This is a genomic window from Rhodopseudomonas sp. RCAM05734, from assembly GCF_052658035.1.
Window position 1 is genome coordinate 620,262 of the sequence record NZ_CP199742.1, and the last position, 230,686, is coordinate 850,947.

Below are 230,686 nucleotides of genomic sequence, written 5' to 3' on the forward strand. Positions count from 1 at the left end.
CGGTACCACCATCACCACGCGCTCCACGCCGGCGACCCGCGCCGGCACCGCGTTCATCAACACGGAGGACGGATAGGCCGCGGTGCCGCCGGGCACATAGAGACCGACCGCCTCGATGGCGCTCCAGCGCCAGCCCAGCTCGACCCCCAGCGCATCGGTAAAGCGGTCGTCCTTGGGCAACTGTCGCCGGTGAAACAGCTCGATGCGGTCGCGGGCAAATGTCAGCGCTGCCAGGGTTTCGGCGTCGCAGGCCGCCACGGCGGCGTCGACTTCGGCGGCCGTGATGCGGAGGCCCGAGGCGTCGATGTCGAGCCGGTCGAACTTGCGGGTCGCCTCCAGCAACGCCGCGTCACCGCGCGCCGCGACGTCATCGACGATGGCCCTGGTCGCGGTCTCGATATCCGCCGAAACCTCCCGCTTCATGGCGAGGAAGGCCTTGAATTGCTGACTGAAATCGGCGCTGGCGGTGTGCAACTTGATCGGCATGAGCGGAGTTCCGGCGGGGCCTTGCCTGCCAAGGCCCCCTGCTCAATGGCGCGGCGGTGCGGGGGCGTCAACCCCGGTTAGTCACACGCCGGTCTCGTGCCCCGGACGCGGTGCACTGCGCCGCCTTGGCGGCGTGGTGCGCCGCAGAGCCGGGGCCGTCCCAAACGCCGGTGCTCGCGGTGGTCCCGGCCCTGCGGAGCGGCATGTCGGCGATGCAAGTGCATCGCCTGAGAATGCCGCACCGCGTCCGGGACAAGAACTGGCTATGCGTTCAAATCCGTCGCCGCATCTTCGCTGGCGCCGAGGTCTTCGGGGCCGAGATCGGCCAGTTCGCATTCGAGACATTCGACGTCCAGCCGCAGCGCGCCGCCGTTTGCGAACATCAGCACGGCACTACCGCCGGGGGCTCGCTGGCATGAAACTCGATACCGAGCAGCTCCAGCGCCGTCTCCGGCGCCTCCAGATCGATGTTGCGCGATTTGCAGGCCAGCACCCGGTCGAACCGCAGCGCGGCCACCAGCCGCGGCGGCGCAACCTCGCCGCCGATCGCCTGGTCCCAGTCGAGGCGGTTCATGCCGACCACCAGCCGTTTCTCGCTTTGCCGCCAGATGATATCGGCAACGCGGACGGCGGCGTCCTGAACATGCGCGGAAATCACCGCCAGATCATCGGGATCGAGAGCAATCAGCTTGCGTTGACCTGTCACGGCAGCCCCTTGCCATTTCGGTGAGCCAAACCTCAGCCGCTGATGCGCTCGATGGTGGCGCCGCAGGCGGACAGTTTTTCCTCGAGCCGCTCAAAGCCGCGATCGAGATGATAGATGCGATTGACCATCGTCTCGCCTTCGGCCGCAAGCCCGGCGATCACCAGCGACACCGAAGCGCGGAGGTCGGTGGCCATTACCGGCGCGCCGCGCAGCTTGGCGATGCCGTCGATGGTGGCCGTCTCGCCATCGAGATGAATCCGCGCGCCGAACCGGGCCAGCTCCTGCACATGCATGAAGCGGTTCTCGAAAATCGTCTCGGTGATGTGCGAAGAACCCTTGGCGCAGGACATCAGAGCCATCGGCTGGGCCTGCAAATCGGTCGGAAAACCCGGGAACGGTGCGGTGGACACATTGACGGGGCTGAGCCCGGCGCCGTTGCGCGACACGCGGATACCGTCGTTGTTGACCGTAATGGTGGCGCCGGCCTGGGTCAGCACGTCGAGCGCCGACTGCAGCAGCTCCGGCCGCGCGCCGGACAGTTGCACGTCGCCGCCGGTCATCGCGACCGCCATGGCGTAGGTGCCGGTCTCGATGCGGTCCGGCAGCACGGTGTGGCGGGCGCCATGAAGCTTGGCGACGCCTTCGATGACGATGCGCGGCGTGCCGGCGCCGGTGACCCGGGCGCCCATCTTGTTCAGGCAATCGGCGACATCGACGATCTCGGGCTCGCAGGCGGCATTGTTGATGATGGTGGTGCCCTTTGCCAGTGTCGCGGCCATCAGCGCCACATGGGTTCCGGAGACGGTGACCTTGGGGAAATCGATCTCGGCACCCTTAAGGCCGCCGGGCGCCTTGGCGATCACATAGCCGCCGTCGATGGTCAGCTCGGCACCGAGCTTCTCCAGCGCCATGATCAGCAGGTCGACGGGACGGGTGCCGATGGCGCAGCCGCCGGGCAGCGACACCTTGGCTTCTTGCATCCGCGCCAACAGCGGCGCGATCACCCAGAAGCTGGCCCGCATCTTCGACACCAGCTCATAGGGTGCGGTGGTGTCGATGATGTTCTTCGCCGAAATGTGCAGGGTCTGGCCCTGATATTCATGGTCGCCCGGGCGCTTGCCGGCCGACATGATATCGACGCCGTGATTGCCGAGGATCCGCTGCGGCTGTGCGACGTCGGCGAGCCGCGGTACATTGTCGAGGATCAGCGTTTCCTCGGACAGCAGGCCCGCAATCATCAACGGCAGAGCGGCGTTTTTCGCGCCGGAGATCGGGATAGTGCCATTGAGCTTGCTGCCGCCGACGATGCGAATGCGATCCATACCGATTCCCGCTGATTGCTGTGCACAAAGTATAGGGCGGACAACGCCCCTTTAGCAAATGACCGGGGATACCTGCCTGTTCCGAAGGCATCCGCCGAAACACTGATGATGCAGACCGGCCGAAGCCGGCCCTGGAGGTCTTAAGCGTTGGTGCCCTGGGGCGCGGCAACAGTGGCTGACAGCCGGTTCAAAAGAAGCGAAAGGCCGACGCCGAAAGCGCCGCCGACCGCTTTGACCATGGCGTCGCGGAGCTCGCCGTGGCGGTCGGGGGTCAGGAACTGCAGCGTTTCGAGCCCCACGGCGGCGCCCAGCACGATGGCCAGCACAAGCCAGAACCGGCCCGGATAGGCCAGCCCGAACAGCAGCCCGGCCACAGCGAACGCTCCGAAGCGCTCCATGCTGACGCCGGCCAGATGCGGCCTGAGGCCGATCGGCGACAGGGTCGCGAACACGATGAAGGCCAGGCTGGCCCAGGCAATGGCCATGATGATTTTTCGCGACATGCAGCGTCATACCCTATTCGGAGCCGCGGCGGCCGCTTCTCACGCTGAACGGTTAATCCGCACGATCAACCCGCTGGAAATAAGGCAGATTCCCGCGCCGAGGGCCAATTAAGCCGCGACACAGGGCACAACACGGAGATTCCGGGCAAAATCGCCCTTCGGACCGGCGGCTTGCCAGCCAAGCGGGTCAGCTTGCCCGCAGCCGCTGCCAGCTCTCGAAGGTTTCGGGTTTCAGCTCGAAGCGGTCGTTCATGCGGGCGTACATGGTGCCGGCGACGCGTCCCACCGGCTGGAAGTTGTCATAGTCGGTCCGCAGCGTATCGGGATCGACGACGCCGTCGCGGACCTGCAATCCAAGCACCTCGCCGACCAGCAGATCGCGCTCGGCGCCGAAATTCATCATCGTCACCTTGCGGCATTCCAGCGCCACCGGCGCGTCAGCCAGATGCGGCACCGGCACGAAGACGCCGGCGGACAACGGAAGCTGCAGCGCCTCGGGTTCTCCGATGTCGGAGGGAAAGGCGATCGAGCAATCGACCATGGACCGTGCCAGCGCTTCGTCCACCATGTTGACGACGAACAGGCCATTGGCGCGGATGTTGCGCGTGGTGTCCTTGGGCGTAAGGTCCGACTTCACCTGCAGGCCCACCACCACCAGCGGCGGCGCTTCGGAGAACACGTTGAAGAACGAGAACGGCGCGGCATTGACCACGCCTTCGGCCGAGATGGTGGTGATCAGCGCGATCGGCCGCGGGACCACCAGGCCACACAGCAGCTTGTAGCGTTGCGGCGCGCTCAGCGTGGCAAAATCGAATCGCATCGTCATGGCAGCTCCGCAGCGGGTGATGGAAATTCATCTAGAACGGTGAGCCAAAACGCGTCAACGCGCTGCGGCAGCGTTGCGGCAAACTTCAGCCGTTTGTGTGATGGCCACCGCCGATCGGCAGAATCGAACACAACCATCTGAGCTTGCGGGACAAAACCCGTTCGAACCGCGAATCGGACGATTCATCGCTATCGCGTATCCGATCGATGGAAAGTCGATCCGCACGCTCGCCGAAGATTAGGTTTCAAAGGCGGCATCGCCTCGATAGGGTGCGCGCCATCAATGGGGAAATGACATGGACTTTTCCGGAATTTTTGCGCGCGTGGTCGCGGTGATCGGCGGAGCCGCGCTGCAGTGGCGCCGGCTGCAGGGCGCAACACCCGCACCGGCCTGGGGCAGCGCGCCGGTGGTGCCGGCGGCGCGGCCGCAGGGCACCCTGATGACGCTGAAGATGCCGACCGCGCGCGGCTGGAGCGACGGCCACAAGCCAACGGTGGCGGCGGGCCTGAAGGTCAATGCCTTTGCCACCGGCCTGAAGCATCCGCGCTGGATCGACATGCTGCCCAATGGCGACGTGCTGATCGCCGAGGCGTCGCAGGTCGCAGGCCCCGTGAGGAACGTGTTCGGCTACGCCATGCAGGCAACCATGCGGCGCGCCGCGGCCCTTGGCGAAAGCGCCAACCGCATCACTTTGCTGCGCGACGCCGATGGCGACGGCACGGCCGAGATCAGCAAGACCTTCATGGAAGGGCTGAACCAGCCATTCGGCATGACCCTGCTGGACGACACCTTCTATGTCGGCAATGTCGACGGCGTGGTGGCCTTTCCCTATGTGGCGGGCGCCGACAGCATCACCGCGCCGGGCAAGAAGCTCACCGATTTCAAGGCGGGCGGGCACTGGACCCGCAGCCTGCTGCCGAGCCCCGATGGCAAGAAGATCTACATCGGCGTCGGCTCGCTCACCAACATCGCCGACATGGGCATGGAGACCGAAGAGGGCCGCGCCGCGGTCTATGAACTCGACGTCGCCACCGGCAGCAGCCGCATCTTCGCCGGCGGGCTGCGCAACCCCGTGGGCCTCGCCTTCGAGCCCACAACAGGCGCGCTGTGGACGGTGGTCAACGAGCGCGACGGCCTCGGCGACGAGACGCCGCCGGACTATCTGACCTCGGTGCGCGACGGTGGCTTCTACGGCTGGCCCTATTGCTACTGGGGCAAGACCGTCGACGACCGCGTGCCGCAGGACGCCGCGCTGGTGGCCAGGACGATCACGCCGGACTACGCGCTGGGCGGACACACCGCGTCACTCGGCCTGTGCTGGCTGCCGGCCGGCACCTGGCCGGGCTTTCCCGACGGCATGGTGATCGGCCAGCACGGCTCGTGGAATCGCAGCACGTTGAGCGGCTACAAGGTGGTGTTCATCCCGTTCGTGAACGGCCGCCCGTCGGGTCCGCCGCGCGATATCCTGTCGGGCTTCCTCGCGCCGGACGAAAAGGAATCCTACGGCCGGCCGGTCGGCGTGTTCCTCACGCCCGAAGGCGCGCTGCTGGTCGCCGACGATGTGGGCGACGTGATCTGGCGCGTCACCGCAGCGTAGAGGCTCACTCAATTCGGCCGTGTCCCGGACGCAGCGCGGCGCGAAGTGCCGCACTGCAGATCCGGGACCCCGATTTCTGTAGACGCAACCGGGACCCCGGATCTGCGGCGCACCACGCCGCCCAAGCGGCGGCGTGGTGCACCGCGTCCGGGGCACGACCCCCAACTAGATGTTTAGTCCCGGACTTTGATGGGTCGGATCAACATTGAATCTGGTGGGCTCTTTTGTCCAAATCTTACAAACGTACTCGTAGGGTGTGAGGCCCTGCAGGGTCTTTAGCCGACGCGCGAAGTTGTAGGCGTCGATGAAGTCGCCGAGGTGGCGACGGAGTTGGTCGTGGGTCTCGTAGTGGAAGCGCTTGACGGTCGCTTCCTTGATAGTCCGGTTCATCCGTTCGACCTGGCCATTGGTCCAGGGGTGCTTGGGCTTGGTGAGGCGATGATCGATGTCGGCCTGGGCGCAAGCCAACTCGAAGCCATGGGCCCAGACCGGCTCGCCACGCTCGAGGGCCAGCTTGATCTCAGGGACCGCTGAGCCACCGGCACCGGGCGTGGTGAAGTGCGTGCCATTGTCGGTCAGCACGGTGTGGATCTTGTAGGGCACGGCCGCGATCAGGTGGCGCAGGAAGTCGCCGGCGATGCGCCGAGTGGCTTTCTCGTGCAACTCGACGAAGGCGAACTTTGAGGTCCGGTCGATCCCCACGAACAGATAGAGCTTGCCCTGCTCGGTGCGGACCGCGGCGATGTCGATGTGAAAGTAGCCGATCGGATAGGCCTTGAACTTACGCCGATCTGGCTTGTCGCCCTCGACTTCAGGCAATCGCGAGATGTCGTGGCGCTGCAGGCAGCGATGCAGTGACGAGCGCGTCAGATGCGGGATGGTTGGTTGCAGGGCATACAAGCAGTCATCGAGCGGCAGCAGCGTGTGCCGCCGGAAGGCGACAATAAGCGCCTCTTCCTCGACCGTCAGAACCGTCGACTTCGGGTCTTTCGGCCCGGTTCGTAGATCTTCGACCGAGGCCCGCGCCTTCCACTTGGCGACGGTCTTGGGATTGATCCCATGCCGCCTGGCCAAGACCCTCAGGCTCTCTTGACTATGTTGTATCGCTCGACGGACCGCCGCTGTCGTTGTGGCGCTCCCGTGGTGAACCTGTCCCATAGCGCATCCTTCCAACCGTCGGAGAATAATGCACCATCAAATGCTGGGACCAAACATCTAGAACGCGCTACGACGTCACCCCGGGCAGATCGAGCCCGTTGGTCTTGGCGCATTCGATCGCGCTGTCGTAGCCCGCATCGGCGTGGCGCATCACCCCGGTGGCGGGATCGTTCCACAGCACGCGCTCGATGCGGCGCGCCGCGTCGGGCGTGCCGTCGGCGACGATCACCATGCCGGCGTGCTGGGAATAGCCGATGCCGACGCCGCCGCCGTGATGCAGCGACACCCAGGTGGCGCCGCTGGCGCAATTGAGCAGCGCATTGAGCAGCGGCCAGTCGGATACCGCGTCGGATCCGTCGCGCATCGCCTCGGTCTCGCGGTTGGGGCTGGCGACCGAGCCGCTGTCGAGATGATCGCGACCAATCACGATCGGCGCCTTCAACTCGCCGCTTGCGACCATCTCGTTGAAGGCAAGGCCGAGACGATGACGATCGCCGAGACCGACCCAGCAGATCCGCGCCGGCAGGCCCTGGAACTGGATACGCTCGCGCGCCATGTCGAGCCAGTGATGCAGATGCTTGTCGTCCGGCATCAGCTCCTTGACCTTGGCGTCGGTGCGATAGATGTCCTCGGGATCGCCGGATAGCGCGGCCCAGCGGAACGGACCGATGCCGCGGCAGAACAGCGGGCGGATATAGGCCGGCACGAAGCCGGGAAAATCGAAGGCGTTGGCGAGGCCCATGTCCTTGGCCATCTGGCGAATGTTGTTGCCGTAGTCGAGGGTGGGAATGCCCTGGGCATGAAAGTCCAGCATCGCCTGGACGTGGCCGACCATGGAGGTCTTGGCGGCGGCTTCCACCGCCTTCGGATCGCTCTCGCGCTTGGCGGCCCACTGATCGAGCGTCCAGCCCTTCGGCAGATAGCCGTTGATCGGATCGTGGGCGCTGGTCTGGTCGGTGACGATGTCCGGACGCACACCACGGCGCACCAGTTCGGGAAAGATATCGGCGGCATTGCCGAGCAGGCCGACCGAGACCGGCTTCTTGTCTTGCGCTGCCTGCGCCATGATCGCCAGCGCCTCGTCGAGGGTCGCCGCCTGGCGGTCGAGATAGCCGGTGCGCAGCCGCATCTCGATGCGGCTCGGCTGGCATTCGACCGCCAGCATGGACGCGCCGGCCATGGTGGCAGCGAGCGGCTGCGCGCCGCCCATGCCGCCAAGGCCCGCAGTCAGGATCCAGCGGCCGGCAAGGCTGCCGCCATAGTGGCGACGGCCGACCTCGACGAAGGTTTCGTAGGTGCCCTGCACGATGCCCTGGCTGCCGATGTAGATCCACGAGCCCGCGGTCATCTGGCCGAACATCATCAGGCCGAGCTTGTCGAGCTCGTTGAAGTGATCCAGCGTCGCCCAATGCGGCACCAGGTTGGAATTGGCGATCAGCACGCGCGGCGCGTCCTTGTGGGTGCGGAACACGCCGACCGGCTTGCCGGACTGCACCAGCAATGTCTGGTCGTCATCGAGCTTGCGCAGCGCCGCCACAATGCGATCAAAGCTGTCCCAGTCGCGGGCGGCGCGACCGATGCCGCCATAGACCACGAGTTCGCTCGGCCGCTCCGCCACGTCGGGATCGAGATTGTTCATCAGCATGCGCAACGGCGCTTCGGTCAGCCAGCTCTTGGCGCTGATCTCCGATCCGCGCGGCGAACGGATGACGCGCGCGTTGTCCAGTCGGCGGTTCATGACGAATGACCTTTCTCGGCAAGCATTGCTTAAGGCAAGTTCTGGAAACGGATTGTTGGTGAGCACCGCCATCGCAGCGGCGGGCAGCCGACCGGACGCAACCAGCGCGGTGGCCTTCGCCATATCGTCGGCCATGTAGCGATCGGCGCCGAGCGCCGGCACCTGTTCGCGCAACAGCGCGATCACCGCCGCCAGCGCCGGACTCGTGGCATGCGGCGCGCGCAGCTCGATGCCCTGCGCCGCTACCAGTAGTTCGATGCCGAGGATAGCGGCGAGATTGTCGGCCATGTCAGACAACCGGCGCGCGGCATGGGCGGCCATCGACACGTGGTCCTCCTGGTTTGCACTGGTCGGCGTCGAGTCGATCGAGCAGGCCGCGGCGCGCTGCTTGTTCTCGGCATAGAGCGCGGCAGCCGTCACTTCGGCGATCATGAAGCCAGAATTGATGCCGGGGTCGGGCGTGAGAAAAGGCGGCAGGCCGAAGTTCAACGCGGGGTCGACCAGAGTGGCGATGCGTCGCTCGCTGATGGCGCCGATCTCCGACAGCGCCAATGCGATCTGGTCGGCGGCAAACGCCACCGGCTCGGCATGAAAGTTTCCGCCGGAGACGATTTCGCCGGTCTCGACCAGCACCAGCGGATTGTCGGTGACCGCATTGGCCTCGATGGTCAGCGTGCGCGCCGCCTGCGTCAAGAGGTCGAGCACGGCGCCGGCCACCTGCGGCTGGCAGCGCAGGCAATAGGGATCCTGCACACGCTCGTCGCCTTCGAGATGCGAGTTGCGGATGTCGCTGCCGTCGAGCAGCGCGGTCAGCGCCGCACCCGCCGCGATCTGACCGGCATGGCCGCGCAATCGCTGGATCTCCGGACGGAACGGCGCCGTCGAGGCCATCGCCGCATCGACCGACAGCGCGCCGGTGACCAACGTCGCGCAAGCGAGATCGTGGGCGCGCAACAATCCGGAGATGGCATAGGCCGTGGAGAACTGTGTGCCGTTGATCAGCGCCAAGCCTTCCTTCGGGCCGAGCGTCAGTGGCGCGAGGCCGGCAGCAGCCAACGCATCCCGCCCCGGCACCACTGCACCGTCGACCAACGCCTGCCCCTCGCCGATCATCACCGCGGTCATATGCGCCAGCGGCGCCAGATCGCCGGAGGCGCCGACCGAGCCCTGCTGCGGCACCAGCGGATAAATGCCGTGCGCCAGCAGCGCCTGCAATTGTTCGATGACGACGCGACGCACGCCGGACGCGCCGCGCCCCAAGGAGATGATCTTGAGCGCTATCATCAGCCGCACGACCGGCTCTGGCGTAGGCTGCCCGACACCGCAGCAATGCGACACGATGAGATTGCGCTGCAGCAGCGCGGTCTGATCGGGCGGAATGCGCTTCGACGCCAGCTTGCCGAAGCCGGTATTGATGCCGTAGACCGGCGCGGCGGCAGCGGCGGCCTTTTCGACGATACCGGCAGCCGCCTCGACCGACGGCCAGAACGACGGATCGAGCACGACCGACGCGCCGGCCAGCACCTGCCGGAGATCCTCAAGCGTCACCTTGCCCGGCGAAACGACGAGGGATGCAGTGCGGCTGCTCATCGGCCCATCCAGGCCCGGTCGTGCAGGGGATTGAAGCCCATGCGGTAGACGAGTTCGGCCGGACGCTCGATGTTCCAGATCGCCAGATCGCAGCGTTTGCCGGCCTCCAGCGTGCCGGTGTCGGCGAGCACGCCGAGGGCGCGCGCGCCTTCGCGGGTCACGCCGGCGAGGCATTCGGCAACGGTCATCCGGAACAATGTCGCGCCCATGTTCATGGCGAGCAGCAGCGAGGTCAGCGGTGAGCTGCCGGGATTGCAGTCGGTGGCCAGCGCCATGTGCACGCCGTGGGCGCGGAACAGATCGAGCGGCGGCTTCGACGTCTCGCGAATGAAATAGAACGCGCCGGGCAGCAGCACGGCCACCGTCCCTGCTTTTGCCATCGCCGCGGCGCCGGCGTCATCGGTGTGTTCGAGATGATCGGCCGACAGCGCCGAGAATTGCGCAGCCAGCGCCGCGCCGCCGAGGTTCGACAGTTGGTCCGCATGCAACTTGACCGGCAGCCCCAGCACCTTGGCTGCGTGAAAGACGCGCGCGGTCTGCTCGGCGGAGAAGGCGATGCCTTCCATGAAGGCGTCGACGGCATCGGCGAGGCCGGCGCGCGCCACCGCCGGCAGCATCTCGTTGCAGACGAGGTCGATATAGCGATCCTTGTCGCCACCGGCTTCCGGCGGCAGCGCATGGGCGCCGAGAAAGCTGGTGCGGACAGTAACCGGCCGCTGCCGGCCGAGCGCGCGGGCGGCGGACAACTGCCGCAGCTCGGTCTCAAGATTGAGCCCGTAGCCGGACTTGATCTCCAGCGTGGTCACGCCTTCGCCGATCAGCGCGTCAAGCCGCGGCAGCGCGCCGGCGACAAGTTCAGCCTCGCTGGCGGCCCGCGTCGCCGCCACCGTCGAGACGATGCCGCCACCGGCGCGCGCGATCTCCTCGTAGCTGGCACCCTGCAGCCGCAACTCGAATTCGTGGGCGCGGTTGCCGCCGAACACCAGATGGGTATGGCAATCCACCAGCCCCGGCGTGATCCAGCGGCCGGCACAATCGATGCGCTCGACCGCATCGGCATCGACGGGAAAATCGGATTTCGCGCCGGCGAAGACGATGCGGCCATCGCGGGCGGCGATCACGCCATAGTCGATGGCGCCGAGGTCGGGAAGATCCGCGCGCACAGTGGCGAGCCGGGCATCGTGCCAGATCCGATCGAAGCGCTCGGCCATGCGGGACTTCCCAACTACAGAAGCTTGACGACAAACTCGATATGTCTATACATATTATCGCGCTGCAGTCCTGTCCATCCGGTTTTGGAAACATGTCAACTCTGCATTTCGGATCGGCGTTGCTCCCCGCGGGGTGGGCCGATGACGTGCAGGTGGAGGTGACCGATGGCACCATCGCCAAGGTCACGGCCGGCGTCGCGCCGGCTGCCGGCGATGAACGTCACCAACTCGCAATCCCCGGAATAGCCAGCCTGCACAGCCACGCCTTCCAGCGCGGCATGGCCGGTCTCGCAGAAATTCGCGGCGATGCCGCGGATACATTCTGGACCTGGCGCGAGACCATGTATCGCTTCGCGCTGACCATGACTCCCGAAGACACCCAGGCGGTCGCGACGCTGCTTTATGTCGAGATGCTCGAACAGGGTTTTACGCGGGTCGGCGAATTCCATTATCTGCATCATGACCACGACGGCGCGCTTTACGCCAACCCCGCGGAGATGGCCACGCGCATCGCCCGCGCCGCTGAGGTCACAGGCATCGGGCTGACGCTGCTGCCGTGCTTCTATGCCCATGGAACGTTCGGCGGCACCGCACCGCATGAAGGCCAGCGCCGCTTCATCTGCTCCGTCGATCAGTTCGCAAAGCTGGTGGACGCCAGCCGCACCGCGATCCGCGCACTGCCCGGTGCCAATCTCGGCATCGCGCCGCACAGCCTGCGCGCCGTGACGCCGGACGAGCTGGCGGCGCTGCTACCGCTGGCCGCAGGCGGCCCGCTGCATATTCACGCCGCCGAACAGGTGCGCGAGGTCGAGGACTGCGTCGCCTGGTCGGGCCAGCGACCGGTCGCATGGCTGCTTGACCATGCGCCCGTCAATCAACGCTGGTGCCTGATCCACGCGACGCACATGACGCCGGCGGAAACCGCGGCGCTGGCCGCGAGCGGCGCCGTTGCAGGACTTTGCCCGCTGACCGAAGCGAGCCTCGGCGACGGCATCTTTCCCGGCCGCGAATTTCTTGGCGCCGGCGGCCGCATCGGCATCGGCACCGATTCCAACATCCTGATCGGCGTCGATGCCGAACTGCGCCAGCTCGAATATGGCCAGCGGCTCAAGCATCGCGAGCGCAACGTGTTGTCGGGCGGGCCCGGCGTCTCGACCGGCCGCGCGCTGCTCGATGCCGCACTGGCCGGCGGCGGCCAGGCGCTTGCGCAGCCGGCGGTCGGACTGCAGGTCGGCGCCCGCGCCGATATCGTCACGCTCGACACCGCCCATCCGTCGCTGGCGGGGCGCAGCCGCGATGCCGTGCTCGACGGCTGGATCTTCGCCGCCGGTGCGGGAGCGATCGATTGCGCCTGGGCCGGCGGCGCGAAGCTGGTGGAAGGCGGACGCCACCGGCTGCGGCAACAGGCGCGCGAGACATTCAATGCAGCAATGCGCAGGCTGGTCGCATGAGCGCCGCCCCGCAGCGCGCCAAGGCCGACACGGTCGACAGGCCAACGCTGTACAAGCAGATCCGGCTCGATATCGAGCAGCGCATCCTGACCGGCGAGTGGCCGCCGGGCTACCGCATCCCCTTCGAACACGAGTTGATGACGCATTACGGCTGTTCGCGGATGACCGTGAGCAAGGCGCTTTCCGAACTGGCGCAGGGCGATCTGATCGAGCGGCGGCGGCGCGCCGGCACCTTCGTGCGCCGTCCCAACTTTCTCTCGGCGGTTCTGGAGATCGCCGACATCCGTGCGGAGATCACCGCGCTCGGCCGTAGCTACGGCTACGAGATGATCAAGTCTTCGCGCCGCGCCGCAACCGCTGCCGACCGCGCACGGCTGCGCGTGCGCAAGACCGGCCGGGTGATGGCGATTGCCTGCCGCCACAGCGCCGACGGCGTGCCGTTCGCCATCGAGGACCGGCTGATCGATCTCGACGCCGTGCCGGACGCTGCCGCCGCGGATTTCGCCGCCGAGCCGCCCGGCTCGTGGCTGCTTCATCATGTCCCATGGACCGAGGCCGAACATGCCATCAGCGCCATTGTCGCCAACGATCAGACGGCCGCGGCGCTTGATATTGCAGTCGGTGCGCCCTGCCTGGTGATCGAACGCCACACCTGGCGCGGCGCGCAGGCCATCACCGCCGTACGCCTCGTCTATCCCGGCGAGTCGCACAAACTGGTTGCACGGTTCAAGGGTGGCTGAGAATGATATCGATATCGATACGGCACAATTTATGCAGCGGTATTTTACAGAGCCACCTCACCGTCTGAGGCAACCAGAACGACACAATCGATAAACCAGCAAAGGGATACAGCCATGCGTCATCTTGGAAAAATTGTCGTCGCCGCCACGCTTCTCGCCGCCGCACCGGCCATTGCGCAGGACGTGAAGGTCAACATCGCGATCTCAGGCTGGACCGGATTTGCGCCGCTCACGCTCGCCAACCAGGCCGGCATCTTCAAGAAGAACGGCCTCGACGTGACGATCAAGAAGATCCCGCAGAAGGACCGCCATCTGGCGATCGCCTCGGGCGACGTGCAGTGCGCGGCGACCACCGTCGAGACCTGGATTTCATGGAATGCCAACGGCGTTGCCACCAAGCAGATCTTCCAGCTCGACAAGAGCTACGGCGCCGACGGCATGGCCACGCGCAGCGACATCGCATCGATCAAGGATCTCAAGGGCAAGACGGTCGCCGCTTCCGCGCCGGGCACCTCGCCCTATTTCGCGCTGGCCTGGATGCTCAAGAAGAACGGCCTCACGGTGAAGGATGTCACCGTGGTGAACCTTGAGCCGGCCGCCGCGGCGCAAGCCTTCGTCTCCGGCCAGAACGATGCCGCCATGACTTACGAGCCCTATCTCTCGACGGTGCGCGCCGCACCCGACAAGGGCAAGATCATCGCCACCACGCTGGACTATCCGATGGTCATGGACACCTTCGGCTGTACGCCGAAATTCCTCGCCGACAATCCAAAAGCCGCCAAGGCGCTGGCCAACAGCTATTTCGAGGCCATCGCGATGATCGAGAAGGACCAGGCCAAGTCCTACGAGATCATGGGCGCCGATGTGAAGCAGTCCGCCGAAGCCTTCGGCAATTCGGCGAAGTACCTGCGCTGGCAGGACAAGGCCGCCAACCAGAAGTTCTTCACCAGCGAATTCCAGGCCTTCAACAAGGAAGCCGCGGAGCTGCTGCTGGAGATCGGCATCATCAAGGCGGTACCGAAGATCGATGACCTCTACGACGCCAGCTACATCAAGTAGCCTGCAAACGCCAAGCGTTCCCCGGACGCAGCGCAACGCGCCGCCCTTCGCGGCGTGGTGCGCTGCAGATCCGGGGTCCCGGTGATGAGTGGACCGGGGTCCCGGTTCTGCGGAGCAGCGCGAAGGACGCTGCACCGCGCCCGGGACACGATCTCCTTCCTTTCAACTTTAACCAGACGCCAAGGATAGCGCCCCTGTGATACGTCCCCTCGACCCCGTGACATCGCGACAGCGCGTCGCCTACGGTTTTGCGTTCTTCGTGCTGTTCGTGGCGGTGTGGTCGTGGGCGACCTTCGGCGGCTACGTGTCGAAGACGTTTCTCGCCAATCCGCTGACCATGGTGCATGAGGGCTGGGAGCTGCTGACCAAGTATGGCTTCCTGTTCGACATCGGCATGACGATCTGGCGGGTGGTCGGCGGCTTCGTGCTGGCGATGGTTGTCGCGGTGCCGCTCGGCGTATTGATGGGCGCCTACAAGCCGATCGAGGCGCTGCTGGAGCCGTTCGTCTCGTTCGCGCGCTACCTGCCGGCCTCGGCCTTCATTCCGCTGCTGATCCTGTGGGCGGGCATCGGCGAGCTGCAGAAGCTGCTGGTGATCTTCATCGGCTCGGTGTTCCAGATCGTGCTGATGATCGCCGTCAATGTCGGCAACACCCGCCGCGATCTGGTCGAGGCCGCCTATACGCTCGGCGCCAGCGACAGCGGCGTGATCCGCCGCGTGCTGCTGCCCTCCTCCGCGCCGGAGATCGCCGAGATCCTCCGGCTGGTTCTCGGCTGGGCCTGGACCTATGTCATCGTCGCCGAACTGATCGGCTCGTCCTCGGGCATCGGCCACATGATCACTGACAGCCAGGCGCTGCTCAACACCGGGCAGATCATCTTCGGCATCATCGTCATCGGGCTGATCGGCCTGTTGTCGGATTTCCTGTTCAAGGCGTTCAACGCCTGGCTGTTTCCGTGGAAGCTGGCATGACCACGCTGTTGATCGATCAGGTTTCCCGCACCTTCCCCGCGCGCGCCGGCCATGCGCCGACGCAGGCGCTGGAGCCCACCGACCTCAAGGTCGGCAACAACGACTTCGCCACCATCCTCGGCCCCTCGGGCTGCGGAAAGTCGACGCTGCTGCGCATCATCGCCGGGCTCGACCGTCCCACCACCGGCCGCGTGATGCTCGACGGCCAGGAGGTCACCGGACCCGGCGCCGACCGCGGCATGGTGTTCCAGTCCTACACGCTGTTTCCATGGCTGACGGTGCGCGAGAACATAGCCTTCGCCCTGCGCGAGCGCGGCGTGTCGGAAGCCGAACGCGGCCGCATCGCCGACGGCTTCATCCAGAGGGTCGGCCTTGCGGGCTTCGAGAACCACTGGCCGAAGCAGCTGTCCGGTGGCATGCAGCAGCGCACCGCCATTGCGCGCGCGCTGGCCAACGATCCAAAGATCCTGCTGCTCGACGAGCCGTTCGGCGCGCTCGACAACCAGACCCGCGCCTTGATGCAGGAGATGCTGCTGGGGATCTGGGAGCGCGACCAGAAGACCGTACTGTTCGTCACCCACGATATCGAGGAAGCCATCTTCCTCGGCAGCCGCGTCATCGTCATGAGCGCACGGCCGGGGCGCATCAAGGCGGAGATCGCCGTCGACCTGCCGCATCCGCGCTCCTACAAGATCAAGACGACGCCGGAATTCGTCGCCCTGAAGGAACGCCTTGTCGAGGAAATCCGCGTCGAGGCCCTGAAAGTAGCAGATCATGCCTGACCATCATTTGTCCGTTGACGGCGCCCGGGTTCTCGCCGACCTCAACGCGCTGCGCGCCATCGGCGCCTACAAGACCGGCGTGCACAAGCCGACTTTCTCCGAGCCGCATGTGCAATCGCTGCACTGGCTCGCGGCGCGACTTCCCGAGGCCGGGTTGACGGCCACCATCGACGGCATCGGCAACGTGCTGGGCATCAGCAGCAAGGCCGGTCCGAAGCTGCTGGCGGGATCGCATCTGGAAAGCCAGAACTATGCCGGCTGGCTCGATGGGCCGCTCGGCGTAATCTATGCGCTGGAGGCGGCGCGCGTCATCAATCCCAACCCGGATTTGAACGGCGCAGTCGAAGTCGCGGCCTGGTGCGACGAGGAAGGCCATTTCGGCAGCTTCCTCGGCAGCCGTTCTTTTGTCGGCGACGTCACCGAGGCGGATATCGACGCCGCGCGCGACCGCTCGAGCGGCCGTGCCCTGCGCGACGCGCTGCGCGACGCCGGGCTCGCCGGCCGCCCACGCATCACCGCCGAGCCCGCGCGGCATATCGGCTATCTCGAAGCGCATATCGAACAGGGCCAGACGCTGGAGGATGGCCGTCTTGCCATCGGCGTCGTCACCTCCATCGTCGGCATCTGGCAATACCGGATCGATTTCACCGGCGAACAGAACCATGCCGGCACCACCCGCATGGCGGTGCGCAAGGATGCCGGACTGGCGCTGGCGCGGTTCTGCGTGGCCATCGACGAACGATTTCCGGCGATGTGCGGGCCGCGCACCGTATGGACCACCGGCCGCATCACGCTGGATCCGGGCGCGCCGAGCATCATCCCCGGCCATGCCGAGATGCTGTTCCAGATTCGCGACGACGATCCGTCCGTGATCGCACGGCTCGAGGAGCTGCTGCGGGGCATGGCGGACGAGGCTACGGCGCAGGGGCGCTGCCGCGTCACCGTCGAACGGCTGCGCGTTGGCGCACCCGCCATGATGGATGGCAAGATCCAGGAGGCCATCGAGGCGGCGAGCGCCGCCGTTGCCGGCGGCCGTTCGCTGCGCATGCCGAGCGGCGCCGGACACGATGCGCAGGTGCTGGCGACGATCATGCCGGCCGGCATGCTGTTCGTGCCGTCGATCGGCGGCGTCAGCCATCACTGGACCGAAAACACCGCTGACGCCGACATTGTCACCGGCGCACAGGTCTATGTCGACGCCTGCCGGCGGCTGCTGGCGGGATAGGCCGACGACAACAAAGCCGCCATCCGGGAAGCCGCGCAGCTGCCGCCGCGTGGGATCATCGAGCGGTCTACGGTTTGCATGTATGGCCCGGGGGCACGGCAGGTGTGCCGGAGCGGTGCTAGGCGCGGTGCGGCGAAGCTGCTAGCCATTTCACTCTCGAACTCGATCAGGATCCTGCAGATGGACAACCGCACTGACATCTGGCGTCACGTTGACGCCATCAAGCCGCGTTTCGTCGCGCTGAGCGATCGGGTCTGGGCGATGCCGGAGGTCTGCTACACCGAAGCGCGCTCCTGCGCCGAACATCTGGCCGAGCTGCAGCATCAGGGTTTCCGCATCACCGAGAACCTCGCCGGCATCCCCACCGCGCTGATGGGCGAATGGGGCGAGGGAGGTCCCGTCATCGCCTTTCTCGGCGAATACGATGCCCTGCCCGGATTGAGCCAGGAAGCAGGCATAGCCGAGCCCCGCCCGATCGAGGCCGGCGGCCATGGCCATGGCTGCGGCCACAACCTGCTTGGATCGGCCGCCCTGCTCGCCGCCACGGCGGTGAAGGACTGGCTGGCCACCCACAAGGTGCCCGGGCGGGTGCGCTATTACGGCTGCCCGGCGGAAGAGGGCGGCGCTGCCAAGGCTTTCATGGTGCGCTCCGGCGATTTCGACGACGTGGACATCGCCGTCACCTGGCACCCCTCCAGCTTCTGGGAAGTGGCGGTGACGCCCTCGCTGGCCAACACGCGCGCCGATTTCAACTTCACCGGGCGGACGTCCCATGCCGCCGCGTCGCCGCATCTGGGCCGCAGCGCGCTCGATGCCGTGGAGCTGATGAATGTCGGCGTCAACTACATGCGCGAGCACATGCCCAGCGACGCCCGCGTCCACTATGCGGTGCTCGACACCGGCGGCATCGCGCCCAACGTGGTGCAGGCCCATGCCCGCGTGCGCTATTCGATTCGCGCCCGCGACCTGCCCGGCATGACCGAACTGGTCGGGCGCGTGCAGAAGATCGCGGAGGGCGCGGCGCTGATGACCGAAACCACCGTGAAGATGCAGATCGTTTCCGCCGTCTCCAACACGCTGGCCAATACGCCGCTGGAAGAGGCGCTGTTCAAGGTCATGGAAGACCTCGGCCCGCCGCATTTCGACGACGACGACAGGAGCTTCGCGTCGCAGATCCAGGCCACGCTGACCGAGAAGGACATCGACTCGGTCTACTACACCATCGGCATGGATCCGACCGACAAGCCGCTGGCGGATTTCCTGGTGCCGTTCGACGCCAAGCGCAATCCGCTGGTCGGCTCCACCGATGTCGGCGACGTCAGCCGGGTGGTCCCCACCGTCCAGGTCCATGCGCCCTCGATCGCCATCGGCACGCCGCTGCACACCTGGCAGGTGGTGGCGCAAGGCAAGAGCTCGCACGCCCACAAGGCCATGGTGCAGGCCGCCAAGGCGATGGCGGGCCTCGGCGTCAAGGCGCTGATCGAACCGGACCTGATCGCCGCCGCCAAGGCCGACCTCGACCGGCGCACCGCCCGCACGCCCTATGTGAGTCCGCTGCCAGGCGATGTTGCGCCGCCGCTGCGCATGTCATTGGCGTGATCCGAAGCGTCCGATAATCGTGTCCCAGCGAACAAATTTTTTGCACGCTGGGGCAGCCGCGCCCACGTTTTGGCAGAGCGATACCTTCGGTTTGCCGAAGCGTTGTGCGCCGCAGTAGAAATCTGCCCAAGCAACGGCCAATCGATCCGCGACGCCACCCCGCATGACGTTGACTTGCGGCACGTTCGGTGTGCCATCTTACGTCCCTGGACTATGCGGCGGGGCGACCCGCGATCACGCCAACCGAACGAGTGGACGATGAAGCTGGGCACCGAACTGCAAACGATGATCGATGGCGTCAAAAACGGTCGCATGGATCGCCGCGGCTTCATTCAACGCATGATCGCGCTGGGCCTCACCGCGCCGATGGCGACGCAACTGCTCGCGGTCGGCGGCGTGGCCATGGCGCAGACGCCGTCCACCTACAAGCCGACCAAGCGCGGCGGCGGCGGCCCGCTGAAGCTGCTGTGGTGGCAGGGCCCGACGCTGCTCAATCCGCACTTTGCCACCGGCACCAAGGACCAGGACGGCTCGCGGCTGTTCTACGAACCGCTGGCCTGCTGGGACGCCGACGGCAATCTCAGCCCGGTGCTCGCCGCCGAAATTCCCTCGCTGCAGAATGGCGGCCTCGCCGCCGATGCCAAGTCGGTGACCTGGAAACTGAAGCCCGGCGTCAAATGGCACGACGGCAAGCCGTTCTCCGCCGACGACGTGGTGTTCAACTGGGAATATGCCAAAAACCCGGCGACTGCGACGGTCACCATCGCCGCACATCGCGACATCACCGTCGAAAAGATCGACGATCTCACGGTGAAGATCTCCTTCAAGAAGCCGACGCCGTTCTGGGCCGATGCCTTTGTCGGCGCGCCCGGCGCCATCATCCCCAAGCATCTGTTCCAGGATTACACCGGCGACAAGTCGCGCGACGCCCCGACCAACCTCAAGCCGGTCGGCACCAGCGCCTATAAATTCGTCGAGTTCAAGCCGGGCGATTTCATCCGCGGCGAGATCAACCTCGATTACCACATACCCAACCGCCCGCACTTCGACAGCATCGAGATGAAGGGTGGCGGCGATGCCGTCTCGGCGGCGCGCGCCGTGATCCAGACTGGCGAGTATGACTTTGCCTGGAACATCCAGGTGGAAGACGAAATCCTGCTGCGCCTGGAAAAGGGCGGCAAGGGCAAGGCGGTCTATGCTGTCGGCGGCGACACCGAATTCATCGCCCTCAATTTCACCGACCCGAACACCGAGGTCGACGGCGAACGCTCCTCCATGAAGACCAAGCATCCGCTGTTCTCCGATCCCGCGGTCCGCAAGGCGCTGGCGCTGCTGATCGACCGCAATGCCATCAAGAGCGTGATCTACGGCCGCGCCGGCCGCACCACCGCCAACTTCCTCAACGGACCCGAGAAATTCGTATCCAAGAACACCAGCTGGGAATTCAGCATCGAGAAGGCCATCAAGCTGCTCGACGACGCCGGCTGGAAGCCGGGCGCGGACGGCATCCGCGCCAAGGATGGCAAGCGGATGAAACTGCTGTTCCAGACCGCCATCAACGGCCCGCGCCAGAAGACCCAGGCCATCGTCAAGCAGGCCTGCCAGAAGGCCGGCATCGAGATGGAGCTGAAATCGGTGGTGGCATCGATCTTCTTTTCCTCGGACGTCGGCAATCCGGACACCTATCCGCATTTCTACGCCGACCTCGAAATGTTCCAGATCCCCATGAGCCAGCCCGACCCCGCCCAGCACATGCGCCGCTATCATTCCAGCAACGTGGCGACCAAGGCGAACAAGTGGCAGGGCCTGAACTTCCCGCGCTGGGTCAACAAGGACTATGACGCCGCGATCGACGCGGCCGAGGGCGAGATCGATCCCGTCAAGCGCGCGGCCTTCTACATCAAGGCCAACGACATCATGTGGGAGGACACCGTGTTCATCCCGGCGATGCATCGCTTGAAAGTGGAGGCCGCGGCCAACACGCTGCGCCCGGTGCTGTCCGGCTGGGCCAACGAAACCGACAACCTGCACGAATGGTACAGGGAGGCGTGAGGACAGCGGACAGACGGCTTCCGTCATGAGCCAGTACATCCTGCGCCGCCTGCTGATCGCCATTCCGAGCCTGCTCGGAATCTCGCTGATCCTGTTCATCGTGCTGGCGCTGGCGCCGGGCGATCCGTTTTCCGAACTCGCCACCAATCCCAACGTGCCGCCCGAAGTCCGCGAGGCGCTGCGGATGAAATTCGGCCTCGACGATCCGATCTACCTGCGCTACGTGCACTGGCTGGTGGCCATGGTGCACGGCGACTGGGGCTTTTCCTTTGTCAGCCGGATGAACGTCGACACGCTGATCCTCCAACGACTGTCCACCACACTCTACGTGATCGGCTCGTCGCAGGTGCTGGCGCTGCTGATTGCGATTCCGGTCGGCGTCTATGCCGCCACAAGGCCCTATTCGGTGTTCGACCAGGTCGCCAACACGCTGGCCTTCATCGGCTTCTCGCTGCCGACCTTCTTCACCGGAATCCTGTTCATCCTGGTGTTTTCGGTGAAGCTGGACTGGCTGCCCTTCGTCTATTCGACCGACATCAAGGCGACCGGCATCCATTGGGTCGGCGAACAGATCCGGCAAGCCATCATGCCGGTGATGGTGCTCGGCCTGTTTCAGGCGGCGTCGATGACGCGTTTCGTCCGCTCGGCCATGCTCGACGTGATCCGCCTCGATTACGTCACCACCGCAAAGGCCAAGGGCATCGGCCAGCGGCGAGTCATCGTCAAGCATGTGATGCGCAATGCGATGATCCCGGTGGTCACCCTGATCGCGTTGCAGATCCCCGCGGTGTTCGGCGGCGCCATCGTCACCGAGCAGATCTTCCGCATCCCCGGCATCGGCTCGCTGCTGATTTCCTCGATCCTCGCCAACGATACGCCGGTGGTGATGGCCGTGACCTTTGTCTTCGCTTGTCTTGTCGTGCTCTTCAACCTCATCGCGGACGTTCTGTATGGCTGGCTTGACCCTCGCATCTCGCTCCGCTGAGCGGCGCAGCTATTCGCCGCTGCGCGAGACCTGGCTGCGCTATCGCCGCCACAAGCTCGCCGTGGTCAGCGCGGTGCTGCTGCTGGTTCTGGTTCTGGCGGTGGTGCTGGGCCCGTACTTGTGGCGCGTGGGGATCAACGAGATCGATTTCACCGCGCGCCTGGAAGGCCCGTCGCTCGCGCACCCGCTCGGCACCGACGATCTCGGCCAGGATATTCTGGCCCGCATGATCTCCGGCGGGCGCATCTCGCTTGCCGTTGGCTTCGCGGCGATGGTGGTCTCGGTGCTGGTCGGCACGCTGATCGGCGCGCTCGCCGGTATGTCGCGCGGCGCGCTCGGCCATTTCCTGATGTGGCTCACGGACCTCTTTCTGGCACTGCCGCAACTGCCGCTGCTGCTGCTGCTGATCTATCTGTTCCGCGACGGGCTGAAGGCGGCGTTCGGCCCCGAGGGCGGCATCTTCATCCTGATCGTTGTCGTCATCGGCGGGCTGCGCTGGATGCCGGTGGCGCGGCTGGTCCGCGCGCAATTTCTGTCGCTGCGCGAAAAGGAATTCGTCGAGGCCGCCCGCGCCCTCGGCGCCAGCCGCGCGCGCCAGGTGATCCGCCACATATTGCCCAACGCGCTGGGGCCGGTGATCATCGCCGGCACCATCGACGTCGCCGCCGCCATCATCGCCGAGTCGACGCTGTCGTTTCTCGGCCTCGGCTTTCCGCCGGACACCCCGACCTGGGGCCGCATCCTGTACGACGCCAAGGACTATCTCGACATCGCCGCGCACTGGGCACTGTTTCCCGGCGCAGCGATCTTCATCGCCGTGGTCGCCGTCAACTTCATCGGCGACGGGCTGCGCGACGCCCTCGATGCGCGGCGGGTGATCTGATGATTCCGCTCCTCGAAATCAAGAATCTCAAGACGCATTTCACCACCGACGACGGCATCGTGCAGGCCGTCGACGGCGTGAACCTCACCATCAACCGCGGCGAGACGCTGTGCGTGGTCGGCGAATCCGGCTCCGGCAAGACGGTCACGGCGATGTCGATCCTGCAGCCGATCGCCATGCCGCCGGGCAAGATCGTCGAAGGCGAGATCATCTTCGAGGGCCGCGACCTGGTGCCGCTCACCAGCCATCAGCTCGACGAGATCAGGGCCAAGGAGATCGGCTTTATCTTCCAGGAGCCGATGACCTCGCTCAACCCCGTGCTCACCGTCGGCGAGCAGATTGCCGAGAGCCTGCGGCGCCACGAGCGGCTGCCGCAGAAAATGGCGATGGCGCGCACGGTGGAGATGCTGAAGCTGGTGCAGATCCCCAATGCCGCCGGCCGCGTCAACGATTACCCGCACCAGTTTTCCGGCGGCATGCGCCAGCGCGTGATGATCGCCATGGCGCTGGCCTGCCATCCCAAGCTGGTGATCGCCGACGAGCCCACCACCGCGCTCGACGTTACCATCCAGGCGCAGATCCTCGACCTCTTGCAGGACATGAAGGAGCGCTTCGGCATGGCGGTGATGCTGATCACCCATGCCATGGGCGTGGTCGCGGAAACCGCGCAGCGCGTGGTGGTGATGTATGCCGGCAAGGTGGTCGAGGAGGCCGGCGTCGACAGCCTGTTCGAACGTCCGAGCCATCCCTACACCCAGGGCCTGATCCGCTCGATCCCGCGCATCGATCTCGATGCCGGACTGAAGACCCGGCTGGAGACCATCGCCGGCACCATGCCGGTGCTGATCAATCCCGCGCCCGGCTGCCGCTTCGCGCCGCGCTGCCGCTTTGTCATGGATGTCTGTCGGGAACGCGAGCCGCTGCTGCGGCCGATCGCACCGGACCATCGCATGGCCTGCCATCTGGGAGACGTGCCATGAGCGAGCCTCTCATGACCGAACCGCTGGTGCGCGTCACCAATCTCAAGAAATATTTTCCTGTCCATGGCGGCTTGCTGTCGCGCGAGGTCGGGCGCGTTCACGCCATCGACGACGTGTCGTTCACCGTCCATCGCGGCGAGACGCTGGGACTGGTCGGCGAATCCGGCTGCGGAAAATCCACCACAGGCCGCTGCGTGCTGCGCCTGATCGAGCCGACCGCAGGCGACGTCGAATTCGCCGGCCGGGACGTGCTGGCGCTCGGCGGCAGCGAGCTGCGCGCTCTCAGGCGAAAAATGCAGCTCGTGTTCCAGGATCCCTTCGCTTCGCTCAATCCGCGCATGACCGTGGGCGCGATCATCGGCGAGGCGCTGACCATCCACAATCTCGGCGGCTTCGCCAGCGAGCGCGAGGATCGCGTGGCGAGCCTGCTGGTCAAGGTCGGGCTGAAGGGCGACCAGATGCGCCGCTACCCGCATGAATTCTCCGGCGGCCAGCGCCAGCGCATCGTCATTGCGCGTGCACTCGCGGTCGAGCCCGAATTTATCGTCTGCGACGAACCGGTGTCGGCGCTCGACGTCTCCATCCAGGCGCAGGTGATCAACCTGCTGGAAGATCTGCAGGCCGAGCTGAACCTGACGTTCCTGTTCGTGGCGCACGATCTGTCAGTGGTGGAACACATCTCCGACCGCGTGGCGGTGATGTATCTCGGCCGCATCGTCGAACTCGCAAAATCCAGCGACCTCTATCGCAATCCGCAGCATCCCTACACGCAGGCGCTGCTCTCCGCCGTGCCGGTGCCGGACCCCAAGGCCAAGCGCAAGCGGATCCGGCTGCAGGGCGACGTACCGAGCCCGATGAATCCGCCGACGGGCTGTCATTTCCACACCCGCTGCCCCATCGCCGTGCCGATGTGTTCGCAGATCGTGCCGGAAACCAAACAGGGCAGCGACGGGCATTTCGTGGCCTGCCATCTGGCGTAGGGCGTCGGCGAAGAATCCATTGCCTTTGCGAATTTTTTTGCCCATTGCAGTTTGAAAGCCCGCATCGTCGCGGCATCGTCCTGATTTGGAGCATCCATGCGCATCGCCCTGATCCACGCGCTTCGGCATTCGATCGATCCTGCTGCGGAGGCGTTCGGACGGCTGTGGCCGGAGGCGGATCTCGTCAATATTTTCGACGACAGCCTGTCCGCCGACCTCGCGCGCGCCGGGCAACTCACGCCGGCCATGACCGAGCGCTTCCTGCTGCTGGCGCGCTATGCCGTGGATAACGGCGCCAATGGAATCCTGTTCACCTGCTCGGCCTTCGGCCCGTGCATCGAAGCCTGCAAGGCCGCGCTGACGCCGCTACCGGTGCTGACGCCGAACGAAGCCATGATCGATGAGGCGATCGCCAGCGGCGGACCGATCGGCCTGCTCGCCACCTTCGGCCCCACCCTCGACACCATGCCCGCCGAATTCACCGCCATCGCGCCGGCCATCGAGATCGTGCCGCAACTGGCCGAAGGCGCCCTCGCCGCCCTGAATGCCGGCGACACCGCGCGCCACGACCAACTGGCGGCGCAGGCCGCTTCCGGCCTGCAGCAGTGCAAGGTGATCGCCCTGGCCCAGTTCAGCCTCGCACGAGCGGCGCCAGCGGTTGCGGCCGCCAGCGGCCTCCCTGTGCTGACAACGCCCGACAGTGCGGTGAAACGGCTGCGCTCGCTGCTCGGCTGAGCCCTCGTTACGCCACCTCGCGCTTCGCCGCGACGCCGGCCAACGCGCCGGCGACGCGGACGCGGACGCGCAGCGAATTTCCCGGCAGATAGGCGATCGGCATATCCTCGACCTCGATGGTCTTCAGGCTCGCGGGATCGGCGCCGGCGGCAACCGCCTTGGCTTCGGCGATCTGCAGCGCTGCGGCGATCGCGTCGTCGCGGCTGAGTTCGCGGAACACTTGGTCGGCCTCGCCGCTGACGCGCGCAATCGCTGCACCGACGGCATTGGCGCAATCGCCGAACGGCACCCGGATGATTTCCGAAACACCGGCCAATTGGTCCGGCACCAGGAAGGCGCCGCCGCCCACCGCCACCAGCGGCGCATCGGCCGCCTCGGTCTTCATGCGGTCGATGTTTTCTTCCAGCAGGCGCCTGGCGTCAGCCAGCGACGCGTCGATCAGCTCCTTTGAAATCGACGCGACGCGCGAGCGGTCACCGATATCCAGCAGGCCGGCGGCGACCGCGATATCCGTCGCGGTCAATTGCTTGCCGCCGAACACCAGCGCGTCTTCGGTCAGGCGATAGCCGACGCTGAGCGGGCCGACTTTTGCCGAGGTCGCATCGACATGGCTGCCGCCGCCGAGCCCGATGGACAGCAGGTCGGGCATCCGGAACAGGGTGCGCACGCCGCCGACCTCGACCACCGCATTGGCCTCGCGCGGAAAGCCGTGGCGCAGCTGGCCGATATCGCTGGTGGTACCGCCGACATCGACCACCATGGCATCCTCGCGGCCGGACAGATGTGCCGCGCCACGCATCGAGTTGGTGGCGCCGGACGCAAAGCTCATCACGGGAAAGGCGATGGCGGTCTCGGCCTGCATCACCGTGCCGTCGTTCTGGGTCAGGAACAGCGGCGCGTCGATGCCGCTCTCGGCAATCGCCTTGCGAAACGCGGCAACGGTCTCGACCGCGAGGTCGTGCAGCACGGCGTTGAGCAGCGCGGCATTCTCGCGCTCCAGCAGGCCGATGCGTCCCAGATCGTGCGACATGGTGACCGCCACATCCGGACAGACCTCCTGCAGGATATCGCGTGCCGCCACTTCACAGCTCGGATCGAGCGGCGAGAAGATCGACGACACGGCTACCGAACGCAGTCCGGCATCGCGGATTTTTCGCGCGGCGCTGCGCATCGCCGACGTATCGAACGGCATAATCGGGCGGCCGTCAAAATCGTGGCCGCCTTCGAGCATGAAGGTCTCGCCGTGCACCTTTTCGGCGAGGTCCGTGGGCCAGTCGCAGAATGGCGGCAGTGACGCGCTGACCGGCATGCCGATGCGGATCGCAGCCACCTTCATCAGGTGCTTGCGCTGCACCACGGCGTTGATGAAATGCGTAGTGCCGATCACCACCGAATCCACCGGGCCGCGCGTCACCGGATCGGCGCGCAGCGCCTTCAGCGCGTCGAGAATGCCGGAAGTGACATCCAGGGTGGTCGGGCGCTTGCAGGCAAAAATGACCTTGTCGCCGTCCAGCAGCACGGCGTCGGTGTTGGTGCCGCCGACGTCGATTCCAATGCGTCGCATGTCGTTATACTCCTGCGCCTGCGTGCGCATCGAAAAGAGAAACGAAGTCGAGGTCGTAGCCGAAGGCCCGCGGGCCGACGAATTCGAGACCGCATTCGCTCGTGAGCACCGGTGGCGCCTGCATTGCCACCACGGTGACGCGCTGGCCGTAGCGCACCGTCTCGGTGCCCACCGCGTGGCCGGACAGAGTCTCCAGCACGCAGATCAGGTCCGGGCACATGGCCACCGCCTTGCCCTCGCGCCAGGCGACGATCCATTCATTCTGGAACGACAGATCGAGCCGGCTGCCGCGATCGTCATCGATGCCCTCGATGGCGATCGAACCGCGCAGAAAACCCTCCGTGGTGCGGCGCTCGACGTCGACCACCTTGCCGGTGAACAGCCGCTTGCCGCCTTCGCTGTCGAGCAGCGCCGCGATCGGATCGGTGTGCAGCCGGTTGGCCTCGCGCACCAGCGTGCCGATGCGGATCGCCGCAGTGGTGGTGAAGTGGATGCCCCAGTCCTTGACCTCGCGGCCGGTGCGTGGCGCCTTGCAGGTCGAGGCGATGGAGCCCATCTCGACGCAGATCTTGCGGCTGGCGCGCTCCATCCATTTCCAGGTCGGCACCTTGGTGACGATCGCCTCGATGCCGCGCGGATCGTACAGCGTGCACGGATAGGGCCGCAGCCCGCCGATCGCCACCGAGGTCATCTGCGCTTCCGGGAAGGCGCGTCCCATGCAGTCGGCATCGACCACGGGAATCCCGAGATGGGCCGCGGCCATCAGCGCCTGCATGCCGTTGCCGCCGCCGATCTCCACCGACATCACGGCGCGGAATTTGAAGCCGCCGAATTCCTGCTGGATCTCGACGGCGCGCGCGATGCTGCGGCTGTCGGTCAAGCGTTCCTGCCCGACCAGCGGTGCGCCCATGTTGGACACGACAGCCACATGGTCGTCGTCGCCAAGATCGAGCGGCGACATCAGCTGCACGCGGTGGCCCTGGGCATAGAGCTGGCGCAGGTTGAGCAGGCCCAGATAAGGACTGCCGCCGCCGCCGGTGCCGAGGATCCAGGCGCCGACCGCCAGCGATTCGATATCCTCCGAGGTGATCTCGGTGAGTGGTGCCGCGTTCATGTCGTCAACTCCTCGACGACGCGCGCTGCCGCGGCGATGGCCAGAATGACAGGGCCGTCATAGGCCCCGCGAACCCGCGCCTTGTTGGCACTGGTGTAGCCCATGCAATCCATCACCACGAGATCTGGCTTCAGCGCCGCCATTTTTTGCGCAGCGGCGTCGATGGCGGCATCGTCCGATCCTGGCTGCATGGTGACGCCGACGACCTCGACGCCGTCGCGCTGCCATTTTTTTCCGATCAGTTCGGTCTGCGCCGCCAGCGGCGAGAACACGCCGAGCCGACCCTTGGGCAGCACCGCTTCCACCAGCTTGTGCAGCACCGCCGACGGCAGGATCACCAGGCCTTCGGGCGCGATATTGGGAAATTTGCCGGTGCAGGCGAGCATCGTGACCTTGATGCCCTCACCGGCGAACTTCTCGATCTGCCTGGCCGCACGGGCTTCCACGGCCTTCTTGCTGAGGGTAACGCCATCGCCGTTCGGCAGCAGGGTGAACAAGGTGTCGTAGCCATCAACCGGCGGAATCGCGTCGATCTCGGCGCGGGTCATGCCGTCGAGGGCGCCGCGCAGGTCGATCTGCATTCCCGGCGACAGCACCGCGGCGATTTCGCCGGCGACGGACGGTCGCGGGCTCTGGCCAATCACGACCACGCCCATGCGTTGTTGCTGCATGCTATCAATCCTTCAAGATCACGATGTCGGATGGTGTCCAGCGCAGCGTCACTGCAGCGCCGGCCTGGAACAGCTCGTGCGAGCCGTTGTTGGGTTGCTGCGCCAGCAGGCGACGGCCCGCGGCCTCGATGCGGTACAGCACCGAGCCGCCCTGGAAGTTGGCGCTCTCGACAATGCCGTCGAGACCGTCGCCGGTCGGCGCCGCGAGCCGGATTTTCTCCGGACGCAACGCGACGGACAACGGTCCGGTGGTGCCGGGCTCTCCGGCGAGCTCGATGGTCATGTCGCGATCGACCTTTAGCAAAACCTTGCCGGCGTCGCGGATCACCTCGCCGCGGAACAGGTTGGTGTCGCCGATGAAGTCGGCGACGAAGCGCGTGCCGGGCCGGTCGTAGATCTCCGATGGCGTGCCGATCTGCTCGACTTTGCCGGCGTTCATCACCGCAATGCGATCGGACATGGCGAGCGCCTCTTCCTGGTCATGGGTGACGAACACCATGGTGAGACCAAGCTTACGCTGCGGCTGCTTCAGTTCGAACTGCATCGATTGCCGAAGCTTCTTGTCGAGTGCGCCAAGCGGCTCGTCGCACAGCAGCACGCGCGGTTCGATGACGATGGCGCGCGCCAGCGCGACGCGCTGCTGCTGGCCGCCGGACAATTGCCCGGGACGGCGATCCTCGTAGCCGACCAGTTCGACCTGGGCCAAAGCGTCGGTGACTTTCCGGCCGATGGTGGCGCGGTCCATGCCGCGCATGCGCAGCCCGAAGCCGACGTTTTCACCGACCGAACGGTGCGGAAACAACGCGTAGTTCTGGAACACCATGCCCATGTCGCGCTTGTGGGCGGGGACATGGGTGACGTCGGCGCCGCCGACCCTGATGCTGCCTTCCGTCGGCGTCTCGAAGCCGGCGATCATTCGCAGGGTCGTGGTCTTGCCGCAACCCGACGGTCCGAGAAGGGAGAAGAACTCTCCCTCCCGGATCGCCATGTCCACTGCGTCCACGGCACGGGTGCGACCGTCATAGGTCTTGGTGACGCCGACAATGTCGATGGCCGCGCTCATGCCCGGAAGATACGGTTCACGCGCGCGTCGATCTCGTCCTTGCGCGCGTTGTACCATTTCCAGTCGGGCTGGATCAGCGTAGCGACCTTCGCCGGCGTCGTCAGCAGTTTATCGTTGTACCTGTCATCGAGCTTCACCTTGCTGTTGGCCGGCGAGTACCACACAGATTCCGCCAGCGTCTTCTGCACGCTGGGGCTCAGCATGTAGTTCACGTAGGCATTGGCGAGCTCGCGGACCTTGGTGCCCGGCGTCAGCGTCAGCACCTGCTCCAGCGCCATCACGCCCTCGGACGGCGCGACGAAGGCGGTCGGCTGGTTCTGGCCATCGTAGCGCAGGATGCCGGAATCGTGGATCACCGCCAGGCCGACCTCGCCCGACAGGATCATTTTTTCCATAGTGCCGGTGAAGTCGGCGAGTTTCATCGGCTTGACCTTCTCCAGCGCCGCATAGGCGGCGTCGAGGTCGGTCATGCCCTTGCCGTACAGCATGCCGCTCATCATCACGAACGCCTGTCCGAGGCTGTTCACCGGGATGACATAGCCGCCGCGCACGCCGTCATAGGACCTGTCCCAGAGATCCTTCCAGGACGTGACCTTGCCGTAGCCCTTGTCGGTGCGCATGCCGAGGCCGATGGCGCTGGTGAAGATGGTGACGCCGACGATCTTGTCGCTGACCGCGTAGGGATAGACGTCGGCAATGTTCGGCACCTGCTTGGCGTCGATCTTGGCTTCGACGATGCCCATCTCCAGAGCCGCCCACTGCTCATTGGAATTGGTGTGCAGCACGTCGTAGACCGGATTCGAGCGCGAACTCGCCTGCAGCTTCGGCAGGAACGGGAACGCGGTGTCGGTCTCCACCTTGCACTTGAACTCTTTCTCGAAGGCCGGAACGACCTCGGTGGACATGGTCTGTCCCCACTTGCCGCCCCATCCGGTGATGCGCAACGTCGCCGCCTGGGCACGCGCGACATGGGGAGCTGCAATGAGGCCAGCACCTGCCGTAGCGGCCACGGCGAGAAACCGGCGTCGATTCACGGGCTTGCGGATGATGGTCACAGAATGATCCTCTCTTCAGAAATGAACGTCAGAGTTGGGCGGTGGACCGGAGCCCGACCGTGCGGTCGAGCCCGATGACGACCAGCACGGCAAGCACGATCGAAACCACCGAAGCGGCGCCGATCGTTCCGTCCAGATCGAATTTCAGATAGTTGAACAGGGTGATGGGTAGCGTCTCGTGGCCCGGCGACACCAGGAACAATGAGATCGGGAACTGGTCGAACGACACGATGAAGGCGAATACCGCACCTGCCATGACGCCGGGTTTTGTCAAAGGCAACGTGACTTCGAAATAAGTGCGCAGCGCCCCTGCCCCGAGGTTCTGTGCGGCTTCTTCCAGCCGGGTGTCGAAGTTGTGCAGCACGGCCAGGGTCGTGCGCACCACGTAAGGGATCGACACCAGCGTGTGGCCGAGCACCAGCCCCCAGGTCGGGCGGCCGACGTCCAGCAGCACGTAGGTCTGGAACAATGCGAGGCCAGTGAGAATCGCCGGCAGCATCAGCGGCGACAGCATGATCGCGGTGATGGCGCGGCTGCCGGGTAGCCGTCCGCGCGCCAGCGCCAGCGCCGCGCTGGCGCCGAACACGGTCGCGGCCACCGTGGTCAGGACCGCGACCTTGAGGCTGAACCACAGGGCGTTCATGAAATCGCGCGAGGCAAAGAACTTCTCGAACCAGCGCATGGAGACGCCGACCGGGGGAAACTGGATATAGGGCGTGGGGTTGAGCGCGAACACGAAGACGATGGCGATCGGCGCCAGGAGGAACACCAAGACGCCGATATTGAAGGCGAGATAGCAGAAACGGCCGAAGCGCAGGGAGAGCGGTGCTGATGTCATAGCGGCCCTCACTGCAAATCGCGCTGGCCTGAGATCATTCCCAGGATGCGGTTATAGGCGATGATCAGCACCAGCGAGATGGCCAGTAGAACCATGCCGAGCGCCGCGGCAAAGCCGACATTGAAGCTGGACGAGATCTGCTGGTAGATCAGCATCGGCAGCGTCATGATCTGGAAGCCGCCCATCAGGATCGGCGTCACGTAGGCGCTGATGGCCAGCGCGAACACCAGCAGCGAGCCGGCGAGAATCCCCGGCAGGCTGAGCGGCAGCGTGACCTCGAAGAAGGCGCGCAACGGCGAGGCACCGAGATTCTGCGCGGCATGTTCGAGCCGTTCGTCGATGCGGCTGATCACGCCGACCAGGGTCAGCACCATATAGGGGATGTAGATATGCGTGAGGCCGAGCACGATGCTGAATTCGTTGTACATCAGCGGCAGCGGTTTTGAGATCAGGCCCAAGCCGGTCAGGGTCTGGTTGATCACCCCCTTGTCCGACAGCAGCGCCATCCAGGCGAAGGTGCGGACCACGATGCCGGTCAGCATCGGCGTCAGCACCGACATCATCAGCAGCGCATAGGCGGTGCGGCCACGAATCCGGGCCATCCAGTGCGCCAACGGGTAGCCGATCAGCAGCGCCGCTACGGTGGTCAGCAGGCCGATGCGAATCGTGGTCCAGATCACCTCGAAGTAATACGAGTCCGACAGCATCCGCGTGTAGAACTTGGCCGTGAAGGTGACGTTCGGCTGCACCACCGGATTGCCGGACAGCACGCTGATCAGCGCCATCAGGCCCATGGGCAGGAAGAAGAACAGCGCGAACAGCAGCGCGCTCGGCGCAATCAGCCAGGCGATCGGGGAAACGCCGGTGCGGGTTACGTTCATTGCGCCGCCGCCTTGCGTACCGGCACGGCGTCGTCCAGCGCCAGCCACACCGGATCGTCGCACAGCCGGCCGAGTTCGACCGCCGTGGCGCGCAAAATCTGCCACAGCCGGGCGCGCTCTTTGGCGGAGGTCAACTGGCTCGGAAACGACAGCGCGACCCCGACCGTCTCGCCGGTGTCGCGGTTGCTGACCGCAAAACCCAGCGAGCCGACCCCGGGCAGCGATTCCTCGGTCGCCGACGAATAGCCGGTGCGGCGAATCTCATTGATGCGCACCATCAGTTCGGTGATGTTGCGCGGCGCGTTGGGCGGCACCGCGGGAAAAGGTTTTGCGAGGTTGGCGCAGATCTCGGCGTCGCTCAGCCGCGCCAGCATGGCGCGCCCGTTCGACGTCAGGAAAGCCGGCGTCCGCACGCCGGGCGGCGACACCACCTGCAGCGGATTGGTGCCGCGAACCACGCGCAACACCACCTGTTCGCCGCCATCCAGCACCGCGACATAGCCGGTGTGCCCGGTGGCGGCACAGACGTCGCGAAGATGCTGTTCGGCGAGCGCCACGAAGTCGTTCTGCGAACGATGCAGCCGACCGAGTTCGAACACCAGCAGTCCCGGCCGGTAGCGGCGCGTCGTCGCGTCCTGCTCCAGCAGTCCGCACTCCTTGAGTTGACGCAGCAGGCGCGAGGTCGAGCTCTTCGGCTTGCCGGTCAGCCGGATCACATCGGCATTGCTGATCTCCGGCTGCTGCGGAGAGAAGCAGCGCAGGATCTCTATGGCGTTGTCGAGGGCGCTCATGGCTGAAGATCCGAAGCGTTCCATAAAATGGAACCATGTTGTTAATTGTGGAACTGATCGATCCCGCCGTCAATCGGTCGGTGCGCGGCAATTTTGAACAATTCGCGCTGAAGATTCGCGCAATTGGCTGATATTTGGATGGCGCGGGAGCGTCAGGGAGCACCCGCCTGCGCCAGCGCGACGAGTTCTCGCCTGCGCAGACGCGTTGCGCGCGCCCGAACAAAGACGGCAAAGAACCGCAACCTCCGTGGTGCCGACGGCACGGACGACGAGATTGGTGGTGACGGCCCGCACCCGGCTGTGCGGAACATCGGACGATCGGCCGGGGACGCTCGACGCGCTGCGATGGGATTGATAAGCCCTGCCTGCAGGAGCCTTTGAGTCGACATGACCGTTGCGATCGAGATGGGACAGACGACGGCGGGCGCCGCGGTGACTCTGGACCTTGAGGAACTGCTGGCGACCCGCCTTCTGGTGCAGGGCAATTCGGGTTCCGGCAAATCCCATCTGCTGCGCCGGCTGCTGGAACAGAGCGCCCCATGGGTGCAGCAGACGATCATCGATCCCGAAGGCGACTTCGTGGCGCTGGCGGACCGTTTCGGTCACCTCCTGATCGACGCCGAGGAACACACCGAACGCGGCCTGCAGGTGGCGGGCGAACGCGCGCGCATGCATCGCGTCTCCACGGTGCTCAATCTCGAGGGGCTCGACGCCGAGAACCAGATGCGGCGCGCGGCGGCGTTTCTCAGTGGACTGTTCGAGGTCGGCCGCGACCACTGGTACCCGATGCTGGTGGTGGTGGACGAGGCGCAGCTGTTCGCGCCCGCCATCGCCGGCGAGGTCTCCGACGAAGCGCGCAAGCTCTCGCTCGGCGCCATGACCAATCTGATGTGCCGCGGTCGCAAACGTGGGCTGGCCGGGGTGATCGCGACCCAGCGCCTCGCAAAACTCGCCAAGAACGTCGCGGCCGAGGCGTCGAATTTCCTCATGGGCCGCACCTTCCTGGATATCGACATGGCGCGCGCCGCCGATCTGCTCGGCATGGAGCGGCGGCAGGCGGAATCGTTTCGCGACCTCGAGCGCGGGCAGTTCATGGCGCTCGGCCCGGCGCTGTCGCGCCGTCCGCTCGGACTGCGGATCGGGGCCACGGAGACCCAGCCGCGCAATGCGATCCCGCGCTTAATGCCGCTGCCGGAAGCAACATTGGACGCCCATGCCATGATCCTGGCAGCGCCGCCGCCGGAGCCGACCCGGCCGCAGCGCCGTGCACCATCGTCGCCGGATCTCCTCGGCCAGCTCATGGCGGCGAAGTCCGCAGCGCTGGAACTTCGGCCGGACGTGGCGGAGACACCGATCAGCGCCGAGGAACTGGCGAAGCGGCGCATGCGCGTCGACCGCGTTCTGCAAGCCTTGATGGCCGAGCCCGATGCAGGCTTCCGGGTCGTCGGCGTGCTCTATCAGGAATTCGTGGTCCGCTGCCGCATCGAGGGGCTCGGCGCAGCCGTGCCGGACCTCGACGACTTCCGCCGCATGCTGACGCGCGCCCGCGCCGGGCTGGGTTCCGACATGGCCGCCGACGACACCTGGCAGGACGTCTCGGTGCGCGCCTCCATCCTGCCCGAGGATATGCAGGGCGTGTTCATGATGATCGCGCGCGCGGCGAAAGAGGGCTGGCCCTGCCCCGGCGATGCCGCGATTGCCCGCGCCTATGGTTCGCACTCCCTGCGCCGCGCCCGGCGTCTGCTCGATTACATCGAGGAACAGGGCCTCATCGTATGCCAGCTCGACGGCGCCGGCCGACGCACGGTGACGCTGGTCGAACTGGCCTGGGCGACCGCGCCAGGAGATCCCAACGCCGAGGAACTGGCGACCGAACAAGGCCTGTGATGGCGCAGGCCGCCGCGCGGTGTGCTACAGTTTCCGACCGGTCCGCGCGCTGCGGCTGCGCATGGTCAGCATCTATCCATTGAAGGAGTTCCGGGCGTGAGCGTTGCCTTCACCAAGGAAGACAGTGCCGAAACGGCAGCGGAGACCCTGCTGCCCGACCGCCCGGTTTCGCCGCATCCGAATCGCGTGACGCCCGCCGGATTGAAGGCACTGGAGCTTCAACTCCAGCAGGCGCGCGAGGCCTACGAAACCGCGCAAACCATCGAAGACGTCAATGAGCGACGGCGGCAGGCGGCGATCCCGTTGCGCGACGCGCGCTACTTTGCGGCGCGCGTTCGAACCGCAGAGGTGGTCGACGCGCCTGCGTCAACGGACACGGTTGCCTTCGGCCGCACCGTGACCTTCAGGCGCGACGACGGCCGCGTGCAGACCTATCGCATCGTCGGAGAGGACGAAGCGGACCCCAAGGCCGGTTCGATTTCCTTCGTCGCACCGGTCGCGAGATCCCTGATGGGCAAAGCGGTCGGGGATGTCGTCGGCCCATCGGGTCAGGAGCTCGAGATCATCGCGATCGCTTAGCAAGGCCGCCACCCGGAATATCCCGGCGATGCTGAAGACCGCGCTCGCCAACGACGATCTCAAGTTTGATCCTCAAATTTGAAGCCGCTTGATCTTGTCCGGACGCCGGAGCTTTTGGCGGTCCCGGACGCAGTGCACGACGCCTCCTGACGGAGGCGCATTGCACTGCGTCTGGGACACGGTTTCCTTGAGAGGAAGCCGGCTCTAGACGGGCTGCAGGCCGAGCGCCTGCGCGCTCTCGATCCAGATCGGGAGTTCGCGCTGATACAGAGCGTTGGTCTCCTTGAAGCCGAGCGCCGGCTCCAGCACGAAGGTGGCGAGCACGTCCCTGACCTTCGGGTCGTCATTGGCGGCCACCAGGAGCTGCGCCAGCCGATCGACGATCGGCTGCGGCGTCGCCTTCGGCAGCGCCCAGCCGGTGAAGCCGCTGACGGTGAAGAACCGCGATGTTGCGCCCTGTTCGGGCAGCGTCCCGACCTTGGGGATGGCGTCGACCTTCTTCGAATGCACCGCGAAGGCCACGCCGCGATTGCTCTGCAGGACCGATTGCGCACCGGTGTAGCTGCCCATCGCGGCGTCCAGCGTGCCTTCGGCCAGCCCGGTCCACATCGGCGCTTCACCGCGGTAGTGGATCGGTTCGATGGCGAGGCCATACTGCCAGTTGAGTTCATTGATCGTCATGTGCGGCGCGGAGCCCGCGCTGTAGGTCCCGAAGTTCACCTTGCCGCTCTTGCGCGCAAAAGCGACGAATTCATCGAGCGTCGTGACGCCGGACTTCGTGCTCGCGACCAGCGGCAGCCCGGCCCCCGGGATGACGCTGACGAGTGTCAGGTCCTTGTCCATGTCGTAGCCCGGCGTCTTCATCATGACCCGGTTCATCACATAGGTGGTCGAGATGGAGCACAGCATGGTGTGGCCGTCGGGCTCCGCCCGCGCGACTTCCGCCGTACCGATGGCGCCGGCAGCGCCCGCCTTGTTTTCGATGACGACGGTCTGCCCCACCTGTTTCGAAATGAATTCGCCGAACGCCCGCGCCAGCATGTCGGTCTGGCCCCCGGCCGGGTAACTGCAGATCATGCGGATCTGCCGCGATGGCCAGGCCGCTTGCGCCGAGGCCTTGCGCACGATGAAAGGCAGCGCGGCGGCAGCCGCCCCGGCCACGATGAAGCCGCGGCGATGAGTGAGTTTGGACATGGTTTCCCCCGTATTTTTTTAGGACGTTAGCGCAACGCCCCGGCTGCGGCCATGTGCCGGCCCCGGACAGATTGGCGCACCCGAGGGGGCTCCGACATTCCCGGCATGCGCCGTCTGGATCGGCGCGCTGCGATGCACTAGTGTCCGGCCGAGCTCTTCAAAGATGGCTCGTCAGGCCGCAAAGGCCTGGCATCAAACAACTTCTGGGACGAGGCACCATGGCGCGTAATATTCTCATTCTCGGGGCCTCGTACGGCTCATTGCTGGCGACCAAACTCCTGATGGCCGGTCACAACGTGACGCTGGTCTGCCGCAAGAAGACCGCCGAGCTGATCAACCGCGAGGGCACCGAGGTCCGCATCAAGCTGCGCGACGAAGCGACGCACCGGGCGATCTTCTCGCGCGACCTGCCCGGCAAGCTCGACGCCACATCGCCGGATAACGTCGACCTGTCCCGCTACGATCTCGTCGGCCTGGCCATGCAGGAGCCGCAATACACCAATCACACGATCCGGGTTCTGATGATCAAGATTGCCACGGCCAAGCTGCCGTGCCTGTCGATCATGAACATGCCGCCGCTGCCCTATCTCCATCGCATCCCGGCGCTGGCAGACATGAATCTCGAGGAAGCCTATACCAACGCCCAGGTCTGGGAGCGCTTCACACCCGGACTGGTCACCCTCTGCTCGCCCGATCCGCAAGCTTTCCGCCCGCCCGAGGAAGCCGCGAACGTTCTTCACGTGGGCCTGCCGACGAATTTCAAGGCGTCGATCTTTGCCGACGAGGCGCACAACCTGCTGCTGCGCGAGCTGGAGGCGGACATCGACGCGGTCAGGCTGGATGGGCACGACGTGCCGGTGAAGCTCAAGGTGTTCGATTCGCTGTTCGTGCCGCTGGCGAAATGGTCGATGCTGCTGACCGGCAACTATCGCTGCATCACGCCGGAGGAGCCGCAGTCGATCCGCGATGCCGTGCATGGCGACCTGAAGGTCTCGCAGTCGATCTACGACCATGTCGATGCCATCGCGCGCCGCCTCGGCGCAGACCCGCAGGACCAGGTGCCGTTCGAGAAATACGCCAAGGCGGCGGAGAGTCTTCTCAAGCCGTCATCGGCGGCCCGCGCGGTGGCCAACGGCGCGCCCTTCATCGAGCGCGTCGACCTGCTGGTGAAACTGATTTCGCATCGGCTGGGCATGCCCAACGCCAATATCGACCACACGGTCCAGGTCGTCGACCAGAAGCTCAACGAGCGAATCGAATCGAGCGCGGGGATCTAGCTTCCCGCGCTTGAGTAGCACGCAAAAGTGCTGTCCTGGCCCAGGGTCCGCGCAAGGACCCTGGCAATGCCCGTGGCCGGCGCCCGGCATCATCGAACACGCGTTCCCGATCGGAAACCGAGCATTGCTCAACTAATAACCAGCGGCGCGAAAATTATCTTAACACATTCTGGACACAATGGCCGGCGGACACATGAGAAGCCCGCCGCGCGACCGGGCGCCACCATACGGAACATCACATGGTTGCAAATCTGAGCCTGAAAGCCCGGATCACCGCGGCGTTGGCAATATCGGCCGCAGCGACGGCCATTGCCGTGCTGTTCGGAGCCATGTGGATCATCGGCGGCATCGTCGACCGCGCCGATCGTGAGGAACTCCAGGGCAACTACGATGCATTCCAGTCGCGGCTGATGCAGGAATCCCAGCGCGCGGCAGCCATGAGCGCCGTGGTGGCAAACATCCCGGCGGTCCAGGATGCGGTGGCGCGCAACGATCGCGAGGCGCTGGTGCAGTTGTTCGGACCGGGCTTCGCCCAGCTCAAGTCCGACTACGGTGTCGATCAGTTCCAATTCCATACACCGGCAGGCCTGTCCCAGTTCCGGGTGCATCAGCCCGCCAAGTTCGGTGACGACCTCTCCGGCTTCCGCAAGACCGTCGTCGTTGCCAATTCCACGATGAAGCCGGTGCTGGGGCTCGAGGGCGGTGTTGCCGGTCTCGGCATTCGCGGCGTCGTGCCGGTGGCGCAGAAGGGCAAGCATCTCGGCACCGTCGAGTTCGGGCTGACATTCGGCCAGGGCTTCTTCGATGAGTTCAAGCGCGCGCGGAACGTCAATGTCGCGTTTCATCTCGCCGGGAATGGCGACTTCAAAACCTTCGGCGGTACGCTGGGCGGCAAGACGTTCTTCGATGCCGGCGCCTATCGCAGCGCCACCAACGGCAGTTTCATCATCCGACAGGGCGCGCTGCAGACGACGCCCATCGTCGCATTGCTCGGCCCGGTCAAGGATTTCTCCGGCCAGCCCATCGGCGCCGTCGAGATCGTCATGGACAACAGCGAATATGTGGCAGCCATTGCCCATGCGCGGCTGCTCGTGGCCGCGATTGCCGCCTTGTGTCTGGTCCTCGCCATCGCCGGCGGTTTGCTGATCGCCCGCGGCATTTCGCGGCCCATCCTTGCCATCACCGAGGCGATGCGTGAACTCGCCGAAGGCAACCTGTCGGTCGCGCTGCCGCAGCACAGCGGCAAGGACGAAGTCGGCCAGATGGTGCAGGCCGTCGACATCTTCAAGCAGAATGCGATTCGTGTCAGCCGCTTCCAGGTCGACCAGGACGAAAGCCAGGCCAAGGCCGAACAGGAGAAGCGCGCCATCTTCGCATCGCTTGCCGACAGGTTCGAGGGCAACGTCCGCAAGGTCGTCGACAACGTATCGTCCGCCGCGGCAGAGATGCAGAACACCGCGCAGTCCATGTCGTCGGTCGTCGAGCAGTGCCGGGCGCAGTCTGACGAAGTCTCGGGCGCATCGCTCTCGGCCTCCGACAATGTGCAGACCGTGGCCGCGGCATCCGAGGAATTGTCGTCCTCGATCGGCGAGATCAACCGGCAGCTCGCGCAATCCTCCGCCGCGGTCGGAAAGGCGGCCGACAGCGGCCGGCGCTCCAATGTGCGCATGCAGAGCCTGGCCGCAGCGGCGCAGAAGATCGGCGATGTTGTCGCCTTGATCAATCAGATCGCCAGCCAGACCAATCTGCTGGCGCTGAATGCCACCATCGAGTCGGCACGTGCCGGCGAGGCCGGCAAGGGATTTGCTGTGGTGGCGGGCGAGGTCAAGTCGCTGGCGACACAGACGGCCAAGGCCACCGAAGATATCCGCGCCCAGATCGCATCGATCCAGAGCGAGACCAATGCGGCCGTGGAAGAGATTCAGGCGGTGTGCGCCACCATCGACGAGGTCGACAAGATTTCATCGGCCATTGCCGCGGCCATCGAGGAACAGGGCGCCGCGACGCAGGAGATCGCCCGCAACGTCAGCCAGGCCGCTGCGCGCACCGACGACGTGTCGCGCAACATCACCAGCGTGACATCGGGGATTTCCACCACAGGCTCCGCCGCACAAAATGTCCTGGGCTCGGCGACCAGACTGGCCTCGCAATCCGAAGTGCTGCGCGGCGAGGTGGATCGCTTCCTGGCAAGTATCAGAGTCGCATAGCGCCGGCAGCGCTTCGCCGGCCGTTCGTGTCGTCGACGTCGTTCGGCGCCCCGAGGCAACGTTCACCGGTGCGAGCTCGGCGATTGGCGGGGAATGGTTCGGCAGGCGCCTTCGCGGGCGCGGCTTTGCATCCTTGTGCAGTAGCGAACTAATGACGCCGCCGTGATCGCTGCGCGCACTTGATTGACTTCTGACGACGCGATGACAGACTGGCGCAAAATCCAGGGGAGGATCGCGGTGGCAAACCTCGCGGCCCGGAATCACGTCGAGCGGGTCCTTGCGGTCGCCGCAAGCGAGATGGCTGTCGAGGGCGAACCACGCATCGTCAGGTCCTGGAAGCGATGCCTCGTCGATCACAAGCTGGATCCGGCCCGCGCCGGGCCGCCACGCACGCTGATGCAATCCGAGCTGAAGTACCGCGCCGAGCGGGTCGACCGCCTGCTCCATTTGGCAATGCCCGAACTGGACAATCTTTACGGACTGGTGCGTGACACCGGCTATTGCGTCAATCTTGCTGACGCAAATGCGACGATCCTGTTCAGCCGCCTGCCCGACGGCGAAGCCGCAACCCTCATGCGGCAATGGAAGATCTACACCGGTTCGGTATTCGCCGAGGCCACCGAAGGTACCAACGGCCTCGGCACGGCGCTCGCCGAGCAGCGGGCCATCCTTGTGCATCGCGATGAACATTTTCGCGAACAGTGGTCGATGTTCAGTTGCGCGGTGGTGCCGGTGTTCGACCATGCCGGCCATCTCGCAGGCGCGGTGAACATCACCTCGTGCCGCGGCGATCTCGATCGCGCCGCGCACCAGCTCGCGCTGGCCCTCACGACGCAGGCGGTGCGGCGCATCGAGGAGGCGATATTCCGCTCGAGCTTCCATGACGGCTGGATTGCCACCTTGCCCGGCGGCAGTGCGATGATCGCCTTCGACGACGATCAACGGGTGCTTGGCGCCAGCCGCGCCGCGCGCGACAGTCTCGGGCTGTCCGACGCGATGATCGAGACCGGGCATCCGCTGTCGCAATTCATCCAGTTCGACAGCACGTCGGCGCGCCGGCCCGGCGTGGCACAGGCGCTGCGCGATCGCGAAGGACGGCACCTCGGAGAGGGGCATGTATCGAGTCCGACACGCGCCCGACGGCCGGCCGCGTCGCACGCCGCGCGTACGGCCGATCGGCCGGCGATCCATCACGAGGCGCTTGCCGAACTCGCCGGCGGCGATCCGGCGCTGCAGCGAAGCGTCAGGCGCCTGCTGATGGTCGTCGACAAGGATATTCCGGTGCTGCTGCGCGGCGAGACCGGCAGCGGCAAGGACGTTTTCGCCCGCGCCATTCATGCCGCCAGCGGCCGTGCCGGCGGCCACTATGTGGCGCTGAACTGCGCGGCGATGCCGGAAAGCCTGATCGATGCCGAACTATTCGGCTATGAAAGCGGGGCTTTTACGGGCGCACGCCGCGACGGCTCCAGGGGCCTGATCGTGCAGGCCGACGGCGGGACGCTGTTTCTCGACGAGATCGGCGACATGCCGCTGGCGCTGCAGACGCGGTTGCTGCGCGTGCTGGAAAACCGCGAGGTGTGGCCGCTCGGCGCGCGCAAGCCGGTCGCCGTCAACATCCGCCTGGTCAGCGCGACACATCGCGACCTCGAAGCCATGGTGGCCGAAGGCGGCTTCCGCGCCGACCTCTATTATCGTCTCCGCGGGTTGCAGGTCGATCTGCCCGCCTTGCGCGCACGCGCCGACAAGACCGAGCTGATCGCCCGGATCGCGGCCGAGGAAGCGCCGCAACTGCGCATGTCCTCCGCGGCCTGGGAGACGCTGCTGGCGCATCCGTTTCCCGGCAATATCAGGCAATTGCGGCATGTGCTGCGGCTGTCCGCCTGTACCGCGGAGGGCGGCATCATCGCCGAAGCCGATCTCGACCTGCCGCCGTGCAGCGACGGCGCGACGCCCGGTCTCAAGGCAGCAGAGCGGCACGTCATCGCCGAGGCGCTCAACCGGCACCACGGCGACGTCGCAGATGCCGCGCGAACGCTGCACATCAGCCGCGCCACACTGTACCGCAAGATCAAGGCGCTGAAGATTGCGGTGACGGACCACTAGCGCCTTTGCATCGGGCCCATCGCCATCCTCATGGTGAGGAGCGCGCCGCTTGGCGCGCGTCTCGAACCATGAGATATTGCGCGCCGAGCTTGCGGCCATCCTTCGAGACGCGGTCGAAGGCGACCGCTCCTCAGGATGAGGCAAACCGTCCGTAGCTCTTCAGGATGAGGGAGAGTTTGTGGAGCTCCATCATGAGAAGATGCTCCAGCCGAGCTTTCTCGCCTCGAGATCGCCCAGCGAGACCGCGTCCCTGATGGCGTGGACGCCGTGGAACGCGCCATTGAGGTAGAGCAGCGGTGACGCCGCGCCGCGCATGCCGGCATCGCGCACATCGCCGACGAAAACCGAATGCGTCCTGGTCTCGAATTCCTGCCGCAACTCACAGTCGAACGACACGATCGCCTCCTCCAGCACCGGCGCACCAGTCACCCGGGTGCTCCAGCGCCCGAAGCCGAACCGGTTTTCGCCATCAAAACCCTTCTGTCCGCTGAACGTCAGCGCCAGCGGCATATGCTCTTCGGCGAGAAAGCTGACGCCAAAGCAGCGCTCCTCGCGAATGCGCGGATTGGCGCTGGCCTTGCGATTGACGCAAACCAGCAGCGACGGCGGGTCGTCAGACAGCGAGCACACTGCCGTCACCGTCAATCCGGTTCTGCGGCCCTCCTCGCGCCCGACGGTGACCAGCGCCACCGCGCCGGCGCAGTGACGCATCGCCTTCCTGAAGTCATTTGAGTCCATGGGGCATCCTGTGTCGGATTCGTAGTGCGTAGGGTGGGCAAAGGCGCCCTTGCGCCGTGCCCACCATTGTCGCGCGATGGTGGGCACGCCTCGCCGCGCGATGCGCGGTAGAGGCTTTGCCCACCCTACAGCGACGATGATCAGGCAGCCTTGCCGATCCCCGGTTTGAGATGCGCGAGGCGTGGCAGCACCTCCTGCTTCAGCAGGCGCAGCGAATTGTGCCAGGCTTCCGGCTTGTGCTTGTAGTCAAAGCCGAACACCAGCAGCGTGCCGAAGCCTCCGACCTCATGATAGATCTTCTCGATCTTCTCGGCGACGGTGGCAGGCGAGCCGATGATCCAGTTATGCCTGGCGCAATATTCCACGGTGACATCGCTGTCCGGCACGTCCGGCGCGTGCTTGAGATAGTCCTTGAAGCCGAAGTGGCCGAGCAGCCGCAGGAAGTACTCGCCCATCATCCGGCCCATCATGTCGCCGACCGACAGCCGCCACGCTTCCTCGTCGGTATCGGCCACGAACACCTCGCGCACCATGCGCCAGTCCTGCCGGTTGGGCTTTCGCCCGGTCTTCGCTGCGCCGATTTCGACGGAATCCCAGTGGCTCGAGACGTAGGCCGGATTCAGGTTGAGGCTCATGGGAATGTAGCCGCGTTCGCCGGCCAGTTTCAGCGTATCGGAGCCTTTGCTGAGGCCGGCCACCGCGATCGGCGGATGCGGCGCCTGCAACGGCTTGATGTGCGGCTTCAGGAAGTCGAACATCACGTCCGGCTTGGAGACGGTCCAGTACTTCCCCGTATAGGTCCACGGCGCGTCATCGGACCAGAGCTTGAGGATGATCTCGAGCGCCTCGCGGGTCATGTCGCGATTCTGGCCGGACATGCCGTCGACGTTGAACATCGCCCAGTCGCTCGGCAGGCCCGACGCCGCAACGCCGAAATTCAGCCGGCCTTCGGAGAGATGATCGAGCATCGCCACGCGGTTGGCGAGTTCGGCGGGATGATGATACGGTAGCAGGAATCCGCCAGGCCCGAGACGAATGTTCTTGGTTTGCAGAAAAGCCTGCGCCAGCAGCAGATCGGGCGCCGGATGCGGCTCCCACGGCGCGGTATGGTGCTCGCCGATCCAGGCTTCCTGATAGCCGAGTTCATCGGCCCAGCGCAGCACCTGCAGATCCCAGTCGTGCCCTTCTTTCAGCCCGCACTCCGGCGGATGCGAAGGCATGGTGAAGTATCCAATCTCCATGGCAATTCCTCCCAGTCGTTTGCTCCAAACGCGTCTTGCGCGCGTTGAAGGACACTGGAGCAAGGCCCGTGCCATGGCCCGGAAACCGCTATCGATCGGGATTTGCGACTGATATCAGCCGCCGCAATCGCAACCGCGCAGCAAGGCGGCTGTCGAAGTCTCAGGATTGAGAAGGATACGTCTCACATCTGAGACGCGTGCACCCACGCGCAGCGTGTGGCAGGCGCGAATAGCAAAGGCGTATCCAATATGGAACTGGCGATCCCGGCATGACTCGAACATGCGACCTACGGTTTAGGAAACCGTCGCTCTATCCGGCTGAGCTACGGGACCGCACACCCGGCAAGCGCGGGTGCTTGGTCCACTCCATACCAGAGCCGCGGCGCCGTCGCCACCCCGACGCCAGCGCGACGGCGACCGCTGCGCCGGGGCGTGGGGTGCGGAAATCCGCCCCGCGCGACAGGAAAAGCGGCCTGCCCGGTTGAAACCGGGGCCGATAATGGCGACAATTGGCCGTCACAGACCTCATTTCGGACGTAACGCCGGTGACCACGACCGCCAGATTCATGGTTTTGAACGCCGCCTTCGCCAGCAGCCTCGCGCTGATGCCGACGCCGGCCGGCGCGCAATGGTGGACCGCGGCGCCCGCCGATTTCGAGGACTGCGCCGAACGGGCCGAGCGATCCGGCGGCGGCGGGGACGCCAAGGCCTCGCTGCTGGCCGACTGCGAAGCCAGGTTCGCGGGCCGCCGCAAGGCCGGCGGCGGCTACACCTATCACGACTTCATGCAGAACCGCAGCTTCGACATCGCAGGCCCCAATCCCACGGCGGCCGAACAGAGGATGATCGACGAGCAATACGCCGCCTATCTCGACGGCCACCGCCGCAGCATCATCGTCGCAGCCTTTGCCGAGAAACAGCGCCAGCAACAATTGCAGCAGCAGGCATCGCTCGAACCCGACAAGCCTGCGCCGATCGTCGCGCCCCGGCAGACCCGGCCGGTGGCCGTCGTCAAGCCGCGGCCGCGGCCGAAATCCGCGGATTGCACCGATCCGCTGGCCTGCGGCTGGTCGCGGCTGTCGTCGGGCCTCAAGGATATCACGAAGACCCTGTTCGGCCCCCCGGCAAAAACCAAGCGCAGCTAGGCGATCCGTCGCCGCGAACCGCTAGTCGGCGCTGATCTGGCTGGCGTAGTCGGCTGCCGTCGCCGGCACGAGAGCAGTCGCAACGAGACCGGCCGCAAGCAGCCATATCTTCGGATTCATGAAGTCTATCGAGCGGCCTTGCCTCAGCGAAGACCGCGCAGCGGCTTGTGGGGACGCCGTACATGCAGCCGGGGCCGCGAGATGGTCGCTGGCGGGAACATGGCCGCGCGCCGTTCGGCCAGTCGCGCGTCGTAACCGGGCGACGGCGTCACCGTCGGCGGTGCGGCCACGACCGGCGATGCGGTCGAGCCCAGAAGGCATGAAACGACCGCCATCACGGCGATCGTTTCATGTAGCAGTTTGCTCTGAAGCTTCACAGACATCTGCCGCATGGTCATTCCATCCGCCATCTGCACGGCCCCCAAGCGCCACGCGCAGGGGGCCGAATCAGCTTCAAAGCCGAATATTACTTCTTGGCCTTTTTGGCGGCCGACTTCTTGGTGGTCTTGGCGGTCACGGCCTTCTTGGCCTTGCGACGGCGATGACCGAGCGGAATGCCGAGCTTGATGGCCTTCTGACGCAGCGAACCACCGGTACGCTTCATCTCCTTGGAGATCTTCTCCAGCGGAGTCTGCGCCTTGGAATGCGCCTTCAGCGTCTTCACATCTTCCTTGGTGTATTCGCGACGAACGAGTTTCTTCTTAGCTTTCTTGGCCATATCTGCTCCGATTTAAAGTTGAGTCCTGCGATCAGCACGCGCGGTGCTGATGCTATGAAAGGGATCAAACGCCGGGATCGACGCGCGAACGCGCTCACCACCGTCAAATCACGCGCTACCTATACTAGAGAACAACTGATTGACATAGCCCCCTGCGCCAATACGTCATGTTCTCAATAGGACGACCTGCTCCCGTACCACGTCGCACTCATCAAGTCATTGTTGAGTAAGAGAATTCATTTACTAGCTGTTGACTCAAATTCGGCGCCTGGCCGTCATTCCCCCGTTACTTTGCGAAACTCATAGATCAAATTAAGTTTTGTTTAGGGCGGAAGATGCTACCTGCTGGATTTTAGGGCCGTGAAAGGCTTTTCGCATGCTCTCCGCCGCAGCTCGTCTCATTGACCGCTTCCGCCGCGCGCATCGCGGCAACGTCGGCATCGTCTTCGCGCTCACCCTTGTACCCACGATATCGAGCATCGGCTACGCGATCGACTATTCCCGGGCTGCTCAGATCCGCACCAAACTACAGACGGCGATCGACGCCGCCAGTGTCGGCTCGGTCGCCCAAAAATCCCCGGGCTTCATCGCCGCAGGCTCGATGAGTTCGGACGGTGTCATTCCGGCAGGCGCGACCGACGCGGTCGGAATCTTCAATGGCAACATGGTGGGACAGACGGGCTATACGCTGAACAGCGTTACCGCCACGGTCACGAAGGCGTCCAACCAGGTCACGTCCACGGTGCAGTTCTCGGCGCAGGTGCCGACGACCTTCCTGTCGATCATCGGCCGGAACGTCATGACGGTCACCGGCACGTCGACGTCGGTTGCGACCATGCCGCTCTATATCGATTTCTATCTGTTGCTGGACAATTCGCCATCGATGGGCGTGGCCGCGACGCCGGCTGACATCACATTGCTGCAGTCCAAGACAGGCGGCTGCGCGTTTGCGTGCCACGACACCACCAACGCGAACAGCAACTATGTCATCGCGAAGAAGTGGAACGTGACGACACGAATCGACGTCCTGCGGACGGCGACCCAGCAGCCGATGGACACCGCCACTGCGACTGCGACCTATCCGAGCCAGTTCAGAATGGCGATCTACGACTTTGGCGCGTCATCCGCGACCATCGGATTGCGGAACCTGTTCTTGCTCTCATCGAGCCTCTCGAGTGCCAGGACGGCCGCCGGTAATATCGACCTGATGGCGGTCGCCGGCCAGAACGACTCCTTTACGGCCGACAAGGACACCCCGTTCACCAGCGTCTTCCCTGCGATCAACAATGCGATCAGCTTGCCGGGCACCGGCACATCGTCGTCGCCGCTCAAATATCTGTTCTTCGTGTCCGATGGCGTCGCCGACGAGGCCAACGCGGGCTGCCTCAAGCCGCTGCAGGGTTCGAATCGCTGCCAGTCGCCGATCAATCCGGCACTGTGCACGGCCATCAAGAACCGCGGCATCAAGATCGCGGTCCTGTACACGACCTACCTGCCGCCGACCGACAACTGGTACAGTACGTGGATCGCGCCGTTCAATACCGGGCCTTACGGCCCCTCTCCGAACAGTGAAATCGCACAAAACATGCAGAGTTGTGCATCACCCGGCTTCTATTTCGAAGTGAGCCCGACCCAAGGCATCTCCGAGGCCATGAACGCGCTGTTCCAGAAAGCCGTCGCCAACGCCCGCATCGCTAGCTGAGGCGGCTAGCCGCGGATCGCTTCCGCGGTCAGGCCCGGCGAGCCCTGTGCTTCGGCCTCTGCGCGTTTGACCAGCTCCACGATCCGCCGCGACAGCGGCGCATCGATGCGGTGCCGTTCCGCCAGTTGCACAATCACGCCCTGCAGATAGTCGATTTCGGTGCGTCGTCCGCGCTGCAGGTCATCCCACATGGACGAACGCGCGGTCGGATCGATCTTCATGGTCCGTCCCAGCAGACGCGCAAACAGGAAGTCCGGCAGGCGCAACAGATGCGGCGTGAGGCTGGCCGGGATCGGCGTCGCCGATATCGGCCTGATTCCTTCCGCCTGCAGCACCGCGAGCCCTTCGGCCATCTGGTCGGCGAACAGCCGTCGCCATGCCCGCTGCGCCGGCTGCTCGCGCAGCGGCCGGCCGGACAGTGCGTTCAGCGCATTGTTGAGGTTCACCAGTAACTTGCCCCATTGCACCGCGACGATGTCATCGGCCGGGCGCATGATCAGATCGGTCACCGACAGTTGCGTCGCCGTGCCGGCGGCGTCGCTCTCGATCGCGATGTCGCCGGAGGTGGCGCGATGATAGTGGCCGTCGCCCGGCGCGATCACGTTGAACGGCACCATGCCGCCGAGAACACTCCGGCCCGGCAGCCGCTCGCGCAACACAGCCACATTGCCGACGCCGTTCTGCAGGCTGACGACGACCGCGTCTTCGGCGGCGTGCCGCGCGATCAGGTCCGCGATCCCGGCGGTATCTGCGCTCTTCACCGCAACCAGAATGACCGCCGCGCCATGGAGGATAGTGGCTTCGTCCGACAGGGCCAGGCTGCTGCACAGGTACATGACGGTCCGGGCCGCCGACACCGGTCAGCCGCAGGCCATGCGCCTGGATCTCGGCGGTCACCCGCGGCCGCGCCAGCATGGCAACATCGCGCCCGGCGGCGGCCAGCATGCCGCCAACGAAGCAGCCAATGCTGCCGGCGCCCGCAACTGCAATACGGTTCGTTGCCATCGCTCTACTTCGTCACCTGCTGATTTTGCACCCGTTGGTAGCAAAATGCCTCCGCGCTGGCTACGACCGGGAACCTGCGGGCCTTCCAAGCGTCATAAGGCGACGCTATGTTCCATCCGGGGCCAGCGAAGGAGAGTGCGATGGGTTTGCTCGATATTTTGAACGGCATGCAGAACGGGCCGCGAGGGCCGAGCGATCCGAACGACAAGAGCGGCGGCATGTCGCCCATGACCATGGCGATCCTCGCACTGCTGGCCTACAAGGGCTACAAGCATTTCACCGGCACCCAGCAGGGACAGCCGCAGCCGCAACAGGTGCCGGCGCCGACGACCACGCAGGCCAACGCGCCCGATGGCGGCGGGCTCGGTGGTATGCTGGGAAGCATCTTCGGCGGCAATAGCGGCCAGGCCGGCGGAGGTCTGGGCGGATTTCTGAACGGCCCGCTCGGTGGCCTGCTGGCGGGCGGCGCGGCTGGCAGCGTGTTGAGCGGCGGTCTCGGCGATCTGCTCAAGCAATTCCAGCAGAACGGTCATGGCGAAGTCGCGAATTCGTGGGTCAGCAACGGTCCCAACAAGCAGATCGCGCCCGGCGATCTAGCAAATGCACTTGGCGCCGACCAGATCGAACAGCTGACCTCACGCACCGGCATGTCGCGCGATCAACTGTTGTCCGAACTGAGCAACGAACTGCCCGACGCGGTAAATCAGTTCACCCCCGAGGGTCGAGTGCCGACCGAAGACGAAGCAAAGTCGCGCTGGGTTTGATCGGCTCGCTTATATAAGGATAGTGCCATGCTCTGGATCATCTTCATCGGCTTTGTCGCCGGCATCATCGCGAGAATGCTGTCGCCGGGTCCCAACAATCCCAGCGGCTTCATTCTGACCACTGTGCTCGGCATCGCCGGCGCATTCCTGGCGACCTTCATCGGCCAGCAGATCGGCCATTACGGCCCCAACCAGGGCGCCGGCTTCATCACCGCCACCCTCGGCGCGCTGGTGGTGCTGTTCATCTGGAACAGGCTGGTCGCCCGCCGGGTGATCTCCGATCCCGGCCAGCGTTACTGAGGTCGCGACAAAGCCCCCAATTGTCATCGCCCGCGAAAGCGGGCGATCCAGTACGCCGAGGCAGCCGTGATGGCGCCTCGGCGTCTCCGTTTATTGGATCACCCGCTTGCGCTGGATGACAGTCATTGGATCAGACTCGACGCGGTGCCGTCAGTTCACGACAGATGCATGCCCGCATCCATCCGCACCACTTCGCCGGTCATGTTGCTCGACGGCGCGGTCGCCAGGAAGCAGACCAGGTTGGCGATGTCCTCGGCCGTGGACGCCAGCTTAAGCGGCACTTTGGCGATCACCGCGTCGCGCACCTTGGCGGCGGCCTCTGCGCCGCGGCCCTTGGTGAACCATGGCGTGTCGATATAACCCGGACATACCGTGTTGACGCGGATCGACGGCGCCAGCGCGCGCGCCAGTGACAGCGTTATCGTGTTAAGCGCGCCCTTGCTGGCGGCATAGGCCACCGACGAACCGCCGCCGGTGATCCCGGCCATCGACGAGACATTGACCACCGCGGACGCGCGACCCAATGCCTTGGACCCGGCCTCGAGCAGCGACCGCGCCGCGCGCACCATCTGGAACGGACCGATGGTGTTGACCGCATAGACCTGCTGGAAATCCTCGGCCGACAGCCCGTCGAGATTGCCGTGCGCCACATGCTTGGTCGTGCCGGCATTGTTGATCAGCGCGTCGAGCCGTCCCCATGGCGCGGCGGCGGCGATGATCTTCCGGCAATCCTCATCCTTCGCGACGTCGCCCTGCACCACTATCACCTCGGCGGCACCGGCGCTGCGGCACAGCTCGGCAGTCGCTTCCGCTTCCTTCACGCTCGACGCATAGTTGATGACGATGCGGGCGCCGCCTTTGGCGAGAATCGCCGCCGTCGCCGCGCCCAGCCCCGACGCAGACCCCGTGATCACGACGCACAATTCTTCCTTCGACATCCGCACTCCCCTTTGGTTTCTCGTCCCGCCGCGATGTACCATATCGCCGGCGGATCGGGATACGTCGACGAAGTCCGTTGAACGGAATAACGCCATACATCATGCCGTCACTGCAGGCCGCCCTGCGGACATGCGCGCTTGTCTTCACAGCGCCTTTTGCCCATCATGATTCTCAACAAACGGCAGCACTCCATCGCCGGCGCACCGCCGGTTGAATTGAGATGTGCGCTTTGCCAACGAGGAACGCTGTGACGGAGACCGACAATATTGTTGCCGAGACCGCGGAACGTATTTTTGCCGATCTCGCCGACGCGCAAGCCATCAGCAGGAGCAAGGACGGCGCGTGGGTCGCGCCGCTGTGGCACGCGCTGACCGAAGCCGGCCTGCCGCTGTCCTGGGTCGCTGAAGACTACGACGGCTCCGGCGCGAGCCTCGCCGAAGGTTTTGCCGTGCTCGGCGCCGCCGGGCGTTTCGCCGTGGCAGTGCCGCTTGCCGAAACCATGCTGGCCGGCTGGCTGCTGGCGCAGGCCGGCATTGCGTCGCCTGCCGACACGATGACCGTCGCACCGGCGAGCCCCAAGGATCGCATCACCATCAATGCCGACGGCAGCCTGACCGGCCGTGCCCGCGGCGTGCCGTTTGCCACCCAGGCGGGGCACGTCGCGGTGATCGCCAGCGGCATCGGCGGCGTATCCATCGCGCTGGTCGCGGCCAGCGCCTGCCGTATCGAGGCCGGACTCAATCTCGCCAGCGATCCGTCGGACACCGTGATCTTCGACAATGTGCAGCCGATCGTGCTCAAGCCGGCGCCCAATGGCTTCGATCAGACGTCGCTGATGCTGATGGGGGCGGTGGCGCGCAGCCTGCAGATTGCGGGCGCGCTGGAAACCATGCTCGACATCAGCGTGCGCTACGCCGGCGAGCGCGTCGCCTTCGAAAAGAAGATCTCCAAGTTCCAGGCCGTGCAGCACAACCTCGCCAGGCTCGCCGGTGAAGCCGCCGCCGCGCTGGCCGCCGCCACCTCGGCCGCCGACGCCATCGCCAGCGGATCGGCATTCGAGGAGACCGTGTTCCTCGAAGCGGCGGCAGCCAAAATCCGTTGTTCGGAAGCTGCCGAAAAGGGCGCCGCCATCGCCCATCAGGTGCATGGCGCCATCGGTTTCACCCAGGAACACATCCTGCATTGCTACACGCTGCGCGCGCTGGCCTGGCGCGACGATTTCGGCTCCGAGAGCTACTGGGCCGTCGAACTCGGCAAGATGATTGCTGCGCGCGGCGCCGATGAATTGTGGCCGCTGGTGGCGTCGCGCTGATCCCTGAACTTCCCTTGCTTCTGAGACGAGACCGACCATGAGCGCAGCCCTCCGTTTCGATCCGATCCGCCTGCCCGAGGAATGCGAGGTGCTGCGCCGCGAAGTGCGCGCCTTCCTCGCCGAGGAGATCGCCGCCGGCACCTTCGATCCGCACAAGCCGCAGCGCGAGGATTCCGATGCGCCGGAATTTTCGCGTCGCGTCGGCGAACGCGGCTGGCTCGGCATGACCTGGCCGAAGCAATATGGCGGCCACGAGCGCAGCTTCCTGGAGCGCTACGTCGTCACCGAGGAAATGCGCGTGGCCAATGCGCCGGTGCGGCGCTTCTTCGTCGCCGACCGCCAGAGCGGCCCGGTGCTGCTGAAATACGCGCCCGAGCACATCAAGATGGACATCCTGCCGCGCATCTGCCGCGGCGAAGTCTGCTTCTCCATCGGCATGAGCGAGCCGAACTCCGGCTCCGACTTGTTCGCGGCCAAGACCAAGGCCACCAAGACCGACGGCGGATGGCTGATCAACGGCAGCAAGATCTGGACCACCTCGGCGCACATCGCCGACTACATGATCGCCATCTTCCGGACGTCGCCCTCCACCAAGGAGAACCGCAGACACGGCCTGACCCAGTTTCTGGTCGACATGAAGAAGCCGGGCATCGCGGTGAACCCGATTGCGCAGATCACCGGACAGTATGAGTTCAACGAGGTGGTGTTCACCGACCACTTCATCCCCGATGACTACATGCTCGGCGAACTTGACGGCGCTTGGAAACAGGCAACGTCCGAACTCGCTTATGAGCGATCGGGGCCGGAGCGCTTTCTCGAGACCTATTACGTGCTGACCGAGCTGGTCCGCGCCGTCGGCAAGAATCCGGACACCCGCAGCGCCGAGGGCATCGGCCGTCTGGTCGCGCAGCCGCACACCATGCGGCGGATGTCGGTGTCGGTGGCCGGCATGCTGCAGGCCGGCAAGGAGCCGGTGGTGGAAGCCTCCATCGTCAAGGACATCGGCACCATCTGGGAGCAGCAACTGCCGCACCGGGTCCGCGAGCTCGCCGCTTTCGTCGAAGGCGACCCGTCGAACCACGCCACCCTGGACGAGATGCTGTCCTTCGCCATCAAGACCGCGCCGAAGCTGACCATCCAGGGCGGCACCACCGAAGTGCTGCGCGGCATCATCGCGCGCGGGCTGGGGCTGCGGTGAACTCTTCACCTCTCCCCGTTGGGGAGAGGTCGACCGGCAAAGCCGGTCGGGTGAGGGCCTTCTATTCTACAGTGCCCCCTCTCCCCAACGGGGGGAGGGAGCGACGGCGCCCAGTTGCGACATATTCCAATCATCAGCCTTACGGAGACTCCATGACCACCTACAAAGACATCGCCGTCGAGACCCGCGGTCACATCGCGATCATCGAGATCCGCAAGCCGCCGTTCAACTTCTTCGACATCATGCTGATCCAGCAGATCGCCAATGCGCTTGACGCCATCGACGCCGATCCGGAGATCCGCGCCACCGTGCTGTGCGCGCAGGGCAAGGCATTCTGCGCCGGCGCCGATTTCAGCGATCCCAACCGCAAGGAAACGGAAGCGGCGGCGAAGAGCGGCGATCCCGCCGACAACCTCGGCTCGATCGGCCATCTCTACATGGAGGCCGTGCGAGATCTTCCGCGCGAAAAAGCCGATCGTTGCGGCCGTGCAGGGCGCGGCCATCGGCGGAGGGCTTGGGCTCGCGGTGTCGGCGGATTTCCGAGTCACCTGCCCCGAGGCGCGTTTCGCCGCCAACTTCACCAAGCTCGGCTTTCATCCTGGTTTCGGCCTCACCGTGGCGCTGCCAGAGATCGTCGGCAAGAACAATGCCGAGCTGATGTTCTACACCAGCCGCCGCGTCGGCGGCGAAGAGGCGCTGAAGATGGGCCTCGCCAACCTCTGCGTTCCCCAGGCCGAGGTGCGCGATGCTGCCATCAAGCTGGCCGAGGAAATCGCCGAATGCTCGCCGCTCGGCCTGCTCTCGACCCGCGCTACCATGAAAGGCAACATCGCCGACCGCGTCGCTGCCGCAACCACGCATGAACTGGCCGAACAGACAAGGCTGCGCGCCACGGAAGACTTCAAGGAAGGCGTCAAGGCCACCGAGGAACGCCGGGTGGCAAATTTCAAGGGACGCTGATTCGTTCGCGCGGCCTTAATGGCAGCGCGACGCCGCAATGGCGTGCAACCGGCGGTCGCCCAGCACATGGGCGACAAAGCCGAGTGTCTGGAAGATCCGCGCAAAGGCGGCAGCGCGGATGTTCAGGCCGCCGGTATAGGCGCCGAAGGCCGGCATGATGGCGCGCGCGCCATCGCTGGCAAAGCAGCGCCGCTCCATGGAACGCCCGCGGGTCGACACCCGTGCCTTGGGATGCAGATGGCCGGCGATCTCGCCCGCAGCACCGGTCGGCTCGTGGCGGAACACGATGGGGCCGATGGCGACGTCCTGCGCCACCACGCCGCCGAGATTGGACGGCAAAGCGGGATCGTGATTGCCGGAAATCCAGATCCAGTCGCGGCGCAATTGCAGCGCACTGAGGACATCGCGGTTCGGCTGCGACAGCCGCTCATGGGCATTGCGATCATGGAAGGAATCGCCGAGCGCAATCACTGTGCGCGGATCGTGTCGCGCGATCACCGCGCCGAGCCGGCCCAAAGTGGCAATGGTATCGTAGGGCGGCAGCAGCGTGCCGCGCATGGCGAAGCTGGAGCCCTTCTCCAGATGCAGGTCGGAGACCGCCAGCAGGCGCTGCTCTTCCCAGTACAACGCGCCGGACAGATCGGCATGGAGCGTGACGCCGGCGAGGGTGACGGCGTTGATATCTGTGAGGGTCGATTCGCGGTGCATGCTCTTTTGTAGCCCGGATGGAGCGTAGCGCAATCCGGGACCCTCGTTTCAGCTCCACAGCCCCGGATTGCGCTTCGCTCCATCCGGGCTACCGATCGCTACGACGTGGCTTCCCTGACAAGCTCCTCGGCGGCTTCCGCCAGCAACTCGTCTGACGCTTCGCCGTACACCGGTTCGCGGCCGATTTCCAGCATCACCGGCACCGCCAGCGGCGACACCCGGTCGAGTTCCCGGTGAATGATGCTGCCCTTGATTCGCGTCAGCGCGTCGCTGAGGCGACGGATATCGAGCAGGCCGGTGGCGGCGTCGGCGCGGGCGGCGCGCAGCAGCACGTGATCGGGCTGGTGCTTGCGCAGCACGTCGTAGATCAGGTCGGTCGAGAACAGCACCTGGCGCTTGCTCTTTTCCTCGCCGGTAAAGCGCCGCGGTACCAGGCCGGAGATCACCGCGCAAGTGCGGAAGGTGCGCTTCATCAGTGCGGATTCCGCCAGCCATGCCTCGAGGTCGTCACCCAGCATGTCGGGATCGAACAGCGCGTCGAGATCGAGCGTGCCGTGGCGGATCATGTGCGACATGTCGCCGAGACTCCACACCGCCAGCGCATATTCATTGGCGACGAAGCCGAGCGGCCGGGCACCGCCGCGCTCCAGCCGGCGCGTCAGCAACATGCCCAGCGTCTGATGCGCGAGACGGCCCTCGAACGGATAGCACACCAGGTAATTCTTATTGGCGCGCGGAAACGTCTCGACGATCAGCTCGCGCGCACCAGGCACCAGTGACAGATCGGCCTGCAGCGACAGCCAGTCGCGCACCTGGTCGGGGAGCGTGCTCCATGCGCGCTTGTCGGCCAGCAGATTGCGCACCCGTTCGGCGAGATAGGTGGAGAGCGGAAACTTGCCGCCCATATAGGACGGCACCCGTGCGTCCTTGTCGTGGGCGCGCGACACATAGACCTGATCTTCCATCAGCGCTTCGTAGCGCACCACCTCGCCGCCAAACACGAAGGTGTCGCCGACCACCAGGTTCTCGATGAAGTACTCCTCGATCTGGCCGAGCATGCGACCGCCGCGCGCGATCATGCCGGTGGATCCCTTGCTTTTTCCCTGGTCGCCGCCGCGGCCGCCGCGCACCAGCCGCACCTTCAGCATGGTATCCTCGACGATGGTGCCGACATTCATGCGGTACATCTGCCGCACCTTGGGATTGGTGACGCGCCAGTATCCCGCCTTGTCCTGCTTGATGCGCGCGAAGCGCTCATAAGTCTTCAGCGCGTAGCCGCCGGAGGCCACGAAATCGAGGGTGTCGTCGAAATCGACGCGGCTGAGCTCGGCATAGGGCGCGGCGGACAGCATCTCGTCGTAGAGTTCGTCGGCCAGGAAAGGCTTGCCGCAGGCGCAGCCGAGGATGTGCTGCGCCAGCACGTCGAGCGCGCCGGTGCGCAACGGCGGCGTGTCCTGCGCGTTCTCCGCCACAGCATCGATGGCCACGGCACATTCCAGCACCTCAAAGCGGTTGGCCGGCACCAGCACCGCGCGCGAGGCCTCGTTGAGGCGGTGGTTGGCACGGCCGATGCGCTGCATCAGCCGCGACGCGCCCTTGGGCGCGCCGACATTGATCACCAGATCGACGTCGCCCCAGTCGACGCCGAGATCGAGCGACGAGGTACAGACCACGCCCTGCAATCGGCCGGCGGCCATGGCGTCCTCGACCTTGCGGCGCTGCGCCACATCCAGCGAGCCGTGATGCAGGGCGATGGCCAGGTTGTCGTCGTTCATGCGCCAGAGTTCCTGGAACAGCATCTCGGCCTGGCTGCGGGTGTTGACGAACACCAGCGTGGTCTTGTTGCCCTTGATCAGGTCGTAAATTTCATTGAGCGCATGGCGCGCCGAATGGCCGGCCCACGGCAACCGCTCTTTGGTGTCGAGCATCTCCACGATGGGTGCGGCAGCGCCGCCGGCGACCACGATATCGGCCGCGGCTATGGCACCCACCGGCTGCGGCACCAGAAACCGCGCCAGCGATTCCGGCTCGGCCACCGTGGCAGACAGGCCGATGGCGCGGATATCAGGCGCCAGGCTGCCACAATCTCGCCAGCCCAAGCGACAAGAGGTCGCCGCGCTTCGAGGTCACCAGCGCATGCAGCTCGTCGAGCACGATGCGCTTCAGCGAGCCGAACAGAAACGGCGCATCGTCGGACGACAGCAGCAGCGCCAGCTGTTCCGGCGTGGTGAGCAAGATGTCCGGCGGATAGCGGCGCTGCCGGGCGCGGCGCGACACCGGTGTGTCGCCGGTGCGGGTCTCGACCTTGATGGGCAGCCCGATCTCGGCGATCGGCGCTTCCAGATTGCGCGCAATATCGACGGCCAGCGCTTTCAACGGCGAGATGTACAGCGTGTGCAGGCCGCCGGTGCGCTGCACGCCGTTGCCGGTGGAGACGAGGGATCTTTCTTTCCCCTCCCCCAAGCGAAGCGAAGCTTCGCAAGGCGGGGGGAGAGGGGAGCGACAGCGCTTTTTCTTCATCCCCACTCAACTCCACCAGCGTCGGCAGAAATCCGGCCAGCGTCTTGCCGGCGCCGGTGGGAGCGATCAGCAGGGCCGAGCGATTGGCGCGGGCCTTGGCAAGCAGTTCCAGCTGGTGCGCGCGCGGCGACCAGCCGCGCGCGGCGAACCAGCGCGTGAATATCTCGGGCAGTTCAGGCGGCGGAACGGGTTTTCGCGGAGGCACAGGGAGAAGCTAGGCATTCACGCCCGTCATTGCGAGGCGCCCTTGCGACGAAGCAATCCAGTCTTGCCTGTGGCTTGCTGGATTGCTTCGCGGAGCCGGACCCGGAGGCTCGCAATGACGTCGTGAGGCGTCCCGCTATTCCGTGACCGGCTTGTCCGACAGCACCCAGTCCTTGCCGTCGAACTGCTGGGTGAACAGAGTTTTCATCGGCGCATAGTCGGTGGCGGTGTAGCTGTAGCTGACGCCCTGCAGCATCTGCGGCGCACGAAAACCGTTGAGGCCGATGGCCTGCTTCAGCACGTTTTCGCGGGTCAGTTCGTCGCCGCAGCGGCGCAGGATCTCGGCCATGGACACCGCCTGGCCATAGCCGAAGAACGCGATGGAATTGTCCGCGGCGATGTTCGGCAGATATTTGGCCCGCAGCGCTTCGAACGCCATGACGTCGGGATCCTTGGCGTAGCGCGGCGCGCCGATGTCCTTGCCATAGGCGATCGAAACGATGCCCTTGGCGTTGTCCAGACCTGCGGCGTCGAGGATCGAACGCCCCGTCGAGCCCGCCGACAGCAATTGCAGTGGCTTCCAGCCGAGTTCGACCACCTTGCGGATCGACTGCGACGTCGCCTTGCCAGTGGTGATGTTATAAAAGACGTCGGCGCCGGACTTCGACAGGTTGATCGGCTGCAGAATCCACCGTGGGCTCGGTGAGATCGTAGCTTTGCTCCGCGATCACCGACGCCTTGCCACCGGCCTCTGCCAGCACCTTCTTGAACGGCGCGAGAAAATCGCGGCCGAAATCGTCGTTCTGGTAGAGAATGGCGACCTTGGCGTTGGGCTTCACGCTGAGAACGTATTTCGCCAGAATTTGCGCCTCGGTCGGATACAGCGGCAGCCCGGCCATGGTCCATTTGTTGTTCTTCGGGTCGTTCCACTTCGAGGCCCCGGTGTTCAGCAGCAATTGCGGCACGCCCTTGCTGTTGAGATATTTGTGCACGGCGGTCTGCGGCGCGGTGCCCAGCGAACCGTACAGCGCCAGCACCTCATCCTGCTCGACCAGCCGGCGCGTTGCCTCCACCGCCTTGGGCGCGCTGTAGGAATCGTCCATGGTCAGGAACTTGATCTTGCGGCCGTTGATGCCACCGCTTTCGTTGAGCTGCTGGAAATAGGCTTCGCCGACACGGCCGAGCACGCCATAGAGCGAGCCGGGGCCGCTATGCGGGATGGTCTGACCGATCTTGATTTCGGTGTCGGTGGCGCCGGGATCGTATTTCTTGTCGGCGGCAAGCGCCCCGGGCGCCGTTGCTGCCAGGGTTGTCGCGATGGCGGCGACAGCCGCTGACCGTATGACGCAGATGTGACGCGCAGCCATGTGGTTTTCTCCCCTGATGCCCGGCTCCGCTTGTGCGGGCCATTTTCTTGAGCCGTGCGTCCGTTCGACGCTTTGACGGCCTGCGGTCATCCTGTGCGGGGCCGGTTTGGATGGCAAGTGCCCTGACAGGCTGGGATTTTCCGGAGTTCCCAATCGCCGCGAATCAATGCGGCGCGCCTGCCTTGCGCGGCGCCGCCGTCCGGCAATGCGCCATCGGCCATATCCGGGGGGTGGCGGCGGCCGGGCAGCCCAACTTTAACGTCATTCCGGCGAGGCCAGGTTGCATTTCAAGGCACTGTGGCGGCCTGGGCACAGACAATCCGGGGGATCTCCAGTATTTTCGGACTTCAAATTAATCGGGGTCTCTAATGAAACGTATCCTTCTTGCCAGCGCCGCGCTCCTCGGAACCGCTGTAAGTGCGCAGGCCGCCGACATGGCCGCCAAGGCCCCCTATTACAAGGCGCCGCTCGTTTCGGTCTACAACTGGACCGGCTTCTACATCGGCGTGAACGCCGGTGTCGGCACTGCCCGCGACCGCACCGGACACAGCTTCACCGGCGATTCGCTGTACCAGGCCCCGAACGGCGGCTTCGGCGGCGGTCAGATCGGCTACAACTGGCAGGCTGATTCGCTGCTCGGCCCGATCGTGTACGGCATCGAAGCCGACATCCAGGGCGCCGGCCTCTCGGACGGTTATCCTGCCGTTGGCGGCGGGCTGATCGGCGGGACGCTGACCACCTACAACACCAAGAACGACTGGTTCGGCACGGTTCGCGGCCGCGTCGGTCTCGCGACCGGTCCGGTGTTGAGCTACTTCACCGGCGGTTACGCCTATGGCAACGTCAAGACCACGATCACCGAAGGCGGCGCGACCGCGTTCACCAACAACCGCACGCAGGGCGGCTGGACCGTCGGCTCCGGCGTTGAAGCCGCGCTCGGCGGCAACTGGACCGGCAAGATCGAATATCTCTACCTGAACCTCGGCAACAAGAGCGATGCGTTCGCCGGCCAGGTCTACGCCAGCGAATTCCGCGAAAGCCTGTTCCGCGTCGGCCTGAACTACCGCATCGGCGGCACCAATGCCGGCTACACCGCCCCGGTGGCGGCGAACTGGACCGGCTGGTATCTCGGCGGCAACGTCGGATCCGGTATCGGCCGCAATCGCAGCACGCTTGCCGGCGCCCCCGGGGTTGAGTCCTTCAACCTGGTTCCCGACGGCGTCGTTGGCGGCGTGCAGGCCGGCTACAACTGGCAGGCCGGCAACTGGGTTTACGGCATCGAAGCCGACATCCAGGGCTCCAGCCAGAAGGACAACAAGACCACGGTCGCTCTGGGCGGCGTCGCCTATGACCAGAAGCTTCCCTGGTTCGGTACCGTTCGCGGTCGCCTCGGCTACTCGGTCGGTCAGACCCTGTTCTACGCCACCGGCGGTTACGCTTACGGCAGCGTAAAGACCAAGATCAACGCTGGCGGCGTCCAGATTGCCAGCTTCTCCAAGACTGGGGATGGCTACGCAGTCGGCGGCGGCATCGAGACCCCGTTCAAGCTGCTCGGCCTGTTCGGGCCGAACTGGACCTCGAAGACCGAATACCTCTATGTCGATCTGGGTTCCAGCTCGAACGCCTTCGTCGGAACTGTTCCCGGTGTCGGAGCGGCTGCGCTCACCTCGTCCACCTCGGTCAAGGAGCACATCTTCCGCACCGGCCTGAACTACCACTTCAACACCCCGGTCGTTGCCAAGTACTGATCCCGGCAAACTCCCGAAACTTCAAAACCCCGGCGTCGCGGCCGGGGTTTTTGTTTGCAGAGTGCTCAGGCCCTTCCGCCGTCATCGCGAGGTGTCCTTCCGATGAAGCAATCCGGCGTCCCTTGCAGCCTCTTGATGCTTCGCCCGCAAGCACGGCGCCTGGCCTTGCGGCCTGACGGCCACGGCCAACGGCCACGCTGAAACGAAAATCCCGGCCTCGCGGCCGGGGTTTTCGCTTTGCGGCAAATGCCCGGCTATTTGCGGGAACAAAATTAACCTGAGAGCAGCATTATCCAATTACCACAGGCCGTAACTTCAGCGTTACGGACAAAATCCATATGTCCCCATGGACGGCCAGCCGAACTGGAATCCTCATGAAGCGCCTTTTCCTTGCCACCGCGACGCTTCTCGGTTTGACCGCCGGCGCGCAGGCCGCCGACATGGCTGCGAAAGCCCCCTACTACAAGGCGCCGGTGGTGGCCGTTTACGACTGGAGCGGCTTCTATCTGGGCGTCAACGCGGGCATCGGGCTCGGCCGGGATCGTGCTGTCCATAACGCCGGGGTTTTGGGGACCGAGTCGATTTACCTGTCACCGCAAGGTGCTCTCGGCGGCGGTCAGGTCGGCTACAACTGGCAGACCGGCTCCATGCTCGGCCCGGTCGTCTTCGGCCTCGAAGCCGACATCCAAGGCGCTGGCCTGAGCGATGACCGCACCAATCTGGGCGGCCCGTTGCTGCCGACCGCCTACAATCAGAGGATCGACTGGTTCGGTACGGTTCGCGGCCGCATCGGCCGCGCCACCGGTCCCGTGCTCAGCTACGTCACCGGCGGTTATGCTTACGGCAACGTCAAGACCAGCATCAGCTTCGATAATGCCGGGACGGTGTTCTCGACCAACAAGATCCAGAACGGCTGGGTCGTCGGCAGCGGTGTTGAAGCGGCACTTGGCGGCAACTGGACCGGCAAGATCGAACATCTCTACCTGAACATGGGCAACAACAGCTACGCGTTCGGCCCGCAGACGCTCAACACCGAAGTTCGCGAGAACATCTTTCGCGTCGGGCTGAATTATCGCGTCGGCGGCAACAGCGCTTACGTGCCGGTCGCCGCAGCCGACTGGACCGGCTGGTACCTCGGCGGCAACGTCGGCTCCGGCACCGGCCGCGATCGCAGCAGCCTTGTCAAACCTGCCGACCTTCCCGACGACCCGGGCGCAAACGAGGTCTTCAACCTCGCTCCCGATGGCATCAATGGCGGCGTGCAGCTTGGTTATAACTGGCAGGCCGCGAACTGGGTCTACGGTCTGGAAACCGACATCCAGGCCTCCAGCCAGCGCGATAACAAGACCGTGGTTGGCTTCGGCAGCGTCGCCTATGACGCCAAGTTGCCGTGGTTCGGAACCGTTCGCGGTCGCCTCGGTTACTCGGTCGGTTCGACCTTGTTCTACGCCACCGGCGGTTACGCTTACGGCGGGGTGAAGACCAAAATCAGTGAAGACGGCGTCCAGGCGGTCAATGCCTCGACCACAAGGAGCGGCTGGACCGCGGGCGCGGGTCTCGAAACCCCGTTTCAGCTATTCGGCCTGTTCGGGCCGAACTGGACCTCGAAGGCCGAATATCTCTATGTCGATCTCGGCTCGACCTCGAACACCGTCAACACCACGGTCGCTACCACCAGCGTCACCGAACACATCTTCCGCACCGGCCTGAACTACCACTTCAACACCCCGGTCGTTGCCAGGTACTGATCCCGGCAAACTCCCGAAACTTCAAAACCCCGGCCTCGCGGCCGGGGTTTTTGTTTGTGGGCCCGCCTCCCGCGGACTTCAGAGGTATTGTTGCAAAGTGTGTCCGATTCGCCGCAGACAGCAGGCGCGCAAGCCGCTGATATGCCGGTGAAACCCTACACCAAGGCACCCGCACTGGCGGCGGCCTATGACTGGAGTGGGTTCTATCTGGGCGTCAACGCCGGAGTGGGCGTCGGGCGCGACCTGACCCGACTGTCGATTCCCGCCCGGTCGTCCGAGCAGACCCACCTGTCACCGTTCGGTGCCATCGGCGGCATCCAGGCCGGCTACAACTGGCAGATAAAAAATTGGGTGCTCGGCCTCGAAGCCGACATCCAGGGGGCCGGTCAGCAAGACGACGCCTGCCTGTTCGTCTGTTCAGCGACGAACCGTGTGCAACTCGATCGCAAGCTGGACTGGTTCGGCACCGTACGCGGGCGGATCGGCTACACCACCGGGCCGGTGCTGGGCTATTTCACCGGCGGCTTCGCTTACGGCAACGTGAAGACCAGTATCGTTGAGACCGCGACGCCGGCAACATTCGGCGGCCTGGCACCGGCCGTATCAACCGGCACTTTCGTCAACGAACAGGTCCGCACCGGCTACGCCATCGGCAGCGGCGTCGAAGCCGCGCTCGGCGGCAACTGGACCGGCAAACTCGAATATCTGTATCTGGATCTCGGTTCGCGCACCGGCAGCTATACGTTTGCCACCGTGCCGCACACCGTCGATACCAACTATCGCGACAACATCTTCCGCGCCGGACTGAACTACCGGATCGGCAGCGTCGCCGCCTATGCACCGCCGGCGCCGGCAAACTGGTCGGGCAGCTATGTCGGCGGCAATTTCGGCTCCGGCTACGGCCGCAACCGCAGCTCCTACGCGGTCGGCGCCTATAACGAACAGTTCGACCTCGTCCCGCAGGGCTTCCTCGGCGGCGGGCAGGTTGGCTACAACTGGCAGTCGGGCGCGTGGGTCGCCGGCGTCGAGGCCGATTTCCAGGGATCGACGCAAAAGGACGACAAGGCCTGCCTCACCCTGTGCACCACCGCGCTGTCGATCGCGCTTGACCAGAAACTGTCCTGGCTCGGCAGGGCGCGCGGACGGCTCGGCTATACGGTGGGATCGACACTGTTTTATGCAACCGGCGGCTTTGCCTATGGCGAGGTCAAGACCGACGTTGTTGCCCAAGCCACGACAGGCGGTACCGCCGCCTTCACGTTCAAGAACAGCCGCGGCGGCTGGACCGCCGGCGGCGGCATCGAGCGTCCCATGCAGTTCTTCGGCTGGGCCGCACCGAACTGGACGTCGAAGACCGAGTATCTTTACGTTGATCTCGGACGCAGCACCGGCAGCTTCACCGCGCTCGGCGCGACGCACACGTTTTCAACGAGCGTCACCGAGCACATCTTCCGGACCGGCCTGAACTATCATTTCGACACCCCGGTCATCGCCAGGTTCTGATCCCAACGAACTCCGAAACTTCAAAACCCCGGCCTCGCGGCCGGGGTTTTTGTTTGTGGGGATAGGTGGAACGAACAGCGCCGTTCGATCCGTGTGATGGCGATGGTTGCTAGCCGTGCGGCCTGACCGCCACGGCCACCAGGCCCGGCACCGGCGCACCGGCCTCGGTACGGGCCGAGACGGCCTCCAGGGACAGCAGCGTCAGGCCGGCTGACGCCAGCGCAGCGCGGACGCAGGCGATGCCGTGGGCGTAACGAAGCCCGGCGCCGAGCACGACGCCCTCGCCATTGTGGGTTTCCACGGTGAACGCCAGCAGACCGCCGGGCGTCAGCACGCGCGCGGTCTCGGCCAGCACCGGTGCCAGATCATGCAGATAGATCAGCACATCGGCGCCGAGCACCAGATCGGCGCTGGCGTCGGCGCGGTGACGAAGTCCCTCGACGATCTCAGCCACTTCAAGCTCGGCATACAGACCGGTCGCGTGGGCACGCTCGATCATCCGCGGCGACAGATCGATGCCGATCATGGCGCCGTTGTTGGCGGCGAAGGCGACAGCCGCCAGACCGGTGCCGCAGCCGAGATCGATGCCGCGGGCAAATTGCATCGGACGATCGGCAGCGGCACAGGCCGCGTGGACGGCATCGAACAACACCGCCGGGCCGCGATAGCCCAGCGTCTTCACCAGCGCCATATCGAATTTTGGCGCGTACTGGTCGAACAGCGCGCTGACATAGGTCGGCGGCATCGCCGCCACCGCGACGTCGCCGAGCCGCATCAGCCGCAGCGCGGCGCCGTTGCGGTCGCCCGCATCGGTGCGCCGCGCGCTGCGGAACGCCAGGATCGCGCCTTCGGTGTCGCCGAGCTGTTCCCGGACTTCGCCGAGCACGAACCAGGCGGTGGCAAAGCCCGGGGCGAGGTCGGTGGCCTGCACGAACAGGTCCTCCGCCGCCACCAGATCGCCCTGCACCTGCAGGTCGCGGGCATAGTCGAAGCGGCGGTCCGCGTTCAGATCGCCTGATGACATGAACAGGCGTGCGGGCATGGGGGAACCGATCGGGAGGCGGTGCATTCGTCAGATCAGCCGACTCGAATGAACCCCGCGCGGACCTATATAGCCCAGATGCGTCCACAAGACATTCTTATCCCGGTCCCTGCCGGCCTGTGCTGCAAGCCGGGCGGCTTCCATATCGATCCCGTCCGCCCGGTCGAGCGCGCGGTGATCACCCACGGCCATTCCGACCACGCCCGGCCGGGCCACGGCCACGTGCTGGCGACGCAGGAAACCCTCGACATGATGCGGCTGCGTTATGGCGACAACTTTGCCGGCAGCACGCAGGCGATAGCCTATGGCGAGACGCTGAAACTCGGCGAGGTCACCATCAAGTGCCATCCCGCCGGCCATGTGCTGGGCTCGGCGCAGATCGCCGTCACCTGTAAAGACATCTGCATCGTCGCATCGGGCGACTACAAGGATGCGCCGGACCCGACGTGTGCGGCGTTCGAGGTGGTGCCGTGCGACGTGTTCATCACCGAGGCCACCTTCGGCCTGCCGGTGTTCCGCCATGGCGACGCCGCGCTCGAGGTGAAGAAGCTGCTCGACTCCGTCGCGCTGTTCCCGGAACGCGCGCATCTGGTCGGTGCCTACTCGCTGGGGAAGGCACAACGTGTCATCGCGCTGATCCGCGCCACCGGCTACGACGCACCGATCTACCTGCATGGCGCCATGGAGAAGATCACGCGCTACTACGAAAGCCGCGGCATCGATCTCGGCGACCTTCGCCCGGTCAAGGGGATGAAGAAGGCCGATCTCGCCGGCACCATCACGCTGGCGCCGCCGTCGGCGACGTCGGATGTGTGGACGCGGCGTTTTCCCGATCCGGTGACAGCCTTTGCATCCGGCTGGATGCGGGTCCGCGCCCGTGCCCGCCAGCGCGGCGTCGAACTGCCGCTGGTGATTTCCGACCATGCCGACTGGGACGGGCTGATCGCCACCATCGGCGCCACCGGTGCCGGCGAGATCTGGGTCACCCACGGCCAGGAGGACGCGCTGGTGCACTGGTGCCAGACCAAGGGCCTGCTCGCGCGACCGCTGGCGCTGGTCGGCTATGGCGACGAGGACGAATCGGAAACGCTGCCGGCGGATGAGGCGATGGAGGCATGAACCGCTTCGCCGAACTGCTCGACCGCCTCGCTTACGAGCCCGGCCGCAACAACAAGCTGCGGCTGATCACGTCTTACTTTCGCGAGACCGCCGATCCCGACCGCGGCTATGCGCTGGCGGCGCTGACCGGTGCGCTGTCGTTCAAGCACGCCAAGGCCGGATTGATTCGCGACCTGATCTCCGCGCGTACCGACCCGGTGTTGTTCGCACTGTCCTACGATTATGTCGGCGATCTCTCGGAGACCGTGGCGCTGATGTGGCCGAAGGCGGAGCTGCTGGCCCACAACAATCCGCCGCCGCCGACGCTGACCGAAGTCGTCACCACGTTGCGCACGCTCGGCAAGGCCGAACTGCCGGCACAGCCGGCGCGCTGGCTCGATGAACTCGACGAAACCGGGCGCTGGGCCCTGCTGAAGCTGGTCACCGGCGGCATGCGGATCGGCGTCTCGGCGCGGCTGGCCAAGACCGCCGCAGCGGCGCTCGGCGACAAGGACCCGCACGACGTCGAGCTGATGTGGCCGGGGCTGGCGCCGCCCTATCCGGAACTGTTCGCCTGGCTGGAAGGCCGCGCGGAAAAACCCGTCAATCTCGATCCGGCGCCGTTCCGACCGGTGATGCTGGCGCATGCCATCGAGGACGGCGACTTCACCCATCTCGATCCCACGCACTATATCGCCGAATGGAAATGGGACGGCATCCGCATCCAGGCCGTCAGCGGCCGCGACGACAAGGGCAATATCGTCGCGCGGCTGTACTCGCGCAGCGGCGAGGACATCACCGCGAGCTTTCCCGATCTGCTGCCAAGCCTGCGGCTGCCCGGGGCCATCGACGGCGAGCTGCTGGTGCTGCGCGACAGTCGGGTGCAGTCATTCAACGTGCTGCAGCAGCGGCTGAACCGCAAGGTCGTCTCGGCCAAGCTGATCAAGGACTATCCGATCCATCTGCGCGCCTATGACCTCCTGGGCGATGGCGAGAACGATCTGCGCGAGCTGCCGTTCGAACAGCGCCGCACGAAGCTCGAGGCCTTTGTGAAGCAGCTCGACGATTCCCGCATCGACCTGTCGCCGACGATCCCGTTTGCCGCCTGGGCCGACCTCACCGCCGCCCGCGCCGATCCTGCCAGCGCGGGTGCAGGTGACGACGCCGATGCCGTCGAGGGCGTGATGCTGAAGCGGCGCGACGCCGCCTATCTGCCGGGGCGGCCGAAGGGCCAGTGGTGGAAGTGGAAACGCGATCCGCATATCATCGACGCCGTGCTGATGTATGCGCAGCGGGGCCACGGCAAGCGCTCGTCCTATTATTCGGATTACACGTTCGGCGTCTGGACCGCGGGCGAAGGCGGCGACCAGCTGGTGCCGGTGGGCAAGGCCTATTTCGGCTTCACCGACGAGGAACTGCTGCAGATCGACCGCTTCGTCCGCCGCAACACCACCGAGAAATTCGGACCGGTGCGCCACGTGGTGCACGAGCCGGATCAGGGCCTTGTGCTGGAAGTCGCGTTCGAGGGCCTGGCGCGCTCGCCTCGGCACAAGTCCGGCGTCGCTATGCGGTTTCCGCGCATCAGTCGACTGCGCTGGGACAAGCCGCCGGCGGAAGCGGATCGGCTCGAGACGCTGGAGCGCCTGCTGAAGGCGGAGGCACAGGAGGTGTCACCCTCCCCGGCTCTCATCCCTGCGAAAGCAGGGATCCAGTAAACGCTGTCGGTTGCGCATGAGCGCGGCTGCCGGCGTTTACTGGGTCGCCCGGTCCTTGCGCGCAATTGCGCGCCGGCCGGGCGACGACAGGGAGTGAGCGGTGGCAACGCGTCGATAGACCATCCAGGTTTCCCATTCAGCCCGAACCGCCTATGATCAAGACGCGATTTCGCGCCCAGGAGACGATGATGCAGAACGATGTCCGCGACGTGCCGGTGCGCCAACAAGACGGCCTCTCGCGCTTCCTCGGCGGCTCGCCGCTGGCGGTGCTTGGGCGCCTTGTGCTGCTGTCGATCCTGGTCGGCGTGGTGCTCGCGGCCATCGGCCTCGACCCATGGAACATCGTCACCAGCATCCGCCGCCTGTTCCAGTGGATCTATGACCTCGGCTTCGACGCGGTTACCGGGCTGTGGCGCTATTTCCTGCTCGGCGCCGTGATCGTGGTGCCGATCTGGCTGATCTCGCGGATGTTCAGCGCACCGCGCGGCCGATAGATCCGACGCAGAATGCTGGTGTCTCCGACAAGACCGGTCGGTCACCGGCGCGTCTTTGCCATCGCCGGCCCGGCGATGCTGGCCAATCTCACCACGCCGCTGCTCGGCATCGTCTCCACCACCGCGGTCGGCCAGCTCGGCGATCCGCATCTGCTGGGCGGCGTGGCCATGGCCTCGATCGCCTTCGACTGCATCTTCTGGCTGTTCGGCTTTTTGCGCATGGCGACGGTGGCGTTCACCGCGCAGGCGCTCGGCGCCGGTGACCGCATCGAGGTGCGCGCGATCCTGCTGCGCGCGCTGATGCTGGGGGCGGCGATCGGACTGACCCTGATCGTGCTGCGCACGCCGCTGGGCGCGCTGGTGTTCGGCATCATGGGCGGCAGCGACGCCGTCACCTCAGCCGCCAAGACCTACTTCTTCATCCGGCTGTGGTCGGCGCCGCTGATGCTCGGCAACTACGTGATTCTCGGCTGGCTGGTCGGCCAGGCCCGCACCGGCATCGCACTGACCCTGCAGGTCAGCATCAATCTCATCAACATGGCGCTCACCGCATTGCTGGTGTTGCGACTCGGCTTCGGCATATCGGGCGCCGCGCTGGCTACCGTGACCGCCGAGACCATCGGCTTCACCGCGGGCGTCGTCGTGGTGTGGCGCATGCTCGACGCAAATGCGCGCGTGTCGCGCGCCGTCCTGTTCGACCGCGAACGGCTGCTGCGATTGTTCGCGGTCAACCGCGACATCATGATCCGCACCGCGGCACTGATCGCGGCGTTTCTGTTTTTCACCGCCCAGGGCGCGCGCGCCGGCGACCTGACCCTGGCCGCCAATGCGGTGCTGAACAACTTCGTGATGATCGGTTCGTTCTTTCTCGATGGCCTCGCCACCGCCGCCGAGCAATTATGCGGCCAGGGATTTGGCGCGCGTGACCGCCGGCAATTCGGCCGCGCGGTCCAGCTGGTGCTGGGCTGGAGCGCTGCCTTCGGCGTCGGCGTCACACTGTTGTTCGCAATATTTGGAAATTCACTCATCGACATCATTACCGCCAGCCCGGAGGTGCGCTTCGCCGCGCGCGAGTTCATGATCCTGGCAGCGCTGGCGCCGGCCTGCGGCGTGCTGGCCTACGCTTTTGACGGCATCTACATCGGCGCGGCCTGGGCGCGCGACATGCGCAACCTGATGCTGGCGGCGCTGGCGATCTATGTCGCCGCCTGGTACGTGCTGGCGCCGCTCGGCAATGCCGGCCTGTGGATTGCGTTCCTGGCATTCCTGCTGTCGCGCGGCGTGCTGCAGGCCTGGCGTTATCCGGCGATGGTCAGGACGTCGTTCCAATAGCCGCAGCAAATTGAAATCCATAGAATCCGTTCAGTCCCTTTATCCAGCTGTTTACGACGTCGCCGACTGTTAGCATTTGTCCTCTTCGCGAACTCGGGAGTGGCGAGATACCGTTGCGCTTTCGAAACAATGGAGAGTGCAAATGTGTGATGCTTGTCCTGATCTCGGAATGTCTCGTCGAAAATTCTTCCAGGCTGGCGCCGGCGTGCTGGCAGCCGCTTCGCTGCCCACCCTGGCCAGTGCGCAGCCGGTAGCAGCTGCGGACACACCCGACGCGGCGCTCAACCTGCTGATGGAAGGCAATGCGCGCTACGTCGCCAACCAGATGCGCGAACGGGACTTTTCCGCGGGACGCGTCTCCCGCACGCAGGGGCAGGCGCCCTTCGCGGCGATCCTGGGCTGCGCCGATTCACGCGTGGCACCGGAACTGGCGTTCGACCAGGGCCCCGGCGACTTGTTCATCGTCCGGGTCGCCGGCAACTTCGTCACGCCGGACGGCCTCGGGAGCCTGGAATACGGCGCCGCCGTGCTGGGCACCAAGGTGATCATGGTGCTCGGTCACAGCAATTGCGGCGCCGTCAATGCCACCATTGGCGCGCTGCAGAAGGGCAATACGCTTCCGGGCCACATCGCGGATCTGGTGCGGGCGATGAAACCCGGCATCGAGCCGGTCTTGAAGCAGCCCGGCCAGGACCTGCCCGAGCGGGCCGTCGTCGCCAATGTGAAGCAGAACGTTCAGCGGCTGCAAAAGGCCAAACCGATTCTGGCCGAGATGGTCGCCAAGGGAAAAATTCGCGTGGTCGGCGCCGTCTACGATCTCGCGACCGGAAAGGTCGCACTCGTTTAGCGCCCGTCCCGGCCCGCCTCAGGCAGATCGACGATTTCGATCGTCGATCTCACACCGGCCAGTCTTCCGCCGTCAGCGTCGCCGCATCGGCGCCGACGATTTCGGACAGCGAATCGCGACCGGTGCGCAGCAGCGTCGAGACCAGATCGGCCTTGATGCTGTCGACCAGACCGAGGCCTTTATAGACCAGCGCCGAATAGAGCTGGATCAGGCTGGCGCCGGCGCGGATTTTTGTCAGCGCCGCGCCGCCGGAATCGATGCCGCCGGCGCCGATCAGCGGGAACGCGCCTTCGACGCGCACATAGGTCTCCGCCACCATCCGCGTCGACAGCCGGAACAGCGGCCGGCCGGACAGGCCACCCTGCTCCTTGGCCCGCGCCTGCTCGCGCAACGTCGTGGGCCGACCGAGCGTGGTGTTGGAGACGATCATGCCATCGACTTTTCGCGAACGCGCGATGTGCACGACATCGTCGAGATCGGCGAGGCTGAGATCGGGTGCGATCTTCAGCAGCACCGGCGAATCGCCGGCGTTCTTCTGAACGCGCTCGCGGGCGTCGATCACTTTTGCGAGCAGATCGTCGAGCGCTGCCGCCTGCTGCAGGTTGCGCAGGCCGGGCGTGTTCGGCGACGACACGTTGACGGTGAAGTAGCTCGCCACCGGCGCGAAGGTCTCGATCAGCCGGACATAGTCATCGACGCGATCGGCGGAATCCTTGTTGGCGCCGACATTGACCCCGACGATGCCGCCATGCTGCGCCCGCGCCGCCAGCCGGCGCAGCACGACCTCGGCGCCGTCATTGTTGAAACCGAGACGGTTGATGATCGCCTCGTCGCGCTCAAGCCGGAAGATCCGCGGCCTGGCATTGCCGGCCTGCGGCTTCGGCGTCACCGTGCCGATTTCAGCAAAGCCGAAGCCCAGCCGCAGCAGCGCGTCCGGCACCTCGGCATTCTTGTCGAAGCCCGGCGCGATGCCGATCGGATTGGGAAAGTTCAGGCCGAAGGCACGTACCGCCAGCTTCGGATCGTCGGGCCGTGGCTTCGACGGCGGCAGCAGCCGCAGGCCCTGGATAGCGAGGCGGTGCGCGTCTTCCGGATCGAACCAGCGCAGCAGCGGCAAGGAGAGGGCGTCGAAGGCGCGGATCACGATTGGAGCTCCGGAATGTCATGGGTGCCATCGGAGCGCAGGCGCAACTCCAGCACCTCGGTCACGGCGCCGAGATCGAGTTCGCCGTAGAGATGCGGAAACAGCGCGCCACCTCGCGACGGCTCCCAGCGCAACAGCGCATCGTCGAGCACATCGGCGTCCACCGCGACCAGGAAGAGTCCGGGCTGGCCGAAGAAGTACTTCCTTGCGGTTTCCGCCACTTGCGATGCGGTGGAAAAATGGATGAAGCCGTCACGCAGATCGTCGGCGCTGCCGCGATAGGCGCCCTGCCGTTCGGCCTCGCGCCAGGCCGAAGCCGGACAGATTTTATAGATGATGCGCACCCGGCCGGACTTCCCGTCTGTTCGTCAATTCCCCGCAATTCCTTGAGAATTCGGCAGAATTCCCGAACATTGCGGAGTTGTTAGGATCTGCCGACCGTATCGGCGGCACCGCCTTACTTCAAGCTTGGTATTTTTTGGCGAATGGTGATTGCAAATTCTCTGGAAGCAAGGCAATAATTCCTAAATTCCGCCATGATTCCCCGTCCGGTCGCTTGCGACGGACAACCCGGACCGACGCACATGCTAAGCCATGATCAGATCTGGAACGCCCTCGACCGCCTCGCCGAACGCAACGGCCTTTCACCGTCCGGCCTTGCGAAGAAAGCCGGCCTGGACGCCACCACCTTCAACAAATCCAAGCGCATCACCAATGACGGTCGCGAGCGCTGGCCTTCCACCGAATCGGTGTCCAAGGCGCTGACCGCCACCGGCGTCAGCATCGACAATTTCGTGCAGCTGATCGACGGCGTGGCGCGCTCGGTGCAGTCGGTGCCGCTGCTCGGCTTCGCCCAGGCCGGCGCCGGCGGCTATTTCGACGACGGCGGCTTTCCGGTCGGCAAGGGCTGGGACGAGGTCGGGCTGCCGTCCGTGAATGACGAACACGCTTATGCGCTGGAGATCTCCGGCGACTCGATGAAGCCGGCCTATCGCGACGGCGACGTCATCGTGGTGTCGCCGGGCGCCCAGATCCGCAAGGGCGACCGCGTGGTGGTCAAGACCACCGGCGGCGAGGTGATGGTCAAGGAGCTGAAGCGCCGGACCACCAAGACGCTCGAACTGGCATCGCTGAATCCGAATCACGTCGACCGCACCATCCCGGCCGCCGACGTGGAGTGGATCGCCCGGATCGTGTGGGCGAGCCAATAAGTCCAAATCGGAACTTTTTGGAACTTTCACGGAAAACACCGGTTCCGGGTTCCACGAATCAGCTATCGGGTTCCCATTCCATAAACGGGGAACCCGCCATGAATCGCCGCCACATGCTCAAGGCCCTCGCCGGCCTCGCTCTTTGCCCGGTCTGCACCACCACTTCAGGTTTTGCTGCGGAAGGTCACCACTGGAGTTATGACGGCGACGGCGGTCCGTCGCACTGGGGCGATCTCGACGCCGACAGCAAGGTCTGCGCGATCGGTGCGCAACAGTCTCCGCTGGACATCGGCACCACGGTCAAATCGCAACTGCCGCCCCTGCAGATCAAGTGGGGCCACACGGCCGATACCATCATCAACAACGGCCATACGATCCAGCTGAACTTCGCCCCCGGCAGCACGCTGCAACTGGACAAGACCACCTACAAGCTGCTGCAGGTGCACTTCCACCGTCCCAGCGAGCACATGATCGGCGGCAAGAATTTTCCGATGGAAGCGCACTTTGTGCACCGTTCGGATGCGGGTGCCCTCGCGGTGGTCGGCGTCCTGATGACGACCGGCAAGCCGAATGCCGCCTTCCGCAAGATCGTCGCAACCATGCCGGCGACCGAAGGCCCTGCGGTGAAGGCCGATGCCGGCATCGATCCCAACGCCCTGGTGCCGGCCAAGCGCGGCTATTATCGCTATCCCGGTTCGCTCACCACGCCGCCGTGCTCGGAAATCGTCGAATGGCTGGTGCTGACCGAGCCGATGCAGGTAGCCGCCGCGGACGTCGCGAGCTTCGCGAAACTCTATCCGATGAACGCCCGCCCGGCGCAGAAGGACAATCGCCGCTACGTGCTGCGGTCGAGCCTGTAGCCGCTGCATCCCTTCCCCTCCAAAAAGGGGGGAAGGGACAGGCGCCTAAGCGGTTCTTGCCAGCGTGCCGTCGATCATCGCGATGGCGTTGGGCACGCCGTAGACCGCAACGAACGAACCGAAGCGCGGCCCCTTCTCCTGGCCGAGCAACACCTGGTACAGCATGTTGAACCAGTCGAGCGAGACGCCGGGCTTGCCGTCCTTGGCCGCCTTCTTGTGGTCGAGGAACGGCTCGCGACGCCCGATCTCGTAGACAATGTCCTGGATCTGCTCGGCGGTCGCCTCTGCCGGCAGTTGCGACAGCGCATCGCGCAGGTCCTGCAGCGCCACGCGCTCGGCCTCGGTCGGCTCGCGGAACGTCTTGGTCGGCGCCACGAAGTCCCGATAATAGTTGATGGCGTAGCCGACGATGGCATCCAGCTTGGGATGGGTCTGCGCCGTCACGCCGGGCCGGTAGCGGGCGATGAAGCCCCACAGCGTCTCGGCATTCTCCGCATTGGATGACGACACCAGCGTCAGCAAGAGCTGGAAGGTGACCGGCATGTCCGACTTCGGCGGATGGCCGGCATGGATGTGCCAGACCGGATTGCTGAGCTGCTGCTTGCCGTCCTGGCGCGAAAACCCGTCGAGGAACTGCTGGTAGTCGTCGACGGCGCGCGGGATGACGTCGAAATACAATCGCTTCGCCGCCTTGGGTTCGCGGTACATGAACAGCGACAGCGATTCCGGCGACGCATAACGCAGCCATTCGTCGATGGTCAGGCCATTGCCCTTCGACTTGGAGATCTTGCCGCCCTTGTCGTCGAGGAACAGCTCGTAGATGAAGCTTTCCGGCGGGGTGCCGCCGATCGCCGAACAGATCTTGCTGGACAGCTTGACCGAGTCGATCAGGTCCTTGCCGGCCATTTCATAGTCGATGCCGAGCGCCGTCCAGCGCATCGCCCAGTCGGCCTTCCACTGACATTTGACATGACCGCCGGTGACCGGGGTCTCGACTTCCTCGTTCGTGTCCGGATCGACATAGGTCACCGTGCCAGCGCCGACGTCGCGGCGGATCATCGGCACCTGCAGCACCACGCCGGTGGTCCTGCTGATCGGCAGGAAGGGCGAATAGGTCGCGCGGCGATCCGGTCCCAGGGTCGGCAGGATCACATCCATGACCTTGTCATAGACCGCAAGCATCTTCAGCAGCGTGGCGTCGAAACGGCCGGATGTGTAGTACTCGGTCGACGAGGCGAATTCGTAGTCGAAGCCGAAATGATCGAGGAACGCGCGCAGCCGCGCATTGTTGGCGGCGCCGAACGACGGATATTCGTTGGAGAACGGATCCGGGACGCGCGACAGCGGCTTGCCCAGATGCGCGGTCAGCATGTCCTTGTTGGGCACGTTGTCCGGGACCTTGCGCAAGCCGTCCATGTCGTCGGAAAACGCAATCAGCCTGGTCTTGATCTTGTCCTCGGTGAGGACGCGAAAGGCGTGACGCACCATGGTGGTGCGCGCCACTTCGCCGAAAGTGCCGATATGCGGCAGGCCCGACGGGCCGTAGCCGGTCTCGAACAGCACTTCGTCCTTGGGCTTTTTCTTCAGCCTGTTCACCAGCGCTTTCGCCTGCTCGAACGGCCAGGCGTTGGATGTTTCGGCGAGCGCGCGCAGGTCGCTCGGGCTGGGCAAATCAATCGTGGACATCAGAAGGCCTCCGGGCCGCGCAAACTAGGCGGGTCAGCGTCGAAATGCAAAACCGCAATGGTCGGGTGAATTCAGAACGGACTGACGGAGAAATACCGCAGCCACAGATCGGTGTAGCGGCCTTTTTCCCAAAGCCGGAACAGGGCCCAGTTCAGCGCCTGGCGCAAAGTATCGTTGCCCTTGCGCACTGCGATGCCGACGCCTTCGCCGAAATAGCGGCTCTCGATGAACGGGCCGCCGCTGAAGGCGCAGCAATCGGCGGAATCTGTGCCGTTGATCCAGAACGCCAGCGAGATGGCGTCGCCGAAGATGAAGTCGACTTCGCCGCGCTTCAGCGCCTGGCGCATGGCGTCGTCATTCGGGTAGCTCACCAGCACGGCGTCGGTGAACATCGTCTTGAGATAGGCCTCGTGCGAGGATCCGCTGATGGCCCCGACCTTCTTGCCCTCGAGATATTCGGGCCGGATTTCCGCCATCACCGAGGTCTTGCGCGACACGAAACGCGCCGGCGCGCGGTAATAGGGATCGGTGAAGTCGACCCGGGCGCGGATCTGCGGGGTTACCGCCAATGAGGCGATGATGGCATCGCCGCGGTTGCTGGCGACGGCGTCCAGCAAGGTCTCGAAGCGGCGCATCTGGATGGTGCAGGTGGCCTTGATCTCCTCGCACAGCAGCCGCGCCAGATCGACGTTGAAGCCGGCCGGATTGCCGTCGGGGCCGGTGAAATTGAACGGCGGATAGTCGGTCTCGGTCAGGAAGCGGATCACGGTGATGCGCGACAGGTCGGGACGGTCCGGACGCCGCCGCGGGTCCCAGAATCCAGGCACAGCCTGCGGCCCCGGCTGCGTCACCGCAGACGCCGGCGCCTGCGCAGCGGCGGGACGCACCGATGCCACAAGCGCCGTCAGCAGCAGGCCGGTCCCCGCGAGAGCGACGATCGGCCGGAGCAGTCTTTGATTGATGAGGTTTTCTATCTGTGATTGCATACAGCGCGCTTCTGATTGCCTGGTCTTATAGACCATCCGGCGCCAGAGGCGAGTGGCGTTTGCGTGGCGGGGGCGTCGCATGGCCAGGCTGGACCGCGTCGGGGATCGCAGGTCGGGCGCGATGTGGCCGCACGCGGCATCGGCACAACAAGCCTGCGTCGGGGAATTGCCGTCGTTTCTCGCCGCAAGGGCGGGCGCGGTCCCGGCCGGCAATGACAACCTGCGCCACCTCTGCGATCGCGGACCGGCCTATGAACTGGACTGCCTGCGGCATGTGCTGGCCCCGGATCTGCTGCAGCGCGCCGAGCGCCGCGCCGGCCACCTCGGCATCGGTGCCGACCAGGTGCTGATCCAATGGGGCATGATCGACGACACCGCGTACCTGAGGCACCTGTCGCAGCACACCGGCATCGCCATCGACGAATTGCTCGATGTCGACCGCAGCGATCTGCTGCTGCGCGACGGGCAGATCGCGGCGGCAGCCGCTTCCGGCATGGTCCAGCTGCGCAGGGATGGCCGGCTTGTCCTGGCGATCGCGCCGCGCAACCTCACCGCCCGCTCGATCTGCCGGGCCGTGGCGGCCGATCCTGCCCTGACGCGCAGCATGCGGCTGACGTCGGAGGCCGCCCTCCGGCGCTTGCTCCTGCAGCAGGGCGGTGCCGCGCTGGCCCGCAGTGCGGCACGTGGCGTCAGCGACAGCTATTCGTCGATGTCGGCGGCGCCCGGCCTGGACGACAGGGTGTGGCGTGGACGCCTGAAACGCGGAGCGGCCGTCGGCGCAGTTGCGCTATTGCCGCCGCTGATGATCCCGGCCGCCTGGTGGACCCTGCTGGCGCTGTGTTTCCTCGGCTTCGTGATGCTGCGTCTCGTCGCGTGTTGTTGGCCGCGACCGCGGCGACTGCCGATGGCGCGGCTGCCGGACGACCGGCTGCCGATCTACACGACCATCGCACCGCTCTTCCGTGAGGCGGACTGCGTCGCTCCCCTGATGCGGGTCATCGACGCGCTCGACTACCCCCATGAGAAGCTCGATGTCATCCTCGTCGTCGAGCCTGACGATCCGGCAACTCTTGCGGCGATCGCACAGCTCGGGCCGAGGCCGCATCTCCGGGTCCTGGTCGCCCCGGCGGTGGCACCGCAAACCAAGCCGAAAGCCCTGAACTGGGCGCTGCCGTTTGCGCGCGGGAGCTTCATCGCGGTGTTCGATGCGGAAGACCTCCCGGAGACCGGTCAGTTGCGAGCCGCACTCGACGCGTTTCGCAGCTCCGATGCCAGGGTCGCCTGCGCCCAGGCCAGCCTGTGCATCGACAACGAGACCCATAGCTGGCTGTCGCGGACCTTTGCCGTCGAATATGCCGGCCAGTTCGATGCGGTGCTGCCAGGGCTGTCGGCCATGGGGTTGCCGCTTCCGCTCGGCGGCTCGTCGAACCATTTCCGCACGTCGGTGCTGCGCTCGGTGCGCGGCTGGGACGCCTTCAACGTTACCGAAGACGCCGATCTCGACTTCCGGCTCGCCCGTTTCGGACATCGCTCGGTCACCTTCGACTCGACCACCTTCGAGGAGGCGCCCATCCACTTTCGCGCGTGGCGGCGGCAACGCTCGCGCTGGATGAAGGGCTGGCTGCAGACCTGGTGCGTGCACATGCGCCATCCGCGACGGCTGTGGGGTGACGCCGGCCCCGGCGGATTTTTCGCGCTCAACATGATCGCAGGCGGCAATGTGCTGACCGCGCTGGCCTATCCTGCCATGGTGCTTGGAATGGCGATGCGCGCGCTCGGCCACTTTTCAGGGTCGCCGCCTGCCGTGCCGGCGGCGCTCTATGCCCTCGTGATCGCCGCGACCTGCCTTTCCACGATTGCGGTCGGGCTGATCGGCACCGGGCGGCGCGGTCGCCGGCGCGACCTCTGGATCCTGGCCATGACGCCGCTGTATTGGGGATGCCTGTCGGTCGCAGCGTGGCGCGCGGTAGCCCAGTTCGTCTGGGTCCCCTATCGTTGGGAGAAGACCGAGCACGGCGTTGTCCGGCGGACCGGCAGCGCTCCGGCCTCACCTGCTCCCTTGCAACACGACGCCAGCGTTCAAAGATAACGCTTGAGATCCGTCGCCGCTTCTTCCGGCTTGCGCTTGAGATTGAACGGCGCGACGAATTTTCCGTCGCGGTCCATCAGATAGATCAGTGCGGTGTGATCCATGGTGTAGTCGCCATCCTTCAGCGGCACCTTCTTGGCATAGACCCGGAAGCCGGAGATTACCTTTGCCACCGCGGCCTCGTCGCCGGTCAGCCCCTTGAGATGCGGATCGAAGCTCGACAGATAGTCCTTCATGGCCGCCTTGGTATCGCGCTCGGGATCGACCGAGACGAAATAGGCGTTGACGCGATCGGCGTCGGGACCCATCGCGCGCAGCACTTCGGATATCTCGAACAGCGACGTCGGGCAGATGTCCGGGCAATGGGTGAAGCCGAAGAAGATCAGCGTCGGCTTGCCCTTGAGGCTGGCCTCGGTGACGGTCTGGCCGGTCTGGTCGCTGAGCTGGAACGGCCCGCCGATGGCCGCCGGTGCGGCGACCTTTTGCAGGCCACCGACCAGCCACAACACCACGAGCAACCCGGCCGCGAGGCTGGCGGCAAAGGCCGCGATCACGACCAGTGGCCGGGTGGTTGAATCCGACATGCGATGTCCCTTGAATTGGCTCAGATGCAGGCCGCGATGCCCGACTTGATCATCTCGAAAAACACTGCGGTGCCATAATGCACCCACAGTGCGGCGGCGCCGACCACGAGCACGACCGCAAACACCGCGGTCGCGGCGACGATCGCAAAGGCCACGCCGGAGGGTTGCACCGGGCTCAGGCTGTCTCGGGCGGGTACGGGCTGGGCCATGCGGGCATCTCGATGAACGGCGACAACCGGCGCGCCGTCATGGCGACCGGTCGATCAGTTCCAGATAGGCTCAGATGCGACCTTGGGCAAGCGCGACCGGTGCCGCTCCGATCACGTCATCATGATGGCGTGTCCGGCTCAGCGCACCGACGCCTGGGCGTCCATATAGCAGGGCTTGTACATGCCCGCGAGCTGACGACCGCGCAGGAAGATCATGTGCGGGGTCAGCCCGCCGCGCCGCGCGATCCAGCGGCGCACCGGCGTGGGATACATGGAGTACAGCATCTGCGTCGCTTCGGGATTGGTCACTGCCCGGCCGTTGGAGCCGACATCCCAGGCGGCGTGGAAGCCGAGATTGGCGTTGGAAGTCACGCAGATCTTGTCGTGCGGAACGGCGCCGAGCACGATGGTGCAGGCCGAGGCGCAGAGCCCGTCGATGATCACGGTCTCGCCGGAGCTGCGCAGGCCCTGATATTTGTCGACGTAGGTTCCGATCCTGCCGCCGCGGTCATCCGCAATGCGGACCACGGCATGACTTGCCCCGATACCCGCGAACAATAAGACCGCCGCGAGCAGCCCCGTAACCAACCTCATGACCAGCCCCAGTTCAAACCTAAGTCCAAAACCCGACGATCCGAATCTGTCCCGGTGATGCAGGACGATGCCAGCGTGTTGCGATATCGATTTTTTGTCCAGACGAACGCGATGGCTCAAATGCGATTCAAATGAAGTGTTGCACGCAAGATGCACCCGTCGCGTCGGGGGTCCCAAACTGGAACAGCCATTGACCGCTGCGCACGGTCCGCGCTTCAATCGGAGCAACGATAAAAACGGGGAACGCAATGGCTGACGATGCTGACGTCATCGTGGTCGGCGGCGGGCTCGCCGGCCTGGTGGCCGCGACCGAGGTCGCCGACGCCGGCAAGCACGTCATCGTGCTGGATCAGGAGGGCGAACAGAATCTCGGCGGCCAGGCGTTCTGGTCGTTCGGCGGACTGTTCCTGGTGGACTCGCCGGAGCAACGCCGGCTTGGCATCAAAGACAGCGTCGAGCTTGCGATGCAGGACTGGGCCGGTTCCGCCGGCTTCGACCGCGACGATGATCACTGGCCACGGCGCTGGGCGGAGGCCTACATCGCCTTCGCCGCCGGCGAAAAACGCAGCTGGTTGCGCGCCATGGGCCATCGGATCTTCCCGGTGGTCGGGTGGGCCGAGCGCGGCGGCTACGACGCCATGGGCCACGGCAATTCAGTACCCAGGTTCCATGTCACCTGGGGCACCGGACCCGGCGTGATCGAGCCGTTCGTGCGCCGCGCCCGCGAAGCCCAGGCAAAGGGGCTGCTGAGCTTCCGGTTTCGCCATCGCATCGATGCGCTCGGCATGAGCAACGGCACGGTCGACGGCGTCAGCGGCGCGATCCTGGAGCCGACCAACGTGGCGCGCGGCGAGATCAGTTCGCGCGTCGTGACCGGCAACTTCTCACTGCGGGCGCAGGCGGTCATCGTTGCCTCCGGCGGCATCGGCGGCAATCACGAGCTAGTGCGGCAGAACTGGCCGTCGCGATTGGGTGCGCCGCCGGCGCGCATGATCTCCGGCGTGCCCGCCCATGTCGACGGCCGCATGATCGGCATCACCGAAGCCGCCGGCGCGCGGCTGATCAACCGCGACCGCATGTGGCATTATGTGGAAGGCCTGCAGAACTGGAATCCGATCTGGCCGATGCACGGCATCCGTATCCTGCCGGGCCCCTCTTCCCTGTGGTTCGACGCCACCGGCAAGCGGCTGCCGTCGCCGCTGTTTCCGGGCTCCGATACGCTCGGGCGGCTGCAATACATCCAGTCGACCGGCTACGATTATTCCTGGTTCGTGCTGACCCAGAGCATCATCAAGAAGGAATTCGCGCTGTCGGGTTCCGAGCAGAATCCCGACCTTACCGGCAAGAGCTGGCGGATGACCCTGAAGCGCGCCACCAACAAGGGGGCGCCGGCGCCGGTGGAAGCGTTCAAGCGGCACGGCGTGGATTTCGTGGTGCGCGACACGCTGGAGGATCTGGTCACCGGCATGAATGCGCTGAGCGGCGACAACCTGCTCAAGCTCGATCATCTGCGCGCGCAGATCGAGGCGCGCGACCGCGCCATCGCCAATCCTTATGTCAAGGACACCCAGGTGATGAACCTGCACAACGCGCGCAAATATATCGGCGACCGGCTGATCCGCACCGCCAGACCGCACCGCATCCTCGATCCCGCCCATGGGCCGCTGATCGCGGTGCGGCTGAACATACTGACCCGGAAGACGCTGGGCGGCTTCGAGACCGATCTCGACGCCCGGGTGTTCGGGCAGCACGGCCAGATCATGCCCGGCCTCTATGCGGCCGGCGAGGCCGCGGGCTTCGGCGGCGGCGGAATGCATGGATACCGCTCGCTGGAGGGCACATTCCTGGGCGGCTGCCTGTTCTCAGGACGCAATGCCGGCCGGGCAGCGGCGGCGGACATCGGATAGGACGCGTCGTGCCGCAACGGGAACTTAGACCAAAATAGTAAAATAATATGACTAGTCAGCTCTATCCCGGCGTGTAATAGATTTGCGCACACGAGGCGCTCGCAGAAGCGCCATTGCACATCGGGAGAGACACTCATGACACGCAAGATCCTGACGACCCTGCTTGCCGCCACTGCCCTTGCCGGGTTTGCCTTCAGCGCCTCCGCCGCCCAGTTGACCATCGGATTTTCGCAGATCGGTTCGGAATCCGGCTGGCGCGCCGCGGAGACCTCGGTCTCCAAGTCCGAAGCCAAGAAGCGCAACATCACCCTCAAGATCGCCGACGCCCAGCAGAAACAGGAGAACCAGATCAAGGCGATCCGTTCCTTCGTCGCGCAGAAGGTCGATGCCATCTTCCTCGCGCCGGTGGTCTCCACCGGTTGGGACGCGGTGCTGAAAGAAGCCAAGGAAGCCAAGATTCCCGTCGTGCTGCTCGACCGCGACATCGATCCGTCGGGCAAGGACCTCTATCTGACCGCGGTAACCTCCGACAGTGTGCATGAAGGCGAGGTCGCCGGCGACTGGCTGGCCAAGACCGTCGGCAGCAAGGCCTGCAACATCGTCGAGCTGCAGGGCACGGTGGGCGCCAGCGTTGCCGCCAACCGCAAGAAGGGTTTCGATACCGCCATCGCCAAGCATGCCAACCTCAAGGTGGTGCGCAGCCAGACCGGCGATTTCACCCGCGCCAAGGGCAAGGAAGTGATGGAGAGCTTCATCAAGGCCGAAGGCGGCGGCAAGAATATCTGCGCGGTCTACGCCCATAACGACGACATGATGGTCGGCGCGATCCAGGCCATGAAGGAAGCCGGCCTCAAGCCCGGCAAGGATATCCTCACCGTCTCCATCGACGCCGTGCCGGACATCTTCAAGGCGATCGCCGCCGGCGAAGCCAACGCCACCGTCGAACTGACCCCGGACATGGCGGGACCCGCCTTCGACGCCATCGTCGCCTTTAAGGACAAGGGCACCGTGCCGCCGAAGTGGATCCAGACCGAATCCAAGCTCTACACGGCGGCCGATAATCCGCAGAAGGTCTACGATAGCAAGAAGGGCCTCGGCTACTGAGCGCCGGAGCGTGACCTCTGGCTGTCATTCCGGGTCTGAGCCTTCGTCGGCGACGTCGACCAGGCACCTCCCGGAATGGCAGCCTACGTTTCGACCTTTTTGAGCCGTTGCCTGTCCTGCAGCGGCGATGAGTATCAAGCCTATGCCTGCGCTCGCTGACCTCTCCCCGCCTTTGCTGCAAACCAGCGGGCTCACCAAGAGTTTCGCCGGCGTCCGCGTGCTCGACGGCGTCGACATCACGCTGCGCGCCGGCGAGATCCACGCCTTGCTGGGCGAAAATGGCGCCGGCAAATCGACACTGATCAAGCTGGTCACCGGCGTCGTGGCACGGGACAGCGGCATCGTCCGGCTCGACAGCGTCGAGATCGCGCCGCGTTCGGCGGACGCCGCCCAGCAGGCGGGCATCGCCACCGTGTATCAGGAGGTCAACCTGCTGCCCAACCTGTCGGTGGCGCAGAACCTGTTTCTCGGCCGGCAGCCGACGCGATTCGGCTTCGTGCGCGACACAGAGATGCGCCGCCGCGCCTCGCTGCTGCTGAAGGAATTCGGGCTCGACATCGATGTGTCAGCACCGCTCGGCGACTATTCGGTCGCGGTACAGCAGATCACCGCCATCGCGCGGGCCGTCGACATGTCGGCGCGGGTGCTGATTCTCGATGAACCCACCGCCAGCCTCGACAAGCACGAGGTCGAAATCCTGTTCGCCGTGATGCGCCAGCTCGCCAGCCGCGGCATCGGCGTGTTGTTCGTTACGCATTTCCTGGATCAGGTTTACGCCATCAGCGACCGCATCACCGTGCTGCGCAACGGCCGGCTGGTCGGCGAGCGCGAGACTGCAAGTCTGCCGCGCATGGAGCTGGTACACATGATGCTCGGCCGCGAGCTCAGCGATGTCACCGCCGAACGCGTCCACACTCCCGCCGACACCGCACGCGCGCCCTATGCGTCGTTCCATCAGTTCGGCAAAGCCGGCTACGTCGCGCCGTTCGATCTCGAATTGCGCAGCGGCGAAGTGGTCGGCCTCGCCGGGCTGCTGGGCTCCGGGCGCACGGAAACGGCGCGCCTCGTCTTCGGCGTCGAACGCGCCGATGCCGGCGCCGCGATCGTGAATGGCCGGCCGGCGCGGCTGCATTCGCCGCGCGACGCCGTGAAGCTCGGCTTCGGCTACTGTCCCGAAGAGCGCAAGACCGACGGCATCGTGGCCGAGCTGACCGTGCGCGAAAATATCGTGCTGGCGCTGCAGGCACGACGCGGCATGCTGAAGCCGCTGTCGCGCCGCGAACAGGACGACATCGCAAATCGTTTCATCAAACTGCTCGACATTCGCCCGGCCGATCCGGAGCGCCCCATCGGTCTGTTGTCCGGCGGCAACCAGCAGAAGGCGCTGCTGGCGCGCTGGCTGGCCATCGAACCGCGCCTGCTGATCCTCGACGAACCGACCCGCGGCATCGACGTCGGCGCCCACGCCGAAATCATCCGGCTGATCCAGAAACTGTGCGCCGACGGGCTGGCCTTGCTGGTGATTTCCTCGGAGCTCGAGGAGATCGTCACCTATGCCGACGAGGTGATCGTGCTGCGCGAGCGCGCGCACGTCGCGTCGCTGGCCGGCGACGCCATCAACGTAACGTCGATCGTCGCGGCCATCGCCGCCGATCAGCACGCGGCATAAGGGGATCTGAATGGCATTTCGCCTGCCCCGCTCCGGCCTGCCGCAAGTGGTCGCCTTTCTGGCGATCCTCGCCATCAACTGGACCGTGTCGCCGCAATTCTTCGATCTCAGGCTGCAGGACGGACGGCTGTTCGGCAGCCTGGTCGATGTCTTCAACCGCGGCGCGCCAGTAGCATTGCTGTCGCTCGGCATGGTGCTGGTGATCGCCACCCGCGGCATCGATCTCTCGGTCGGTGCGGTGATGGCGATCTCCGGCGCCATCGCCGCGAGCCTCGCCGACAGCCACTCGCTGCCGGTGGTGCTGGCGGCGGCCCTCGGCGCCGGCCTGGTGTGCGGCTTGTGGAACGGTTTCCTGGTCGCGGTGCTCGGTATCCAGCCGATCGTCGCGACGCTGATCCTGATGGTCGCCGGGCGCGGCATCGCGCAATTGATTACCGAGGGCCGCATCGTCACCTTCACCGCGCCGGATCTGGTGTGGTTCGGCGGCGGCTCGGTGCTCGGCATTCCCGCGCCGGTGGCGATCACGCTCGGCATGCTGCTTGTCACCCTGGCTTTGGTACGCGGCACCGCGCTGGGGCTGATGATCGAAGCCACCGGCGGCAATGCCCGCGCCAGCGCGCTGGCCGGCGTCGGCACCACGGCCATGACCATGGCGGTCTATGTCTGGTGCAGTCTTTGCGCGGCGCTGGCGGGCATCGTTGCCGCCGCAGATATTCTCGGCGCCGATGCCAACAATGCCGGCCTGTGGCTCGAGCTCGACGCCATCCTCGCCGTGGTGATCGGCGGCACGTCGCTGTTCGGCGGCCGCTTCAGCCTGGTTTTCGCGATGTTGGGCGCGTTGATCATCCAGGCCATGAACACCGGCATCCTGCTGTCCGGCTTCCGTCCGGAATTCAATCTGGTGGTCAAGGCCGTGGTGGTGCTGGTGGTGCTGCTGCTGCAGTCGCCGCGGTTGTCCGGCCTCGGCCTGCTGCTGTCGAAGGTGCGGAAATGAACCGGCTGTTTCCCGTCCTCGTCACATTGGCGGTGTTCGTCGCCGGCTTTATCCTCTGTTCGGTCCAGTTTCCGAACTTCGCTTCGACGCGAGTCGTGGCCGACCTGCTCACCGACAACGCCTTCCTCGGCATCGTCGCCACCGGCATGACCTTCGTCATCATATCCGGCGGCATCGACCTGTCGGTCGGCGCGGTGATCGGCTTCACCACGGTGTTCCTGGCCATCGCCATCGAGCATCTCGGCCTGTCGCCGTGGCTGGCCTTCGCCTTGATCCTGCTGATCTGCGCCGGCTTCGGCGCGGCGATGGGCGCGGTGATCCAGTTTTTCGACCTGCCGCCCTTCATCGTCACCCTCGCGGGGATGTTCCTGGCGCGCGGCACCAGCTTCCTGATGTCGACCGAATCGATCCCGATCACGGCGCCGCTCTATGCCAACCTCGCCGACCACGCCATCGCGCTGCCCGGCGGCGGCCAGCTCACCGTGATTGCGATGATCATGCTTGCGGTGTTCGCCGCCGGCATGGTGCTGCTGCACTTCACGAAATTCGGGGCCAATGTCTACGCGCTCGGCGGCAGCCGCATCTCCGCGGCGTTGATGGGCATCCGCGTCGGGCGGACTACGATCCTGATCTACATGCTGTCCAGCGTGTTGGCAGGTCTGTCCGGCATCGTGTTCTCGTTCTACACCTCTGCCGGCTATTCGCTGTCGGCGGTCGGCGTCGAGCTGGACACCATCGCCGCGGTGGTGATCGGCGGCACGCTGCTCACCGGCGGTTATGGCTTCGTGTTCGGCACTTTTGTGGGCGTGCTGATCCAGGGCCTGATCCAGAGCTACATCAACTTCGACGGCACGCTGTCTAGCTGGTGGACCAAGATTGCCACCGGCATCCTGCTGTTCACATTTATTGTGTTGCAGCAGGCTATGGTTGGCTTCGCCCGCCGGTCCAGCCGCCGCAGCCTGGGAGCGACGTCGTCATGAGCCCGCAGATCGTTTCCATCCCGACCCAGCGCGCCCATTCCAACCATGCCGAAGTGGCCCGCAACATCGGTATCAACATCATCTCCGGCCGCTACGCCGAGGGCACCAAGCTGCCCGGCGATGCCGAGCTGACTCTGCTGTTCGGCGTGTCGCGCCCGGTGCTGCGCGAAGCTGTCAAGACCCTGGTGGCCAAGGGGTTGCTCAGCACCAAGGCGCGGGTCGGTACCGTGGTGCGCGAGCGCTCGGCCTGGAACATGTTCGACATCGACGTGCTCGCCTGGCATCTCGACGCCGGCATCGACAAGCGCTTCCTGCGCGACCTTGCCGACATCCGGCTGGCGGTGGAACCGCACGCCGCCGCCCTGGCCGCCGAACGCCGCACCGAGGCCGAAGTCGCCGAGCTGCGCCGCAGCATGGCCTGCATGCGCGCCGCACCGTCGGACTCCGTGAGCTTTGCCGACGCCGACCTCAGCCTGCACATCACCGTGGCCAACGCCTCCGGCAACCCGTTCATGCGCTCGATCGGCTGGGTCATCGAGGCGGCGCTGCGCGCCTCGTTCATCCTGAGCGCGCCGGTCGAGGCGCCGGAGCGCGAGACCGTGCTGGCGTCGCATGAGCGGATCGTCGAGGCGATCGCCGCCCAGGATGCCGATGAGGCGGCTGCGCAGATGACCAGCGTGATCCTGAACGGGTTGCGCCGGCATGGCGCGGCGGATTGACCGGGGCGACCATGGACAACGAACCCAACGACCATCGCAAGGGACCAAGCCGGTGAATCCGATTCAACTCGCCATCGTCGGCCTCGGCAAGATCGCGCGGGACCAGCACATCCCGGCCATCGCGGCGACGGACGGCATTGAGCTCAGGGCCGTCGCCAGCCGCAATGCCGCGCTCGACGGCATCGCCCACTTCGCCACCCTCGACGAGTTGCTGACGCAGGCGCCCGAGATCGATGCGGTGGCGCTGTGCACCCCGCCGCAAGTCCGCCGGGCGCAGGCCGCCGCCGCACTCGCCGCCGGCAAGCACGTGTTGCTGGAAAAGCCTCCGGGCGCCACGGTCAGCGAAATGGCGCCGCTGATCGCCGCGGCGAAGGACTCCGGCAAGACGCTGTTCGCCGGCCGGCATTCGCGCTTCGCCGCGGCCGTTGAACCGGCACGGGCGTTCCTCGCCAACCGCGAGATCCGGTCCGTCGCCATTGCATGGAAGGAAGACGTACGTGTCTGGCATCCCGGCCAGCGCTGGATCTTCGAGCCGGGCGGGCTCGGCGTATTCGATCCCGGCATCAATGCGCTGTCGATCCTGACCCGCATCCTGCCGCGGCCATTTTTCCTGACCGAGGCGGAGCTGTCGTTCCCGGCCAATTGCGCGGCGCCGATTGCGGCGAATCTGGATTTCTCCGACGAGAGCGGCATGGCCATCCGCGCCGAATTCAACTTTCTGCAGACCGGCCCGCAGACCTGGGAGATCCGTGTCGAAACCGGCGACGGCGTGTTGACGTTGTCCGAAGGCGGCGCGAAGCTCACTTATGCCGGCGTGGCACTGGCGGAAACGCAGCAGGAATACCCCGCGCTGTATCGTCACTTCGTCGACCTGGTCCGGCGCGGTACATCGGATGTCGATCTCGCACCTCTGATCCATGTTGCGGATGCTTTCATGCTGGGCCGGCGCCTTGTCGTCGACGCGTTCGAGGATTGACCATGACAGGCACCGTCACGCGCGACATCTTCGGTCACCTGCCCGACGGCACGGCGGTGGAACGCATCTGCCTGCGCACCGCCGACGGAATCGAGGCACGGATCATCACCTGGGGCGCCGCGCTGCAGGCATTGCTGGTGCCGGACCGCAACGGTGACATCGCGGACGTCGTCCTCGGCTTCGACGATCTCGACGGCTACACCGTGCCGGGTCGTTATTTCGGTGCGACCGTCGGCCGCTATGCCAACCGCATTGCAGGTGCCGGCTTCGATCTCGACGGCACGCGCGTTGCCCTTGCGGCCAATGAAGCGCCCAACGCCCTGCATGGCGGCGTCGAGGGCTTCTGCCGCAAGATCTGGACCGTCGTCGCCACCGAGGACGGTCCGGCCCCCGCCGTGACGCTGGCACTTCACAGCCCCGACGGCGACGAGGGTTATCCGGGCGCGCTCGACGTCCGCGCCAGCTACCGCATCTCGGGGCCTGGCGAACTGACCATCGACTACACGGCCGGCACCTCGCGGCCGACGGTGGTGAGCCTGACCAATCACAGCTTCTTCAACCTCGACGGCGCCGCGGTTGGAGGCGATATCCTCGACCATCGCCTGAGCCTGGCCGCCGACGCCTTCCTCGCCATCGACGAGCACAGGATTCCGCAGCAGGGCGCGCCGCGCGACGTCGCTGGCTCGCCGTTCGATTTCCGCGACGCCCATGCGATCGGCGCCCGGATTCGCGACGCCGACGCGCAGCTGCAGCGCGGTCGCGGCTATGACCACAATTTCTGCCTGCGCGACTCGTCCGACCTGCGGCTCGCCGCAACGCTGCAGGCGCCTCGTTCCGGCCGCATCATGGAGCTACACACCAACCAGCCCGGCCTGCAGTTCTATTCCGGCAACTATCTCGACGGCAGCGTGACGGGCAAGGACGGCCGCCCGCACCGTCAGTTCGACGCGCTGTGCCTCGAGCCGCAAAACTGGCCCGACGCGCCGAACCGGCCGGACTTCCCGTCCGCACGCCTCGACCCCGGCACCACCTACCGGAACCAGACGCTCTACCGATTTTCGACCGCCTGAAGGAGGAGCCATGAGCGAGCCCAGCAGCATCATGACCGCGCCCGGCATCGAAGACGTGCCGACGACGACGCTCGACACCACGCGCTGCCATCTCGGCGAGGGCTCGAACTACGATTCCGGCTCCGACACCGCCTGGTGGTTCGACATCCTCGAACGCCGGCTGTTCGAGGCGGAACTCGACACCGGCAAGACCACGTCCCATGCACTGCCGATCATGGCCAGCGCGCTGACCTTCATCGACGATACGCACCAGCTGCTGGCGGCGGACGATGGCCTCTACATCCGCGACATCATCGATGGCCGGCTGACGCTGCACACGGCGATCGAGGACGACAATGCCGGGACGCGCTCCAACGATGCGCGGGTGCATCCGTGCGGCACGTTCTGGACCAGCAGCATGGGACGCAAGGCAGAGACCGGTGCGGGCGCTATTTACGCGTTGCATCAGGGCGCGCTGACCCGGCTGTACGCCAACGTCACCATTCCCAACGCCATCTGCTTTGCACCGGACGGTGCCACCGGCTATTTCGCCGACACCCACAAGAACGTCCTCCACCGCGTCGCGCTGGATCCGGCGACGGGCCTGCCGACCGGCGCGCCCGAGACGCTCTATGTGCATCTCGGCGAAGGCGGTCTCGACGGCGCGGTGGTCGATCGCGACGGTGTGATCTGGTGCGCGCGCTGGGGCGGCGGCTGCGTCGACGCCTACTCGCCGGACGGCGTCCGGCTGCGGACCCTGCGCGTGCCGGCGCGGCAGCCGAGTTGCCCCGTGTTCATCGGCGCCGGTTTCGACCGCATGCTGATCACCTCGGCGCATGAGGGAATGGACGACAAGGCGCGTGCCGCCGACCCGGACCATGGCCGGACCTTCGTGATGGATCCGGGCGCGCGCGGGCGGCCCGAACCGCGTGTCAGACTGGGCTCGACGTAATGCAACAATTCAGCTTGCAGAAAATTGACGACAACTGGAAGGACACACCGCACCGGACTTGATATGATGTGCGCCCTCGGGCGCGACTGACAAGACACAGCACACCGCAACAAGCCGAAACCGGCATTCAATGAATTGGGAGTGGAACATGAATTTCATCAGGACAACTCTGTCTGCCGTGGCCCTCGCCGCGCTCGCGTTGAGCGGCCAGGCCGTCGCCCAGAGCAAGCCCACCGTCGGCATCGCCATGCCGACCAAGGCCTCCGCGCGCTGGATCGCCGATGGCGACAACATCGTGAAGGTACTGAAGGAGCGCGGCTACGGCACCGATCTGCAATATGCCGAAGACGACATTCCGAACCGGCTGTCGCAGATCGAGAACATGGTGACCAAGGGCGCCAAGGTGCTGGTGGTTGCCTCGATCGACGGCACCACTCTGTCCGACGTGCTGGCCCAGGCCAAGGCCAAGGGCATCACCATCATCGCCTACGACCGGCTGATCAAGGAGACCCCCAACGTCGACTACTACGCCACCTTCGACAACTTCCAGGTCGGCGTGCTGCAGGCGCAGTCGATCGAGGCCGCGTTGAAGCTGAAGGAAGGCAAGGGCCCGTTCAACATCGAGCTGTTCGGCGGCTCGCCCGACGACAACAACGCCTACTTCTTCTATGACGGCGCCATGTCGGTGCTGAAGCCCTATATCGACAGCGGCAAGCTGGTGGTGGCCAGCGGCCAGATGGGCATGAACAAGGTCTCGACCCTGCGCTGGGACGGCGCCACCGCCCAGGCCCGCATGGATAACCTGCTCAGCGCCTTCTACACCAACAAGAAACTGAACGCTGTGCTGTCGCCGTATGACGGCCTGTCGATCGGTATCCTGTCGTCGCTGAAGGGCGTCGGCTACGGCAGCGGCGACATGCCGATGCCCATCGTCACGGGCCAGGACGCCGAAGTCCCGTCGATCAAGTCGATGCTGCGCGGCGAGCAGTATTCCACCATCTTCAAGGACACCCGCGAACTCGCCAAGGTCACCGCCGACATGGTGGATGCGGCGCTGAGCGGCAAGCAGGTGCAGGTCAACGACACCAAGACCTACAACAACGGCCGCAAGGTCGTTCCGTCCTACCTGCTCAAGCCGGTGTCCGTCGACAAGAGCAACTGGGAGAAGGTGCTGGTCGAGAGCGGCTATTACAAGAAGTCGCAGTTCTGATTGCGTCTTCTTCCCTCTCCCGCACGGCGAAGCGAAGCTTCGCTAGGTGGGAGAGGGTGGATCGAATGACCAAAGGTCATTCGAGACGGGAGAGGGCAGCAACGAGACTGTGCCCCCCTCTCCCGAAGCCGAGCTGACGCTCGGCTCCGACCTCTCCCGCAAGCGGGAGAGGTGAAGAAAGACCTTCCCTCGGAGCCCGACGATGAATGCAATTCTGGAAATGCGCGGCATCTCAAAATCCTTCACCGGGGTGAAGGCGCTGAACGATGTCTGCTTCACCGTCGAGCCCGGCGAAATCCACGCGCTGGTCGGCGAGAACGGCGCCGGCAAGTCGACGCTCATGAAGGTGCTGAGCGGGGTCTATCCCCATGGCAGCTATGACGGCGCCATCGTGTTCGAAGGCGAGGAGCGCAAGTTCCGCGACATCAACGATTCCGAGGCGCTCGGCATCATCATCATCCACCAGGAGCTGGCGCTGATCCCGCTGATGTCGATCGCCGAGAACATCTTTCTCGCCAATCCGCCGTCGCGCTTCGGCATCATCGACCGCGACGCCCGCGACCGCCGCGCCAAGGAAGTGCTCGCCACCGTCGGCCTGCGCGAGTCGCCGGATACCCTGATCACCGATCTCGGCGTCGGCAAGCAGCAGCTGGTGGAGATCGCCAAGGCGCTGTCCAAGAAGGTCCGCCTGCTGATCCTCGACGAGCCGACCGCCAGCCTCAACGAAAACGACAGTGCGGCGCTGCTCGATCTGCTGGTCGAACTGCGCGCCCAGGGCATGTCGGCAATCCTGATCTCGCACAAGCTCAACGAAGTCGCCCGCGTCGCCGACCGCATCACCGTGCTGCGCGACGGCCGTACCGTCGACACGCTGGATTGCCACGCCGGCGTCGTTGAGGAAGACCGCATCATCCGCAAGATGGTCGACCGCGATCTCGAGCACCGCTATCCGCAGCGCGAACCTGATATCGGCGAGCCCATCTTCGCGGTGCAGGACTGGTCGGTCTATCACCCACTCCATGCCGACCGGCAGGTGATCAAGAACGTCGACTTCAATGTCCGGCGTGGCGAGATCGTCGGCATTGCCGGGCTGATGGGCGCCGGCCGCACCGAATTCGCCATGAGCATCTTTGGCGGCTCGTGGGGCCGCCGGATCACCGGCCGCGCCACGCTGAACGGCAAGCAGATCGACGTCTCCACCGTCGGCCGCGCCATCGATGCCGGGCTGGCCTATGTCACCGAGGACCGCAAGCAATTCGGGCTGCTGCTGGCCTCCGACGTGCGCAAGAACATCACGCTGGCCAATCTCGACGGCGTGTCCAGCAGCAAGATCATCGACGATATCAGCGAACTCAGGGTAGCCACCGACTATCGCAGCCGGATGCGGATCCGCTGTAACGACGTCTACCAGGAGTCCGGCAAACTGTCCGGCGGCAACCAGCAAAAGGTCATGCTGTCGAAATGGCTGTTCACCGATCCGCAGGTGCTGATCCTGGACGAACCGACGCGCGGCATCGACGTCGGCGCCAAGTATGAGATCTACTGCATCATCAACGAACTCGCGGATGCTGGCAAAAGCGTTATCGTGATTTCGTCGGAGATGCCGGAACTGCTGGGAATATGTGACCGCATCTGCGTGATGAACGAAGGCGCTTTCGTCGGCGAATTTGCCGCGCACGAGGCGACGCAGGAAAAAATCATGCGCGCGATCATGCGCAAGGGAGAACGACAGCCATGAGCGACAAGACCGTGGCGGCGCCGGCGCCGCCCAAGCATGCCGGATTCCTCAAGAACAACCTGCGCGAATACGGCATGCTGCTGTCGCTGTTCGCCATCATGCTGTTCTTCCAGGTGGTCACCGACGGCACGCTGCTGCGCCCGCTCAACCTGACCAACCTGGTGCTGCAGAACAGCTACATCGTCATCATGGCGCTCGGCATGCTGCTGGTGATCGTCACCGGCCATATCGACCTGTCGGTCGGCTCGGTGGCCGGCTTCATCGGCGCCGTTGCCGCGGTGCTGATGGTGCAGTTCAACATGAACTTCATTCTCGCCACCCTGATCTGCCTGGTGCTGGGCGGTTTCATCGGCGCGGCGCAAGGCTACTGGGTGGCCTATTTCAAGATCCCGTCCTTCATCGTGACGCTGGCGGGCATGCTGGTGTTCAAGGGCCTGGCGCTGGCGATCCTTCAGGGGCAGTCGGTGGGGCCGTTCGCGCCGACCTTCCAGAAGCTGTCCTCGGGCTTCATCCCCGAGCTGTTTCCCAACGCCGGCATCCTCTATCCGACCTCGCTGCTGATCGGCGCGGCGCTGGCCACCGCGCTGGTGGCCATGAACATGAAGGCCCGCGCCCGCCAGCAGAGCCACGGCGTCGAGGCCGAGCCGACCGGCTTCTTCGTCTTCAAGAACGCGCTGCTGTTCGCCGCCATCGTCTATTTCACCTATCTGATCGCCTCGCATCGCGGCCTGCCCAACGTGCTGGTGATCATGATGGTGCTAATCGGCATCTACGCCTTCGTCACCTCGCGGACCACCGTGGGCCGGCAGATCTATGCCGTCGGCGGCAATGCCAAGGCGGCAAGCCTGTCGGGCATCAAGACCGAACGGCTGACGTTCTTCACCTTCGTCAATATGGGCGTGCTGGCGGCCCTGGCCGGCCTGGTATTCGCCGCGCGGCTCAACACCGCGACGCCGAAGGCCGGCCTCGGCTTCGAGCTTGACGTCATCGCCGCCTGCTTCATCGGCGGCGCTTCGGCCTATGGCGGCGTCGGCAAGGTCGGCGGCGCGGTGATCGGCGCGCTGATCATGGGCGTCATGAACAACGGCATGTCCATCCTCGGCATCGGCATCGACTACCAGCAGGTGATCAAGGGCCTGGTGCTGCTCGGCGCGGTCTGCCTCGACGTCTACAACCAGAAGCGCTGAGGAGGACGGAGGCCATCGGCTCGTTGCCGGTGGCCATTCCGGGCCGGCGATCGCGGGAACTGGAGCGGGCGGAGGGAATCGAACCCTCGTATGCAGCTTGGGAAGCTGCCGTTCTACCATTGAACTACGCCCGCGTGGTCGTGCGGATTGATGTAGCCGAGACCGCGCGATCCGCCAAGCCGTATGTTCCGCCTGCGACAGCGCCACCCGGCACGCGATCCGGCCCGGGCCGGAACCGAGGGCGGCTGAGGCCTTTCCGGGTGCATCGATACACGTCCTGTTCGCCGTTGCCCCGCCGCGCCCGCAGGGCTAGTTTTGCCGGATGACGGCGACGACGATCTTTCAGGGTGACGGCCTCTCCGTGTCGGATTATCGCTGCGGCGCCGGCCCGCATGACCGGCCCTTTGCCGAGCACCACCTCAGCCATTCCATCTCCTATGTCCGCAAGGGCAGCTTCGGCTGCCGCTGCCGCGGCCAGTCCCACGAACTGGTGGCCGGCGCCTTCCTGATCGGTCATCCCGGCGACGAATATGTCTGCAGCCACGACCACTATGCCGGCGGCGACGAATGCCTGTCGTTTTTCCCGAGCCCCGAGCTGGTCGAGCAGCTCGGCGGCAGCAGCGGCATCTGGCAGCGCGGCGGCCTGCCGCCACTGGCCGAACTGATGGTGCTGGGCGAACGCGCCCAGGCCGCCGCCGATGGCCGCAACGACATCGGCGTCGACGAAGCCGGCCACGCGCTGCTGGCGCGGTTCGTCGAGATCGTATCGGGACGGACGCAGCGGCCGCTGATGGCCGAGGCGCGCGACCGCCGCCGCGCGGTGCAGGCCGCGCTGTGGATCGACGCCCATTCTGCGCAACCGATCGCGCTCGATGACGCCGCGCGCGAGACGGGCCTCAGCGCGTTTCATTTCCTGCGGCTGTTCACCGGCGTGATCGGCGTCACCCCGCACCAGTATCTGCTGCGCTCCCGATTGCGCCACGCCGCCCGCCTGCTCGCCGACCAGGAGCGCGCCATCACGGACATCGCGTTCGACGTCGGCTTCAACGACCTGTCGAATTTCATCCGCAGCTTCCGCCGCGCCGCCGGGGTCTCGCCGCGCGGCTTCCGCCGGGCTGCGCAGGCCGACCGCAAGAATCTCCAAGATCGGCTGACCGTGCACTGACTAGTCTGGCACCGGCCGCCATCGGCCGGCTTTCACACGGGACAGACAGCATGGCTTCCATTCACAAGGACATTTCGATCGCGGCCCCCGCCGACGTGGTGTGGGCGGCGATCGCCGACTTCGGCGCGCTGCATACCCGGCTGGTGCCGGGCTTCGTCACCGATACGCAACGCGAGGGGGACGCCCGTATCGTGACTTTCGCCAATGGCGCCGTCGCGCGCGAAATCCTGGTCGACTGCGACCCGGCCCGCATGCGGCTGGCCTATGCGATCGTCAGCGAGCGCGTCACCCAGCACAATGCCTCGGTACAGGTGCTGGCCGACGGTGCGACACGCAGCCGCGTGATCTGGACCGTCGACGTGCTGCCGCACGAGATTGCGCCCTACATGGACGCGCAGATGGATCTCGGCGCGCTGGCGATGCAGGCCAACTTCGAAAGGCGCACGGCATGACGGCATCGTTTCTCGCCGCGCTCTCCGCCGACGGCCCCGCCCTCGATCGCCGCGGCAAGATGGACCTGTACGGCTGGCTGATCGGCGCCTGGGAGCTCGACGTCACCCGCTTCCCGGCGCATGCGCCGCCACTGACGCTGAAGGGCGAGTGGCACTTCGGCTGGGTGCTCGAGGGCCGCGCCATCCAGGACGTCTGGATCGTGCCGCCGCGCGGCGCGCGCCACGGCGACGCCGTGGCCAACAGGAACTCGTATGGCAGCACGCTGCGGATCTACGATCCTGCCATCGATGCCTGGCAGATCCAGTGGAGCGATCCGGTGACGCAGAATTTCTGCACCATGACCGGTCGCCGCGACGGCGACGATATCGTGCAGCTCGGCCGCAACGCCGCCGGTCAGGCCATCCGCTGGAGTTTTTCGCAGATCACACCGGATCGGTTTCGCTGGCGCGGCGAGACATCGCCCGATGATGGCGCGAACTGGCGGCTCGATGTCGAGTTTATCGCCAGGCGAAGCGCGTGACGCGCCGTCACGACAGCGCCGGCCGCACCTCGGGGACCGCGCCGGATTTCGGTCCCCAGCGCGTGAGCAGCACGCTGAGCGCCGACAGCACGCCGAGCAGCACCATCGACGCCGCCGCGAGCCAGAAGAAGCTCTGGCTGGTGTCCTCGATCGACAGCAGCCACCCGCCGCCAACACAGATGAAGACCAGCCGCGCGGTCTGTGCCAGCACCGGGCCCAGCACCCGGGCCGCGCCCTGCGACGAGAAATACATCGCGGTGGCGAGGCCGAGAAAGGCGTACATCGGCGCCCCCGTGGCGAGATATTGCCGGCTGGCGGCGCGTACGCCGGGATCTTGCGTGAAGATGCTGACCCACAGGTCCGGATAGACGGCAACCAGCGTACCGAGCAGGCCGACCACGGCGAACGACACCCAGCCGGCGGTCCAGGCGATCCGGCGCGCCCGCTTGACCCTGCCCGCGCCGATCGCCATGCCGACCATGGGCACCGACGCCACGCCGACCGCGAAAGCGAGCGTGACGAGCAGGAATTCCAGCCGTGCGCCGATGCCATAGCCGGCCAGCACCTCGGTGCCAAACCGCGCCAGCATGTGCGTGAAGATGGTCAGGCTCAGCACGTTCTGCAGCGGCGAGAAGCAGGCGATGGCGCCGACCTTGAGAATGTCGAAGAACATGCCGCGCCGGATCTTGAGCCCGCGCAGCACCGGTCGGACCCGCGCGCGGCCGGAAAACACGTACCAGCCCATGATCGCCGCGCCGATGGTGTAGGCGATCAGCGAGCCCGCGGCGACGCCGCGCATGCCGAACGACGGCACCGGGCCGAGGCCGAGGCCAAGCACGCCGCCCAGAATGATCTGGCACACCGCGGAATTCAGCACGATCGCCGACGGCAGCTTCATGTTGCCGGTGCCGCGCAGGATGGCGGCAAACGTATTCATCAGCCACGGGATGATGCCGCCGCCGAAGAAGATCTGGATGTAGCCGATGGCCTGCGCCAATACGCTGCCGCGGCCGCCCAGCGCTTCCAGCAGCGTCGGGCCGAACACCAGCATGCCCACCGTGAAGGTCAGGCCGAAGCAGAGGCCGATCAGCAGCGCATGCAACGCCAGTGCGGATGCACGCTCGTGGTCGCCGGCGCCGAGCGCACGCGCGATCGCCGACGATACGCCGCCACCCATGGCGCCGCCGGACATGGTCATGGTCAGCATCACGAAGGGAAACACCAGCGCCATCGCCGCCAGCGATTCGGTGCCGAGCCGGCCGATATAGGAGGTCTCGGCGATGACGATCAGGGTGCCGGCGCTCAGCGCCACCACGTTGGGCCAGGACAGCCACAACAAGGTCGACAGGATGGGATGGTCGAGCAGCGGATTTCTGGCCGGCGCCGTCAGCCGAGGCAGCGCGTCTCGCTCGCCATCGACCAATGGTAGTTCGGCGACCGTGACCTCGGACATGCGTTTTCCCGGCGTCCCGGTCGTTCGCGCCGGAATCGTCCATTCTCCCTAGCACCGATTCCGCGCATTGCCATGTCCGCAGCACGCATGGGGGATGCGCGGCCGTCATCACCCTCATTCCCGGGCGCGAGCAGCGTCAGCTACGAGCACCCGGTAACGACGATAACGGCTTCACACGAAATTCATGCGGTCGATCTGAACGTTTACTGCATTGCGGCATTTGCCTTCTGCAATCAGAGGGTCTTCCATGCACAACAAGTTTCTGCTGTCCGCATGTCTCGTAGCTTTGGCGCTGCCGCTGGCTGCCTGCAACGAACAGGCGACTCACGTCTCCGGCGAGGATTTTGGCGCCAGCCCGAAGCTGGTCGAACCGGTGAAGTCGCTGATTCCCACCGTCAACATCGCCACCGCCAAGGGCTGGCCGGACGGCGCCAGGCCAACCGCGGCCAGCGGCATGGCCGTGAACGCCTTTGCCAGGGGACTGGACCATCCGCGCACGCTCTATGTCCTGCCGAACGGCGACGTGCTGGTGGCCGAGACCAATGCGCCGCCCAAGCCGGAAGACGGCAAGGGCATCAAGGGCTGGGTGATGGGCCTGGTGATGAAGCGGGCCGGCGCTGGCGTGCCCAGCGCCAACCGCATCAGCCTGTTGCGCGACGCCGACGGCGACGGCGTGGCCGAGACCAAAACGGCGTTCCTCGAAGGTCTGCATTCGCCGTTCGGCATGGCGCTGGTCGGCAGCGAGTTCTATGTCGCCAATGCCGATGCGGTGGTGAAATTCCCCTACCGGGACGGCGACACCAGGATCACCGCGGCGCCGGTGAAGGTCGCCGATCTGCCGGGCGGGCCGATCAACCATCACTGGACCAAGGACCTCACCGCCAGCCCGGACGGCACCAAGCTCTATGCCACCATCGGCTCCAACAGCAATGTCGGCGAGAATGGCATTGAGGCCGAGAAGGACCGCGCCGGCATCCTCGAGATCGACCGCGCCAGCGGCGCCTCCCGCGTGTTCGCCTCCGGCCTACGCAATCCCAACGGCCCATCGTGGCAGCCGCAGAGCGGCGCGCTGTGGGTCACGGTCAACGAGCGCGACGAGATCGGCAGCGACCTGGTTCCGGACTACATGACCTCGGTACGGGACGGCGGCTTCTACGGCTGGCCCTACAGCTATTACGGCCAGCACGTCGACGTCCGCGTCAGCCCGCAGCGGCCGGATCTGGTGGCCAAGGCCATCGTGCCGGATTACGCACTGGGCGCGCATACCGCCTCGCTGGGCCTCACCTTCAACACCGGAGACCTGTTCCCCGACAGCATGAAGGGCGGCGCCTTCGTCGGACAGCACGGCTCGTGGAATCGCAAGCCGCGCAGCGGCTACAAGGTCATCTTCGTGCCGTTCGAGGGCGGCAAGCCCTCGGGCAAGCCGCAGGATGTGCTCACCGGCTTCCTCGACGACAAGGGCGAGGCGCAGGGCCGCCCGGTCGGCGTCAGGATCGACCGGCACGGCGCGCTGCTGGTGGCCGACGACGTCGGCAATACGGTGTGGCGCGTGACCCCCGCCGGACCCAAGGCTGCTTCGCTCGAAGCCGGGAAATGATCCGCCGCATACCGTGGCCGACCCACGGCGATTGACGACAAAACAGGCAAGCCGCGGATCAACCGGCCTATCATTCGACCTTGCGCGGCCCGGTGATTTTGGCGAAAGCGTTTCGATTGGACAACGGCGTCGGCACCGGCCGGCGCCGCTGTTCGCGTCACCACTCGAAATGGATCCTTCTCCATGCGCATCCTGAACGCCGCCGCCGCCCAGATGGGACCGATCCAGAAAGCCGAAAGCCGCGAGGCCGTGGTGAAACGGATGCTCGCGCTGCTGGCCGAAGCCAAGGCGAAGGGTGCCGACCTCGTCGTCTATCCCGAACTGGCGCTGACCACGTTCTTTCCGCGCTACTACATGACCGACCCGAACGAGGTGGACAGCTGGTTCGAGTCGGAGATGCCCAACGCGGCGGTGCAGCCGCTGTTCGATGCCGCGGCCAAAGCCAATATCGCGCTGTCGATCGGCTACGCTGAATTGACGGAAGATGGTCACCACTACAACACCCAGATCCTCACCGACCGCACCGGCAAGATCGTCGGCAAGTACCGCAAGGTGCATCTGCCCGGCCATGTCGAGTTCGACACCGAGCGCACCCATCAGCATCTGGAAAAACGCTATTTCGAACCGGGCGACCTCGGCTTTCCGGTGTTCCGCGCGCTCGGCGGCATCTTCGGCATGATGATCTGCAACGATCGCCGCTGGCCGGAATCCTACCGCGTGATGGGCCTGCAGGGCGTCGAGATGATCGTGCTCGGCTACAACACCCCGTCGGTGAACTCGCAGAAGGCGGCAGAAGGTCCGGAGCAGCGGCTGTTTCACAACCGTCTGTCAGTGCAGGCCGGCGCCTACCAAAACTCGACCTTCGTGGTCGCGGTGGCCAAGGCCGGCAATGAGGACGGCTTCCCGCTGATCGGCGGCAGCCTCATCGTCAATCCGGACGGCGAGATCATGGCCGAGGCCAAGACCGAGGGCGACGAGCTGCTGGTGTGCGCCTGCGACCTCGATGCCACGCAGTTCGGCAAGAAAACCATCTTCGACTTCGCACGCCACCGCCGCATCGAGCACTACGGCCGCATCACATCGCAGACCGGCGTGATCCTGCCGCCGGAGTGACCTTCACTTACCTCTCCCCGCCTAGCGAAGCTTCGCTTCGCCGGGCGGGGAGAGGGCAACAAGAGCCTACTGAAACATCACCACACCGAGCGCCATGCTGACCGCGGCCTGGGTCGGATCGATCACCGGAATGCCGATGGCCTCTTCCAGCGCCGCGCGATGCCGCGCCATGCCGGCGCAGCCCATCACGATCGAATTGGCGCCGTCGATATCCTTCAGTTCGCGGCCGACCTTGATCATGCGCTCCAGCGTGTCGCTGCCGGATGCGGTTTCGGCCACGGTCATGTTGAGCGGGCGCTCGCCGACGCAGCGGTCGGTGAGACTCATCTGGCGCAGGTAGCGCATGTGGCGGGGAATCGAGCGCTGTGCCACCGCGATGATGCCGAAGCGGTCGCCGCGCGCCAGCGCGGTCAGCACGCCGGATTCGGCGATGCCGAATACCGGCCGCGACGTCGCCTCGCGGCAGACCTGCAGGCCGGGATCGGAATAGCAGGCGATCACATAGGCGTCCGCGGAGTTGTCCGCCGCCACCAGCGCACGCAGCGGCATCGAAACGCTGTCCACGTCGGCCTGGCTCTCGACGCCGAAGGGCCCTTCGGCCAGCGTCACGCAGTCGATCTCCGGACCGTCCGCAAAGACCAGCGGTTGCAACGCCGCCGCCAGATGCCGCGTCACATTGTCGTTGGAATTCGGATTGATCACGAGGATCTTCTTGCGGCGCATATCCATCTCCTTGTCACGGCGGCATTATTGCCGGAAAGTGCGCTGCATCAAAGCTTGAATCGAAGGAGTTCACCTTGTCCGTTCCGGTCTACGATCTGGTTATCCGCGGTGGCACCGTCGGCACCTCCAGCGACGTGTTTGCGGCCGATGTCGGCATTGTCGGGGAAACCATCGTGGCAATCGGCAAGGGCCTCGCCGGCGGCAAGACCGAGATCGACGCAACAGGTAAGCTGGTGCTTCCCGGCGGCGTCGACGCCCATGCCCATATCGAGCAATTGTCCGCAGCGGGCATCATGAACGCCGACACGTTCGAAAGCGCCACCAGATCGGCGGCATTCGGCGGCACCACCAGCGTGATCTCCTTCGCCGCCCAGCATGTCGGCATGGACGCCATCACCGTGGTGAACGACTACAAGGCGCTCGCGAAGCGCGGCGCCATGATCGACTACGGCTTCCACCTGATCGTCTCGGACGTCACCGACAAGGTGATCACGCAGGACATTCCGGCGCTGGTTGCCGAGGGGTTCTCCTCGATCAAGATCTTCATGACCTATGACCGGCTGCGGGTCGACGACGAGAAGCTGCTGGACATCCTCGCCGCCGCCCGCGAAGCCAAGGCGCTGGTCTGCGTCCACGCGGAAAACCACGGCGTCATCTCGTGGATGGTCAAGCGCCTGCTCGACAAGGGCTATACGGCTCCGAAATATCATGGCGTCAGCCACGCCCGCGTCTCGGAATCCGAAGCCTTCACCCGGCTGATCGCCTTCAGCGAACTGCTCGACCAGCCGGTGATGATCTTCCATGTCTCGACCCGCGAGGGCGCCGCAGTGATCCGCGAAGCCCGCGGCCGCAGCGTCAAGATATTCGCCGAGACCTGTCCGCAATACCTGTTCCTCACCGCCGACGACCTCGACAAGCCCGGCGTCGAAGGCGCCAAGTGGATGTGCAGCCCGCCGGCCCGCACCACGGACGATCAGGAGGCGCTGTGGCGCGCGCTCGATCTCGGCGACCTGCAGCTGATCTCGTCCGACCACGCGCCGTATCGCATGGACGACACCGGCAAGCTGCGCGCTGGGCCGAACCCGAATTTCAAGCAGGTCGCCAACGGATTGCCCGGCTTGGAGGTGCGGTTGCCGCTGCTGTTCGACGCCATGATATCGAAGGGACGCCTCGGCCTGAAAAAGTTCGTCGAGCTGACCTCGACCGCACCGGCGCAGATCTACAATCTGGAAAAGAAGGGCTCGATCGCCATCGGCAAGGATGCCGACATCGCCATCTGGGATCCGGCAAAAAAAGTCACGCTCACCGATGCCATGATGCATGACCTCGCCGGCTTCACCCCGTTCGCCGGCCGCGAGCTCACCGGCTGGCCTGACACGGTGCTGTTGCGCGGCCGCGTGCTGGTCGATGGCGACGCTTTCCACGGCACGCCCGGCGACGGCCGCCTGATGCTGCGCGACGGCGGCCCGGCGGCCACGCCGAGCGGCCGGATGGTCGCGGAGATGGACGAGCGTCGGAATTTTGGCGCCAAGCTGCTGTAGGCGAAGCGCGCAGAGCAGACGGGTTCTGAAGTTCTGTTTCTGTGGTACTGTTAAAGCGGCCGGCGCGGTTCGTGGCGGCCGTTCAGGTTAAGCGAAACCGAGATGCACGATGCCAACCTCACCTTCCGTCGTCGCGCAAGACCAGTCTTCGCTTTACGAAGACGACCTCTACGCATGGGCCAATCGGCAGGCGGAGCTGCTCCGCGCCCGCAAACTTGACGAGCTCGACCTCGATCACATCGCCGAGGAGATCGACGACGTGGGCAACGAAATCTACGAACGGCTGGAGAGCGCCCTCACGATCCTGTTCATGCACATGCTCAAATGGGATTACCAGCCGGAGCGTCGCTCGCGCAGCCGGGAGGCGACGATCCGGGAGCAGCGCAAGCGAATTGCGACGCTGATGCGCAAAAATCCATCACTGAAAGCGAGGCTCGCCGCGGCTCAGCAATCCGGTTACGACTACGGACGCGACAAAGCTTCCGGCGAGACCGACATCCCGGTCGAGAACTTCCCGGACGTATCTCCCTATAGCTGGCTGGACGTGACCGAACGCGAGTTCCGGTTGGATAGTTCCGACAAATGACGTCCTCCGCGATCGCCCGGGGCGCACCGGCCATGAGGAGTTGACGTGCGTCTCTTGGTGTTCGGGCTCGGCTACAGCGCACAGCGCTTCATCGATCGCCATGCCGGCGACTTTTCCCATATCACCGCCACCGTTCGCAGCGCGGAAAAGCAGCAAGCCAGGCAAGGCGCCAATCTCGAACTGCTACTGTTCGGCGGCGACGGCTCCGATCCGGCGCTCGCAGCCCGCATCGCCGAGGCCGACTTGCTGCTGGTCTCGGTGCCGCCCGGCCCCAACGGTGACCCGGTGCTCGCCGCGTTTGGCTCGCAGATCGCGGCCAGCCGGATTCGCCGCATCGTCTATCTGTCGACCATCGGTGTCTATGCCGACCATGGCGGCGGCTGGATCGACGAGACCGCGGCACTGTCCGGCGATGGCCGCCGCCGGATGCGGATCGACGCCGAGGCGCAGTGGCGCGCCACTGCTGGCGAGCGGGCGACAATGCTGCGGCTGGCCGGCATCTACGGTCCCGGTCGCAATGCGCTCATCAATCTCGGGGCGGGCACGGCACGGCGAGTCGTCAAGCCCGGCCAGGTGTTCAACCGCATCCATGTCGATGACATCGCCGCCGCGGTCGCGGCGGCGTTCGCGCATCCGAAGGCGGGGATCTGGAACGTGTGCGACGACGAGCCCGCGCCGCCGCAGGAGGTCATTACTTATGCCGCGACGCTGATGGGCATCGCGCCGCCGCCAGAAGTTGCTTTTGAAGATGCGGAGATGAGTGCGATGGCGCGCAGCTTCTATGCCACCAGCAATCGCTGCACCAATGCACGGCTGAAGCAGGATCTTGGCGTCGCGCTGGCCTACCCGACCTACCGCGAGGGCCTCGGGGCGCTATGGCGGGGCGGCGAGGGCCAATAAAACAGCGGACCGAGCGGCCCGCTGTTGGTTTGCAAATGCAGCGACGACTTACTTCTCTTGTTCCATGGTCACGGCCACGTCCGCATTGGCGGACAGCCGCACCTTGTCGCCTTCGACTTCCGCAACCAGGCTGCCGTCGATGAAATGGTGGTGGCCCTTGTGATGGCCCTCGCCGCTGTCCTTCTTGGTCAGCTTGATGCGTCCGCCTTCGAAATGATCGACCGTGCCGACGTGAACGCCGTCAGCGCCGATGACTTCCATGTGCTCTTTGATGCCTGCAGTGCCGGCCATGTCGAATTCCTTGTTTGGTTGGACACACATAACGCGCCAAACCGGTTCCGGTTCAATTCAACCGAAAATGCCCACATAGACGCCCTACCCCAAGCCGGGCCTGCCTAGGGCGCCCTCAAGGAGGGACGCGCTTGGCAAGTTCGGCCGGCCGGCGCTATGGTTTTTCCATGATGGATTCGAGCGTCCTTCGGGACTTCGTCAACGGGCATCGGCGCCTCTTCGTCCTGACCGGCGCGGGCTGCAGCACGCAGTCGGGCATCCCCGATTATCGCGATGCCGCGGGCAACTGGAAACGCACGCCGCCGGTGACCTTCCAGGCCTTCATGGGCGACGACGCAACGCGCCGCCGCTACTGGGCGCGCAGCCTGATCGGCTGGCGGCGATTTGGCAGCGCGCAGCCCAACGACGCGCACCGCGCGCTGGTTCGGCTGGAAGAAATCGGCAAATGCGAGATCCTGCTGACGCAGAATGTCGACCGCCTGCACCAGGGCGCCGGCAGCGCGGGGGTAATCGACCTGCATGGCCGGCTCGACCTGGTGCGCTGCATGGGCTGCGAGCGGCGCATTACGCGCCGCGCATTGCAGGACGAGATGGGGCGATTGAACCCGCACTGGCTCGCCCTCGACGCGCGCGATGCGCCGGACGGTGACGCCGACCTCGAAAGCGATGATTTTTCCTCTTTCGAAGTGCCGGCCTGCGCCGACTGCGGCGGCATTCTCAAGCCCGACGTGGTGTTCTTCGGCGAAACCGTGCCGCGCGACCGCGTCGATACCGCCCTGGAGCATCTCGACAAGGCTGACGGCATGCTGATCGTCGGCTCCTCGCTGATGGTCTATTCCGGCTTTCGCTTCGTGCAGGCGGCGGCCCGCGCCGGCCTGCCCATCGCCGCGATCAATATGGGCCGCACCCGCGCCGACGAGTTGCTCACCGTCAAGGTCGAAGACCGCTGCGAAACGGCGCTGTCATTCTTGCTGTGAAACCCTCGCGAGATGCGGCAAGGCGCAGGGAGCCTTGTCCGGCAAATCAGCCAGATGCTGTAGCGCGGTGCGGCTGTTCAACGCCGCAAAGGTTTCGCGCGCGCTGAGATAGCCGACGGCTTCCTCGAAATCCTCGGCATCGTCGATCTTGGCGCGCGCAATGGCGAGATGGGAATCGATCTGGCCGCGGTTGCGTGGCTGATCGGCCAGCGTCCGCAGATGCGCCTCGCGCAGCTCGGGATCGCCGCGCAGCTCGTGCAGCGGGCTGGTGCCGTAGGCCGGGGCCGCCAGCGCCAGTTCGTTGGCGCGCACCAGCACCTGGGGCGGCGCGTTCTGCTCCGGCGTGCCGAACAGGCCAGCGCGCTGGCCGGCTTGCAGCAGGCGCGACGACAGCATCGCCACCGGCACCGACAGCAGCAGGCCGACGATCACCGGCGTCATCCACAGAAACAGCGGCAGCGACACCGCATAGGCGCTGATCGCCATCAGCACCCCGAACAAGGTCGGCACCGCATATTTGCTGATGACCTCGCGTAGCGGCACGCCGCCGTCGTCACGGCGCTGCACCTGCCAGCCGGCGTCGCGGCCGAGCAGAATCTCGCCGACCGCCGACGACTGGAAGATCATCATCACCGGCGCGATCAACCCGGACAGCAGCGTCTCAAGGACAATGCCGAACAACACCAGAAAGCCGCCGCCGAAGCGCCTGCGGTTCTCGCCTTGCGTCAGCAGCAGGACGTAGGCGAGCAGTTTTGGCACGATCAAGAGGCCCATGGTGCCGGCGAACACCCAGGCGGCGCGGACCGGATCCTGCGCCGGCCATTGCGGAAACAGCGAAAACCCCTTCGGGAAATATTCCGGCCGCACGAACTGCGCCTGCAACGAGATCAGGATGCCGAGCACCAAAAACAGGAACCACAAAGGCGCTGTCAGATAGGAGCCGATCCCGGTCATCAGATGCAGCCGCGACACCCAGTGCAGCCGGCGCGCCGGCAGCACTGCGAGATGCTGCAGATTGCCCTGGCACCAGCGACGATCGCGCGCGGCAAAGTCGAGCAGCGACGGCGGGCATTCCTCGAAACTGCCGCCGAGCTTCGGCGCCATGTGGATCGCCCAGCCGGCGCGCCGCATCAGGGCAGCCTCGATGAAATCGTGGCTGAGGATGTGACCGCCGAACGGTTTTCGCCCGGACAATTCCGGCAGCCCGGCATCGCCGGCAAAGGCGCGGACGCGGATGATGGCGTTGTGGCCCCAGTAGTTGCCTTCGGAGCCGTGCCACCACGCGATGCCCGACGCGATCACCGGACCGTACAGCCGGCCGGCGAACTGCTGCATCCGCGCGAACAGCGAGCGCGCATTGACCACGATGGGCAGGGTCTGGATCAGGCCGACGCCGGGATGCGCCTCCATGCCGGCGACCAGGCGCACGATGGTGTCGCCGGTCATCAGGCTGTCGGCGTCGAGGATGATCATGTGTTCGTAGCCGGCGCCGAAGCGTTTGACCCAGTCCTCGATATTGCCGGACTTGCGCGCAATGTTGCGCGGCCGATGGCGATAGAAGATGCGCTCGGCGCCGGCCTCGCGGCGCAGCTGCAGCAGTGCCTTCTCCTCGGCCACCCAGATCGCGGGATCGGTGGTGTCGCTGAGCACGAACCAGTCGAACTGCGCGCCTTGGCCGGTTTCATCGGCGGATTCCCAGATCGCGCGCAGCCGCGCCATGATGCGGTAGGGATCCTCGTTATAGGTCGGCAGCAGCATGGCATTGCGGCTGGTGATCGCCGGCAGCGGCGCGTTCGGCTCGATGGCCAGCGGATCGCGCTTGCGCACCAGCAGCATGGCAAAGCCCGCCAATGCTGACATGAACGAGAAGGCCACCCAGGCGAACAGCATCACGAACAGGCCGAGCACCATGCCTTCGAGGATGGTGACCCCGCCGACCTGCAGAACCTCGTACATTTCGTAACCGCCGGCCGCGGTCATCGCCGCGGTGCCGGTCAGGATATAGGCGCGCCGCAGAACGGTCGGCATCGGCTTGAACTGGGCACGCCGCTGCGTCGCAGTCGGCTCCGCCAGCGCCTGCGGCGCCATCGCCAGCGGCATGTCCGGCGGCAGAAATGCGTCGCCCGCGCCGGTGGGCGACGCGGACGCGATCGGTGGAGCTGCGCGAGTCATCGGGCTCTCCGCGCTCATGGTGTCCATCGATAGATCCAAACTTCGGAGATCGCCTGATCGTCCTGCATCAGCGACGCGCGCAGTTCCACCGGCTCCTTGCCCTTGATCGGCATTTCGAAGCTCAGGCGCCAGCCGCCGCTCTGCGGATTCGGCTGCGTGACGATGTTGCGAATCTCGGCCTTTTCGGCGGTGACCACGCCCTTGATCCTGCCGGGATCGATCGATTTCAGCCCGTCGCCGATCAGGTCGAGCACGAACAGTTTCGTATTGTCGCCGCGTGCACCGATGCCGCTGCGGGAAAAGATCGCCAGCGCCGAGGGCTTCGGATTGTCCGGACCCCAATGCAGGCGGTAGGTGTAGGTGTGCTCGCCATTGGCCGCCAGCGGGTTCTTCGGCCGCCAGAAGCTGCCGATGTTGTCGTGGATCTCTTCCTTGGTAGGGATTTCGAGCAGCCGCACCGCGCCCTCGCCCCAGTCGCCGATCGGCTCGACCCAGAGGCTGGGGCGTCGTTCGAAGCTGGATTCGAGATCCTGATAGTCGAGAAAATTCTTCTGCCGCTGCATCAGCCCGAAGCCGCGCGGGTTGAGATCGCCGAACGAACTGATCTGCAGATCGCGCGGATTGCTGAGCGGCCGCCACAGCTGTTCGCCACGCCCGTTGTAGATCGCCAGCCCGTCGGAATCGTGCACGGCGGGACGGAAGTCGTCGACCTCCATGCGGTCGTTCGGGCCGAAGAAGAACATGCTGGTGATCGGGGCAAGGCCGGCCGTCTTCAGTTCGACGCGCGGATAGATCGCCATTTCCACATCGAAGATCGTGGTCTCGCCGGGCCTGATCGTGAAGCGATAGGCAGCGGCGGCGCTTTCACTGTCGAGCAGTGCATGCACCACAATGGAGTTGGCATTGGCTGCCGGCTTCTCGATCCAGAACGCCTTGAACGAGGGAAACTCTTCGCCGGCCGCCTCGCCGGTGTTGATCGACAGGCCGCGCGCCGACAGGCCGTAGACCTGGCCCTTGGCGACCGCGCGAAAATAGCTGGCGCCGAGAAAGACGCAGACCTCATCACAATAATCCGGCTTGTTGATCGGCGCATGCAGCCGGAAGCCGCCGAAGCCGAGATCGGTGCCGGGCGGCGGTGGCGGCGTGGTGCCGAAGGAAAAGTTCTCCGGCTGATAGGGAACCTGGGTCGCCTGCCCGTTGGCCACTTCGTAGATGTCGACGCGGTTGGTGTAGAACGAGCCGCGGTGAAAGAACTGCACCTCGAACGGCAGCTTCTCGCCGTGCCACAACGCCTTCTCCGGATTGAAGCGCAGCGCGCGATACTGGTCGTAGTTCAGATCCTTCAACGAATCCGGCAGCTTGTTGTCCGGCGCCTTGTAGGGCTTGGTGGCAGCATCGCGCGCCAGCGTCCGTACAACGGACGCGTCGAACGGCGACGCCGCAACAGCGGCGCCAACGCTGCGCGGCAATATCGTCAGCAATGGGAGCGCGGCCGAGGCCCCGAGAAGTTGTCGTCGGTTCAAGGTGTCTCCAGATGTTCGAATGGCGAACATCAACAACACCGGCCGGGCGTGCAGGTTCCCGAGAGGAACAACACGCCTGCGATCCATTGTCGGCCAGCGCGTGATCAGAACGATCTAACTGCGGTCGTTACTTCACGGTAGGGATGCTGGGTTTGGAAGGCTGTTCGATATCTTCAGACGTCCACGACCGCAGGCAATCGACGAAATTCTTCAATCCATGCCGGCCGGCCAAGTCGGTCAGATATTCGTCCCATGTAGGGAAGCTGCGCGAGAGGTTGGCTGCAGCCTCCCGGGTGGCAGCATCGACGATTGCAGGGCCGCTTTCGAAAACCTCGCTGAGGAATTGATCTGGCGATAGCACTCTGACGCCGAGAACCTCCAGTGCGGCGACGTCGAAGTCCTTGAGATTGAACGTGACCAGCACGCTGGGCGCCACGGCTACGGCGGCAGAGGCTACATGGCGGTCCTTTGGATCCGTCCGGCCGATTGAGCGTTCGGGATCGAAGTCGTTGACGTACGCGTCGGGGAACAGCTCCCTGATGATCGGAACGGTGCCGGTGACGATGCGCTCGCGGGTCTCCGCCGGCATGTTTCTGAGCCACTCGTCTTCGATGCGTGGGCTCCACTTCACCACGAAGACGTCGTTTGCGGCCAACTGCAGCAGTAAGTTGCGCAGGTGGCCCGAGAACAGGACGTTCGCGTCAAGGAGCGCTGTTGCCGGGCGCATAATTCTCTTCGAGGTCTTCCGTGTCGGCGGACAATTTCGCTGCCAGTGAGCGCCGCCTATCTTCGGAATTTCTGAGTTCGGCGATGTCGCTTGCGCGGATGCGCCGGTGGGTCCCGACCTGCCTGAATGCAAGCTTTCCGGCGTCCATGCGCTGGTAGACGAGCGGCCTAGAGATCCCGAGCATTTCCGCAGCCTTCTCGGGCGAGACCTCGTCATGAGGCCTGAATAGCAATGCTTCGCCGGACTCGGCCATAGTCGCCAGCATGCACTGCACCGCGACGAGGACCGAGCGGGGCATCTCCGCCCACACCTTCTCTCCGTCGGCTTTCGTCAGAAACAGCCCACCGTGCTCGAGCGCGGAAGCGCGTCCGAGGAGGCTCGCCCCCTCCCTGGCTTGTTCGCGGTCGAGGTCGCGGACCTTGAGCGTCACCGGATCGGCCATGGCCGGCTCCTATCTGAAATAAGTGTAATATCTGTAATGTCTGCAATCGACAAAATCAAGACCGCTTGAGAGCGAACGACATGGCAGACGCCCCAAGGATGATGTCTCCGTGAGAACTCGAGAATCCTGCGCGGGAATGAGATTGACGACCCACCTTACAACGATCAATAATCGAAGGCGCTGATCGCAGGTGCGGCTTACGATGCATCCGCTTACGGGCAAGCTTACGCCCTATGCGGGCGAACTACGGGTCGGTTCGCAGCGACCGCGCCGCCCGCTACACCTTGAAGTGCTTGCTGAGCTTCAAGCTCTGGCCCTGGTAGTTGGAGCCGATGCGCTGGCCGTAGAGGGCGTCGGGGCGCGACAGCATTTTTTCGTAGACCAGGCGGCCGACGATCTGGCCGTGTTCGAGAATGAACGGCACCTCGCGCGAGCGCACTTCCAGCACGGCGCGCGAGCCGCGCCCGCCGGCGCCGTCATGGCCGAAGCCGGGATCGAAGAAGCCGGCATAATGCACGCGGAATTCGCCGACCAATGGGTCGAACGGCACCATCTCGGCGGCGTAATCCGGCGGCACCTGCACCTCCTCCTTCGAGGCGAGGATGTAGAATTCGCCGGGGTCGAGGATCAGCGTGCCGTCGCGGCGGGCCGCGATCGGCTCCCAGAACTCGTTCACCGCATAACCGCCACGGCGGTCGATATCGACCACGCCGGTGTGGCGCTTGGCGCGGTAGCCCACGAAACCGCTTTCGTTTTCGCCGGACAGATCCACCGACAGCGCCACGCCGTTGTTGAGATCGGCATCCTCGCTGTCGACCAGCGGATCGAGCGCGTGCAGATCTTCGAGCGCCTCGTTGTCGAGGATGGCGTCACCGACCCGGAAGCGCACCTGTGACAGCCGCGAGCCTTCGCGCAGCAGGACTGGAAACGTCTTCGGGCTGATCTCGGCATAGAGCGGACCGTGGTAGCCGGCGCCGATCACGTCGAAGCGGCGGGTGCCGTCGGCGATCACCCGGGTGAACACGTCGAGCCGGCCGGTCGAGCTCTTTGGATTGGCGGCGGCGAAGATCGACGGCGGCAGCGCCAGGCTTTCCAGCAAGGGCACGATGTAGACGCAGTTGGTCTCCAGCACTGCCCCGTCGGAGAGATCTATTTCGTGCAGCTTCAGTTCGTCGATGCGCTCGGCCACGGTCGAATTCGGACCGGGCAAAAAGCTGGCGCGGACGCGGTAGGCGATGTCGCCGAGCCGCAAATCGAGGCTGGCCGGCTGGATCTGGCTCTCCACGAAGGGATAGGCCGGCAGGATCAGGCCGGCATCGGCCATCTGCGCGATCATGCGATCGGGCAGAATACCATCGGCATCAGCAGGCAGCGTGAAGGGCACTGGACTCATCCTTGGCGCACGGCGGCATGGGACGCTCGCGAAAATGCAATTTTATCGGTTATCCCACCATCGGCTTGACGGGAAGGGGCGACGGGAATATCAGGAACCTTATCCCGTGGTGATTTGAGCCGGCCGGCTTGCAGCCACGTTAAACAAGTCGCTAAACAGGCCGGGGACGCATGTGTGATCCCGGCCGTTGGACGTCTGTCCAGGCCGGTTTTTTTGTGGCTGCCGCAAGGGGCCGCGACGGGAGATCACATGTCTGAGACCAAAACCACTGCTGCCCATTACCGTCCCGAAACCCGCCTCGTCCATGCCGGCATGCTGCGTTCGCAGTTCGGCGAGACCTCCGAAGCGCTGTTCCTGACCCAGGGCTTTGTCTACGACAGCGCCGAACAGTGCGAAGCGCGCTTCAAGGGCGAGGAGCCCGGCTTCATCTATTCGCGCTTCTCCAATCCGAACATCTCGATGTTCGAGAGCCGGATGATCGACCTCGAAGGCGCCGAGGCCGGCCGCGCCACCGCCACCGGCATGGCCGCGGTGACTGCCGCGATTCTGGCACCACTGCGCATCGGCGACCACGTGGTCGCCTCCAAGCAGTTGTTCGGCTCCTGCCGCTACGTGGTGGAAGAGCTGCTGCCGCGCTACGGCATCGAGTTCACGCTGGTCGACGGCCTCGATCTCGACGCCTGGCAAAAGGCGATGCGCCCGAACACCAAGAGCTGTTTCCTGGAAAGCCCGACCAACCCGACCCTGGACGTGCTCGACATTCCCGCTATCGCCGCGATCGCCCATGCCTGCGGCGCGCGGCTGATCGTCGACAACGTGTTCGCGACGCCGATCTGGCAGAGCCCGCTGACGCTCGGCGCCGATGTCGTCGTCTATTCCGCGACCAAACACATCGACGGCCAGGGCCGCTGCCTCGGCGGCATCATCCTCGGCTCCAAGGATTTCATCAGCGAGCACATCCACAACTACCTGCGCCAGACCGGCCCGGCGATCTCGCCGTTCAATGCCTGGGTATTGGTGAAGGGACTGGAGACCCTGGCGATTCGCGTCAAGCAGCAGACCGAGAGCGCCGGCGCCATCGCCGATGCCCTCGCCGCGCATCCGAAGATCTCGCGGCTGATCTATCCCGGTCGCGCCGATCATCCGCAGGCCGCGCTCGTCAAGAGGCAGATGCGCGCCGGTTCGACGCTGATCGGCTTCGAGGTGAAGGGCGGCAAGGCCGCCGCGTTCCGCGTGCTCAACGCACTGAAGCTGACGCGGATCTCCAACAACCTCGGCGACTCCAAGAGCCTGGTGACGCATCCGGCGACCACGACCCATCAGCGCCTGCCGATCGAGGCCCGCGCCGAACTCGGCATCAGCGAAGGCTTTATCCGCTTCTCGACCGGGCTCGAGCACAAGGACGATCTGGTCGAAGATCTCGAGGCGGCGCTGAAGCAGGCGTAGCTGCAAGCACGGACCGTCATCCTGAGGTGCGCGCGCTTTGGCGCGCGCCTCGAAGGATGGCCGCGAGCGCTTTCGCCGCATCCTTCGAGGCTCGCCGAAGCCGGCGAGCACCTCCAGCCTGAACGCAATTGCGTTCAGGCGAGGATGACGGCAACTGAGCCTGCCGAACGTCTGTGCTTTGACCTTACGCCGCCATCGCCGCCGGCGGTGACAGTGCCTGGAACCCGTCCGACAGTTGCAGCTTCGGCTCGGTCAGCGACTGCAGCTTCTCCAGCGTCATGCCGTCGACCATCTCCACCACGAACAGCCCCTGGGCGGTGACGTCGATCACCGCGAGGTTGGTGTAGATGCGCTTGACGCAGCCCGCCGCGGTGAGCGGCAGGGTGCAGCGGTTGAGGATGCGCGGATTTCCCTTCTTGTCGGTGTGCTCCATGATCACACGGATCGCCTTGGCGCCGACCGCCAGATCCATGGCGCCGCCGACGCCGGGCGGGAACGACGGATCCTCGGTGGTCCAGTTGGCGAGGTCGCCCTTCTCCGACACCTCGAACGCGCCGAGCAGGCTGATATCGAGATGGCCGCCGCGGATCATCAGGAAGGCATCGGCGTGATGCATGAACACGCCGCCGGTGATCAGCGTGGTGTAGTTCTTGCCGGCGTCGATCATGTTCTCGTCTTCGGTGCCGGGTTCGGGCTTCGGGCCAAGCCCCAAAATGCCGTTCTCGCTATGGAAGATGACTTCGCGGCCTGCGGGCACGTAGCTCGCCGCCAGCGTGGGAATGCCGATGCCGAGATTGACGAAGGCGCCGTCCGGCAGGTCCTGCGCGGCGCGCCAGGCCATCTGCTCGCGGGTGAGGGGCTTGTAGTTCACAGTCATACGCTTGCTCCGACGACAACGACACGGTCGATGAAAATGCTCGGTGTCACCACCGCTTCGGGATCGAGCGAACCGAGTTCGACCATTTCATTGACCTGCACGACGCTCACGTCGGCGGCCATGGCCATCACCGGATTGAAATTCCGCGCCGACTTGATGTAGGTGAGATTGCCCCAGCGGTCCGCCTTGTCGGCGCGCAGCAGCGCGATATCGCCCTTCAGGGGCTTCTCGAACACGTGCAGCCGGCCGTCGATCTCGCGGGTCTCCTTGCCGTCGGCCAGCTTCGTGCCGGCCGACACCGGCGAGAAGAAGCCGCCGAGGCCCGCGGCATGGCAGCGCATCCGCTCGGAGATGGTGCCCTGCGGCACAAGTTCGAGTTCCAGGGTCTTGTCGCGATAGGCGTTGAGGAAGGCGCTGTAGTCGCCGGAGCGGGGATAGGAGCAGATCACCTTGCGCACCCGGCCCGAATTGATCAGCCGTGCCAGACCGACATCGCCGTTGCCGGCATTGTTGGCGACAAGGGTCAGCTCGCGGGCGCCCTGCTCGTGCAGCGCTTCCAAGAGGTCGTCGGCCACGCCGACCGCGCCAAATCCCGCCACCAGCACGGTGGCGCCATCCGCCACACCCGCCACCGCGTCTCCCAGACTCTTTACTTGCTTGTCGATCACCCAAAAAACTCCCTGTCGCGGAATATTGTTCTCAGTCGGCCCGCGCGCTGCCGGATTTATTGCGGCGCGAATAGAGCATCGCGCCGTCGGCACATAAAGCCACAAATTTGCAGGCGGGGTGCGCGGGGATGCGCCCCCGCGACGCCCCGATGACAACCCCAACGAATTTCCCGGTTGCAAAGTTTTCGGCGCGCGCTTCTAATTGGAACAATTAAAAAGTATCGGGAGGTTGCACGTGTCCACAGTCAAACTGACGGTCAACGGCAAGGCTGTTTCTGCCGACGTTGAAGACCGAACCCTGCTGGTGCATCTGCTGCGCGAGCATCTGGGCCTCACCGGCACCCATGTCGGCTGCGATACCAGCCAGTGCGGCGCATGCGTGGTCCATATCGACGGCCGCGCGGTCAAGTCCTGCACCACTCTGGTCGGCCAGGCCAATGGCACCAACGTCACCACCATCGAGGGTATTTCGCGCGGCGACGAGCTGCACCCGATGCAGGCGGCATTCCGCGACAATCACGGGCTTCAGTGCGGCTATTGCACGCCGGGCATGATCATGGCGTCCATCGACATCGTCAACCGCTACGGCGGCAATCTCGACGAGGACACCGTCCGCCACGAGCTGGAAGGCAACATCTGCCGCTGTACCGGCTACCACAACATCGTCAAGTCGGTGCTCGATGCCGCCGGCCGCATGAAGGTGGCTCAGGCGGCGGAGTGATCCGCCGCACGCGAATTCGAACGTGAACCAACAAAGCGACGGCGACCCGACGCTGTGAAGTCCAGCGCGGGTGACGCGGTCCGACAGGGAGAGCATCATGGGCGTTGAAGGCATTGGCGCAAGCGTTGTGCGCAAGGAAGACCGCCGCTTCATTACCGGCCGTGGCCGCTATGTGGACGATATCAAGGTGCTGGGCCTGACCCATGCGCACTTTGTCCGCAGTCCCTATGCCCACGCCAGGGTCAAGGGCATCGACGCCACCGCCGCCAAGGCGATGCCGGGCGTGGTCGACGTCCTGACCGGGCAGCAGATTGTCGACGACAAGGTCGGCAACCTGATCTGCGGCTGGGCGGTGCATTCCAAGGACGGCACGCCGATGAAGATGGGCGCCTGGCCGGCGATGGCGCCGGAGGTGGTGCGCTTCGCCGGACAGGCGGTGGCGGTGGTGATCGCCGAGACCAAGAACCAGGCCCGGGACGCCGCGGAAGCTGTGGTGGTCACCTATGAGGAACTGCCCGCCGCCGCCCATATCAAGGCGGCGATTGCGCCGGGCGCGCCGCAGTTGCATCCGGAAGCACCGGGTAACGTGGTCTATGACTGGTCGATCGGCGACGAGAAGGCGGTCAACGACGCCTTCGGCAAGGCGGCCCACGTCGTGTCGCTGGAGCTGACCAACAACCGGCTGGTGCCCAACGCCATGGAGCCGCGCGCGGCTGTCGCCGAATACAACGATGCCGAGGAACATTTCACGCTTCACACCACGTCGCAGAACCCGCACGTCGCACGTCTCGTGCTGTCGGCATTCTACAACATCGCGCCGGAGCACAAGCTGCGGGTGATCGCTCCCGACGTCGGCGGCGGCTTCGGCTCCAAGATCTTCATCTATCCCGAAGAGATGGTGGCGCTGTGGGCCTCCAAGAAGGTGCGCCGCCCGGTGAAATGGACCGGCGACCGCTCGGAAGCCTTCCTCACCGACGCCCATGGCCGCGACCACATCTCGCACGCGGAAATGGCGTTCGACAACGACCACAAGATTCTCGGCCTGCGGGTCAAGACCCACGCCAATTTCGGCGCCTACATGTCGCTGTTCTCGTCGTCGGTGCCGACCTATCTCTACGCCACGCTGCTGTCCGGCCAGTACAACATCCCGGCGATTTATGCCGAGGTGATGGGCGTCTACACCAACACCACGCCGGTTGACGCCTATCGCGGCGCCGGCCGGCCGGAGGCGAGCTACCTGCTGGAGCGGATGCTGGAGACCGCAGCGCGGCAGTTCAAGCTCGATCCCGCGGAACTGCGGCGCAAGAATTTCATCACCCAGTTCCCGCACCAGACCCCGGTGATCATGGCCTATGACGTCGGCGACTTCGGCGCCTCGCTCGATGCCGCCATGAAGGCCATCGACTATGCCGGCTTCCCGGCCCGCAAGGCCAAGGCGAAGGCCGAAGGCAAGCTGCGCGGCATCGGCCTGTCCTGCTACATCGAGGCGTGTGGCATCGCACCGTCGAAAGCCGTGGGCTCGCTCGGCGCCGGCGTCGGCCTGTGGGAATCCGCCGAGGTGCGGGTCAATCCCGTCGGCACCATCGAGGTGCTCACGGGATCGCACAGCCACGGCCAGGGCCACGAGACCACCTTCGCCCAGCTCGTCGCCGGACGCCTCGGCATTTCCGTCGACCAGGTGCAGATCGTCCACGGTGACACCGACAAGGTGCAGTTCGGCATGGGCACCTACGGCTCGCGCTCGGCCGCGGTGGGCATGTCGGCCATCTTCAAGGCGATGGAGAAGGTCGAAGCCAAGGCCAAGAAGATCGCTGCGCACCAGCTCGAGGCCTCGGTCGAAGACATCGTCATCGAGAACGGCGAGTTCAAGGTGACCGGCACCGACAAGTCGATCGCGCTGCCGATGGTGGCGCTCGCCGCCTACACGGCGCACAACCTGCCTGACGGCATGGAGCCCGGCCTCAAGGAAGGCGCGTTCTACGACCCCACCAACTTCACCTTCCCGGCTGGCTGCTACATCTGCGAAATCGAGGTCGACGCCGGCACCGGCAAGACCCACTTCGTCGATTTCGTCGCCGCCGATGATTTCGGTCGGCTGATCAACCCGATGATCGTCGAGGGCCAGGTCCATGGCGGGCTCGCGCAGGGCATCGGCCAGGCGATCCTCGAAGGCGCGGTCTATGACGATAGCGGCCAGCTCGTGACCGCGTCGTTCATGGACTACACCATGCCGCGCGCCGACGACCTGCCGTCGTTCAAGCTGTCGCACACCACCACGCTTTGCCCGGGCAATCCGCTCGGCGTGAAGGGCTGCGGCGAGGCCGGCGCCATCGGTTCCTCGGCGGCGGTGATCAACGCCATCACCGACGCCATCGGCCACAACAAGCTCGAAATGCCGGCGACCCCCGACCGGGTCTGGCATGCCATCCAACTCCAACAGGCTGCTGAGTAGGAGCGAGACCATGTACGAGACCACCTATCACCGCCCCGCCAGCATCGATGAAGCAGCCGCACTGTTCGCCAAGGGCACCGACGCCAAATATCTCGCCGGCGGCCACACCCTGATCCCGGTGATGAAACAGCGGCTGGCGGCGCCATCTGATGTCATCGACCTCGGCCGTATCAAGGAGTTGATCGGCATCGAGGTCACCGCCGATGCGCTGATCATCAAGGCGGCCACGACCTACTTCGACATCCTGCAGAGCGCTGCTGCGAAGAAGGCGATCCCGGCCATCGTGCACCTGACCTCGGTGCTCGGCGATCCCCAGGTTCGCCATCGCGGCACCATCGGCGGCTCCATCGCCAACAACGACCCCGCTGCCGACTATCCCGCCGCCGTGCTGGCGCTCGGTGCCACGGTGATGACCAGCAAGCGGCTGATCCCGGCGGATGAATTCTTCCAGGGCCTGTTCTCCACGGCGCTGGAAGACAACGAGATCATCACCGCGGTGTCGTTCCCGATCCCCGCCAAGGCGGCCTATTCCAAGATGCGCCATCCGGCGTCGCGTTTCGCGCTGACCGGCGTGTTCGTGGTCCAGACCAAATCCGGCGACGTCCGCGTCGCCGCCACCGGCGCCTCGCAGAACGGCGTGATGCGGGTGCCGGCCATCGAAGCGGCGTTGAAAGCCAACTGGTCGGCCTCCGCGCTGGATGGCATCAACATCTCCGCCGACGGGCTGATGGCCGACATCCACGGCTCCTCGGACTACCGTGCCAACCTGATCAAGGTGATGGCGCAGCGCGCGGTGGCGGAAGCGGGGTGAGGCCGGCACAGCGGAGCTGCAAACTCGGGTGTCATCGCCCGGCCGGGCGCGCAATCGCGCGCCAGGACCGGGCGATGACAGCGGAGAACGTTGCAAGGCAGCGGATCCATCCACCAACCCACGCATGCGGCCATGCGCTGCCGCGGCCAAAAGCCCCTTGCTCTCCCCCACCTCAGCATAGACAGTTTCCCGCACAGATGACGTCGCGCCAAGCGACGCAGCACGGGAAACGCAAGGTGCAGGATATCGTGACCGCTTCAGTTCAGCCGCAAACCGCCACCAGACCGACCGGGCCGCTGGCCGGCATCCGCATCGTCGAATTCGCCGGCATCGGCCCGGGCCCGTTCGCGTCCATGCTGCTGGCCGACATGGGCGCCGAGGTGATCACCCTGGTGCGCGCCGGCCAGACGCCGAAAGGCGCGTCCGCGCGCGGGCGAAAAATCGTCGCGGTCGATCTCAAGGACAAATCATCAGTCGCCGGCGTGCTGGCGCTGCTCGACGGCGCCGACGCGCTGATCGAGGGTTATCGCCCGGGCGTGATGGAGCGGCTCGGGCTGGGGCCCGACGTGGTGCTCGGCCGCAACCCGAAACTGGTCTATTGCCGCATGACCGGCTGGGGCCAGAGCGGCCCGCTGGCGCAGGCCGCCGGCCACGACATCAACTACATCTCGATCACCGGCGCGCTGGCCGCCATCGGCGGCGCCGACCGACCGGTGCCGCCGCTGAACCTGGTCGGCGATTTCGGCGGCGGCTCATTGTATCTGGTGATGGGCCTGCTGGCCGCACTGCTCGAGGCCGGCAGATCCGGCCGGGGCCAGGTGGTGGATGCCGCCATGTGCGACGGCGCGGCATCGCTGATCACCATGTTCTTCGACATGACCGCCGCCGGCCGCTGGAAGGAGGGCCGCGAAAGCAACATGCTCGACGGCGGCGCCCACTTCTACGGCGTCTACGAATGCAGCCGCGGCCACTTCATCTCCATCGGCTCCATCGAGCCGCAGTTCTACGCGCAACTGCGCGAGCTCGCCGGGCTCGGTGACATCTGCTTCGACGCGCAGATGGACCAGACGCAATGGGCAGCGCTGAAGCAGCGGCTGACCGACGTGTTCAAGACCAAGAGCCGCGACGAATGGTGCGCCATCATGGAAGGCACCGACGTCTGCTTCGCGCCGGTCCTGACCATGTCGGAAGCGACGCAGCATCCGCACATGGTCGCGCGCGGAGTGTTCATCCAGCATGACGGCCACACCCAGCCGGCCCCGGCGCCGCGTTTCTCGCGCACACCATCGGCGGCGCGGATGCCGGTGACGGTGGAGCTGGGGGAAGTGGTAAAGGAGTGGCAGGCGGAATAGCAAAGATTGACACCGGCCTGTCCGCGTCATGGCCGGGCCTGTCCCGGCCATCCACGATGTCACGTGATAACGTGGATGCCCGGCACAAGGCCGGGCATGACGTGGAGAGTGATGAGTTTCGAATGATAGTGCGAGCGCGCGGTAGCGCTAGCTACCAGACGCAAGCCTACGCCGCGCCCTTCAGCGTCAGCACGCCGCGGCGGAGCTGGTCTTCCTCGATGGATTCGAACAGTGCCTTGAAATTGCCCTCGCCGAAGCCGTCGTCGCCCTTGCGCTGGATGAACTCGAAGAAGATCGGCCCGATGGCATTGGCCGAGAAGATCTGCAGCAGTACCTTGGTCTCGCCGCCGGCCACCACGCCTTCGCCGTCGATCAGAATGCCGTCGCGCTTCAGCCGGCGCACGTCCTCGCCATGCTTGGGCAGCCGCGCATCAATCTTCTCGAAATAGGTTTCCGGCGGCGACGGCATGAACGGCAGCCCGTCGTCCCGCAGCCTCTCCACGGTGCGATAGATGTCGCTGGAGCCGCAGGCGATATGCTGGATGCCCTCGCCGCGGTAGGTGTTGAGATATTCCTCGATCTGCCCGGCGTCGCCGGCGTCCTCGTTGATGGGAATCCGGATCTTGCCGTCGGGGCTGGTCAGAGCCCGTGAAAACAGGCCGGAGGCGCGGCCCTCGATGTCGAAGAAGCGGATCTGGCGGAAGTTGAACAGTTTTTCGTAGAACCCGGTCCATACATCCATGCGGCCGCGATGGACGTTGTGGGTGAGGTGGTCGAGATAGAACAGGCCGGCGCCCTCGATCCATGGGTTCTTTGCGCCCAGCCAGTCGAACTCGAGATCATAGGCCGTGCCCTTGGCGCCATAGCGATCGACGAAATACAGCAGGCTGCCGCCGATGCCCTTGATGGCCGGAACGTCCAGCGTCTTGCGCGCCGACGGCACGTCGGCCGGCTCCGCGCCGAGCGCGATCGCGCGCTCATAGGCCTTCTGCGCATCGACCACGCGGAATGCCATCGATGGCGCGCACGGACCATGGGCGGCAACGAAATCGAAGCCGTGGCTGCCTGGCTCCTCGTTGACGAGATAGTTGATGTGGCCCTGGCGATACAGCGTGATGTTCTTGGTCTTGTGCTTCGCCACCGGCGCGTAGCCCATCAGCTTGAACAGGGCGTGCAGCTCGGCCGGATTCGGATGCGCGTATTCGACGAACTCGAAACCGTCGGTGCCCATCGGGTTGTCGGCGGTGATTGTCGCCGGCGGCGCGTCGTGTGGAAACGGACCCATGGTGATCTCCCTGAACTGATTTGCTGACAGGGAGTGTCGGTCGTATTCGACGCAAGGTGCATGCAAAGGGGCGGGAACTATGGCATGGTCATGCACGCTTTGTGCACGAAGGAGGGTTTTGACGCATGATCCCCGTGGATGCCTTCGACCTGAAGATCCTCGCGGCGTTGCAGGATGACGGTCGCCTGACCAACCAGCAGCTTGCCGATGTCGCCGGCCTGTCAGCGTCGCAATGCTCGCGGCGGCGGATGCGGCTGGAGGAAGCGCAGGTGATTGCCGGCTATCACGCCGACCTGTCGAGCGAGGCGCTCGGCTTCAACGTCATCGCCTTCATTCACATCACGCTGGCGACGCACTCGCCCGACAATGCCAAGAAGTTCCGCGCCCTGGTCACCCGCACCGATGCCATCCAGGAGGCCTATTCGCTGACCGGCGATGCCGACTACCTGTTGAAGGCGGTGCTGCGCGATCTCAAGAGCCTGTCCGATATCGTCAACAACGTGCTGATGCCGCATCAGAGCGTGGCTCATGTGCGCTCGTCGATCGTGCTCGACCGGCTCAAGGAAACGTCGCGGCTGCCGCTGAAGGCGGTGGGGTGAAGAATACGTCGCCCCAACTCCGGCTGTCGTCACCCGCGAAAGCGGGTGACCCAGTCAACGGCGGCGGCGCGGCTCCATCATCCACAGCACGGAATACTGGGTCGCCCGGTCCTGGCGCCAATTGCGCGCCGGCCGGGCGATGACACCGGGTGTGGTCGCGGCGCCTTTGCGCTGACCGCTATCTTTGGTTCGGATCGAACCTTTTCTCCAGCCCCTTCCAGCAATCCGCATAGTCGCTCTGCAACGTCGCCGAGTTCGCCGCATGCGTCGTGATCCGCTGCGGATATCGCGTCTCGAACATGAAGGCCATGGTGCCGGTCAGCTTGACCGGCTTCAGCTCGCCGTTGCTGGCATGATCGAACGCCTCGCGGTCGGGCCCATGCGGCAGCATCATGTTGTGCAGGCTGATGCCGCCGGGGACAAAACCCTGCGGCTTGGCGTCATAGACGCCGTAGATCAGGCCCATGAATTCCGACATGATGTTCATGTGATACCACGGCGGCCGGAAGGTGTTTTCCGCCACCATCCAGCGCTCCGGAAAGATCACGAAGTCGATGTTGGCGGTGCCGGCGGTGTCCGACGGCGAAGTCAGCACCGTGAAGATCGACGGATCCGGATGGTCGAAGCCGATGGCGCCCACCGGCGAGAAGGTGCGCAGGTCGTATTTGTACGGCGCATAGTTGCCGTGCCACGCCACCACGTCGATGGGCGAATGCGGCAGCCTGGTCATGAACAGCGCGCCGCCCCACTTCACATAGAGTTCGGTCGGCGTGTCCTTGTCTTCATAGGCAGCCACCGGCGTCAGGAAGTCGCGGGCATTGGCGAGACAATTGGCGCCGATCGGGCCGCGCTCCGGCAGCGTGAAAGCGCCGCCATAATTCTCGCACAGATAGCCGCGCGCCGGGCCACCGGTCAGTTCGACGCGGAACTTGACGCCGCGCGGGATCACAACGATCTCCGCCGGCTCGGCATCGATCACGCCAAACTCCGTGACGAAGCGCAAGCTCCCTTGCTGCGGCACGAACATCATCTCGCCGTCGGCATTGTAGAAGTGCTGGTCGACCATCGACTGGGTGATCAGATAGACATGCGCGGCCATGCCGGCCTGGGTGCCGGCGTCGCCGGCGGTGGTCATGGTCTGCACGCCCTGCAGGAAGGTCATGTCCTCCTTCGGGATCGGCGCCGGGTCCCAGCGCGGCTGCTCGATGCTGATGTCCTGCTCGTGGCACGGCGCGGTGCGCCACAGTCTTGCATCGACCTTCGCGAAGCGTCCGGAGTGTTTTACCGACGGGCGGATGCGGTACAGCCAGGAGCGCTCGTTGCTGCCGCGCGGCGCGGTGAACGGCGAGCCGGACAGTTGCTCGGCATAGAGCCCGTAGGCGGCGCGCTGCGGCGAGTTGCGGCCCACCGGCAACGCGCCCGGCAGGGCTTCGGTCTCAAAACTGTTGCCGAAGCCGGACATGTAGCCCTGCGTCACGCCAGTGACGCTGCGGCCGATCAGATCGGGCGATGTCGTGATGTTCATGTCATCCTCCTTTGCAGCCGTATCATCCCTGCAGCGCGGCCCACATCTCGCGGTCGCGCTTGTCGGTCCAGATCACGGGATCGTCGATACCCGAGGCTTCGTCATAGGCGCGTGAGACGTTGAACGGCAGACAGTGCTCGTAGATGGCGAATGAAGAGAACTTCGGATCCATCACCTCGCGGCACGCCGCCATGGTCTCCTTCAGCGAACGGCCTTTGGCCACCGAGATTTCCGCGGCGCCATACAGCGTGCTGACGAAATCGCGGGTCATGGCGATGGCCTCGCGGGTGGTGGCCAGCCCCTTCAGCGCGTCGCCGCGGCCGGGCGCGATGGCCTTCGGGTTGAAGTCGCGGATCTCGTTCAGCGTCGACGGCCATTCGCGCAGCATGGCGTCGCCGCAATAGCAGGCCGAGTGATATTCGATCAGGTCGCCGGAGAACATCACCTCGGCATCCGGCACCCAGGCGACGATATCGCCCGAGGTGTGACCGGCGCCGAGCTGCATCAGCTTGACCTCCCGCTTGCCGAGAAAGATCGACATCTCGCCCTTGAAGGTCAGGGTCGGCCATGTCAGGCCGGGAATGCTCTCGGAGCCCTGAAACAGGCGAGGGAAGCGGCCGAACTCGGAATCCCAGTCCTGCTGGCCGCGCTCGGCCACCAGCCGCCGCGTTTCGCTGGACGACACCACCGCTTCGGCATGAAAGGCGGAGGCGCCGAGCACGCGCACCGCATGGTAATGCGACAGCACCACATATTTGATCGGCTTGTCGGTGACGGTGCGCACCCGCTCGATCACCTTGTTGGCCAGCGCCGGCGTCGCCTGGGCGTCGAACACGATGCAGCCGTCGTCGCCGACGATGACAGCCGAATTCGGATCGCCTTCCGCGGTGAAGGCAAACAAGTCGGTGCCGATCTCGGAAAAGGTGATCTTCTTTCCCGCCATGTCGGTGGTGGATGCGAAACCTTTTGTCATTCGTTCAAGTCCTTTGAATACACAGTGTCGATCCGGGGCGCGGTCGGCGTCAGCCGGACGCGAACCCGGAACCTCGATATGTTCATCGTCTCATGCCGGGATTCCCCGTCACTCCAATTGGAGTGACTGAGGTTCGCGATCGGCTAACGCCGCTCGCGCCCCGGAATGACTGTCTTGTTGCTCCGGCAACCTTCGCTTCGCCAGCGCGATGGCCTCGCGCAGCACGTCGAGATCGCCGATGTGATTGGCGAGCACCAGCACCAGCGCCGCATCCAGCGCCGCGCTCTGTGCGTCGGCGATGCCGCGATGCGCATCGACGACCAGCCGGTAGGCGGCGTCGGGATCGGCGAAATTCGATTGGGTGGACAGCTGCATGATCGCCTCACGCTCTCCCGCTGGCGCGTGCCATGGCGGCGGTGATCGCATCCCGCGTCGGATGCCGAAACCGCGCGGCGACATAGCCGTCCGGACGCAGCAGCCAGGCCGAGCCAGGTGCGGCGTCATAACGCTGCGCGAACAGGCCGGCCGCATCGCGCAGCGGCGCGTCATTGCCGACGCGCAGATGCGCCACGCCGTCGGGCACGTCGACCGCCGCGCCATTGGCGAATTCCAGCAGCGCAAAGCCGCGGCCTGCGGCGTTGAACGCGTCGGTCAGATAGGCCGCCTCGCCCGATGCCATCGCCAGCGGTGCATCCAGCAGATGCGCGCCGGGCGGCGGCCCCGCGCGCCATTGCTCGGCATCGTCGGTCGACAGCGGCGTGTCATAGACCGACGGCACCGACAGCCGGCCGCCATTGACCATGCGCTTGGCGAAGTCGGCTTCGCCCGCCAGCGCCAGCACTGCCTGGCGCAGCCGACGCTCCTGCGGCGAATGCGGCGCGATGAAATCGGTGGAGCGTGTCGAGGCGCGGATGTTGTCGTCGGCGGCCTGGCCGCGCTCGGTCTCGTAGCTGGCGAGCAATCCCGCCGGTGCTTCACCGCGCAGGACCATCGCGAGTTTCCATGCGAGGTTCTCGCCGTCTTCCAGCCCGGAATTGGCACCGCGGGCGCCGAACGGCGACACCTGATGCGCGGCGTCGCCGGCGAAGATCACGCGCTCGTGCAGAAAGCGTTGCATGCGGCGGCACTGGAACTTGTAGACCGAGATCCATTCGAAGCTGAAATCGTCGTGGCCGAGCATGCGCGCGATGCGCGGCCGCACGTTCTCCGGCTGACGCTCGACAGCCGGATCGGCATCGGGGCCAAGCTGCAGGTCAATGCGCCAGACGTCATCGGGCTGTCTGTGCAGCAGGGCCGACTGGCCGGCATGGAACGGCGGATCGAACCAGAACCAGCGTTCGGTGGGGAATGCCGCTGTCATTTTGACATCGGCGATCAGGAACTGGTCCTCAAAAGTCTCGCCGGTGAACTCCGCACCGACCAGCCCGCGCAGGCCGGAGCGCGCGCCGTCGCAGGCGACCACGTAGTCTGCACGCAGCGTGTAAGGCCCGTCGGGCGTATCGATCGTAAGTTCGGCATGATCGTTGTGCTGCTTCAGTCCGCTCACCTTGTTGCGCCAGCGCAGGTCGATGTCGGGCAGTTGCTGGACGCGATCGACGAGAAAACTCTCGGCGTAATATTGCTGCAGGTTGATGAAGGCCGGCATCTTGTGGCCCTGCTCCGCCAGCAGGTCGAAGCGGTACAGCAGTTCCTCGCCGCAGAAGATCTTACCGACATTCCACTGCACACCCTTGGCCACCATGGGCGCCGCGGCGCCAAGCCGGTCCCAGACCTCGAGAGAGCGCTTGGAAAAGCAGATGGCGCGGGAACCGTCACCGATCCTGTCGGCATCGTCGAGCAGCACGACGCGCTGGCCGCGCTGCGCCAGGTCGATGGCCAGCGACAGCCCGACCGGCCCGGCGCCGACCACTACTACCGGATGATGCGCGGCGTCGCGGCGATCCTGGTCGGCGTGACGGCGATAGGCAAATTGCCGGACATGCTGCGCCATGACTCAGCCTCCGGCCGTTTCAATGATCGACGCTGGTCTGGCCAACGGATCGCACTCCCGTTAAGATAGTCTCATTTGCAACCATCTAAACGCCGGGCCGGTGCCGGCGTCAATGGAAATTGGCGGGACCACGTGGCGAAACTCGATCTGTTCAAGTTCGTGCCATTCCGGCTCAACCGGCTGGCCGCCGAGGTCAGCGCGGCATTGTCCGGCGAATACCGCGAACGTCACGGCCTCGACATTCCGGAATGGCGGGTTCTGGCGACGCTCGGCTTTCGTAACGAGGCATGCAGCGCGCAATATATTGCGCAGTGCACACGCACGCACAAATCCACCATCAGCCGCGCCGTCACCACCTTGATGGAGCGCGCGCTGATCGAGCGGGTGGCCAACGCCGACGACCGCCGCGAGTTCAACCTGCGCCTCACGGCCCGTGGCCGCGGGCTCTATGAGGAACTCATCCCGCGGCTGTTGCGCAAGGAGCGCGACATCATGTCGTGCCTGTCGGCGCAGGAGCGCAAGGATTTCGCAGCGCTGCTCGGCAAGATCGAGCGCAGCCTCGACCTGATGCAGGGTCGTGAGGCCGCGCATGAGACCGAGGCCTACTAGTCAGTCCTTGCGCGTCCGTCATACCCATCCCGGTTCGCGCCGATAGTTGCGTCGCATTCTGACGGTGCGTTCGTTGGTCGCAGCGTCGCACATGACAAGCGATCTCGCCCGAGCGACGCCGGTTTGATAATGCAAATGGCCTGGGATAAGGTCGCCGTGGCGCAAGCTGGGATCGGCGCCTTTTCGCTTGGACCGGCTTCTGATGAAAATTCGCCTCGTTTTGCTTGCCTTTCTGACCTTGTCTGTTGCACCGGTCATGGAGTCCGTAGCTGCCGACAATCGCGCGGGCCGCGTCGCGCTGGTGATCGGCAATGCCAAATATCCCGACGCCGAAGCGCCGCTCAAGGAACCCATCAACGACGCCCGCGAATTCGCCGACGAACTCAAGCGCAGTGGCTTCGACGTGGAGATCGGCGAGAACCTGACCGGCGAGGCCATGCGCCGCGCCCTCGACAAGATGTATGGCAGGATCAAGCCGGGCTCGGTCGCGCTGATCTTCTTCAGCGGCTACGGCGTGCAGTCGGCCCGCCAGAGCTACATGATCCCGGTCGATGCCCAGATCTGGACGGAACCCGACGTGCGGCGCGACGGCTTCAGCCTCGAGACCGTGCTGGGCGAAATCAACAGCCGCGGTGCCGGCGTCAAGGTGGCCCTGCTCGATGCGTCCCGCCGCAATCCGTTCGAGCGCCGGTTCCGCAGTTTTTCCGCCGGCCTCGCGCCGGTCATCGCGCCGAGCGGCACTCTGGTGATGTATTCGGCCGCGCTCAGTTCCGTGGTCAGCGACAACGGAACCGATCACAGCCTGTTCGTCAGCGAGTTGCTCAAGGAAATCCGCGTGCCCGGCCTGATGGCCGAGGAAACCCTGAACCGGACCCGCGTCGACGTCACCCGCGCCTCGCGCAGCGAGCAGGTGCCGTGGATCTCGTCGTCGCTGGCGGAGGATTTCTCCTTCATCCCCGGCCAGACCGCGCAGAACACGACGCCGGTGGCGATCGCCAAGCCCCGCGAGGACATCAAGCCGCGCGAAGACATTGTGCCGCCCGCGGCCAAGCCGCCGGTTGCGGCAGTGCCGGCCAAGGAGCCCGCACCCGTCGCAGCGGTCGATGTCGCAAAGCCGGCCCCGTCTGCGGCTGCGTCCGTCGCTGCGGCGCCGGCCGAGCCGATCCGTGACGAGGCCAGGATCGCGCTGGCGCTGGCCGACGATCCGACGGTGAAGACGCTCAACGGCAAGCTCGCCGAGAATCCCGACGATGCCGGCGCGCTGTACCGGCGCGGCCAAGTCTATGCCAGCAAGGGCGCCTACACGCTGGCGATCAAGGATTTCGACGCGGCGATCCGGCTCAACCCCAAGGATGTGGAAGCCTTCAACAACCGCTGCTGGGCGCGCACCGTGATCGGCGAACTGGCGGCCGCGCTGAAGGACTGCAACGAGGCGCTGCGGCTGCGGCCGAACTTCGTCGACGCGCTCGACAGCCGCGGCCTGGTCAACCTGAAAAGCGGCGCTTCCAAGAACGCCATTGCCGACTTCGACGCCGCGCTGAAGATCAATCCGCAGCCGACCTCGTCGCTGTTCGGCCGCGGCCTCGCCAAGCAGCGCATCGGCGCCACCGCCGAGGGCGAGCTCGACATCAACAATGCCAAGGCGATGGACCCGAACATCGTCAAGGAATTCGCCAGCTATGGCGTGCAATAGCGCGTGCCGTCACATGGCGTGCGGCGCGCGTTGTCGACAGCGATGTGACACGATCGACTTGAACCCGCGGCGACATCGCGCCGACTACCGAAGGCAAGCCGAGGTCACCAACTTTACACCCGCGGCGGCGGCTTGCGCGGGACCGGCGGGAAACACACCGAGACGCAGGAGGATGCAGCCATGACGATATCTGGAAACCGCACGCTGAAGGCATTCTCGGCCGCAGCGCTGGTCGGTGCCATGCTGTCGCTGACCGGACTAGCCCGCGCCGCCGACGATGTGACGTCGGACCAGATCCTGCGCGCGCTGGCGCCGAAGCAGCAGCTCACCCGCGGCCTGTCGATGTCGCCGCCGGCCGAGCCTGCGGTCAACGCCGCCGAAGGCAAGTTCGTCGACACCCTGCGCAACCGCAGTACCCGCTCGCTATCATCAGGCGAGCGCGAGCAGATCGCTGTAATCGCCGAGAGCAAGCCGAACATCGATCTGGAAATTACCTTCGAATACAATTCAGCCAATATCAGCAGCAAGGCACAGCCCGCGGTGCAAGCGCTCGGCAAGGCGCTGTCCAGCGACCAGTTGAAGGGCTCGACCTTCATCGTGGCCGGCCATACCGACGCGGTCGGCAGCGAGACCTACAACCAGGATCTCTCCGAACGCCGCGCCGACGCGATCAAGCGCGTGCTGGTCGAGAAGTACGGGATTGCCGGCGCCGACCTGGTGACGGTCGGCTATGGCAAGACCAAGCTCAAGGACCCCGCCCGTCCGCTGGATCCGGCCAACCGCCGTGTCCAGGTGGTCAATATGGCCAACAAGACCACCGCGGCGAAATAGCGCTACCGCCGACCTGCGGACAATCCGCAGCCATGGTCGCGCGATGCGCGCCCGCTCCCCACGGGGCGCCATTGGTTGGTGATTGACGCCGTCCTGTGTAGATTGCCCCTCCTACCGCCGCGCCTGCATTGCTGCGGCCAAACAGACCGTGGAACGCTCCCGCAATGAAGGCCCTTTCCCGTCACAGACATCTCGCGACATGGGCGGTTGCGGCTGCCGTGATGGCGCACCCACTCGCCGCGCGCGGCGCTGACGGTCCCGTCAGCACCACCGCGCCGGGCAGCGCCATGGTGGTGGTCGCCAAGGCCACCAATGCCTGCTTTTCCGACATGGTGCGGGTCACCGGCTTCATCGTGCCGCGGCGCGAAGCGCTGGTCGGGGTCGAGACCGAAGGCGCGAAGGTCACCGACGTGCTGGTCCGCGAGGGCGACATGGTCACCGAGAACCAGGAACTGGCTCGGCTGACGCCGTCGCCGCTGCCGGGGGGTTCCCGCGCCCCCATCACCTTGCGCACGCCGGCCGCCGGCCTGATCACCCAGGTCGCCACCGCCGTCGGCGCGCCGGCATCGCCGCAGGCCGGACCGATGTTCCGCATCGCCATCAACAACGAGATCGAGCTGGACGCCGAAGTGCCCAGCATCCACATCCTCAAGCTCAATCCGGGCGCCACCGCGCGGATCAGCCGCGACGGCCAGCCCGACCTGTTCGGCAAGGTGCGGCTGGTGTCGCCGCAGATCGATCGCGTCACCCAGCTCGGCCACGTCCGGCTGTCGCTGGCGCCCAATCCCGCGCTCAGGATCGGCATGTTCGCGCGCGCCAATATCGACGCCAAGCGCAGTTGCGGCATCGCCGTGCCGCGCTCGGCCGTCGACCACCTGACGGTGCAGGTGGTGAAGGACAACACGGTCGAGACCCGCAAGGTCAAGGTCGGGCTGACCTCGGACACCTCCACCGAGATCCTCGAAGGCATCGAGGCCGGCGAGGTGGTGGTCGCCGACGCCGGCTCGTCGCTGCATGACGGCGACAAGATCAAGACCATGTTCGCCGAAGAACTGGACCGATCGAGAGTACGGTAATGTCCCTGAATATCTCCGCCTGGTCGATCCGCCATCCGCTGCCGTCGATCGTATTCTCGATCATCCTGCTGGCGCTCGGCTGGATCAGCTTCACCAAGCTGGCGGTGACCCGGCTCCCCAACGCCGACATCCCGGTGATCTCGGTCGCCGTCTCGCAGTTCGGCGCGGCGCCGGCGGAGCTCGAGGCGCAGGTCACCAAGACCATCGAGGACGGCGTGTCCGGCGTCGAGGGCGTCAGGCATATCTCGTCCTCGATCACCGACGGCCTGTCGCTGACCACCATCCAGTTCGCGCTGGAGACCAACACCGATCGCGCGCTCAACGACGTCAAGGACGCCATCACCCGCGTCCGCGCCAACCTGCCGCAGAATGTCAACGAACCGCTGATCCAGCGCGTCGACGTGATCGGCCTGCCGATCGTCACCTATGCCGCGATCTCGCCGGGTAAGACGCCCGAGCAACTGTCATGGTTCGTCGATGACGTGGTGAAACGCGCGCTGCAGGGCGTCCGCAACGTCGCCCAGGTCGAGCGCATCGGCGGCGTCGAGCGCGAGATCCTGGTGTCGCTGGACACCGACCGGCTCCAGGCGGCCGGCCTCACCGCGGTGGACGTCTCGCGGCGGCTGCGCGGCACCAATGTCGACCTCGCCGGCGGCCGCGCCGAGATCGGCAAGAACGACCAGGCGATCCGCACATTGGCCGGCGCCAAGACGCTGAACGAACTCGCCGGCACCATGATCAGCCTGCCGGCCGGCGGCGAAGTGCGGCTCGACGACCTCGGCACCGTCACCGACACCGTCGCCGACCGCCGCACCTTCGCGCGCTTCAACGGCGAGCCGGTGGTGGCGCTGGGCATCAAGCGCTCCAAGGGCGCCTCCGACGTGGTGGTCGCCGCCGCCGTGCAGAAGCGCATCGAGGCGCTGAAGGCCACCTATCCTGACGTCGATCTCAAGCTGATCGACACCTCGGTGGATTTTACCAAGGGCAACTACGAAGCCGCGATCTCCACTCTGTTCGAGGGCGCTATCCTGGCTGTCATCGTGGTGTTCGTGTTCCTGCGCGACTTCCGCGCCACGGTGATCGCCGCGATCTCGCTGCCGCTGTCGATCTTCCCGGCGTTCTGGGCCATGGACCTGCTCGGCTTCTCGCTGAACCTCGTGAGCTTCCTGGCCATCACGCTGTCCACCGGCATTCTGGTCGACGACGCCATCGTCGAGATCGAGAACATCGTGCGCCACATGCGGATGGGCAAGTCGCCCTACCGCGCGGCGCTGGAGGCCGCCGACGAGATCGGCCTCGCGGTGATCGCCATCTCGCTCACCATCATCGCGATCTTCGCGCCGGCCAGCTTCATGTCGGGGATCGCCGGACAATTCTTCAAGCAGTTCGGCATCACCGTATCGGTGCAGGTGTTCTTCTCGCTGCTGGCGGCGCGCTTCGTGACGCCGGTGCTGGCCGCCTATTTCCTCAAGGATCATCCGCACGACGATCCGCCGCCCGGCCGCGTGCTGCAGACCTACACCAGGCTCGTCACATGGTCGGTCAAGCACTACTACATGACCGTGCTGGTGGGGCTCGGAATCTTCGCGCTGTCGATCTGGAGCATCCGGCTGCTGCCGCAGGGCTTCCTGCCGGCGCAGGACACCGCGCGCTCGCTGCTGGCGATGGAGCTGCCGCCGGGCTCGCAGCTCGCCTTCACCGAAAAGGTCACCGAGGAGATCACCGCCCGCCTGCGCAAGCGGCCCGAGGTCGTGAGCGTGTTCGTCGATGGCGGCCGTGTGCCGCCGGGCCTGCAGGAGGTGCGGCGCGCGGCGCTGATCATCAACTACACGCCGAAGAGCGCGCGCGACAGCGCCCACACCCAGCGCGAACTCGAGCTCGACATCGGCAAGGAACTCGAGAATGTGCCTGATATCCGCTACTGGTTCCTCGACGAAAATGGCCTGCGCGCCATCTCGCTGGTGGTGACCGGTACCGACAGCAACATCGTCGGCAACGTCGCCAATGAGCTGGCGACGCAGATGAAGCGGATTCCGCTGATCGCCAATGTGATCTCGGAGACCTCGCTGGACCGGCCGGAACTGCGCATCCAGCCACGCGCCGATCTTGCGGCGCGGCTCGGCGTCTCCACCGAAGGCCTGTCGGAAACCATCCGCGTCGCCACCATCGGCGACGTCGGCCCGGCACTGGCGAAATTCGATGCCGGCGACCGGCTGGTCCCGATCCGCGTGCAACTGGAAGACAGCGCCCGCGCCGACCTCTCGGTGCTGGAGCAGCCTGCGCGTGCCGCTCGGCGGCGGCCGTGGCGGCGTGCCGCTGTCTGTTGTGGCCGACATCAAGCTCGACCAGGGACCGACCAGCATCAACCGCTACGACCGCGAGCGTCAGGCCACCGTGGCCGCGGATCTGGTCGGCACCGCCGCGCTCGGCGATGCCATGAAGAAGATCTACGACCTGCCGGTCATGAAGAGCCTGCCGAAGAACGTCAGCGTCAAGCAGTCCGGCGACGCCGAGAGCCTCAACGAACTGTCCGACGGTTTTGCGACGGCGATCTCTGCCGGGCTGATGATGGTCTATGCGGTACTGGTGCTGTTGTTCGGCACCTTCCTGCAGCCGGTCACCATCCTGTTCTCGCTGCCGCTGTCCATCGGCGGCGCCATCATGGCGCTGCTGGTGACCGGCAAGCAGCTCACCACCCCGGTCTGGATCGGCATATTGATGCTGATGGGCATCGTCACCAAGAACGCCATCATGCTGGTGGAGTTCGCCATCGAGGCGATCCGCGACGGCAAGAGCCGCGAGGTGGCGATGATCGACGCCGGCATGAAGCGGGCGCGGCCGATCGTCATGACCACCATCGCCATGGCCGCCGGCATGATGCCTTCGGCGCTGGCCTTCGGCGCCGGCGGCGAATTCCGCTCGCCGATGGCGCTCGCCATCATCGGCGGTCTGATCTTCTCTACGGCCCTGTCGCTGCTGTTCGTGCCGGCGATGTTCATGATGATGGACGATGTCGGCCAGCTGTCATGGCGCTGGGGCAAGAAGCTCCTGATCTCCACCGGCGACAATGAGCCCGGCGACATCAAGCCGCCGGCGGAGGTGCAGAAATAAGCCTCGTTTCCCGGACGCGATGCGGCTTCTTCACTCTCCCCGCCTAGCGAAGCTGCGCTTCGCCGGACGGGGCGAGGGAAGAAGGCAGTGCGCTACTCGTTCCGCGCGACCTTGGTCAGTCCGTTCAGGTTGAGCAACAAAATCCGACCGCGTTGCAGGTCGAGAATCCCGTCCTTGCGCCAGGCCTGCAGTTGCCGGTTGACGCTCTCGCGCGCGGCACCGACGAACACGCCGAGTTGTTCCTGCGAGATGTGCACTTCCGAGCCGAAGTCGGAGGCCAGTGCGCACAGCCGCCGCGCCAGCCGCACCGGCAGCGGCTGCAGCACCGATTCCTCCATCCGCTCGCTCATCCAGCGGATGCGCTGGCACAGCAGTTCGATCAACTTCAGCGCCACCCGGGGCTCGCGCTCCAGATGCTCGAGGAAATCCTCCCGTCGCAGCACGAACAATTCGGTGGGCTCGGCGGCGGTGGCGTCGGCGGTGCGCGTCCGGCCATCCAGCACCGCGACCTCGCCGAACATGTCGCCGGGACCCTGGAAGTTCAGCGTCAGCCGCGAACCGTCGGAGGCGCCGGTCTCAATGCGGATCTGGCCGCGGCGCACACCATACAGCGCATCGCCGCTGTCGCCCTTCTGGAACAGCATTTCGCCGGTCTTGAGCTGCTGGGTGTGGCAGAGCCCGGAAATGCGCTGCAGTTCCTCGGCGCCGAGATCGGCGAACATCGGATTCATCTTCAGGATGACGGCGAATTCGGCCTGGCTGCTCACTGCAACATATCCCGCATGCTCGATCCCCGGATGCAGTCGCAACCGGTGTCCATTCTTTGCCTGAACGTCAATGACGGCTGACGGCACGCAAGATAAGGGGCCGGACCCGATATGGCCAGTCTGTCACAAGCCGCATCACTTTCCAGCCATTTCAGCGATGTCTGCTGACGCCGCCCGGCGTCGCGTGCGGCGCGACGTCGCTACAGCCCGATTGCCAATGCGATGATCGCTCTGGATTTCATTGTCTTCAAAAGCCCAACAACCCGGCAAAAATCGGAACCAGAAAAAAGGCCGCGAGCCCGCACGCGCCTCCGACCACGATCTTCATTCGGCGCCCGGGGATCTTCGTATCGAGCCAGGTGAGTGCGCTGAGCGCAAGCGCACTGAGCCAGCGCCATATCACGACGCGAACTATTGCGAGCAGAACATCTCCGAGCAAACCGGCCATGGTCTGTGGTCGCGTCACTCGCCGCCTGGGTTCATCCGCCCCTCGTGCGTCGAGCCCGCTCTGCAAAATGGTGATGCCCTGCAGGATTGGCCGCTTGGCTCGCCTGCCTGGCTTCACTAGAGTCGGACTGCGGCCATGCCGCGCCATTGATTGATTGTTTTGAACAACGGAATTGCCATGTCGATCAGCCCGTTCCCCGCGCATCGCCTGTTTCCGAAGCTGGCGGCGCTGCTGTTCGCAACCGGCCTGTACGGCGTGGCGGAGCCAGGCTTTGCTGCCGACGAGGTGGCGCCGAGGGGCGCCGCGGTCACCGTGCTGAAGGCGGAGAAATCCTGCTTCGCTGATATCGTCGAGGTGGCAGGCATCCTGGTTCCCAAGGAGGAAATCGCGATCCGGCCTGACCGGCCCGGGCTGAAGGTGGCCGAGGTGCTGGTCGATGCCGGCGAGACCGTGACCGCCGGCCAAGCCCTGGCGCGTCTGACCGCGCCGGACGGCGGCGCCGTGACGGTGCAGGCGTCCGTCGCGGGACTGGTCAGTGCGTCATCCGCGGTCGCCGGCACCATCGCGTCGGGCAAGGGCGAGGCGCTGTTCAGCATCATCCCGCGCAGCGAATTCGAAATGGTCGGCCAGGTGCCGACCAGCGACCTCGCCAAGCTGAGGGCGGACCAGAGCGCGAAGATCAAGATCATCGGCGTCGGCGAACTCGACGGCAAGGTGCGCCGGGTAGCCTCCACGGTGGAACCCAACAGCCAGCTCGGCCAGGTGTTCGTGACCATCACCTCGACGCGCCGGCTGATGGCCAATTCCTACGCCCGCGCCCTGATCAAGACTGGCGAGAGCTGCGGCGTCTCGGTGCCGCTGACGGCGATCCTGTACGGCGGCGCCGGCACCGTGGTTCAGGTAGTCCGGCGGCAGCGCGTCGAGACGCGGCGGGTCGAGGTCGGGCTGATGTCCGGCGGCCGGGTCGAAGTCCGCGAGGGCCTGGCCGAGGGCGACATCGTGGTGGCCCGCGCCGGCGCCATGCTGCGTGAGGGCGATCCGGTCCGCCCGGTCACCGCCAGCGCGGAGCCGAAATAGTCTTCCCGGATTGCCCAAACGCCCGTGGCTCTCCTCCAGAGTGGGATTCATCTCCATAGAATCGTGTCCCGGACGCAGCGCAATGCGCCTCCGTCAGGAGGCGTAGTGTGCTGCAGATCCGGGACCGCACAAACGATACCGCCTGAAACGGTCCCGGATCTGCGGAGCGGCATAGCGGCGATGCAAGGGCATCGCCTGAGAATGCCGCACCGCGTCCGGGACAAGATTGAAATACTTCAGCCTTGATGGATCAGACTCTAGGTCACCGGGCCGGGATTGAACAATGTCAGGTCGTTGAAGATACCCCAGCGATCGGACCAGGGTTTGACCCGGCCGCTGGCGACTTCGAGGATCAGTTCGAACAGCGCCTGCCCGGTCTCCTCGATGGTCTTCTCGCCGGTGGCGATGCCGCCCGCGTCGAAATCGATGAGGTCGGACCAGCGCTTGGCCAGTTCGGTGCGGGTCGACACCTTGATGACCGGTGCGGCGGCAAGGCCATAGGGCGTGCCGCGACCGGTGGTGAAGATCTGCATGGTCATGCCGGAGGCCAGCTGCAGCGTGCCGCAGATGAAATCGCTGGCCGGGGTGGCGGCGAAGATCATGCCCTTGTCGCGCACGCGCTCGCCCGGCGACAGCACGCCGGTGATGGCGCTGGTGCCGGACTTCATGATCGAGCCGAGCGCTTTCTCGACGATGTTGTTGAGCCCGCCCTTCTTGTTGCCCGGCGTGGTGTTGGCACTGCGGTCGGCGCCGCCCTGGTCGAGATAGTTGTCGTACCAGGCCATCTCGCGGATCAGCGCCTGCGCGACCTCTTTCGTCGCCGCGCGCGGCGTCAGCAGATGGATGGCGTCACGCACTTCGGTAACTTCCGAGAACATCACCGTGGCACCGGCGCGCACCAAGAGGTCGGCGGCGTAACCGACCGCCGGATTGGCGGTGACGCCGGAGAACGCATCGCTGCCGCCGCATTGCAAGCCGATCACCAGATCGGACGCCGGGCAGGTCTCGCGACGCCGCTCGTTCAGGATCTTCAGCCGGGCGTCGGCCATTGCGACGATGCCGTCGACGATGGCACGAAAACCTTCAAAGGCCTCATCCTGCATGCGCACGATGTTGCTGCCGGTGCCTTCCGGCACCAGCCGCTCCGGCACCAGCTTCTCGCAGCCGAGGCCGACCACCATGGCCTCGCCGCCGAAATTGGGATTCTTCGCCAGGTTCTGCAGGGTGCGGATCGGCACCGCGGCGCCCGGCGCATTGATGGCGACGCCGCAGCCGTAATTATGCGTCAGCGCCACCACGCCATCGACATTGGGATAGCGCGGCAGCAGCTCCTCACGAATGCGCTTGAGGGCGAATTCCACCGTGCCGGCCACGCATTGCACACTGGCCGAGATCGCCAGCATGTTCTTGGTGCCGACCGAGCCGTCGGGATTGCGGTAGCCTTCGAACGTGTAGCCTTCGAGCGCCGGCTGCCTGGCGGGGATCGCATTGGCCAGCGGCAGGTCGTCGAGCGCCGGCGGCGTCGGCATCGCCATCAGCGCTTCCGACACCCACGCGCCCGCGGCGATCGGCTGCTCGGCCGTGCCGATGATCTCGTTATAGCGGCGGATCGGCTCGCCCGACGCGATATCGACCAGCGCCACCTTGTGGCCCTGCGGCACGAAATCCGTCAGCGTCAGCCCGCAGGGAAACACCGTTCCCGCCGGCAGGCCGAAATCGTTGACGACGATGGCGACGTTGTCGGCCGGTTGCAGGCGGATATAGCGCGGCGCGTACAGGCTCGCCGGTGTCGTTGCCGCAACCACATTCATCGTCGCCTCCGCTTTCAGTCTTGTTGTGCGGCGATGCTAGTGATCGACGGCGCCCCCGGCAAGGTCGGCCCTCCCTAGGGCTGGCCGAGGCCGGTCAGGACTTCGTCGATCGAAGCCAGGAACTGATCGGCATTCTCCCGCGAAAAGACCAGCGGCGGGCGGATCTTCAGCACATTGGCATGCGGGCCGGCGGCGCTGATCAGGATGCGCTTCTCCCTGAGGCCGTTGACCAGTTTCGCTGTCGCCGCCGTGGCAGGATTTTTGGTGGCGCGATCGGTCACCAGTTCGACGCCGACGAACAGGCCGGCGCCCCTGATATCGCCGATGATCTCGTGCATGTTGGCAAGCCCGCGCAGCCCGTCACGCAGATAGGCGCCGACGTCGCGGGCGTTGTCGATCAGCGATTCGTTTTCGATGACGTCGAGCACCGCCATGCCCACCGCGCAGGACACCGGATTGCCGCCGAAGGTGTTGAAGTAGCGCGTGCGCTTGCCGAAGCTGTCGAGAATCTCCGGCCGCGCCACCATGGCCGCCATCGGATGGCCGTTGCCCATGGGTTTTCCCATGGTGACGATGTCAGGCACGATGCCGTGGCGCGCAAAGCCCCACATGCCCGCCCCGGTGCGGCCGAAGCCGGGCTGCACCTCGTCGGCGATCATCAGCCCGCCGGCCTCGCGGATCGCCGCAGCCGCCGGCGCGAGGAAGCCCGCGGGATCGGCTAACACGCCGTCGCTGGAAAAGATCGTGTCGACCAGCAGCGCCGCCGGCTTGATGCCATGGGCTTTCATGTCGGCGATGGCCGCGCGGACATGGCTGGCGAAGACCTCGCCGACGTCGCCACTCCCGCGATAGGCATCCGGCGCCGGCACGGTGCGCACATGCGGCGCAAGCTTGATCCCGTCGCCCAGCGACGGCGACATTTCCGAAATCGCGATGGTGACGCCGTGATAGGCCAGTTCAGTGACGATCACGCCGGTGCCACCCGTAAAAGCCTTTGCGGCGCGATAAGCGAGATCGTTGGCCTCACTGCCGGTGCAGGTGAACATCACATGCGCCAGTTCCTGCGGCAACAGCGCCAGCAGCCGCTCGGCATAGTCGAGGATGCCGTCGGTGAGATAGCGCGTATGGGTGTTGAGCGTCGCCGCCTGCTTGCTGAGCGCCGCCACCACATGGGGATGGCAATGGCCGACCGAGGCGACATTGTTGTAGACGTCGAGATAGGCGCTGCCGTCGGCATCGTAGAGCCAGACGCCCTCGCCGCGGACCAGATGCACCGGATGGGCGTAGAACAGCCGATAGGCCGGGCCCAGCAGGCGCTCGCGCCGTTCGATCAAAGCGCGGTCGCGCTCGGAAATGCCGGTCGCCGCAGCGGCGTCGAATGCGTTGATCATGCTCATCGGTTCATCTCGCTTCGATCTGGCCGCGCAGCCACAGGATAGCATCGGCACGGGACATCTCCTGCAGCCGTTGCAGCCCGTTCCATGCGGTGGCCTGGTTGCGCAGGATATAGTCGGCATTGTCGGGATGGCGCGCGGCGCGCCACGAACTCACCGCGATGGTCAGCGCCAGCCGCGCGGCGATCATGTCCGGCAGCAGTTCGATCTCTTCCGGCCGTAACGGACAGAGCGCGTGAAAACTTGCCGCCATGTCGGCCGCGCCCTGCAACGGATGTCCACCGGCGCCGATCTGGTACGCCGCGGCCACAGCGAGATCCTGCACGAGGGGTGACCGCACCACGTCGCCGAAATCGATCACGCCGGAAATCACGTCGTCTGCGATCGCATCGGCCAGCACATTGTGCGGATTGAAGTCGTTATGAATCACCTGCGCGCGCAGCGCGGGCAGCCTCGGCGTGACGTGTTCGTCGAAACGGTCGAGCGCGGCTTCGGCCAGCGCCCGCTTCTGCGCATGCGCGAGGTCGGCCAGCAATGCGCGGGCACGCGGCGCCCGCTTGATGTCCCACAAGAGATCGTGACCGTCGGCAGGATGGCGGAAATCCGCCAGCGCCAGATCGAGCCGCGCGAGGAAGGCGCCGAGGTGATGACGTTGCGCGGTACTGGCTGCAGCCTGATGCAGCGGGCGGCCGGCCAGGTAGGTCAGGCAACGCACCCGGCGCGCCGGCTGGCCGTCCGCCGCCCAGACAAATTCAAGCTCTTCATGATCCAGCGGACGCACCAGTCGCGGCACTGCCAGGTCGGGTGCGGCGGCCGCGACGTGCAGCAGCAGCCGGCTCTGCAGGTCGGTCACCTCCGGCGCTTCGGCGGGGTGGATGACCTTGAGGACGAAGTGCCGGTTGTCGCCATCGACCAGATGAAAGTTGCGGTCGCGCTCGCCGGTCAGCGGCATGGCGCGGACATCCAGTCCGAACGCGGTCCGCGCCAGTGCCTCGATCTCGTCGATGGCAGCCGGCGGCGAGGCTGTGTCGAGCAATTCGCCGAGCTGCAGCATCAGCGGAGCGCCGGATGGCGTCGAGTCCGTCGATCGTTCGGTAAATTCGCTGTTGGCAACAGTCACGCAAATCTCCGCTCGGCTCGTGTTTGAGCCGGTCTCGCCATCGGCAAGGCCGGCTCAAACGGATAGCTGCTTCACGTGGCCTGTGAAAGCCCCCTACGCCGCCAGCGCCAGCTTGGCGCGGCTGGCGATGGCGTCGAGCACGATCTTTTCGACGGCCTTGCGACGCTCGCCGCTCAGCGGTGCGCGCGGCGCACGGACGTGTTCGGTGGAGTGGATGGCGATGGCTTCCGCCAGCTTGATGTTCTGCACCAGGAAAGTGGAGACATCGAGGTCGAGCAGCGGCCGGAACCAGCGATAGATCTCCAGCGCCTCGGCCTGCCGGCCGGCCTTGATCAGGCGATAGATCGCCACGGTTTCCGCCGGGAAGGCGCAGACCAGGCCGGCGACCCAGCCCACGGCGCCGACCGACAGCGCCTCGAAAGCAAGATTGTCGACGCCGGTCAGCACCGCATAGCGATCGCCGAGCCGATTGAAGATCTCGGTGGTGCGGCGGATGTCATCGGAGGATTCTTTCACGGCGACGAAGCGCGCGTCCGAAGCCAATTCTTCCATGATGTCCGGCGTGACGTCGACTCGGTAGGCCAGGCGGTTGGAATAGATCATCACCGGCAGGTCGCCGGCCTCGGCCACTGCGCGCAAGGTCGCCACCGTCTCCTTCGGATCGGTGTGATAGATCGGGCTCGGCACCACCATCAGCCCGCTGGCGCCGGCCTGCGCCGCCTTGCGCGCCATGGCGCAGGCCTCGCGGGTTCCGGCTTCGGAGATGGTCATCAGCGTCGGCTTGCCCTTCGTCACCGACTGCGCGGTCTTCAGCACGGCAATGCGCTCGTCCTGCGACAGCATCGGGCCTTCGCCGAGCGAGCCGCAAACAATGATGCCGTCACAGCCGGCGGCCATCTGCAGCGCAAAGCAGCGCTCCATCTCGGCATGATCGAGCGCGCCGTCGGCGGTGAACTTGGTGGTGACTGCGGGGAGAACGCCGGTCCACATGATGCTGGTAGTCCTTCTTGGTGTGTCAGGATGCGGGTGGGTGAACGCAGAAGTCGTGTCAGTCGGCGCGAGCGGCCTGCGGCGGCTCGGCGAAGGCCGGCAACGGCCGTTCATCCTCGACCGCGGGCGGCGCGGCGCGCTGCGCGCGACGCCGGCGCCAGGCCAGATACTCGCCGACAAAGCCGAGCCGGAAGAACGAGACGCAGACGATGAAGATGAGGCCGGTGACCACGGTGACGAGGTCGCCGATGGTGGCGAGATAATTCTGCAGGCCGACGACGAGGGCGGCGCCGACCAGCGGTCCGAACATGGTGCCAAGCCCGCCCAGCAGCGTCATCAGCACCACCTCGGTGGAGGTGTGCAGCGACACGTCGTTGAGCGATACCAGCCGAAACACCAGCGCCTTCATGGCGCCGGCATAGCCGGCGACCGCGGCGGACAGCACGAAGGCGGCGAGCCGGAAGCGATCGGTGTCGTAGCCGAGCGAGGTGGCACGCGGCTCATTCTCGCGCACCGCTTGCAGGATCTGGCCGAACGGCGAATGCACCACGCGATAGACGAACAGGAAGCCGATCGAGAACAGCACCAGCGTCACATAATACATCGTGGTGTCGGAGCTGAGGTCGAGGCCGAGCAGGTTACCGCGCGGGATGCCCTGCAGCCCGTCCTCGCCGCCGGTCCAGCGAAATTGCACCGCCAGGAAGTAGACGATCTGCGACAACGCCAGCGTAATCATGGCGAAGTAGATGCCGCGACGACGCACTGCGAGGCCGCCGATCACCAGCCCGACGAAAGCCGCCGCCAGCACGCCGGCCGTGAACGCCGTCACCATGCCGAGGGGATGGCTGCCGAAGCGGATCATCAGCGCGCCGGTCACGTAGCCGGCGCTGCCGAGAAACGCCGCATGGGCGAATGATACGAGGCCCGTGAAGCCGAGCAGCAGGTTGAAGGCGCAGGCGAACAGGCCATAGCACATCACCTTCATGACGAAGATCGGATAGATGACGCCGGGCACGAACGGCACCACCAGCGCCGCAACGACCAGAAGGCAGAAGATTTTCAACGTGCTGGTCATGGCCTCAAACTTCCCGTCCGAACAGGCCGGCCGGACGCACCAGCAACACCAGCGCCATGATGACGAACACGATCACCGTCGAGGCCTCCGGATAAAACACCTTGGTCAGCCCCTCGATCAGGCCGAGCGCAAGGCCGGTGATCATCGAGCCGAGGATCGAGCCGAGCCCGCCGATCACCACGACGGCGAACACGATGTTGAGCAGGTTGCCGCCCATCAGCGGGGTGATCTGCATGATCGGCGCCGCCAGCACGCCGGCGATGCCGGCCAGCGCCACGCCGAAACCATAGGTGAGCGTGATCATGACCGGCACATTGATGCCGAAGGATTGCAGCAGGCGCGGGTTCTCGGTGCCGGCGCGCAGATAGGCGCCGAGCTTGGTGCGCTCGAACAGATACCAGGTACCAAAGCAGATCAGCAGCGATGCCGCGACCACGAAGATGCGGTATTTCGGCAGCAGCATGAAGCCGACGTCGAACGGCCCCTGCAGCAGTTCCGGTGGCTCGTAGCCCTGGCCGGACACGCCGAAGGCATGGCGGAAGACACCTTCCAGCACCAGCGCCACGCCAAAGGTCAGCAACAACCCGTAGAGATGATCGAGCTTGTAGAGCCGGCGCAGCAACAGCCGTTCGATCGCCATGCCCATCACCGCGACCAGCAGCGGCACCAGCACCAGCGCGACCCAGAAATTGATCTGGAAATCCGGATATCCGAGCCAAGGCCCGACCTGGGTCAGCCCGATCCAGGCCAGGAACGCCGCCACCATGAACTGCGCGCCATGGGTGAAATTGATAATGTTGAGCAGGCCGAAGATGATCGCCAGCCCCATGCTCAGCATCGCATAGAAGCAGCCGCCGATCAGCCCGATGGTGAGCTGCGCCATGAAGGCCTGCAGGGAAATGGTCATTGGCGTGTCATCCGTGGTGGCTTCAGTAAATCGCCGAAATCTTGTCCCGGACGCGGTGCGGCATTCTCAGGCGATGCACTTGCATCGCCGATATGCCGCTCCGCAGATCCGGGACCGTATCGAGTACCGCAGCTCGGTACGGTCCCGGATCTGCAGTGCACTACGCGCCCGATGATGCTTCGCATCACCGGGACGCCCACTGCACTGCGTCCGGGACAGGTACCCAGCCTCACGCATCACGCCTCAGCTCTTGTTCAGCGGGCAGAGTTCGCTCGGCTTCGGAAACACGTCCTCGCCCTTGAGCACGGCCTTGACGTTGTAGAAGTCCCAGTCGCGCTTGGATTCGGCGGGCTTCTTGACCTGCAGCAGCAGCATGTCGTGGACCAGCGCGCCGTCGGCACGCAGGTGGCCGTTGCGGATCGCCGCGTCGTCGATGGTCATGGTACGCAGCTTGGCCATCACGGCCATCGCCTCGTCGGTGCCGGCGCCTTCGATGGCCTTGAGGTAGCTCAGCGTCGCCGAATACACCGCCGCCTGCGACGCGCTGGGCATGCGGTTCATCTTGGCGAAGTACTTTTCGGCGAAGGCGCGCGAGCGGTCGTCGTAGTCCCAGTAGAACGCCTCGGTGAGGTACATACCCTGCGCCTTGGCAAGGCCGAGGCTCTTGACGTCGGTGATGTAGGCCAGCAGCGGCGCGATCACCTGCTTGTCGGTGCGGCCGATGCCGTATTCGGAAGCCTGCTTGATCGAATTGATGGTGTCGCTGCCGGCATTGGCCAGCGCGATGACCTGCGCGCCGCTGTCCTGCGCCTTCAGCATGAACGACGAGAAGTCGCCGCCCGGGAACGGATGACGCGAGGTGCCCAGCACCTTGCCGCCGTCGGCCTCGACCACTGCCGCCGCATCCTTCTCCAGCGAATGACCAAAGGTGTAGTCGGCCGTGACGAAATACCAGCTCTTCTTGCCTTCCTTGAGCAGCGCCTTGGCGGTGCCGGCGGCCAGCGTATAGGTGTTGACCATCCACTGCGCGTTGACCGGCGAGCACTTGTCGGTGATCGCAGCCATCGCCACGCCGGCGGACAGCATGGTGACGCGGTTCTTCTGCTTGGCGATCTCCATCACCGCCAGCGCGGTCGAGGACGTCGGGAAATCGGCGATCATGTCGACCTTGCCCTGATCGAACCATTCGCGGGCGAGGTTGGCTGCGATGTCCGGCTTGTTCTGGTGATCGGCTGCAACCAGTTCGATCGGCGCGCCGAGCACCTTGCCGCCCATCTCGTCGATGGCGATCTGCGCCGCGACAGCGGAGCCCTTGCCGGTGAAGTCCGAATAGATGCCGGAGAGATCGTTGAGGATGCCGATCTTCACGACATTGTCGCTGACCTTGTCGGCGGCCAGGGAAGGCGAGGCTGCCAGCGCGGCGAGCGACAATCCGAGTGCACCGGCAATCAAACGCGTCTGCATTAGTCCCGTCTCCTGTTTCATGATTAGACCCCGAGTAGCCTGTTGACCTGATCCTCGCGGGCATCGACCTCGTCGGCCGCGATTTCGGCAGCGATCTGGCCGTGCTCCACCACGTAGTGGCGGTCGGCAAGGTGGCGCGCGAAATGGAAGTTCTGCTCGACCAGCAAAATCGTGAACCCCTGGCTCTTCAGCAGCGCGATCGCGCGTCCGAGCGCCTCGACGATGACCGGCGCGAGGCCCTCGGTGATTTCATCGAGCAGCAGGATGCGCGCACCGGTGGTCAGGATGCGGCCCATGGCCAGCATCTGCTGTTCGCCGCCGGACAGGCTGCCGCCGTAGCTATCCGCGCGCTCCGCCAGATTGGGAAACATCGTCAGCACGTCGGCGAGTGGCAGGCCGCCGGGACCGAGCCGCGGCAGCAGCGTGAGGTTTTCATGGGTGGTCAGGGTCTTGTAGATGCCGCGCTCTTCCGGGCAGTAGCCGAGCCCGAGCCGCCCAACGCGATGCGGCGGCAGGCGGATGGCCTCGGTGCCGTTCACCAGCACCGAGCCGGCGCGCCGGTCGGTAAGGCCGAGGATGGCCTTCAGCGTGGTGGTGCGGCCGGCGCCGTTGCGGCCGAGCAGCGTGACGCACTCGCCTTCATGGACCTTGATGTCGATGCCGTGCAGCACATGGGATTCGCCGTACCAGGCCTGCAGGCCGCGGGTTTCCAGAACGACTGGCGTGTCACGCATGTCCGCCTCCGAGATAGGCGGCCTTCACGGCGGGATCGTTGGAGACCTGCGCGTAAGGTCCTTCGGCTAGGATCTCGCCGCGCTGCAGGACGGTGATGGTGTCGCTGATGTCGGCAACCACGGACATGTTGTGCTCGACCATCAGAATGGTGCGGCCGGCGGAAATGCGCTTGATCAGCCGCTTGATGCGGTCGACGTCGTCGATGGCCATGCCCTGGGTCGGTTCGTCGAGCAGCAGGAACGGCGGGTCGAGCGCCAGAGTAGTGGCGATTTCCAGGGTGCGCTTGCGGCCGTAGGACAGGTCGGCGGCATTGCTCGCCGCGGCGTCGGCGAGGCCGACGTCGGCGAGCAGCGCCATGGCGCCGGCGTCGAGTTCATCGAGCGAGCGCGATGATTTCCAGAAGTGGTATTGCGTGCCGAGCTTGCGCTGGAGCGCGACCCGGACGTTATCCTTCACCGTCAGATGCGGAAACGTCGCCGAGATCTGAAACGAACGGACCAGCCCGCGGCGCGCCGTGGCGGCCGGGGATTCGGCGGTGATGTCGACGCCCTCGAACAGGATCGAGCCGGCGGTCGGCTTGTGGAATTTGGTCAGCAGATTGAAAAAGGTGGTCTTGCCCGCGCCGTTGGGGCCGATCAGGGCGTGGATGCTGTGGCGGCGGACGTTGAGGTCGACGTTGCGGACGGCCGTGAAGCCGCCAAACGTCTTGGTCAGTCCCGACGTCTGTAAAGCAAACTCCGACAAATGCCGCCCCTCGCTCCCTGGTCGTCGTATATTGTATATAATATGTGACGAGTCAATTGCGCGCCCTGCCACAACTTGGTGCAAGCTGCCCGAATTTCAGCACCGGTTTGCCGCAACACCGTCGCAACGGATTCAGGCGGCCAGCGACTTGCGATAGATCTCGATCAGCGAGTGGCCGGCGTGCTCGATATGGCTGCGCAACAGGTTGGCCGCGGAGACGATCTCGCCGGCTTCGCACAGGTCGAGGATCTGGCTGTGCTCGGTATCGGCGCGCGCGACATCGCCGGACACCGACAACTGCAGCCGCGTCGGGCGATCGCAATCCTGCAGCAGGCTTGCGACAATGCCCATCGATCGCGGCCGGCCGGCGTGGCGCAACAGGCCCATGTGGAAGCGCCGGTTCAGCTCGCCCCATTGCTGCACAAGCCCTGATTTAAGGGCGATGCTGTATTCCTGCTTGAGGCCGTGCAGCTCTTTGTAGTCGTCCTTGGTGAAGTGATGCGCCGACAGGATCAGCAGCGACGGCTCGAGCTGCACGCGCAGCCGGAAGATGTCCTCGATCTCCTCGAGCGACAGGCCGGACACCACAGCGCCGCGATGCGGCACGATCTTGACCAGGCCGCTGGCCTCGAGTTGCAGCAGCGCCTCGCGCACCGGGATGCGGCTGATGCCGAATTCGCTGGCCAGCGCATCCTGGCGCAGCCGCGCCCCGGCCGCGAATTCGCCGGCCAGGATCCGTTGCCGCAACGCATCAGCCACCGCCGCCGCCACGGTCTTGTGACGGATGCTCTTGCGGGCCTCGGCGGCAGGCTGGTCAACGGACATGAACGGAACTCGATTCCCGGAAAAGCCGGGTCAATCCGTATATTGTATAACAAATGATCGGAGGGCTTAGCAATACGGCGCGCCTGGCTGCGCCGGATCGGGGCGGAAATCGCCCCATGTCACGGAAATGCGGCACTCGGGCCGGAAATGACCGGCCCGAGTGACAGCGAGTGAACCAGATCGAATGCTCGCGCCAGACTGCGACGGCCGCTGTCGCGCGGCCATCGCAGCTTTTGCTAGTCCTTGACCACCCGGACCGCGCCGCGGGCCGCGCTGGTGGTCATCGCGGCATAGGCGCGCAACGCCATGGTGATCTTGCGGGTGCGCTTCTTGGCTGGCTTCCAGGCTTCGGCCTTGCGGGCCAGCATGGCGTCGCGGCGCGCGCTCAGCACGGTGTCGTCCACCAGCAGGGTGATGGAGCGTGCGGGTATGTCGATGGCGATGCGGTCGCCATCTTCCACCAGACCAATCAAACCGCCCTCCGCCGCTTCCGGCGAGATGTGTCCGATCGACAGACCGGAGGTGCCCCCGGAGAAGCGGCCGTCGGTGATCAAGGCACAGGCTTTGCCCAGCCCCTTCGATTTGATGTAGCTGGTCGGGTACAGCATCTCCTGCATGCCGGGACCGCCGCGCGGCCCCTCGTAGCGGATGACCACGACGTCGCCGGCCACGATCTTGCCACCGAGGATACCTTCGACCGCAGCATCCTGGCTCTCGAAGATCCGCGCCGGGCCCTCGAACTTCAGGATGCTGTCGTCGACGCCCGCGGTTTTCACGATGCAGCCATCCAGCGCCAGGTTGCCTGACAGCACCGCAAGGCCGCCGTCCTTCGAGAAGGCGTGCGCGGAATCGCGGATGCAGCCGGTGCTGCGATCGGTATCAACGTCCTCGAAGCGCTTTTCCTGGCTGAACGCGACTTGGGTCGGCACGTTGCCCGGCGCCGCCTTGAAGAAGGTGCGCACGCTCTCGCTCTTGGTGCGCCGGATGTCCCAGCGCTCCAGCGCATCCGCCAGCGACTTGCTATGCACCATCGGCAACTCGCTGCTCAGCAGCCCGGCGCGGTCGAGTTCGCCGAGAATGGCCATCACGCCGCCGGCGCGATGCACGTCTTCGAGATGCACATCGGGCACCGAGGGCGCCACCTTGCACAGCACCGGCACGCGGCGCGACAGCCGGTCGATGTCCTGCATGGTGAACGGGATTTCGCCCTCATGGGCCGCCGCCAGCAGATGCAGCACGGTGTTGGTGGAGCCGCCCATGGCGATGTCCAGCGTCATGGCGTTCTCGAACGCCTTGAAGCTTGCAATGTTGCGCGGCAGCGCCGTCTCGTCGTCCTGCTCGTAGTAGCGGCGGGCGAGATCGACGATCAGATGGCCGGCCTCGACGAACAGGCCCTTGCGATCGGCATGGGTCGCCAGCACCGAACCATTGCCGGGCAGCGCCAGGCCGAGCGCCTCGGTCAGGCAGTTCATGGAATTGGCGGTGAACATGCCCGAGCATGAGCCGCAGGTGGGACACGCCGAGCGCTCGATCGCCTCGACATCGGCGTCGCTGACCCGCTCGTCGGCAGTCGCCACCATGGCGTCGATGAGATCGACCGACCGTTTTTTGCCGCCGACCGTGACCTTGCCGGATTCCATGGGGCCGCCGGAAACGAACACCACCGGAATGTTGATCCGCAGCGCCGCCATCAGCATGCCCGGGGTGATCTTGTCGCAGTTGGAGATGCACACCATGGCGTCGGCGCAATGCGCATTGACCATGTATTCGACGCTGTCGGCGATAATTTCGCGGGACGGAAGGCTGTACAGCATGCCGTCATGGCCCATGGCAATGCCGTCATCCACCGCGATGGTGTTGAATTCCTTGGCGACGCCTCCGGCCTTCTCTATCTCCCGCGCCACCAGCTGGCCGAGGTCCTTGAGATGGACGTGGCCCGGCACGAACTGGGTGAAGGAATTGACCACGGCGATGATCGGCTTGCCGAAATCCTCGTTCTTCATGCCGGTGGCGCGCCAAAGGCCGCGGGCGCCCGCCATGTTGCGGCCATGGGTGGTGGTTCGGGAACGATAAGCGGGCATGGGCTGTCCTTTGAAAACCGGAGAACGCGGAGAATTAGGAGACTTCTAGACGGCAATGCCCGTCGATTGGAAGTGGCATGGCGCAGGGGCGCTATGCAGCACCCCTGACAACATCAGAGCCGACATTGATCGGCATCAACCCGCCGACGCGCTTCAGGGTGCAAACTAGCGATCAGCCCGACTGATGACGGCCATGAGTTCCGAGATCTTTGCCCGCTGATCGGCCTTGTCGCCACTCGCAATCGCGTGTTCGACGCAGTGCGACACGTGGTCCTTCAATATTTCTTCTTCGACGCGCCGGAGCGCCGCGCGCACCGCAGAAATCTGCGTGACGATATCGATGCAGTAGCGATCCTCCTCGACCATTTTCGACAGGCCGCGGACCTGCCCCTCAATACGGCCGAGGCGTTTTTGACAAGATGTCTTGATGTCGTTTCGCATGACGTCTATATACCCCCCATGGGTATTGGTTGCAAGCGGATGACGGAGAATGCGATGACCGACGCGATGAACGCAAATTCTGGTGTCGGTTCAGAAAGTTCCGGCTGTGGCTGCTCATCCGGGGGCAAGGCCGCGCCGTCGCCAACTACCGCGGCCCCAGCCGTTACGGCGACCACAGCCGCCGCGTGCTGCGGCGGAGGTCACGATCATTCCGGCCACGATCAAGGTGCCCATGGTTCCGACAACAAGACGACCGTGCTGGATCCCGTTTGCGGGATGAGCGTCGACCCGGCGACCAGCAAGCTTCGTTTTGACTATCGCGGCGAGACCTATCACTTCTGCTCGGCCGGCTGCCGAACCAAGTTCGCGGCCGAACCGCAGCAATATCTCGACAAGCGCAGGCCGAAAGTCGAGGCGCCGGAGGGGGCGATCCACACCTGCCCGATGCATCCGGAGATTCGCCAGGTCGGCCCGGGAAGCTGCCCGATCTGCGGCATGGCACTTGAGCCCGAGGTGGCCAGCCTGGACACCCCGCCCAATCCCGAATTGGCCGATATGACCCGCCGCTTCTGGATCGGACTGGCGCTGTCGGTGCCGCCCGTGGTGCTCGAAATGGGCGGCCACCTCGCCGGCGGTCACGGCTGGGTCGATCAAACCTTGTCCAACTGGATCCAGCTGGTCTTCGCCACGCCTGTCGTGATCTGGGCCGGCTGGCCGTTCTTCGTGCGCGGCTGGCAGTCGCTGCTGACGCGCAACCTCAACATGTTCACCCTGATCGCCACCGGCACCGGCGTGGCCTACCTCTACAGCCTTGTTGCAACCATCGCGCCCGGCATTTTCCCGGCCAACTTCCGCGGACATGGCGGCGCCGTCGCCGTCTATTTCGAATCCGCCGCGGTGATCACCGTGCTGGTGCTGCTGGGCCAGATGCTCGAGTTGCGCGCCCGCGAAGCAACCTCCGGCGCCATCAAGGCGCTTCTCGAACTTGCGCCCAAGACCGCCCGCCTGGTCGATGACGCCGGCATCGATCACGAGGTCCAGATCGACAGCCTGCATGTCGGCGACAAATTGCGGGTCCGGCCCGGCGAGAAGGTGCCTGTCGACGGCATCATCCTGGAGGGACGCTCGGCGCTCGATGAATCGCTGATCACCGGTGAATCCATGCCGGTGACCAGGGAGACGGGCGGCAAAGTGATCGCCGGCACGCTCAACCAATCCGGGGGCTTTGTGATGCGCGCCGACAAGGTCGGGCGCGACACGTTGCTGTCCCAGATCGTCAAGATGGTGGCTGACGCGCAGCGCTCGCGCGCGCCGATCCAGCGCCTTGCCGACCGCGTCGCCGGCTGGTTCGTGCCGACCGTGATCGCGGTGGCACTCATCGCCTTCGGCGCCTGGGCTTCATTCGGACCCGAGCCCCGCATGGCGTTCGGCCTGGTCGCCGCGGTGAGTGTGCTGATCATCGCCTGCCCCTGCGCGCTCGGCCTCGCCACCCCGATGTCGATCATGGTCGGCGTCGGCCGCGGTGCCCAGGCCGGCGTACTGATCAAGAATGCCGAAGCCCTGGAGCGCATGGAGAAGATCGACACGCTGGTGGTCGACAAGACCGGGACTCTGACGGAAGGCAAGCCGAAGGTCGTCTCGATCGTTGCGGCGACAGGATTCGACGAGAGCGAAATTCTGCGACTGGCGGGCAGCGTCGAGCGCGCCAGCGAGCACCCACTCGCCGATGCTATCGTGCGCGCTGCCAAGGAACGACATCTCGATCTGGGAAAGGTCGAGGACTTCGACTCGCCGACCGGCAAGGGCGCCGCCGGCACAGTCGACGGCAAGACGGTTCTTCTCGGCAATGCCAGCTTCCTTACATCGCAAGGTATCGAAACGCAGTCGCTTGACCAACGGGGCGAGCAATTGCGCGGCGAAGGCGCCACGGTGATCAACATCGCCATCGATGGCAGACTGGCCGGACTGTTCGCCATCGCCGATCCGGTGAAGCCGTCGACACCCGACGCCTTGAAGGCGCTGGCGGCGGAGGGCATCAAGGTCATCATGCTGACCGGAGACAACCGGACCACCGCCAGCGCCGTGGCCCGGAAGCTCGGGATCGCCGATGTGGAAGCGGAGGTCCTTCCCGACCAGAAGAGCGCTGTCGTCGCCAGGCTGCAGAAGGCCGGGCGGATCGTCGCGATGGCCGGCGATGGCGTCAACGACGCCCCGGCGCTTGCCGCCGCTGACGTCGGCATCGCCATGGGGACCGGTACCGATGTGGCCATGGAGAGTGCCGGCATCACTTTGCTGAAGGGCGATCTCGGCGGCATCGTGCGCGCACGGCGGCTGTCGCAGGCGACCATGAGCAATATCCGCCAGAATCTGTTCTTCGCCTTCATCTACAACGCTGCCGGCATCCCGATCGCAGCAGGTATCCTCTATCCAAGCTTCGGTATCCTGCTGTCGCCGATCATTGCCGCCGCGGCCATGGCACTCTCCTCCGTCAGCGTCGTCGGCAATGCCCTGCGGCTGCGCGTGACCCCGCTGTAGCAAGCCGGGTGAAGCAGCTGCTGATGCGCGCAGCCACCTGCTGCGACTCAAAGTAGGCGCTCAACGCCCCGAAGGCAGGTTTCTCCGGCGGCGATTAGCATCGCCGCCGGAGATCGCTCACTTGGCCTTCTGTATTTTTGTGACGGTAATCCCGGCCGCGGTCCGTTCTGCTTCGAACTGCACCCTGTCGCCAGCTTTTAACGGCTTCAGCATGGCCGGATCCTGCACGCGAAACACCATCGTCATGGTCTCGTCGTCCATATCGAGGCTCTTGATCGGGCCATGTTTCAGCGTGATCTTGCCGGCCGCCAGATCGATCTTTTTCACTTCGCCCTTGACCATCGCGTCCTGTGCGAATGCGGCGGACGCAGCCAGCAGCGCGAAAGCGAGAACGGTTACTCCGCGTTTGATATTGAGCATTTTCTTTCCTTTCGGGATCGAGTTGAACTACTTGACAACGACGGTGCCGATCATTCCGGACTCCCGGTGCGTCGGGATCAGGCACGAATATTCGAACGTGCCGGCCTTCGAGAATTTCCAGAGGATCTCGCCGGATTTTTTCGGCGCGAGCCGCAGGCCGTTCGGCTCATCGTGCTCCATGTCCGGGTTTTTCTTCATCGCTTCCCCGTGCTTCAGATTTTCGGCGGTTGTCGCCAGCAGGAACTCGTGGGCTTCCGTGCCGACGTTGCGCAGCACGAAACGGATCTGCTCGCCGCGTTTCACCTGGATGACCGCGGGCGAATAGTCCATTTCGTTCAGGGTGACGACGATTTCCCTTGCCGGCTTTCCTGGATTGCCGGGCTCGCCTGCTGAATAGCCGCCATGCCTTTCGTGAGCGAAGGCCGGCATGGCCCCGACAAACGTGAAGGCAGGCATGACCATCCATGCGAGCCTGCGGTTTCGATTGACGTTCATGCGATTTCTCTCTTCGATGGGTTTGGGCCGCTGAATGGTGTCATCGCGCTACATGTGTTTCATGCCCTTCATCTCTCCGGGCTTGGATCCCTTGGCTTTCGTGGTCCCACCCTTGAGCTCGGCCGGTCGCGGTGCTTCGCCCGACGGCGCCTCCACCTCGTATGCGACGGTGCCGGGTGGGTGCTTGTACGGACCGGGGTCGCTGTAGTCGTCGCGCGCGAGGCCCTCGCGGATCTTCATGACGGTGAACATGCCGCCCATCTCGATCGGTCCGAACTGCCCGGAGCCCGTCATCATCGGCAGCGTGTTGTCGGGCATCGGCATCTCCATGTCGCCCATGGCGCCGCCCGTCGTTCCCATCACCATCGCGTCGGGAGCGAGCTTGCCCAGCACCTTCGCCAGATCCCTTTTGTTGACGCCGATGAGATTGCGGACATCGTGTCCCATCGAGTTCATGGTGTGATGCGACTTGTGGCAGTGGAACGCCCAATCGCCGGGATTGTCGGCGGTGAAGTCGAAGGCGCGGATCGAGCCGACCGGGATGTCCGTCGTCACTTCCGGCCACTGCGCGCTCTCGGGCACCCAGCCGCCGTCGGTGCAACTGACCGCAAAGCTGTGGCCGTGCAGATGGATCGGGTGGTTGGTCATGGTCAGGTTGCCGACCCGGACGCGGACCCGGTCGCCGAGGCGCACGGCCAGCGGATCGATGCCCGGGAACACCCGGCTGTTCCACGCCCACATGTTGAAGTCGGTCATCTCGTTGACCTTCGGCAGGTAGGTGCCGGGGTCGAAGCGATAGCTGCTCATGATGAAGACGAAGTCGCGGTCGACGGGGCGGAATGACCTCTCGCGCGGGTGCACGACGATCATGCCCATCATACCCATGGCCATCTGGACCATCTCGTCCGAATGCGGATGATACATGAACGAACCGCTGTGCTTCATCTCGAATTCATAGACGAAGGTCTTGCCGGGCAGGATATGCGGCTGGCTGAGGCCGCCGACGCCGTCCATGCCGCTCGGCAGGATGACGCCGTGCCAGTGCACCGTGGTGTGTTCGGGCAGCTTGTTGGTGACGAAGATACGGACCTTGTCGCCTTCGACCGTTTCGATCGTCGGCCCCGGAGACTGGCCGTTGTAGCCCCACAGATGCGCCGTCATGCCCTCCGCGAACTCGCGCTCGACCGGCTCGGCCACCAGATGGAATTCCTTCCAGTCGCCGTTCATGCGCCAAGGCAGCGTCCAGCCGTTCAGCGTGACCACGGGATTGTAGTCGGGGCCGCTTGTGGGATGCAGCGGCGGCTGCATCGTGACCTTCTCCATCGTCGGTGCTTCGGGGATAGCCGCCGCCTGGGCGCGGCCGGTGACAGCGGCGGCACTGGCGAGCGCCGTGGCAGTGCCGAGGAAATTTCTGCGCGACAACATGGGATTCTCCATTTCAATGCGCTCCGACGCCGGACGCCTGCGCGGTCGCGGTCAATCTGGTTTCGGATTGGGATTCGCCGCGACCGCCGCCGTTGACCGCGGTCTGCAGTTCGGACTGCGCGAGCCAAAAGTTGCGCCTGGCCTCGATGGCCGCGCGCAACGCCGCGATGCGTTGCCGCGCCTCCGTCAGAAGCGCGAACACGTCGACCTGCATGCTGCTGAAGCGAAGCTGCATCTCGTCGGAGATGATCTTGCGCAACGGCAGCACTTCGCGCTGGTAGTGGCTGGCGATGTCGTAGGTCGAGCGGTAGACGCGGAACGCGTCGCGCGCCTCGGAGCGGACGTTGATCGCCTTCTCCGTGAGCAGATTGAACGATTGATTGTAGGTCTCGGCGGCCTGGCGGACGCGAACCTCGCCGCCGTCGTAGATCGGAATCTGGAACTGGATGTCGAAGCCCCGCTCGCGGAACGGCGCGCCTTCGGGATCGCTGGTCTTGCGATCGATGCCCGCGACATCGAGCACGGTCACGAAGCGGCTGGCCTGCGTGAGATCGAGCGACCTGGCGAGCGCAGCCAATTCGATCCGGGCGATCTGCAGGTCGATGCGGTGGGTGACGGCGTCGGCCTCGACACCTTGCAGCGCCAGCGGCCGGCGCGGCAAAGCGGGCAGCCGCTGCGGCAGCTTGATGCCGGTGTCGCCATCCCACAGACCGAGCAGGCGGATCAGCCGCTCGCGCGAACTCGTCGCCTCCTGGCGCAGCGTCGCCAGGTCCGCCGTGGTTTCCGCGTAGAACACCTGCTCGCGGGCCTGATCCAGTCTGTTGAGCGATCCCGTCTCGCCAAGCTTCTGTGCGAGCTGGGCGGTGGATTCGGCGGTCGACCGGGCGTCGGCGAGCAGGCCGACGAGTTCGTTGGCGGCCACCGTCCTGCAATAGGCGCGGCGGACGTCGGCGGCCAGGCGCAGCGTCTCTTCGGCCGCGCGCAGTTGCGCCTTCTGGAAGCGTTGGCGGACGATCTCCGAGCGGAACGGCAGCGTCGCAAGCGCGAGAATATCGCCGACCACCTGCCGCTCGATCTCCAGCGCGCCGTTGCCGGAGATCCGCGAGATCGAGAAGGTCGGGTTGGGCGGCAGGCTCTCCCCGACGAGATCCGTCTCGGCCAGCGCCAGTTCGTTGTAGGCGGCCTGCAGACCCCGATTGCTCAACAGCGCCACCTGCACCGCGGCGTCCACGGTGAGCGTCCGGCGCAACAAGTCCTTGACGGCGCTGTCGGCGCGCAACGCGTCGTCCTGGGTCCGGATCGAAATGACGTCCTTCCCGATGGTCTCGCCGGCGATACTGGCGACGACGCCCATGCCGGCATCCGGCGAGAAGCTGGCGCATCCGGACAGCAAGAGCGCCGAGAGCAGGACCGCTGCCGGCCGGGAGCCGCGGCGGGCGGAACGGTGTTGGCAGATGTGATGCGCGTTGGACATGTCCGCTCCTACCGGTCTGTCTTGGCTGCGGGAGCGACACGGTCGTTCCGCTCCCTCCACGCTGATGGAGCGACCGGACGGAGGCTGATGTAGGGAGCGACGGTCGAGCGGTAGGCGGTGCCCGCCACCCTCGCGGAAGGGTCGGCCGGATCGGCCCCCGCCAACGGCGCCGCCGCTGGCAGGCAGCCCCCCAACGTGAGGGCGACCGCGGACAAGGCGGCAAACACCGCCAGTCGTGAGTCGTATAGAGTTACGGCCACCGAACCAACGGCGGCGATCTTCGCCCCAAACTGCGCAAACATGTTGTCTTCCTGAGATGTCGATGGACCACAGGCACACCCGCCCCGATGAGGCGTCGCACCGCGTCGAAGCGATCAGATCAGGCGATGGGGGGGCGGTAGTGCATGGCGGGGGCGTTGTCCGCCGCTGCGCGGTAAGTTGCCACGATACGGACCTCGGTCGACAATGGAGGCATAGCGATATCGTACAACGAGGCAGGCATCGCTGAGACGCACATCAGCGCGCAGCATTTGCCGCCGGTGGCGTGCGGGCCCTTTTGCGCAGGAGCTTCGTCGTCATCCATTGCCGACGACATCGTTGATGGCTCGTCGCCGGACATCGCCATCGCATGCGCCGAATGATCGTGCACCTGTCCGTCGAGACGGGCATGCATCGGCTGAGCGGCTTCGTCATGCATCGGTATCGCGCCAGACATCAAACTTCCCATGCTCATGCAGGGAACAGCATGGTCGCCCGGCAGGGCATAGGAAAGCGCCGGCGCCATGACGCACAGCAGATAAACGAGGGCGACGATCCACCCTACCTTCATCCGCCGGTTCCTGGTGAGCTTGACGAGCATTTCGAGTCGGTTGCCTTAGATCGCTGGAGTCGATCCAGGCAATTTATCCGTGAAATCTCCGTCCGCCAAGCCGCTTGTGTCCGCCGGTCATCTTTCGGCCCTTTCAAGCAGGGCCGTCAGTTCGGCGAACTTCTGGCGCTGCTCGGCCTTGCTCCCGCAAGCGAACGCATGCCGCGCGATGCGCGAGCTAACGCAGATGAGCCTGGCGTGGACCACTACCGTGTAACACCGGCGGCCTGGTCGACCTACAAAAGTGAATCGTCGATCAGACAAACACGGGCCGCCTCAGGAACGCCGATCCATAGCGACCGCTACGCTTGAGGCGGGCGCCGAGTTGCGCATCGACCAGTTCGAACACCGGCTTCGCATGCGCGCCCATATCGGCGAACGGGGTCTGCGACGGCTGCAGGCGAACCACCACCTCGTCGGACTCCGACAGCGCACGGAACGAATGTGCCTGCAGCCGCTCCGACGCATCGGTCATCAGCACCCAGGAATAATCCTCGACCTGCATCACATGGTCGACCTCGTCGTCCCACGCGCACAGCACCACTTCGAGCTGCGAGAAGCCACCGGGATCGGCGGCGAAAGCGCCGGCGACGGCTTCGACGGCGCCGCTGACATCACCGGCGCTGGCGGCTAGCACATCGCGGATCACCACCGTGATCGGGCCGCGGCCGTCGGCCGGTCCCTTCATGATCAAATGCGCCTCGGGTGCCTGGTGCCGATCGAAGCGGCGTGCCGCCTGCAACAGCGCCGCGGACGGCTGCAAGGGGTCCGGCGCGTCGCACACGGCATCGGCGCGAATGACGGTGCTGCGGTCGCGCGCCTTGATATCGTCGGCCTGCCAGTAGGAAGCCGGCAGCCACGCGGTCTCGATCTGGCGCTGCGATGCCGCCAGCGTCCATGCCTGGTCGAGCAGGAAGGATTCCGGCAGGTTCGGATGGCCGCGCGCGAGGCGCTGCCACATGTCGAGCAGCGCGCGCGCCGGTTCGGTCTGGTTGAAGAACAGCGCGCCGGTGTCCATCTCGCCCGACGGCCGCCGGTGCACGGCGAAATCGCACCCCAGCGATTGCGGCAGCAGCGGCAGGTCCTGCGCGCGGGCGCGCGGGTCGAGCCAGAACACCGGCCGATCGCCGCTGTCCAATTGACGGACGATGAAGTCGATCTTCGGCGCGTTCACGGCCAGGCTGTCGATATCCGGCAGGTCGGATTCGACGGCGTATTCGAGGCCGAGCCGCGCCAGGTCGCCGACCAGTTCCTCCGCACAAGACTCCGCCGGGCTGCCTTGCGCGAAGCTCGATACATAGAGTGTGTCCTGCTTGCGATACATTCCGGTGCGCGGGGTCAGCGGCTTCACGCCGCCCCACCACAGATGATGCGGGGCCGCCGAACCCTGCGCCCCGATCGAGCCATAAGGATGCAGCCGCGTCTTCAACGTGTCGAAGGCCGGGTTCTCGCTGTAGGGTAGAACGACAAGCGTATTCTCGTGCAGCGAGCCGATCAGCGTCTCGAGTCGCGGCGCACTTGCGGGCTCCAGCACCACCACCAGTGCGGCGGGCATCGCGACGTCGCTGACGCCGTCCCACAGCACCAGCTCCATGCTGTCGCGCGTCAACTGCTGCAGCCGGCTGAGCTGCGCGGCACCGAGCCGCAAGGCGCTGGTCCCGGATTGCGAGATGATTTGTTCAAGCACGGAGCTCATGGGATGGCCGACCTGTGTAAGTGTGTCTGTCTGATACGGATCGACGCGCGGAATCAGGCGGAGGGCTTGGAGCACGATTCAGCCGAATGGAATCGTGTCCCGGACACAGTGCACTGCGTTCCGGACAAGATCCGCCGATGCATCAACCTCTAGTCCATCGCGAGAATTCGCCCGCCGCCAAGCGGCGTCAGCCCGATGCTGAGCACCGTTACGGCTGCGGTCGGCGCCAGCAGCTCGATGACCAGCGCGGCATCGGCGGCATCGGCGCTGTAGTAGCGGTTGCTCCCCGTCATGCCGCTGCGCCTGACCTGCGGTGGCGCGAGCAGCACGATGCGGCTGTCGCGCAGCGCCTGCCTGACGCTTTCGCCCGACTGCAGGAACGGGCCGTCGATCACCGCCTCCTTGGCCAACCGTGCGACCGGCACCGTCACCGTCACCGTGCGAATCGCCATGCTGCGCGACAGGGGAATGCGAATCCGCATATCGCCAAATCCGGTGCGGTAGCAACCGACCTTCACCGTGCCGGCGATTCCCGTTGCGCTCACGAGGGAGACGTCGATCTCGCCGCACTTGACGTCGCCGAAGATGTCCGCCGGCAGCGCATTGCTGCCGAACAGCAGATTGAGGAAGCCCTGCGCCGGCGAGATCGCCGCGAACGAGCCCGCAAGCCACATCGGCGGATCGCGCGCGATACAGGCGTCCGGCAGCGACTGCGTGACCTGGAAGGCGGCCAGCACGCTGTCGTCGATGAGCGGCGCCAGATTGGTGGTGCCGAGATTGACGTCGTGCCGGAGCGTGCCTAGCAGTTGCAAGTCGCTGTCGGTGGGAAGCAGCAGCAGCCGTCCGAGCGTGGCGGCAACGGTGCCGGCGGCAACATCGAGATTGCCGTGAGGCGCCATGCCCAGCTCCGGCGCCAGCGCACACGCCATGGCAACGTATTCCAGCGTACCGGCCTGGGCATCGCCGGCGAGCGCCAGCTGGTGGTCCGACTGCAGATGCGGCTCGTGCAGCACCGCACCGTCGCGATAGCCCAGCACAGAGCCGGTGGGCGCGCAGCACAACTGTTCGAGCAGTGCCACGTTGCGCAACAGCATGCGCTTGACGTGCGGCGTCACGACGAGGTCCGAGATTATGCCTTCATAGCTGTCGTCGTCGCTGCATTCGACGAAGCCATCGTCCAGCGTCAGCAGATACAGGCCGTGCAGCCGCGCGGTGACGCCCTCGATGTCGAAAATCCGGCGGAGCGATTTCTGGATGCTGCCGGAATAGCCGAGGTCGACCAGCACCAGATCGGTGCAGCGGTCGAGATCGGGCAGTTGCGTGCGCAGATAGCCCATCAGTTCCGACCGCAGACCCGCGGCGAGCGTCGTGATCTCGCTTTCGTCGAGCAGATCCGGCAGCGCGGCGGCCAACTTGCGCCCGGCGGCGATGCCGTCGGGACAACGCGCCAGGAACGCGACCACGCCGTGCGGCAGACACTTGGCGATGGCTGCAAAGGTCGCGCCGTCTATGGCCGGCAGCTTGTCGATCAGCTCGACCAGCGGCGCCAGCGTGTCCGCCGAGGCCATCATGCCGACGCGGCGATTGATCTCCAGATAGACGGCGGGCTCAGTGCGGGCCGCGTGCCAGACCTGGTGCGACAGAAATCCGTCGCGGCCGAGAAACGCCACGCAGGTCTTGCCGCTGCCGGCGTCGATCGCGGCGACGCGGTCGGCGATGAAGGCATCGAAGGCGTGCATCGCCGGACCCAGCACCGTGACGCCGAGATCGAAGGCGCCGGATCGCGGCGGCACGCGCGACGCTACCAGGCGCCGCAGCGTGCGCGCGCCACCATCGAGTGTGGACGCGCCGGCCCGGCACAGCAGCCTTGCAACCTGCGCTTCGCGGTTAAACACCGACATCAGCGCAGCGCTGGCCTGCGGCAGATGCAGCGCGGCGATGCCGTGCCGTTTTGCGCCGTCGATATCGGCGTGGAGGTTGTCGCCTAGGTGCACCGCGCAATCCGGTGTCACGCCTTGCTCGGCCAGATAGACGGGAAACAGACCATCGCCCTTGTTGGTGCCGCTCTCGCCGGATGCATAGAGAAAATCCCAGACCAGCCCGGGGCACGCGTTCTGCAGCAGCTCGCCGAGCTGCGACACACTCCAGTAGGTGTCCGAGATGAAGCCGGTGCGCACGCCGGTGGCGCGCATCTCCTGATACTTCGCCAGCACGTAGGGATTGGCGCGGCACAAGTTCAGTTCGGCGGCGAACTCGGCCGCGACCAGTTCCGGCAGCGCGGCGCGCGTCAGTCGAAACAGCCTGAACGGAAAAAACCGATAGACGTCGGCGATCCCTACCTCCGGCGAGCCGCGGCGCTGAAGGGCTTCCTTGCGCGCTCGCGCCTCGGCCTGGCGGCGATGCTCGACATAGGAGACAGACGCATCGGGAAACAATGCGAAGGCCGGAGACAGCTGAAACGCGCGCTCATAGACGCCTTCGGGGTTCGTGCAGGCGCGCACCAGGAATGTATCGAAGATGTCGAACGAGACGGAGTTTGTTACTGTCGGTGTCTGCACGTCTCTCAACATGGCCGTAGTGTGAACGTTCATCACTGAACCTTTCGCGTTGTGTTTGATAAACGCGAACGCGCGCGAAATCAGGCGCAAGAACTACAATTCATATCGAAGATAGTGCGTTTCATTTTCATCCACAGGAAAAGTGCGCTATTTTTTTGGAACATGATTCGGCAAAATTTCCTAGCGTTGGTTCAACCATCCACCTTCGATCACGCCGCGGAAATCGAAATCGACTCACGGGAGAGCGCAGCTCGACGCTGTTTGCGCCATTCCATGTTTGGCTTGCGTCCGTCCGCTGGCATTCGTTCGTCACTGTGCCGCAGCTACTTGTTCCTTTGAGACATGCCGATGACTTCTTCGATTTGCAGCCGGTCACGACCACACTGCGGCCCGCGCCGCGGCGGCAGAATTTGCCGGGAGGCGGGCAGAATTTTCCGACTAACTCTTTGTAAAATAAATCAAAATTGCCCGCCCGAATTTTTCGGAGTGGCCGTTCAACTCTCCGAAGGCGCCCAGACTCAGCGTCTGTCGGCATAGGGTTGGGAGAAGAGCATGGCATTCGCGCTCGATATTCAGGCAGCAATCGAGATCTTGCCGGCGGCGATGACGCAGCCGCAGGCCGAACCGCCGGATCGCACCTCGCTGGGCCTGCCAGTGCACGACGAAGACGAAGAATTGCTGAACCGCCTTGCCGCGCATGATGAGTCTGCATTTCGCCAGTTGGTCGAACGCCATATCGATCGCGCCTTCGGCATCGCGCTGCGCCTGCTCGGCAGCCGCGCCGACGCCGAGGACGTGGTGCAGGACACCATGCTGAAGGTGTGGACGCATCGCGGACGATGGGAGCACGGCCGCGCCAAGTTCTCGACGTGGCTCTATCGCGTGGTCACCAACCGCTGCATCGATCTGCACCGCCGCCCGCGCACCGACAATGTCGACGCCGTTCCGGAGCCGGTGGATGCGCAGCCCGACGCCATCAGCACGATGGAGCGCAACGAAGTGACGAAGCTGCTGGAAAGCGCGATGCAGCGCCTGCCCGAGCAGCAGCGCGTTGCGGTGATCCTATCCTACCACGAGAACATGAGCAACGGCGAGATCGCCGAAGTCATGAGCTCCACGGTCGCCGCAGTGGAGTCGCTCCTCAAGCGCGGCCGCCAGCAGCTGCGCGAGATGCTGCGCCGGCATCAACCGGACATCCTCAACTCGTTAAGCGATTGCTAACCATAAATCTTCCGCCGCAGATATAGCCCGCCTGAATTGTCTCTGTCGCTCCGTTTAGGGAGTGGACGGGGGCTGGCCTGCGTCTGGGATTTAGATCCCCCTTCTGACAGCACCCGCCGCCGAGCAATCCAACAGGAGCACGTCAATGCCCGTTATCTCAACCAACACCGCAGCGAACTCTGCAGTCCGCTACCTGAATACGAACTCCGCGCAGATGTCGAGTTCGCTGGCCAAGTTGTCGAGCGGCTCGAAGATTACTTCCGCCTCCGACGATGCCGCCGGCCTCGCGATCTCGACCCGCATCTCGTCCGACGTCACCACGCTGCAGCAGGCCGCGACCAACGCCTCGCAGGCCACCTCGATCCTTCAGGTTGCCGACGGCGGCGCCTCCAACATCAGCGACATCCTGTCGCGCATGAAGTCGCTGGCTTCGGAATCGTCGTCCGCCACCGTGACCGACAGCAGCCGCGCCTATCTGAATTCGGAATTCACCGCGCTGTCGAGCCAGATCGACAGCATCGCGACCGGCACCCGCTATAGCGGCCAGAGCCTGCTCGACGGCAGCAGCACCTTCGCCTCGGGCGCGTCGGTTCTCGTCGGTTCGAACGCCGCCGACACCATCACCGTCACGCTGACCAGCCTGAAGTCCAGCACGCTCGGCGTCGCCTCGCTCGATATATCCTCGCAAAGCGGCGCGACCTCGGCGCTGACCACGCTGGACACCGCGATCGACAAGGTCTCGGCCGCGCGCGCCAGCATCGGCGCCCAGGAATCGCGTTTCAACTTCAGCGCGACATCGATCTCGACCCAGACGCAGAACCTGCAATCGGCCAATTCGGCGATCACCGACGTCGACATCGCCTCCGAGCAGGCCAAGCTGTCGACCGCCCAGGTCAAGGTCCAGGCGGCCGTGTCGGCGGAATCCGCCGCCAACCAGATGCCGCAGTATCTGCTCAAGCTGCTTGGCTAACGACGGCCCCGTGAGCCGGCCGACAGGCCGGCTCACCCTTTTTCGAAAGCGAGTGCCTTGTCATGGCGACGGTGAGCAGTTCGAGTTCAGGTTCCACGATCGCGGCCGCGGCCACGACCACGACGACGTCGGGCACCAAGACAACGACAAGCGTCGACTGGGATGCGCTGATCACCGCGCAGGTCGCCACCAAGACCGCGGCGGCCACGACCATCGATACCAAGATCACGGCCAACAAGGCCAAGATCTCCGCCTATCAGAGTCTGCAGACGCTGCTCGCGACGCTGACCACCGACACCACGGCGATGTCGAAATCGATCGTCAACTCGCTGTCCTCGAGCCTCTACGGCTCGCGCTCGGCGACCATTACCGCGACCGGCGACGTCAGCGCCTCCTCTGCCGTGTCGATGTCGATCAGCAACGGCACCGCCACCGGCGATCACACCCTGACGATCAGCCAGCTCGCCACGGCCCAGAAGGTGATCGGCACCTCGGTCTCCGACAAGACCGCGGACCTCGGCTATACCGGCTCGTTCTCCATCGGCCTCGCCGGCGGGACCAGCGCCGACATCTCCGTCACCAGCGGCATGTCGATGGAAGACGTCGTCGACTCCATCAATGCGCAATCCTCGACGACCAACGTGCAGGCCTCGATCATCCAGGTCTCCAGCTCCAGCTACGAGATGGTGCTGACCGCCCTCAACGACAATGCGAATATCCAGACCAGCACGATTTCCGGCAACGACGTTCTCAACGGCCTCGGCATCACCGACAGCACCGGCGCTTTTGCCGACGTGCTGCAGAAAGCGCAGCCGGCGCAGTTCACGCTGGATGGCATTTCGCTGACCCGCGACACCAACGATATCACCGACGTGTTGAGCGGGGTGTCGTTCAGCCTTCTGCAGACAACGCCAACCGGCTCCACCGTGAATATCGCGATCGACACCGACACCAGCGCGATCGAGACGGCACTCACGACCTTCGTCAAGAGCTACAATGCCGTTCGCGACTTTGTCGCCACGCAGCAGTCGCTGTCCTCCGACGGCACGGTTGACTCGACCTCTGTGCTGTTCGGCGATGGCACCATGCGCAATATCGTGACCCAGCTCGAACAGTCGATGAATACCAGCGTCGGTGGCCTGTCGATGAGCGATCTCGGCCTGTCCTTCGACGAGAACAACGATCTCGTCCTGAGTGCCAGCAAGCTGCAGACGACCCTCGCCGACAATCTCAGCGGCGTGATTGCGCTGCTCGCGTCGAAAACCACCACGTCGTCGAGCACCCTCGCGGTGATCAACACCAATGCATCGCCGCCGGCGTCGTTCGTCCTTGACCTCGCGGTCGACAGCTCGGGAGCGCTGACGTCGGCATCCGTCGGCGGCGACAGTTCACTATTCACCGTCAGCGGCAGCACCATCATCGGAGCGGCCAATACGATCTATGCCGGCATGGCGTTCACCTATTCAGGATCGACAGCGCAATCCATTACCGTGACCTCGACAACCGGAATCGCTGCGCAGATCAATGCACAGGCCACCGCGGCCTCGAACACCAGCACGGGATCGCTGCAGAACGTCGTGACCAATCTGCAGTCGCAGGATGACAGCATGCAGTCGCAGATCGACGACATCAACGCGCGGGCTGCGGTCTACAAGGCGATGCTGACCGCGCAATACTCAAAATACCAGTCCGCCATCTCGACGGCAAATTCGACGCTGGACTACCTTTCCGCCCTCCTCAATTCGAGTAGCAACTAATGATGCAACATCAGCCGAATTTCCATGCCGCGCAGGCCTATCGCAGCGCCTCGACGGCAGTCTCGCCGCTGCGCGCGGTGATCATGATGATCGATGGCGCCATCGGCTTCCTCAACAAGTCGATCAAGGCCGGAGAGGACGGGCAGTTCGAGGACAGCCACAATCACATGATCCGCGCCACCGCGATCCTGCGCGGTCTGAGCCATAACCTGAACTTTGAAAAGGGCGGCGAGGTGGCTGAGGGCCTGCACACGACCTATCATGCGCTGATCATGGCCTGCCTGCGGTCGTATGGCCGGCCGAACTCGGCGCACGCCTATCGGCGCATCATCGCCAGCCTGAAGGAAATGCGCGATGCCTGGATTTTCGTGGCTCTGCAGCCCGCCAAGGCGAGCTGACGACCGCACCGGCCCGTCCGGGACGCCGATACCGGCCGCATTTCCCGCAGTTACCCGGCTTTTCACGGTTGAAAATACCCCGCCGGTGTTGCCTATCCCCGAGCCGTGCCCTAGGACCGTAGCGGCCCCGCCATGACGCGGGCTGCCCTGGATCCGCATTTCATTCCGGGCACGAGGCTTTCGGATAACGTTCCCATGATGGATGACGCAGAGTTTGAGGATCTGCTCGGCCGCCTCGGCGACGACCTGGCCCAATGGCCGGCGCCGCAGCAGGACGCCGCAGCCATTCTGCTTCGCTCATCGGAGAAAGCGCGCACCGCTTTGGCGGAAGCCCGGCGGCTGCGCGCGGCGCTGCAATCCGCCCCGGTCCGTGCCCCGGCCGGACTGCTCGACCGTATCGTGCAGAAAGCCCGGCAGTCCGACACCGACGGCAGCAAGGATGCCGCGTCCGAGACCGACGATGCGCCGCCCACCGCTCCCAAAGGTTCGGCGCTCGTCCTCGCCCTGTGCCTGCTTGGCGGCGTTTTCACCGGCGATCTGCCGGGCCCCGAAGCCGGCGCGCGCCATGTCGTTCCGGCAACGCAGGCGTAATTGGCCGGGATCGCCGCACGCCACGGTCTGATGATCTGAACCCAATCGAGACGGCAACGGTCATCCAGCTCTCCCCTCCAGCGAAGCTTCGCTTCGCGCGGGAGGAGAGGGCGCGCACGGCCCTTTTCGACCGCGTGAGCAACGCACGGCGAGGCCGGCGAACCCGCCGCTAGCCGACGCCCCGCAGCGGCAATTTTTGCCTGGCGGAGCCTCCTGCCTCATATCGAAAACATCGCGATTAGCCCTGCAGCACAGCGATAACTGCAATTTTCCATGGCGCCGCGCGGCGCGCATTTCAGGCGACAAAAATTTGCGCCTGAATCGCCTGGAGCCTCCGTTTCACTAAAGAGCGGAATTCAAGACCCCCCAATTCACCGCAGCACTTTCGAAGCGCAACGCGTTTCGGAAACCGCCGGAGCGCGCCATGAGCATCACCACCACCGCAGCCACCGCGACATCGACGGCAACCACGACAACAACCGCGGCCGCCGCGAGTTCGACGTTGAGTTCAGGCGATTTCCTCAACCTGCTGGTCTCCGAGCTGCAGAACCAGAACCCGCTGGATCCCACCAGCACCACCGATTTCACCACCCAGCTGACGTCCTACGCCAGCTTCGATCAGCAGAAGACGCTCAACAGCAATCTCAGCTCGCTGCTGACCTCGTTCAACAGCCTGCTGACGCTGAACTCGTCGAACTACATCGGCCAGACGGTGACCGCGAAAGCCGCGACGGCAACGCTCGAGAACAGCTCGATCGCCTACGGCTACTCGCTGGATTCCGCCGCCTCCGCCGTCACCCTCACGGTCAACGATTCCTCCGGCAACGCGGTGTGGACCGGCAGCGGCACCACCACCGCCGGCAGCAACAGCTTCACGTGGGACGGCACCAAGACCGACGGAATGCAACTCGCGGATGGCGGCCAGTACACGCTGACGGTGAGCGCCACCGATTCCAGCGGCGCCGCGGTCTCTGGCTACACCACAGTCACCGGCAAGGTAACCGGCGTCGATAGTTCGAGCGGCACCGCGATGCTGCTGGTCGGAAAAACCTCCCTCGCCACCAGCAGCGTCATCGGCGTCACATCCTGAACCGATTTGGAGTAAAGTCATGAGTCTCTCAGGGGCACTATCTTCAGCGATCTCCGCATTGAGTGCGCAGAGTTCGGCGATCGCCATGATCTCCGACAACATCGCCAACTCCTCCACCGTCGGTTACAAGACAACATCAGCGTCGTTCGAGTCGCTGGTCTCCAGTTCGTCGGGCAGCAAGAGCTACGCGTCCGGCGGCGTCAACACGCTGTCGTCGTCGAACATCTCGACGCAAGGCCTGCTGACCACCACCACCTCTGCCACCGACATGGGCATCCAGGGCAACGGCTTCTTCGCGGTCACCACCTCGCTGACCGGCGGCTCCACGGAATATACGCGGAACGGCGCGTTCTCGGTCGACAGCAGCGGCTATCTGACCAACGCCAGCGGCGCCTATCTGATGGGCTGGCGCACCGACGCCGACGGCAAGGTCGTCGGCAATGCCAGCAGCGACAACCTTGTGCCGATCGATACCAGCATCGCAGCGACCAGCGGCAGCGCCACCGCCGCAACCGCCGTGAAAGGCAACCTGCCGGCGGATGCGGCCACCAACGCGACCTTCACCAATTCGATTTCCGTGTACGACTCGCTCGGCACCGCGCAGTCGATCCAGGCAACCTGGACCAAGACCGGCACCAACACCTGGAGCGGCAGCTTCGCCAACCCGACCTCGTCGTCGGACTCCACCACCGGCACCGGAACAACCAGCGGAACGGTCACCGTCACCTTCAACACCGACGGCTCGTTGGCGAGCACGACGCCCAGTCCGCCTGTGGTGAACGTGACCGGCTGGACCGACGGCGCGGCGGACAGCACGATCACGCTGAATCTCGGCACTGTCGGCGGCACCAACGGGCTGACCCAGTACACTTCCGGCGAAACCACCCCCACGGCAAGTCTGACCAGCGAATCCGACGGCCTCGCCTACGGCAAGCTGAGCAGCGTCGCGGTCGGCGACAACGGCAACGTCAATGCCACCTACTCCAACGGCAAGACCATCACGATCTACAAGGTGCCGGTAGCCACCTTTACGGCGCAGGATCAGCTGACCGCCGACAGCAACGGGCTGTACAAGGCGAATGCGGCGTCTGGCAATGCCACGCTGCAGGCCTCCGGCACCGGCGCTGCCGGCAAGATCTATGGCAGCGAGCTGGAATCCAGCACAACCGATACCAACACCGAATTCAGCAGCATGATCTCGGCGCAGCAGGCCTATTCGGCGGCATCTCAGGTGATCACGGCGGTGAACAAGATGTTCGACACGCTGATCTCGAGCATGAGGTAACCATGAGCGACGGCGGAAACGACGACGTGCTGTTCGGCCGGCTGCGCCGCCTGGTCGCGACCGCCAGGACCGTCCAGAAGCGCGACCGGCGCAACCTGCTGGCGCTGGAGAACGACATCCGTGCGGTGCGCGCCGAACTGGCTCAACGTTGCGCCTTACTGGCGCAGCAGATGAAAGATGCGGGCGCCCGCACCGTGGCGATCAACGCCTATGCCCGCACCGGATCCCTCGCGCGCGGCCTGCCGCTTGCGCCTCACAAACAACCAACGGAGTGACTACCATGATCAACAACAACTCTCCGCGCCACGCGGTCGCCACCACCGACGGCAGGCGCATCGAGGACCTGATCGAGCTGATCGACGCCCTGATCGATGTGGTGACCGAGGAGAACATCGCGCTGGCCATGGGCCTGCCCGCCTCGCAATCGCAGCACACGGCGCGCAAGCTCGAACTGGCCGACCTGTTCGAAATGTGGGTCAAGGAGGTGTCCATGAAGAACCTGCTGCACACGCCGAACCGGCCGCTGCAGCAGAAGGTGCTGGGACGCATCGACCGGTTGCGCGTCTCGACGGATGAGAACATGACCCGCCTGCGCGCCGCCATCGAGGCCAGCCAGCGCCGCATCGACGCGGTGATGAACGCGATCCGCGCGCAGATTTCCGACAACTCGCCATACGGCGCCAGCGGCCGGATCAACGGCAGCGCCGCCTCCTATGCGCGCGGGTTGAGCGCCTAACCCCCAACTGCATCGAGGCCACCGTGTCACTCGACGTCGCGCGCAGTATTGCCGTCAGCAGCCTGATGGCGACGCAGGTCCAGATCAGCGTCGCGTCCGCCAATATCGCCAATGCGGACACCACGGGTTACACCGTCAAGTCCGCCACCCAGGCGGCACTGGTGAGCGGCGGCGTCGGAACCGGCACCACCATCACCGCGATCACCAGCAATGTCGACAAGCTGCTGATGAAATCGCTGGTATCCGCGACCTCCGAGCTGGGCAGCGCCAGCACCAACAGCGACTACCTCGACCGGCTGCAGGCACTGTACGGCAGCACCAACACCGGGAAGGACAGCACCGGGACCTCACTCGCCAATACGCTGGCGGCGCTGGAGACGGCGATCTCTTCGCTGTCCGCCACCACCAGCAGTGCGGCGCTGCAGGCCAACACGGTCAGCGCGCTCGACGATGTGGCATCGCAACTGCGCGACACGTCGAGCGGCATCCAGACCCTGCGCAGCAATGCGGACACCGAAATTTCGACGGATGTCAGCGACGTCAACACCCAGCTGAAGGCCATCGCCAGCCTCAACATCCAGATCAAGCAGGCTGCAGCGACCGGACAGTCTACCGGCGACCTGGAGGACCAGCGCAACACCGCGCTGCAGAACGTCGCCTCCAAGATGAACGTGAACTACTACATTTCGTCTTCGGGCGACATGCAGGTGTTCACCAGTTCCGGTCAGGCGCTGGTCGACAGCACCGCGCACACGCTGAGCTTCACGGCGGCATCCTCGGTGACCGCGGCCTCGACCTACACGGCAGGCGCAACCTCGGGGCTGAGCGGCATCAGCGTCAACGGCGTCGACGTCACCTCGTCGATCACCTCGGGCGACATCGGCGCACTGATCACCCTGCGCGACTCCACCCTGCCGGCGGCACAGGCGCGGCTGGACCAGCTGGCCAACACGCTGACCGCAGGCCTGAACGCAGTGTCCAATTCCGGCACCTCGGTGCCGCCGCCCGCGACGCTGACCGGCACCACGGCGGTCACCTCCAGCACCGCGCTGTCCGCCACCGGCACGGTGCGGATCGCGGCCGCCGACTCGACCGGCAAACTTGTCTCCTATGGCGACATCGCCCTGTCGACCATCTCGACGGTCGGCGACCTCGTCACAGCCATCAACGGCATCTCCGGACTGAGCGCATCGATCGATTCGAGCGGCCATCTGGTCGTGGCCACGACCAGCAGCAGCAACGGCGTCTCGATCAACGAGATGACCAGCGCGGTCGGAAGCCCAGCCGTGGGGCTGTCGGACTATCTCGGCCTCAACGATCTGGTCACCGGGACCGGCGCATCGAATATCGCGGTGCGCAGCGACATCCTGAACAATTCAGGGCTGCTGCAGGTCGCCACATTGGACTCCTCGGCGACGTTGACCGCTGGAAAGCAGGTGCTCAGCGCCGGCTCGACCACCGTCGTCAACGCGCTGTACGCGGCGCTCACTGACAAGACCAGCTTCAGCGCCACCGGCGGTCTCGGCGCCAGCACCGGATCCTTCGCCGATTACGCCGCCAACATCGTTTCCAACGTCGCCAGCAAGGCCGCGGCGGCCACCACCACCGAGACCGCCAAGCAAACCACCCTGTCGACGTTCAGCAGCGCGATGTCGTCGCAATCCGGAGTCAATCTCGACGAGGAGACAGCGGCCATCAGCACGCTGCAGAACCAGTATTCCGCCGCATCGCAACTGATCCAGTCGATCAACGCGATGTTTACGGCGCTGATGACCGCCATCCAGAGCACCTAGGAACCTTCACCATGGCCATGCGCGTCGCCACCTTCGCCATCAGCCAGCAGATGATCGCTGCCGCCCTGAAGACCCAGAGCACCATGGCCGATCAGCAGATGCAGGAAGCCTCCGGTGTCGTGTCGTCCGACTTCGGCGGGCTGGGCGCCAAGACCCAGCAGGTGCTCAACCTGCAGGTCTCGGTCACACGTTCGCAATCCTATATCGATGCCGCCACCCAGACTGACAGCAAGGTCCAGGTGATGTATTCGGCGGTCAACTCGATTGCCGACCTGACGACCCAGTTCCGCACCCTGCTTACCGCCGCGACCAATGCGGCCAGCACCGATGCCGCCAGCGTGACCCAGTCGGCGCAGGACATGCTTTCGGCGATGACTTCGCTGCTCAACACCCAATATAGCGGCAGCTATCTGTTCGGCGGCTCGCGCACCGAACAAGCACCGGTCGACATCGCCAGCACCACCTATCCGGCGGCCACTTCGCCATCGACGACAGACACCAGCTACTATCAGGGCGACAGCGCGGTCGCGGCAGTGCGGGTCTCCGACAGCCAGGTCGTGTCCTACGGGGTGACGGCCGACAACACCGCTTTCGAACAGATCATGCGGGCGATGAACCTGGTGGCGAACAATTCGCCGCTGAACACGGCGACGCTGAACGAGGCGCTGAACCTGTCCACCAGTTCGATCAGCGCGTTGGGGGTGGTGCAAACTAAAATATCGAACGCCGCGTCGTCGATCGAGAAGGCCAGCGATGCGCAGACAGAGTTCCAGTCCTACGCCAAGACCCTGGGCAGCAGCCTCACAGACGTCGACGTCGCGGCGGTGACAGCATCCCTATCGACCTACCAGGCGCAATTGACGGCGTCCTATGGGGCGATTTCCAAGGTGCAGAGCCTGAACCTGGCGAGCTACCTGCATTAAGCCACACCGCCTCAAGGGTGGATCGCCATCTTCGGTATCACAGCGCAAAGCGTCGATGGTTTTGCTTTCTTAATTGCGGCTTGATCGGCAACGCATGCGGCGTAACGAGCCCGGCGCTTATACACCGAATGACATCAGGCTGGGTGCGCAGCGACTTGCAGTCGCTGGTCACCTCTACGGCAGATCGTAGAAGATCGTGGAAGAATTCATCGAGATCGGCGGGGGCGGTGTGACTAGGCTGACAGACGAATGTCTTCAAGCCACATTGACCGCTTTGCGTCAGGAGCGGCCGCATGCACGTTCGCCCTATCGTAGAAAAGGTCCAGGCGGCCAGACGGGACAACGCCAAGCGATCGAAGCCCCAACCAAAATGCGAAGAGCGGCACATTAGACCTTGCGACTATCCGCATTGGCTGTTGTGCAATCTTCGGGATCCCCGGCGACCACAATGGGCGATGCATACGCAATGCGACATCTCGTTGGCTCAATCCCGTAACCGCGCAGCCGCTGCAAACTATTCCGACCTCGCATAGAATCGAACCGACAATGCGCTGGTCCCTCCGGGTCAACGCTGCTTATTCTTCACCGGACATGGCGCGACGGCCGTCGGCAGCGACTTTGCTGTCTGATCCAGCGCGCTGCCTGCTCCGCAGCCACCCCACCAAAGAGAACGAGAACCCATGCAGAATTCCGATCAGATCTGGCAGCTTGTCGACAACCACCGGCCAGAATTCGAGGCGCTTGCGGACCGCATCTGGGGTATGCCGGAGATCGCCTACACCGAATATCGTTCGGTGTCCGAGCACGCCGAGATGCTGAAAGGTCTCGGTTTTCGGGTAAAGGAAAATCTCGCGGGCATCCCCACCGCCGTCTTGGGCGAGTGGGGCGAAGGCGGACCGGTCATCGCCATCCTCGGCGAATACGACGCCCTGCCCGGCCTCAGCCAGGTCGCCGGCATTGCCGAGCACAAGGAGGTGGTGCCCGGCGGTCACGGCCATGGCTGCGGTCACAATCTCCTTGGCTCTGCGGCGATGCTTGCGGCCACCGCGATCAAGGACTGGCTCGCCGCCACGGGCACCAAAGGCCGCGTGCGCTATTACGGCTGTCCCGCAGAAGAAGGCGGCGCGGCAAAATCATTCATGGTGCGGGCCGGCGAATTCGACGGCGTCGATATCGCGATCACGTGGCACCCGGCCTCCATTTCACGGGTCGATGAAGCGTTGTCGCTGGCCAACACCCGCATGGACTTCCAGTTCACTGGCCGCGCCAGCCACGCCGCGGCAGCACCTCATCTCGGCCGCTCCGCCCTCGACGCGGTCGAACTGATGAATGTCGGCACCAATTACATGCGTGAGCACATGCCCGCGGATGCCCGCATCCATTATGCGATGCTGGATTCCGGCGGCATCGCGCCCAACGTGGTGCAGGCCTCCGCCAAGGTGCGCTACGCCGTGCGCTCGCGCGATCTGCCCGGCATGTTCGCGCTCAACGAACGGGTGATCAAGGTCGCCGAAGGCGCCGCGCTGATGACCGGGACCACAATGAAGATGACCGTCATCAGCGCGGTCTCCAACAAGCTCGGCAACACGCCGCTCGAACTGGCCATGCACGACGCGATGGAACGACTCGGGCCGGTGCCGTTCGACGCTGCCGACAGAGCGTTTGCCGCCGAGATCCAGAAGACGCTGTCCGACGAGGACATCGAGAGCGACTACCTGCGCGTCGGCGTGCCTGTCCGCAAGGATACGCCGCTGTGCGATTTCGTCGTGCCGTTCGACTCCCGCGGCGAGCCGATGATCGGCTCAACCGACGTCGCCGATGTGAGCTGGGTGGTACCCACGGTGGAAGCCCGCGTCGCCACCCACGCGATCGGCACACCCGGCCATTCCTGGCAGATCGTCGCGCAGGGCAAGTCGCCGGCGGCGCATAAAGGCATGGTTCATGCAGCGAAGATCATGGCGGCGACCGGTATCGAAGCGCTGACCGACCCGACGCTGATCGACCGCGCCCAGGCCGATATCCGCGAACGGACGTCCAAGGTGCCTTACGTCTGCCCGATCCCGCCGGAGGTCAACCCGCCGCTGCAGCCGCGGCCCGCCGGCCTCTGACCATCGCCTTTCAGGGCAGCGGACACTTCGTTCGCTGCCCACGAACCCATATCCATATAGAGGATCGCGACCATGTCTGACCATCGTCCCTCCGTCCTGTTCGCAGCGCGTCCATGGCATCGCCCGCTGGCCAGCCTCGGGCTGTTCACCTGTCTGATGCTCGGCTCGACCGCCATGCACGCCGCGACGCCGAAGACCGCGCTGGTGATGGCCTGGAACATCGACGCGATCTCGACCTTCGATCCGGCCCAGGTCGGCGAAGTGGTCACCAACGAAATCCTGCAGAACACCTGCGACAGCCTGGTCGATTTCGACCCGGCCGACGAGCGCAAGATCATCCCGCTGTTTGCCGAGAGCTGGACGGTGTCGCCTGACCGCCAGACCATCACTTTCAAGATCCGCAAGGGCGCCAAATTCCCCTCGGGCAATGTCGCCACCGCCCAGGATGTTGCGCAGAGCATGCAGCGCGTGGTCAAGCTCGGCTCCGGCAACGCCACCACCCTGACCGAATACGGCTTCACCAAGGACAATGTCGACCAGCGCATCACCGCGCCGGACGATGCCACCGTGGTGCTGAACTTCGACAAGACCTATCCGAGCACTTTGGTGCTGCAGGCGATCGCCGCCAACCGCGTCTCCGCGGTCATGGACATGAAGGTGCTGCTGGCCAACCAGCTCAATGGCGACATGGGCAACAAGTACCTCGCCACCCACACCGAATGCATCGGGCCGTACCGCCTGGCGCAGTGGAATGCCAGCGAGTCCGTGCTGCTGCAGGCCAACGACAACTACTGGGGCGTCAAGCCGGCCATCAAGCGTGTGCTGATCAAGCATGTGGCCGAGGCCGGCACGCAACGGCTGATGCTCAGCCAAGGCGACGTCGACGTCGCGCGCGACCTGACGCCGGAGGATCTCAAGGACTTCGAGACCTCGAAAGACGTGGTCATCGCGAAAGTGCTGAAGCCGCAGGTGTTCTTCTGGACCTTCAACACCTCCGAGGGCCCGTTCGGCAACGAGAAGGTGCGGCTGGCGATGCGCTACCTGATCGATTACGACGGCCTCGCCAAGACGGTGATGACCAATCTCGGCGTGCCGCGCGCCAGTTTCGCCCAGATCGGCGCGGTCGGCGCCCTCGACGAAAAGGACGGCCAGCCGTTCAAGCTCGACCTCGACAAGGCCAAGGCGCTGCTGACCGAGGCGGGCTACGCCGATGGCTTCAGCGCCAAGCTGATCTTCGGTACCCTGCAGCATTCGGCGCCGCTGGCGCAGAGCGTCCAGCAGAATGCCGCGCGGGTCGGCGTCAAGCTGACGCTGGAGCGCATGTCCAACGCCCAGCTGTTCGCCAAGGTGCGCGGCCGCGATTACCAGAGCGCCATGCAGGCGTGGCAGACCAGCGTGCCGGATGCGCACGGCAATGCGTCGCGGCTGGTCTACAATCCTGACAACCGGGCGGAAGCCAAGCTGACCCAGATTCCAGTCTGGCGCACCGGCTTCCAGTCCCAGGAGCTGAACGCGAAGGTCGATGCCGCCCTGCTCGAGGCAGATCCGGCCAAGCGCAATGCGCTCTATGCCGACCTGCAGAAAGAAGTCATGGAGAAGGGGCCGTTCGCCATCATGTTCCAGATGTACAACATCGCGGCGGTGCGTAGCGACGTCAAGAACTGGACCTGGAACGGCTTCCGCACCTACTACGCTCCCGTCTCCAAGTAGCAGCGGCATCATGACCGATGCGGCCAGCATAGCGTCGCGCCAATCCCGGACCTCGGATCGCCAGCGCAAGCTGGCGGCGCTGGCCCGGTCGTTCGGCAATCGCGCGGTCTCGGTGGCGGCGACGCTGCTGGGACTGGCGGCGCTGACCTTCTTCATCGGCCACCTACTGCCGCTCGACCCGGTGATCGCCGTGCTCGGCCCCAACGCCACCCACGATGCCTATGTGGCCATGCACAAGCAGCTCGGCCTCGACCAGCCGCTGTGGAAACAGTTCACCGTCTACCTCGGCCATATCCTGCAGTTCGACTTCGGCAACGCGCTGACCACCGGCCGGCCTGTCGTCACCGACATCGTCCGGGTGTTTCCCGCCACCCTCGAACTGGCCAGCGTCGCCATCGTCATCGGCACCGGCATCGGCATTCCCGCCGGCGTGCTGTCGGCGATGTATCGCGGCTCGCCGCTCGATCACATCGTGCGCTTCGTCGGCCTGCTCGGCTATTCGACGCCGCATTTCTGGCTCGGCCTGATGGGCCTGTCGCTGTTCTACGCCACGCTCGGCTGGATCGGCGGCCCAGGCCGCATCGATACCATGTACGAACTCGACCTCGAGCCGCGCACCGGCTTCTACCTGATCGACGCCGCGCTGACCGGGGACTGGGCGCTGTTCAAGGACGTGTTCGGCCACATCGTGCTGCCGGCCTCGATCCTCGGCTTCACGGCGCTGACCTATATCAGCCGCATGACCCGCAGCTTCATGATCGAGCAGCTCGGGCAGGAATATGTGGTGACCGCTCGGGTCAAGGGACTGTCATGGGCGCGCACGGTCTGGGTCCACGCCTTCCGCAACGTCGCCGTGCAGGTCGTAACCGTCGTGGCGCTGTCCTATGCCTTCCTGCTGGAAGGCGCGGTACTGACGGAGACGGTGTTCGCGTGGCCCGGCTTCGGCCGCTACCTGACCAACGCGCTGCTCGCCGGCGACATGAACGCCGTGGTCGGCTGCACCATCCTGATCGGCGTGATCTTCATCGGCATCAACATCGTCTGTGACCTGCTGTACCGGGTCTTTGACCCCCGAACCCGCTGAGGGACCATGGCAGACAATGTCACCCGTACCGTCTCGCTATCGGCCTGGCTCAGGGAACCGATCCCGACATCGTCGTGGCAAGCACGCGCACAGCAGCTTTGGCTGTCATGGCGGTCGCTTCGCTCGAATCCATCGGTCATGTTCGGTGGCACGGTCATCGTCCTCGTGACGCTGCTCGCCATCTTTGCGCCGCTGGTCGCCACGCACGATATCTTTGCGCAGGACCTGTCGATCCGACTGCAGAAGCCGTCGTCCGTGCACTGGCTCGGCACCGACGAACTCGGTCGCGACGTCTACAGCCGGCTGGTCTTTGGCGCACGCATTACGCTTTATATCGCGGGACTCACCGCGGTGATCGCGGCGCCGATCGGCCTGATCGTCGGCACCACGGCCGGCTATATCGGTGGCTGGGTCGATGCGGTGCTGATGCGCATCGTCGATGTGTTCCTGGCGTTTCCGAGCCTCATTCTGGCGCTGGCGTTTGTTGCAGCCCTCGGCCCGGGCATCGAGAACGCCATTATCGCCATTTCGCTCGCGGCCTGGCCGCCGATTGCCCGGCTGGCCCGCGCCGAAACGCTGTCGATCCGCAAGTCGGACTATATCGCCGCGGTGCGGCTGCAGAAGGCATCGAGTTTTCGCATCATCTTCAACCACATCATGCCGATGTGCATTCCCTCGGTCATCGTGCGCGTCACGTTGAACATGGCTGCGATCATCCTGACCGCCGCCGGTCTCGGCTTTCTCGGCCTCGGTGCCCAGCCACCAAGCCCCGAGTGGGGCACCATGCTGTCGGCGGCGCGCGAGTTCATCTTCACCAACGGAACCATCGCCGCCATCCCCGGCACCGCGATCCTGCTGGTCAGCCTCGCCTTCAACCTGATCGGCGACGGGTTGCGTGACATGATGGATCGTCGTCATGGTTGAACCGCTGCTCAGCGTCGACGACCTCAACATCTCCTTTCACGGCGGCCGCAGCGTGACGCATGCGGTGCGCGGCGTGTCGTTCACCATCGGCCGCGAAAAGGTCGGCATCGTCGGCGAATCCGGATCGGGCAAATCGCAGACCGGTCGCGCGCTGTTGCGGCTGGCGCCGAAGGGCGCCCAGATCACCGCGAACGCGCTCAGCTTCGACGGCATCGACCTGCTCGCCGCCAGCGAGCCGGAGATGCGCAAGATCCGCGGCAGGCGCATCTCGATGATCCTGCAGGATCCGAAGTTTTCGCTGAACCCCTTGATGCGTGTCGGCCACCAGATCGTCGAGGCCTATCGCGTGCATACGTCGTCCAACAAGGCCGAGGCGCGCGACAAGGCGATGGCCATGCTGGAGGCGGTCAACATCCGCAATCCCACGCGCGTCTTCGAACTGCTGCCGCACGAGGTCTCGGGCGGCATGGGCCAGCGCATCATGATCGCGATGATGCTGATCCTCGAACCCGACCTGATCATCGCCGACGAGCCGACCTCGGCGCTCGACGTCACCGTGCGGCGTCAAGTGTTGACCATTCTCGACGAACTCGTCACCCGGCGCGGCGCCGGATTGATGTTCATCAGCCACGACCTGAACATGGTCGCAGATTTCTGCGACCGCGTTCTCGTCATGTATGCCGGACGCATCGTCGAAGACATTCCGGCGCGCGACCTGAAGCACGCCGAGCATCCCTATACGCGCGCGCTGCTCGACAGCCTGCCGCGCCTCGACCGGCCTGTGGACATGCTTACGGTGCCGAAGCGCGATCCCGCGTGGCTCACCGGTCCCACGATCCGGAGAGCATCCGCATGATGCCCTCACAGACACCTGCCAGGGATCGCATTCTCGAAGCGGTCGGCCTGCATGTCAGCTTCGGCGCCGGCCTCACATCCACCGTCGCCGTCGACGACGTCTCGTTCGTCCTTGCGCGTGGCGAGGCCTACGGGTTGATCGGCGAATCCGGCTGCGGCAAGTCGACGATCCTGCGCACCATCGCCGGATTGGTCGACAGCTACGACGGCGCGCTGCTGTTCGGCAACAAGGAGTTGCCGCGCAAACGCGACAAGGACTTTTCCCGTCGGGTGCAGATGGTGTTCCAGGATCCCTACGGATCTCTGCATCCGCGCAAAATGGTGGAAAGCGTGCTGGCCGAACCACTGGCAATCCATAAGTTCGACAATCCGCGCAAGCGCATCGACGCGGTGCTGGAGGCGGTCGGCCTCGGCCCGTCCTTCCGGTTTCGTTATCCGCACGAACTGTCCGGCGGCCAGCGCCAGCGCGTGGCCATCGCTCGGGCGCTGGTGATCGAGCCGGAAGTGCTGCTGCTGGACGAGCCGACCTCGGCGCTCGACGTCTCCGTGCAGGCCGAGATTCTCAACCTGCTGAAGACGCTGCGCCGGGAAACCGGCGTCACCTATTTCATGGTCAGCCACGACATCGCGGTGATTACCCATCTGTGCGACCGCATCGCTGTGATGGCCGAGGGGCGCATCATTGAGGAGATGACTGCGGCCGACGTGCGCGCCGGCCGGGCCCGCGAGCCCTACACAAGAACATTCCTCGAAGCGAGTTCCGGCTATGTCACCGCGTCCTGACGAGGGCTCCTCCGCGGTCACCCATTTCCCCGTCGACGAGTCCCGCGAGAGCTGGCCGTCGCCGGGCTGGACGATGATCGACGATCTCGCCGCCGCCGGCTGGTCGCTCGAGCGGTTGAGTGATGCGTTTCAGTATGCCGGCACCATTGCCACCGACGCGGTGATGATCGTGCAAAACGGCCGCGAAGTGGCGAGCTGGGGCGACATCACACGGCGCTACAACTGCCACTCGATGCGCAAGAGCTTCCTGTCGGCGCTGATGGGACCTTACGTCGAGGACGGCACCATCGACCTGTCGCTGACGCTGGCGGCGCTCGATATCGACGACGTCGAGGGACTGACCGCCGTTGAGAAGCAAGCAACGGTCTACGATCTGCTGACCGCCCGCTCCGGCATCTATCATCCCGCCGGCTACGAGACGCCGTGGATGCGTTCGATCAAACCGCTGCGTCACTCGCAGGCGCCGGGCACCGAGTGGTGCTACAGCAACTGGGACTTCAACGCGCTCGGCACCATCTTCACGCAGCTTACCGGCCGCGATATCCACGAGGCGTTTCGCGACCGGATCGCGCAACCGCTCGGCATGGAGGACTTCCGCCATGACGACGTGCGCAAGGACGGCTGGCTGGTGCCCGACGCCTGCTCGCGGCACCCGGCCTATCCGTTCGCCATGTCGAGCCGCGACCTCGCCCGCTTCGGCCTGATGTTTCTGCGCGACGGCCGCTGGGGACCGCGGCAGGTGATCCCCGCCGACTGGGTGGCGACCTCGCTGCTGCCCTATTCCGACGCCGGCGCCCGCGGCGCCTATGGCTACATGTGGTGGCTGGCGCGCGCCGGCACCGGCTTTCCCGGCGTGGTGCAGCCGGAAGGCAGCTTTTCGGCGCAGGCCGCGGGCGGCCATGTCCTCGTGATGATTCCACCGCTCGATCTCGTCATCGTGCATCGCGTCGACACCGCCGTGCCCGGCCGCGCGGTCGACCTCTTTCAGTTCGGCAAACTGCTTCGCCTCATTCTCGATGCACGCCGCGCGGTCGTGCCGCGCTGATGCCGCAGACCGCCTTCACGTCCCGGAGATTGCCATGACCAGCGTCCTCGAAACCATAGCGGCATGGAGCCGTTCGGCCGGCGCATTTCCGCCGCGCGCCCGCAAGCGCGCCGTTGAGGCCATCGCCGACACCGTCGGCTGCATGGTCGCCGGTGGCGACGATTTTTCGACGCAAGCCGTGCGCCGCGCTGTTGCGCCGCAGATCTCAACGTCCGGCGAAAGCCCGGTGATCGGCGGCGGCCGCGCACCGGCCGCGACCGCGGCGCTGGTGAACGGCACCGCCGCCCACGCCCTCGATTATGACGACAACTTTCATCCGGCCATCAGCCACGCCTCGGCGGTGATGGTGCCGGCGCTGCTGGCTGCCGCTGCGCCGTTGAACATCAGCGGAGCGGCGCTGGTCGATGCCTACATTGTCGGCCTCGAGGCACAGGCCGCCGTCGGCATCGGCGTCAATCCCTCGCACTACACGCTCGGCTGGCATTCGACGTCGACCTGCGGCGCCATCGGCACTGCGGCAGGCGTATCGCGGCTGCTGGGGCTCGACGCCGCCGCAACCGCGCGCGCCATGAGCATGGCGGTGAGTTCGGCGGCGGGGGTCAAGGGCCAGTTCGGCACGCCGGCAAAACCGTTCCACGCCGGCATGGCCGCGCGCAACGCGGTCGAGGCCGTCGCGTTCGGCAATGCCGGTCTGAGCGGGCGCCTCGACATCCTCGAAGCGCCGCAAGGTTTTCGCGCCCTGTTCGGCGGCCCCGATGCCGTCGGCTGGGACGGCTTGGCGCTGGGCCAGCCATTGGCCATCGAAGGCCACGGCGTCATCCCGAAGCGGCACCCGTGCTGCGGCTCGACGCATTATGTCGTCGACATGGTGCTCGACTTAAGGGCGCAACACGGCTTTACGGCCGATGACGTCGCTTCGCTCGAATGCCTCGTCGGCATCGCCAATGCGCGCAACCTGAGTTACGCCGAACCGCAGGACGAGATGCAGGCGCGCTTTTCGATGCACTATTGCGTGGCCCTGGCGCTGGTGCAGGACCGCATCGGGCTGGCCGATTTCACGCTTGCGAACATTGCCCGGTCCGAAATCCGGAAGCTGCTGCCGCTCACCACCATGACCGCGCGCAGCCGCGAGGAAGAACTGGCCGGCGGGCGGCTGCCGCACGAGACGGTGATCCGGCTGAAGAACGGCACCGAGTTCAAGGCCACACGTCTGCACGCCAAAGGCAGCATCGCAGATCCTTTCGACGACAACGACCGCGCCGCTAAATTCACCGATTGCTGCGTCTGGCTCGGCAGCACGGCGACCGCGGAATTGTACGGCGCGCTCACCCATCTGGACCAGCAGGCCAATCTCGCCTTCCTGGCTCCGGTGTTCGCCTGATCCTACGTCTGATCCTCACGCCGCGCCGGCGAGATGCAGTGACTGGCTTTCCACGCGCTGGTCGGCTTCGTCGATCGCAGCCCAGAACCGCTCCACGGCCGGCCGGCAACGGCCACTGGCGCGGTAGAGCCGGATCTCCGTGGGCAGATGCCATGACGCATCGCCGGCCACTACGAGCTGGCGGGACTTCAATTCCTCGGTGATCAGGCTTTCCGGAATCCAACCGACGCCGCAGCCGGCCAGCGCCATCGCCTTGAGGCCTGCGGACATGGCGTTCTCGTAAACCGTGGTCAGCGGCAGTGGCCGCTCGGCCAGCAGTTTCACCAGCCCGCGCCCGAAAAACGAGCCGGTGCCGTAACTGAGATAGGCGACCGGCGGCCCGGCGGGGCACAGCGCATGGACGGGCTTTCCGTGGGCATCGGGAACCGAGACCGGAATCGCCACCTCGGTGCCTAGACAACGAAACGCAAACCGCTCGGGATCGATATGAGTCGGGACATTGGGGTGCGCATAGGTCAGGAAAAAGTCGCTCTCGCCATTGAGCAGCATCGACACCTTGCCGGCAAACGACGAGCGCTGGTCGCCGAAATGGGTCTTGAACACATGGCCGCGGCTCTCGAGCCGGCGAATCCAGTCCGGGAAGAATGTCAGGGCCAGCGTATTCAACGTGGCAAAGGTCAGCACTTCCGCCGTGACGGCATGCTGATGCTGGGCGTCGCGGCGGGCGCCCTGGATCAGCGCGACCATTTCCACCGCCTTGGGCAGGAAGGTCTTGCCTTCCACGGTCACGCGAACCGGATAGGTGCTGCGATCGAACAAGGGAACGCAGAGCCAGTTTTCCAGCTGCCGGATGCGGCGGCTCAGCGCCGACTGCGTCACGTGCCGCTCATGCGCGGAGCGCGAAAAGCTCTGCGTCGCCGCCAGGCTCAGAAAATCTTCGAGCCATTTCAGCTCCATGACACGGACTCCATGACCATCATTTCCGTCAGATCCTGCCGGCCGGATCGCGGCGGGGTTCTTAATCGCGTCTGCAAGAGCCGCGCCATTCGCGAGCAGATAGCTCAACTCTGTCCTGCAGACGGGATACCAAACCACCCCGGCGAGACGTCGCTTCATCCGTGGGCGGGAAACGATGAATCTCATGATTGGACGGCGCAAGTAGCCGGCCGAGTCGGCACTTCGACATCCGCGCATCACTTCGAAGCCTTCTGAAAGTGAGGCAATGGCGGCTCTGCACCGCCAGGAGGGGACGTTTCACACTGCGTCAATAACGGACCATGGACCAATTTATGCCCAACTGGAGGTCGCTATACCTCCAAAGAGCTTGAGCTGCCTTGGGGGCAGCGCTTTTAGTGACAGTGACCTGCCCCTGCCGATTTCCTCCAGTTAAAGTTAGAGTCCGATCACCTCACAGATGACTATTGCGCTCGAGACTCTCAGCCGTGAACGTCGAACCTGTCCAGCATCATGACCTTGTCCCACGCCCGCACGAACTCCTTCACGAAGCGGGCATGCCCGTCGCTGCTGGCATAGACCTCGGCGATGGCCCGCAGCCTGGCTGTTGGAGCCGAACACGAGGTCGTTGCGCGTGGCCTTGAAGCGCGGCTTGCCGTTGGCGCGGTCATCGAGCGAAAAGGTCATGCCCTTGTCGCCCAGCTTCTTCCATTCGTAGTCCATGCTCGTCAGCACGGTGAAGAAGTCGTTAGTGAGGACACCGACGCGATCGGTGAAGATCCCGTGGGCCGACCCGTCATGGTTCGCCCCCATGGCCCGCAACCCGCCGACCAGCGCCGTCCATTCGGGAGCCGTGAGTGCCAGCAGCTGCGCCTTGTCGAGGAACATCTCCTCCGGTGCGACGCCGGTCGCCATGTCCGCAAATTGATCGTCGACATAGTTGCGAAAGCCGTCGACCACCGGCTTTAGCCAGTCGGACATTTCGATGTCGGTGAGCTCCTGCGTCGTATCGCGGCGACCCGGCGTGAACGGAACCTCGACCTGGATGCCGGCATCCGTGGCGGCCTTTTCGAGCGCGGCGCAGCCGCCGAGCACGATGACGTCCGCGAGCGACACCCGCATCTTGCCGGCCTCCTTGCCGTTGAACGCATCGGCCACACCGCGCAGTGCCGCGACGACGGGGATTGTCCGCCGGTTGACCGCCCAATCCTTCTGCGGCGCAAGTGCCAGTCGTCCGCCATTGGCGCCGCCGCGCTTGTCGCTGTTGCGATAGGTGGCGGCTGCCGAGAACGCTGTAAAGACGAGGTCGGACACGGACGTGCCGGTCGCCAGGATCGACTGCTTGAGCGCGGCGATCTCGCTGTCGCCGATCAAATCATTTTCGCGCGGCGGGATCGGATCCTGCCACAGCAAGCCGTTCTCGAGGCGCTTTTCCGGTCCTAGGTAGCGTTCCCGCGGGCCCATGTCGCGATGGGTCAGCTTGTACCAGGCCTTGGAAAACGCCTGGGTGAAGGCGTCGAAATCGTGCAGGAATTTTTCGCACACATTGCGATAGGCAGGATCGGTGATCAGCGCGATGTCGCTGGTCATCATCATCAGTGGGTTCATCTTACCAGCGATGTGGGCGTCCGGCGTCTTCGGTGCGGCCGCATCGCTCGGCGTCCACTGCAGTGCGCCGGCCGGGCTTTTAGTCTGCACCCAGTTCAACGTGAGCAGGTTCTCCAAATAGGTGTTGTCCCACTGGGTCGGGTTCGGCGTCCGGCTGCCCTCAATGCCGTTGGTCATGGTGTACTGGGCGAAGCCGGTGCCGTCCGGATTCTGCCAGCCGAGGCCCATGGCCTCGATCGGTGCGATCTCGGGCGGCGGGCCGACTTTGTCGGCGCTAACCATGCCGTGGCTCTTGCCAAAGGCGTGGCCGCCGGCGATCAGCGCCACGGTTTCCTCGTCGTTCATGGCCATCCGAGTGAAGGCAATGCGGATGTCGCGGGCCGATCCCATCGGATCGCCATTGCCATAAGGCCCTTCGGGATTGACGTAGATCAGCGCCTGATGCGTCGCAGCCAGCGGGTTCTCGAGGTCGTAGTCGGCATCGCCGTTCTTGCCGCGCCAGCGCTTGTCGCGCGTCACCATGCTGTCGGAGGAGGGCGCGCCCTTCGCGTTCCAGACCTCGGGTCCCCAATAGGTGACGTTGTCGGCCTCCCACGCGTCGCGCCGGCCGCCGGCAAAGCCGTAGGTCGGAAAGCCCATGATCTCCAGCGCGCAATTGCCGGTCAGCACCATGAGGTCGCCCCACGACAACGCATTGCCGTATTTCTGCTTGATCGGCCAGATCAGGCGCCGCGACTTGTCGGTGTTGCCGTTGTCCCACCAGGCTGCTGATCGGCGCGAAGCGCTGCAGCGCCTCGCCGGCGCCGCCCCGCCCGTCGGCGATGCGATAGGTGCCGGACGCGTGCCACGCCATGCGGATCATTTGCGGACCGTAATTGCCGTAGTCCGACGGCCACCACGCCACCGACGTGGTCAGGAACTGCTTGATGTCGCGCTTGAGCACGTCGTAGTCGATCGTGTTGAAGGCGCCGGCATAGTCAAAGTCGTCGCCGAGCGGATTGGCCCGCGGCCCGTTCTGATGGAGAAGCTCGACCTTCAAGCGATCGGGGTACCAGTCCGACAATGTCGGAGGCGCCCCCAGCGCGCCGCCGATGCGATCGCCACCGAACGGACACTTGCCTGTCATCTCGTGAGTTATGGTGTCGGTCTTGTCGCTTTTGATGTCGAGCACGACGATGTCCTTCGCTAGGTAAAATACGATTATCACGGCTCTTGGGCATAACTTCGCTAATTCACTTGAAGCATGCGTCTGTGAAATTCGTACGGCTGGTTTCGACTTTTGACAAATTTGGCGCGAATCCGGCGGAAGCATCAGTCAAGCTGGATACATCCGAGAGGTTGTCGTGTGCCCACGCATGGGCGCTTGAGCGAGATATCTTCGTTGCAGCCCCCGTATGGATCATCACCACCTGACCATACTTGATGCCGTGTTCGACGAAGTTCTGCGCTTCGTCGAGTTGCAGCGCAGGTGCGGCCCAATTCATGCAATTGTCAGATATCCAAATGCACATCCAGCATCGCAGCCAGACCTAGGGCAGGATGCCAATGAAATCGGGACAGGCCAACTTTCAACGAGCGTGCCGGCGGAAGAGCTGACATGCTCCCGTTCATGCAGATTGATGGGATCACCCATGTTTATCGGGGGCATGCTTTGGCTGCACAGACCAGGCGGCTGGCTCATCATCTTTGTCTGCCTCGGCCACCGCCGCCGTCGCCTGCACCTTGCCGGGCGCGTGATGGGCAGGCGCGTAGACAGCATAGACCTGCATCGGCGTCGTCCCGATATTGGTGATGTTGTGCCAGCTTCCTGCCGGAACGAGAACGCACCATCCGTCTGAAGCTTTCTCTTCGAAAGTCAGCTTGTCCTTCGCGGCTCCCATCTGCACTCGGCCGTTGCCCGCCTCGATGCGCAAAAATTGGTCATTCTCCGGATGCGCTTCAAGGCCGATATCGCCGCCGACAGGGATCGACATGAGCGTCACTTGCAGATAGCGCCCGCTCCAGGCGACTGACCGGTAGTTTGTATTGTCCTTCGTCGCACGTTCAATATCGAACGCTTGCGGCTGAGGCCCGACGTCTTTGATGCTGCCAGCAGTGATGGCCATGACTAACTTCCTCAAGGTTGCGGAAATGCAGTATCATGCATTGCCTTGGCAATCGTTTTGCCCATCGCGATTAGAATTTCGCTGCTTCCATCGATAGCGTTTGGACTCGAAAAACATCTACTCGATGCTGCCGAACCTAGAGCGCGATCGCGAACGATACTCTCGAACGCTCTATCGTATATGGATTCTTGCGCTCTATCCTTCACTGGATGAAAGGTAAACAATGTTGGCCTGTGCGGGTTCCGCTACACCGCGCGAAATATAACTAACCAAACTTGATCTGCATCAAAGACAAATCAAGCAGTCCCGAGGCCCTATAAAAAAGTATCAATCGATGTTTTTAAGCTTCCGCGTTTCGACGTCTTCGCAACGATCCAATTTCAGCTAGGGCGCGGACTCATTAGCACGTAGCCAAATGCGGATTGATGCGAGCTTGACGAATGCTAGATAGTTGGCCGCGAGCTTGTCGTATCGGGTCGCAACACGCCGACATTGTTTGATCTTGTTGAAGAATCGTTCAATAAGGTTGCGCGCGCGATACAGAAACGGGCTGAAGCAGATCGGGTCTTTACGATTCCGTTTCGGCGGAATATTGGCCCACGCGCCCTGCTGGCGAGCAAGCTCCCTGATCCAGTCGGCGTCATAGTCGCGATCCGCGAGCAACATCGTTTGCGGAAGCAAGGCGCTGAGAAGAACCGAACACAGCCGGTTACCGTGCGCCTCGCCGGGCGTGAGAGCGAGATGGACCGGCAGGCCATTGGTGTCTACCACCGCGTGAATCTTGCTGGTCAGGCCACCGCGTGAGCGACCCATATCCTGATGATTGTTGTCCGCGACACAGGCTCCGTGCTGATGCACGCGCACGATGGAGGTATCGATCATCTGCACCGCCGCGTCATGACCGGCGGCCAGCGCGTCCATGATATGGTCCCAGACGCCAGCCCGCTGCCAGCGAACGAAGCGATTGTAACAAGTAGTACGGGGACCGTAGGCTTCCGGCAGGTCGCGCCACGGCGCACCGGAGCGCAGAACCCAAAAGATGCCATCGAGAACGCGGCGGTCATTTACCCGCCGAACGCCGCGCGTCTTGTTGGGTAGCATCGGCTTGATGGCGGTCCATTCATAATCGCTCAGTTCGTAGCGCATGATTCGTGGCTCCCATTTCGAAGCTTGCATCAGTCCTTGGTTGAAACTGCAACTGGCGATCGCCCTCGCGCTCGGTTGGCATGGGATCCCAGCTAGGTTATGATTGAATTGGGAGCATATCAATTTCCCTATTAGCATTTTTCATGTCGGACCGATCGATTGGCTCCGAGAGTCTGAACTGAGGCCACGCGTCGAACGTCACAGGAGCAGTCCATGAAGCGGTTGCTGATTATTGTCACATTATTCTTTATCCAGACGGGAATAGCTCCGTCCGCCGAAATCAAGTTACTCGCGGCCGGAGTTGTGCAGGAGGTGTTCGCTGAATTGGTGCCCAAGTTTGAGGAAAGCTCCGGCAATAAGGTTATGGTAACGTGGACTGGTGGGGCCGATATTAGAAAGCGAATTGCTGCCGGTGAACAATACGATGTGGTCGTAACGGCTGGAACAGACATCGACACATTCATAGAGCAAGGCAAGATGCCGCGAGGTAGTCGTGTAGACCTTATCAAGTCGGGAATTGGTGTTGGGACAAGAGCGGGCTCTACCAAACCTGACATAAGTTCCGGAGAAGCTCTCAAGAAAACACTTCTGTCAGTCCGATCCATTGGCTACTCGACGGGTGCCAGCGGTGTCTATCTGGTGAGCCTCATCGCCCAGATGGGAATTTCGGATGCCGTCAAGCCCAAGTTGAAGGAAGCTCCGTCAGGTGTTCGTATCGGAACACTAATTGCCAGCGGAGACGCCGAAATTGGTTTTCAGCAAATTAGCGAACTGATCCATGAGCCGGGTGTGGATTATTTGGGTCCGCTGCCAGCTGACGTACAAAAAGTTACAATCTACTCAGCGGGCATTTCAAATGGTACAAAGCAAATCGAGGCTGCCATGGCGCTGGTGAAGTCGATTACCGCGCCCGATGCCGCGTCAGTTATCAAGCAACACGGAATGGAGCCCGGCTAACGTGGCGGCTTTGGCTCTTTGTGGGTTCAACTACGTTATAGAACGCTCTGTCAAGCCTCTCGCCCAGCAGATTTATGGGTTCACGGCCTAGTCTGGGCCGTTAGCCCACAGATCTAACGGGCGGACGGCTTCCCTACCTCGCTCGGACACCGCGATAACTTTGACACATCCTTTCTGGATGCATTAGATTTTGTCGGCCACATCTCTTCGCGTGAAGACGATCTAATTCTTGTGGAATGTCGATAATGTCCTTTCTTCGCCGACGTTCGCGAGGAAGTTCTGAGGATCAAAATCGTTATGCTCTGACGGTTTCAAGATCCGATCTATCTCAGTTAAGCTGCCCGGGCGGCCGTAGCTGACATTTTATAAGAACATTACGTCGGATGGCAGGCATAGTTGATTTGCATCAACACGACCTTCCTTTTGCAATCTTAGGTTTTTTCCATCGCCCCGGTCGAAGGTAGCGAGTGGCAGATTCTCACGGAGGTCGACATCATGATCACGGAAGATTTGTCCTGCGTCTCCGGCTCGCCTACGGGCATTGTTTTTCAGAACTCGGGACAATGTCCGCCTATTGTAGGGCTGGCGGAGTATAGGATCTCGGAAATTCAATTGCGAAGCGCCCTCGCGCAAAGCGAGGCGTTGCTTCGTCAAAACGATGAGTTAATTCAAAGACAAGAATTACTGAAAAGGGAGTCCGATCATCGGCTAATGAATGATTTGCAGATGACCATTAGCCTGCTTTCGTTGCAGAGCCGAGAATCTACGAACGCAGAAGCGGCCGCGCAATTGGCCGTTGCTGCCAATCGCGTCTCGATGATCGCACGCATTCACCATCGTCTTCATGCGTATGACGGTGCGCAGGCCATCGAGTTCAAAGGATTCCTTGAAGACTTTGGCCGCGACTTCTCTGCGATGCTGTCATCGGATGAGCGCCCGGAGCAGGTCGTTGTCGAGGCTGTTGAAATAAATCTACCGGCCGAGACCGCAATTCCGCTCGGCTTCATCGTCAGCGAATTGATCGCCAACGCGGCGAAGTATGGCAGTGGTCGCATCGCCATCAGTCTGCAGCCCCATCCCGGATTTGGCTATGCGCTTTCTGTTTCCAATGATGGGCCGGCCTTGCCGGAGGGGTTCGACCCCAGTGCGAGTAAGGGGTTGGGGATGAAGATTATTCAATCTTTCGCAAGGCAGATCGGCGGTGAGGTGCGGTTCGCCCGAGGCGACGATGGCCTAGGCGCGCGATTTACCATACTGTTTCCAGCAATGACCACGGATACCGTTCCGGGAATGCGAAGCGTGGTAACAATTGCCATGTCAGCACCATGCCGTTAACTTTAAAGAAAGGGGTCACCAGGGGAGCCGCATTCGAATTGGACCAGCCTTTGTCGCTGGAATGAGAATCGTGACTGCGCCCGTTCTGGCCGGCGTGGAAATCATGGGCCGCTCGAAATTGGTAGAGGCCGACTCATAAATCGAGCATCTACGCAGCCATGGAAGCAACAACACCGGCCGGACCCTTGACCTTCAAGAATTGGCCGTTCGCCCACCGTTCAACACAGCGATGCGGAACGTGCAGCCAAAGTACGGATGACTCCGCCAGTAGACTTCCGTTTCTGCCCGACATCAACAGAATGAACGGCTGATAGCGATTGGAAGACCGAACCGGACCGTTGCCAGCTCGGACGCTGGCAGCGATCGCGCAGCCGCCATCTATACATTGATAGAGACCCGCAAGATTAATGATATCGATCCGCAAGCCTAGCCAGCCGATGTGCTGGCGCGGTTTCCTGATCATTCCGCCAGCCAAGTCGCCGAGCTGCTTCCATGGACTTGGAAAGCCACTTAACAGTTCAAGGCCGTCACCGCAGCGTAAGCGTCGTCCCGGCCCCACCTTCCGGCCAATGTCCTGATCTGCGATTTTGCGGTTACGTCGAACCGCAAGGCTTAGAATGGACACAGTGGATAGTGCTATCACCAAGCCGGTTCGGCGGCTGGAGGTGTTCACCGGTGCGGGGCGCCGTCGGACATGGAGCGAGGCGGACAAGGCGCGGGTGGTCGCGGAGATCGAAGCCAGCGGCGACTCGGTTTCCGGGGTGGCACGCCGGCACGGATTGTCGCCGCAGCAATTGTTTGGCTGGCGCCGGCAAGTCAAAGAAGCTCGGGCGGTCGCTTCCAAGGATGACGAACCACGGTTCGTCCCGGCGGTCATCGATGGGCCACCGTCCGATACTGCTGGACACCTGCAGCGCAAGACGCGGCGACAGCATCGGGATGAACCGCCCGCCGGAATGATCGAGGTTGCTATCGACGGCGTGACGGTGCGCATCGGCGCGGGCGCCCCGGCGGACACTATCGCCGCGGTGTTGCGGGCGCTGAAAGCCGGCGCGTGATCGGCCCGACCGGCGCGGTCCGCGTCATGGTAGCGACCAAGCCTGTGGACTTCCGTAAGGGCGCCGATGGATTGGCGGCACTGGTGCGCGAGAGCATGGCGGCGGATCCGTTCTCGGGCGCGGTCTACGTGTTCCGTGCCAAGCGCGCGGATCGGATCAAGCTGGTGTATTGGGATGGCACGGGTCTGTGTCTGTTCGCCAAGCGGTTGGAGGATGGCATCTTCCGCTGGCCGAAGATCGAAGACGGCGTGATCCATTTATCGGCCGCGCAATTGTCGGCGCTGCTCGAAGGGCTGGATTGGCGGCGTGTCCACGCGGCGCGCGAGACGGTGACGCCGGCACAGCCCGGCTAACGCCTGGACGTTTGTTGCTGTGGCAAAGTGAATCAGCAGCATCGAGCACGTCGCAAAATGCCGGTAAATATGATCTAATGTGGTCATGCAGCGCGATGCATTGCCCGATGATTCCGAGACCTTGAAAGCGATGCTGCTCGCCGAGCGGGTGCAGAACGAACGGCTGCGTCAGATCATCAGGGACCTGCAGCGCCACCAGTTTGGCCGCCGGGCGGAGACACTGCCCGAGGACCAGATGCAGCTCGGTCTGGAAGACGTCGAGCAGGCGGCGGCGCGTGACGCCGCGGAAGCTGAGCAGGCGACACCGGCCGCACGACAGGCCGGAGCTGCGAAGCGTCGGGCCAATCGCGGCGCGCTGCCGGCGCATCTGCCGCGGATCGAGACCACCATCGACATCGACGACAAGACCTGCCTCTGCTGCCGCGGCGCGTTGCACCGGATTGGCGAAGACATGAGCGAGCGGCTGGATATCGTGCCGGCGCAGTTCCGGGTGCTGGTCACGATCCGGCCGAAATATGCGTGCCGCCAATGTGAGGATGGCGTCGTGCAGGCCGCGGCGCCGGCGCGGCTGATCGAGGGTGGGCTACCGACCGAAGCCACCATTGCCCAGGTGCTGGTCTCCAAATATGCCGACCATCTGCCGCTGTATCGCCAGGCCCAGATCTATGCCCGCCAGGGCGTCAATCTCGACCGCTCGACGCTGGCAGACTGGGTGGGCCATGCCGCCTGGCATCTGCGTCCGTTGCACCAACGCCTGCTCGACAAGCTCAAAGTGGAGTGGGCCCTCCAAGGTGGACAGATTGGCTTTCAGTAATTGACCGGACGGCCGGCCTTTCAGAGGATGAAGGCCATGAGAAAGCACCGAACCCACAGCGTCGAGTTTAAACGTCAGGTGTCGCAGGAGTATCTGGGCGGCGAGACGCTGCACGGCCTCGCGAAGCGGCATAATGTCTCCCGTAACTTGATCCGCATCTGGATCGAAAAGTATCAGGCAGGCGCGCTCGACGAGGACGTCGCTTCAGCCGGTCTGCTCGAGACCTATGAAGCGCGCATTGCTGCACTTGAGCGCCTGGTCGGCAAGCAGGCTCTCGAGTTGGAGTTTCTAAAGGGGGCTCTTCGGCCACGACCTCGGCTGAAAAGCGAGACTACGTCCGCAATTGTAGACCCCGCGGCATCAGCGTTGCCCAGGGATGCAGGCTGATGGGAATGGCCCGTTCTACTTTCTATGACGAACCGATCCGTGCGGCCGATGACACAACCATCGTCGCGGCGATGGCTGCAATCTGCGACGAGTTCGAGCACTATGGCTGGCGTCGGGTCCAAGCTGCCCTCAGGCAGCAAGGCATGGTCGTCAATCACAAGAAGGTCCGCCGTCTCATGCGCGAGCATGACCTCCAACCCAGAATGCGCCGCCGCTTCACGACAACGACGGATAGCGACCACGACCAGCCGATCTTTCCCAACCTTGCCAAAACCGTGGCGCTTGACGGCCCCGACCAACTTTGGGTCGCCGATATCACCTACGTCACCATCGTTGGTGGCTTCGTTTATGTCGCTGTCATTCTGGATGCCTGGTCCCGGCGGGTCGTGGGTCATGCCATCAGCCGCTCCATCGACGCGCGATTGACGCTCGCCGCCTTGTCAGTCGCGATCGAGAAGCGAAAGCCGCCGCCTGGCTGCGTCCATCATTCTGATCGCGGATCCCAATACGCTGCTAAGATCTACCGCGACTACCTTGCCGAGCACTACATCAAAGGATCCATGGGTCGGCGAGGAAATCCGTACGACAATGCCAAGGCCGAAAGCTTCATGAAGACGCTCAAGGTTGAGGGTGTCTATCCAATGGCTTTCGAGACCTACGCCGATGTTTCCGAGAATCTTCCAAAATTCATTGATTACGTCTACAATACCCGAAGGCTACACTCCGCTCTCGGCTATATCAGCCCCGCGCAATTTGAGAAGCAACACGCCCGGCAGACGGTCAATCCAGTGGCCTGAACCTGTCCGCCCCGAGGGGCCCACTCCAAAGAGCGGCCAAAACTGTTTGCCGATGAGACAACGTTGCCAGTGTTGGATCCCTGCCGCGGCCGCACCAAGACCGGCCAGTTATGGGCCTATGCCGCCGATGACCGGCCATGGAATGGATCCGATCCGCCGGGCGTGGCCTATGTCTACGCCCCGGACCGCAAGGCCGAGCGGCCGATCATCCATCTCGAAGGCTTCAAGGGCATCCTGCAGGTGGACGGCTATGCCGGCTACCGCAGGTTGGCCGAGCGCGGCGACGTGCAGCTCGCGTTTTGCTGGGTCCATGTGCGGCGTAACTTCTACAAGCTCGCCACGCCCGGTCCTGCGCCGATTGCAAGCGAAGCGCTTCAGCGCATCGCCGCGCTGTATGCGATCGAGAAGGAAATCCGCGGCCGCAGCGCCGAGGAGCGTCGCCTGGTTCGGCAGCAGAAAAGCCGACCGCTGATCGACGCCTTGGAGAGTTGGCTGCGCGCAAAACTCGGGCTGATCAGCCAAAAGGGCAAACTCGCCGAGGCAATCAACTACGCCCTGTCACGTTGGGCGGGCCTGGCCCGCTTCCTCGACGATGGCCGCATCGAGCTCGACAACAACACCGTCGAGCGCTCCATCCGCCCGATCACGCTGAACCGGAAAAATGCCTTGTTCGCGGGCTCCGACGGCGGCGCCGAGCACTGGGCAACGATCGCAACGCTGATCGAGACCTGCAAACTCAACGACATCGATCCCCTCGGCTATCTCTCGGATGTTCTCGCCAGGATCGCCAACGGTCACCCCAACCGCGATATCGAAGCGCTATTGCCGTGGGCCTACAGAAAGCAAGACCTCAGAGCCGTGGCTTGAGGACGACGCTTACACCGCAGCGCATAACGCGCTCATGCAGTTAGCGTTATGGCTTGGGTCGCGGTCGGATGCGTACTCCTCGCGCATCATCGGTGGGTTCGATGCGAACCAACCGCAATCTTACCATTGCTCCACAAGTCAGGGGTAGGCGCAGCACAACTTTATGCAGGCAATCTGTCGCAGAGCTACGCCATCCGATGCACAAATGATATTATTGCTCGATCGGTGCAAGTCTGATGCGGGTAAGTATCGCCACCAGTTCTTCATACTTAAATGGCTTCTTCAACACGGGCGGGTCTGAGTAACCGTCTCTTAAACCGTGATCGGTGTTGCCGGTCGAGTAGATGAACGGCACTCCGCGCGCGAAGAGTGCTTCCGCCACCGGGTGGCTGTCGTCACCATTCAAGTTCATATCCAGCAACGCGACGTCGTAGTCTTGCGCATCGATCAAAGCGAGGGCCTTGACGACCGTCGCGACAGAAGTCACTGACTTGCATCCAAGGTCGGCCAGCATGTCTTCAATCATCATAACAACCAGCATTTCGTCCTCGACAACGAGAATCCGCCGACCAGAGAGCAACCTATCCATCGTGATCGTCTCTTGGTAAGGGAATGTCCATCGTGCAAACAAGGCCGTCGGGCCGGTAGTCCAGATGCACCGTGCCTTCCAGCTCATGGGCCAAACCACGCTCGAGCACCCGCGATCCAAATCCCTTGTGTGCCGGCGGCGTGACCGCGGGGCCACCTTTTTCCGTCCAGCTCAGCAGAAGCCGTTTTCCGGCCGGTGCCGTCTCAATCGTCCACCCAATCAGGATGGATCCGACCGCGTTGGACAATGCACCGTATTTCACGGCATTCGTTGCGAGCTCGTTGAACGCAATGCCAAGGGCCAAAGCTGCCTTTGGCGGGAACCGAACGTTCTCACCGGTGATCACAATGCGATCCGCCCGACCGCCCGAGACCCCGAATGGCTCCAGGGCATCGTGAGCGATATCGAGCAGCCCTGCACTTTCCCATTTTTCGCGAGTTAGCAGGTCGTGCGACCGGGATAGCGCAAACAGCCGGGACTCAATGGATTGCCTGATAGCCTTGGGATCGGTGGTCGATCGCAAGGTCTGCCAGACAATCGATTGCACCGTTGAAAGGGTATTCTTGACGCGATGGTTCAACTCGTCGATGAGCATCCTGGATCGAACTTCATCCTCCTTGTGTTTGGTAAGATCAGCGAACGAAGCAAAATATTGAATAACATCACCGCTCGCATCACGAACCGGACTGATAAAGACAGCGGCCCAGAACTCGCTTCCATCCTTGCGGCGGTAGAGAACTTCCGTCCCGCTGCTGGACGAGCCTTCGAACTCGGCTTTAATTCGCGTCAGCGCCTCAGCGTCGGCACCATGCGCCATCAGAAAATTGAAGCTTTTGCCGAGCACCTCTTCCCGGTCGTATCCCGTTAGAGAAAGAAAGCTGTCATTGGCAAAAATTATCGGGTTGTCGGGCTCCGTCGCGTCCGTAAACACCATCGCCATTCGGGTTGTTTCAGCGGCAACGACAAACGGGCCGAGGTCGTCCTGAAAGCTCTCGACTTCGGCTTCGGCGCCTTTCTGCTCGTCCGACTTCTTCGTTATTTCCGACATGCCACGGGTCAATCAATCTGCTTTGCAGTAATGCTGCGATAACCGTGGCACGGACTTCTTCCCGAACCAAGGCCCTTCATGGTAGCATAATTTCCTTGCTGCGACGGCCATTCATTGCGGTAGCCAAAATTCGGATTATCGGTATCTACTGGCCAATCCGGTGAACTAACGGCCGAAGCAGGGGTGGACGCGGACGAATGAAACCGGAAGTTGGATCAACCTTTACTCCCCTGGCCACACACCCTCCGGCGAAGGAAGCGCCTGGGATCCCGCAGGCCGCACAGCCTGTATTGCCGATAATTCCGATCGCAGCGGGCAGACCCGCTCTCGCGGAAGAGCTCATCAAAGCTGCGCCAACGCAGGATTTCAATCTTGCCCGCGATCTGGCCCTGTTCGCGCGTGTACGTGCCCAAGGCGGGCGGCGCGTGGTGGCGATCTTCGTTGGCTCGACCGCCGTCACCATTGCCAATATGTCCGGGCAGGTGCGGCTCAACGAGTGGAACGGCCAGTTCTTTGACGCCGTGGCGCCGCAAGGATCTGTCGGGCTTTGTCAATGATCTCTGGACGTTCCTTTTCATCATTGCCGTTTTGTTGGCCCTCACGGTCGCACAAACCTTTCTCCAGGAACGATTAAAATTTCGACTGCGCGAATGGATCACCCGTCACCTGCTGGTGGAGTGGCTTAAGCCATTGCGCGTCTATCAGCTGAGCTTTGCCGGTCAGTATGGTCACAACCCGGACCAGCGCATCCAGGAGGACACGCGCCTGCTCGGCGACTACACCGCCGACCTCGGCTGCGGCATAGTCTATTCTCTGCTTCAGATCGTCGCTTTCGTCGGGGTGCTTTGGGCTTTATCGGCGCAGGTCACATTCCAGGTGGCGGGCTACGACATCGCCATTCCCGGTTACATGGTCTGGTGTGCCCTCGTTTATGCCCTGATCGGCTCCGGTGTGACTTGGCTCGTGGGGCGGCCGCTGATTGCCCTGAATGGCGAGCGATATGCGCGCGAGGCGGAATTCCGCTTCGCCCTCGTTCGGGTCAACGAATCCGGCGAGAGCATCGCGCTGCATGGCGGGGGGAAGGACGAACAGCGACATCTCGAAGCCGCGCTCGCGGCTGTCGTAGATACCATGCGCCGGATATCTTCCTCGCTCGCCCACCTCACGTGGATCACATCGGGCACGGGCTGGCTGTCGCTCGTCGTTCCGATACTCGTGGCGGCACCGGCCTATTTCGGCGGTAGCTTGACGCTGGGCGGCCTGATCATGGTGGCAGGCGCCTTCACCCAGGTGCAGGGGGCGATGCGATGGTTTGTCGACAACTTTTCGCGGCTCGCTGACTGGCGCGCCGCAGTCCACCGGGTAGCCCGCTTCCGCGAAGCGCTCGACAACCTGCCGGCGATCGAGGCAGGCGCAGAGGAGATCAAACACGCGCTGCACCCGAAAGGATATCTCGCTTTCGAGGGCGTGCGCATCCTCCTGCCGGACGGACACATCGTTATCGACGACGCGACCGTCAGCATCACGCCAGGCGAGCGCGTGCTGATCGTCGGCGACACCGGTCGAGGAAAGTCGACGCTGTTCCGCGCCGTGGCGGGTCTCTGGCCGTGGGGTTCCGGAACGATCCTCACGCCTCCGCTTGATGCGATGGCATTCCTGCCGCAGCGCCCTTACCTGCCGCTCGGCACATTGCGCAATGCCCTGAGCTATCCGAGCGCCGCCGATGCTTTCCCTGAAGCGAATATTCGGAAAGCTCTGGAGCGGTGCGATCTCGGCAGTCTCATCGCCAAGCTCGACCAAACGGAGCGCTGGGACCAGGAACTGTCGCTCGGCGAACAGGAGCGCCTCGCCTTCGCACGCCTCCTGCTGCACAAACCGGGATGGGTCTTTCTCGATGAAGCCACGGCCGCGCTCGACGAAGACAGCCAGCGCCGCGTCATGCGCCTGTTCGATGATGAACTGAAGCAGACGACCGTATTGAGCATTGGTCACCGTCCGGATCTTGCCGTCTACCACACCCGAACGCTTCAACTTGTTCATGGACTTGACGGTGACCGCCTCAAGCTCAAGCCGCCCCCCGCCCCACCTCCGCCGCGGCGCTGGCTGCAACGGCTCGACGACTGGTTGCGAACCGTCCGGTCATGATGCGAGTCCGGTTTCCCGCGCAGGAGCATCAATTCATATTTACGCAGGGTCCACCTTGCTCATGGTACTGAGCGCCATGGCCCCGTATTTTGATACCAGTCTGTAAGTCGTTTTATCTCGATTTTGATCAGCGATCGCCGGACCGCGTCTCGAAATCGCGGAGCGGCTGAATTCAACTCAACCCGAAACGTCCGATGAACCACGTCTTCACGACATGCGCGAGGATGACATAGCTTGGGAGAATAAGGCACAGCGCGATCCAATAAGCCGGGGGCAGCGGGACGAAACCCAAAAAGCCAGCCAACCAGGAGTATGGGAGGGCTATTCCAATTGCGGCAATGATGAGGGTTGTCGTGATGAGCGCTGTGCTGGCCCGACTTTGGAAAAACGGAATCTTCGCCGTGCGAATGATGTGGATGATCAAGGTCTGGGTAAGCAGGGATTCGACGAACCATCCAGTCTGAAACAAGGCCGGATTGTTCCACGCATTGAAGACGTAGAGCATCGTGAAATAAGTGACATAATCGAAGATCGAGCTGATTGGGCCGATGAACAGCACAAACTTTGTGATATTGCCAATGTCCCATCGGCGCGGCACTGCCAGAAATTCTGCATCGACGTTGTCGGTCGGGATTGTGGTCTGCGAGAAGTCGTAGAGTAAATTGTTAGTTAGCACCTGGATCGCCGTCATCGGCAAAAACGGCAGAAAGATACTGGCCCCCAGCACGCTGAACATGTTCCCAAAATTAGAACTCGCGCCCATCTTGATATACTTGGTTATGTTGCCGAATACCTTTCGGCCCTCAATGACGCCATCGCCGAGCACCGCCAGGCTCTTCTCGAGCAATATGATATCCGCGGATTCCTTGGCGATGTCGACGGCACTGTCCACGGATATGCCGACGTCCGCCGTCTTCAGCGCCGGTCCGTCGTTGATGCCATCCCCCAGGAATCCAACGACATGCCCCTTGCGGTGAAGGGCATCGATAATGGCCGCCTTTTGCGACGGCGACACCTTGGCGAACACCGTCGCGGTTTCCGCTAGGTTCGCCAGCTCCTCCGGAGACAGCGCCGCCATCTCGCTGCCGAGAACGATGCGATCCACGGAAAGACCAACATCACGGCAGATCTTGCGCGTAACAATGTCGTTGTCCCCGGTCAGGATCTTCACTTGCACGCCGCCAGCCTGTAGCGCGGCAATCGCGGGGGCGCATGTCTCCTTGGGAGGATCGAGGAACGCGATGTAACCGAGCAACGTGAGATCCGCCTCATCGGCGACAGAGTATGTCGCCTGGGTCGGTGGCATCTCCTTGGTGGCGACGGCAATTACCCGAAATCCGTCGGCGTTCAGCTTGGCTGTCGTCTCGATCGCCGAAGCGAGATGGCTCTCATCGAGGGGACCAGTCTCATCGCCGATCGTGTAGTGCTTGCAGACCGCGAAGATTTCTTCGACTGCGCCCTTACAAATTAGGACATGAACTCCGTCGTCGCGCCCGAGAACGACGGACATCCTTCGCCTCTCGAAGTCGAACGGTATTTCGTCGATCTCCTTGAACCGTTCCCGAACCTTTAGGCCACCTTCGAGATCGCCGTGCTTCAGGACCGCGACGTCGAGCAGGTTCTTGAGGCCGGACTGGTAATAACTATTCAGATAGGCGGACTCGAGTACACTGTTCGAATCGGCGCCCCTGATATCAAGGTGGCGCTTGAGGATAATCAGGTCCTGAGTAAGTGTGCCGGTCTTGTCCGTGCACAACACGTCCATGGCTCCGAAGTTCTGGATTGCATTGAGACGCTTAACAATGACCTTCTTTCGGGACATTGCCATTGCGCCCTTTGCCAGATTGACCGTCACGATCATCGGCAGCATCTCGGGCGTTAAACCTACCGCTACAGCGACCGCAAACAACAGCGCTTCGAGCCAATTGCCCTTGGTCACGCCATTGATCACGAACACGAGCGGCGCCATCACCAGGATGAACCCGAGCATCAACCAGGTAAAACGAGTGATGCCCTTGTCGAAGCTCGTGAGTTGCCGCGTCTCGGCGATTGCGGTTGCCACGACGCCGAAAGCAGTTTGCGGGCCGGTCAGTACGACGACGCCGCAGCCGATACCGCTGACGACAGCGCTACCCATAAAGCAGATATTGGGGAGATCAAATGGCGTCTCGGCCGCGCCTTCGTGGGCTGCAGCGAATTTCTCGAGCGGCATTGCCTCGCCAGTGAGGGTCGACTGATTGATGAAGAGATCCTTGGCCGAAATCAGCCTGAGGTCGGCGGGGATCATGTCTCCGGCCGACAGCAGAACGATGTCGCCGGGCACAAGTTGATCGATCGGAACATCGGCGTGGTCGGCGCCCCCCTGTCGGCGCACAGAAGTGGTTATCGATACCATCTTTTGCAATTCGTCGGCAGCATTGCTCGACCGATACTCCTGAAGGAAGCCTAGGGTGATGCTCAGGACTACCATGATCACGATCATGATCGCCGCGCGCTGATCGCCGAGAAAATAGGATGCCGTCGCCAGCGATAGCAGGAGGATATTCAACGGATTGATCGAGCGCGCAGCAAGCTCGCCGAGAACCGTATGACGCGCCTGTCGAGCAACCCGATTGGGCCCGACGGAGCGGAGTTGCTGCACGACCTGACCGGGCGTGAGGCCCGCCGCCGTGCTGGACAATTTTTGCAGTGCGTCGTCGGTCGATAGGCGAGCGACTTCGGCCAAGGCTTTTCCGCTCGCGATCGATGCTTCGGGTGCTGCGCCTGGCGGCTCCTGCCGCACAGGGGCTACGGCAGGGTTCGCCGCTTTGGGATCCGGCTGGTTCAAATTAACATCTCCTCGCATTCATGAGATCCGCTCAGATCAGCGAAAGGGGTCACTGGCACGGGTAAGCTTGCGATTCTTTTGAGTGCAGCGAGCCAGTGTTCGCTACGGCAAATAGGCGATTGAGGAAGCAGCCTGATCCTGAGAAACACGCCAGCTTACCCAATCGAACCAGCTCAAAGGATATCGGCCGAGAGTGCGCGCACTTTGACAAAAATCAAGGCCTACTCGCTCAGAACCTCGAGAGGCGGCCAACAACAATGCGATGCCGCTCATTCAGAGTTACGACGAAAATTCGTTTTCTTCTTATAGGGAATAATTTGTAGATAGCGGCTCAAATTTAGAAGCAACGGCTCCGCCGCTCGAGCAGATAGTCACCTACTCAACGTCATTCCCTTTCTTGGCTGTCATTGATCTATGTCAATGGGCGCGCCTAAAACAAATTCGTTTGTGCAGGAACCTTCGTCAGCCGACTCCATTTTTCCCCCGTTCGATGTGGAACGCATAACAATTGGTGAACACCATGAAGAAAATCCTCCTGGCGACGGCTGCCATCGTCGCATTCTCTGCCCCCTCATTCGCGGCTGAGACGGCAAAGACCATTGGCCAAGCGCCGCCATCATTCTACCTGGCTCAGGATACCGCGACTCTGAAATGTCAAATCGTCGAGACCCAGCCTGCGGCTAGCAGCAGCATGAAGGTTGTCGGTGCCGCGCACGTGACGAAGGCATCTGCAGAGACGGCTTTGAAGGCCGACAAGACTTGCGCCAAGTAGAGGGGTGACGGCGCGAGTTCGGGGACGGGTCTATTAGTTTGTTTACAATACCGAAAGACCCGCCCCGCGCTGCCGACCAACAAGCCACCAGCGCCGCCAACCACCAGCAAGAACCAAGAATAGTGCAATCAAGGCCCAATCGATCACTGGGCCGTTGTGCTGCGTGACGACGCAATACGAACTACTCCCAACTCAAATATCCTGAAAGAAGGACGTCATGCGAAAGACTCTCATTCTCGTTGCGACTGCGGCCTTGTTGACCGGTACGGCCATAACCGGGTCAGCGGTCGCGCGCGATCATTCGGATCGCACAGAATTGACCTCGAGCCAGATCACAGATCAGGCGTCGGCTCGCGCTGCCCAAATGAAGGCTGACCTGCGTCTCACTGCAGAGCAGGAGAAGAATTGGTCTGCTTTTGAGACTGCGGTGGTGGGTATGTGGAAGAAGCAGGCCGAACAACAGATTGCCTGGCGCAATGCACACGCCAAGGAACAAGGCAGCGTCGATCTGATCGACGAAATGCGCAAAGATGCTGATGAGGAGATCGACCGATCCAATGCGCGGAAGAAGCTCGCAGATTCCGCCCAGCCGCTCTACAGCAGCCTCGATGACCAGCAGAAGCGCCGGTTTTCCGAGGCGCTTTTCCGCAGGAATCGTGATCGCCACTCCTATTGAGCGAAACGCTATCTAGCAACGAAATTGAATTACGGGCGGCCGTCCTGGTTGCTCGCAATTCGACTAATCGCGAACAAGTCGCCGCGCCATGTGATCGAAGCAATTCCCGGCTTTGCCACTGTCATTCACGTCCATTCGAAAAGGCGGAATACTGTTGATCCAAATCAACGACGACCGCTGGTTCGCGCCGCAGCTTCAACTTCTCTCGCTCAGGGGTTTACTATTGGAGGACGGAATCATGGACAAGGACCGGGTCGTTGGATCGGCGAAGCAAGTCAAAGGCGCAGCGAAGCAGGCGGTCGGCAAGGCGGTCGGTGACACCAAGCTGGAGACGGAGGGCGAGGCCGACAAAATAGAGGGCAAGGTTCAGAACGCCATTGGCGGCGTCAAAGACACGCTTAAAGGAAAATAGGCATTGAGAGTGGGACCTTTTTCTTCTAACCGTCCTTAGCCAAAAAGCGAAGGGATAGTCATCCGAGGGGCATTCATGGTTTTTGAATCGGTTGAAATTTCTACCCCTGTCGCGGAAAGCCCAGCGATATCGTGGGCCGCGATTGCAGCAGGTGCCGTTGCTGCTGCAGCTCTGACCCTTGTCCTCCTTGCGTTCGGTGTCGGCATGGGCTTCTCGGTCGTACCCCCCTGGGGCAATTCGGGCGTAGCTTCGACCACATTCGAAATTGGCACCGGTCTTTATCTGATTGTTGTCGCTATGCTCGCCTCTACCATAGGAGGTTATATCGCGGGGCGGCTGCGTACGAGATGGGTCAGCGTACATATCCACGAAGTCTTTTTTCGCGACACCGCTCATGGCTTTTTGGCTTGGGCATTCGCCACGGTGCTCAGCGCTGCGTTTTTGACTGCGGCGGCCAGCAACATTGTTGGTGGCGCATCACCGGGACTTGCACCCGCAGCCAGTATGTCGACAAGCCAATCAGCGGGATCCGGCGGTCCGGTGGATTATTATGTGGATGCGCTGTTGCGATCCAATCCTGCCGGAAAACTAGATACGACCAGTTTGGGAGCCACTCGCCGCGAGATCGCGGGTATCCTCACGACCGGCCTTCGTGATGGCGATATTGCTGCGCCTGATCGCACATATGTGGCACAAGTCGTTGCGGCCCACACTGGGCTTAGTCAGGCGGACGCCGACACGCGGGTTTCAAACGTCATCAACCAAGCAAAGACTGATTTGGACAACGCCCGAAAGGCAGCGGCCAAATTGTCTCTGTGGCTAACCGCCTCGCTGCTGATCGGCGCGTTTGCCGCCAGCCTAGCGGCCACCGACGGCGGGTATGTCCGGGAGCGGAACGCGAGTCTTACTGAACAGCAATTGTGAACTGAACATAGGAGGAAGTCATGGGTCGCGGAATTCTGCTGTGGCTGCTAGGAGTCCCAATTCCGATCATTATTCTTCTCGCTATCTTGCGGCATTAAATCGCCGAGGAGTTCTCCTAGATATTGTGCAGCTCCTTTAATTTGACGCCGTGCTTGCCATTTCGCAACGAAACCCGGTTCACTACTCCGCGTTCGGGAGTCGAGCAACTGTCGCAAAGCCACATGTGATTGCGACAGCGTTGCTGCAACTGGTTTTACTCGAGCCGACCCGCGCAGACGATGTAAAGGCGGACGAGTGCGGTCTTGCATCGGTCTATTCAAGCCTGAGCGAGGAGATGGCAAGCGGAGAAGACACCAGCGCAAAAAGACTTGACCGCCGCGCATCGGTCACTTCGGTTCGAAACAATGATCCTCGTCAAAAATAGAGAAAACGGTCGTTCGGCAGTCATCCGGATCACCGATCGTGGCCGTCACGTCAGGAACAATCGACGTATCGCAGGCTGCCGCACGTGAACTCGGCTTCGCGGATTTGACGAAGGTGTGTCTCACGATCCTGTCGATGCTGGAAGATCGACCAGCCGGTGAAAATTTATTGTTGCGACGGCTGGAATAGCAGCGCGTCGCGATCACTCGCGCCATCCAATCATCATCTTGGGTTGCGCACCCATTAACGTGGATCAATGACATCCTTGAATGGTTGGTTTGCTGGCAGTCCGCTGTTCTCAATATGCGGTATGATTGGTTGCTGTTGATCGGTGAATGGGCATCTAATCCGATGCCGGAACAATTAGCGATGATAAAAAAAGCAATTAATATGAAGCAAGAAATTCCAGCACCTGCCCATCCCTATAAAAGGCGTGACCCTCTGCCTTGGCAGCAGCCGAAGGCAACTGAGGAAGATCCCGAGGCCTTGCAGCGAGTGCAGGCGATCCTGAATAACCCCAGCTACCGTCGAGCTGACAATGACATTGATTTTCTCGCGCAAGATGGCGTTCGCGGCGTGCGCCTACAGATCGACTATCTCAAGCCCGAGTTGCTGCTTGAACAGCACAAGATTCACCAAACGATAGTCGTATTTGGGAGCACGCGAATTTGCGAGCCGGCTGCCGCACTTCGCGAGGTGGATACGCTGCGCGCATCGCTAGCTGCCGACGCAACCAATATGGAGCTGCAACGTCAGCTAGCAATTGCTGAGCGACTCTTTGCCAAGAGCCACTACTATGATGTAGCTCGCGAATTCGGGCGTCTCGTGGGCAGTGCGAATCATGGCGCTCGCAAACACCATACGGCCATCATAACCGGTGGAGGGCCGGGAATGATGGAGGCCGCCAACCGTGGGGCGTTCGACGTTGGAGCCAAATCCGTCGGACTAAACATTAGCCTCCCTCATGAGCAATATCCGAACCCCTACGTCACACCCGAACTCTGTTTGTTAGTCGGCGTGGGGCCCCGACGCCGATCGGCGAGCCAAGCTATTGATCTAAAAAGCAATGGAGGGGTCAATCTTGGATGCTTATTCACAGCTGGCGACCGCAGAGCGCCGGATAGCTGCGAAAAAGTCTCGTGAACTCACAAAAAGTCCACGCCAAATCGCGGCTTTTATGATTCCATCCGGGCATGGAAAACGGCCCTGGAAAATTGCCGGAAGACATCGAGGCGCTGCAGGCAACGTTGCTTGCCACACGCGCCGAACTTGCCGTTGTCCGCGCCCGGCAGTCCGACGATCAGGCGCTGATCGCACATCTGAAGCTGCAGATTGAAAAGCTGAACCGCGATCGTTATGGGCCGCGCTCGGAGCGGTCCATACGCCTGCTGGATCAGCTCGAACTGACGCTGGAGGAACTTGAGGCCAAGGCGACCGAGGACGAGCTGGCGGCAGAATTGGCCGCGGCCAAGGCCAAGAGCGCAACCACGCCCGTGGCGTCGTTCTCCCGCCAGCGGCCATCGCGAAAACCGTTCCCGGAGCATCTGCCGCGCGAGCGTGTGATCGTCCCCGGTCCGGTGTCTTGCGCCTGCTGCGGCGGTGCACGGTTGTCGAAACTCGGCGAGGACGTCACCGAGACGCTCGAAGTGATCCCGAAATCGTGGAAGGTGATCCAGCACGTCCGGGAGAAGTTCGGCTGCCGGGATTGTGAGAAGATCAGCCAGGCTCCGGCGCCGTTCCACGTTATCGCCCGCGGCTGGGCGGGCCCGAGCCTGTTGGCGATGGTGCTGTTCGAGAAGTTCGGCCAGCACCAGCCGCTGAACCGGCAAGCCGAGCGCTATGCCAAAGAGGGCGTGCCGATCAGCCTGTCGACCCTGGCCGACCAGGTCGGCGGCTGCACCGCCGTGCTGACGCCGTTGTTCCAGCGGCTGGAAGCCTATGTGCTCAGCGCCGAGCGGTTGCACGGCGACGACACCACGGTGCCGGTTCTGGCCAAGGGCAAGACCTCGACAGGCCGGATCTGGGTCTATGTCCGGGATGACAAGCCGTTCGGCGGACCGGCACCGCTGGGTGCAGTATTTTATTACTCACGCGATCGCGCAGGTGAGCATCCACAGGCGCATCTGGCCGGCTACAGCGGCCTGTTCCAGGCCGATGCCTATGGTGGCTATGGTAAGCTTTACAACGCCGGCCGCAACGCGGGCCCGATTTTGGAGGCCGCGTGCTGGGTCCATGCCCGACGGCCATTCTTCGTGATGGCCGATCTGGCGGAGAACGCGCGCCGCAAGGTGCAAGGCAAGAAGCCAGTGGTGATCTCGCCGCTGGCGCTGGAAGCCGTGCGTCGGATCGACGCTCTGTTCGAGATCGAGCGAGGCGTCAACGGCGAGACGCCCGAACGACGCAAGGCGGTTCGCCAGGAGTTAAGCGCGCCGCTCGTCGCCGATCTGGAAATCTGGATGCGCGAGCAACGCGCCAAACTGTCGCGAGGCAATGACGTCGCCAAGGCGATGGATTACATGCTCAAGCGCTGGAGCGCCTTCACCCGCTTCCTCGACGATGGCCGCATCTGCCTGTCGAACAACGCCGCCGAAAGGGCGCTGCGCGGTATCGCGCTCGGCCGGAAGTCCTGGCTGTTCTGCGGCTCGGATCGCGGCGGCGACCGCGCTGCGGTGATGTACAGCCTGATCGTCACCGCGAAGATGAATGATGTCGATCCGCAGGCCTGGCTCGCCGACATGCTGGCGCGCATCGCCGAGCATCCCGCCCAAAAGCTCGACGAGCTGTTGCCGTGGAATTGGCGCAAGCCGGCCGATCTTAAAAGGGCCGCCGCTTGATCGCGAAACGTCGCCCGATGGGCTTGTCGGAAACCGAAAAGGCCCTCATCACCGCCACCTGTCAGCGCTTTATCGACGAGGTGTTGAAGCCGAGGTTCTTGCCAATAATATGCCCCACGCAGTTTAACTACCCGATCGATATCATCGGCAAATGGCAGGGGCATCGCTATCGGTTTATCCAGCGCTATCGGTCAGGACAGCCAGAAACAGATGGCGAAGACTTTGACGCACCATTCACACGATTGGACTGGATCAGCCGCGACCGCTTCGATCTGCAATGGCATCGCCACACTGGAACCTGGTATCGCCTCCACCGTGGCCTGTCATTGGCTGAGGCTCTGAAGACCATCGAGACCGACGGTATCTTGCACCCCGTATAGCCCCCCTCGCGCCGCCTCCTGACCGCGGTCATGCCTAGACCGCGCCCGCGGGGCTCACCGGATGCTTACGGTGAGCCAGCGGTAGATTCGGAATGTGGCGCGCTGGCTATAGATCGCCCATAACGGTCATTCGCGTCTAACGCGGGATGAGTTGGCAACGACGTTGTCAGCGCCTCATTACGTGACACTGCGTCCGCGCGGCGCCTAATCTTCTGCCGGATGTCGCTTATCACAATGCAAGGCAGATCTTCCCGAAGTGTCTTTGCGAAATCTGATGCCTAAACGCAGCCTCGATCTGATCCAGCGGGAATGTTGAGTCGATGATCGGCTGGATGTCGTTGGCATCAATCGCGGCGATCATTTCTTGCTGTTCCTGGCGGGAGGGTGGCGGTCCGGCGTGAAGAAGACCGCTGGTCGGCTTAACGTTCCATATCTCTGGAACGGCCCCGCTCCGGGCGTTCAGGCTGTAACGGATAATCAAACAAAAAGGCCCGCCGGAAGGCGGGCCTTTGGTCCATGACTGCGCCCTGATCAGAACGACGCAGTGCCATAATAGTCGTTGACGGCGCGTGTGCGGGTCGCATCGCCCCAGTTCCATGCATTGTCGTTGCCATATTTCGGCGCGCTCTTGAGCTGGGCTTCGGTTACGCCGGTAACGTACCCGCCGAGCGTGGTGTCGTACTTCAGCGATTGCCAGGGCAGCGGATAGTGATCGTCGCCGATGCCTAGAAAACCGCCGAATGAGAGCACTGCGTAAGACACCTTGCCGCTCTGCTTGTCGATCATCACGCGCTCGATCGAGCCAATCTTGTTGCGGTCCGCGCCATAGACGGCGGTTCCCTCAACCTTGTCGCTGCCGATAAGATTGCCTTGCTCGCTTACTTCCGTAACCATGAGACTTCTCCAAGTTTGAGTTCACAAACCAGAACGAAGAGCGCGATGAAACGTTCCTGCGGTTCACCTGCTTCAAATCGACGCATTCGTTGGGAATGGGCGACGTCGGTCGTTTACGCACCTCCGCAATAACGCTGCAGCGGTATCTATGGCAGGTGCCGAGAAAACGACGAAAGTTGTGAGAAGTCACAAGCAAGCACGTTCTGGTCGAATTTGGCCATGTCCGATACATTTGGGTCATTCGCGTCGTTTTGTCGGTCAGCCGCCCACTTCCGGTCTACCCCGGTAAGCGGACAAACGCGGACGTGGTTGGTTTGTCCGTTAAGTGCAACAACGGAAGTCGGCGCACGTGTCAGCGAGTTCCGCGTAAGGGGGATAACGGGCATGATCACGCCGGTCGGCTAGTCCTCTTCATCCTAAAAGCACGCAAGAGCATGGACACACGCAACGGAGCCCCGCTCCTCGAAAGGAACGGGGCTCTACGCATCGGTTTCTGTCCTGTTGGTAACGTGACCAGCCAGCTCATGAGCGGGTCGTTCCGGCAATTTGAAAGGAAGGGACCCCACCAGGTGGAGCCCTTTCCAGATGCCTTACCGGCCAATTCAGTTGTAGTCGGAGTACTTGAACTGCGGCAGCGCCCTGAGTTGATCCTTCGTCGCGCTCATTTCGGCGTGATCGGGGGTCCAGTCGTTGGCGTTGGCAGTGGTGGTCCGGGCCGGTGCCGTCGTGGTTGCAGCCGGTGCCGTCGTGGTAGCGGCGCCGGTCGTGGATTCCCGGGTCGTCGTGGTCGTGGTCGTCGCGCTGGTGCGAACAGCCTCTTCCTTGAACTTGAGCTTGTCCATCGCAACGGCGATGTCGTGTTCGCCCATGCCGAGGAACCCACCGACGCCGATGACCACGGCGCTGACCTTGCCATCCTTGTCCAGGATAAGCTCATTGATATCGCCGAGCTTCTCGTTGGCGTCGTTGTAGACATTGAGCCCCATCAGCTTGGACGCTCGCCACTGTCCCTTGAGCATCAGCTTGTCGGCACTCTTCGACGTGGTAACGGCGGGGGTCGTGCGGTCGGCCGGCTGGGCCGTTTGCGCATATGCGGAACTGCTGAGTGCGGTGACGCTAAGCAGTGCGGCGGCTACGATATTCTTCATGTTGTCCTCCAGTGAATTGAAGCGGGCTCCTGAAACCGCCGACATGCATGGTGGTTCCGACCTGGGGGAATATTCGGCAATTTTTTCGCGTAAAGAAAGGTGACGCCCGCGAAGCAAAAAGCTGCTCGCCTAATCGACATCGAATACCGATATCGCTCAGAGCCGTGATCCAGGGCGCCGCAGGAGAATCCTATTGTGGAACCGGCCGGAAGATCCACTCGCGCCACACGGTGAGCAACGCCGCCATGATGACAGGCCCCAGAAACAAACCGAAAATTCCGAAGGCAGCGAGACCTCCGAAGATTCCGACAAAGGCGAAAAGAAACGGAAGACGCGCCGAGCCGCCGACTAGGGTCGGCCAGACGAAATGATCGCCGGCAAGCATGATAATCGCGCCCCAGCAAAACACCGCTGCGGCCGCAAAACCGCTGCCGCCGCCGGAGACCAGGACCAACGCCGCCGTGGTGAACGCGAGCCACGCGCCAAACGGCAGCATCGCGAATGCCGTCGTCAGAATCGTAAACATCACCGGATTCGGAACGCCTGCGACGAAGTAGCCAACGCCGATCAGCAATCCCTCGCCCACGGCGACCAGAACAGTGCCGTTCACCGTGCCGCGCGTGGCGTCGACCATTCTCTCGACCAGCCCCTCTCCGGCATCGCCAATAAGGCGGTCACACGTGTCCAAGAAGCGGCTCGCGACGGCGCGACCATTTCGGAGCAGAAAAGACAAGGTCAGGAGCGAGAATAACAACATGAACAGCCGATGGAGCAGTCTGTCCGCCAAACGTTTTGAAAAATTCCGACGCATTGTCCGCATTGACAGTTTGAAGCCAGGCGGTGGCAGCTTTCGGATCCGAGAGGTTGGAGCGCCTCCATGATTGCATACTTTCGGCGGCAACCGGCAGACGAGCGACCCAATCCGGGACTTCGACCCCGCTCTCCCGGGCCTGCTTGAGCCAACTCACGAGCACGTTGTCATTCGGCCTGCAATATTGACCCCGTAATGGAGTGGGCCCTCCAAGGTGGACAGATTGGCTTTCAGTAATTGACCGGACGGCCGGCCTTTCAGAGGATGAAGGCCATGAGAAAGCACCGAACCCACAGCGTCGAGTTTAAACGTCAGGTGTCGCAGGAGTATCTGGGCGGCGAGACGCTGCACGGCCTCGCGAAGCGGCATAATGTCTCCCGTAACTTGATCCGCATCTGGATCGAAAAGTATCAGGCAGGCGCGCTCGACGAGGACGTCGCTTCAGCCGGTCTGCTCGAGACCTATGAAGCGCGCATTGCTGCACTTGAGCGCCTGGTCGGCAAGCAGGCTCTCGAGTTGGAGTTTCTAAAGGGGGCTCTTCGGCCACGACCTCGGCTGAAAAGCGAGACTACGTCCGCAATTGTAGACCCCGCGGCATCAGCGTTGCCCAGGGATGCAGGCTGATGGGAATGGCCCGTTCTACTTTCTATGACGAACCGATCCGTGCGGCCGATGACACAACCATCGTCGCGGCGATGGCTGCAATCTGCGACGAGTTCGAGCACTATGGCTGGCGTCGGGTCCAAGCTGCCCTCAGGCAGCAAGGCATGGTCGTCAATCACAAGAAGGTCCGCCGTCTCATGCGCGAGCATGACCTCCAACCCAGAATGCGCCGCCGCTTCACGACAACGACGGATAGCGACCACGACCAGCCGATCTTTCCCAACCTTGCCAAAACCGTGGCGCTTGACGGCCCCGACCAACTTTGGGTCGCCGATATCACCTACGTCACCATCGTTGGTGGCTTCGTTTATGTCGCTGTCATTCTGGATGCCTGGTCCCGGCGGGTCGTGGGTCATGCCATCAGCCGCTCCATCGACGCGCGATTGACGCTCGCCGCCTTGTCAGTCGCGATCGAGAAGCGAAAGCCGCCGCCTGGCTGCGTCCATCATTCTGATCGCGGATCCCAATACGCTGCTAAGATCTACCGCGACTACCTTGCCGAGCACTACATCAAAGGATCCATGGGTCGGCGAGGAAATCCGTACGACAATGCCAAGGCCGAAAGCTTCATGAAGACGCTCAAGGTTGAGGGTGTCTATCCAATGGCTTTCGAGACCTACGCCGATGTTTCCGAGAATCTTCCAAAATTCATTGATTACGTCTACAATACCCGAAGGCTACACTCCGCTCTCGGCTATATCAGCCCCGCGCAATTTGAGAAGCAACACGCCCGGCAGACGGTCAATCCAGTGGCCTGAACCTGTCCGCCCCGAGGGGCCCACTCCATAAGCCGGGGGATCGGCGTCCAAAATTGACCCCCTAATCAACCAACTCGGCCATCAGTACATAAAAAGGTGGGTTGGGGAATGGGTCAGCAGATCAGGCCAACAATCTTCTCGTTTAAGATCAATGGGTTGGCTGCCGTATTGGCGGAGAGGGGGGATTCGAACCCCCGATAGGCTTGCACCTATGCCGCATTTCGAGTGCGGTACAATCAACCACTCTGCCACCTCTCCATGGTGCCAAAAACCGAACGGTTGCCCGCAGGTGGTTGGCCGGAGTTCTAGGCGAGGTTCGCGGTCCAGACAAGCCGTACGGAGCGGAAATCTGGCGTCACGGGCAAAGGGCCCCGCCAGCTGTCGCCCAGTCGTGCCTTGCGGGGAGCAACGCGACGTCCGGCTCACGAAGCCGACCGAGGCGGCCTGAGGGGATCGCTGGCGCCCCGGGCGCCCCGCGGGATCGGCAAATCCGGCGCCAGCGGCCTGCGCCGGCCTCAATCCTTGGCCTTCTTGGCCTTGGACTCCTTGGTCTTCGTATCTTTCGCGTCCTTGTCCTTCTTGTCCTTGCGCCGGTTGGTGAAGCGGGCATTGCCGAGACCGGTGCCGATGGTCAATACGCCCCAGCGCTCGACTTCCTGCATGAACGGCACCTCGCTGAGCCCCTGCGCCACGCCGTCGTTGTGCATCAGCACCGCGGTGTCATGGCCGCCGATGTCGGGGATGCCCTCGGCGATCAGCCCCGGCAGGTTGAACTTGCTGCTCTCCCAGTTGCCCGGCAGGTTCTGCGCGCCCTTCTCGATGGTGCCGTCCTCGTTGATCACGCCAGGGCAGGAAATGCCGATGAACGGCGCCAGCTTGAAGCCTTCCTTCTCGGCCGCCGCGAGCAGGTCTTTCAGCATCTTGACCAGCCGCTTCACGGCGCCCTCGCGGGTCGGCTCATCCTCGGCATGGCGCCACAGGTCGGATTTCCAGACCGAAGCCTTGGACAGGTCCGGCGCCTTCTTCCATTGCGTCTCGACGACGCCGCAGCGGATGTTGGAACCGCCGATATCGACGGCCAGAATGCTGTCATGCCCCTCGAAGATCCAGGACGGTGCCAGATGCAGGCAGCCGAGCAGCCCGGCCTCGTCGGGGTGAAAGCGAATCGGAATCATGTCGACGTTGAGGCCCTCGGCCTTCAGGATCAGGTCGGTGCGGGCGATCGCCAGTTCGCCGATCCGGCTCAGGCGGAAGCCGCCGCCGACCACAATGCATTCGGTGTCAGCCCAGGCTTTGCTCTTCAGAAAGCGCCGCGTGACATAGGCCAGTTCCTGGGCGAAATCCTCGATCGCACCGTGCACCAGCGCCGCGGCGGCGATGTCGTCGCCCGTCAGCGCCTCGTCGAGGGCGGATTTGCCAATTTCCTCGGTCGCCTTCTTGCCCAGGGGATCGTCGCCGTTCTTCTGCAGCGGTTTGCGCAGGCCATCGAGAATCCGCTGGAACGCCCCCTTGCTGGCGCGGTCGCCCAGGAAACCATCATCGTCCTTCAACTCGATGTTGAAGCTGTCCACATCTACCGACGGCAGGCGCGTCGCGCCATGCCGGGCGATGCCGGTCGTCGTCACTGTATCGTCAGCCATGTTTGCCCCTGGAGATCCCGAGAATCGAGTGACAATGCGCGGGGAACCGGTTGGTTGCATGGCAGAAATGCCGCGGCAGCCCAGGTGGCGGGAGCCGGCGCAGCCCGGCGGCTTCTAGGGGGTCAGAAGCGGCTGGATGACCTCGGCACTCTCGCCGGCCACGATATGCGGACCGGTATTGACGTCGATCACCGCCGGCATCGAACTGTCGATGCCGCCGTCCCAGCCGCCGCCGAGCGCCTTGGCGAGAGCAATGTAGGACGTCGCGATGGCGACGCGGCTGACGATCAGGTTGTCGTCGGCGGTGTAGGCCGAGCGCTCCGCGTCCAGCGCTTCCAGAAAACTCGTCGAGCCAGACGTATAAAGCGCGCGGGACAGCCGTGCAGCCTCGCCGTAGCGGCGCGAGGCCTCGGCCAGCCGCTTGATCTTGATGCGCTCCTGGGCCAGCGAGACGAGCGCGTTCTCCACATCTTCGAGTGCCGTCAGCACCGAGGCGCGCCATGCGAGATAGTATTGATCGCGTTGCGCACCGGCGATATCGACCGCCGCGCGCAGCTTGCCGCCATTGAAGATCGGCACGCTGATGCTCGGGCCGATCGACCAGCCGATCGAGGATGCCTTGCCGATATCGCCGACGTTCAGCCCGGTGGTCGAAACCGAGCCGGTGAGGCTGACGCTGGGATAAAGCGCGGCCTCGGCCTGACCGACCTTCGCGGTGTATTGTGCGTATTGGCGTTCGGCCTTGCGCACGTCGGGCCGCTGCACCAGCACATCCGCAGGAATACCGGTCGGCAATGGCAGCCGCGGCGCCGGAATCCGGACGACGGAGCGCAGCGACTGCGCCAGGGCGGTCGGCTCGCGGCCGAGCAACACTCCGATGCGATGCACAGCCTCGGCATAACTGACTTCGTAGGTGGGAATGTTGGATTCCGTGGTCGCGGCGAGGCCTGCAGCCTTGGCGGCATCCACCGCGGAGGCCGAGCCGGCGTCGAATTTCTGCTGGGTCAGTTGCGCCGTCTGCCGCTGCGAGGCCGCGGTGCGGCGCGCCAGCGCGATGCGGGCCTGGTAGCCGCGCATCTCGGCGTAGTTCGACGCGACATCACCCACCAGCGTCAGCAGCGTCGAGCGCAGATCGTCCTCTGCCGCATCCACTCCATAGGTGGCGGACTCGACCGCGCGACGATTGGCGCCGAACAGATCCAGTTCCCAGCTCGAATCGAAGCCCGACTGGAACTGGTTATACGTGAACGGTGCGGTCGCTATGCCGCCGCTGGTGCTCGACGCCGACCGATTGTAGGTGGCGGAGCCTGAACCGTCGACCAACGGCAGCAGCGCGCCGATCGCCTGGCGCCGGGTCGCACGCGCTTCGCGAATCCGCGCTTTGGCGCTTGCGACGTCGATATTGTTCTGCACCGCCTCCTCGATCAGGGCGTTGAGAGTCTGATCGCCCAGCCGGTTCCACCAGTGCGCCAGCGTGACCTGCTTTGGCGATGCCGCCTTGGCATTGCCCCAGCCTGTCGGTAGCGTGATCGGTGTACCGAAATAGTCCGGCCCGACGGCGCAGCCGGACAGCATCGCGCCGGACATCAGCAGCGCAATGAGCCGCGACATACGGGAGCGGCGGGCCCGGTACGGCAACGCGAATCGCTTGATCATGTGGGTACCGAGGGTGATGCCGGTTTGACCTCGGCAGTTGCTTTGTCTGCTGGTTGCTTGCGCTTGAACAGGCGGCGGACCGCGACGAACAGGAGCGGCACGAAAAAGATACCGAGCAGGGTCGCGGCGATCATGCCGCCCATCACGCCGATACCGATCGAATTCTGCGCGCCGGAGCCCGCGCCGGAGGCGATCGCCAAAGGCGTGACGCCGAGGATGAAGGCAAACGACGTCATGATGATGGGCCGCAGCCGCTGGCGGGCCGCGTCGAGGGTTGCCTGGATCAGACCGATTCCGGCCGCCTCCCGTTCGATCGCGAATTCAACGATCAGGATCGCGTTCTTCGCCGACAGGCCGATGGTCGTCAGCAGCCCGACCTTGAAATAGACGTCGTTGGTCTGCCCGAACAGATAGGCCGCGAGCAGCGCGCCGAAGATGCCGATCGGCACCACGAGCAATACCGCGAGCGGGATCGACCAGCTCTCATAGAGCGCCGCGAGACAGAGGAACACGACCACCAGCGAGATCGAATAAAGCGATAGCGCCTGGTTGCTGGAAAGCCGCTCTTGGGCAGATAGTCCGGTCCATTCATGACCGTATCCGGGCGGAAGTTTTGCCACGAGATTGTCGATCTCGTCCATGCCGGCGCTGGAACTGACGTTGGGCGCGGACTCGCCCTGGATCTCGACGGCGGCCGAGCCATTGTAACGCTCAAGACGCGGCGAACCGAAGGTCCAGTGGCCGCTGGCAAAGGCCGAGAACGGCACCATGACGCCCGACGAATTGCGCACAAACCAGCGACCGATGTCGTCGGGCTGCATGCGGAAATTACTCTCGCCCTGCAGGTACACCTTCTTGACACGGCCGCGATCGATGAAGTCGTTGACGTAGTCGCTCCCCCACGCCGTCGACAGCGTGGTGTTGATATCCGACAGAGTGAGACCGAGAGCGCTGGCCTTTTCCTGATCGATATCGACGGAATATTGCGGCTCGTCCTCCTGGCCGTTGGGACGGGTATTGACGACGGATTTGCTTTGGGCCGCCGCGCCCAGCAACTGGTTTCGGACCGCGATCAGCGCGTCGTGGCCGGTGCCGTTGATGTCCTGCAGATAGAAATCAAAGCCGTTCGAATTGCCCATGCCCTGGATCGCGGGCGGCGCCAGCACGAATATCCTGCCGTCCTTGATCGTCGAGAAGGTCCCCATGGCGCGACCCGCGACGGCCTGGGCATTCGATGCCGCGGTCTTGCGCTCAGCGAATGGCTTCAACTGAACGAACGCAATTCCGACGTTCTGCCCAGCGCCGCCGAATCCGAAGCCCGCGGAGGCGAAGACGCCCTGCACGGTGTCCTTCTCCTGAGTAAGATAGAAGTCGGTCACCTGCTGCAGCACCCGCTGGGTGCGATCCTGCGTTGCGCCGACGGGAAGCTGTACGGCCGTGATGAGGATACCCTGGTCCTCCTGCGGCAGAAACGAGCCCGGCAGCCGCACGAACATCACGCCGGTCACGATCACCATCGCCAGAAAGACGAGCAGGAAGCGGGTCGATCGTCCGATCATGCCCTGTGCGCCGCTGCGGTAGGCATGCGAACCGCGATCGAAAGAACGGTTGAACCATCCGAAGAAGCCCTTCTTGTCGGCATGATCGGTCGGCGGCCTCAGCAGCGTTGCGCACAGCGCCGGTGTGAAGATGATGGCGACTATCACTGAAAGGACCATCGCGGACACGATGGTCACCGAGAACTGCCGGTAGATCACGCCGACAGCGCCGCCGAAGAAAGCCATCGGCAGGAACACCGCCGATAGCACAGTGGCGATGCCGACCAGAGCACCGGTGATCTCGTCCATGGATTTGCGGGTGGCCTCCTTCGGCGAAAGCCCCTCCTCCTTCATCACGCGCTCAACATTCTCGACGACGACAATTGCGTCGTCGACCAGCAGGCCGATCGCCAGCACCATGGCGAACATCGTTAGCGTATTGATTGAATATCCGAAGATCGCCAGCACGCCGAAGGTGCCGAGCAGCACCACCGGCACCGCCAGCGTCGGGATGATGGTGGCGCGGATGTTCTGCAGGAACACGAACATCACGATGAAGACCAGTATGATCGCCTCGATCAGGGTCTTGACGACATCCTCGATCGACAGCCGCACGAACGGCGTGGTGTCATAGGGATAGAACACCTCCACCCCCTGCGGAAATGTGCTTGAAAGGCGGGCAATGGTCGTCTGCACTGCCTGTGCGGTGGAGATGGCATTGGCGCCGGTCGCCAGTGTGATTGCCAGGCCGGCGGCGTTCTTGCCGTTGTAGGTCGCGCTGGTGGTGTAGCTTTCCGCGCCCAGTTCGACGGTAGCAACGTCGTTGAGCCGCACAAGCGAGCCGCTGGTTTCGCTCTTCAGAATGATGTTGCGGAACTGTTCGGGGGTTTGCAGCCGGCTGCGGGCGGTGATGCTCGCGTTGAGTTGCTGGCCACTGCGCGCCGGAAGGCTGCCGAGCTGCCCTGCGGAGACCTGGGTGTTTTGCGCTTCGATCGCGCTGGCAATGTCGCCCGGCATCAGCGCATATTTCGCCAGCTTGTCGGGATCCAGCCAGATCCGCATCGAATAGCCCGAAGCGAAAAGCTGGGTCTCGCCGACACCGTCGATGCGCTTGATCGTGTCGTTCATCGTGCTGTTGATGTAGTCGGCGAGGTCTATCGAGGACAGTTTGCCGTCGGAAGAGGCGAAGGCGATCACCATCAGGAAGCCGGTGGCAGACTTGGTGACTGACAGTCCCGAGGTCTGAACGATCGTTGGCAGCAGCGCCGTCACAAGCTGCAGCTTGTTCTGCACCTGAACCTGTGCTGTGTCACCGTTCGTGCCGCTCTTGAAGGTGATCGTGATCGTGGCGGCGCCGGTCGAGGTGGACGTCGAGGTCATGTAGTCGAGATTATCGATTCCCGTCATGCCCTGCTCGATGACCTTGGTCACCGAATTCTCGACCGTCTCGGCGTTGGCGCCGGCGTAGGTGGCACTGATCTTGACCGTGGTCGGCGCAATCTGCGGATATTGCGCGATCGAAAGGCTCTGCAGCGCAAGAATGCCGCCGAGCATGACCGAGATCGCGATCACCCAGGCGAAGATCGGGCGGTCAATGAAGAAGCGTGACATCGATCAATCCTTCGCCGCCGCAAGTGAGCGGGCATCCTCGGCAAAGCGGGTCGCCGCAGACGGCGCCAGCGCGCCCTGCTTGCGGCCTCTGACTTCACCGCTGGTCGGATCGATGGTGACTTCCACGGCCGTAACGTCGTCGCCCGGCTTGATCGGCTGCGTTCCTTCGACAACGATGCGGTCGCCATCCTTGATTCCGGTGGCGAGCCAATTATTGCCGACATTCCGGCTGACCGTCAGGACGCGCTGCTCGACCTTGCCGTCGGCTGTGACGAACATGCCGGTCGCCTCGCCCTTGCTGTTCCGCGTCACACCGCGTTGCGGAACCGCAAAGCTGTCCTGGGCGATGCCCTGCTCGACGATCGCGCGCACGTACATGCCCGGCAGCAACAGCCTGTCGGGATTGGGAAACACGGCGCGTAACGTAAACGTCCCGGTGGTTTCGCTGACGTTGGATTCGACGAATTCCAGCTTCCCGTCGTGATTGTAGATCGTGCCGTTGTCGAGCTTCAGCTTGACGCTGACATCGGTGCCGGCAACCTTGATCCGCCCCTCGCTTACGGCGCGGCGCCAGTTCAGCAGGTTGGTACTGGATTCGGTGACATCGACGTTGATCGGATCGATCGTGCGGATCGTCGTCAGGGCCGTGGTCTGGCTCGCAGTCACCAGCGCTCCTGGCGTCAGCGACGACTTGTCGATGCGCCCGCTGATCGGGGCGGTGATGTTAGTGTAAGCGAGGTTGATCCGCGCAGTTTCGACGGCGGCTTGGTTCGACGCCACGTCGGCCTTCGCCTGCGCGAGCGTGGCGACGGCGTCGTCATAATCTTGTTTGCTGACGGCGTTCTGCTTGATCAACGTGCCGTAACGCTCGACCTTTGCCTCCGCGTTCGGAACCGCTGCGTCGGCCTTTTGTTTCGCGGCGACGGCGCTGTCATAGGAGGCCTGATAGCTCGCCGGATCAATTTGATACAGGCTGTCGCCGGCAGTAACCTCACCGCCCTCCTTGAACTTTCTGGTCTTGATGAGGCCGTTGACCTGCGGACGAACTTCTGCGGTGAGCGATGCGGTTGTCCGGCCTGGCAGCTCTGTGGTGATCGCGATGGATTGCGGATGCAGCGTTACCACGCTGACTTCGGGTTTCGGCGGGGCGCCGCCCATCTTGGACGCCATGTCCGGCTGCTTGCCGCAGCCGGCAAGCAGCAGTACTAGGGCGCAGGCCATCGGGACGCTCACTCTCGGACCGCCGATCGAAAAGTGGTGGTTGGCGGTCATGCGAATTTGCACCTTGTGATTACAGTACGATGCAGTACCGTTATTCGGGGCAATCGCCTGCGTCAACCGACGAACTGTTTCAGCCCGTATCCAGCACTTTTAAAAAACAAAATATGGTCACAAAGGACAAAACGATCGCACCTGAGGCCCGGCTTCGCAGCCGCGGGCGCCCGAAGCTCGTCTCGGACGAGTCGCAGCGCCTGCTGATCGTGGAAGGTGCACGCCAGCTCTTCATCGAAAAAGGATATGGTCGTACCACCACCGACGATGTCGCCGCGCGCTGCAATATATCGAAGCAGACGCTGTATCGGCTGTTTCCCGGTAAGTCCGCATTGTTTGCGGCGGTGGTCGATGCGCATCGGCACAGCATGCTGGCACTGCCAGGCGATTACGATGCGCTGCCGCTTGAGCAGGCGTTGCAACAGATCTTCCAGATCGACATCGACCCGAAACTCGACGCGGAGCGCATGGCGCTACTGAGGCTGGTCATGCTGGAAGCCCAACAGTATCCGGAACTCGCAGAGATCCTCTGGCTATACGGCGCAGACAGGTCGCGCGCTGAACTGGCAAAATGGCTCACCCGTCAGCGAGATCGCGGGCTGATCCAGTTCGATGATGCGGAAAGCGGGGCGCGCATCCTGATGGACATGATATTCGGTGCGCTCGTTCTGAAATCTGGCGAAATCTCGACGGGTTCGTTGAACCCGAAGCGCCGGCCCCACATCCAGACATGTATTTCGATATTCCTGAACGGCGTGAAACCCCGGTAGACGGACCGAATCCGGACAAAACACGGCGCGATCGGCGACAGAAGCCCCCGGACAATGGCAGCAAATGCGCCGTCCGAACCGCACGGAAGGCGCTAAATCCTGCCTGAATGGAGCATTTTTCGGGACCTTTTCCTTGACTCGCGGACTTGGCAGACTATAAGTCCCGCATCCGGCGCAGGTTTTTCCTCGCGCCGATTGTTTTTGCGCGTTGGTGGCAACGTCCGCTCTTCCGCAGAAATTCGCCGAAATCCCCATGGATCCGGCGACGCCCGTATCAAGAACAACAAAAAGCCGACCCATCGAGGTTGGATCGAAAACGAAGGAATATAACGATGTTCGCAGTCATCAAGACCGGCGGGCGGCAGTACCGCGTCGTCCCTGAAGATGTGCTCGAAGTAGGCAAGATCGAAGGCGAAGTCGGAACGATCATCCAGCTTGGCCAGGTTCTGGTGCTCGGCGGCGATACGCCGGTGCTCGGACTTCCGATGGTCGAGGGCGCCACCGTGGCGGCCGAGGTGCTGTCGCACAAGCGCGGCCCCAAGATCATCTCGTTCAAGAAGCGCCGCCGCAAGAATTCGCGCCGCAAGCGCGGTTACCGCGACGAGATCACGGTGCTGCGCATCACCGAGATCCTTGCCGATGGCAAGAAGCCGACAGTCGGACCGCGTCCGAAGCGCGAGAAGGCCGTTCCGGCCGCTCCCGTCGACGCTGAAGACGCCGCTTAAACGACATCGCATGTGGCGCCACGCGCGCCGCGAAAATTTGATCGGAATTGAGATCATTCCCGCAGGGACGTGATCTGGAATTTATCGAGATTGGAGACGGGCCATGGCTCACAAAAAAGCAGGCGGTTCATCGCGAAACGGTCGTGATTCGGCAGGCAAACGCCTCGGAATCAAGATGTATGGCGGCGAGCGCGTGATTCCCGGCAATATCATTGCGCGTCAGCGCGGCACCACCTGGCACCCCGGCCTTAATGTTGGCATGGGCACCGATCATACGCTGTTTGCGAAGGTCGAAGGTCACGTCGAGTTTCGCGCCAAACGCAACGGCCGCACATTCGTATCGGTACTCCCGATTCTCGAAGCCGCGGCCGAGTAGTACGGTGGACACATTGGAGTCCGCCGGGTCCTGTTGAACCGGCGGAGCGCCAAAAGTGGGCTCCAGGGGAGGCGGGAAACCGGCCTCCCCTTTTCTATGGTGCGCTGCTTCGGGGCGCACGCAGGAGCCCGAGATGCTGCAGGATATCCCAACCCCGACACGGCAAGAGACCAGAGCTTGCGTCCTCGAGACCGAACGGCTGAGCTTACGCAGGCCGACGCTCGCGGACGTAAAAGCCATTGCGCGCCTGGCCAATGACCGGCGCATCGCCGAAATGACCCGCCGGCTGCCGCACCCCTATCTGGAAGACGATGCCGCGGCCTTCGTCAGCACGCTGGCTGATGCCGGCGGCGAAACCGTATTCGTGATCGAGCGCGACCATCAGCCGGTCGGCATGGTCGGCGTCGACTGGCGCGACGCGGAATCGCCGGAGCTCGGCTACTGGCTCGGCGTCGAGCACTGGGGCCGGGGCTATGCCACCGAGGCGGCCCGCGCGGTGATCGACTACACATTCGAAGAATTCAGCGTCGATCATCTCATGTCGGGCGCACGCGTCGCCAATCCGGCGTCGCGCAATATCCTGGAAAAGTGCGGCTTCCAGTGGAGCGGCGTGCAGTTGCACCGCTTCGAGGCGCTGGGCTCGTCGACCCCGGTCGACTGCTTCCGCCTGAACCGCACCGTGTGGTCGTCGCTGAAACACTGGGGCGACGCGACCCGAAGGTAGGCGACCGCTGCGTGCCTCTCCCCACGGGAGGAGCACAGCAGCACCGGTGCGCGCGCTGCCGGCGACCGTTAGCTGATCGCTTACCAAATCTTCCGGTTCTCTCCATACTCCGTACAAGTCCGGCTATCCGGCCTCGCAACCGCCCGATAGACCCAAGCTGTAACGGGGGAGACCGAGATGCCGGATCAGATGACGCAGTCGACGGCCAGAAGCCGCGACTTCCTGGATTCTATCCAGCAAGAGCTGGATCGCTTCGAGCGATACGAAAAAGGCCTGCTGGCCGACGACAGGAAAGAACGCGAGCAGCGGCTGGCCGCGCGATTCGCGACCTCCGGCCTGGACCTTTCCTTCAAATAGGGAATTCGCGGAGGTCGCAGCGCGCCATCTGCGCGCCGCCATGCGGGCTTCGCCACGTCCCTGTCGCGGCTACGAGCGGTGCCGGGACGCCGGTTCACACCACCGGCGGACTCACATCCGGCACGTGCCCGAGCTTGCGTTCGCGCAGGAAGATGTACAGCCCGGCGGCGACGATGATCGCTGCGCCTGCCAGCGTCGCCACCGACGGCAGGTCGCCGAACACGGCATAGCCGAACAGCACGGCCCAGATGATCATGGTGTACTGATAGGGCACCACCACACTGGCCGGCGCCAGCTTCAGCGAGCGATTGACGCACAACAGCGCCGACACCGACGTGACCCCGCCGAGCAGAAACAGGGCGTAATCCGCCGCCGTGGGCGCGATCCAGCCGATCGGCGCCATCACTGCGCCGAAGCTGAGCGAGCCGATGAACTGCGTCGAGGCCAGCACCACGTCCGGTGCGGCGCGCAGGCTGCGGGTCATCAGCATCAGGGTTGCGAACGACGCACTGCCGCACAATGCGATCAGCGCCGGCCAGGTGAAGCTGCTGGCGGACGGCTGCAATGCCACCAGCACGCCGCAAAAGCCCACGGCCACCGCGCTCCAGCGTCGCCAACCGACCGGCTCGCCGAGAAAGATCGCCGAGCCAGCAGTGACGAAGATCGGCACCGCGAGGTAGTAGGTGATGACGTCGGCCAGCGGCAGGTACGCGGTGGCGCAGAAGAAAGCGGCGACGTCGACGGTGGACAGCACCATGCGCAACAGCTGCAACCACGGCCGCTCCAGCCGCAGGAATTCCCTGCGATGACGCCAGATCGACGGCGCCAGCACCAGAAGCGCGGCACCGGCGCGCAGCAGCAACAGCTGGCCGACCGAATAGGTCGTCACCAGCAGTTTGCCGATAGCGTCGCCGAACGCGAACAGGCAGATGCCCGCCAGCATCAGGCCGATGCCGGCGAGACGGGCAACACGGTTGTCGGCGGCGGTCGAAATGGTCGCAAACATGCCTAGATGAGCCTGTACAGAACGCCCGGGATGAGCGGCTTGGTTAATGCGCTGTGTGTCGTCTACGACGCGCCGGAAGCCGCAGCAAGGCCCGAAAATGCAGGCTTTTTCGCGAGCAGCCACGCATCAAAGGTTGCCGCAACCACCCCCCTGCGATACGGATACGACATGAAATTTCTCGATGAAGCCAAGGTTTATATTCGCTCCGGCGACGGCGGCAACGGTTGCGTGGCGTTTCGCCGCGAGAAGTATATTGAGTTCGGCGGCCCCTCGGGCGGCAATGGCGGGCGCGGCGGCGACGTGATCGTCGAGGTCGTCGACGGCCTCAACACGCTGATCGACTATCGTTACCAGCAGCACTTCAAGGCCCCCAAGGGCACCAACGGCATGGGCAAGGACCGCCACGGTGCCAACGGCAAGCCGGTCACGCTGAAAGTACCGGTCGGGACCCAGATCTTCGACGAGGATCGCGAGACCCTGCTGCACGACTTCACCAAGCTCGGCGAGATCTTCGTGCTGGCCGAAGGCGGCAATGGCGGTTTCGGCAACGCCCACTTCAAGTCGTCGACCAACCGCGCACCGCGCAACGCCAATCCCGGACAGGTCGGCGAAGAGCGCTGGATCTGGCTGCGGCTGAAGCTGATCGCCGATGCCGGCCTGGTCGGCCTGCCCAATGCCGGCAAGTCTACCTTCCTGTCGGTGGTCTCCGCCGCCAAGCCGAAGATCGCCGACTATCCGTTCACCACCCTGCATCCGCAGCTCGGCGTGGTCGACGTCGACGGCCGCGAATTCGTGCTCGCCGACATTCCTGGCCTGATCGAGGGCGCCCATGAAGGCGCCGGCCTCGGCGACCGATTCCTCGGCCACGTGGAACGCTGCCGTGTGCTGCTGCATCTGATCGACGCCACCTGCGAGCATGCCGGCAAGGCCTACAAGACCGTGCGCACCGAACTCGACGCCTATGAGGGTGATCTCGCCAACAAGGTGGAGATCGTCGCGCTCAACAAGATTGACGCGGTGACGCCCGAGCAGTTGAAGCAGCAGAAGGACCGGCTGAAGCGCGCCTCGAAGAAGACGCCGCTGCTGATCTCCGGCGCCACGGGCGAAGGCGTCAAGGATGCGCTGCGCGCGCTGGTCGCTGAGATCGGCGAGGCGCCGGTATCGGATAAGGCCAAGGCCGCAGGGGCTGCGGCGCCATGGGCGCCGCTGACCACCTGAGCCGCGTCGCCGCCTGATCGCTTCCTTTTCGCCAAAGCTCCGATATGTCGCTTCCTGAACTGAAAAACTTCCGCCGCATCGTCATCAAGGTCGGCTCGTCGCTGCTGATCGATTCAGGCAAAGGCGAGGTGAAGGCGGCGTGGCTGACGGCGCTGGCCGCCGATATCGCCAGGCTTCATGCCGATGGCCGCGACGTCCTCGTGGTCTCCTCTGGCTCGATCGCGTTAGGCCGCAGCAAGCTCAAACTGCCGCGCGGCGCGCTGAAACTGGAAGAGAGCCAGGCCGCCGCCGCTGTCGGCCAGATCGCACTGGCACGAATCTGGTCGGAGGTGCTGGGCCATCACGGCATCGGCGCCGGCCAGATCCTGGTGACCCTGCAGGACACCGAGGAGCGCCGCCGCTATCTCAATGCACGCTCGACCATCGCCAAGCTGCTGGAATGGCGCGCGGTGCCTGTCATCAACGAGAACGACACCGTCGCTACCAACGAAATCCGCTACGGCGACAATGACCGCCTCGCCGCCCGCGTTGCCACCATGGCATCCGCCGATCTGCTGGTGCTGCTGTCGGATATCGACGGCCTCTACACCGCGCCGCCCGGCGCCAACCCCGATGCGAAGCTGATTCCCGTCGTCGAGTCCGTCACCGCCGAGATCGAGGCGATGGCCGGCGCGGCCGAATCCGAACTGTCGCGCGGCGGCATGTACACCAAGATCGAGGCGGCCAAAATCGCCACCACTGCAGGCACCCACATGGTGATCGCCTCCGGTAAGGTCGAACATCCCTTGCAGAAGATCGCCGATGGCGGCCTCTGCACCTGGTTCCTGAGCCCCGCGAATCCTGTCACCGCGCGAAAGCGCTGGATCGCGGGCTCGCTGGAGCCGAAGGGCACGTTGACCATCGACGCCGGCGCCGTCAAAGCCCTGCGCGCCGGCAAGAGCCTGCTGCCGGCCGGCGTGATCCGGGTCGACGGCCAGTTCTCCCGCGGCGACGCCGTGGTGGTGCGCGGCCCTGACGGCGGCGAGATCGGCCGCGGCCTGGTCGCCTACGACGCCGACAATGCCGACCGGATCAAGGGGCACTCGTCGCCCGACGTGGCGATCATCCTAGGCATCAGCGGCCGCGCCGAGATGATCCATCGCGACGATCTCGTGATCGGCGCCGCGCCGGGCTAACCGGGCAATATCTTGTGGGCTCCGGGAGCCTGTTCGCAAACGGGCAACGTAAGACGCGCAATTGCTCAATCTGACACGCGATGCAAACGCAGCGAGTCACGGGGTCTATAGCGCTCGGCCTGTATTCCGCAACTTGCGAGAAGCACCGGGCGCGCTGTTCAAATATTCCTTACGCGCCTCAAACTCATGCCGTTGAGCGGGAAGGATGAATGCGCGGCGTGTAGCCATCGCGGCGGAAGAAGGCGACCCGGTCCATGTCCAGTTCGACGCCGATGCCGGGGCCCGTCGGCACCTGCAACACGAAGTCGCCGTAACGCAGCGGCGTCGCGAGAATCTCCTCGGTCAGGAGCAGCGGACCGAACAGCTCGGTCCCCCATGCCAGTTTCGGCAGCACGCAAAACGCCTGCGCTGACGCTGCAGTACCGACGCCGCCCTCAAGCATGGTGCCGCCGTACAGGCCGATGCCCGCGGCCTCGGCGATCGCCGCCATCTTCACCGCGTCGTAGAGACCTCCGGCCTGGTTGATCTTAAGCGCAAAGACGTCGGCCGCCCCGCGCGCGGCAATATCGAAAGCGTCGGTGGTGCCGTGCAAGGCCTCGTCGGCCATGATCGGCACGGCGAACCGACCGCTGAGGCGGGACTGGGCGCCGCGATTGTCGCGCGACAGCGGCTGCTCGATGAGGTCCACGCCGGCCGCTTCCAGCGCCGGAATGCCGCGCCGCGCGTCCGGCTCGCTCCACGCCTGGTTGACGTCGACCCGCACGCTCGCGCGGTCGCCCAGCGCCTTCTTGATGGCCGCGACGTGCGCCACGTCATCGTCGACGGAGCGCAGGCCGATCTTCAGCTTGAAAATGTTGTGCCGGCGCGCGGCGAGCATCTGCTCGGCCTCCTCGATATCGCGCCCGGTGTCGCCGCTGGCCAGCGTCCAGGCCACAGGCAAGGTGTCGTGCTGCCGTCCCCCGAGCAGCTCCGACACCGGCAGGCCGAGTCGCTTGCCGAGCGCATCGAGCAATGCCGTCTCCACCGCACATTTGGCGAAACGATTGCCTTTGACGCGCCGCTTCACCTCGTTCATCAGCACGGCGACGCGCGACGCGTCCTGACCGATGATCGCGGATGCGATGTATGTGCCCACCGTCAGCTTGATGCCTTCGGGGCTCTCCTCGCCGTAGCTGAGGCCACCGATGGTGGTACCCTCGCCGATCCCCACCGTGCCGTCCGAACACCGGATCATCACGAGAACGAGAGTCTGGCTGTTCATCGTATGCATCGACAGGCGATGCGGACGGATCGTCGGCACGTCGACCAGGATGGTTTCAACCGCCTCGACGCGAATGGCCACGGGGGTGCTCATGATCGGCATCTTCCTGCTATGCTGGGCTGCTCTCGAAGTGGATCGCGGCCCTATCGCCGGCGATCCGCCATTTCACGGACTACTTCTTGATCAGCGGGCAGCGCGAAGCTGCGAGCGGCTGGAACGCGTCGTCGCCGGAGACGGTCGCGAGCAGCTTGTAGTCATCCCAGCGCGCCTTCGATTCGGCGGGCTTCTTCACCTCGAACAGGTACATGTCGTGCACCATGCGGCCATCTTCGCGGATCCGACCGTTCTTGGCGAACATGTCGTTGATCGGGGTTTCCTTCATGACCTTCATCACGGCGGACGACTCGACGGTGCCGGCCTTCTTGACGGCGTTGAGATAGGTCGTCACCGACGAGTAGACGCCTGCCTGCGCGGACGTTGGCGCGCGCTTGGTGCGCTCCATGAACCGCTTGGAAAAGGCGCGCGTTTCGTCGTTGAGGTCCCAATAGAACGCTTCGGCAAGCAACAGGCCCTGCGCGGTTTCAAGCCCGACGCTGTCGATGTCCGAAATGAACGCCAGCAGCGGCGACATCTTCTGACCGGACTGCGTCAGGCCGAACTCAGCCGCCTGCTTGATGGCATTGATGGTGTCGCCGCCGGCATTGGCGAGACCGATCACGTTGGCCTTCGAACTCTGCGCCTGCAACAGGAACGAGGAGAAGTCCGAGGTGTTGATCGGATGCCTGACGCTGCCGAGCACCTTGCCACCGGCCTTGATGACGATGTTTGAAGTGTCGCGCTCCAGCTCCTGGCCGAACGCATAGTCCGCCGTCAGGAAGAACCAGGCTGTTCAACCCGCGCTTCACCGTGGCGAGACCGGTGACGCTGGCCAGCGCGTAGGTGTCGTAGGTGTAGTGGACCATGTACGGACCGCAGGCCTCGTTGGTCAGCCGGACGGCGCCCGGACCGTTGAACATGATGATCTTGCCGCGCGCCTTGGCCATTTCGGCCGCGGCCAGTGCCGTGGCCGAGCCCGCCACGTCGACGATCGCCTCGACGCCCTGGTTGTCGATCATTTCCCGGGTGAAGTTGGCGGCAAGGTCCGATTTGTTGAGATGGTCGGCGACGACGATCTGGACCTTGCGGCCGAGCACTTCGCCACCGAAATCCTCGACAGCCATCTTGGCAGCAGCTTCGCTGCCCGGCCCCGTAATGTCGGCGAACAGGCCGGACATGTCGAGCACTGCGCCGAGCTTGAGCGGCTTGGTTTCCTGCGCCGATGCGGTCGATGCCGCGAACAGCACCACGGATGCCATGAAACCTGAAAGCAACTTCTTCACATCGTTCTCCATGAGCGCTCACGCGACTGGCGCTCGCTTGATATTTCTGAGTGATCGATCGTGTGGTGGGAGACGTTGCCGTTACTGGCTGCCGCGGATCCCGGCGGCATCGACCACCTGCTTCCACTTGGCGCTCTCCTTCGCCAGGTGTGCGGCCAGCTCCTGCGGCGTCGACGCGATCACGCGACCGCTGACGTCCGCGAAGCGCTTCTGCACATCCGGGTCGGCGAGGATCTTGCGGATATCCGCGCTGACGCGCTCCGCCAGTTCCGGGGGCATATGGCCCGGACCGAAAATGGCCCACCAGTTGGCAAGCTCGAAGCCCGGCACGCCGGATTCGGCGATCGTCGGCACGTCCGGCAACGCCGCAATGCGCTCCTTGGTGGTCACGGCGATAGCGCGGACGCTGCCGCCCTGCACCTGCGGAAGCGCCGTCGAGGCATTGTCGAACATCAGGTCGATCCGCCCGGACATCAAGTCGGTCAGGGCCGGCGACGAACCGCGATAGGGCACATGGGTCAGCTCGACATTGGCCTGTTGCCGGAACATTTCGGCGGCCAGATGCAGAGAGGATCCGATGCCCGCGGAGCCATAGGTCGCGCCACCCGTCTTTGCCCTCTCCTTTGCGAAGGCGATCAGGTCCTTGATGTTCTTGATCGACGAGGAGGCCGGCACCAGCACCACATTCGGTGTCTCCAGCGCCAGGGTCAGCGGCGTCAGGTCTTTCGCGGGATCGTACGGCATCGACTTGAACAGCCAGGGATTGACCGCCACGGCGATCGACGCCAGCACCAGCGTGTAGCCGTCCGGCGGGCTCTTGGCGGCGGCGTTGATGCCGATGTTCGACCCTGCCCCCGCCCTGTTATCGACAATGACCTGCTGGCCGTAGATCTGGCCCAACTTCTCGGCAATCGTCCGTCCGATGATGTCAGCGGCGCCCCCGGCCGCAAAGGGGACGATCAACTGGATCGGCTTGGTGGGATATTGCTGCGCGGCTGCGCCGGTTGCACCGATCGCGACACAACCGACCGCCGCCAGCACAATGGCGGCACGATCCAAAAAGGTCCGTCGTGACTGCATGAAGCCTCCCGTTCGATTTTGCTCGAGGATGGCAAAGCAGACGCCGCACCAAATCCAATGTTGACAAACAGTGGCATGGGGGGCGTCATAGGCCAATAGAAGAAAAGCTATCAATGCGATAGGAAGATGTAATCGGCATGGACCCGCGCCGCCTCGGCTATTTTCTGGCGATTGCCGCGCACGGGCGCATGGCGAAGGCTGCGGAGGTTCTGGGCGTATCCCAACCGACCCTGTCACAGCAGATTCGCGCCCTCGAGCAGGAACTGCATACCGTTCTTTTCGATCGAACACCCAACGGCATGCAACTGACCGCGACGGGCGTTGCGCTCCGTGAACATGCCCAGCGCCTGATGGTGCAGACCGAGGCCGCCCGCACCGCGATTGCCGAACTGGAAGGCGGCATGAGCGGCACCCTTCGCGTCGGTGTCATCCACACCTACAGCACCGCCTTCCTGCCGACCATCATCAGCCGCTTCAGCGAACAGTGTCCCAACGTTCGCCTGAGCGTCGAGGCCAACAACGCGCGCAGCATCGAGCAGCGCATTCTGTCCGGGCACCTCGACCTCGGGATCGCCTTCGATCCGCCACAGCACCCCGAACTGGGCGCCGATCG

General features: G+C 64.3%; 197 protein-coding genes, 3 tRNA genes, 13 pseudogenes and 1 riboswitch (2 of these 214 only partly in view). Of the genes and pseudogenes, 118 read left to right on the top strand and 95 right to left on the bottom strand.

Features of this window, described 5'->3' with window-relative positions:
- The 5 genes and pseudogenes from hisD to ACUXVA_RS03215 all read right to left on the bottom strand — a co-directional run.
- Positions 1-486, bottom strand: partial view of a histidinol dehydrogenase gene (gene hisD, locus ACUXVA_RS03195; RefSeq protein WP_445490797.1) — the beginning only. The gene continues 810 nt to the left of window position 1, outside the view; 486 of the gene's 1,296 nt are visible here — the first part of the coding sequence; it begins with the start codon at positions 484-486; its stop codon lies beyond the left edge, outside the window.
- Positions 487-749: 263 nt separating this feature from the next.
- Positions 750-1,192, bottom strand: a pseudogene (locus tag ACUXVA_RS03200) (DUF2948 family protein).
- Between the two features lie 32 nt (positions 1,193-1,224).
- Positions 1,225-2,514, bottom strand: coding sequence for a UDP-N-acetylglucosamine 1-carboxyvinyltransferase (gene murA / locus ACUXVA_RS03205; RefSeq protein WP_445490799.1), 1,290 nt, complete (start codon positions 2,512-2,514; stop codon positions 1,225-1,227).
- A 140-nt stretch (positions 2,515-2,654) separates the two neighbouring features.
- Positions 2,655-3,017, bottom strand: coding sequence for a VanZ family protein (locus tag ACUXVA_RS03210; RefSeq protein ID WP_265081613.1), 363 nt, complete (start codon positions 3,015-3,017; stop codon positions 2,655-2,657).
- A 187-nt stretch (positions 3,018-3,204) separates the two neighbouring features.
- A complete protein-coding gene (locus ACUXVA_RS03215; RefSeq protein WP_265081612.1) occupies positions 3,205-3,843 on the bottom strand; it encodes a flavin reductase family protein in 639 nt (212 codons plus the stop codon).
- Positions 3,844-4,138: 295 nt separating this feature from the next.
- On the opposite strand from ACUXVA_RS03215, the gene ACUXVA_RS03220 reads away from it, so the two are divergent.
- Positions 4,139-5,440 carry a PQQ-dependent sugar dehydrogenase gene (locus ACUXVA_RS03220; protein ID WP_265081611.1) on the top strand — a complete coding sequence of 434 codons (1,302 nt, stop codon included), beginning with the start codon at positions 4,139-4,141 and terminating at the stop codon, positions 5,438-5,440.
- Between the two features lie 165 nt (positions 5,441-5,605).
- Here ACUXVA_RS03220 and ACUXVA_RS03225 read toward each other — a convergent pair whose 3' ends face one another.
- From ACUXVA_RS03225 to hutI, 4 genes and pseudogenes are all read right to left on the bottom strand, one after another.
- On the bottom strand, positions 5,606-6,598 hold the full coding sequence (locus ACUXVA_RS03225) for an IS481 family transposase (protein ID WP_445490802.1): 993 nt from the start codon (positions 6,596-6,598) through the stop codon (positions 5,606-5,608).
- A 67-nt stretch (positions 6,599-6,665) separates the two neighbouring features.
- Positions 6,666-8,336, bottom strand: coding sequence for a urocanate hydratase (gene hutU, locus ACUXVA_RS03230; RefSeq protein ID WP_265083539.1), 1,671 nt, complete (start codon positions 8,334-8,336; stop codon positions 6,666-6,668).
- Positions 8,337-8,414: 78 nt separating this feature from the next.
- Positions 8,415-9,926 (bottom strand): annotated as a pseudogene (gene hutH / locus ACUXVA_RS03235) (histidine ammonia-lyase); the annotation flags it as partial.
- Positions 9,923-11,137 (bottom strand): imidazolonepropionase, encoded by a 1,215-nt coding sequence (gene hutI / locus ACUXVA_RS03240; protein WP_445490804.1) that lies wholly within the window; start codon positions 11,135-11,137, stop codon positions 9,923-9,925. The pseudogene hutH and the gene hutI, both read right to left, overlap by 4 nt.
- A gap of 92 nt (positions 11,138-11,229) precedes the next feature.
- Here hutI and ACUXVA_RS03245 point away from each other — a divergent pair, with 92 nt between their 5' ends.
- From ACUXVA_RS03245 to ACUXVA_RS03305, 13 genes are all read left to right on the top strand, one after another.
- The gene (locus ACUXVA_RS03245) at positions 11,230-12,588 is read left to right on the top strand and encodes a formimidoylglutamate deiminase (RefSeq protein ID WP_265081609.1); all 1,359 of its coding nucleotides are present in this window, start codon (positions 11,230-11,232) and stop codon (positions 12,586-12,588) included.
- On the top strand, positions 12,585-13,328 hold the full coding sequence (gene hutC / locus ACUXVA_RS03250) for a histidine utilization repressor (RefSeq protein ID WP_265081608.1): 744 nt from the start codon (positions 12,585-12,587) through the stop codon (positions 13,326-13,328). The genes ACUXVA_RS03245 and hutC overlap by 4 nt, the downstream gene beginning before the upstream one ends.
- 114 nt (positions 13,329-13,442) lie before the next feature.
- A complete protein-coding gene (locus ACUXVA_RS03255; RefSeq protein ID WP_445490807.1) occupies positions 13,443-14,387 on the top strand; it encodes an ABC transporter substrate-binding protein in 945 nt (314 codons plus the stop codon).
- 199 nt (positions 14,388-14,586) lie between these two features.
- A complete protein-coding gene (locus ACUXVA_RS03260; RefSeq protein ID WP_265083538.1) occupies positions 14,587-15,360 on the top strand; it encodes an ABC transporter permease in 774 nt (257 codons plus the stop codon).
- Positions 15,357-16,142 carry an ABC transporter ATP-binding protein gene (locus tag ACUXVA_RS03265; protein WP_265081606.1) on the top strand — a complete coding sequence of 262 codons (786 nt, stop codon included), beginning with the start codon at positions 15,357-15,359 and terminating at the stop codon, positions 16,140-16,142. Before ACUXVA_RS03260 ends, ACUXVA_RS03265 begins: the two co-directional genes overlap by 4 nt.
- Positions 16,135-17,367 carry a Zn-dependent hydrolase gene (locus ACUXVA_RS03270; protein WP_445490809.1) on the top strand — a complete coding sequence of 411 codons (1,233 nt, stop codon included), beginning with the start codon at positions 16,135-16,137 and terminating at the stop codon, positions 17,365-17,367. The genes ACUXVA_RS03265 and ACUXVA_RS03270 overlap by 8 nt, the downstream gene beginning before the upstream one ends.
- Positions 17,368-17,547: 180 nt before the next feature.
- Positions 17,548-18,966: a M20 family metallopeptidase gene (locus ACUXVA_RS03275; RefSeq protein WP_445490811.1), complete on the top strand. Its 1,419-nt coding sequence runs from the start codon at positions 17,548-17,550 to the stop codon at positions 18,964-18,966.
- Between the two features lie 258 nt (positions 18,967-19,224).
- Positions 19,225-21,018: a peptide ABC transporter substrate-binding protein gene (locus ACUXVA_RS03280; protein ID WP_265081603.1), complete on the top strand. Its 1,794-nt coding sequence runs from the start codon at positions 19,225-19,227 to the stop codon at positions 21,016-21,018.
- 25 nt (positions 21,019-21,043) lie between these two features.
- Positions 21,044-22,003 carry an ABC transporter permease gene (locus tag ACUXVA_RS03285; protein WP_265081602.1) on the top strand — a complete coding sequence of 320 codons (960 nt, stop codon included), beginning with the start codon at positions 21,044-21,046 and terminating at the stop codon, positions 22,001-22,003.
- A complete protein-coding gene (locus tag ACUXVA_RS03290) occupies positions 21,969-22,886 on the top strand; it encodes an ABC transporter permease (protein WP_265081601.1) in 918 nt (305 codons plus the stop codon). Before ACUXVA_RS03285 ends, ACUXVA_RS03290 begins: the two co-directional genes overlap by 35 nt.
- Positions 22,886-23,866 carry an ABC transporter ATP-binding protein gene (locus ACUXVA_RS03295; RefSeq protein ID WP_445490814.1) on the top strand — a complete coding sequence of 327 codons (981 nt, stop codon included), beginning with the start codon at positions 22,886-22,888 and terminating at the stop codon, positions 23,864-23,866. The genes ACUXVA_RS03290 and ACUXVA_RS03295 overlap by 1 nt, the downstream gene beginning before the upstream one ends.
- 11 nt (positions 23,867-23,877) lie before the next feature.
- The gene (locus ACUXVA_RS03300; RefSeq protein ID WP_265083537.1) at positions 23,878-24,846 is read left to right on the top strand and encodes an ABC transporter ATP-binding protein; all 969 of its coding nucleotides are present in this window, start codon (positions 23,878-23,880) and stop codon (positions 24,844-24,846) included.
- Between the two features lie 96 nt (positions 24,847-24,942).
- Positions 24,943-25,581, top strand: coding sequence for an aspartate/glutamate racemase family protein (locus ACUXVA_RS03305; protein WP_265081599.1), 639 nt, complete (start codon positions 24,943-24,945; stop codon positions 25,579-25,581).
- A 7-nt stretch (positions 25,582-25,588) separates the two neighbouring features.
- Here ACUXVA_RS03305 and ACUXVA_RS03310 read toward each other — a convergent pair whose 3' ends face one another.
- Genes ACUXVA_RS03310 through ACUXVA_RS03345 form a run of 8 tightly spaced genes read right to left on the bottom strand, consistent with a single transcriptional unit; the run spans position 25,589 to position 33,558 of the window.
- Entirely contained in the window at positions 25,589-27,145 is a 1,557-nt protein-coding gene (locus tag ACUXVA_RS03310; RefSeq protein ID WP_265081598.1) for a hydantoinase/oxoprolinase family protein, read from the bottom strand.
- A gap of 4 nt (positions 27,146-27,149) precedes the next feature.
- Positions 27,150-28,259, bottom strand: coding sequence for a DUF917 domain-containing protein (locus ACUXVA_RS03315; RefSeq protein ID WP_265081597.1), 1,110 nt, complete (start codon positions 28,257-28,259; stop codon positions 27,150-27,152).
- Positions 28,256-28,930: an AroM family protein gene (locus ACUXVA_RS03320; RefSeq protein WP_445490817.1), complete on the bottom strand. Its 675-nt coding sequence runs from the start codon at positions 28,928-28,930 to the stop codon at positions 28,256-28,258. The genes ACUXVA_RS03315 and ACUXVA_RS03320 overlap by 4 nt, the downstream gene beginning before the upstream one ends.
- Before the next feature lie 4 nt (positions 28,931-28,934).
- Positions 28,935-29,993 carry an ABC transporter ATP-binding protein gene (locus ACUXVA_RS03325; RefSeq protein WP_445490819.1) on the bottom strand — a complete coding sequence of 353 codons (1,059 nt, stop codon included), beginning with the start codon at positions 29,991-29,993 and terminating at the stop codon, positions 28,935-28,937.
- A complete protein-coding gene (locus tag ACUXVA_RS03330; protein ID WP_265081596.1) occupies positions 29,990-31,048 on the bottom strand; it encodes an extracellular solute-binding protein in 1,059 nt (352 codons plus the stop codon). The genes ACUXVA_RS03325 and ACUXVA_RS03330 overlap by 4 nt, the downstream gene beginning before the upstream one ends.
- A gap of 28 nt (positions 31,049-31,076) precedes the next feature.
- On the bottom strand, positions 31,077-31,886 hold the full coding sequence (locus tag ACUXVA_RS03335) for an ABC transporter permease (protein WP_445490821.1): 810 nt from the start codon (positions 31,884-31,886) through the stop codon (positions 31,077-31,079).
- Positions 31,887-31,894: 8 nt separating this feature from the next.
- Positions 31,895-32,767 carry an ABC transporter permease gene (locus ACUXVA_RS03340; RefSeq protein ID WP_265081595.1) on the bottom strand — a complete coding sequence of 291 codons (873 nt, stop codon included), beginning with the start codon at positions 32,765-32,767 and terminating at the stop codon, positions 31,895-31,897.
- Entirely contained in the window at positions 32,764-33,558 is a 795-nt protein-coding gene (locus tag ACUXVA_RS03345) for an IclR family transcriptional regulator (protein ID WP_445490824.1), read from the bottom strand. The genes ACUXVA_RS03340 and ACUXVA_RS03345 overlap by 4 nt, the downstream gene beginning before the upstream one ends.
- 387 nt (positions 33,559-33,945) lie before the next feature.
- Here ACUXVA_RS03345 and ACUXVA_RS03350 point away from each other — a divergent pair, with 387 nt between their 5' ends.
- Complete coding sequence (locus ACUXVA_RS03350) at positions 33,946-35,445, top strand: ATP-binding protein (protein ID WP_265081593.1); 1,500 nt, start codon at positions 33,946-33,948, stop codon at positions 35,443-35,445.
- A 96-nt stretch (positions 35,446-35,541) separates the two neighbouring features.
- A complete protein-coding gene (gene greA / locus ACUXVA_RS03355; protein WP_265081592.1) occupies positions 35,542-36,024 on the top strand; it encodes a transcription elongation factor GreA in 483 nt (160 codons plus the stop codon).
- Positions 36,025-36,228: 204 nt separating this feature from the next.
- Here greA and ACUXVA_RS03360 read toward each other — a convergent pair whose 3' ends face one another.
- Complete coding sequence (locus ACUXVA_RS03360; RefSeq protein WP_265081591.1) at positions 36,229-37,218, bottom strand: Bug family tripartite tricarboxylate transporter substrate binding protein; 990 nt, start codon at positions 37,216-37,218, stop codon at positions 36,229-36,231.
- 218 nt (positions 37,219-37,436) lie between these two features.
- Here ACUXVA_RS03360 and ACUXVA_RS03365 point away from each other — a divergent pair, with 218 nt between their 5' ends.
- The 3 genes from ACUXVA_RS03365 (at position 37,437) to ACUXVA_RS03375 (ending at position 42,805) form a co-directional block, all read left to right on the top strand.
- A complete protein-coding gene (locus ACUXVA_RS03365; RefSeq protein ID WP_445490827.1) occupies positions 37,437-38,495 on the top strand; it encodes a ketopantoate reductase family protein in 1,059 nt (352 codons plus the stop codon).
- Between the two features lie 239 nt (positions 38,496-38,734).
- Positions 38,735-40,702 (top strand): methyl-accepting chemotaxis protein, encoded by a 1,968-nt coding sequence (locus tag ACUXVA_RS03370; RefSeq protein WP_265081589.1) that lies wholly within the window; start codon positions 38,735-38,737, stop codon positions 40,700-40,702.
- Between the two features lie 237 nt (positions 40,703-40,939).
- Positions 40,940-42,805: a sigma-54-dependent Fis family transcriptional regulator gene (locus ACUXVA_RS03375; protein ID WP_265081588.1), complete on the top strand. Its 1,866-nt coding sequence runs from the start codon at positions 40,940-40,942 to the stop codon at positions 42,803-42,805.
- 189 nt (positions 42,806-42,994) lie between these two features.
- On the opposite strand, the gene ACUXVA_RS03380 is transcribed toward ACUXVA_RS03375, so the two are convergent.
- From ACUXVA_RS03380 to ACUXVA_RS03390, 3 genes are all read right to left on the bottom strand, one after another.
- Positions 42,995-43,543: a flavin reductase family protein gene (locus ACUXVA_RS03380; protein ID WP_445490830.1), complete on the bottom strand. Its 549-nt coding sequence runs from the start codon at positions 43,541-43,543 to the stop codon at positions 42,995-42,997.
- 140 nt (positions 43,544-43,683) lie between these two features.
- Positions 43,684-44,784, bottom strand: coding sequence for an LLM class flavin-dependent oxidoreductase (locus tag ACUXVA_RS03385; protein WP_445490832.1), 1,101 nt, complete (start codon positions 44,782-44,784; stop codon positions 43,684-43,686).
- Positions 44,785-45,040: 256 nt separating this feature from the next.
- Positions 45,041-45,117, bottom strand: a tRNA-Arg gene (locus ACUXVA_RS03390).
- Between the two features lie 233 nt (positions 45,118-45,350).
- Between ACUXVA_RS03390 and ACUXVA_RS03395 the strand changes: the two genes are divergently transcribed.
- A complete protein-coding gene (locus ACUXVA_RS03395; protein WP_445490834.1) occupies positions 45,351-45,929 on the top strand; it encodes a hypothetical protein in 579 nt (192 codons plus the stop codon).
- Between the two features lie 143 nt (positions 45,930-46,072).
- Here the strand turns inward: ACUXVA_RS03395 and ACUXVA_RS03400 are convergent, their stop codons facing one another.
- Together ACUXVA_RS03400 and ACUXVA_RS03405 are read right to left on the bottom strand one after the other, a co-directional pair.
- On the bottom strand, positions 46,073-46,327 hold the full coding sequence (locus ACUXVA_RS03400) for a hypothetical protein (protein ID WP_265081584.1): 255 nt from the start codon (positions 46,325-46,327) through the stop codon (positions 46,073-46,075).
- Positions 46,328-46,464: 137 nt separating this feature from the next.
- Positions 46,465-46,647 (bottom strand): annotated as a pseudogene (locus tag ACUXVA_RS03405) (hypothetical protein); the annotation flags it as partial.
- A gap of 376 nt (positions 46,648-47,023) precedes the next feature.
- On the opposite strand from ACUXVA_RS03405, the gene ACUXVA_RS03410 reads away from it, so the two are divergent.
- Positions 47,024-48,349: a TadE/TadG family type IV pilus assembly protein gene (locus ACUXVA_RS03410; protein ID WP_445490836.1), complete on the top strand. Its 1,326-nt coding sequence runs from the start codon at positions 47,024-47,026 to the stop codon at positions 48,347-48,349.
- 5 nt (positions 48,350-48,354) lie between these two features.
- On the opposite strand, the pseudogene ACUXVA_RS03415 reads toward ACUXVA_RS03410, so the two are convergent.
- Positions 48,355-49,354 (bottom strand): annotated as a pseudogene (locus ACUXVA_RS03415) (2-dehydropantoate 2-reductase).
- A 140-nt stretch (positions 49,355-49,494) separates the two neighbouring features.
- Between ACUXVA_RS03415 and ACUXVA_RS03420 the strand changes: the two are divergent.
- The gene (locus ACUXVA_RS03420; protein ID WP_265081581.1) at positions 49,495-50,118 is read left to right on the top strand and encodes a YidB family protein; all 624 of its coding nucleotides are present in this window, start codon (positions 49,495-49,497) and stop codon (positions 50,116-50,118) included.
- 27 nt (positions 50,119-50,145) lie between these two features.
- A complete protein-coding gene (locus tag ACUXVA_RS03425; protein WP_265081580.1) occupies positions 50,146-50,418 on the top strand; it encodes a GlsB/YeaQ/YmgE family stress response membrane protein in 273 nt (90 codons plus the stop codon).
- A gap of 155 nt (positions 50,419-50,573) precedes the next feature.
- On the opposite strand, the gene ACUXVA_RS03430 is transcribed toward ACUXVA_RS03425, so the two are convergent.
- Positions 50,574-51,356 (bottom strand): SDR family NAD(P)-dependent oxidoreductase, encoded by a 783-nt coding sequence (locus tag ACUXVA_RS03430; protein ID WP_265081579.1) that lies wholly within the window; start codon positions 51,354-51,356, stop codon positions 50,574-50,576.
- 248 nt (positions 51,357-51,604) lie between these two features.
- Here ACUXVA_RS03430 and ACUXVA_RS03435 point away from each other — a divergent pair, with 248 nt between their 5' ends.
- From ACUXVA_RS03435 to ACUXVA_RS03445, 3 genes and pseudogenes are all read left to right on the top strand, one after another.
- Positions 51,605-52,669, top strand: a complete 1,065-nt coding sequence (locus ACUXVA_RS03435; protein ID WP_265081578.1) for an acyl-CoA dehydrogenase family protein — start codon at positions 51,605-51,607, stop codon at positions 52,667-52,669.
- A gap of 37 nt (positions 52,670-52,706) precedes the next feature.
- Entirely contained in the window at positions 52,707-53,867 is a 1,161-nt protein-coding gene (locus tag ACUXVA_RS03440) for an acyl-CoA dehydrogenase family protein (protein ID WP_445490840.1), read from the top strand.
- A 152-nt stretch (positions 53,868-54,019) separates the two neighbouring features.
- Positions 54,020-54,827: pseudogene (locus ACUXVA_RS03445) on the top strand (enoyl-CoA hydratase/isomerase family protein).
- Positions 54,828-54,842: 15 nt separating this feature from the next.
- On the opposite strand, the gene pdeM reads toward ACUXVA_RS03445, so the two are convergent.
- The 3 genes and pseudogenes from pdeM to ACUXVA_RS03460 form a co-directional block, all read right to left on the bottom strand.
- Complete coding sequence (gene pdeM, locus ACUXVA_RS03450; protein WP_445490842.1) at positions 54,843-55,535, bottom strand: ligase-associated DNA damage response endonuclease PdeM; 693 nt, start codon at positions 55,533-55,535, stop codon at positions 54,843-54,845.
- 98 nt (positions 55,536-55,633) lie between these two features.
- Positions 55,634-58,260 (bottom strand): annotated as a pseudogene (locus ACUXVA_RS03455) (ligase-associated DNA damage response DEXH box helicase).
- Positions 58,261-58,395: 135 nt separating this feature from the next.
- Positions 58,396-59,626: pseudogene (locus ACUXVA_RS03460) on the bottom strand (ABC transporter substrate-binding protein).
- A 368-nt stretch (positions 59,627-59,994) separates the two neighbouring features.
- Here ACUXVA_RS03460 and ACUXVA_RS03465 point away from each other — a divergent pair.
- From ACUXVA_RS03465 to ACUXVA_RS03475, 3 genes are all read left to right on the top strand, one after another.
- Positions 59,995-61,374 carry an outer membrane protein gene (locus ACUXVA_RS03465; protein WP_445490844.1) on the top strand — a complete coding sequence of 460 codons (1,380 nt, stop codon included), beginning with the start codon at positions 59,995-59,997 and terminating at the stop codon, positions 61,372-61,374.
- Between the two features lie 374 nt (positions 61,375-61,748).
- Positions 61,749-63,122, top strand: a complete 1,374-nt coding sequence (locus ACUXVA_RS03470; protein WP_265081572.1) for an outer membrane protein — start codon at positions 61,749-61,751, stop codon at positions 63,120-63,122.
- Positions 63,123-63,263: 141 nt separating this feature from the next.
- A complete protein-coding gene (locus ACUXVA_RS03475; protein ID WP_265081571.1) occupies positions 63,264-64,625 on the top strand; it encodes an outer membrane protein in 1,362 nt (453 codons plus the stop codon).
- A 109-nt stretch (positions 64,626-64,734) separates the two neighbouring features.
- Here the strand turns inward: ACUXVA_RS03475 and ACUXVA_RS03480 are convergent, their stop codons facing one another.
- Positions 64,735-65,667, bottom strand: coding sequence for a class I SAM-dependent DNA methyltransferase (locus tag ACUXVA_RS03480; RefSeq protein ID WP_265081570.1), 933 nt, complete (start codon positions 65,665-65,667; stop codon positions 64,735-64,737).
- Between the two features lie 78 nt (positions 65,668-65,745).
- On the opposite strand from ACUXVA_RS03480, the gene ACUXVA_RS03485 reads away from it, so the two are divergent.
- The 5 genes from ACUXVA_RS03485 (at position 65,746) to ACUXVA_RS03505 (ending at position 71,153) form a co-directional block, all read left to right on the top strand.
- Positions 65,746-66,786 (top strand): ligase-associated DNA damage response exonuclease, encoded by a 1,041-nt coding sequence (locus tag ACUXVA_RS03485; RefSeq protein ID WP_265081569.1) that lies wholly within the window; start codon positions 65,746-65,748, stop codon positions 66,784-66,786.
- Entirely contained in the window at positions 66,783-68,480 is a 1,698-nt protein-coding gene (locus ACUXVA_RS03490; protein WP_445490848.1) for an ATP-dependent DNA ligase, read from the top strand. The genes ACUXVA_RS03485 and ACUXVA_RS03490 overlap by 4 nt, the downstream gene beginning before the upstream one ends.
- Positions 68,481-68,668: 188 nt before the next feature.
- The gene (locus tag ACUXVA_RS03495; RefSeq protein ID WP_265083536.1) at positions 68,669-68,974 is read left to right on the top strand and encodes a DUF6460 domain-containing protein; all 306 of its coding nucleotides are present in this window, start codon (positions 68,669-68,671) and stop codon (positions 68,972-68,974) included.
- Positions 68,975-68,986: 12 nt separating this feature from the next.
- Complete coding sequence (locus ACUXVA_RS03500; protein WP_265081567.1) at positions 68,987-70,306, top strand: MATE family efflux transporter; 1,320 nt, start codon at positions 68,987-68,989, stop codon at positions 70,304-70,306.
- Positions 70,307-70,448: 142 nt separating this feature from the next.
- Entirely contained in the window at positions 70,449-71,153 is a 705-nt protein-coding gene (locus ACUXVA_RS03505) for a carbonic anhydrase (RefSeq protein WP_265081566.1), read from the top strand.
- 49 nt (positions 71,154-71,202) lie between these two features.
- Here the strand turns inward: ACUXVA_RS03505 and ACUXVA_RS03510 are convergent, their stop codons facing one another.
- Both ACUXVA_RS03510 and ACUXVA_RS03515 read right to left on the bottom strand, forming a co-directional pair.
- The gene (locus ACUXVA_RS03510; RefSeq protein ID WP_265081565.1) at positions 71,203-72,297 is read right to left on the bottom strand and encodes a quinone-dependent dihydroorotate dehydrogenase; all 1,095 of its coding nucleotides are present in this window, start codon (positions 72,295-72,297) and stop codon (positions 71,203-71,205) included.
- Positions 72,294-72,641 (bottom strand): DUF952 domain-containing protein, encoded by a 348-nt coding sequence (locus ACUXVA_RS03515; protein WP_445490851.1) that lies wholly within the window; start codon positions 72,639-72,641, stop codon positions 72,294-72,296. The genes ACUXVA_RS03510 and ACUXVA_RS03515 overlap by 4 nt, the downstream gene beginning before the upstream one ends.
- Before the next feature lie 240 nt (positions 72,642-72,881).
- On the opposite strand from ACUXVA_RS03515, the gene ACUXVA_RS03520 reads away from it, so the two are divergent.
- Complete coding sequence (locus ACUXVA_RS03520) at positions 72,882-73,508, top strand: S24 family peptidase (RefSeq protein ID WP_265081563.1); 627 nt, start codon at positions 72,882-72,884, stop codon at positions 73,506-73,508.
- Positions 73,509-73,606: 98 nt separating this feature from the next.
- Positions 73,607-74,368, top strand: a complete 762-nt coding sequence (locus ACUXVA_RS03525) for a carbonic anhydrase (RefSeq protein ID WP_265081562.1) — start codon at positions 73,607-73,609, stop codon at positions 74,366-74,368.
- A gap of 45 nt (positions 74,369-74,413) precedes the next feature.
- Here the strand turns inward: ACUXVA_RS03525 and ACUXVA_RS03530 are convergent, their stop codons facing one another.
- Complete coding sequence (locus tag ACUXVA_RS03530; protein WP_265081561.1) at positions 74,414-76,054, bottom strand: lysine--tRNA ligase; 1,641 nt, start codon at positions 76,052-76,054, stop codon at positions 74,414-74,416.
- Between the two features lie 71 nt (positions 76,055-76,125).
- Entirely contained in the window at positions 76,126-77,040 is a 915-nt protein-coding gene (locus tag ACUXVA_RS03535; protein WP_265081560.1) for a transporter substrate-binding domain-containing protein, read from the bottom strand.
- Between the two features lie 79 nt (positions 77,041-77,119).
- Between ACUXVA_RS03535 and ACUXVA_RS03540 the strand changes: the two genes are divergently transcribed.
- Positions 77,120-79,129, top strand: coding sequence for a glycosyltransferase (locus ACUXVA_RS03540; protein ID WP_445490854.1), 2,010 nt, complete (start codon positions 77,120-77,122; stop codon positions 79,127-79,129).
- On the opposite strand, the gene ACUXVA_RS03545 is transcribed toward ACUXVA_RS03540, so the two are convergent.
- The 3 genes from ACUXVA_RS03545 to ACUXVA_RS03555 form a co-directional block, all read right to left on the bottom strand.
- The gene (locus ACUXVA_RS03545; RefSeq protein ID WP_265081558.1) at positions 79,120-79,713 is read right to left on the bottom strand and encodes an SCO family protein; all 594 of its coding nucleotides are present in this window, start codon (positions 79,711-79,713) and stop codon (positions 79,120-79,122) included. The two genes, ACUXVA_RS03540 and ACUXVA_RS03545, sit on opposite strands and share 10 nt — an antisense overlap.
- Positions 79,714-79,733: 20 nt before the next feature.
- Positions 79,734-79,922 carry a hypothetical protein gene (locus ACUXVA_RS03550; protein ID WP_265081557.1) on the bottom strand — a complete coding sequence of 63 codons (189 nt, stop codon included), beginning with the start codon at positions 79,920-79,922 and terminating at the stop codon, positions 79,734-79,736.
- A 138-nt stretch (positions 79,923-80,060) separates the two neighbouring features.
- Positions 80,061-80,516, bottom strand: coding sequence for a hypothetical protein (locus ACUXVA_RS03555; RefSeq protein WP_265081556.1), 456 nt, complete (start codon positions 80,514-80,516; stop codon positions 80,061-80,063).
- Positions 80,517-80,764: 248 nt separating this feature from the next.
- Here ACUXVA_RS03555 and ACUXVA_RS03560 point away from each other — a divergent pair, with 248 nt between their 5' ends.
- From ACUXVA_RS03560 to mmsB, 12 genes are all read left to right on the top strand, one after another.
- Positions 80,765-82,423, top strand: coding sequence for an FAD-binding dehydrogenase (locus tag ACUXVA_RS03560; RefSeq protein WP_445490857.1), 1,659 nt, complete (start codon positions 80,765-80,767; stop codon positions 82,421-82,423).
- Positions 82,424-82,558: 135 nt separating this feature from the next.
- Entirely contained in the window at positions 82,559-83,527 is a 969-nt protein-coding gene (gene ytfQ, locus ACUXVA_RS03565) for a galactofuranose ABC transporter, galactofuranose-binding protein YtfQ (RefSeq protein WP_265081555.1), read from the top strand.
- A 127-nt stretch (positions 83,528-83,654) separates the two neighbouring features.
- Entirely contained in the window at positions 83,655-85,196 is a 1,542-nt protein-coding gene (locus ACUXVA_RS03570; RefSeq protein ID WP_265081554.1) for a sugar ABC transporter ATP-binding protein, read from the top strand.
- A gap of 10 nt (positions 85,197-85,206) precedes the next feature.
- A complete protein-coding gene (locus ACUXVA_RS03575; RefSeq protein WP_265081553.1) occupies positions 85,207-86,190 on the top strand; it encodes an ABC transporter permease in 984 nt (327 codons plus the stop codon).
- A complete protein-coding gene (yjfF, locus tag ACUXVA_RS03580; RefSeq protein ID WP_265081552.1) occupies positions 86,187-87,170 on the top strand; it encodes a galactofuranose ABC transporter, permease protein YjfF in 984 nt (327 codons plus the stop codon). The genes ACUXVA_RS03575 and yjfF overlap by 4 nt, the downstream gene beginning before the upstream one ends.
- On the top strand, positions 87,167-87,889 hold the full coding sequence (locus tag ACUXVA_RS03585) for a FadR/GntR family transcriptional regulator (RefSeq protein WP_265081551.1): 723 nt from the start codon (positions 87,167-87,169) through the stop codon (positions 87,887-87,889). The genes yjfF and ACUXVA_RS03585 overlap by 4 nt, the downstream gene beginning before the upstream one ends.
- Before the next feature lie 52 nt (positions 87,890-87,941).
- Positions 87,942-88,865: a Gfo/Idh/MocA family protein gene (locus ACUXVA_RS03590; protein WP_445490861.1), complete on the top strand. Its 924-nt coding sequence runs from the start codon at positions 87,942-87,944 to the stop codon at positions 88,863-88,865.
- 2 nt (positions 88,866-88,867) lie between these two features.
- Positions 88,868-89,935: an aldose epimerase family protein gene (locus ACUXVA_RS03595; protein WP_265081549.1), complete on the top strand. Its 1,068-nt coding sequence runs from the start codon at positions 88,868-88,870 to the stop codon at positions 89,933-89,935.
- 10 nt (positions 89,936-89,945) lie between these two features.
- A complete protein-coding gene (locus ACUXVA_RS03600; protein ID WP_265081548.1) occupies positions 89,946-90,866 on the top strand; it encodes an SMP-30/gluconolactonase/LRE family protein in 921 nt (306 codons plus the stop codon).
- Between the two features lie 148 nt (positions 90,867-91,014).
- The gene (chvE, locus tag ACUXVA_RS03605) at positions 91,015-92,076 is read left to right on the top strand and encodes a multiple monosaccharide ABC transporter substrate-binding protein (protein WP_445490864.1); all 1,062 of its coding nucleotides are present in this window, start codon (positions 91,015-91,017) and stop codon (positions 92,074-92,076) included.
- A gap of 202 nt (positions 92,077-92,278) precedes the next feature.
- On the top strand, positions 92,279-93,814 hold the full coding sequence (gene mmsA / locus ACUXVA_RS03610) for a multiple monosaccharide ABC transporter ATP-binding protein (protein WP_265081546.1): 1,536 nt from the start codon (positions 92,279-92,281) through the stop codon (positions 93,812-93,814).
- Positions 93,811-95,001: a multiple monosaccharide ABC transporter permease gene (gene mmsB / locus ACUXVA_RS03615; RefSeq protein ID WP_265081545.1), complete on the top strand. Its 1,191-nt coding sequence runs from the start codon at positions 93,811-93,813 to the stop codon at positions 94,999-95,001. Before mmsA ends, mmsB begins: the two co-directional genes overlap by 4 nt.
- Before the next feature lie 60 nt (positions 95,002-95,061).
- Here mmsB and ACUXVA_RS03620 read toward each other — a convergent pair.
- Positions 95,062-95,135 (bottom strand) — tRNA-Gly (locus ACUXVA_RS03620).
- Positions 95,136-95,323: 188 nt separating this feature from the next.
- On the opposite strand from ACUXVA_RS03620, the gene ACUXVA_RS03625 reads away from it, so the two are divergent.
- The 3 genes from ACUXVA_RS03625 to ACUXVA_RS03635 are packed head-to-tail and all read left to right on the top strand — an operon-like array spanning position 95,324 to position 97,139.
- Positions 95,324-96,166 carry a helix-turn-helix transcriptional regulator gene (locus tag ACUXVA_RS03625; protein WP_265081544.1) on the top strand — a complete coding sequence of 281 codons (843 nt, stop codon included), beginning with the start codon at positions 95,324-95,326 and terminating at the stop codon, positions 96,164-96,166.
- Positions 96,167-96,216: 50 nt separating this feature from the next.
- Positions 96,217-96,618: an SRPBCC family protein gene (locus ACUXVA_RS03630; protein ID WP_265081543.1), complete on the top strand. Its 402-nt coding sequence runs from the start codon at positions 96,217-96,219 to the stop codon at positions 96,616-96,618.
- Complete coding sequence (locus ACUXVA_RS03635; protein ID WP_265081542.1) at positions 96,615-97,139, top strand: hypothetical protein; 525 nt, start codon at positions 96,615-96,617, stop codon at positions 97,137-97,139. The genes ACUXVA_RS03630 and ACUXVA_RS03635 overlap by 4 nt, the downstream gene beginning before the upstream one ends.
- A gap of 7 nt (positions 97,140-97,146) precedes the next feature.
- On the opposite strand, the gene ACUXVA_RS03640 is transcribed toward ACUXVA_RS03635, so the two are convergent.
- A complete protein-coding gene (locus tag ACUXVA_RS03640) occupies positions 97,147-98,592 on the bottom strand; it encodes an MATE family efflux transporter (protein WP_445490868.1) in 1,446 nt (481 codons plus the stop codon).
- A 247-nt stretch (positions 98,593-98,839) separates the two neighbouring features.
- Between ACUXVA_RS03640 and ACUXVA_RS03645 the strand changes: the two genes are divergently transcribed.
- Together ACUXVA_RS03645 and ACUXVA_RS03650 are read left to right on the top strand one after the other, a co-directional pair.
- Positions 98,840-100,189 carry a PQQ-dependent sugar dehydrogenase gene (locus tag ACUXVA_RS03645; protein WP_265081540.1) on the top strand — a complete coding sequence of 450 codons (1,350 nt, stop codon included), beginning with the start codon at positions 98,840-98,842 and terminating at the stop codon, positions 100,187-100,189.
- A gap of 183 nt (positions 100,190-100,372) precedes the next feature.
- Positions 100,373-101,302 (top strand): N-carbamoyl-D-amino-acid hydrolase, encoded by a 930-nt coding sequence (locus tag ACUXVA_RS03650; RefSeq protein WP_265081539.1) that lies wholly within the window; start codon positions 100,373-100,375, stop codon positions 101,300-101,302.
- Positions 101,303-101,368: 66 nt separating this feature from the next.
- On the opposite strand, the gene ACUXVA_RS03655 is transcribed toward ACUXVA_RS03650, so the two are convergent.
- Positions 101,369-102,025: an aspartate/glutamate racemase family protein gene (locus ACUXVA_RS03655; protein WP_265081538.1), complete on the bottom strand. Its 657-nt coding sequence runs from the start codon at positions 102,023-102,025 to the stop codon at positions 101,369-101,371.
- A gap of 74 nt (positions 102,026-102,099) precedes the next feature.
- Here ACUXVA_RS03655 and hydA point away from each other — a divergent pair, with 74 nt between their 5' ends.
- From hydA to ACUXVA_RS03670, 3 genes are all read left to right on the top strand, one after another.
- On the top strand, positions 102,100-103,566 hold the full coding sequence (hydA, locus tag ACUXVA_RS03660; protein WP_445490871.1) for a dihydropyrimidinase: 1,467 nt from the start codon (positions 102,100-102,102) through the stop codon (positions 103,564-103,566).
- 109 nt (positions 103,567-103,675) lie between these two features.
- Positions 103,676-104,152: a DUF29 domain-containing protein gene (locus ACUXVA_RS03665; protein ID WP_445490873.1), complete on the top strand. Its 477-nt coding sequence runs from the start codon at positions 103,676-103,678 to the stop codon at positions 104,150-104,152.
- A 45-nt stretch (positions 104,153-104,197) separates the two neighbouring features.
- Entirely contained in the window at positions 104,198-105,052 is an 855-nt protein-coding gene (locus ACUXVA_RS03670; protein WP_445490875.1) for an NAD(P)-dependent oxidoreductase, read from the top strand.
- A 48-nt stretch (positions 105,053-105,100) separates the two neighbouring features.
- Here ACUXVA_RS03670 and ACUXVA_RS03675 read toward each other — a convergent pair whose 3' ends face one another.
- Positions 105,101-105,343 carry a DUF2171 domain-containing protein gene (locus ACUXVA_RS03675; RefSeq protein WP_265081536.1) on the bottom strand — a complete coding sequence of 81 codons (243 nt, stop codon included), beginning with the start codon at positions 105,341-105,343 and terminating at the stop codon, positions 105,101-105,103.
- Between the two features lie 170 nt (positions 105,344-105,513).
- Here ACUXVA_RS03675 and ACUXVA_RS03680 point away from each other — a divergent pair, with 170 nt between their 5' ends.
- A complete protein-coding gene (locus tag ACUXVA_RS03680) occupies positions 105,514-106,320 on the top strand; it encodes an NAD-dependent protein deacetylase (RefSeq protein WP_413776491.1) in 807 nt (268 codons plus the stop codon).
- Here ACUXVA_RS03680 and mdoH read toward each other — a convergent pair.
- The 5 genes from mdoH to ACUXVA_RS03705 all read right to left on the bottom strand — a co-directional run bounded on the left by mdoH (position 106,306) and on the right by ACUXVA_RS03705 (position 112,568).
- Positions 106,306-108,492: a glucans biosynthesis glucosyltransferase MdoH gene (gene mdoH, locus ACUXVA_RS03685; RefSeq protein WP_445490877.1), complete on the bottom strand. Its 2,187-nt coding sequence runs from the start codon at positions 108,490-108,492 to the stop codon at positions 106,306-106,308. The genes ACUXVA_RS03680 and mdoH overlap by 15 nt on opposite strands.
- Before the next feature lie 14 nt (positions 108,493-108,506).
- Complete coding sequence (locus ACUXVA_RS03690) at positions 108,507-110,015, bottom strand: glucan biosynthesis protein G (protein WP_445490879.1); 1,509 nt, start codon at positions 110,013-110,015, stop codon at positions 108,507-108,509.
- 127 nt (positions 110,016-110,142) lie between these two features.
- On the bottom strand, positions 110,143-110,742 hold the full coding sequence (locus ACUXVA_RS03695; RefSeq protein ID WP_265081533.1) for a PIN domain-containing protein: 600 nt from the start codon (positions 110,740-110,742) through the stop codon (positions 110,143-110,145).
- Entirely contained in the window at positions 110,717-111,184 is a 468-nt protein-coding gene (locus tag ACUXVA_RS03700; protein WP_265081532.1) for a helix-turn-helix domain-containing protein, read from the bottom strand. Before ACUXVA_RS03700 ends, ACUXVA_RS03695 begins: the two co-directional genes overlap by 26 nt.
- Positions 111,185-111,461: 277 nt before the next feature.
- Complete coding sequence (locus tag ACUXVA_RS03705) at positions 111,462-112,568, bottom strand: 2'-deoxycytidine 5'-triphosphate deaminase (RefSeq protein WP_265081531.1); 1,107 nt, start codon at positions 112,566-112,568, stop codon at positions 111,462-111,464.
- Between the two features lie 105 nt (positions 112,569-112,673).
- Positions 112,674-112,753, top strand: a riboswitch (SAM riboswitch).
- A gap of 73 nt (positions 112,754-112,826) precedes the next feature.
- Between ACUXVA_RS03705 and ACUXVA_RS03710 the strand changes: the two genes are divergently transcribed.
- Positions 112,827-114,023 (top strand): O-succinylhomoserine sulfhydrylase, encoded by a 1,197-nt coding sequence (locus ACUXVA_RS03710; protein ID WP_265081530.1) that lies wholly within the window; start codon positions 112,827-112,829, stop codon positions 114,021-114,023.
- A gap of 184 nt (positions 114,024-114,207) precedes the next feature.
- Here ACUXVA_RS03710 and ACUXVA_RS03715 read toward each other — a convergent pair whose 3' ends face one another.
- Together ACUXVA_RS03715 and ACUXVA_RS03720 are read right to left on the bottom strand one after the other, a co-directional pair.
- Positions 114,208-114,900 carry a 3-oxoacid CoA-transferase subunit B gene (locus ACUXVA_RS03715; protein ID WP_445490883.1) on the bottom strand — a complete coding sequence of 231 codons (693 nt, stop codon included), beginning with the start codon at positions 114,898-114,900 and terminating at the stop codon, positions 114,208-114,210.
- A complete protein-coding gene (locus ACUXVA_RS03720) occupies positions 114,897-115,568 on the bottom strand; it encodes a 3-oxoacid CoA-transferase subunit A (RefSeq protein WP_265081529.1) in 672 nt (223 codons plus the stop codon). The genes ACUXVA_RS03715 and ACUXVA_RS03720 overlap by 4 nt, the downstream gene beginning before the upstream one ends.
- A gap of 235 nt (positions 115,569-115,803) precedes the next feature.
- On the opposite strand from ACUXVA_RS03720, the gene ACUXVA_RS03725 reads away from it, so the two are divergent.
- The 4 genes from ACUXVA_RS03725 to ACUXVA_RS03740 all read left to right on the top strand — a co-directional run bounded on the left by ACUXVA_RS03725 (position 115,804) and on the right by ACUXVA_RS03740 (position 120,904).
- Positions 115,804-116,289 carry a (2Fe-2S)-binding protein gene (locus ACUXVA_RS03725; RefSeq protein WP_265081528.1) on the top strand — a complete coding sequence of 162 codons (486 nt, stop codon included), beginning with the start codon at positions 115,804-115,806 and terminating at the stop codon, positions 116,287-116,289.
- 97 nt (positions 116,290-116,386) lie between these two features.
- Positions 116,387-118,741, top strand: coding sequence for a xanthine dehydrogenase family protein molybdopterin-binding subunit (locus ACUXVA_RS03730; RefSeq protein ID WP_265081527.1), 2,355 nt, complete (start codon positions 116,387-116,389; stop codon positions 118,739-118,741).
- Positions 118,742-118,751: 10 nt separating this feature from the next.
- The gene (locus ACUXVA_RS03735) at positions 118,752-119,552 is read left to right on the top strand and encodes an FAD binding domain-containing protein (protein ID WP_265081526.1); all 801 of its coding nucleotides are present in this window, start codon (positions 118,752-118,754) and stop codon (positions 119,550-119,552) included.
- Between the two features lie 248 nt (positions 119,553-119,800).
- On the top strand, positions 119,801-120,904 hold the full coding sequence (locus ACUXVA_RS03740; protein ID WP_445490886.1) for a CaiB/BaiF CoA transferase family protein: 1,104 nt from the start codon (positions 119,801-119,803) through the stop codon (positions 120,902-120,904).
- A 166-nt stretch (positions 120,905-121,070) separates the two neighbouring features.
- On the opposite strand, the gene hppD is transcribed toward ACUXVA_RS03740, so the two are convergent.
- Positions 121,071-122,189 (bottom strand): 4-hydroxyphenylpyruvate dioxygenase, encoded by a 1,119-nt coding sequence (hppD, locus tag ACUXVA_RS03745; protein ID WP_265081524.1) that lies wholly within the window; start codon positions 122,187-122,189, stop codon positions 121,071-121,073.
- 125 nt (positions 122,190-122,314) lie between these two features.
- Here hppD and ACUXVA_RS03750 point away from each other — a divergent pair, with 125 nt between their 5' ends.
- Positions 122,315-122,788: an Lrp/AsnC family transcriptional regulator gene (locus ACUXVA_RS03750; RefSeq protein ID WP_265081523.1), complete on the top strand. Its 474-nt coding sequence runs from the start codon at positions 122,315-122,317 to the stop codon at positions 122,786-122,788.
- Between the two features lie 178 nt (positions 122,789-122,966).
- On the opposite strand, the gene hmgA is transcribed toward ACUXVA_RS03750, so the two are convergent.
- From hmgA to ACUXVA_RS03770, 4 genes are all read right to left on the bottom strand, one after another.
- Positions 122,967-124,313 carry a homogentisate 1,2-dioxygenase gene (gene hmgA, locus ACUXVA_RS03755; RefSeq protein ID WP_445490888.1) on the bottom strand — a complete coding sequence of 449 codons (1,347 nt, stop codon included), beginning with the start codon at positions 124,311-124,313 and terminating at the stop codon, positions 122,967-122,969.
- Positions 124,314-124,335: 22 nt separating this feature from the next.
- Positions 124,336-125,286, bottom strand: coding sequence for an MBL fold metallo-hydrolase (locus tag ACUXVA_RS03760; RefSeq protein ID WP_265081521.1), 951 nt, complete (start codon positions 125,284-125,286; stop codon positions 124,336-124,338).
- A 108-nt stretch (positions 125,287-125,394) separates the two neighbouring features.
- Positions 125,395-125,661, bottom strand: a complete 267-nt coding sequence (locus tag ACUXVA_RS03765) for a DUF2783 domain-containing protein (RefSeq protein WP_265083534.1) — start codon at positions 125,659-125,661, stop codon at positions 125,395-125,397.
- Between the two features lie 7 nt (positions 125,662-125,668).
- A complete protein-coding gene (locus ACUXVA_RS03770; protein ID WP_445490891.1) occupies positions 125,669-127,276 on the bottom strand; it encodes an FAD-dependent oxidoreductase in 1,608 nt (535 codons plus the stop codon).
- Between the two features lie 132 nt (positions 127,277-127,408).
- Here ACUXVA_RS03770 and ACUXVA_RS03775 point away from each other — a divergent pair, with 132 nt between their 5' ends.
- The 5 genes and pseudogenes from ACUXVA_RS03775 (at position 127,409) to ACUXVA_RS03795 (ending at position 134,596) form a co-directional block, all read left to right on the top strand.
- Positions 127,409-127,885 carry a MarR family winged helix-turn-helix transcriptional regulator gene (locus ACUXVA_RS03775; RefSeq protein WP_265081520.1) on the top strand — a complete coding sequence of 159 codons (477 nt, stop codon included), beginning with the start codon at positions 127,409-127,411 and terminating at the stop codon, positions 127,883-127,885.
- A gap of 202 nt (positions 127,886-128,087) precedes the next feature.
- Positions 128,088-129,578, top strand: coding sequence for a caspase family protein (locus ACUXVA_RS03780; RefSeq protein WP_445490893.1), 1,491 nt, complete (start codon positions 128,088-128,090; stop codon positions 129,576-129,578).
- 180 nt (positions 129,579-129,758) lie between these two features.
- On the top strand, positions 129,759-130,409 hold the full coding sequence (locus tag ACUXVA_RS03785) for an OmpA family protein (protein WP_445490895.1): 651 nt from the start codon (positions 129,759-129,761) through the stop codon (positions 130,407-130,409).
- Positions 130,410-130,630: 221 nt separating this feature from the next.
- A complete protein-coding gene (locus ACUXVA_RS03790; RefSeq protein ID WP_445493228.1) occupies positions 130,631-131,485 on the top strand; it encodes an efflux RND transporter periplasmic adaptor subunit in 855 nt (284 codons plus the stop codon).
- Positions 131,485-134,596: pseudogene (locus tag ACUXVA_RS03795) on the top strand (efflux RND transporter permease subunit). Before ACUXVA_RS03790 ends, ACUXVA_RS03795 begins: the two are co-directional and overlap by 1 nt.
- A 92-nt stretch (positions 134,597-134,688) precedes the next feature.
- Here the strand turns inward: ACUXVA_RS03795 and ACUXVA_RS03800 are convergent.
- Together ACUXVA_RS03800 and ACUXVA_RS03805 are read right to left on the bottom strand one after the other, a co-directional pair.
- Positions 134,689-135,363, bottom strand: coding sequence for a Crp/Fnr family transcriptional regulator (locus ACUXVA_RS03800; RefSeq protein ID WP_265081517.1), 675 nt, complete (start codon positions 135,361-135,363; stop codon positions 134,689-134,691).
- A 247-nt stretch (positions 135,364-135,610) separates the two neighbouring features.
- A complete protein-coding gene (locus tag ACUXVA_RS03805) occupies positions 135,611-135,811 on the bottom strand; it encodes a hypothetical protein (RefSeq protein WP_445490898.1) in 201 nt (66 codons plus the stop codon).
- 177 nt (positions 135,812-135,988) lie between these two features.
- On the opposite strand from ACUXVA_RS03805, the gene ACUXVA_RS03810 reads away from it, so the two are divergent.
- Positions 135,989-136,888: an efflux RND transporter periplasmic adaptor subunit gene (locus tag ACUXVA_RS03810; protein WP_265081515.1), complete on the top strand. Its 900-nt coding sequence runs from the start codon at positions 135,989-135,991 to the stop codon at positions 136,886-136,888.
- 257 nt (positions 136,889-137,145) lie between these two features.
- Here ACUXVA_RS03810 and garD read toward each other — a convergent pair whose 3' ends face one another.
- The 12 genes from garD to ACUXVA_RS03870 all read right to left on the bottom strand — a co-directional run bounded on the left by garD (position 137,146) and on the right by ACUXVA_RS03870 (position 150,475).
- On the bottom strand, positions 137,146-138,699 hold the full coding sequence (gene garD / locus ACUXVA_RS03815; RefSeq protein ID WP_265081514.1) for a galactarate dehydratase: 1,554 nt from the start codon (positions 138,697-138,699) through the stop codon (positions 137,146-137,148).
- Between the two features lie 74 nt (positions 138,700-138,773).
- A complete protein-coding gene (locus tag ACUXVA_RS03820) occupies positions 138,774-140,096 on the bottom strand; it encodes an aspartate aminotransferase family protein (RefSeq protein ID WP_445490901.1) in 1,323 nt (440 codons plus the stop codon).
- Between the two features lie 4 nt (positions 140,097-140,100).
- Positions 140,101-141,213, bottom strand: a complete 1,113-nt coding sequence (locus tag ACUXVA_RS03825; protein WP_265081512.1) for a phosphotransferase — start codon at positions 141,211-141,213, stop codon at positions 140,101-140,103.
- A 93-nt stretch (positions 141,214-141,306) separates the two neighbouring features.
- Complete coding sequence (locus tag ACUXVA_RS03830) at positions 141,307-142,203, bottom strand: dihydrodipicolinate synthase family protein (protein ID WP_265081511.1); 897 nt, start codon at positions 142,201-142,203, stop codon at positions 141,307-141,309.
- Between the two features lie 58 nt (positions 142,204-142,261).
- Positions 142,262-143,278, bottom strand: coding sequence for a branched-chain amino acid ABC transporter permease (locus tag ACUXVA_RS03835; protein WP_445490904.1), 1,017 nt, complete (start codon positions 143,276-143,278; stop codon positions 142,262-142,264).
- 4 nt (positions 143,279-143,282) lie between these two features.
- Positions 143,283-144,185: a branched-chain amino acid ABC transporter permease gene (locus tag ACUXVA_RS03840; protein ID WP_265081509.1), complete on the bottom strand. Its 903-nt coding sequence runs from the start codon at positions 144,183-144,185 to the stop codon at positions 143,283-143,285.
- Positions 144,186-144,428: 243 nt separating this feature from the next.
- A complete protein-coding gene (locus ACUXVA_RS03845; protein ID WP_445490907.1) occupies positions 144,429-145,649 on the bottom strand; it encodes an ABC transporter substrate-binding protein in 1,221 nt (406 codons plus the stop codon).
- Between the two features lie 23 nt (positions 145,650-145,672).
- Positions 145,673-146,383, bottom strand: a complete 711-nt coding sequence (locus tag ACUXVA_RS03850) for an ABC transporter ATP-binding protein (RefSeq protein ID WP_265081508.1) — start codon at positions 146,381-146,383, stop codon at positions 145,673-145,675.
- A complete protein-coding gene (locus ACUXVA_RS03855; protein ID WP_265081507.1) occupies positions 146,376-147,128 on the bottom strand; it encodes an ABC transporter ATP-binding protein in 753 nt (250 codons plus the stop codon). The genes ACUXVA_RS03850 and ACUXVA_RS03855 overlap by 8 nt, the downstream gene beginning before the upstream one ends.
- 132 nt (positions 147,129-147,260) lie before the next feature.
- Positions 147,261-147,953, bottom strand: coding sequence for a GntR family transcriptional regulator (locus ACUXVA_RS03860; protein ID WP_445490910.1), 693 nt, complete (start codon positions 147,951-147,953; stop codon positions 147,261-147,263).
- Positions 147,954-148,189: 236 nt separating this feature from the next.
- Positions 148,190-150,034, bottom strand: coding sequence for a dihydroxy-acid dehydratase (gene ilvD, locus ACUXVA_RS03865; RefSeq protein ID WP_445490912.1), 1,845 nt, complete (start codon positions 150,032-150,034; stop codon positions 148,190-148,192).
- Between the two features lie 165 nt (positions 150,035-150,199).
- Entirely contained in the window at positions 150,200-150,475 is a 276-nt protein-coding gene (locus ACUXVA_RS03870) for a metal-sensitive transcriptional regulator (protein WP_265081505.1), read from the bottom strand.
- Positions 150,476-150,529: 54 nt separating this feature from the next.
- Here ACUXVA_RS03870 and ACUXVA_RS03875 point away from each other — a divergent pair, with 54 nt between their 5' ends.
- The gene (locus ACUXVA_RS03875) at positions 150,530-153,010 is read left to right on the top strand and encodes a heavy metal translocating P-type ATPase (RefSeq protein ID WP_265081504.1); all 2,481 of its coding nucleotides are present in this window, start codon (positions 150,530-150,532) and stop codon (positions 153,008-153,010) included.
- Between the two features lie 117 nt (positions 153,011-153,127).
- Here the strand turns inward: ACUXVA_RS03875 and ACUXVA_RS03880 are convergent, their stop codons facing one another.
- From ACUXVA_RS03880 to ACUXVA_RS03910, 7 genes are all read right to left on the bottom strand, one after another.
- Positions 153,128-153,430 (bottom strand): copper-binding protein, encoded by a 303-nt coding sequence (locus tag ACUXVA_RS03880; protein ID WP_265081503.1) that lies wholly within the window; start codon positions 153,428-153,430, stop codon positions 153,128-153,130.
- A 27-nt stretch (positions 153,431-153,457) separates the two neighbouring features.
- On the bottom strand, positions 153,458-153,892 hold the full coding sequence (locus tag ACUXVA_RS03885; RefSeq protein ID WP_413776490.1) for a cupredoxin domain-containing protein: 435 nt from the start codon (positions 153,890-153,892) through the stop codon (positions 153,458-153,460).
- An 81-nt stretch (positions 153,893-153,973) separates the two neighbouring features.
- Positions 153,974-155,350, bottom strand: a complete 1,377-nt coding sequence (locus tag ACUXVA_RS03890; RefSeq protein WP_265081502.1) for a multicopper oxidase family protein — start codon at positions 155,348-155,350, stop codon at positions 153,974-153,976.
- A gap of 13 nt (positions 155,351-155,363) precedes the next feature.
- On the bottom strand, positions 155,364-156,824 hold the full coding sequence (locus ACUXVA_RS03895; protein WP_265081501.1) for a TolC family protein: 1,461 nt from the start codon (positions 156,822-156,824) through the stop codon (positions 155,364-155,366).
- Positions 156,825-157,203: 379 nt separating this feature from the next.
- On the bottom strand, positions 157,204-157,683 hold the full coding sequence (locus ACUXVA_RS03900) for a hypothetical protein (protein WP_445490916.1): 480 nt from the start codon (positions 157,681-157,683) through the stop codon (positions 157,204-157,206).
- Positions 157,684-157,948: 265 nt separating this feature from the next.
- Positions 157,949-159,388, bottom strand: coding sequence for a hypothetical protein (locus tag ACUXVA_RS03905; protein WP_265081498.1), 1,440 nt, complete (start codon positions 159,386-159,388; stop codon positions 157,949-157,951).
- Positions 159,389-159,537: 149 nt separating this feature from the next.
- Positions 159,538-161,979: a hypothetical protein gene (locus ACUXVA_RS03910; protein WP_445490918.1), complete on the bottom strand. Its 2,442-nt coding sequence runs from the start codon at positions 161,977-161,979 to the stop codon at positions 159,538-159,540.
- Positions 161,980-162,498: 519 nt separating this feature from the next.
- On the opposite strand from ACUXVA_RS03910, the gene ACUXVA_RS03915 reads away from it, so the two are divergent.
- The 19 genes from ACUXVA_RS03915 (at position 162,499) to ACUXVA_RS04005 (ending at position 182,600) form a co-directional block, all read left to right on the top strand.
- The gene (locus tag ACUXVA_RS03915; protein WP_445490920.1) at positions 162,499-163,167 is read left to right on the top strand and encodes an RNA polymerase sigma factor; all 669 of its coding nucleotides are present in this window, start codon (positions 162,499-162,501) and stop codon (positions 163,165-163,167) included.
- 145 nt (positions 163,168-163,312) lie between these two features.
- Positions 163,313-164,137: a flagellin gene (locus tag ACUXVA_RS03920; protein WP_265081496.1), complete on the top strand. Its 825-nt coding sequence runs from the start codon at positions 163,313-163,315 to the stop codon at positions 164,135-164,137.
- A gap of 62 nt (positions 164,138-164,199) precedes the next feature.
- Positions 164,200-165,894 carry a flagellar filament capping protein FliD gene (fliD, locus tag ACUXVA_RS03925; protein ID WP_445490922.1) on the top strand — a complete coding sequence of 565 codons (1,695 nt, stop codon included), beginning with the start codon at positions 164,200-164,202 and terminating at the stop codon, positions 165,892-165,894.
- A 2-nt stretch (positions 165,895-165,896) separates the two neighbouring features.
- A complete protein-coding gene (locus tag ACUXVA_RS03930) occupies positions 165,897-166,292 on the top strand; it encodes a flagellar export chaperone FliS (protein ID WP_265083530.1) in 396 nt (131 codons plus the stop codon).
- A 132-nt stretch (positions 166,293-166,424) separates the two neighbouring features.
- Complete coding sequence (locus tag ACUXVA_RS03935; RefSeq protein WP_445490925.1) at positions 166,425-166,883, top strand: hypothetical protein; 459 nt, start codon at positions 166,425-166,427, stop codon at positions 166,881-166,883.
- A 424-nt stretch (positions 166,884-167,307) separates the two neighbouring features.
- Positions 167,308-167,973 carry a flagellar hook assembly protein FlgD gene (locus ACUXVA_RS03940; RefSeq protein ID WP_265081493.1) on the top strand — a complete coding sequence of 222 codons (666 nt, stop codon included), beginning with the start codon at positions 167,308-167,310 and terminating at the stop codon, positions 167,971-167,973.
- A 19-nt stretch (positions 167,974-167,992) separates the two neighbouring features.
- Positions 167,993-169,258 (top strand): flagellar hook protein FlgE, encoded by a 1,266-nt coding sequence (flgE, locus tag ACUXVA_RS03945; RefSeq protein WP_265081492.1) that lies wholly within the window; start codon positions 167,993-167,995, stop codon positions 169,256-169,258.
- A gap of 2 nt (positions 169,259-169,260) precedes the next feature.
- Positions 169,261-169,533 carry a hypothetical protein gene (locus tag ACUXVA_RS03950; RefSeq protein ID WP_265081491.1) on the top strand — a complete coding sequence of 91 codons (273 nt, stop codon included), beginning with the start codon at positions 169,261-169,263 and terminating at the stop codon, positions 169,531-169,533.
- Positions 169,534-169,538: 5 nt separating this feature from the next.
- Positions 169,539-169,994, top strand: coding sequence for a flagellar protein FlgN (locus tag ACUXVA_RS03955; protein ID WP_265081490.1), 456 nt, complete (start codon positions 169,539-169,541; stop codon positions 169,992-169,994).
- 23 nt (positions 169,995-170,017) lie between these two features.
- The gene (gene flgK / locus ACUXVA_RS03960) at positions 170,018-171,787 is read left to right on the top strand and encodes a flagellar hook-associated protein FlgK (protein WP_445490928.1); all 1,770 of its coding nucleotides are present in this window, start codon (positions 170,018-170,020) and stop codon (positions 171,785-171,787) included.
- An 11-nt stretch (positions 171,788-171,798) separates the two neighbouring features.
- Positions 171,799-172,710, top strand: coding sequence for a flagellin (locus ACUXVA_RS03965; RefSeq protein ID WP_265081488.1), 912 nt, complete (start codon positions 171,799-171,801; stop codon positions 172,708-172,710).
- Between the two features lie 680 nt (positions 172,711-173,390).
- On the top strand, positions 173,391-174,818 hold the full coding sequence (locus tag ACUXVA_RS03970) for a M20 family metallopeptidase (RefSeq protein ID WP_265081487.1): 1,428 nt from the start codon (positions 173,391-173,393) through the stop codon (positions 174,816-174,818).
- 72 nt (positions 174,819-174,890) lie between these two features.
- The gene (locus ACUXVA_RS03975) at positions 174,891-176,528 is read left to right on the top strand and encodes an ABC transporter substrate-binding protein (protein ID WP_445490931.1); all 1,638 of its coding nucleotides are present in this window, start codon (positions 174,891-174,893) and stop codon (positions 176,526-176,528) included.
- Between the two features lie 10 nt (positions 176,529-176,538).
- A complete protein-coding gene (locus ACUXVA_RS03980) occupies positions 176,539-177,612 on the top strand; it encodes an ABC transporter permease (RefSeq protein WP_445490933.1) in 1,074 nt (357 codons plus the stop codon).
- Positions 177,613-177,618: 6 nt separating this feature from the next.
- Positions 177,619-178,536 (top strand): ABC transporter permease, encoded by a 918-nt coding sequence (locus ACUXVA_RS03985; protein ID WP_445490935.1) that lies wholly within the window; start codon positions 177,619-177,621, stop codon positions 178,534-178,536.
- Positions 178,529-179,392, top strand: a complete 864-nt coding sequence (locus ACUXVA_RS03990; protein WP_265081482.1) for an ABC transporter ATP-binding protein — start codon at positions 178,529-178,531, stop codon at positions 179,390-179,392. The genes ACUXVA_RS03985 and ACUXVA_RS03990 overlap by 8 nt, the downstream gene beginning before the upstream one ends.
- On the top strand, positions 179,389-180,174 hold the full coding sequence (locus ACUXVA_RS03995) for an ABC transporter ATP-binding protein (RefSeq protein WP_265081481.1): 786 nt from the start codon (positions 179,389-179,391) through the stop codon (positions 180,172-180,174). The genes ACUXVA_RS03990 and ACUXVA_RS03995 overlap by 4 nt, the downstream gene beginning before the upstream one ends.
- On the top strand, positions 180,158-181,219 hold the full coding sequence (locus ACUXVA_RS04000) for a serine hydrolase domain-containing protein (protein WP_445490938.1): 1,062 nt from the start codon (positions 180,158-180,160) through the stop codon (positions 181,217-181,219). The genes ACUXVA_RS03995 and ACUXVA_RS04000 overlap by 17 nt, the downstream gene beginning before the upstream one ends.
- Before the next feature lie 34 nt (positions 181,220-181,253).
- Positions 181,254-182,600 (top strand): MmgE/PrpD family protein, encoded by a 1,347-nt coding sequence (locus ACUXVA_RS04005; protein WP_265081479.1) that lies wholly within the window; start codon positions 181,254-181,256, stop codon positions 182,598-182,600.
- Between the two features lie 15 nt (positions 182,601-182,615).
- Here ACUXVA_RS04005 and ACUXVA_RS04010 read toward each other — a convergent pair whose 3' ends face one another.
- The 5 genes and pseudogenes from ACUXVA_RS04010 to ACUXVA_RS04030 all read right to left on the bottom strand — a co-directional run bounded on the left by ACUXVA_RS04010 (position 182,616) and on the right by ACUXVA_RS04030 (position 188,413).
- Positions 182,616-183,557, bottom strand: a complete 942-nt coding sequence (locus tag ACUXVA_RS04010) for a LysR family transcriptional regulator (protein WP_265081478.1) — start codon at positions 183,555-183,557, stop codon at positions 182,616-182,618.
- A 479-nt stretch (positions 183,558-184,036) separates the two neighbouring features.
- Positions 184,037-186,288: pseudogene (gene katG, locus ACUXVA_RS04015) on the bottom strand (catalase/peroxidase HPI).
- 106 nt (positions 186,289-186,394) lie between these two features.
- Positions 186,395-186,646, bottom strand: coding sequence for a hypothetical protein (locus ACUXVA_RS04020; protein ID WP_265081477.1), 252 nt, complete (start codon positions 186,644-186,646; stop codon positions 186,395-186,397).
- Between the two features lie 141 nt (positions 186,647-186,787).
- Entirely contained in the window at positions 186,788-187,267 is a 480-nt protein-coding gene (locus ACUXVA_RS04025) for a cupin domain-containing protein (RefSeq protein ID WP_445490941.1), read from the bottom strand.
- A 384-nt stretch (positions 187,268-187,651) separates the two neighbouring features.
- Positions 187,652-188,413: an IS5 family transposase gene (locus tag ACUXVA_RS04030; RefSeq protein ID WP_445490943.1), complete on the bottom strand. Its 762-nt coding sequence runs from the start codon at positions 188,411-188,413 to the stop codon at positions 187,652-187,654.
- 213 nt (positions 188,414-188,626) lie between these two features.
- On the opposite strand from ACUXVA_RS04030, the gene ACUXVA_RS04035 reads away from it, so the two are divergent.
- The 9 genes and pseudogenes from ACUXVA_RS04035 to tnpC (ACUXVA_RS04075) all read left to right on the top strand — a co-directional run.
- Positions 188,627-189,370: a molybdate ABC transporter substrate-binding protein gene (locus tag ACUXVA_RS04035; protein ID WP_265081474.1), complete on the top strand. Its 744-nt coding sequence runs from the start codon at positions 188,627-188,629 to the stop codon at positions 189,368-189,370.
- A gap of 495 nt (positions 189,371-189,865) precedes the next feature.
- Positions 189,866-190,705: a sensor histidine kinase gene (locus tag ACUXVA_RS04040; protein ID WP_445490945.1), complete on the top strand. Its 840-nt coding sequence runs from the start codon at positions 189,866-189,868 to the stop codon at positions 190,703-190,705.
- 304 nt (positions 190,706-191,009) lie between these two features.
- Positions 191,010-191,219 (top strand): annotated as a pseudogene (locus ACUXVA_RS04045) (transposase domain-containing protein); the annotation flags it as partial.
- Positions 191,220-191,322: 103 nt separating this feature from the next.
- On the top strand, positions 191,323-191,763 hold the full coding sequence (gene tnpA, locus ACUXVA_RS04050) for an IS66-like element accessory protein TnpA (protein ID WP_445490947.1): 441 nt from the start codon (positions 191,323-191,325) through the stop codon (positions 191,761-191,763).
- Positions 191,760-192,116, top strand: coding sequence for an IS66 family insertion sequence element accessory protein TnpB (gene tnpB, locus ACUXVA_RS04055; protein ID WP_445490949.1), 357 nt, complete (start codon positions 191,760-191,762; stop codon positions 192,114-192,116). Before tnpA ends, tnpB begins: the two co-directional genes overlap by 4 nt.
- An 85-nt stretch (positions 192,117-192,201) precedes the next feature.
- Positions 192,202-192,903, top strand: a pseudogene (locus ACUXVA_RS04060) (IS66 family transposase); the annotation flags it as partial.
- A 63-nt stretch (positions 192,904-192,966) separates the two neighbouring features.
- On the top strand, positions 192,967-193,317 hold the full coding sequence (locus tag ACUXVA_RS04065) for a transposase (RefSeq protein ID WP_445490022.1): 351 nt from the start codon (positions 192,967-192,969) through the stop codon (positions 193,315-193,317).
- Complete coding sequence (locus ACUXVA_RS04070) at positions 193,290-194,114, top strand: IS3 family transposase (RefSeq protein ID WP_445493231.1); 825 nt, start codon at positions 193,290-193,292, stop codon at positions 194,112-194,114. The genes ACUXVA_RS04065 and ACUXVA_RS04070 overlap by 28 nt, the downstream gene beginning before the upstream one ends.
- Positions 194,115-194,141: 27 nt before the next feature.
- Positions 194,142-194,981 (top strand): annotated as a pseudogene (gene tnpC, locus ACUXVA_RS04075) (IS66 family transposase); the annotation flags it as partial.
- Positions 194,982-195,192: 211 nt separating this feature from the next.
- On the opposite strand, the gene ACUXVA_RS04080 reads toward tnpC (ACUXVA_RS04075), so the two are convergent.
- Complete coding sequence (locus ACUXVA_RS04080) at positions 195,193-195,570, bottom strand: response regulator (protein ID WP_445490951.1); 378 nt, start codon at positions 195,568-195,570, stop codon at positions 195,193-195,195.
- Entirely contained in the window at positions 195,563-196,630 is a 1,068-nt protein-coding gene (locus ACUXVA_RS04085; RefSeq protein WP_265081470.1) for an HWE histidine kinase domain-containing protein, read from the bottom strand. The genes ACUXVA_RS04080 and ACUXVA_RS04085 overlap by 8 nt, the downstream gene beginning before the upstream one ends.
- A gap of 185 nt (positions 196,631-196,815) precedes the next feature.
- Here ACUXVA_RS04085 and ACUXVA_RS04090 point away from each other — a divergent pair, with 185 nt between their 5' ends.
- Together ACUXVA_RS04090 and ACUXVA_RS04095 are read left to right on the top strand one after the other, a co-directional pair.
- Complete coding sequence (locus tag ACUXVA_RS04090) at positions 196,816-197,175, top strand: hypothetical protein (protein ID WP_265081469.1); 360 nt, start codon at positions 196,816-196,818, stop codon at positions 197,173-197,175.
- Complete coding sequence (locus tag ACUXVA_RS04095) at positions 197,132-198,763, top strand: ABC transporter ATP-binding protein/permease (RefSeq protein ID WP_265081468.1); 1,632 nt, start codon at positions 197,132-197,134, stop codon at positions 198,761-198,763. The genes ACUXVA_RS04090 and ACUXVA_RS04095 overlap by 44 nt, the downstream gene beginning before the upstream one ends.
- Positions 198,764-198,935: 172 nt before the next feature.
- Here the strand turns inward: ACUXVA_RS04095 and mgtA are convergent, their stop codons facing one another.
- Entirely contained in the window at positions 198,936-201,590 is a 2,655-nt protein-coding gene (gene mgtA, locus ACUXVA_RS04100) for a magnesium-translocating P-type ATPase (protein ID WP_445490954.1), read from the bottom strand.
- A 520-nt stretch (positions 201,591-202,110) separates the two neighbouring features.
- Between mgtA and ACUXVA_RS04105 the strand changes: the two genes are divergently transcribed.
- From ACUXVA_RS04105 to ACUXVA_RS04120, 4 genes are all read left to right on the top strand, one after another.
- Positions 202,111-202,362, top strand: a complete 252-nt coding sequence (locus ACUXVA_RS04105; RefSeq protein ID WP_445490956.1) for a hypothetical protein — start codon at positions 202,111-202,113, stop codon at positions 202,360-202,362.
- Positions 202,363-202,579: 217 nt separating this feature from the next.
- Positions 202,580-203,038 carry a Spy/CpxP family protein refolding chaperone gene (locus tag ACUXVA_RS04110; RefSeq protein ID WP_265081466.1) on the top strand — a complete coding sequence of 153 codons (459 nt, stop codon included), beginning with the start codon at positions 202,580-202,582 and terminating at the stop codon, positions 203,036-203,038.
- A 238-nt stretch (positions 203,039-203,276) separates the two neighbouring features.
- The gene (locus ACUXVA_RS04115; RefSeq protein ID WP_445493233.1) at positions 203,277-203,450 is read left to right on the top strand and encodes a CsbD family protein; all 174 of its coding nucleotides are present in this window, start codon (positions 203,277-203,279) and stop codon (positions 203,448-203,450) included.
- A 75-nt stretch (positions 203,451-203,525) separates the two neighbouring features.
- The gene (locus ACUXVA_RS04120; protein WP_445490958.1) at positions 203,526-204,374 is read left to right on the top strand and encodes a hypothetical protein; all 849 of its coding nucleotides are present in this window, start codon (positions 203,526-203,528) and stop codon (positions 204,372-204,374) included.
- Positions 204,375-204,760: 386 nt separating this feature from the next.
- Here ACUXVA_RS04120 and ACUXVA_RS04125 read toward each other — a convergent pair whose 3' ends face one another.
- Positions 204,761-205,012 (bottom strand): hypothetical protein, encoded by a 252-nt coding sequence (locus ACUXVA_RS04125; RefSeq protein ID WP_265081464.1) that lies wholly within the window; start codon positions 205,010-205,012, stop codon positions 204,761-204,763.
- A 103-nt stretch (positions 205,013-205,115) separates the two neighbouring features.
- Between ACUXVA_RS04125 and ACUXVA_RS04130 the strand changes: the two genes are divergently transcribed.
- Genes ACUXVA_RS04130 through ACUXVA_RS04140 form a run of 3 tightly spaced genes read left to right on the top strand, consistent with a single transcriptional unit; the run spans position 205,116 to position 208,011 of the window.
- Positions 205,116-205,940, top strand: a complete 825-nt coding sequence (locus ACUXVA_RS04130) for an LOG family protein (protein WP_265081463.1) — start codon at positions 205,116-205,118, stop codon at positions 205,938-205,940.
- Positions 205,941-205,990: 50 nt separating this feature from the next.
- Positions 205,991-207,631 (top strand): IS66 family transposase, encoded by a 1,641-nt coding sequence (tnpC, locus tag ACUXVA_RS04135; protein ID WP_445490961.1) that lies wholly within the window; start codon positions 205,991-205,993, stop codon positions 207,629-207,631.
- Positions 207,628-208,011: a DUF3024 domain-containing protein gene (locus tag ACUXVA_RS04140; RefSeq protein ID WP_265081461.1), complete on the top strand. Its 384-nt coding sequence runs from the start codon at positions 207,628-207,630 to the stop codon at positions 208,009-208,011. The genes tnpC (ACUXVA_RS04135) and ACUXVA_RS04140 overlap by 4 nt, the downstream gene beginning before the upstream one ends.
- A 229-nt stretch (positions 208,012-208,240) precedes the next feature.
- On the opposite strand, the gene ACUXVA_RS04145 is transcribed toward ACUXVA_RS04140, so the two are convergent.
- The 4 genes from ACUXVA_RS04145 to ACUXVA_RS04160 form a co-directional block, all read right to left on the bottom strand.
- Positions 208,241-208,609, bottom strand: a complete 369-nt coding sequence (locus tag ACUXVA_RS04145) for a zinc-binding dehydrogenase (protein WP_445490963.1) — start codon at positions 208,607-208,609, stop codon at positions 208,241-208,243.
- The gene (locus tag ACUXVA_RS04150; RefSeq protein WP_265081459.1) at positions 208,543-208,905 is read right to left on the bottom strand and encodes a PRC-barrel domain-containing protein; all 363 of its coding nucleotides are present in this window, start codon (positions 208,903-208,905) and stop codon (positions 208,543-208,545) included. The genes ACUXVA_RS04145 and ACUXVA_RS04150 overlap by 67 nt, the downstream gene beginning before the upstream one ends.
- A gap of 602 nt (positions 208,906-209,507) precedes the next feature.
- Complete coding sequence (locus ACUXVA_RS04155; RefSeq protein WP_445490965.1) at positions 209,508-210,053, bottom strand: PRC-barrel domain-containing protein; 546 nt, start codon at positions 210,051-210,053, stop codon at positions 209,508-209,510.
- A gap of 190 nt (positions 210,054-210,243) precedes the next feature.
- Positions 210,244-210,864, bottom strand: a complete 621-nt coding sequence (locus ACUXVA_RS04160) for an AI-2E family transporter (RefSeq protein ID WP_445490967.1) — start codon at positions 210,862-210,864, stop codon at positions 210,244-210,246.
- A 273-nt stretch (positions 210,865-211,137) separates the two neighbouring features.
- Here ACUXVA_RS04160 and ACUXVA_RS04165 point away from each other — a divergent pair, with 273 nt between their 5' ends.
- Positions 211,138-211,488 carry a transposase gene (locus tag ACUXVA_RS04165; RefSeq protein ID WP_445490022.1) on the top strand — a complete coding sequence of 117 codons (351 nt, stop codon included), beginning with the start codon at positions 211,138-211,140 and terminating at the stop codon, positions 211,486-211,488.
- Complete coding sequence (locus ACUXVA_RS04170; protein WP_445493231.1) at positions 211,461-212,285, top strand: IS3 family transposase; 825 nt, start codon at positions 211,461-211,463, stop codon at positions 212,283-212,285. The genes ACUXVA_RS04165 and ACUXVA_RS04170 overlap by 28 nt, the downstream gene beginning before the upstream one ends.
- Positions 212,286-212,454: 169 nt before the next feature.
- On the opposite strand, the gene ACUXVA_RS04175 is transcribed toward ACUXVA_RS04170, so the two are convergent.
- The 5 genes from ACUXVA_RS04175 to ACUXVA_RS04195 form a co-directional block, all read right to left on the bottom strand.
- Positions 212,455-212,543 (bottom strand) — tRNA-Ser (locus tag ACUXVA_RS04175).
- A 257-nt stretch (positions 212,544-212,800) separates the two neighbouring features.
- Positions 212,801-213,925 (bottom strand): ROK family protein, encoded by a 1,125-nt coding sequence (locus ACUXVA_RS04180; protein ID WP_445490969.1) that lies wholly within the window; start codon positions 213,923-213,925, stop codon positions 212,801-212,803.
- A gap of 114 nt (positions 213,926-214,039) precedes the next feature.
- The gene (locus ACUXVA_RS04185; RefSeq protein WP_445490971.1) at positions 214,040-215,581 is read right to left on the bottom strand and encodes an efflux transporter outer membrane subunit; all 1,542 of its coding nucleotides are present in this window, start codon (positions 215,579-215,581) and stop codon (positions 214,040-214,042) included.
- On the bottom strand, positions 215,578-218,730 hold the full coding sequence (locus ACUXVA_RS04190; RefSeq protein WP_445490973.1) for an efflux RND transporter permease subunit: 3,153 nt from the start codon (positions 218,728-218,730) through the stop codon (positions 215,578-215,580). Before ACUXVA_RS04190 ends, ACUXVA_RS04185 begins: the two co-directional genes overlap by 4 nt.
- Positions 218,731-218,733: 3 nt before the next feature.
- On the bottom strand, positions 218,734-220,002 hold the full coding sequence (locus ACUXVA_RS04195; RefSeq protein WP_445490975.1) for an efflux RND transporter periplasmic adaptor subunit: 1,269 nt from the start codon (positions 220,000-220,002) through the stop codon (positions 218,734-218,736).
- 29 nt (positions 220,003-220,031) lie between these two features.
- On the opposite strand from ACUXVA_RS04195, the gene ACUXVA_RS04200 reads away from it, so the two are divergent.
- The 5 genes from ACUXVA_RS04200 to ACUXVA_RS04220 all read left to right on the top strand — a co-directional run bounded on the left by ACUXVA_RS04200 (position 220,032) and on the right by ACUXVA_RS04220 (position 222,954).
- Entirely contained in the window at positions 220,032-220,772 is a 741-nt protein-coding gene (locus ACUXVA_RS04200) for a TetR/AcrR family transcriptional regulator (protein ID WP_265081455.1), read from the top strand.
- A 332-nt stretch (positions 220,773-221,104) separates the two neighbouring features.
- Positions 221,105-221,497 (top strand): 50S ribosomal protein L21, encoded by a 393-nt coding sequence (gene rplU / locus ACUXVA_RS04205; RefSeq protein ID WP_445490977.1) that lies wholly within the window; start codon positions 221,105-221,107, stop codon positions 221,495-221,497.
- Between the two features lie 103 nt (positions 221,498-221,600).
- Positions 221,601-221,873, top strand: coding sequence for a 50S ribosomal protein L27 (gene rpmA / locus ACUXVA_RS04210; protein WP_265081453.1), 273 nt, complete (start codon positions 221,601-221,603; stop codon positions 221,871-221,873).
- Between the two features lie 133 nt (positions 221,874-222,006).
- Positions 222,007-222,597: a GNAT family N-acetyltransferase gene (locus ACUXVA_RS04215; protein ID WP_445490980.1), complete on the top strand. Its 591-nt coding sequence runs from the start codon at positions 222,007-222,009 to the stop codon at positions 222,595-222,597.
- A gap of 177 nt (positions 222,598-222,774) precedes the next feature.
- Positions 222,775-222,954, top strand: coding sequence for a hypothetical protein (locus tag ACUXVA_RS04220; protein ID WP_265081452.1), 180 nt, complete (start codon positions 222,775-222,777; stop codon positions 222,952-222,954).
- Positions 222,955-223,048: 94 nt separating this feature from the next.
- On the opposite strand, the gene ACUXVA_RS04225 is transcribed toward ACUXVA_RS04220, so the two are convergent.
- Positions 223,049-223,960, bottom strand: coding sequence for a DMT family transporter (locus ACUXVA_RS04225; RefSeq protein WP_265081451.1), 912 nt, complete (start codon positions 223,958-223,960; stop codon positions 223,049-223,051).
- A gap of 168 nt (positions 223,961-224,128) precedes the next feature.
- Here ACUXVA_RS04225 and obgE point away from each other — a divergent pair, with 168 nt between their 5' ends.
- Complete coding sequence (gene obgE / locus ACUXVA_RS04230) at positions 224,129-225,178, top strand: GTPase ObgE (protein WP_265081450.1); 1,050 nt, start codon at positions 224,129-224,131, stop codon at positions 225,176-225,178.
- 44 nt (positions 225,179-225,222) lie between these two features.
- Complete coding sequence (gene proB / locus ACUXVA_RS04235; protein ID WP_265081449.1) at positions 225,223-226,353, top strand: glutamate 5-kinase; 1,131 nt, start codon at positions 225,223-225,225, stop codon at positions 226,351-226,353.
- A 184-nt stretch (positions 226,354-226,537) separates the two neighbouring features.
- On the opposite strand, the gene ACUXVA_RS04240 is transcribed toward proB, so the two are convergent.
- The 3 genes and pseudogenes from ACUXVA_RS04240 to ACUXVA_RS04250 all read right to left on the bottom strand — a co-directional run bounded on the left by ACUXVA_RS04240 (position 226,538) and on the right by ACUXVA_RS04250 (position 230,073).
- Complete coding sequence (locus ACUXVA_RS04240) at positions 226,538-227,707, bottom strand: muconate/chloromuconate family cycloisomerase (protein WP_320109688.1); 1,170 nt, start codon at positions 227,705-227,707, stop codon at positions 226,538-226,540.
- A gap of 79 nt (positions 227,708-227,786) precedes the next feature.
- Positions 227,787-228,969 (bottom strand): annotated as a pseudogene (locus ACUXVA_RS04245) (ABC transporter substrate-binding protein).
- A gap of 105 nt (positions 228,970-229,074) precedes the next feature.
- Positions 229,075-230,073: a Bug family tripartite tricarboxylate transporter substrate binding protein gene (locus ACUXVA_RS04250; protein WP_265081447.1), complete on the bottom strand. Its 999-nt coding sequence runs from the start codon at positions 230,071-230,073 to the stop codon at positions 229,075-229,077.
- Positions 230,074-230,210: 137 nt separating this feature from the next.
- On the opposite strand from ACUXVA_RS04250, the gene ACUXVA_RS04255 reads away from it, so the two are divergent.
- On the top strand, positions 230,211-230,686 hold the 5' portion of the coding sequence (locus ACUXVA_RS04255) for a LysR substrate-binding domain-containing protein (RefSeq protein ID WP_445490984.1). Its footprint extends 403 nt past the window's final position; the window shows 476 of its 879 coding nt (coding positions 1-476); the start codon lies at positions 230,211-230,213; its stop codon lies beyond the right edge, outside the window.

Coding starts and splice junctions, on each gene's coding strand:
- ACUXVA_RS03965 (WP_265081488.1), top strand. CDS start 171,799: ATGGCCATGCGCGTCGCCACCTTCGCCATCAGCCAGCAGATGATCGCT.
- ACUXVA_RS03910 (WP_445490918.1), bottom strand. CDS start 161,979: ATGAACGTTCACACTACGGCCATGTTGAGAGACGTGCAGACACCGACA.
- ACUXVA_RS03475 (WP_265081571.1), top strand. CDS start 63,264: ATGCCGGTGAAACCCTACACCAAGGCACCCGCACTGGCGGCGGCCTAT.
- ACUXVA_RS03265 (WP_265081606.1), top strand. CDS start 15,357: ATGACCACGCTGTTGATCGATCAGGTTTCCCGCACCTTCCCCGCGCGC.
- ACUXVA_RS03790 (WP_445493228.1), top strand. CDS start 130,631: ATGGCGCACCCACTCGCCGCGCGCGGCGCTGACGGTCCCGTCAGCACC.
- ACUXVA_RS03700 (WP_265081532.1), bottom strand. CDS start 111,184: ATGGCCGATCCGGTGACGCTCAAGGTCCGCGACCTCGACCGCGAACAA.
- ACUXVA_RS03325 (WP_445490819.1), bottom strand. CDS start 29,993: ATGAGCGCGGCCATCGACATTGTCGGCGTCACCAAGACCTATGACGGT.
- ACUXVA_RS03530 (WP_265081561.1), bottom strand. CDS start 76,054: ATGTCCACGATTGATTTGCCCAGCCCGAGCGACCTGCGCGCGCTCGCC.
- ACUXVA_RS04110 (WP_265081466.1), top strand. CDS start 202,580: ATGCGAAAGACTCTCATTCTCGTTGCGACTGCGGCCTTGTTGACCGGT.
- ACUXVA_RS04025 (WP_445490941.1), bottom strand. CDS start 187,267: ATGGCCATCACTGCTGGCAGCATCAAAGACGTCGGGCCTCAGCCGCAA.
- ACUXVA_RS03440 (WP_445490840.1), top strand. CDS start 52,707: ATGAGCGCAGCCCTCCGTTTCGATCCGATCCGCCTGCCCGAGGAATGC.
- ACUXVA_RS03870 (WP_265081505.1), bottom strand. CDS start 150,475: ATGCGAAACGACATCAAGACATCTTGTCAAAAACGCCTCGGCCGTATT.
- ACUXVA_RS03765 (WP_265083534.1), bottom strand. CDS start 125,661: ATGCAGCTGTCCACCCAATCGAATTTCGCCGATCCCGACGCCGCCTAC.
- ACUXVA_RS03525 (WP_265081562.1), top strand. CDS start 73,607: ATGAATCGCCGCCACATGCTCAAGGCCCTCGCCGGCCTCGCTCTTTGC.
- fliD (WP_445490922.1), top strand. CDS start 164,200: ATGGCGACGGTGAGCAGTTCGAGTTCAGGTTCCACGATCGCGGCCGCG.
- ACUXVA_RS03480 (WP_265081570.1), bottom strand. CDS start 65,667: ATGCCCGCACGCCTGTTCATGTCATCAGGCGATCTGAACGCGGACCGC.
- ACUXVA_RS03935 (WP_445490925.1), top strand. CDS start 166,425: ATGACGCGGGCTGCCCTGGATCCGCATTTCATTCCGGGCACGAGGCTT.
- ACUXVA_RS03315 (WP_265081597.1), bottom strand. CDS start 28,259: ATGAACGCGGCACCACTCACCGAGATCACCTCGGAGGATATCGAATCG.
- hutC (WP_265081608.1), top strand. CDS start 12,585: ATGAGCGCCGCCCCGCAGCGCGCCAAGGCCGACACGGTCGACAGGCCA.
- ACUXVA_RS03770 (WP_445490891.1), bottom strand. CDS start 127,276: ATGGCGCAGCATGTCCGGCAATTTGCCTATCGCCGTCACGCCGACCAG.
- ACUXVA_RS03735 (WP_265081526.1), top strand. CDS start 118,752: ATGTACGAGACCACCTATCACCGCCCCGCCAGCATCGATGAAGCAGCC.
- ACUXVA_RS03540 (WP_445490854.1), top strand. CDS start 77,120: ATGGCCAGGCTGGACCGCGTCGGGGATCGCAGGTCGGGCGCGATGTGG.
- ACUXVA_RS03635 (WP_265081542.1), top strand. CDS start 96,615: ATGACGGCATCGTTTCTCGCCGCGCTCTCCGCCGACGGCCCCGCCCTC.
- ACUXVA_RS04005 (WP_265081479.1), top strand. CDS start 181,254: ATGACCAGCGTCCTCGAAACCATAGCGGCATGGAGCCGTTCGGCCGGC.
- ACUXVA_RS03950 (WP_265081491.1), top strand. CDS start 169,261: ATGAGCGACGGCGGAAACGACGACGTGCTGTTCGGCCGGCTGCGCCGC.
- ACUXVA_RS04200 (WP_265081455.1), top strand. CDS start 220,032: ATGCAGTACCGTTATTCGGGGCAATCGCCTGCGTCAACCGACGAACTG.
- ACUXVA_RS03780 (WP_445490893.1), top strand. CDS start 128,088: ATGAAAATTCGCCTCGTTTTGCTTGCCTTTCTGACCTTGTCTGTTGCA.
- ACUXVA_RS04150 (WP_265081459.1), bottom strand. CDS start 208,905: ATGGTTACGGAAGTAAGCGAGCAAGGCAATCTTATCGGCAGCGACAAG.
- ACUXVA_RS03845 (WP_445490907.1), bottom strand. CDS start 145,649: ATGCAGACGCGTTTGATTGCCGGTGCACTCGGATTGTCGCTCGCCGCG.
- rplU (WP_445490977.1), top strand. CDS start 221,105: ATGTTCGCAGTCATCAAGACCGGCGGGCGGCAGTACCGCGTCGTCCCT.
- ACUXVA_RS03805 (WP_445490898.1), bottom strand. CDS start 135,811: ATGGCCGGTTTGCTCGGAGATGTTCTGCTCGCAATAGTTCGCGTCGTG.
- ACUXVA_RS03585 (WP_265081551.1), top strand. CDS start 87,167: ATGAGCCCGCAGATCGTTTCCATCCCGACCCAGCGCGCCCATTCCAAC.
- ACUXVA_RS03990 (WP_265081482.1), top strand. CDS start 178,529: ATGGTTGAACCGCTGCTCAGCGTCGACGACCTCAACATCTCCTTTCAC.
- ACUXVA_RS04220 (WP_265081452.1), top strand. CDS start 222,775: ATGCCGGATCAGATGACGCAGTCGACGGCCAGAAGCCGCGACTTCCTG.
- ACUXVA_RS03295 (WP_445490814.1), top strand. CDS start 22,886: ATGATTCCGCTCCTCGAAATCAAGAATCTCAAGACGCATTTCACCACC.
- ACUXVA_RS03500 (WP_265081567.1), top strand. CDS start 68,987: ATGCTGGTGTCTCCGACAAGACCGGTCGGTCACCGGCGCGTCTTTGCC.
- ACUXVA_RS03245 (WP_265081609.1), top strand. CDS start 11,230: ATGTCAACTCTGCATTTCGGATCGGCGTTGCTCCCCGCGGGGTGGGCC.
- ACUXVA_RS04225 (WP_265081451.1), bottom strand. CDS start 223,960: ATGTTTGCGACCATTTCGACCGCCGCCGACAACCGTGTTGCCCGTCTC.
- ACUXVA_RS04040 (WP_445490945.1), top strand. CDS start 189,866: ATGATCACGGAAGATTTGTCCTGCGTCTCCGGCTCGCCTACGGGCATT.
- murA (WP_445490799.1), bottom strand. CDS start 2,514: ATGGATCGCATTCGCATCGTCGGCGGCAGCAAGCTCAATGGCACTATC.
- ACUXVA_RS03350 (WP_265081593.1), top strand. CDS start 33,946: ATGACCGTTGCGATCGAGATGGGACAGACGACGGCGGGCGCCGCGGTG.
- mmsB (WP_265081545.1), top strand. CDS start 93,811: ATGAGCGACAAGACCGTGGCGGCGCCGGCGCCGCCCAAGCATGCCGGA.
- ACUXVA_RS04160 (WP_445490967.1), bottom strand. CDS start 210,864: ATGCGTCGGAATTTTTCAAAACGTTTGGCGGACAGACTGCTCCATCGG.
- ACUXVA_RS03300 (WP_265083537.1), top strand. CDS start 23,878: ATGACCGAACCGCTGGTGCGCGTCACCAATCTCAAGAAATATTTTCCT.
- ACUXVA_RS04190 (WP_445490973.1), bottom strand. CDS start 218,730: ATGTCACGCTTCTTCATTGACCGCCCGATCTTCGCCTGGGTGATCGCG.
- ACUXVA_RS03505 (WP_265081566.1), top strand. CDS start 70,449: ATGTGTGATGCTTGTCCTGATCTCGGAATGTCTCGTCGAAAATTCTTC.
- ACUXVA_RS03710 (WP_265081530.1), top strand. CDS start 112,827: ATGTCTGAGACCAAAACCACTGCTGCCCATTACCGTCCCGAAACCCGC.
- ACUXVA_RS04080 (WP_445490951.1), bottom strand. CDS start 195,570: ATGGATAGGTTGCTCTCTGGTCGGCGGATTCTCGTTGTCGAGGACGAA.
- ACUXVA_RS03420 (WP_265081581.1), top strand. CDS start 49,495: ATGGGTTTGCTCGATATTTTGAACGGCATGCAGAACGGGCCGCGAGGG.
- ACUXVA_RS03520 (WP_265081563.1), top strand. CDS start 72,882: ATGCTAAGCCATGATCAGATCTGGAACGCCCTCGACCGCCTCGCCGAA.
- ACUXVA_RS03430 (WP_265081579.1), bottom strand. CDS start 51,356: ATGTCGAAGGAAGAATTGTGCGTCGTGATCACGGGGTCTGCGTCGGGG.
- ACUXVA_RS04240 (WP_320109688.1), bottom strand. CDS start 227,707: ATGAGCACCCCCGTGGCCATTCGCGTCGAGGCGGTTGAAACCATCCTG.
- ACUXVA_RS03600 (WP_265081548.1), top strand. CDS start 89,946: ATGAGCGAGCCCAGCAGCATCATGACCGCGCCCGGCATCGAAGACGTG.
- ACUXVA_RS03665 (WP_445490873.1), top strand. CDS start 103,676: ATGCCAACCTCACCTTCCGTCGTCGCGCAAGACCAGTCTTCGCTTTAC.
- ACUXVA_RS04035 (WP_265081474.1), top strand. CDS start 188,627: ATGAAGCGGTTGCTGATTATTGTCACATTATTCTTTATCCAGACGGGA.
- ACUXVA_RS03915 (WP_445490920.1), top strand. CDS start 162,499: ATGGCATTCGCGCTCGATATTCAGGCAGCAATCGAGATCTTGCCGGCG.
- ACUXVA_RS03290 (WP_265081601.1), top strand. CDS start 21,969: ATGGCTGGCTTGACCCTCGCATCTCGCTCCGCTGAGCGGCGCAGCTAT.
- ACUXVA_RS03385 (WP_445490832.1), bottom strand. CDS start 44,784: ATGGAGATTGGATACTTCACCATGCCTTCGCATCCGCCGGAGTGCGGG.
- proB (WP_265081449.1), top strand. CDS start 225,223: ATGTCGCTTCCTGAACTGAAAAACTTCCGCCGCATCGTCATCAAGGTC.
- ACUXVA_RS03840 (WP_265081509.1), bottom strand. CDS start 144,185: ATGACCATTTCCCTGCAGGCCTTCATGGCGCAGCTCACCATCGGGCTG.
- ilvD (WP_445490912.1), bottom strand. CDS start 150,034: ATGCCCGCTTATCGTTCCCGAACCACCACCCATGGCCGCAACATGGCG.
- ACUXVA_RS03210 (WP_265081613.1), bottom strand. CDS start 3,017: ATGTCGCGAAAAATCATCATGGCCATTGCCTGGGCCAGCCTGGCCTTC.
- ACUXVA_RS03495 (WP_265083536.1), top strand. CDS start 68,669: ATGCAGAACGATGTCCGCGACGTGCCGGTGCGCCAACAAGACGGCCTC.
- ACUXVA_RS03465 (WP_445490844.1), top strand. CDS start 59,995: ATGAAACGTATCCTTCTTGCCAGCGCCGCGCTCCTCGGAACCGCTGTA.
- ACUXVA_RS03890 (WP_265081502.1), bottom strand. CDS start 155,350: ATGTTGTCGCGCAGAAATTTCCTCGGCACTGCCACGGCGCTCGCCAGT.
- ACUXVA_RS03310 (WP_265081598.1), bottom strand. CDS start 27,145: ATGCGACGCATTGGAATCGACGTCGGCGGCACCAACACCGACGCCGTG.
- ACUXVA_RS03885 (WP_413776490.1), bottom strand. CDS start 153,892: ATGGTCATGCCTGCCTTCACGTTTGTCGGGGCCATGCCGGCCTTCGCT.
- hmgA (WP_445490888.1), bottom strand. CDS start 124,313: ATGAACATCACGACATCGCCCGATCTGATCGGCCGCAGCGTCACTGGC.
- ACUXVA_RS03365 (WP_445490827.1), top strand. CDS start 37,437: ATGGCGCGTAATATTCTCATTCTCGGGGCCTCGTACGGCTCATTGCTG.
- ACUXVA_RS03995 (WP_265081481.1), top strand. CDS start 179,389: ATGATGCCCTCACAGACACCTGCCAGGGATCGCATTCTCGAAGCGGTC.
- ACUXVA_RS04185 (WP_445490971.1), bottom strand. CDS start 215,581: ATGATCAAGCGATTCGCGTTGCCGTACCGGGCCCGCCGCTCCCGTATG.
- ACUXVA_RS03985 (WP_445490935.1), top strand. CDS start 177,619: ATGGCAGACAATGTCACCCGTACCGTCTCGCTATCGGCCTGGCTCAGG.
- ACUXVA_RS03860 (WP_445490910.1), bottom strand. CDS start 147,953: ATGTCCGTTGACCAGCCTGCCGCCGAGGCCCGCAAGAGCATCCGTCAC.
- ACUXVA_RS03270 (WP_445490809.1), top strand. CDS start 16,135: ATGCCTGACCATCATTTGTCCGTTGACGGCGCCCGGGTTCTCGCCGAC.
- ACUXVA_RS03835 (WP_445490904.1), bottom strand. CDS start 143,278: ATGACCAGCACGTTGAAAATCTTCTGCCTTCTGGTCGTTGCGGCGCTG.
- ACUXVA_RS03810 (WP_265081515.1), top strand. CDS start 135,989: ATGTCGATCAGCCCGTTCCCCGCGCATCGCCTGTTTCCGAAGCTGGCG.
- ACUXVA_RS03320 (WP_445490817.1), bottom strand. CDS start 28,930: ATGCAGCAACAACGCATGGGCGTGGTCGTGATTGGCCAGAGCCCGCGA.
- ACUXVA_RS03560 (WP_445490857.1), top strand. CDS start 80,765: ATGGCTGACGATGCTGACGTCATCGTGGTCGGCGGCGGGCTCGCCGGC.
- ACUXVA_RS04105 (WP_445490956.1), top strand. CDS start 202,111: ATGAAGAAAATCCTCCTGGCGACGGCTGCCATCGTCGCATTCTCTGCC.
- ACUXVA_RS04120 (WP_445490958.1), top strand. CDS start 203,526: ATGGTTTTTGAATCGGTTGAAATTTCTACCCCTGTCGCGGAAAGCCCA.
- ACUXVA_RS03980 (WP_445490933.1), top strand. CDS start 176,539: ATGACCGATGCGGCCAGCATAGCGTCGCGCCAATCCCGGACCTCGGAT.
- ACUXVA_RS03695 (WP_265081533.1), bottom strand. CDS start 110,742: ATGCGCCCGGCAACAGCGCTCCTTGACGCGAACGTCCTGTTCTCGGGC.
- ACUXVA_RS03900 (WP_445490916.1), bottom strand. CDS start 157,683: ATGCTCGTCAAGCTCACCAGGAACCGGCGGATGAAGGTAGGGTGGATC.
- ACUXVA_RS03575 (WP_265081553.1), top strand. CDS start 85,207: ATGGCATTTCGCCTGCCCCGCTCCGGCCTGCCGCAAGTGGTCGCCTTT.
- ACUXVA_RS04165 (WP_445490022.1), top strand. CDS start 211,138: ATGAGAAAGCACCGAACCCACAGCGTCGAGTTTAAACGTCAGGTGTCG.
- ACUXVA_RS03550 (WP_265081557.1), bottom strand. CDS start 79,922: ATGGCCCAGCCCGTACCCGCCCGAGACAGCCTGAGCCCGGTGCAACCC.
- ACUXVA_RS03645 (WP_265081540.1), top strand. CDS start 98,840: ATGCACAACAAGTTTCTGCTGTCCGCATGTCTCGTAGCTTTGGCGCTG.
- ACUXVA_RS03625 (WP_265081544.1), top strand. CDS start 95,324: ATGACGGCGACGACGATCTTTCAGGGTGACGGCCTCTCCGTGTCGGAT.
- ACUXVA_RS04030 (WP_445490943.1), bottom strand. CDS start 188,413: ATGCGCTACGAACTGAGCGATTATGAATGGACCGCCATCAAGCCGATG.
- ACUXVA_RS03715 (WP_445490883.1), bottom strand. CDS start 114,900: ATGACTGTGAACTACAAGCCCCTCACCCGCGAGCAGATGGCCTGGCGC.
- ACUXVA_RS03830 (WP_265081511.1), bottom strand. CDS start 142,203: ATGTGGACCGGCGTTCTCCCCGCAGTCACCACCAAGTTCACCGCCGAC.
- ACUXVA_RS03595 (WP_265081549.1), top strand. CDS start 88,868: ATGACAGGCACCGTCACGCGCGACATCTTCGGTCACCTGCCCGACGGC.
- pdeM (WP_445490842.1), bottom strand. CDS start 55,535: ATGCACCGCGAATCGACCCTCACAGATATCAACGCCGTCACCCTCGCC.
- ACUXVA_RS03750 (WP_265081523.1), top strand. CDS start 122,315: ATGATCCCCGTGGATGCCTTCGACCTGAAGATCCTCGCGGCGTTGCAG.
- ACUXVA_RS04010 (WP_265081478.1), bottom strand. CDS start 183,557: ATGGAGCTGAAATGGCTCGAAGATTTTCTGAGCCTGGCGGCGACGCAG.
- ACUXVA_RS03640 (WP_445490868.1), bottom strand. CDS start 98,592: ATGTCCGAGGTCACGGTCGCCGAACTACCATTGGTCGATGGCGAGCGA.
- ACUXVA_RS04215 (WP_445490980.1), top strand. CDS start 222,007: ATGCTGCAGGATATCCCAACCCCGACACGGCAAGAGACCAGAGCTTGC.
- ytfQ (WP_265081555.1), top strand. CDS start 82,559: ATGACACGCAAGATCCTGACGACCCTGCTTGCCGCCACTGCCCTTGCC.
- ACUXVA_RS03395 (WP_445490834.1), top strand. CDS start 45,351: ATGGTTTTGAACGCCGCCTTCGCCAGCAGCCTCGCGCTGATGCCGACG.
- ACUXVA_RS03345 (WP_445490824.1), bottom strand. CDS start 33,558: ATGAGCGCCCTCGACAACGCCATAGAGATCCTGCGCTGCTTCTCTCCG.
- ACUXVA_RS04180 (WP_445490969.1), bottom strand. CDS start 213,925: ATGGCTGACGATACAGTGACGACGACCGGCATCGCCCGGCATGGCGCG.
- ACUXVA_RS03335 (WP_445490821.1), bottom strand. CDS start 31,886: ATGACATCAGCACCGCTCTCCCTGCGCTTCGGCCGTTTCTGCTATCTC.
- mdoH (WP_445490877.1), bottom strand. CDS start 108,492: ATGACTCGCGCAGCTCCACCGATCGCGTCCGCGTCGCCCACCGGCGCG.
- garD (WP_265081514.1), bottom strand. CDS start 138,699: ATGAATGTGGTTGCGGCAACGACACCGGCGAGCCTGTACGCGCCGCGC.
- tnpC (WP_445490961.1), top strand. CDS start 205,991: ATGGAAAACGGCCCTGGAAAATTGCCGGAAGACATCGAGGCGCTGCAG.
- obgE (WP_265081450.1), top strand. CDS start 224,129: ATGAAATTTCTCGATGAAGCCAAGGTTTATATTCGCTCCGGCGACGGC.
- hutI (WP_445490804.1), bottom strand. CDS start 11,137: ATGGCCGAGCGCTTCGATCGGATCTGGCACGATGCCCGGCTCGCCACT.
- ACUXVA_RS03275 (WP_445490811.1), top strand. CDS start 17,548: ATGGACAACCGCACTGACATCTGGCGTCACGTTGACGCCATCAAGCCG.
- ACUXVA_RS04065 (WP_445490022.1), top strand. CDS start 192,967: ATGAGAAAGCACCGAACCCACAGCGTCGAGTTTAAACGTCAGGTGTCG.
- ACUXVA_RS03760 (WP_265081521.1), bottom strand. CDS start 125,286: ATGACAAAAGGTTTCGCATCCACCACCGACATGGCGGGAAAGAAGATC.
- ACUXVA_RS03215 (WP_265081612.1), bottom strand. CDS start 3,843: ATGACGATGCGATTCGATTTTGCCACGCTGAGCGCGCCGCAACGCTAC.
- ACUXVA_RS03545 (WP_265081558.1), bottom strand. CDS start 79,713: ATGTCGGATTCAACCACCCGGCCACTGGTCGTGATCGCGGCCTTTGCC.
- tnpA (WP_445490947.1), top strand. CDS start 191,323: ATGGACACAGTGGATAGTGCTATCACCAAGCCGGTTCGGCGGCTGGAG.
- ACUXVA_RS03220 (WP_265081611.1), top strand. CDS start 4,139: ATGGACTTTTCCGGAATTTTTGCGCGCGTGGTCGCGGTGATCGGCGGA.
- ACUXVA_RS04195 (WP_445490975.1), bottom strand. CDS start 220,002: ATGACCGCCAACCACCACTTTTCGATCGGCGGTCCGAGAGTGAGCGTC.
- ACUXVA_RS03970 (WP_265081487.1), top strand. CDS start 173,391: ATGCAGAATTCCGATCAGATCTGGCAGCTTGTCGACAACCACCGGCCA.
- ACUXVA_RS04145 (WP_445490963.1), bottom strand. CDS start 208,609: ATGGAACTGGGGCGATGCGACCCGCACACGCGCCGTCAACGACTATTA.
- ACUXVA_RS03490 (WP_445490848.1), top strand. CDS start 66,783: ATGAACCGCTTCGCCGAACTGCTCGACCGCCTCGCTTACGAGCCCGGC.
- ACUXVA_RS03895 (WP_265081501.1), bottom strand. CDS start 156,824: ATGTCCAACGCGCATCACATCTGCCAACACCGTTCCGCCCGCCGCGGC.
- rpmA (WP_265081453.1), top strand. CDS start 221,601: ATGGCTCACAAAAAAGCAGGCGGTTCATCGCGAAACGGTCGTGATTCG.
- ACUXVA_RS04020 (WP_265081477.1), bottom strand. CDS start 186,646: ATGAATTGGGCCGCACCTGCGCTGCAACTCGACGAAGCGCAGAACTTC.
- ACUXVA_RS03930 (WP_265083530.1), top strand. CDS start 165,897: ATGCAACATCAGCCGAATTTCCATGCCGCGCAGGCCTATCGCAGCGCC.
- ACUXVA_RS03905 (WP_265081498.1), bottom strand. CDS start 159,388: ATGAGCTCCGTGCTTGAACAAATCATCTCGCAATCCGGGACCAGCGCC.
- ACUXVA_RS03255 (WP_445490807.1), top strand. CDS start 13,443: ATGCGTCATCTTGGAAAAATTGTCGTCGCCGCCACGCTTCTCGCCGCC.
- ACUXVA_RS03940 (WP_265081493.1), top strand. CDS start 167,308: ATGAGCATCACCACCACCGCAGCCACCGCGACATCGACGGCAACCACG.
- ACUXVA_RS04125 (WP_265081464.1), bottom strand. CDS start 205,012: ATGGCGCGAGTGATCGCGACGCGCTGCTATTCCAGCCGTCGCAACAAT.
- ACUXVA_RS03655 (WP_265081538.1), bottom strand. CDS start 102,025: ATGCGCCGCAAGAAGATCCTCGTGATCAATCCGAATTCCAACGACAAT.
- yjfF (WP_265081552.1), top strand. CDS start 86,187: ATGAACCGGCTGTTTCCCGTCCTCGTCACATTGGCGGTGTTCGTCGCC.
- ACUXVA_RS03425 (WP_265081580.1), top strand. CDS start 50,146: ATGCTCTGGATCATCTTCATCGGCTTTGTCGCCGGCATCATCGCGAGA.
- ACUXVA_RS03570 (WP_265081554.1), top strand. CDS start 83,655: ATGAGTATCAAGCCTATGCCTGCGCTCGCTGACCTCTCCCCGCCTTTG.
- ACUXVA_RS03850 (WP_265081508.1), bottom strand. CDS start 146,383: ATGCGTGACACGCCAGTCGTTCTGGAAACCCGCGGCCTGCAGGCCTGG.
- ACUXVA_RS03280 (WP_265081603.1), top strand. CDS start 19,225: ATGAAGCTGGGCACCGAACTGCAAACGATGATCGATGGCGTCAAAAAC.
- ACUXVA_RS03875 (WP_265081504.1), top strand. CDS start 150,530: ATGACCGACGCGATGAACGCAAATTCTGGTGTCGGTTCAGAAAGTTCC.
- hppD (WP_265081524.1), bottom strand. CDS start 122,189: ATGGGTCCGTTTCCACACGACGCGCCGCCGGCGACAATCACCGCCGAC.
- flgE (WP_265081492.1), top strand. CDS start 167,993: ATGAGTCTCTCAGGGGCACTATCTTCAGCGATCTCCGCATTGAGTGCG.
- ACUXVA_RS03410 (WP_445490836.1), top strand. CDS start 47,024: ATGCTCTCCGCCGCAGCTCGTCTCATTGACCGCTTCCGCCGCGCGCAT.
- ACUXVA_RS03675 (WP_265081536.1), bottom strand. CDS start 105,343: ATGGCCGGCACTGCAGGCATCAAAGAGCACATGGAAGTCATCGGCGCT.
- ACUXVA_RS03470 (WP_265081572.1), top strand. CDS start 61,749: ATGAAGCGCCTTTTCCTTGCCACCGCGACGCTTCTCGGTTTGACCGCC.
- ACUXVA_RS03555 (WP_265081556.1), bottom strand. CDS start 80,516: ATGAGGTTGGTTACGGGGCTGCTCGCGGCGGTCTTATTGTTCGCGGGT.
- ACUXVA_RS04115 (WP_445493233.1), top strand. CDS start 203,277: ATGGACAAGGACCGGGTCGTTGGATCGGCGAAGCAAGTCAAAGGCGCA.
- ACUXVA_RS03225 (WP_445490802.1), bottom strand. CDS start 6,598: ATGGGACAGGTTCACCACGGGAGCGCCACAACGACAGCGGCGGTCCGT.
- chvE (WP_445490864.1), top strand. CDS start 91,015: ATGAATTTCATCAGGACAACTCTGTCTGCCGTGGCCCTCGCCGCGCTC.
- ACUXVA_RS03820 (WP_445490901.1), bottom strand. CDS start 140,096: ATGAGCATGATCAACGCATTCGACGCCGCTGCGGCGACCGGCATTTCC.
- ACUXVA_RS03680 (WP_413776491.1), top strand. CDS start 105,514: ATGGATTCGAGCGTCCTTCGGGACTTCGTCAACGGGCATCGGCGCCTC.
- ACUXVA_RS03305 (WP_265081599.1), top strand. CDS start 24,943: ATGCGCATCGCCCTGATCCACGCGCTTCGGCATTCGATCGATCCTGCT.
- ACUXVA_RS03485 (WP_265081569.1), top strand. CDS start 65,746: ATGCGTCCACAAGACATTCTTATCCCGGTCCCTGCCGGCCTGTGCTGC.
- ACUXVA_RS03340 (WP_265081595.1), bottom strand. CDS start 32,767: ATGAACGTAACCCGCACCGGCGTTTCCCCGATCGCCTGGCTGATTGCG.
- ACUXVA_RS03785 (WP_445490895.1), top strand. CDS start 129,759: ATGACGATATCTGGAAACCGCACGCTGAAGGCATTCTCGGCCGCAGCG.
- ACUXVA_RS04000 (WP_445490938.1), top strand. CDS start 180,158: ATGTCACCGCGTCCTGACGAGGGCTCCTCCGCGGTCACCCATTTCCCC.
- ACUXVA_RS03535 (WP_265081560.1), bottom strand. CDS start 77,040: ATGCAATCACAGATAGAAAACCTCATCAATCAAAGACTGCTCCGGCCG.
- ACUXVA_RS04090 (WP_265081469.1), top strand. CDS start 196,816: ATGAAACCGGAAGTTGGATCAACCTTTACTCCCCTGGCCACACACCCT.
- ACUXVA_RS03730 (WP_265081527.1), top strand. CDS start 116,387: ATGGGCGTTGAAGGCATTGGCGCAAGCGTTGTGCGCAAGGAAGACCGC.
- ACUXVA_RS03650 (WP_265081539.1), top strand. CDS start 100,373: ATGCGCATCCTGAACGCCGCCGCCGCCCAGATGGGACCGATCCAGAAA.
- ACUXVA_RS03285 (WP_265081602.1), top strand. CDS start 21,044: ATGAGCCAGTACATCCTGCGCCGCCTGCTGATCGCCATTCCGAGCCTG.
- ACUXVA_RS03955 (WP_265081490.1), top strand. CDS start 169,539: ATGATCAACAACAACTCTCCGCGCCACGCGGTCGCCACCACCGACGGC.
- ACUXVA_RS03975 (WP_445490931.1), top strand. CDS start 174,891: ATGTCTGACCATCGTCCCTCCGTCCTGTTCGCAGCGCGTCCATGGCAT.
- ACUXVA_RS04155 (WP_445490965.1), bottom strand. CDS start 210,053: ATGAAGAATATCGTAGCCGCCGCACTGCTTAGCGTCACCGCACTCAGC.
- ACUXVA_RS03920 (WP_265081496.1), top strand. CDS start 163,313: ATGCCCGTTATCTCAACCAACACCGCAGCGAACTCTGCAGTCCGCTAC.
- ACUXVA_RS03370 (WP_265081589.1), top strand. CDS start 38,735: ATGGTTGCAAATCTGAGCCTGAAAGCCCGGATCACCGCGGCGTTGGCA.
- ACUXVA_RS03630 (WP_265081543.1), top strand. CDS start 96,217: ATGGCTTCCATTCACAAGGACATTTCGATCGCGGCCCCCGCCGACGTG.
- ACUXVA_RS03360 (WP_265081591.1), bottom strand. CDS start 37,218: ATGTCCAAACTCACTCATCGCCGCGGCTTCATCGTGGCCGGGGCGGCT.
- ACUXVA_RS03400 (WP_265081584.1), bottom strand. CDS start 46,327: ATGACCATGCGGCAGATGTCTGTGAAGCTTCAGAGCAAACTGCTACAT.
- ACUXVA_RS03380 (WP_445490830.1), bottom strand. CDS start 43,543: ATGGACTCAAATGACTTCAGGAAGGCGATGCGTCACTGCGCCGGCGCG.
- mmsA (WP_265081546.1), top strand. CDS start 92,279: ATGAATGCAATTCTGGAAATGCGCGGCATCTCAAAATCCTTCACCGGG.
- ACUXVA_RS03880 (WP_265081503.1), bottom strand. CDS start 153,430: ATGCTCAATATCAAACGCGGAGTAACCGTTCTCGCTTTCGCGCTGCTG.
- hutU (WP_265083539.1), bottom strand. CDS start 8,336: ATGAACCGCCGACTGGACAACGCGCGCGTCATCCGTTCGCCGCGCGGA.
- ACUXVA_RS04250 (WP_265081447.1), bottom strand. CDS start 230,073: ATGCAGTCACGACGGACCTTTTTGGATCGTGCCGCCATTGTGCTGGCG.